Here is a 220,700-nt window from a genome sequence, read left to right as displayed (position 1 = left end):
TGGCCGGCTGGTACGGCTACCGCTTCGGCTCGGCCCAGGCAGGCGCGGCCCGCCGGCCCGTGCCCGGCAACATCCAGAAGGCCGTGGGCACCGGAATCCATGCCATGGTGCCGCTGCAGGCCGCACTGACCGCCCGGGCGGGTGCACCGGCCGCCGCGCTGGGGCTCGCCACCCTGCTGCCCCTCGCGCGACGGCTCGCCAGGCGGGTGTCCCCCACATGAGCCTCCCCGATCGTCCGGCGGGCGCTCCCGGCCCGCACCCGAACCTGAACGTGCCCACCGCGCAGCAACTGCGCCGTGCTCTCGAGGCCGGCCTGGACACCGCGGGGACCCACTGGCTCCGGACGGCCGAGCACGCCGTGACGACCGACCCCCGCGCGCTCGCCGCACTCTTCCCCGCGGCCGGACGCCAGTGCGGGCGCGGGCCGCTCGGCACGCCACCACCCGGCGCGGACGGCTGGACCGTCGCGGACGCCGTCCGGTCCCTCCTGCTGCTGTCCCTGCCGCTCGACGGTACGGGCGTGTCGGCACAGGCCGCCGCCTGCTATCAATACGGGGACCCCGAAGAGCGCCGCGGCGTCCTGCGCGCCCTGCCGCTGCTGGACATCGGCGCCCTGGGCGTCCCGCTGCTCGAAGACGCGCTGCGCACCAACGACACCCGCCTGATCGAGGCGGCCGTCGGGCCCTACGCCGCGCGTCACCTGGGACAGGAAGCCTGGCGGCACGCCGTCCTCAAGTGCCTCTTCACCGGCGTCCCGCTCCGGCACATGGCCGGTCTGGCACACCGTGCCGACGCGGAACTCGCCCGGATGATCGGCGACTTCGCCGCCGAGCGGCAGGCCGCCGGGCGCCCCGTACCCGCCGAAGCGATCCCGCTCTTGCGGCACGCCTCTCCCGCGTGCACACCCGTACCACCTGGAGCACAGTGAAATGCGGATCTTCGACCCCCACATTCACATGACGTCACGCACCACCAGCGACTACCAGACCATGCACGCCGCCGGAGTGCGCCACGTGGTGGAACCCTCCTTCTGGCTCGGGCAACCGCGCACCTCGGTCGCCAGCTTCGTCGACTACTTCGACACCCTGCTGGGCTGGGAACCCTTCCGGGCTGCGCAGTACGGCATCACCCACCACTGCACCATCGCGCTCAACCCCAAAGAGGCCAACGACCCGCGCTGCACCGGAGTCCTGGACATCCTGCCCCGCTATCTGGCCAAGGACTCCGTCGTCGCCGTCGGAGAGATCGGCTTCGACTCCTGCACCCCCGCGGAGGAGCGGGCCTTCACCCTCCAGCTGGAGCTGGCCGCCGAGCACGGCCTGCCGGCCCTGGTGCACACGCCCCACCGGGACAAGGCAGCCGGCACCGCTCGCTCCCTCGACCTCGTCGAACGGTCCCCGCTCGACGCGCACATGGTCGTGGTCGACCACCTCAACGAGGTCACGGTCGCCCAGGTCGCCGGCACCGGCTGCTGGATGGGCTTCTCCATCTATCCCGACACCAAGATGGACCCCGACCGCATGGTCCGCATCCTGCAGGAGCACGGCACCGACCGGATGCTGGTCAACTCGGCTGCGGACTGGGGCCACAGCGACCCGCTGCTCACCCGCGCCACCGGCGAGGCCATGCTCGAGGCGGGCTTCACGGAGGACGACGTGGACAAGGTGCTTTGGCGCAACCCCCTCGCCTTCTACGGGCAGAGCGGGCGCCTGCGCACCGCGGCCGACCCGGCGCCGGCCCCGGCCGCCGCCCTGCACGAAGGCAACTCCGTCCGGCGCGGCTCCAGCTGACGGGACAGGGGCGAACGACCATGAGATTCCGGCATCCCGACGGCAGCACCGTCCACCTCTCCTACTGCACCAACGTCCACCCCGCGGAAGATCTCGACGGGATCATCGGCCAGCTGCACACCCACGCCGGGCCGGTCCGCGACCGGCTGGGCGCGGACCGCCTCGGCCTGGGCCTGTGGATCCCCGGCCCCCTGGCCGCCGAACTGGCCCAGGACGCGTCCGCCGTGGCCCGGCTGCGCCGCGAACTGGACGTCCGCGGCCTGGAAGTCGTCTCCCTCAACGGCTTTCCCCACCGCAGCTTCCACGCCCCTGTCGTGAAGCACCAGGTCTACCTCCCCGACTGGTCGGACCCCGCCCGGCTCCGGTACACCCTCGACCTCACCCGCGTCCTGGCCCGACTGCTCCCCGACGACGCCGCCCGCGGAAGCATCTCCACCCTCCCGCTCGGCTGGCGCGACTGGTGGACCGCGCGCCACAGCACCGCCGCCCGCGTCCACCTCGAAGAGCTCTCGGCCCACCTGACGGCGCTCAGCGCCGCAGAAGGCCGGCCCATCCGGGTGGGTTTCGAACCCGAACCGGGCTGCGTGGTCGAACGGACCGAGGAGGCAGCCGTCCACCTCGGGCTGCTCGACCCCGCCGTCCTCGGCGTCTGTCTGGACGCCTGCCACCTCGCGGTCGCCTTCGAGGAGCCCGCGCAGGCCCTCGCCCGCCTCTCCGCGGCCGGTCTGCCCGTCGTCAAGCTCCAGGCGTCCAGTGCCCTGCACGCCCAGAACCCGGCCGACCCCGAAACGGCCGCCGCCCTCGCCCGGTTCACCGAGCCCCGCTTCCTGCACCAGACACGCGAGGCCCGCAGCCCGCTTCCGCTGGGGCACGACGACCTGAACGCCGCTCTCGAACCCGGAGCCCTGCCCGGCGAGGCCCCCTGGCGGGTGCACTTCCACATGCCGCTGCACGCAGAACCGGACCCGCCGCTGCGCAGCACCCGCCCGCTGCTCGAAGAAACCCTCGGCCAGCTCCTCGGCGGTCCCGGGGCCCTCACCGACCACATCGAGGTGGAGACCTACACCTGGCCCGTCCTCCCCGACCGGAACCACCCCGGTGACGGCCGGGGACCGAACCCGCTCGTCGACGGCATCGCCGCCGAACTGCGCTGGGCGCGCAGCCGCCTCCACGCTCTCGGCCTCAAGGAGATCCCCGCATGACCACGCACACACCCGTAGTCGTGCTGTGCACCGTGGGAGTCACTCCCCGTCTGCTCCCGCACATGCCGAACCTGCGGGCGATCGGCGAGGAGGGGTTCGTCTCCCCTCTCGAGACCGCCTTCCCCGCGGTCACCTCCACCGTCCAGGCCTCGATCATCACGGGCAGCCGGCCGAGCCTGCACGGCGCCGTGGCCAACGGCTGGTACGACCGCGACCGCGGGGAAGTCCAGTTCTGGGGCCAGCACAACGGACTCGTCGCCGGCGAGAAGATCTGGCATGCCGCCCGCAAGGCCGACCCTCACCACCGCACCGCCTATCTGTGCTGGTGGTACGCCATGGGCGCCGACGTCGACACCATCCTGACCCCTCGCCCGGTCTACCGCTACGACGGGCGCAAGGAGCCGGATTGCTACACCCGTCCGGCTTCCCTGCGTGACTCGCTCACCGACACACTGGGCCCCTTCCCCCTCTTCCGCTACTGGGGCCCCATGGCCGACATCACGTCCACCCAGTGGGTCCTCTCCGCCGCGCGCATCGTCGTCGCCACGGCGTCCCCCGACCTGACCTTCGTCTACGTCCCCCATCTCGACTACGACCTCCAGCGCTTCGGGCCCGACGGCACGGAAGCCATCCGAGCGGCCCGCCAGGCCGACGCCGCCCTCGGCCCGTTCCTCCGCGAACTGCGCGAACGCGGCACCACCGTCCTCGCCTTGAGCGAATACGGCATCACCGCCGTCCGGAGGCCCGTCGACATCAACCGGGTACTGCGCCGGGAAAAACTGCTGAACGTCTACACCCAGCGCGGCATGGAGTACCTCGACCCCCACACCAGCCGTGCCTTCGCCGTCGCCGACCACCAGGTCGCCCACGTCTACGTCGGCGACGCCGCCGACGTTCCCCGGGTGGCCGACCTCCTGAAGGCCGTCCCCGGAGTCGACCAGGTCCTGGACCGCACTGCTCAGCAGGCTTACGGCATTGATCACGAACGCTCCGGGGAACTCGTCGTCATCAGCGAGCCCGACGCCTGGTTCACCTACTACTACTGGCTCGACGACGAACGCGCCCCCGACTTCGCCCACGGCGTGGAGATCCACCGCAAGCCCGGATACGACCCGGCCGAGCTGTTCTTCGACCCCGCCGACCCCTGGGCGAAGGCCCGCGCGGCATGGGCCGTACTCCGCAAGAAGGCCGGGATGCGCGCGCCCCTGACCGTCACCCCCCTGACCCCCGGAATCGTGCGCGGCAGCCACGGCCGGCTCGCGGACGATGCCCGGGACGCCCCCCTGCTGCTCTGCTCCGACCCCGCCCTCCAGCGCTCCCGGTACAGCGTCACCGACATCAAACAGCTGGTCCTCCGGCTCAACGGCCGGTACCGCACCGACTGAACCCGCCATTCATCCGGTGTGCCCGCCGGACCGCCCCGGACGGGCCTCCGGGTGGGGCGACCCCGCCCCGCCCGGCGCACCCCCCATCATCCCCAGCATCCCCCTGCCCCCCGTAGCAAAGAACCGCCACACCAGCACCCCCGCCAGCACCAGGAACACCACATTCAGATACGTCGTGTAGTTCCAGCTCACCCCCGCCATCGGCACCTTCGCCGCCGCCTGGTCCGGGATCAGCCCCAGCCACCCGAAGGCGAACTCCACCACGAAGCCCGCCGCCACCATCGCGACGTAGAACGTGCCGAGCAAAAACAGCGCCGTCCGGCCCCCGTAGTACTTCCGGTAGATGCTCAGGATCGGCAGGATCAGCAGGTCGGCGAAGACGAACGCCACCACCCCGCCGAAGCTGATGCCGCCCTTCCACAGCACCACCGCCAGCGGCACGTTCCCGATGGAGCACACGAACGACACCATCGACACCACCGGGCCGATCAGCGGGCCCCACAGGCGGACCAGCAGCGGGTGGCCCTCGAAGAAGAACGTCCGCCAGAACGCGTCCGGCACCCACGCCGCGACCGCGCCCGCGATGAACAGGCCCGCCACCAGGTCGCGCAGGATCGCCGCCCACTCCATGACGAAGACGTGGGACGTGGCGGTGAAGCCCGCGCCGGACAGCAGGCGACGGGCGAACGAGCCCTCGCCGGGCACCGACATGTCCATGGCCGCGTGCCCCTCCATCGCGCCCGCCACACCGCGTTCCGCCTGCGCCCTGGCCCGCCGCAGCAGCCCCTCCCCCAGCAGCAGCCGGAACAGCACCGCCAGCACCGTGATCATCAGGAAGCCCCCGGCGAACTCCGCCGCCGTGAACTGCCAGCCCATCAGCAGGGCCAGGATCACCCCCAGCTCGACCACCAGATTCGTGGAGGCGATCTCGAAGGCCATCGCGGCCGTGAAGTCCGCGCCCTTGACGAACAGCGAGCGCGCCAGGGCGACGGCGGCGTACGAGCACGAGGAGGAGGCCGCGCCCAGCCCGGCGGCCACGGCCAGCGTGCGGGGGCGGTCGTCGCCCAGCAGCGCGACGACCGCGGACTTGCGGACCACCGCCTGCACCACGGCGGACAGGGCGAAACCCAGGATCAGCGCCCAGGTGATCTCCCAGGTCATGGCCCCCGTGATGGAGAGCGCGCGGAGCACGGCGTGCGACACGGAGTGGATCACCGGGCCAGCATGCCGGGACGGCCGCCGCAGGCGGTCCCATGCCGGTGTCTCCGGGCGCGTACGGGCGTACGCCGGGCAGCGGTCCCGGGAGGGACGGCCGCGTCACTTCACCGCGGCCACCACGGCGACGACAACGAGCATCACGGCGAGCGCACCGGTCATGATCCGGTTCCTGGTCTTCGGGTCCACCCCACGAGCGTAACCGGCCCGCTCACGGGGCCCGCCGAGTGCCCAGGGGCCAGGCGCCCACGGTCTCGTACCGGGGGCCCTCGCCGGGCACGCCGCCGCCGGGCAGGCGGCTGCGCACCAGCTCCAGGCGCTCGACCCGCCACCTGCGGCCGCGGAACTCCGCCAGCTCCTCCGCGTACGGCTTGAGGTTCACGTGCCCGGAGACCCGGGCGAGGGTGAGGTGGGCGCGGAAGGGCTTGGCGTCGTCCATGCGCACCCCGGCCCGGCGGGCCGCGGCGGCGGTGGAGCGGGCCAGGCCGGCGAGGGTCTCCAGGGAGCCGGTCGCCCCGACCCACAGGATCCGGTCGCCGAACCGGCCGCCCCCGGCGAACCGCAGCTCGTGCGCGGGATGCCGGTGGGCGGCGCGGGCGAGGCGCTCCTCCAGCTCGGGGAGCAGGGCCTCGTCGACCTCGCCGAGGAAGGCGAGGGTGAAGTGCCACAGGGCGGGATCGGTCCAGCGCAGCCGCCCCTGGCGCTCGGGGAGCGCGGCGCGCAGCCCGGCCACTTCGGCCGCCAGCTCGTCGATGGCGGCCTGGGGAGGGGTCACTGCGGCGAACAGTCGCATGGGGCCAGTGTGGCGCGGGTGGGGGCGATTCGCCCCCACCCGGCGCAGCCAGTCACGCAGCCCGTCACGCCACAGCGGTCACCGACTCCTGCTGGGGAGATTCCTGCAGAGACTCCTGCCGGGATGCCCCCTGCCGCGGGACGAACACCACGTGCCGGTGCCCCCGCCGCAGGTCCACCTTGACGCGCAGGCCGCCCGCGCGGACCAGCGCCAGGCCGACCCCGGCCGCGGCGAGCGCCGAGACCAGGCCCCCGGCGAGGAAGCCGACCCGCGGCCCGTACACGTCCGTGACCCAGCCGACGAGCGGCGCGCCCAGCGGCGTACCGCCCATGAAGACCATCATGAACAGGGCCATCACCCGGCCCCGCAGCGCGGGGTCCGAGGCCAGCTGGATGCCGGAGTTGGCGGTCACGTTGATCGTCAGGCCGCACATCCCGATCGGGACGAGCAGCAGCGCGAAGACCCAGAACGCGGGCGCCAGCGCCGCCGTGACCTCCAGGACGCCGAACAGCACCGCGGCGCCGACCAGGATCCGCATCCGGGAGCTGCCGCGCCGGGCCGCGAGCAGGGCGCCGACCAGGGAGCCGCCCGCCATCAGCGTATTCAGCAGGCCGTAGGTGCCGGCCCCGGCGTGGAAGACGTCATTGACGAACGCCGTGAGCCAGATGGGGAAGTTGAAGCCGAAGGTGCCGATGAAGCCGACGAGCACGATCGGCCAGATCAGCTCCGGGCGCCCGGCCACATGGCGCAGGCCCTCGCGCAGCTGGCCCTTGCCGCGCGGGGCGCGGTCGACCTTGTGCAGCTCGGAGGTGCGCATCAGCAGCAGGGCCGCAATCGGCGCGAGGAACGACAGCCCGTTCAGCAGGAACGCCCAGCCGCTGCCCATCGCGTTGATCAGCACACCGCCGACGGCCGGGCCGACCAGGCGGGCGGACTGGAAGTTGGCGGAGTTGAGGCTGACGGCGTTGCGCAGGTCGGCCGGGCCGACCATCTCGACGACGAACGCCTGCCGTGCCGGGTTGTCGACGACCGTCACGAGGCCGAGGGCGAACGCAATGAGGTAGACGTGCCAGACCTGGACGTGTCCGGAGAGCGTGAGCGCGGCCAGCGCGAGCCCGGTGACGCCCATCGCGGCCTGGGTGAACAGCAGCAGTCTGCGCTTGGGGCAGCGGTCGGCTATGACGCCGCCGTAGAGGCCGAAAAGGAGCATGGGCAGGAACTGCAGCGCCGTGGTGATGCCGACGGCGGCGGACGAGCCGGTGATGCTGAGGACCAACCAGTCCTGGGCGATGCGCTGCATCCAGGTGCCGGTGTTGGACACCACCTGGCCGGCGGCGAAGAGCCGGTAGTTGCGGACGCGAAGCGAGCTGAAGGTGCCCCCCTTGTGCGGGCCGGGTTTGCGGCCGAGGTGCGGCAGAGGGGTCGTACGGGTGTCGTCGTGGCGGTTCGGTGCGGGTGCGGAGTCTGCTCCGGGTCCCGAACTCAAAGGGTTCGCCTCCTTCTCGTGTGCCTTACAGGTGCGCGAGCTTCTCCAGCACGGGCGCGGCGGCGCGCAGCGTCGCCCACTCGTCCTCGTCCAGCTTCCCGGCCAGTTCGGTGAGCCAGGCGTTGCGCTTGCGCCGGCTCTCCTCGAGCATGGCCTCGGCCTGCTCGGTCTGGCGGACCACCTTCTGCCGGCGGTCCTCGGGGTGCGGCTCCAGCCTGACCAGGCCCTTGCCCTCCAGCAGCGCCACGATGCGCGTCATCGACGGCGGCTGCACGTGCTCCTTGCGGGCCAGCTCCCCCGGGGTGGCGGAGCCACAGCGGCAGAGCGTCCCGAGCACCGACATCTCGGCCGGGCTGAGCGACTCGTCCACCCGCTGGTGCTTGAGCCTGCGGGACAGACGCATCACGCCGGCACGCAGGGCGTCGATCGCCTCGGTGTCGACATCGACGTCGGCACCGGCGTCGACGCCGGTGCTGCTGTCGTCTGGGGTGCGGGACAGATCCGACATGTTTATTAGCTTAGCTCATTAGCTGAGCTAAATAAAGTGGGCTGGTGGGGCGGACGGAAGCACGAGTGGGCGGCCGGGCATCATGCCCGGCCGCCCACGTCGACCGCTCTCCGGACCTGAGTACTGCCTCACGCCCGGCGGATGGAGTACTGCAGCTGCCGCTCCCGGACTACTTCACGCCCAGCGCCTGCTCGATCGGGTCGAGCAGGAAGTAGACGAGGAAGCAGAGCCCGACCACGTTGAGCAGCCAGGGGATCTCCCGCGCCCGCTTGTCGGCGATGCGCAGCAGGATGAAGGCGAGCACGCCGATGCCGATGCCGTTGGTGATCGAGTAGGTGAACGGCATCGAGATGATCGTCAGGAACGCGGGGATCGCGATCGTGAAGTCGCTCCAGTCGATCTCCTTGACGTTGGCCGCCATGATCAGGAAGCCGACGACCAGCAGGGCCGGGGTGGCGGCCTGCGAGGGGACGACCGTGGCCAGCGGCGTGAAGACGAGGGCCAGCAGGAAGAGGCCGCCGGTCATGATGTTCGCCAGGCCCGTGCGGGCGCCCTCGCCGACGCCGGCCGTGGACTCCACGAAGCAGGTGTTGGCGGAGGCGGAGCCGAGGCCGCCCGCGGCGACGGCGACGCCGTCGACCATGAGGATCCGGCCCATGTTGGGCAGCTGGCCGTTCTCGTCCGTGAGACCGGCCTCCTCGCCGACGCCGATGATCGTGCCCATCGCGTCGAAGAAGCCCGACAGCAGCACCGTGAAGACGAACAGGCAGCCGGTGAGCAGCCCGACCTCGCGGAAGCCGCCGAAGAGGCTGATGTTGCCGATGAGGCCGAAGTCGGGGGCGCCGACGACGCTGTCCGGCATCTTCGGGACGCTCAGGCCCCAGCTCGCGTCCGGGATCTTCGCGAGGGAGTTGACGACGACCGCGAGGACGGTCATGGCCACGATGCCGATCAGGATCGCGCCGCGCGCCTTGCGGACGACGAGGACGAACGTCAGCGCCAGCCCGATCACGAAGACCAGCACCGGCCAGCCGTGCAACTGCCCGCCCTGACCGAGGCCGAGCGGGACGGTCGTGTGCGCGGCGTCCGGGTTGCGGCTGACGAAGCCGGAGTCGACAAGGCCGATCAGCGAGATGAACAGGCCGATGCCGATCGCGATCGCGCGGCGCAGCCCGCCCGGGATCGCGTCCATCACGCGCTGCCGCAGGCCGGAGGCGACCAGCACCATCAGCACGAGGCCCGCGAGCACCACCATGCCCATGGCGTCCGGCCAGCTCATCTTGGGCGCGAGCTGGAGCGAGACGACGGCGTTGATGCCGAGGCCGGCGGCGCAGGCGATGGGCACATTGCCGATGGCACCCATGAGGACGGTGGTGAGCCCGGCCATCAGCGCGGTGGCCGTGACCAGCTGGGCGTTGTCCAGCTGGTGGCCGAACTTGTCCTGGCCCGCCCCGAGGATGATCGGGTTCAGGACGACGATGTAGGCCATCGCGAAGAACGTGGCCAGCCCGCCGCGCAGCTCACGGGCCACAGTCGAGCCGCGCTCGGTGATGCGGAAGTAGCGGTCGATCGCATTGCGGGCCGGGGCGGAGGGGGGCTGGGGGGTGACGGACGGCGCCGGGGACTGCTGGGCGTCGTCGGCCGTGGCGGTGGCGGTGGTCGTGGCGGTGGCCGAGGTGGGCGGCATGCGGGGACCTCAGTCGTATGGGCCGGGGAAGGCCGGGAGACAAACAAAAGGATCTTGAGCGGATGCCGTCCGATCACCGTTTGGATGATCGAACAAAACCAGCCGTTCAATTCCCGTTCGATTCAGTATGAATAAACAAACGCGGATTGGCTAATCTCCGCGCGTAGACCCCTATGCCCCTCCATCCCACAAGGGCTCCCCCAAAGGCCCGCACACCCGGACGCACTAGGCTGGCGACCATGACGAAGTGGACCCCCACGCACGAGGCACCCGAGCCCCTGGAGGGCCCCGTCGTCGCAACCGTCACCGGTGGCACGATCGTCTGGTTCGTCCTCTTCCTCGGGCAGCTGCCGTTCTACGGCTGGTTCAGCGACCACGGGCACCTGTGGTGGCTGTGGACCTGTGTGGCCGGGGGCGGGCTGGGGCTCATCGGCATCTGGTACGTGCGGAAGCGCGATGCCGCGATCAAGCGGCATGAGGCCGCGCAGCGGGCCGCTGCGCAGGGCGGCGCGGCGAAGGAGTAGCGGGCCGAAAATGGCCCCGCTCAGCGGGTGAAACGGCCCCGCCGCCCGTACCGTCGGATTCATGAGCGATCCCGCGCGGGCCGCCGCGCATCCCGGCCTGACCACCGGCCAGGTCGCCGAGCGGGTGGCCCGGGGCGAGGTCAACGACGTTCCCGTGCGGTCCTCGCGCTCCACAACCGAGATCGTCCGGGCCAATGTGTTCACCCGGTTCAACGCCATCATCGGCGTCCTCTTCCTGATCATCCTGGTCGTGGGGCCCCTCCAGGACGGCCTGTTCGGCTTCGTCATCGTCGCCAACACCGCCATCGGCATCCTCCAGGAACTCCGCGCCAAGAAGACCCTGGACAGCCTCGCCGTCATCGGCGAGGCCAAGCCGACCGTCCGCCGCGACGGCGTCCCCGTCCCCATCCCCACCGGGCAGATCGTCCTCGGCGACCTCATCGAACTCGGGCCCGGCGACAAGTGCGTGGTCGACGGCGAGGTCCTGGAGGCCGACGGGCTGGAGATCGACGAGTCGCTGCTGACCGGCGAGGCCGACCCGGTGCTGAAGAAGCCCGGCGACCGGGTCATGTCCGGCTCCTTCGTCGTCGCCGGAGGCGGCGCCTATACCGCCACCAAGGTGGGCCGCGAGGCCTACGCCGCCCAGCTCGCCGAGGAGGCGTCCCGCTTCACGCTCGTCCACTCCGAGCTGCGCACGGGCATCAGCCGGATCCTCAAGTACGTGACGTGGCTGATGCTGCCCGCCGCGATCGGCCTGATCGTCAGCCAACTGGTCGTGCAGAAACACGACTGGCAGGAGGCCGTCCGGCGGATGGTCGCGGGCATCGTGCCGATGGTCCCCGAGGGGCTCGTCCTGCTGACCTCCGTCGCCTTCGCCATCGGCGTCATCCGGCTGGGCCGCAAGCAGTGCCTGGTGCAGGAGCTGCCCGCGATCGAGGGCCTGGCCCGGGTGGACGTCGTGTGCCTCGACAAGACCGGCACCCTCACCGAGGGCGGCATGGACGTCAGCGAACTGCGCGTACTGCCCGACGCGGCCGCCGACGGGCCGTACGTGCGCCAGGTGCTCGGCGCCCTCGGCGACTCCGACCCGCGGCCCAACGCCAGCCTCCAGGCCATCATCGACGCCTACCCCGACGGCACCGGCTGGCGCTGCACCGAGTCGCTGCCGTTCTCCTCCGCCCGCAAGTACAGCGGCGCCTCGCTCAACAGCCCCGACGGGGAGAGCAGCAACTGGCTGCTGGGCGCACCCGACGTGCTGCTGCCGTCCGGGCACACGGCCCTCGCCGAGGCCGACGGCCTCAACGCCCGCGGGCTGCGCGTCCTGCTGCTCGCCCGCACCTCGCGGGAGCTGGACGACCCGCGCGTCGCCGAGGGCGCGCGGGCCGCCGCGCTGGTCGTCCTGGAGCAGCGGCTGCGCTCCGACGCGGCGGACACGCTGCGCTACTTCGCCGAGCAGGACGTCTCCGCGAAGGTCATCTCCGGGGACAACGCGGTGTCCGTCGGCGCCGTCGCCGCGAAGCTGGCGCTGCCCGGGGCCGAGGAGCCCGTGGACGCGCGGCGGCTGCCGGCCGAGCAGGGCGCGATGGCCGAGGTCCTCGACCGGGGGGCGGTCTTCGGGCGCGTCACCCCGCAGCAGAAGCGGGACATGGTGGGCGCCCTCCAGTCGCGCGGCCACACCGTGGCCATGACCGGCGACGGCGTCAACGACGTGCTGGCCCTCAAGGACGCCGACATCGGCGTCTCCATGGGCTCCGGGTCGGAGGCCACGCGGGCCGTCGCGCAGATCGTGCTGCTCGACAACAGCTTCGCGACGCTGCCGTCCGTGGTGGCGGAGGGGCGGCGCGTCATCGGCAACATCACGCGGGTGGCGACGCTCTTCCTGACGAAGACGGTCTACTCGGTGCTGCTCGCCGTCCTGGTCGTCTGCACGCGCGTGCCGTATCCGTTCCTGCCCCGGCACCTGACGCTGCTGTCGACACTGACGATCGGCGTCCCGGCCTTCTTCCTGGCGCTCGCGCCGAACAAGGAGCGGGCGCGGCCGCACTTCGTACGGCGGGTGATGCGGTACGCCGTGCCGTCCGGGCTGATCGCGGGGGCGGCGACCTTCGCCTCGTACCTGCTGGCGCGGGACTACTACGCCGGCTACTTCGCCGGGCTGTCCGCGCCGGACTCGCTCGGCGCGGAGACGAGCGCCGCGACGCTGACGCTCTTCCTGATCTCGCTGTGGGTGCTGGCGATCATCGCGCGGCCCTATACGTGGTGGCGGGTGGCGCTGGTCGCGGCGATGGGGGCCGGCTTCCTGATCGTGCTCGTGGTGCCCTGGCTCCAGCGCTTCTTCGCGCTGAAGCTGGTCGGTACGGAGCTGCCGTGGGCGGCGGTGGGGATCGCGGTCGCCGCGGGGCTGGGGCTGGAGTTCACCTGGCGGTGGGTGAGCAGGCGGTTCCCGGCGTAGGTGCCTAGGGGGTGTCCGGTGGGTCAGTGCGGGCCCCGCGGCGTCTGGTGCTGGGGGCACCTCCCAGCGGTAGCTGGGGGAGCATCGCAAGGCGGAGCATCACCCGCGTACTGGGCGTACTCGGGTGATGCGACAACGCGGCGAGGTGCCGTGCCAGGCGCTGCGGGGCCTGTGCTGACCCACCGGACACCCCCTAGGGCTTCTCGTCCTCCAGCATGCCGCGGATCATCTCCCGGAGTTCGGGGGTGTCCTCGTGCTTGTGCGCGGAGACGGCGTGCTCGACGGCGGCGCGGAGCACTTCTTCTTCCTCGCCGGCGATGGTGAGGGTGCAGTCGATATCGCTCGGGGCCTTGCGGCAGTCGGCGACTTTCCTGGTCATGGCGGCCTCCCGGGGAGGGGGGTGGTTCTGGGCTTGCCGCACTTCCAGGGTAGGGCGGGTAGGGGAAAAGCCCCCCCCGGGTCGCCCCCTTAGTCGAACCACCTCGCCCGCGCCAGCTCCTCCGTCCGCGACGGATCCTCCAGCAGCGCCGCCGCCTCGAAGCGGCGCGCCCACGTGCCGGAGGCCCAGGCCAGGCCCGCCGCCACGCCCTCCAGCGTCGCCGCGTGCAGGACGCCGTCCGGGCCGTAGCGCCAGTCCAGTTCGACGCCGTCGACGATCAGCTCCTCGTGCTCGACGTACGTCACCGGCGCGGCCGGCAGCAGGACGCGTACGCCCTCCGGGACCTCCCGGACCTCGCCCAGGTCCGCGGCGACCTCCGCCGGCACCACCTCGCCGAGGCGCCGCACCTGGAGCAGGTCGGCCAGTTCGGCGGCGCGGTCCGGGCGCACCGGGAGCAGGGGGCGGCCCGCCGCCAGGGGCAGCAGGTCGGGCGCGTCCGCGACCAGCGCGTCCGCCGCGTCCACGACCCGCACCTCGCCGTCCACGACGACCCGCAGCTCGTCCGGCAGGGTCACCTCCTCCGGGTCCAGCTCGGCCAGCATCCCGTACAGGCCGTGCAGCTGGGCGGGGCGCACCGGGCGTGCCGGGTCGGCCAGCCTGGCCAGCAGCTCCGCGGCGCCGCCGGGCTCGTCGAGCAGGGCCGCCACGGAGGTCCGCACGCCCAGGGCCCGCAGCACCTGCTCGTCCGCGAGCCCGGCCGCGTCCACCGCCTCGTACAAGCCCTCCAGCAGCGGATCTCCGCCCGCCACCCGCAGCCCGGCGGGGCGGCGGCCGTCCAGCACGGGGTGGCCGCGCAGCCACCACGCGGTGTACGGGCGGACGGACTCGGTCGTGCCGTCCGGCAGCAGCACCCGCACCGGGGTGGTCAGCGCGTCGCGCAGCGGGGGCTCGGCCAGCATGGCCAGGGCCTCCGGCCAGGCGTCGTCGTCGACCAGGTCCAGGTCCCGCACGGCCACGATCTCGGTGGCGACGGGCGGTACGGGGGTGTCGGGCAGCCGGTCGAGGACGTCCTCGCACCACACGTCCACGGCGTCCAGCAGCCCGGCGTCGTCCGGCTCGGGGAAGTCGCCCTCGCGCGGCTCCAGTTCGTCCGGGTCGAGGACGACGTCCGTGGCGCGCACCAGCGCGAAGCCGGCGAGCACGCCGACCGCGGTGAGCGGCTGCTCGCCCCAGCGCTCCGCCAGCTCGGCGTCGCACGCGGCCAGCTCTCCCGGCCGGATCACCCGCTCGAACGCGCTGCCCGGCAGGACGAGTTCGCCCGCGGGCGACAGTTCGCCGTCCTCGTCGGGGAGGGCGAGGGCGGCGAGCCAGGGCTCGTCACCGGGGGCCAGACCCGCGTCGCGCACGAGCGTGAGGACGACCTCCACGAGCGTGTCGTTGTCGAGCGCGTCCTCGTCCCAGAAGTCCTCGGCGTCCAGGGAATTGACCACGGCCGCCCGCACCTGCGGGGTCGTCAGGATCGCCCGCGGCGAGGACGGTGTGGCGCCGAGCTTCTCCAGCAGCGGGTGCGCGGCCTCGGGGTGCGCGACCTTCAGGCCCAGCCGCGCCAGGCGCTCCGAACCGGTCGCGTCCGCGGGCGGCAGCAGCACCTGCCGGGGGCCGACGGCCGGCCGGGCTCCCCCGGCCAGCGGCACGGGCAGGCCGGTGAGGCGGTCGGGGTCGACCCCGGCGAGGCTGTCGTAGAGCCGCCACCACCAGGACGGGTCGCGCTCGATGCCCGCCAGCCGGTCGATGACCTCGCCGAGCGGCACCCGGGCCACGCCCAGCGCGCGCAGCTCGGGGCGGCGCTCCAGCCCCGCGGGCAGCAGCGACGGGAACAGCTCGCCCAGCACCGCCACGGTCTCCGCCCCGGCGCCCTCCACGACCTCGGCCTCCGCCGGGCGCAGGGCGATCGGCTCGCCGACGGCCGCGCTGCGCGCCAGGGAGTCGTCCCAGCCGCCCGGCTCCCCGGGACCCGCCAGCTGCCGGGCGGCGTCCGGGCCCTCGGTCCACGGGATGCCCTCCACGCCGCCGCCCGCGGGCAGCGCGGCCTCCCCGCCCCCGAGGGCGGCCGCCGCGGCGGCGCCGGGCAGGAAGGGAACGCGCGGCAGCCGCTCCAGCACCCGGCTGCGCAGCTCGGCGTCGAGCGCGCCCCGGCCCAGCGGCGCCGGGACGAGGTCGAGCGTGCCGGTGGACACCGGGTGCCAGTCGCGGAGCAGGTCCGCGTAGACCTCGGCGGCGCGCTCGGTGAGGAAGGCGGTGAGCGGGCCGGGCGCGGTGTGGCGGCGCGTGGGCTCCAGCGGGAACGTGCCGATCAGCAGGCCCGGCAGGCCCAGCGGCTCGTCCGTGGGCGTCGGGGCGTGCAGCACGGGAGCGGTGACCGGGGGCACCGGCGCGCCCTCGGGCCCCACGGGAACGGCCCAGGTCACGGACCACTCGGGCCGCAGCCGCTCCTCGACGGGGCGGTCGGCCAGCAGGGCGCCGTCCAGGCGGCCGCCCGCGCTCCCGACCCGCCAGCGCGTCGCGGGAACGCTGCGGGCGGAGTCCTCCACGACCGTGTACGGGCCCTCCTGGCGGCGCGTCAGGGTGCGCGGGGCGCCGCCGTCCGGGGTCTCGACGACCACTTCGGCGAGGCCGGGCAGGGTCAGCAGCAGCGCGTCGTCGACCCCGGCGAGCAGCCGCCGCGCCAGGTCCTCGGCGGCCCCGTCCCGCAGCGGCAGCACCACGACCGTGTCGTAGCCCTCCGGCGCGGTGCCCTCGGCCGGCAGCGGGAGGCGCAGCAGCGGCACGTGGCCCTCGCGCCGGCGGATCTCCGAACCCAGGCCGGGGCAGCCGGACGCCGCGTCGGCGGCGAAGGCCCGGGCCTCGCCCAGGGACCAGCGGACACCGCCCGTCCGGCTGATGACGGCGGGCTCGTCGCTGACCGCCAGGACGGCGGCGAAGCCCACGCCGAAGCGCCCGACCGCCCGGCCGTCGCCCTCGCGCTTCGCGGACGCCCGCAGGGTGGCCAGCGACTCGACGCCCGAGGCGTCGAGCGGGGCGCCGGTGTTGGCGGCGGCCAGCACGGCGGGCTCGCCGTCGCGCGCGGGCCGCAGGCTCAGCCGGAGCCGGCCGGGGACGCCCGCGCGGGCCGCGGCGTCGGCGGCGTTCTGGGCCAGCTCCACGACCAGGCGGTCGCGGTAGCCGCCGAGCGCCAGGTCCTCCTCGGCGTTGGCGTCCTCCCGGAACCTCGCGGGCGAGGCCACCCAGGCGTCCAGCACCCCTCGCCGCAGCCGCGCGGTCCCGAACGGATCCATTCCCGTGCCGCTCACGTCCGTCGTCTCCCTGTCCCGTCGCCGTTGTCTGCCGTGAACGTACAGCGCGGGTGGGTGCGGTGGTGCGCGGGGCCGGTGGTGGGTCGGGGCCGGGGCGGGACGGGCCCTTCTGGGGGCTGGATTATTTACGGCAACCGTTACGTGTCCAGGTGCCCCGAACGTCGCCGCAAATAACCCTTTACGCCCCCTGCCAGGGCCCGTCCCGCCCCGGCCCCTTCCGGCCGGTCCTGCGGCTGCCGCGTCAGGCGTGGCCCAGGTCCGCCTCGTCCTCGGCCTCGGGCGCTTCTTCGCGCAGCGGCAGCTCGTCCACCAGCGTCTCGTCCACCACCGGCGGCGCCGGTCGCGGCGCCTTCGGCATCACCGCCGCCTCCGAGTGCCCACCGCACCCGTACGCCAGCGACACCACATGCCCGTCCGCAGGCCCGAACTCATTCGCGCAGACACCGAACGCCTGGCCGAGCGAGCCGCCGATCGGCACCAGGAAGCCGCAGCTCACACAGGACGCGGGGGCCGCCTGGGCCATGGGGGTCTTGGAGCCGTGCGACTCGTCCCACCGGTCGGCGGCCGTGTGCAGCCCGTAGCGGGAGAGGACCCGGGCGCGGCGCATGCCCAGCTCCTCGGCCAGGGCCGTGATCGAGCCGCGCGCGGGCGTGGTCGGCTGGGCCGAAGGGGGACCGGCCGAGACCTCCGCGTCCTCCGCCTCCGCCAGCTCGGCCATCTCCGCCGAGACGGCGGAGTTCGGCGGCGGCATTTCCTCGCCGGACCAGCCGGGCTCCAGGCGCAGGTCGTCGGCCTGGGTGGGCAGCAGGTCGCCGGGGCCCATGTCGCCGGGGCGCAGCCGCTCGCTCCAGGGCACCCACTCGGGGGCGAGGAGCGCGTCGGGGCCGGGGAGCAGGACGGTCTCGTCGACGGTGACCAGCTTGGCGCGGGAGGCGCGGGCGACGGTCACGGCCCAGCGCCAGCCGCGGTAGCCGGCGTCCTGGCAGGCGAAGTAGTGCGTGACGACCCGGTCCCCGTCGGCGGCGACCTCGACGTGGTCACCGATCTTGCCCGGCAGTGCGGCCTCCTCGGCCGCCGCCCGGGCAAGATCGACCGCCTCGGCGCACAGGCGGTCCGGGGTACGGCTTCGCATCGCAGCACTCACAAGAATCGATTCTCTCTTCCACGCCGTCTCACGAGTGCGCCAGCCGAACGGTCGGGGCGGCGGACGGAGCGGACCGCGGGACCGCGTCGACGTCCGCGCCCGAACAACGGCCTCGGGCGCACCTGTCATCACCCATTCTGCGGGATCGGGACTCGGGGTGCGGCCAAGAGCGGCGGCCGGTGGCGCGCTACGCACGCTACCCCGCGCGGCCGCCCCGGGGATACCCGGGCGTCGGCGAGCCCCCGGCGAGCCGCCGGGCACGCCCCGCGGATGCACCGAAAGTGCCATGCGCGGTGCCAGTTGGGGCAGTATGGCGTGGTGGGAGCCATCCGGTCAGCCGAAGGCGGTCCGCTCCGCCGTACCGGCCGGAGCGTCGGCCGTGCGCTGCGCGCCCCCGTCAGGGGTGCCGTCCGGGGCGTCCGGAAGGCCACGCACGCGCACGGGGCGGGCGAGTCCGGCCTGGGCAAGCTGATCGAGCTGCACGCCGTGAACTCCGCAGGCGACATGATGATCACGGTTGCCCTGGCCTCCACGGTCTTCTTCTCCGTCCCCACCGACCAGGCACGCGGCCGGGTGGCCCTCTACCTCGCGGTGACGATGGCGCCCTTCACGCTGCTGGCCCCGGTGATCGGGCCGTTGCTGGACCGGCTCCCGCACGGCCGCCGGGCCGCGATGGCCGGTGCGATGCTGACGCGGGCGCTGCTGGCGCTGACGATGTCGGGCGCGGTCGCCACGGGCGGGCTGGAGCTGTATCCGGCCGCACTGGGCGTGCTGGTGGCCTCGAAGGCATACGGAGTGGTGCGCTCCGCCGTCGTGCCGAGGCTGCTGCCGCCCCGGATCTCGCTGGTCAAGGCGAACAGCCGGGTGACCCTCGGGGGCCTGCTGGCGACGGGCGTGGCGGCCCCGCTGGGCGCGGGGCTGCACCAGCTGGGACCGGCGTATCCGCTGTACGGGGCGTGCGCGGTGTTCGCCTTCGGCACCTATCTCTCGCTCTCCCTGCCGCACAAGGTCGACTCGGCGAAGGGCGAGGCCCGGGCCCGGCTGACGGCGCCGGAGCACCGGCACCACCTGACGTCCGGGCGGTCCCGGAAACCGGGAAAGCCCGGGAAACCGGGGACGCGCGGGGAGCGGCGCAGGCCGCCGGGGCTGCGCACGGTGGGCGCGTCGGTGCTGCACGCACTCCAGGCGAACAGCGCGCTCCGGATGCTCTCGGGGTTCCTCACGTTCTTCCTCGCCTTCCTGCTGCGGGTGCATCCGCTCGGCGGCCTGAGCCCGGCGTTCTCGCTGGGGATCGTGGCGGTCGCGGCGGGCGCCGGGAACGCCCTGGGCACGGCGATGGGCGCGCTGCTGCGGTCGCGCGGGCCGGAGAAGACGATCGCGGCGGTGCTGACGGCGGCGATGGCGACGACGATCGTCACCGCCGCGCTCTACAGCGCCTTCTTCGTGGTGGTCGTGGCGGCCGTCGCGGGGATCTCGCAGGCCCTGGGCAAGCAGTCGCTGGACTCCCTCATCCAGCGGGACGTGCCGGAGGAGGTGCGGACCTCGGCGTTCGCCCGTTCGGAGACGCTGCTCCAGATGTGCTGGGTGGCCGGCGGGGCCATCGGCATCCTGCTGCCGCTCAACGGAGTGCTGGGCATGTCCGTGGCCTCGGCCTTCCTCGCGCTGGGCGTGGCCACTGCCGTACGGGGCCTGCTGACGGCCGCTCGGCGCGGCTCGCCGCACCCGCGCGTGGCCTGAGCGGAGGGGCCCGATAGCCTGCCCGCATGACCGCTGCGATTTTCCGGGGCAAGCGCCGCCGCGCCGCTGCCGCCGCCGCCGGCGTGGCCTTCGGGCTCGTCGCCCTCTCCGCCTGCGACAAGCCGACGCCGCTGGCGACCGTGACCGTGGGTTCGACCACCGTGACCACCGAGGCCGCCTGCTACAACGACGACGACGGCCTCGAGACCGCCAAGGTCACCTCCTGCCTGGAGGAGGGCAGCAAGACCGTCAAGGCGTCCATGGAGGACAAGGTCCGCTTCGGCGTCGACCCGAAGATCGCGGACAACGGCTGGACGATCCTCATCAACGGCGCCCCCGCCGAGCCGCAGCCGAACAAGAAGACGTTCCGCTCCATCCCGGCCAGCGCCTTCTTCTCCACCGGCCAGGGCCCGGCCGAGAAGGCCGTCAAGGTGAGCATCCTCGAGAGCAAGTCCGGCAAGGCGCTGGGCGTCTGGAACTTCACGCTCGAGCGCGACACCGACTGAGCCGCGCCGATGCGTGTCCTCGTCGTCACCGCCGTCCCGGCGGAACGTGATGCCGTGACCGCCGCCGGGCCCGCCCCGGTGGCACGCCCGCTGCCCGGCGGGGCCGTGCTGCACCGCTCGGCGCCGGACGGCGCCGCCGGCCCGGTGTTCGACGTGCTGGCCGCCGGGGTGGGCCCGGCCGCCGCCGCGGCCGGCACCGCGACCGCGCTGACCGCGGCCGCGCTGGCCGGCGAGCCGTACGAGCTGGTGATCTCGGCGGGCATCGCGGGCGGTTTCGCGCCCGCCGCGCCGCTGGGCAGCGTGGTCGTCTCCGAGGCGCTGGTCGCCGCGGACCTGGGCGCGCAGTCCGGTGACGGCGGCTTCCTGTCCGTCTCGGAGCTGGGCTTCGGCACGGACGGCTACCGGGTGCCCGAGGCCCTCGTACGGGCCGTCGCCGGGGCGTGCGGCGCCCTGCGCGGCGAGGTGCTGACCGTGACCACCGCGACCGGCTCCGCCGAGCGGGCCGCCCAGCTGGCCGAGCGTCACCCGGCAGCGGTGGCCGAGGCCATGGAGGGCTTCGGCGCCGCGGAGGCGGCCGCCGCGCACGGGGTGCCGGTGCTGGAGCTGCGCACCGTGTCCAACGCGGTGGGGCCGCGCGACCGGGCCGCCTGGCGGATCGGCGAGGCGCTGGCCGCCCTGACGGAGGCATTCCGGAACCTGCCACCCGCGCTTGCGGAGAAAGCCGAGCTGTTCTCGTGAACGAGCAGAGCCGACGGACCGAGCCGGGCGACTCCGATGCGGAGAGCCGGGGCGGCGAGGGCAGCGACTGGGACCGGCCGGTCCGAATCGCCTACTCCCCCTGCCCCAACGACACCTTCGTCTTCGACGCCTGGGCCCATGGCCGCGTCCCCGGCGCGCCGCCGCTGGACGTCACTCTCGCGGACATCGACCTCACCAACGGAATGGCCGAGCGCGGCGAGTTCGACGTGCTGAAGGTCTCGTACGCGGTGCTGCCCTGGGTCCTGGACGAGTACGCGCTGCTGCCCTGCGGCGGGGCGCTGGGCCGGGGCTGCGGGCCGCTGGTGCTCACCAAGGAGGCCGCGAAGCCGGCCGATCTGGCCGGGCGGACGGTGGCCGTGCCGAGCGAGCGCTCGACGGCCTTCCTGCTCTTCCGGCTGTGGGCCGCGGCCGAGGTGCCGGGCGGCGTCGGCGAGGTGGTCGTGCTGCCGTTCCACGAGATCATGCCCGCGGTGCGGGACGGCAAGGTGGACGCCGGCCTGGTCATCCACGAGGCGCGCTTCACCTACCGGGACTACGGGCTCAGCTGCGTCGCCGACATGGGCGACCACTGGGAGGGCACCACCGGCCTGCCCATTCCGCTGGGCGCCATCATCGCCAAGCGCTCGCTGGGCGCGGCGAAACTGCGCGAACTGGCGGAAGCCGCACGCACGTCCGTCCGCATGGCCTGGGACGATCCGGCGGCCTCCCGCCCGTACGTCCTGGAGCACGCGCAGGAGATGGACCCGGACGTCACGGACCAGCACATCGGGCTGTACGTCAACGAATTCACGGCCGGACTCGGCGAGACCGGCTACGCCGCCGTGCGCGGGCTGCTGACGCGCGCCGCGGCCGAGGGGCTCGTACCGCCCCTCGGCCGGGATGCGCTCAGGTTCGTATGAGCTTTCGTATGAGCTGCTGCGGATGACTCCGCATCAGACGTCCAGCTGGTCCGCGACCGCGCGCAGCATGTTCGCGATCTTGGCGCCGTGCGCCTTGTCGGGGTAACGGCCGCGCTCCAGCTGCTGGGTGACGTTCTCCAGGAGCGTGGTCAGGTCCTGCACGATGGATGCCAGCTCGTCGGGCTTGCGGCGCTGGGCGGCCGCGACCGACGGGGTGGGCTCCAGCAGCATCACGGAGAGCGCCTGGTCACCGCGCTGGCCGGCGACGACGCCGAACTCCACGCGCTGGCCGGGCTTGAGGGCGTCGACCCCGTCCGGGAGCACCGAGGAGTGCACGAAGACGTCTCCGCCGTCGTCGCGGGAGAGAAAGCCGAAGCCCTTCTCGCTGTTGAACCACTTGACCTTGCCGGTAGGCACGTCTGTCCTCGTCCTCGTGTCTCGTCGGATACGAAAAATTACGAAAAAGCTTAAAAATCGCCGTTAGTCAAGAGAAAAACAGCTCTGGATAGCACTACAGCGGGTCGCAAGACCCGCTACCCCAAGGCTAATGGTCGCGGGCCCGGTGACAAGACGTCCTCGGGTCGTACCTCTGCGCGTTCGATCCTGAAACGGCTGGTGCCGCGGCCGTGCGGCGGCCGTGCGGCGATCGTGCCGCCATGCCGCCGCTCAGGGATCTACCCTGGTCAGGTGAGTAGCGAAACGCCCCGAGCCGGGGATCTGCTGGTACGGACCGGTGCCATTGTCTTCCTGGTGGGTGCGGTGGCCACGCTGGCCACGGTCGCACCGCTGTTCCTGGGGGCGGATCCGCTGCCGCCGGCGGCGTACTTCGTCTGCATGCTGATGGGTGTCGGTTTTCTGATCGCGGGGGCGGGTGTGCTGCGCGGCATCGCGCAGGAGCGGCGGCGGGTGCGGGGCTGACCGCGGGTCGTTCGGGGTGCGCTCCGGGGGGCCTCCGGCGGTCCTTTCCCCACCCCGCCCCTTCCCGAACTGGGGCTGCGCCCCAGACCCCGGGACCGCGCTTCGCGCGCCACGCGGCGGAGCCGCAAATCGAGCACAGCCTCAAACGCCGGACGGGCTGGAAAACCAGCCCGTCTGGGGGCACCTCCCAGCGGTAGCTGGGGGAGTTTGAGGACCGGGGGTCCGGGGGCTTGCCCCCGGTTACGGGAAGGGGCGGGACAGGGGAGAAGAACCCTCCCAATACCCCCGCAGCCACCCCGGAAACTCCGTCAACCCCCCACCCAGCACCACATCCGCCCCCGCCGCCCGCAGTTCCTCCGGCCCGTACGGGCCCGTCGGTACCGCCACCGACACCGCGCCCGCCTCCCGGGCGCCCCGCACGTCCCCGACGTGGTCGCCCACATACACCGACGCCCCGTGCTCGCGCAGGGCCACCGCCTTGGCCTCCGCCCACAGGTCGCCGATCAACTCGTCGGGCTCGATGGCCAGGTGGTCCAGATGGAGCCGTGCGTTCCGCGGGTTCTTGGCCGTGACCACGATGGCCCGGCCGCCCAGCTCCCGGACCGCGGCCACCGCCTCCCGGGCCCCCGGCAGGGCGGGCGAGGGTGCGATGCCGTGCGCCGGGTAGGCGGCCAGGTAGATCTCGCATGCCTCCGCGATGCGGTCCTCCGGGAACCAGTTGCGCAGCTCGTGCGCGACCGGCGGGCCGAGCCGGGTGAGCACGAGGTCGATGTCGACGTACGTGCCGGTGGCCGCGACCAGGGCCTCGTACGCGGCTCTGATGCCCGGCCGCGAGTCGACCAGCGTGAGGTCGAGGTCGAAGCCCACCGTGAGCTGACGGCCGAGGGCCGTGTCCGTGCGCTGATGCGGGGTCATGCCCCACATTGTGCCGCGCACCCCCCCGTGGACTCAGCCTCGCCTGACTCGGTTTCAGGAGCGGAGTACGGGGTCGGAGCCCCCGGGCTTCGCCCCCGCGCGCAGCGCGAGGGGTCCGGGGTCCGGGGTCCGGGGGCGCAGCCTTCGGATTCGGGAAGGGGCGGGATCGGGAAAGGAAACCCCCTACCCCTGCCGCCGCGCCCGCCAGACCACGAACGCAGCCGACGCCAGCGCAGCAACCCGCACCACCACCGGCCACGTCCCCGCCAGCGCCTCCCCCATCCCGCCCTGCGGTATCGGCTCGCCCCAGCGCTCGTTGACGCGGCCCCACAGCCACACCACCCCGCCCGCCGCCGCCAGCCCGGGCAGGCCCATGACCGCGAACTTCGACTCCGCCTGCGACAGACGGCGCGTGACGTACGCCAGCGCCCACCCCGCAGCCAGCACGATCCAGTTGCCGATCACCGCCCCGACCGCCAGCAGGCCCGCCACCAGCAGGAGCAGCGGGCTCATGGAGACACCGCCGGAACCGAAGAAGCCGCGGCGGCCGTCGTCCTCGGCCGGCGTGGTCTCCTCGGCGTCCTCGGGCTCCTCCTCGGCCTCCTTGGCCGCGGCCGCCTCCGCCGCCGGCCGCGGCGGCTTGAGCATGTCCGGGATCTCGATCCCGCCCACGAACCCGTGCACCGCATCGCCGCCGCCACCGACACCGCCGCCGAACGGCCCCGCCTCCACCCGCCACCAGTCCGGGTCCGGGGCCGGGTCCGAGCCCGCGGCACCGGCGCCGCCGCGCGGCCGCAGCTCCTCCTCCGTGGCCAGGTGCGGCGGCAGCGCACCGCCCAGCATGCGGACGTACTCCCCGTTCCGGCGCTGCTCGGGCACCCTGCCCGCACCCGCACCGTCCGTGCCGCCCGCGCCCGCTCCGGCGACCGCCTCCGACGGGGTGCCCAGCCCGTCGAGGATGCGCTGCACGGCGGCCGGCGTGTCCGCGCCCTCGTCGGCCCGGCGCCGCTCGATCTCCGCCCGCAGCCGGGTGACCAGGCGCATCCGGTCGGCGGACGTGAGCGCCTGTCTCTGCGCCAGGTCCCCGACCTTGCTCAGGTAGTCGTAAACCAGCTGATCGCTCTCGATCCCCACCGAAGCCCCCAAGACCACATCAGCCTTCGAACCCCACCGAAGGTACCGGTTCCCGGCTTCCGGATCCGCGTGCCGAAGCCAAGCCCGGGGCAATCCGCGCGGACCCGGTACCGTAAGCAGAATGACCACTTCGCGGGAGACCGGCAGCACCGGCGGCAGCACCGTCGCAGGGCCGCGCACGCTCGCCGAAGAGCTGCGCACCCGTCCCGACAACGCCCTGGCGGGGCTGCTGCGCGCCCGTCCCGACCTGCTCAGCCCCGTGCCCGGCGACCTCACCCAGCTGGCCACCCGCGCCTCCACCCGCGCGTCCGTCGTCCGCGCCCTGGACCGCCTGGACCGGTTCGCCCTGCAGGTCGCGGAGGCGCTGGCGGTGGCCCCGGACCCGTGCCCGTACGACAGCCTCGCCGGGCTGATGACGGGCGACGAGCCCACCGACCCGCACGTCGCCGCCGAACTGCCGCGCGCCGTCGCCACCCTCCGCGAGCAGGCCCTGATCTGGGGCGGCGAGGACCGTCTCCACCTGGTGCGCACCGCCCGGGAGCTGCTGGCGCCCAGCGCCGCCCACCTCTCGCCCACCGGGCTCGGCCCCACCGTCGCCGAGGCCACGGCCGGAATGTCGCCGGGCCGGCTCCAGCAGATCGTCGCCGCCGCCGGGCTGCCCGCGACCCACGACTCGGTGTCCGGCGTCGCCGCCCTGACCGCGCTGTTCACCGACCGCAAGCGCATGGCCGCCCTGCTGGCCGACGCCCCCGACGAGGCCGCCGCCGTGCTCGGCAAGCTGCTCTGGGGCCCGCCCCACGGCACCGTCACCGCCGACCCCGCCCTGCACCTGCGCTGGCTCCTCGACCGCGGCCTGCTGCTGCCCACCGCCCCCGGCGCCGTGGTGCTGCCCCGCGAGGTCGCCCTCCACCTGCGCGCCGGGCGCGCGCACCGCACCCCGGAGCCGCTGCCCCCGGACCTCGCGCCCGTGACCGGACACTCGCCGGACACCGTCGACGCGACCGCGGCCGGGCAGGCGTTCACCGCGCTCACGACCGTCGAGGAGCTGCTCGGCGAGTGGGAGACCGCGGGCCCGCTCGTCCTGCGCGCGGGCGGGCTGAGCGTACGGGACCTCAAGCGCACCGCCGCCCTCCTGGACACCACCGAGACCGACGCGGCCTTCTGGGCCGAGCTGGCCTTCGCGGCGGGCCTGCTGGCCTCCGACGGCGACGTGGACGAGCGGTACGCGCCCACCCCTGCGTACGACGACTGGCTGGTGCTCCCCGCCGAGCGCCGATGGGTCCGTCTCGCCACCGCCTGGCTCGCCACCACCCGCACGCCCGGCCTGGCGGGCGAGAAGGACGCAAAGGGCCGCATCCTGGCGGCGCTCGGCCCCGACCTGGACCGTTCCCCGGCCCCGGAGGTCCGCCACCGGGTGCTCGCCCTGCTGGCCGAGCTGCCGCCCGGCGCCTCCGTGCCCGCCGACACCCTGCTGGCCCGCCTCCAGTGGGAGCGGCCCCCGCGCCACGCGACGGACGACCTGCGCTCCCGGCTCGCCCTCCGGGCACTGGCGGAGGCGGAGGCGCTGGGCCTCACCAGCCGGGGTGCCCTCGCGAGCCACGCCCGCGCCCTGCTGACGGACCCCGGCGCGGCGGCCGTCGAGCTGACCCCGCTCCTCCCCGAGCCCCTGGACCACGTCCTCCTCCAGGCCGACCTGACCGCCGTCGCCCCCGGCCCGCTGCACCGCCCGCTCGCCCAGACCCTGGGCGTCCTCGCGGACGTCGAGTCCAAGGGCGGCGCCACGGTCTACCGCTTCACGCCCGATTCGGTGCGCCGCGCCCTGGACGCCGGCCGGACCGCCGCCGACCTGCGGGCCTTCCTCACCGAGCACTCCCGCACGCCCGTGCCGCAGCCGCTCGCCTACCTGATCGACGACGTGGCCCGCCGCCACGGCCACCTGCGGGTGGGCGCGGCCTCCTCGTACGTGCGCTGCGACGACGAGACGATGCTGGCCGAGATCCTCGCGGACCGCCGCTCGGCGCCCCTGCGGCTGCGCCGCCTGGCCGGGACGGTGCTGGCCGCGCAGGCCGCACCCGACACGCTCCTGGAGACCCTGCGCATCATGGGCTACGCCCCGGCCGCCGAGTCCGCGGAGGGCGACGTGGTCGTCACCCGCGCCGACGCCCGCCGCACGCCCGCGCGCACGCCCCCGGCCCCGGTCCAGGACGGCCCCCCGGCGCCCGGCCCCACGCTGCTGGCGGCCGCGCTCCGCGCCATCCGCGCGGGCGACCTGGCGGCCACCGCCGAGCGCAGGCCCGTCGCGGCCCCCGCCCCGGCGGACGGCGGGCTGCCCCGCACCACTTCCGCCGACACCCTCGCCGCCATGCAGGCCGCCGTCCTCACCGGCACCTCCGTCTGGATCGGCTACGTCAACGCCGAGGGTGCCGCGAGCCAGCGCGTGATCGCCCCGGTCCGCGTCGAGGGCGGCTTCGTGACCGCGTACGACCACACGGCCGACGAGGTGCGCACCTACCCCCTGCACCGCATCACGGGCGTGGCCGAGCTGGCGGACGAATCGGCCTGACCTGCGGCAGTATCGCCGGTATCGATCGGTACGGCCTTAATCGCTTTGGTGATCCCTTTACCTGCCGATTAGCATGATCACTGCGCCGCGGGGCCGCAGAGCCCCGCGGCCGCTTATTTCAGCAGTGCTTATCAGGGGGACACTTCACAGTGAAGCTGCATCGAATTGCGGCAGGCGTCGTCGCGGCCGCCATGGCCCCGGCCGTTTTCCTGTCGGCCCCGGCCGTCGCGGCCGAGACCGGCCCGAAGCCCGCCGCCACCGCGCAGGCGGGACAGACCACTCCCGCCACGCAGGGCCTCGCCATCGCGCTCAAGGGCCCCGGCAACATCACCGCGGGCAACTGGACGGACCTCCAGCTGGCCGTCGACAACCGCGGCGGCGAGGACGTCGAGGACCTCTCCTGGGACCTCAACACCTACACGTCGGCAACCGACTTCAAGAGCGGCGACTCCGAGCTCGAGTACCGGGCCAAGGACGGTTCCTGGCAGAAGGCCGAGAGCTACACCTTCAACGGCGACCTCCACTCGATCAAGTGGGGCCGGGTGGAGAAGGACGCCGCCTTCACCGTCGACCTGCGCGTGCGGTACGCGCCGCACGTCACCGGCAACGGTGTCATCATCACGTCGGCAGGCTCGCGCACCAAGACCATCAGCGCCCGCCACTTCCAGTACTTCGACGTCATGCCCGCCGAGAGCGTCCAGATCCCCGCGGACAAGATCACGGACCACCGCGCCCGGGTGGCGCTCACGGGCCTGGCCCCCGCGGCCGGGATCCGGGCGGGCGGCGACTGGCAGGAGTTCCAGCTCGTCATGGACAACCGCCGGGGCGACGCGGACATCGCGAACTTCAAGCGCACCATGTCGGTCGGCTTCGCGGGCAAGGTGCAGCCGGGCCAGGTCGAGGTGGAGTACCGCACCTCCCCCGGCGCGGCCTGGCAGTCGTGGAAGCCCATGGTCAACCGGTCGCCGTTCAGCTTCTACGGCTCCCTGGGCTCCCAGAAGCTCGCCAAGGGGGCAGTGCAGACGATGGACGTCCGGCTGCGCGTCGCCTCCGGCGCGCCCACGGGCAACGCCACCGTGATGCTGTGGGGCGGCCCCGAGGGCTCCTACACGCGGACGACGATGCGCCTGGTCGACGTCACGGCCGGCTGATCGGCTGAAGCCGCAGGACCGGAGCGCCCTTCCCCACCGGGAGGGGCGCTCCGCGCTTCCGCTCCGTGCTCTCGCTCCCTGCTTTCGCCTCGCACTCCGCACGCCCGCACCCCGGCGAAGTAGACTCGTGTGTTTCGCAAGCAAGGCGAATACGGACGCGAATACAGACGCGAACACGGACAGCGAAAGGGCGGGCGTGAACGGACCCCTCATCGTCCAGTCGGACAAGACGCTTCTGCTCGAGGTCGACCACGAGCAGGCCGACGCGTGCCGCCGCGCCATCGCGCCGTTCGCGGAGCTGGAGCGCGCGCCCGAGCACATCCACACCTACCGGGTCACGCCGCTGGGCCTGTGGAACGCCCGGGCCGCGGGGCACGACGCCGAGCAGGTCGTCGACGCCCTCGTCACCCACTCCCGCTACCCCGTGCCGCACGCCCTGCTCGTCGACATCGCCGAGACCATGGCCCGCTACGGGCGGCTGAAGCTGGTCAAGCACCCCACGCACGGGCTGGTGCTGGAGAGCACCGACCGGCCGGTGCTGGAGGAGATCCTCCGCTCGAAGAAGATCACGCCGCTGGTCGGCGCCCGGATCGACCCCGACACCGTCGCCGTCCACCCCTCCGAGCGCGGCCAGATCAAGCAGACGCTGCTCAAGCTGGGCTGGCCCGCCGAGGACCTGGCCGGTTACGTGGACGGCGAGGCCCACCCCATCGAGCTGCACGAGGACGGCTGGGCCCTGCGCGCGTACCAGCGGCAGGCCGTGGAGGGCTTCTGGCACGGCGGGTCGGGCGTGGTCGTGCTGCCCTGCGGCGCGGGCAAGACGCTCGTCGGCGCGGGTGCGATGGCCAAGGCCAAGGCCACGACGCTGATCCTCGTCACCAACACCGTCTCGGCGCGGCAGTGGAAGCACGAGCTGGTGAAGCGCACCTCGCTGACCGAGGACGAGATCGGCGAGTACAGCGGGACGAAGAAGGAGATCCGCCCGGTCACCATCGCCACCTACCAGGTGCTGACGACCAAGCGGAAGGGCATCTACCCGCACCTGGAGCTGTTCGACTCCCGCGACTGGGGCCTGGTCGTCTACGACGAGGTGCACCTGCTGCCCGCGCCGGTCTTCAAGTTCACCGCGGACCTCCAGGCCCGGCGGCGGCTCGGGCTGACCGCGACGCTGGTGCGCGAGGACGGGCGCGAGTCCGACGTCTTCTCGCTCATCGGGCCGAAGCGCTTCGACGCGCCCTGGAAGGAGATCGAGGCGCAGGGCTACATCGCCCCGGCGGACTGCGTCGAGGTACGCGTCAACCTCACCGACTCCGAGCGGCTGGCGTACGCGACGGCCGAGACGGAGGAGAAGTACCGCTACTGCGCCACGACCGCCACCAAGCGGAAGGTCACGGAGGCGCTGGTGCGCCGGCACAAGGGCGAACAGACGCTGGTCATCGGCCAGTACATCGATCAGCTCGACGAGCTGGGCGAGCACCTCGGCGCGCCGGTGATCAAGGGGGAGACGAGCAACGCCCAGCGCGAGAAGCTCTTCGACGCCTTCCGGGAGGGCGAGCTGAACGTGCTGGTGGTGTCCAAGGTCGCGAACTTCTCCATCGACCTGCCGGAGGCGACGGTCGCCATCCAGGTGTCGGGCACCTTCGGCTCGCGCCAGGAGGAGGCCCAGCGCCTGGGCCGCGTGCTGCGCCCGAAGGCCGACGGCCACGAGGCACGCTTCTACTCGGTGGTCGCCCGCGACACGGTCGACCAGGACTTCGCCGCGCACCGCCAGCGCTTCCTGGCGGAGCAGGGGTACGCGTACCGGATCATGGACGCGGACGCGCTGCTGGCGGAGGACTGAGGACGGCGGGCCGGGTACGGCGGACCGAGTCAGGCCTTGCGCTCGTCCGCGTACTGGCCGAGGACGGCGACGCTCACGACCGCGCCTGCGAAGACCTTGATCGCCCGGAAGGCGGAGGAGAGGGAGAAGGCGGAGGCCGGGTTCGGGGTGGCTGATGCGGTGGTCATGCACTCCATGATGGTTTCCCGGGCCGCCACGGACATCGGCCTGCCGGTGTAAACGCGCGGGCGCGGGCGTACGACCCAAGGATCATGGCGTCCCCTACGGGAGGCTGACGGCGACCCTGAGAGCCGCCCGGGGTGCGCGGAAAATCATTCGCGCGTCCCGGGGCGGGTGACTAAACTCGCCCTTTCCCCGCCTCCCGCCAGCGCCTCTGGGAGCGCCGCCGCCCGGTCGGAAACCGGCGGTCCACCGCTCGTTCCGCCGTACGCCTGGAGGCTCCGCCGTGCCCGCGCCGCAAGTGACCGATGTGAACGACCCCCTCGAGCGGGAGCGCGCCCACCTGGCGTCGTCCCGTGCCGCGCTGCGGGCGATGCGGGCCGACGCGGAGGCGCTCGACATCAAGGACGTGACCGCCAACTGGGTCAACGCGGCCGTTCTGCAGCGGCAGATCGAGGAGCGCATCGCCGCCCTGGCCGATCTCGCGCACACCCCGCTCTTCTTCGGGCGCCTGGACTATCTGCACGCGCCGGGGGCGGAGAAGGCGGAGGGTGCGGAAGGCGAGCAGTTCTACATCGGGCGGCGGCATGTGCACGACGCCGAGGGCGACCCGATGGTCATCGACTGGCGCGCGCCCGTCTCGCAGCCGTTCTACCGGGCCTCCAAGAAGGACCCGATGGACGTCGGGATGCGCCGCCGATTCGGCTACACCGGCGGGGAGTTGACCGCCTACGAGGACGAGGACCTCACGGACCCCGCGGCCGGCGAGCAGGCGAGCAGGCTCCTCCAGACCGAGATCGAGCGGCCGCGTGTCGGCCCCATGCGGGACATCGTCGCGACCATCCAGCCGGAGCAGGACGAGATCGTGCGCGCCGGGATCGGCGGCACCGTCTGTGTGCAGGGCGCGCCCGGCACCGGGAAGACGGCCGTCGGCCTGCACCGCGTCGCGTACCTCCTCTACGCCCACCGCGAGCGGCTGGCCCGCGCCGGGACGCTGGTCGTCGGCCCCAACCGGTCCTTCCTCCGGTACATCGAGCAAGTGCTGCCCGCGCTCGGCGAGTTGAACGTGGCGCAGGCGACCGTCGACGACCTGGTCGCGCATGTGGAGGTGCGGGGGACGGACTCCGCGGCCGCCGCCCGGATCAAGGGCGACGCGCGCATGGCCGAGGTGCTGCGGCGCGCGCTGCGGTCGGGGGTGACGATGCCGGCCGAGCCGGTCGTCGTCGTGCGCGGCGCGCGGCGCTGGCGGGTGCCGGCGTACGAGATCGAGGAGATGGTGCGGGAGCTGCTCGACCGCGACATCCGCTACGGCGCGGCCCGCGAGGCGCTGCCGCAGCGGATCGCGCACGCCGTGCTCGTCCGGATGGAGGAGGCGGGCGAGGCGCCCGACGACCGGGTGCAGAACGCGGTCGCGCGCAACGCGGCCGTGAAGGCGGCGGTGAAGGAGATCTGGCCGCCGGCCGACCCGGCGAAGCTGGTGCTGCGGCTGCTGTCCGACGCGGAGTTCCTGGCGGAGCACGCGGCCGGGCTGCTGGCGGAGGAGGAGCAGCGGGAGATCCTGTGGGAGCGGCCCGCCCGGAGCGTGAAGTCGGCCAGGTGGTCGGCCGCGGACGCGGTGCTGATCGACGAGGCGGCGGACCTGGTGGCGCGCACGCCCTCGCTGGGCCATGTGGTCCTGGACGAGGCGCAGGACCTGTCCCCGATGCAGTACCGGGCGGTGGGCCGCCGCTGCACGACCGGCTCGGCCACGATCCTGGGCGACCTGGCGCAGGGCACGACCCCGTGGGCGACGGCGAGCTGGGCAGAGGCGCTGACGCACCTGGGCAAGCCGGAGGCGGCGGTCGAGGAGCTGACGCAGGGCTTCCGGGTGCCGCGCGAGGTCATCGCCTATGCGTCGCGGCTGCTGCCCGCGATCGCACCGGGCCTGGCGGAGGCGACGTCGGTGCGGGAGTCGCCGGGCGACTTCTCGGTGCGCCCCGTGGCGCCCGCGGAGCTGGACGCGGCGGTGCTGGACGCGTGCCGCGAGGCGCTCGCGCGGGAGGGCTCGACCGGGCTGATCGCGGCGGACGGCCGCATGGCGGCGCTGGGCGGGATGCTGACGGCGGCGGGCCTGCCGTACCTCGCGCCCGGCGAGGAGACGTCGGCGGAGGCGCGGCTGACGCTCGTCCCGGCGTCCCTCGCCAAGGGTCTGGAGTACGACTACGTGGTGCTGGACGAGCCGTCGGCGGTGGTCGCGGGCGAGCCGGACGAGCGGACCGGGCTCCGGCGGCTGTACGTGGCGCTGACACGGGCGGTGTCGGGGCTGACGGTGGTGCACGCGGAGCCGCTGCCGGCCGCCCTGGGAGACGGCTCTACTGCGCCTTGAGCAGCGCCTCCACCAGCCCCGGGAACCGCGCGTCCAGCTCCTCCCTGCGCAGCCGGACGTAGCGGTTGCGCCCCACCACGCGCGTGGAGGTGATGCCCGCCTCGCGCATCACCTTCATGTGGTGCGAGACCGTCGACTTGTGCAAGTGCACGAGCCCGAGCCGCTCGGACGAGCAGTCGTACTGACCGCCCGCGGCATACACCCGGAACAGGTGCAGCCGCACCGGGTCGCCCAGCGCGTGCAGCACCTTGACCAGCTCGATCTCTCCGGCCTCCGGCTGCGGCAGCAGCTCGCCCTCCGTTGCCGTCACGGCACCGCCCTCCTCCAGAACGTTTGACACTCATCAAACAATCTCTATTGTTTGACGCACACCAAACTGTACTTGTACTTGTCGTCCGGAAGGACACCCGTGCGTCTCCGCCTGCTCCTGCTCGCCCTCGGCACGTTCGCCATCGGCACCGATGGCATGGTGATGGCCGGCATCCTCGGCCTCGTCGCCCACGACCTGCACGTCTCGGTCTCCGCCGCCGGGCAGCTTGTCACCGTCTTCGCGCTCTCCTACGGGCTCCTGGCACCCGTGCTCGCCGCCCTGACCGCCCGCTGGCCGCGCCGCCGCCTGCTGCTCACCGCGCTCGCGGTCTTCACCGCGGCCAACGTCCTCAGCGCCCTCGCCCCCACCTTCCCGCTGCTGCTCGCCACCCGGGTGCTGGCCGCCGCGGGAGCCGCCCTCTACTCGCCCACGGCCAGTGCCGTCGCCACCTCGCTGGTGCCCCCGCAGCAGCGCGGCCGGGCCCTGGCGACCGTGCTCGGCGGCATGACCGTCGCCACCGCGCTCGGCGTGCCGCTCGGCACGTACCTCGGGCGCAGCGACTGGCGGCTGACCATGTGGCTCGTCGCCGTGCTGGGCGCCGCCGCCTTCGCCGGGCTCGCCGCCCTGCTGCGCGAACTGCCCGCGCCCGCCGCGGCACCCGGGCTGCGCGAGCGGCTCGCGCCGCTGCGCGACCGCCGGGTGGTGTGGGCGGCGGCCACGACGTTCGCGTTCTTCCTGACCTTCAACTCGGTGTACATCTACCTCGCGACGGCGGTCCACGACGCAACGGGCGGGGACGCGGCGCGGCTGTCGCTGGTCATGCTGGCCACCGGCCTCGCCTCGTTCGCGGGCAGCTGGACGGGCGGCCGTGCCGTCGACCGCTTCGGCGTGCGCACCGTCCTGCTCACGGGCAGCGCGGTGACGGCGCTGTGCTTCGTGCTGCTGCCGTGGCTCGGGCGCTCGATGCCGGGAGCACTGGCCTACGCCCTGGTGACCCCGCTCGCGGGGTGGGCCGTGGCGGTGGCGCTTCCGCACCGGATGGCATCCCTGGCCCCGGCCAGTGCACCGCTGCTGCTCTCGCTCAACAGCAGCGCGCTGTACCTGGGCATCGCGGCCGCGGGCGGCGCAGGCAGCCTCTTCATCACCCTGCTGGGCGACCACGACTTCCCGCTGGCCGCGGCAGCCCTGGCCGTGGCGACGCTGGCACTGGCGGCGATGACGACGCGAACGCCCGCGAAGACCGAGACGGCAGCCCCGGCTCCGGCCCCGGCCCGGGTAGGGGCCGGAGCCTGAGGGACCCCGGGGTCCGGGGCGGAGCCCCGCCCTGCGGCGGAGCCGCATATCGGATACAGCGGGAAGGGGCGGGATCGGGGAATCCCACCCCGCCGCAACGGCGATCAGCCACGACGACGGCATCCGGCGGTGCCGAACCGCCCCGACCCCGGGCCCGTCACCCGCCCGTCACCCGTCAAGCGCCTCCCGCCAGCCCCGCACCGCCCCCGCCGCCACCGGCGAAGCCCACCCCGCGGGCCGCGCCGCGCCACCGATGTGGAAGGCCGTGACCCCACCGGCCCGCAGCACCGGCACGTGCTCGAGCCGGAGCCCGCCCCCGGCCATGATCCGCGGCTCGTAGCCGGGTTCGTCGCCGCGCCCCGCCTCCGCGAGCAGCGTCGCGAGCCCGTCGTCGACACCGGCCGCGGAACCCGCCGTGAGGTAGGTGTCGAGGCCCGGCTGGTCGGCGAGCTGCTTGCGCAGGGCGTCGCGGTCCGCCGCGCGGTCGATCGCGCGGTGGAAGGTCCAGCGGGCCCGCGGCCCGATCGCGTCGGCCAGGGCGGTCACCGCCGCCAGGTCGGCACGCCCGTCCTCGGTGAGGTAGCCGAGGACGAACTCCTCCGCCCCCTCCGCCCGCAGCGCCCGCGCCGTGTCGCACAGCGCCTCCAGCGCCGCGGAGCCGCCGACGGAGAAGCCGTCCGCGGCACGCAGCATCACCCGCACCGGAATGCCGACGGCGTCCCGCACCGCCGCGAAGGTCTCCAGGGCCGGGGTGAGGCCGTCGGCCGCCATGTCGCTGACCAGTTCGAGCCGGTCCGCACCTCCGGCCTCCGCCGCCACCGCGTCCTCGGCACCGAGCGCGATCACCTCAAGAATTGGTCTAGACATGTAGCAAAGCCTGCCACACCGGCCGCCCCCGGTTAAAGCCGTACTCCACAATTGACCCATGGCAGCCAAGCCCGAGCACCCGTCCGGAGACCGGCGCGCGCCCGCGCCCGAGCCCGCGCCCGAGTCGGCGCACGAGCCGACGCCCGGGACCCCGCAGGAGGAGCTGCGCGAAGCCCTCCGCGCCCGGTGGCACGAGACCGTCGAGCGCGTGCGCACCGTGCCGGACCCCGATCCCGGGCCGTACGCCGACGACCTGCTCGGCCGCTGGTCCGAGCCGCAGCGGCGCTATCACACGGTCGGGCACCTCGCGGCCGTCCTCGGGCACCTCGACGCGCTGGCGTCCCACGCGGACCACATCGACACCGTGCGGCTGGCCGCCTGGTTCCACGACGCCGTCTACCGCCCCGACCGCTCCGAGAACGAGGAGCGCTCCGCCCACCTCGCCGAGCTGGCGCTGCCCGAGCTGGGCCTCGACCCGGCCCGTACGGCCGAGGTGGCCCGGCTCGTCAGGCTCACCGTCAGCCACGACCCCGCCCCGGGCGACCGCGACGGCGAGACGCTGTGCGACGCCGACCTCGCCGTTCTGGGCGGGTCGCCGGAGGAGTACGCGGCCTACGCGGCGGCCGTCCGCGCGGAGTACGGCTTCGTGCCGGACGCCGACTTCCGCCGGGCCCGTGCCGACGTGCTGCGGCAGCTGCTCGCGCTCCCCCGCCTCTTCCGCACCCCGCTCGGCCACGACCGCTGGGAACTCCTCGCCCGCCGCAACCTCGCCACCGAGCTGGAGCTGCTCACCACCTGAGGGGTCTCCGCTTGGGGCGGCGCAGGCCCGACACCCGCAGCAGCCGCACCAGCTCCTTGCTGCCCACCTCCACCGCGCCCAGCCGCACCGCGTCCGTGTAGCGCGACTCCGGCACGTCGTAGTGGTCCCCGTCGAACGCCTGCGCAGGGGAGCCCAGGCGCACCGCGAAGGCGTGCAGCTCCTCGAAGGAGACGTCGCTGATCAGGTGGGACCACATCCGGCCGTGGCCCGGCCAGTTCGGCCCGTCGATGTAGAGCGTCACGAGGCCATCGCCATCAGCGCCGCAGCACCGTCGCCAGCGAGCCGACGGGCGCCACCAGCACCGCCTGCTTCGCGCACGCCCAGTGCGGATCGGGGCCCAGCTCGGGCTCGACGTCCAGGGCGTGGAGGTCACCGGAGTCCGTGCACACCGGGCACAGCGGCCAGCGGCCGTAGCGCTCCAGCAGGGCGTCCTGGACGTCCTGGGCGACGAGTCCGGGCAGGAACCCCACGCCGTCCGGCCACTGCTCGATCCACCAGCGGCGGTGCGCGATCGCGTCCTCGACGAGCGAGACCACATCGGCCTCCGCCACGTCTCCCGCCGCCAGGTCGGCGAGGACGAGCGCCCGCGCCGCGTGCAGTGCCTGTTCCAGCTCCATGCGACCCATTGTCGGATGCCGGGAGGGTTGACGGCACACCGGGCCGAAAATACCTTTCAGAGCGTGAGCAGCAAGCTGAAGGAAACTTTCGGAAGGCCCTCCTCTCACACACCGCCGGCCCCGGCCGCACTCGCCGCCAAGGTCCGCACGCTCGCGCCCACCATGACCCGCTCCATGCAGCGCGTCGCCGAGTACTTGGCCAACGACCCCGCGGGCGCCGCCGCCCTCACCGTCACCGGGCTCGCCGAGCGCACCGGCACCAGCGAGGCCACCGTCGTGCGCACCGCGCGCGTCCTCGGCTACCCCGGCTACCGCGACCTCCGCCTCGCCCTGGCCGCCCTCGCCGCCGAGCAGGCCGCCGGGCGCGCGCCCGCCGTCACCGCCGACATCGCCCTCGACGACCCGCTCGACGGCGTGGTCGCCAAGCTGGCCCACGAGGAGGCCCAGTGCCTGGCGGACACCGCCGCCGGGCTCGACACCGCCGCCCTGGAGTCGGCCGTCGCGGCCCTCGCCGCCGCCCGGCGCACCGACGTCTACGGCATCGGCGCCTCCAACCTCGTCGGCCAGGACCTCGTGCAGAAGCTGCTCCGCATCGGCCTGGTCGCCCACGCCCCCGCCGACCCCCACCTGGCCGTCACCAACGCCGTGCAGCTGCGCGCGGGGGACGTGGCGATCGCCATCACCCACTCGGGCCGCACGACGGACGTCATCGAGCCGCTGCGGGTCGCCTTCGAGCACGGCGCGACGACGGTCGCCATCACCGGCCGGCCGGAGGGCGAGATCGCGCAGTACGCCGACATCGTCCTCACCACGTCCTCCGCCCGGGAGAGCGAGCTGCGCCCCGCGGCCATGTCGAGCCGCACCAGCCAGCTGCTCGTGGTGGACTGCCTGTTCATCGGCGTGGCCCAGCGCACGTACGAGACCGCGGCGCCCGCGCTGTCCGACTCGTACGAGGCACTGGCCCACCGGCACGCCCCCGGCAGCCGGCGCTGACGACCCGTCCACCCCGCGAGGACCGCACGGAGAACCCATGACCCAGGCCGCCGCATCAGCCGCACTCCGCGCCCAACTGGCGTCGCTGACCACCGAGGCGTTCCGGCCCGACCTCGCGGACATCGACCGGCTGCCCACCCGGGCCATCGCCGAGATCATGAACGCGGAGGACGCGACGGTCGCGGCCGCCGTCGCCCGGCGGCTGCCCGAGATCGCGGCCGCCATCGACGCCACGGCCGCCCGGATGGCCCGCGGCGGGCGGCTGGTCTACGCGGGCGCGGGCACCGCGGGCCGGCTGGGGGTGCTCGACGCCAGTGAGTGCCCGCCCACCTTCAACACCGACCCGGCCCAGGTGGTCGGGCTGATAGCGGGCGGCCCGGAGGCCCTGGTCACGGCCGTCGAGGGGGCGGAGGACAGCGCCGCGCTGGCCGCCGCCGACCTGGACGCGCTGAAGATCGGGCCGGACGACACGGTCGTCGGCGTCTCCGCCTCCGGCCGCACCCCGTACGCCGTCGGGGCCGTCCGGCACGCCCGCGCCGCCGGGGCGCTCACCATCGGGCTGTCCTGCAACGACCGCTCGGAGCTGGGCGCGGCCGCCGAGCACGCCGTCGAGATCGTCGTGGGGCCCGAACTGCTCACCGGATCCACCCGGTTGAAGGCGGGCACGGCCCAGAAGCTCGTCCTCAACATGCTCTCGACGATCACGATGATCCGGCTCGGGAAGACGTACGGAAACCTGATGGTCGACGTCCGCGCCTCCAACGAGAAGCTGCGGGCCCGCTCGCACCGCATCGTCTCCCTCGCGACGGGCGCCGCGGACGAGGAGATCGAGGCCGCGCTGGCCGCGACGGACGGCGAGGTGAAGGACGCCGTCCTCGTCCTCCTGGGCGGGGTCGACGGCCCCACCGCCGCCCGCCTGCTGGCGGAGTCGCACGGCCACCTGCGCGCGGCGCTCCGTGCGACCGCCCCCGACTGACACTCCGTCACCCCCGGGTGGCGCTCCCCCGGAGCAAGACCATGCACGAAGACAAGCCGACGGACGACTCCACGGACTCCAAGGACTCCAAGTACAGCGCCGTCGCCGCCGCACTCCTCCCCCTGCTCGGCGGCGCCGCGAACCTTCTCTCCGTCGCCAACTGCATGACCCGCCTGCGCATCGAGGTCCGGGACCGCGCGCCGGTACGGGCCGACGCACTGCGCGAACTGCCGGGCGTGCTGGGCGTGGTGGAGGACGCCGCATCGTTCCCGGCGGCTCTGCAGATCGTCCTGGGCCCCGGCGCGGTCGCCCGCGTGGCCCCGGAGCTGGCGCGGCTCACGACACCCGCGCCACCGGCCGCTGCCGGACCGCCCACCGCGCCACCGCCCACGACCGAACCACCCGCCACCGGACCGCCCACCGCCGAGGCCCTCGCCGAGCGCGGCGCCGCCCTGCGCGCCGGGCGGAAGGCCCGCAACGCCACGCCCGGCAAGCTCTTCCTGCGCCGCATCGCCCAGGTCTTCGTCCCCCTGATCCCCGCCCTCGTCGGCTGCGGCATCATCGCGGGCCTCGCCGGGCTGCTCGCCAATCTGCACCGGCTGCCGTCACTCGTAGCGGCCCTGACGGCCGTCGCCTCCGGGTTCATGTCGCTGATCGCGGTGTTCGTCGGCTACCACACGGCCAAGGAGTTCGGCGGCACCCCGGTCCTGGGCGGGGCCGTCGCCTCGGTCGTCGTCTTCCCGGGCGTGGCCCGCGTGCACGCCTTCGGCCAGCAGCTCTCCCCCGGCCAGGGCGGCGTCCTCGGCGCGCTGGCCGCGGCGCTGCTGGCGGTGTGGGTCGAGAGGGGCTGCCGGCGGCTGGTCCCGGAGGCGGTGGACGTGCTCGTCACCCCGTTCCTCACGGTCCTGCTGCCCGGCCTGGCGACGCTGTACGGGCTGATGTACGCGGCCGGTTCGGTCTCCTCCGCGGTCGGCCGCTCCGCGGACTGGCTGCTCACGCACGGCGGCGCGGCGGCGGGCTTCGTGCTGGGCGGGCTCTTCCTGCCGCTGGTGATGCTGGGCCTGCACCAGGCCCTGATCCCGATCCACACCACCCTGATCGGCGAGCAGGGCTACACCGTCCTGCTGCCCCTCCTCGCCATGGCGGGCGCGGGCCAGGTCGGCGCGGCCCTCGCGGTCTACGTCCGGCTCTCCGGGAACGCCTCCGTCCGCAAGGTCATCCGCTCGGCGCTGCCGGCGGGCGTGCTGGGCGTGGGCGAGCCGCTGATCTACGGGGTGTCGCTGCCGCTGGGCCGCCCGTTCGTGACGGCCTGCGTCGGGGGCGCCTTCGGCGGGGGCTTCGTGGGCCTGCTGGCCCAGCTCGGCGACAAGGTCGGCGCCACGGCCATCGGCCCCTCGGGCTGGGCGCTGTTCCCGCTGCTCAAGGGCAACCACGGGCCGGGGGCGACGGTGGCGGTCTACGGGGCGGGCCTGCTGGTGGGGTACGCGGCGGGGTTCGCGGCGACGTACGCCTTCGGCTTCGGGCGGCGGGCCCTGGCGGAGCTGAACGCAACTCCACCGAGGGGGTGAAACGCCCGAGGGCGGCACCCCCGCACTGGGGGTGCCGCCCTCGGTCCGTTCGACGGGAACTACCGAGCCGGGGCTCAGAAGTCCATGTCACCGCCCGGCATGCCGCCCGGAGCGGCCGCGGCGGCCTTCTCCGGCTTGTCGGCGATGACGGCCTCGGTGGTCAGGAAGAGCGCGGCGATGGACGCGGCGTTCTGCAGGGCGGAGCGGGTGACCTTGGCCGGGTCGATGATGCCCTCGGCGATCATGTCGACGTACTCGCCCGTGGCGGCGTTGAGGCCGTGGCCGACGGTCAGGTTGCGGACCTTCTCCACGACGACGCCGCCCTCGAGACCGCCGTTGACGGCGATCTGCTTCAGCGGGGCCTCCAGGGCCAGCTTGACGGCGTTGGCACCGGTGGCCTCGTCGCCCTCGAGGTCGAGCTTCTCGAAGACCGAGGAAGCCTGGAGCAGGGCCACGCCACCACCGGCGACGATGCCCTCCTCGACGGCCGCCTTCGCGTTGCGAACGGCGTCCTCGATGCGGTGCTTGCGCTCCTTCAGCTCGACCTCGGTCGCGGCACCGGCCTTGATGACGGCCACGCCGCCGGCCAGCTTCGCGAGGCGCTCCTGGAGCTTCTCGCGGTCGTAGTCGGAGTCGCTGTTCTCGATCTCGGCGCGGATCTGGTTGACGCGGCCCTGGACCTGGTCGCTGTCACCGGCACCGTCGACGATGGTCGTCTCGTCCTTGGTGATGACGACCTTGCGGGCGCGGCCGAGCAGGTCGAGACCGGCGTTCTCCAGCTTGAGGCCGACCTCCTCGGAGATGACCGTGCCGCCGGTGAGGATGGCGATGTCGCCCAGCATGGCCTTGCGGCGGTCGCCGAAGCCCGGGGCCTTGACGGCGACGGACTTGAAGGTGCCGCGGATCTTGTTGACGACCAGGGTCGACAGGGCCTCGCCCTCGACGTCCTCGGCGATGATCAGCAGCGGCTTGCCGGACTGCATGACCTTCTCGAGGAGCGGCAGCAGGTCCTTGACCGAGCTGACCTTCGAGTTGACGATCAGGATGTACGGGTCGTCGAGGGACGCCTCCATACGCTCCATGTCGGTGGCGAAGTACGCCGAGATGTAGCCCTTGTCGAAGCGCATGCCCTCGGTGAGCTCAAGCTCCAGACCGAAGGTCTGGGACTCCTCGACGGTGATGACGCCTTCCTTGCCGACCTTGTCCATGGCCTCGGCGATCAGCTCGCCGATCTGGGTGTCGGCGGCGGAGATGGAGGCGGTGGAGGCGATCTGCTCCTTGGTCTCCACGTCCTTGGCCTGCTCGAGCAGCGAGGCGGAGACGGCCTCGACGGCCTTCTCGATGCCGCGCTTCAGGGCCATCGGGTTGGCACCCGCGGCCACGTTGCGCAGACCCTCGCGGACCAGCGCCTGGGCGAGGACGGTCGCGGTCGTCGTGCCGTCACCGGCGACGTCGTCCGTCTTCTTCGCGACCTCCTTGACCAGCTCGGCACCGATCTTCTCGTACGGGTCCTCGAGCTCGATCTCCTTGGCGATGGACACACCATCGTTGGTGATCGTGGGGGCGCCCCACTTCTTCTCGAGGACGACGTTCCGGCCCTTGGGGCCGAGGGTGACCTTGACGGCGTCGGCGAGCTGGTTCATCCCGCGCTCGAGACCGCGCCGTGCCTCCTCGTCGAACGCGATGATCTTGGCCATGTGAAGTGGTCCTCCCAGGACGGGGTGGAGACTGCGTCCGGACCGTGTGGCGCCCGCGACGGACGGCCTGCGAGCCCTGCGGTTCCTTGCCCCGCTTGGCCCGCGGACCTCACCGACGGTCCAAATCTGTCACTCTCACTCGGAGAGTGCTAAGCCCAATGATTAGCACTCGACCCCATCGAGTGCAAGCGCCTCTGCCATCCCTGCCCCTGTAGGCGTGGCCGCACACATGGGCGGGCCTGCAAAGGGCACGCGGGCGCGGATGCGCGCGGGCATACACAAGGGGCCCGTACCTCGGCGGTACGGGCCCCTCGGCGAAGCTGTGTGGCTTGTGGCCAATGGTCGATGCGACGCGATCAGTGCGACGCGAACCGATCAGGCGGTCACCTTCACCATGTCAGCCTGCGGCCCCTTCTGGCCCTGCGAGATCTCGAACTCGACTCGCTGCCCCTCCTCGAGGGTGCGGTAACCGTCCATCTGGATCGCGCTGTAGTGGACGAATACATCCGCACCACCGTCGACCGCGATGAAGCCGTACCCCTTCTCCGCGTTGAACCACTTGACGGTGCCCTGAGCCATGCCTAACTCCCCTATTACTGGCCCTTGCACAGGACCGCACTTCGCGGACCCGGGTCATACCTCACCCCCAGACAGGTTGGGGGTGTGCGCCGGAACGCGTCGACCGCGGCTGAATGTATCTGCACGGATGCCGTCTGCAACAGGTCACACGGACGAGAAATCCGGGCGTGGCTGATCGGCCATTCATCCCGATTTCCAAAGGATTCGGGGCAAGTCGGGCCGGGCAAAATGGCCCCAATCCGGCAAATCGCGCACATGTTTCGCGCACATTTTGACGGGTTCTCATATGCGTTCGGCAGTGACACCGGAGGGGGAACGCCCCAACTGTATCGCGCTTCAACAGACGGAATCACCCCGTCCGCTTTACGGCCGGGGTGACTCCGGGAGAATTCTCAGGAACCCTTCGAAAGGGCCTTGCCGCAGGGCTTACCGCCGGTTCAGCCTCCCGCGACGGCAGGGATGATCGACACGCCCGCGCCGTCCGGGGTGGGGGCCTCCAGCCCTCCGTCGAAGCGCACGTCGTCGTCGTTGACGTAGACGTTCACGAACCGGCGCAGCTTGCCGTGCTCGTCGAGGACGCGGGCGGCGATGCCGGGGTGGTTCCGCTCGAGCGAAGCGATGACCTCGCCCAGGGTCACCCCTTCGGCAGCCACCTCGGCCTGCCCATTGGTGTAGGTGCGCAGGATGGTGGGGATGCGGACGTTGACGCTCATGGGGTCACCTGTTCTGTTGGGTTGATTGGATTAGCCCCCACCCCGCCCCTTCCCGGCTGTATCGATGTGCGGCTCCGCCGCGTGGGGGGCTTCGCCCCAGACCCCGTGACCGCGCTGCGCGCAGTCGTCCTCAAACGCCGGACGGGCTGATTTTTCAGCCCGTCCGGCGTTTGAGGACCGGGGGTCCGGGGGCTTGCCCCCGGTTACGGGAAGGGGCGGGGTGGGGAAAGACAAACGCGCCCGCCCTACCGCCCCGCCGCGCGGAACGCCTCCAGCGACGGGCGGATCGTCGCCGTCGGCCCCGCCGCCACCGCATCCAGCGTCTTCAGCCCGTCCCCGGTATTGAGGACGACCGTCGTCAGCGAAGGATCGAGCACCCCGTCCTCCAGCAGCTTGCGCGTGACGCCCACCGTCACCCCGCCCGCCGTCTCGGCGAAGATCCCCTCCGTCCGCGCGAGCAGCCGGATCGCCTCGACCACCTGCTCGTCCGTGACGTCCTCGACCGCCCCGCCCGTCCGCCGCGCGATGTCCAGCACGTACGGCCCGTCCGCCGGATTGCCGATCGCCAGCGACTTCGCGATCGTGTCCGGCTTCACCGGCCGCACCACGTCGTGGCCGTCCTTGAAGGCCCGGGAGACCGGCGAGCAGCCCGTCGCCTGCGCCCCGAAGATCCGGTACGGGCGGTCCTCGACCAGCCCCAGCGCGATCAGCTCCTTCAGCCCCTTGTCGATCTTCGTGAGCTGGGAGCCGGAGGCCACCGGCACCACGATCTGGTCCGGCAGCCGCCAGCCCAGCTGCTCACAGATCTCGTACGCGAGCGTCTTCGAGCCCTCGCCGTAGTAGGGGCGCAGGTTGACGTTGACGAAGCCCCAGCCCTCCCCCAGCGGATCGCCGATCAGCTCGCTGCAGAAGCGGTTGACGTCGTCGTACGTCCCCTCGATGCCGACCAGGTCGCCACCGTAGACGGCGGCCATGACGACCTTGCCGGCCTCCAGGTCGTGCGGGATGAAGACACAGGACTTGAAGCCGGCACGCGCGGCCGCCGCGCCCACGGCCCCGGCCAGATTGCCGGTGGACGAGCAGGACAGGGTCGTGAAGCCGAAGGCGCGCGCGGCCTCGACGGCGATCGCGACGACGCGGTCCTTGAAGGAGTGCGTGGGGTTGCCGGAGTCGTCCTTGACCCACAGGCCCCCGGTGACGCCCAGTTCGCGCGCGAGGTTGTCGGCCTTGACGAGCTTGGTGAAGCCGGGGTTCAGGTTGGGCTTGTCCGCCACGTCGGCGGGGACGGGCAGCAGCGGCGCGTACCGCCAGATGTTCGGCGGACCGGCCTCGATGCGCCGGCGCAGCCCCTCCGGGTCCCCCTCGGGAAGCTCGTACGCGACCTCGAGCGGACCGAAGCAGACCGCACAGGCGAAGACCGGGCCGAGCGCGAAGCGTTCGCCGCACTCGCGGCAGGAGAGGGCCACGGCAGGGCCCAGGGAAACGGAAGCCGTAGAGATTTCAGCCGTAGAGCTTTCAACAGCGTGGACAGCAGCGTGGACAGCCATGCAGGCGAGGCCCCTTCTCCTCATCTTCCTCACGACGAATCTCGCCGTGAGACGGAATTGGCACCTTCCCCGCCGGGAGCCTCGCGTCGGATGACTGACCGAGACCGGCTGGAGGGTTGCCGGGGCTTCAACGGGCCGTGTCCCTCTGCCCCTCTGGATGAGCGGTATGGCGCTGGGCGGAACCCAGGCTTTTGTGCGCACGACGACCCCGGCATGCGGGAGTCGTCCGCGTTGTTCAAGACTGTAACGGAGAGCACGGACCCTTGAGAGGTCCGTCCGAACCGCGAGATGCGTCACAACACGCGCAACACACAAGAGGAGTCGTGCACGTGCTGGAAGAGGTGGAGCGCTGGCTGGCCCGGCGGTCCTGGTCCGCAGCAGACCGTCCGCTCGACCAGCTGCTCGCTGCGAAAGGCGACTCCGGCACGACGGTCAGCGTCGTGCTGCCCGCGCTGAACGAAGAGGCGACGGTCGGCGAGATCGTGTCCGTGATCCGCCGGGAGCTGATGTCCGAGGCCGTGCCTCCCCCATCGCCTGAAGGGCATGGGAGGTGCCCCCTCGTGGACGAGCTGGTGGTGCTGGACTCGGGCTCCACGGACCGCACCGCCGAGGTCGCGGCGGCGGCCGGGGCGCGGGTGGTGGCCCGCGACGAGATCCTGCCGCGGCTGCCCGCACTGCCCGGCAAGGGCGAGGTGCTGTGGCGCTCGCTGCTGGTGACCAGCGGCGACGTCGTCTGCTTCGTGGACGCGGACCTGAAGGACTTCTCCGCCGGCTTCGTCTCCGGGATAGTCGGCCCGCTGCTGACCGACCCGGACGTCCACTTCGTCAAGGGGATGTACGACCGCCCGCTCGGCGAGGTCTCCGGCCAGGGCGGCCGGGTCACCGAGCTGGTGGCCCGCCCGCTGCTGAACCTGCACTGGCCGCAGCTGGCGGGGTTCGTGCAGCCGCTGGGCGGCGAGTACGCGGCGCGGCGCTCGCTACTGGAGAAGCTGCCGTTCCCCGTGGGGTACGGGGTGGAGCTGGGCCTGCTGGTGGACGCGCTGCACACGGTGGGGCTGGACGCGCTGGCCCAGGTGGACGTGGGGGTGCGCAAGCACCGTCACCAGGACGGCCGCGCGCTGGGCCGGATGGCCGCCGCCATCTACCGCACCGCGCAGCTGCGGCTGGCCCGCGGCCATCTGGTGCGTCCGGCCCTCACCCAGTTCGAACGCACGGCGGAGGGATTCGTGCCGCGAACGTACGAGGTGGACACGCTGGAGCGGCCACCGATGACCGAGATACCGGAGTACACCCGGCGGCATGCCGCTTAAGCGTACGTTTGAGCGGTTCACCGGACGGCAAGGCTGCCGACATGGTCGATGAGCACGTGCACCCCGCCCCGATCGTCGTCGCCTCCAACCGCGGCCCGGTCTCCTACCGGCTGCTCCAGGACGGGTCGCTCGCGGCGGGCCGGGGCGGCGGCGGGCTGGTCTCCGGCCTCAGCGCCATCGGGCCCGGCGCCGGGGCGGTGTGGGTGTGCGCCGCGATGAGCGCCGTGGACCGCGAGGCGGCCCGGCGCGCCGGGCGAAGACTCGCCGCGGCCGACACCGGCGGCCACCTGGTGCGGATGCTGGACATCCCGCCGGACACCTTCGCCGCCGCGTACAACGGCGTGGCCAACTCCGTCCTGTGGTTCGCCCACCACCTGCTCTGGCAGACCCCGCTCGAGCCCGTCTTCGACCGGGAGTTCCGCGCCCAGTGGTCGGCGTACGTGGCGTACAACACCGCCTTCGCGGACGCGATCGCCGAGGAGGCCGCGGAGGGCGCCTCCGTGCTCGTCCAGGACTACCACCTGGTCCTGGTGCCCGGCCTGCTCCGGCAGCGCCGCCCGGACCTGCGCATCGGGCACTTCTCGCACACCCCCTGGGCCCCGCCGGACTACTACCGGCTGCTGCCGGACGACGTGGCCGAGCAGGTGCTGCGCGGCATCCTGGGCGGCGACCGGGCCGCGTTCCTGACCCGCCGCTGGGCGGAGGCCTTCGCGGCGTGCTGTGAAGAGGTACTGGGCGCGGAGACCGAGCGCGACGCGGACGGCACGGCGACGGCGGTGCGGTTCGGGGGGCGCACGACGCGGCTCGGGGTGCACGGCCTCGGCGCGGACGCGGAGTTCCTGCGCGAGCGCGCGCACCAGCCGGACGTGGAGGAGCGGCTGGCGGCGCTGCGCGAGCGGATCGGTCCGGACCGCCTGACGATCGTCCGGGTGGACCGCACCGAGCTGTCCAAGAACATCGTGCGCGGCCTGCGCGCGTACCGGCGGCTGCTGGAGGACCGCCCGCAGTGGCGCGGCCGGGTCGTGCACATCGCCTTCGCCTACCCCTCGCGGCAGGACCTCGCGGTCTACCGCGAGTACATGACGGAGGTGGAAAGGCTGGCCGCGGAGATCAACACCACCTTCGGCACGGCCGATTGGGAGCCGGTCGCCCTCCAGCTGGAGGACGACTTCCCGCGCTCCCTGGCCGCGTACCGGCTCGCGGACGTGGCCCTGGTCAACCCCATCCGGGACGGCATGAACCTGGTCGCCAAGGAGGTCCCCGTCGTCTCCGACCACGGCTGCGCCCTGGTCCTCTCCCGTGAGGCGGGCGCGGCGGCGGAGCTGGGCGAGGAGGCGATCACCATCAACCCGTACGACGTGGAGGCCACGGCCCGCGCGCTCCACCTGGCCCTCCTGATGGACGCGGGCGAGCGCGCGGAACGCACGAAGCGCCTGGCCGCGGCGGCGACGGCGCTGCCGCCGGGGCGGTGGTTCGTGGAGCAGCTGGAGGCGTTGGGGGAGGGTTAGCCGGGGGCGGGTCAGTTGGCGGCGGGCCGGGCGTCCTCCGGACCCGGCTCGGCAGTGCCGTCCGAGGTCGTTCCGGATTTCGTGTGGAGGACTTCGCGGGCCTGGTCCGCGGAGCGGACGATGCTCTCGCAGACGAAGTCCATGAAGCGGGCGATGTTCTCGAGACGGGCGGCGGCCGGGGTGCCGGGGCCGAGGACACCGACGCCCTGCCGTGCGGTTTCGGCGAGTTGCCCGATGCCGCGGGCGCTGGCCATTGTCGACTGGTACATGACGTCGTCGTCGACGATGTAGCGCTCGCGGCGGCGTTCGTCGCGTTCCCGGCGGATCAGGCCCTGGCTTTCGAGGAACGCGACCGCCTTGGAGACGGATGCCGGGCTGACCTGGAGGCGCCGGACGAGTTCGGACGCGGTGAGGCTGCCCGCGTCGGTGGTGTAGAGGCAGGTCAGCACCCGGGCCGTCATCTTGGGCAGGCCCGATTGCATGAAGAGGGTGGTGAACGTCTCCTCGTACTCGCGCACGGCCTCGGCGTCGCGTCCGTGGGCCGGCGGGGGCGCCTCCGGGCCCCGGGGCACGGCCTGTCTGCGGCGGTGGGCGCGGCGTTCGGTGGCCCGGTGGGCGAGGTCGGCGCGGTAGGCGGTGGGGCCGCCGTTGCGCATGACCTCGCGTGTGATGGTCGAGGTCGGGCGGTCGAGGCGCCTGGCGATCTCCGCGTAGGCGAGGCCGTCGGCCAGTCCCAGCGCGATCTGCTGGCGTTCCTGCTGGGTGAGTCTGCCTCCCGGCATCGCAATCTCCTTCGTGCTCCTCGGGTGTCTCCACCATAGCGTTCACTTTCATTCCATTGCAACGCTCAGGAGCAGGACTGTTGCATTAAAACCAAAACCGTTGCAACGATTTACATGCTCTCACCTGCACTGATGCCGATTCGGCGCAACGATCCTGTTGCCACTTCCTTGAACGCAACGTAGCTTTTCCGTTGTCGGAAACACCGGCAAGCAAGCCCGAAGGAGAGCACGATGCAGAAGTTCGACACCCCCGCCCCGATCGCCGCCGTCCTGGACATCCCCGCCGGACGCATCCAGCTCATCGCCGCCGACCGCGCCGACACCACCGTCGAGGTCCTGCCCGCCAACCCCGCCAAGAGCCGCGACGTCAAGGCCGCCGAGCAGGTCACCGTCACCTACGCCGACGGCGTCCTGCAGATCCGCACCCCCGAGCCCCAGAACCAGCTCTTCGGCCCCACCGGATCCCTGGAGGTCACCGTCCAGCTGCCCGCCGGCTCCCGCATCGAGGCCAGGACCGCCGCCTCCGAACTCCGCGGCGTCGGGCGCCTCGGCGACGTCGCCTTCGACGGCGCGTACCGCCAGATCAAGATCGACGAGGCCGCGAGCATCCGCCTCACCGCGACCGACGGCGACGTCGAGGTCGGCCGGGTCAACGGCCCCGCGGAGATCAGCACCGCGAGGGGTGACATCCGGATCGCCGAGGCCGTGCGCGGCACGGTCGTGCTCCGCACCCAGTCCGGAAACATCACGGTCGGCGCCGCCCGCGGAGTCTCCGCCTCCCTGGACGCCGGCACCAGCTACGGCCGCATCAGCAACGCCCTCAAGAACGACGGCACCGCCGAACTCGACATCCGCGCCACCACCTCTCACGGCGACATCACCGCCCGCAGCCTGTAAACCCGCAGCCAGTAAAAGGGGGCACTTCTCATGACCGACCTGGCCATCGCGGCGAACGGGCTGTGCAAGTCCTACGGCGACAAGACCGTCCTCGACGGCATCGACCTGGCCGTCCCGCAAGGAACGATCTTCTCCCTGCTCGGCCCGAACGGTGCCGGCAAGACCACCGCCGTCAAGATCCTGTCCACCCTCATCACCGCCGACGCCGGCGACCTGCACGTCGGCGGCCACGACCTCGCCACCGATGCACAGGCCGTGCGTGCAGCGATCGGTGTCACCGGGCAGTTCTCCGCCGTCGACGGTCTGATCACCGGGGAGGAGAACATGCTCCTCATGGCGGACCTGCACCACCTGTCCAAGCGCGAGGGACGGCGGGTCACCGCCGAACTCCTTGAACGCTTCGACCTGGTGGAGGCCGCGAAGAAGCCCGCCTCCACCTACTCCGGCGGTATGAAGCGCCGCCTGGACATCGCCATGACCCTCGTCGGCAACCCGCGGATCATCTTCCTCGACGAGCCGACCACCGGCCTCGACCCCCGCTCCCGCCACAACATGTGGCAGATCATCCGCGAACTCGTCTCCGGCGGCGTCACCGTCTTCCTCACCACCCAGTACCTGGAGGAAGCCGACGAACTCGCCGACCGCATCGCGGTGCTCAACGGCGGCAAGATCGCGGCCGAAGGGACCGCCGAGGAGCTGAAGCGGCTCATCCCCGGCGGACACATCCGGCTCCGCTTCACCGACCCGGCCGCGTACCGGTCCGCCGCCTCAGCGCTGCACGAGGTGACCCGGGACGACGAATCCCTCGCCCTGCAGATCCCCAGCGACGGCACCCAGCGCGAACTGCGCGCCATCCTCGACCGGCTGGACTCCGTCGGCATCGAGGCCGACGAACTCACCGTCCATACCCCCGACCTCGACGACGTGTTCTTCGCCCTGACCGGCAGCGCCGACATCCCCAACCAGTCCAAGGAGACCGTCCGATGAGCTCCCTCACCCTCGCCGTGCGCGACTCCTCCATCATGCTGCGCCGCAACCTCCTGCACGCCCGGCGCTACCCCTCCCTCACCCTGAACCTCCTGCTCACCCCGGTCATGCTGCTGTTGCTGTTCGTCTACATCTTCGGCAACGCGATGAGCGGCGGCGCGGGCCGCTCGGCCTACGTCACCTACCTCCTGCCCGGCATCCTGCTGATGACCATCGGCTCCACCGTGATCGGCACCGCGGTGTCCGTCTCCACCGACATGAGCGAGGGCATCATCGCCCGCTTCCGCACCATGGCCATCCACCGCGGCTCCATCCTCATCGGACACGTCATCGGCAGCGTCCTGCAGTCGGTCATGAGCGTGGTCCTCGTCGGCGCCGTCGGCGTGGCCATCGGCTTCCGCTCCACCGGTGCCGGCGTCCTGGAATGGCTCGCGGCGTTCGGGCTGATCGCCCTGTTCGCCCTGGCGCTCACCTGGATCGCGGTCGGCATGGGCCTGGTCAGCCCGAACGCCGAGGCCGCCAGCAACAACGCCATGCCGCTGATCCTCCTGCCGATGCTCTCCAGCGCCTTCGTCCCGCTGCACTCCATGCCCGGCTGGTTCCAGCCCATCGCCCAGTACCAGCCCTTCACCCCCGCCATCGAGACCCTGCGCGGACTCCTCCTCGGCACCGAGATCGGCAACAACTGGTGGATCGCGCTGGCTTGGTGCCTCGGCCTCGCGGTGCTCGGCTACCGCTGGTCGGCCTCGAAGTTCGACCAGGACGCGAAGTAACGCCATGGCGAGGCGGGCCACTTCCCGCACCCCGTTCCGCCCAGGGCGGCGTACACCGGCACCGCGCCGGAGTACGCCGCCCCGTTCGCATGCGAGGACCGCATCGTCCCGGCTTAGGAGAGTCCTTCGAGCCGCGCCGCCACCTCGTGCGGCCCGCCGGACCAGCCGTCCGTGTAGCGGGGCTTGTCGCGTCCCCAGCGCCGGTCCCGGAAGGACAGCAGAATGCCGGCCGCGTCGTGCAGGCCGTGCCGTTCCCGGCCCAGCAGCTCGCGGACGGCCACCAGGGCGGACAGCACGGGCACGTGGCGCACGACGAACCACTCCTCCACCGCCGTCATCCCGCCCGCCTCGTACACCTCCCGCACACTCGACGTCAGGTCGTCGAACGCGGCCGCCAGCCGGGCGTACGTCCCCTCCTCGGCGGGCGCGTAGGAGGGCGCGAGGGCCACGGCGAGCCGCAGCGCGCAGTCGTCGACGCCGTCCGGCAGCGCCGGGCGGTCCTTCTGGAACTCGAACCAGTCCACTTCCTCCGCCGCGGACACGATGCCGGGCAGCTCGGCGCCGTACCCCTCCATGAGGAGGACCCGTTCCAGCAGCTCGTACGGCAGGGGCGTGCTCTCCGCGAGGAGCACCGCGTCGTAGAGGTCCTTGGCCTCGGGGTGGTTGTCGGTGACCAGCCAGAGGAGCTTCCAGACGAGCGAGAGCCCCCGGCTCGCGCCCATGACGGCGACCGGCTCGCCGGAGCCGTACCGGGGCACCTCCGTGCGCACGGCGGGGGCGGGCAGCGGCTCGTTGAAGACGAAGTCCAGCTGGACGGTGCCCGGCGGGACGCCGTCGGCGGCCGCCGTCCAGGGCAGGACGAGGCGGCGGCCCGGCACCCGGTCGTAGGTCCATATCTCGTCGCTCGCCGCGCCCGCCGCGTCGATGCGGACGGGGCTGCCGGGCTCGTGCGACAGCGCCTCGGCGGCGCGGGCGATGCCGTCGAGCAGCGGGTCGGTGCGCTCGTCGTCGAGCTGCCAGGTGTCCGGTACGACCACGAAGTCCAGGTCGCCGGGCTCGCGCGCGGCGTCCCCGAACCACGCCTTCAGCAGCATGCTGCCGCGCAGCACCAGGTGCTCGGCCCACTCGGAGCGGGCGACCGCCGCGAGGGCGAGGTCCAGGGCGTGCCGCCGGGCCGCGAACCAGGCCGCGCCGGTGGCCGCATCGGCGAACCGCGGCTCGCTGAGCCGCATGCCCAGCACGTGGTGGTTGGCCGCCGGGTCGTACACCGGCCGCTGCTGCACGCCGTCGCCGGGCACGGGCCGGAGCGTCGGCGGCAGGTCCTTCTCCGCGCAGGTCTCGTCGTCCGGCGGGGTCTGCGGGACGATCGTGTCGTCGCTCCAGGGCCCGTAGCCGAAGCGCTCCCAGGGTGTCGTCGTCATGCGTGCGTACCTTCCGCTTCCTCGTCGATCCAGCCGGCGTCGAGCGACTCGTCACTGTCGTGGACGACGAACTCCCGCTCGACGGAGAGCATTTCGCCGCAGTGCGGCTCCATCGCCTCTATCGCTTCGGTCAGCGCCCGCAGCCGCGCCTCCGCGGTGCGGCGGCCGACGAGGCGGCAGCGCTGGGTGACGAACCGCTCCGCCCGCCCGTCCGCGCGCACGCGCCGTGCGTTGCGCGAGACGTGCGCGGCGTGGCGGACGGCGATGGGGGCGAGGTCTGCGAGGTCCGCGCCGGGGGCGAGCAGCAGCTTGATGTGGTGCTCGAAGTAGTAGCGGGCGCCGAGGGCCACGGCTTCGTCGTCGCTGTCCGGCACACCCTCGGCCCAGGGCGCCGCCTCGATCTTCGTACGAACGACCTCGAACCCGGCGGCGTGCAGCGCGAGCACGGCGCTCTCGACGGCCTCGCGCACGGCGGGCAGCGCCCCGTCCCGGCGCAGCGTGAGCATGGGCTGGCTCGGCGTGCGCCCGCGCTCCAGCACGATGTGAGTGAACTTCATGCCGTGCGCGGCAGCGTGGGCCTCCAGCGCAGGGATGTCGCCGCGGACGGTGAGGTGGGCCTCGAAGTCGCCGGCGAAGGGCGGGGCGGGGGTCGTGCTCGGTATCACCCGGGAATGATCTCAGGCCCCCGGGGCGCCCCGGCCGGAGCGCCCCGTGATGTTGATCGCGGTCATGGTCATTTCAATACGGATCACTTACAGTCCGACTCCCACCAGATCGCCAACTCCCCACCCGAACGGGATGTTTCATGTCCATCACGCGCAGATCCGTGCTCAAGGGCTCATCGGCCGCCGCAGCCGCGTCGGTCGTCGGAGCGGCCGGTGAGGCGACCGCCGCGGAGCCGGGAGCCGCCCAGGCGCCGTCCACCGGCCCGCTGCTGCTGAACAAGCCGCACCGGCTGGGCGCGCCCAGCGTGCTCGGCATCCACTTGCAGTTCGGCACCGACCCCTCGACCGAGATGACCGTCTCCTGGATCACCCCGCAGTCGGTGCGGCGGCCGCAGGTGCGGCTGGGGTCACCGGACGGCGGGCACGGCGGGCGGGTGGCCGACGCCGAGACGAGGACGTACCGCGACGGGCTCTCCAAGGAGGAGGTGTACGTCCACCACGCGCGTCTCACCGGCCTCCGCCCGGCGACCACCTACCTGTACTCGGCCGGGCACGACGGCGCGACCCCGGAGACGGGCTCATTCACTACGGCCCCGCGCGGCCGCAGCCCCTTCACCTTCACCAGCTTCGGCGACCAGGCGGCCCCCAACCTGCGGCGCGTGATCCACCTTCCCGACGGCGTCCCCTCGCCCGTCAACCGCTTCCCGCTGCACACCAGCAGCCAGGTCGGCTCGCCCGCCTCCGCGGACATCGTCTCCGCGGTCGAGCGGGTGGGCCCGCTGTTCAACCTGGTCAACGGCGACCTCTGCTACGCGGCGATCGCCGGGGCGTGGGGGACGAGCCGGACGGCGACCTGGGCGGACTGGTTCATCAACAACAGCCGCTCCACCCGGCTGCGCCCCTGGATGCCGTGCGCGGGCAACCACGAGAACGAGAAGGACAACGGCCCCATCGGCGCCGCCGGCTACCAGACGTACTTCTCGTTGCCGGAGTCGTCCGCCGCCTCGGACGAGGAGACCCGGGGCATGTGGTACGCGTTCACGGTCGGCGCGGTCCGCTTCATCAGCCTCGCGAACGACGAGGTGGCCATCCAGGACGGCGGCGACACCTACATCCGCGGGTACTCGGGCGGCGCCCAGCAGCGCTGGCTGGAGCGCGAGTTGAAGGCGGCGCGCTCGGACCGCGGCATCGACTGGATCGTCGTGTGCATGCACCAGCCGATGATCTCCAGCACGAAGTCGGGCAGCGGCAGCGATCTGGGGGTGCGTACGGCCTGGGGCCCGCTGTTCGACGCGTACGGGGTCGACCTGGTCGTCAGCGGCCACGAGCACCACTACGAGCGCTCGCACCCGGTGCGCGGCAGCCTCCCGAACGACACCCGCACCCCGGTGCCGGTCGCCACGCGGACGGATCTGATCGACACCGACAAGGGCACGGTCCACATGGTCATCGGGGCGGGCGGCAACATCGCCACGACCCAGGACGATCTTTTCGAGAAGCCGCAGGGCAGGGTGACGGTCGGCCTGAGCGACAAGGTGACGCCGTCGGGGCACAAGGAGTCGGTGGCGCTGGTCGAGGATGCCCCCTGGGCCGCGGTCCAGGACCGCAAGTACACGCACGGCTTCGCGGCGTTCGACGTCGACCCCGGGGATCGCAAGAGCGGGCGGACCAGGATCCGGGTCACGTACTACACGTTCGACGGGCCGCATGGCGATCTGACGCCGGTCGACACGTTTACGTTGGAGCGGACGCGGGCGGATGCGGGGCGCTGACGGCAGGTGAAACCCGTGCCCGTGCGCTCTGGGCGCACTCCCGACCGCCCCCGGGAAGGCGGTGGCACCCCCTGCTGCCGTGGGCAGGGTGACCGCGGGGCGCCACTGCGCCGCCGTGCGCTGGAGGGGAGTCCGGTGTGGACAAGCGGTACGCGGCGTATTGCCTGACGGACAGGTGCTTCTACGAGCGGCCGGACCGGCTCTCCGTCCCGGCCTCCGGTGCACCGGACGGCGCCCTCTTCGGCGTCGCCGGACGTCCCGTACCCGCGGGGTGGGAAGCCTCCCGCAGCGGGGACTGGATGAGGCTCACCCCGGGCCGGGCGGTGGCGGGCGCGGTCGTACTGCCCGCACAGGGGTGGAAGATCCACGTCTCGGCCACGCTCGAGGGAGCGGAGAAGACCGCCGAGGACGTGTGGGACTACTGCGTTCCCCGGGGGATCCCCTTCAAGTTCGTGGCGGGGCCGCGGCTGCTGCACCTGCGCAACAGCAAATACGCCGCCCGCGACGGCAGCGGGAAGTTCATCACCGTCTATCCGGCCGACGAGGCGCAGCTGCATGCGGTGCTCACCGGGCTGCACGGGATCGTCGGCGGCCGCCCCGGCCCGTACGTCCTCACCGACCTGCGCTGGGAGGACGGACCGCTGTACGTGCGGTACGGGGCCTTCGCCCGCCGGTACTGCATCGACGAGCACGGCCTGCGCGTCACGGCGGTCGAGGACGGCCAAGGCCGTCTCGTCCCCGATCGTCGGGCCCCGGTGTTCCACGTTCCCGCCTGGGTGACCGTGCCGCCCTTTCTCGCACCGCAGGTGACCGCCCGCAATGCGACCACCCTCACAGGGCTCCCCTACCGCATCGACAACGCCCTGCACTACTCCAACGGCGGCGGCGTCTACCGGGGCACCGGCACCCGCGACGGACGGCAGGTGGTCCTGAAGGAGGGGCGCCCGTATGCCGGCCTCGCGGCCGACGGATCCGATGCGATCGCGCGGCTGGAGCGGGAGAAGGAGGCGCTGGAGAAACTGGCCGGACTCGGCGTCGCACCGGCCGTACGCGACTGGTTCGCCCTCGGCGACCACCGCTTCCTCGTCATGGACTTCGTCGAGGGCCGCACCCTCAACTCCCGCGTCGTCGAACGCCACCCGCTGACCACCGCGGAACCCGACGCCTCGGCCGTGGCCGACTACACCGCCTGGGTCCTGCGGATCCACCACGCCGTCGAGGGAGCGGTGCGGGTGATGCACGGCGCAGGCGTGTGCTTCAACGACCTGCACATGTTCAACATCATGGTCGCGCCGGACGGTCTTTCCGTCTCGCTCATCGACTTCGAGGCCGCCACGTCCGTCTCGGCAGCGGGCCGCCAAGTCGTCGCCAACCCGGGCTTCGTCGCACCGCCCGACCGCACAGGCACCGACGTGGACCGATACGCCCTGGCGTGCCTGCGGCTGGCGCTGTTCCTCCCTCTGACCTCGCTCGTCGCCATCGACCGGGGCAAGGCGGAACACCTCGTGGAGATCATCGCCGGGCAGTTCCCGGACACGCCGAGGGGGTTCCTCGACGAGGCCGTCGCCGAGATCACGCGAGACGCGGGTGCGGGTGCGAGGCCGGGCGGACGCCGACGGCCCGTGAGCACCCCCGAGCCCGCGGACTGGCCGCGCAGCCGCGATTCGATGGTGCGCGCCATCCTCGCCTCCGCCACCCCGGACCGTGACGACCGTCTCTTCCCCGGGGACATCGCCCAGTTCGCCGACGGTGGGGGGCTCGGCCTGGCCCATGGTGCGGCAGGGGTGCTCTACGCCCTGGCCGGGCCAGGAGCCCACCGTTACGAAGCGGGTGAGCGGTGGCTGCTCGACCGCACCGACCCCCTGCCGCCGGGTACCCCCCTGGGCCTCTACGACGGCCTGGCCGGGATCGCCCTCGTGCTCGAACGCCTCGGGCACACCGAGCGCGCCCTCGACCTCGCCGGATCACTGGCCGCCGAAGCGCGGTGGCGGGACCTTCCCTCGGACCTGTACGGCGGCCTTGCCGGGGTGGGCCTCCTGTTCGACCATCTCGCGGGTGCGACCGGTGACCGGTGCTTCCGCGAACGGGCCGTCGAGGCCGCACAGACGGTCGCCGACCGTCTGACCGCGACCGAGCAGGCGAACCCTCCGCGCCGCCCCGCCGGACTGCTGCACGGCGCCGCCGGCCCGGCCCTGCTCTTCCTCCGCCTGTACGCCCGCACCCGCGAACCGGACCTGCTCGAACTCGCCCACCGGGCACTGCACTTGGACCTCGCACAGTGCATTGAACGGACCGGAGGCGCATGGGTGGTCGACGAGGGCCGGCGCACCATGCCCTATCTCGGCGGGGGCAGCGTCGGCATCGGCGCCGTCCTGGACGACTACCTCGCCTGTGCGCCCGGGTATGCCGCCGAGCTGGCGCCGGTCCGCTCCGGCATCCTCACGGCCGCCCGGTCCCGCTTCTACATCCAGCCCGGCCTGTTCCGGGGACGTGCGGGCATGATCTGGTACCTCAGCCGCACCACCACGCCGGACGCTCCGGCGTCCGCGCTCCCCGCCCAGGTCGCCGCCCTCGGCTGGTACGGCATGGCATACAAAGGCGAACTCGCCTTCCCCGGCGACCAGATGATGCGCCTGTCCATGGACTTCGCCACCGGAACGGCGGGCTGTCTGTTCGCCCTGGCGTCGACATTCGGGGACCGTCCGACGACGCACGTGCCGTTCCTGCCGCTGGCGGACGCTCCCTGAAGCCGACGCCGCCCACCCCTGTCAGAAGTCACGAAGGGAGAACCAAAAACGCCATGGTGCTACTCGACTTGCAGAACCTGAATCCGACCCCCGCCGGGAACGAGCGGTTCGACGACCCCTACCCCGACCCCAGCGACCTGAGCGTGCTGAACTGCGACGGGACGAGCGACGTCAGCGTGCTCCTTTGTCATTAACGACTGACAGCCGACGGCCGGTGTGCCGACCGCCACGACGGTGGTCGGCACACGCGGCTCCGGCTAGCCGGCGTCCACCGGCCGTTCGAAGAAGGTCTCCAGGACGACCGTCGCCTGGGTCCCGCTGACGCCGTCGATGTCGTACAACCGGCGCAGCACGTCCTGAAGTTGCTCGGTCGTCGCGGTCCGCACCTTCACCAGGACGGATGCACTGCCCGCGATGATGTGCGCCTCCTGGATCTCCGGTACGGCGGCGAAGGCGTCGGCCGTGTCCCCCATCCACGCCGTCGCGTCGACCATCACGAAGGCGAGGACCCCGCGCCCGAGGGCAGCCGGGTCGACGTCGACGGTCGTGGCCCGGATGGCCCCGCGCTCGCGCAGCTTGCGCACCCGTTCGTGCGCGGCCCCCGCGGACAGCCCGACGGCCTTGCCCAGCGCGGCGTAGGACTGCGTGGCGTCGCGCTGGAGCAGGGCCAGCAGCCGACGGTCGATGTCATCCACTCTCTTCATGACATTGACCATATCTGGTTCAGGATCATGCATGCTACGTTGAAGAACATTCGGCAAGGCATTCATGAGGGGGAATCATGTCCGGCCAGATCGTCAACGGCTTGTACGAGATCCTGGACGACCGCTTCCGCACCGGTCGATGCGCGAACGGTGACAGCAGGCTGGAAGTGCTCCACTCCGGCTGCCGCTGGGCCGAAGGCCCGCTCTACCTCCCCGCCTGGCGGCAGCTGATCTGGAGTGACATCCCGAACGACCGCATCCTGCGCTGGGACGAGGCCACCGGCACGGTCGGCGTCCTGCGTGACCCGGCCGGTCACAGCAACGGCAACACCCTCGACCGCCAGGGCCGTCTGATCACCTGCGAGCAGGGCAACCGCCGCGTCACCCGCACCGAGCACGACGGCACCGTCACCGTCCTCGCCGACCACTACGCCGGGATGCGCCTCAACAGCCCGAACGACGCCGTCGTCCGCTCCGACGGCACGATCTGGTTCTCCGACCCCGACTTCGGCATCACCAGCGACTACGAGGGCCACCGCGCCGAATCCGAGATCGGCGCGTGCAACCTCTACCGGATCGATCCGGCGACCGGGACGGTCCACCTCGCCGCCGACGGCTTCGAGGGACCCAACGGCGTCGTCCTCTCACCGGACGAGAAGCACCTGTACGCCTCCGACACACGCGCCGCCCGCATCCGCGTCTTCGACGTGCACGCCGACGCCACCCTCACGGACGCCGGCGTCTTCGCCGAGGGTAAGGCCGGCGTCCACTTCGACAACATCCGCTTCGACGACGAGGGCCGCCTGTGGGCCGCCGCCATGGAGGACGGCGTGCACTGCTACGACCCCGACGGCACCCTCATCGGCCGCTTGCTCGTGCCCGAGGCGGTCTCCAACATCGCCTTCGGGGGCCCGAAGAACAACCGCCTGTTCATCACAGCGTCCACATCCCTGTACTCGCTCGTGGTCTCGGTGACGGGAGCGCCGCGCATCTGAGGCGGGGATGGCCGGTCTGCACCTGTCACGCCTACGTACCCGGACAGCATCCTTTGGCCCGCAAGGACTCGCCCGCTCTCTGTCCGGAGGAGGCCAGGAAGATGAGGAAGTCGTCCAGGTTGATGGTGGTGTTGGGCGCCAGTGGGCTCGTGGCGAGCAGCATCCTGATGACGGGTTCGGCATCGGCGGGAGGCGCAAGATCCGCGGTGACCGCACCGGAACTGACAACCTCGCAGGACGTCGTCAGACAGAGCTCGTCCGCGGTGCAGCTCAGCGCGACGGGCGGGGTCCCGACGGCGGTGGTCTCGCAGTCGCTGCCCGCCGGATCGTGGGTGCTGTCCGCCAACGCCTCGCTGGTGAGCTGGGCCCCCAGCGACTACACCCGGTGCAATCTGTACGTGGGCAACACGATCGTGGGTGGGGCGACCGCGATGGTCGGCGACCCGGGTGCGGGCAGCGCGGGCACGGGTACGTACGTGGCCACGGTGAGCCTCCAGGGCGCGTTCACCAGCACGACGGACGCAAGCGTCAGCCTGCGGTGCGCACACGACCGCACGCAGACGACGGGTGGGCTGCCCTATGTGGATCCGGGGGCCACGCTGTGGGCGCACAGGAGTGACGGTCTCGGCGTCGCGAAGCGCGATCGCTGACCGGGGGAAGGTGCGCGGGCGCGCCCGCCTATGCGCGAAGAAGTGATTTCGGGGTGACGAGGCGGGCGCGTTCGTAGAGGGAACGGGCGGTGGGGTTCTTGAGGTGGGGGCGGACCATTCCCAGCATCGTGTGGATGCGCTGGTCGCATTGGCCCGACTGGACTTGCGGATAAATGTCCAGCACCTTGCCCCAGGTATCACAGGCCGCCTCGAGATGGCCGATCTCGCACTGCCGTTCCGCGAGCATGGAGAGGTAGCGCACACGGCTTCTCCAATGCAGGTGGTAGCGCAGCCTGTCGGACTCTTCCAGGGCTTCGATCGAGCCGCGAACATCGCCCATTTCGTAGCGGACTTGGCCGATGTGATAGGTCAGTGACGACGGATTGTAGGAGGCGAAGGTGGTCGCCCGGGACTCCGCCTTTTCCATGGCGACTTCCGCTTCCTTGAGGTACATCAGCGCGGCGCTGCGGTCACCGATCTGCGCGGCGGAGTGCGCCTGCTGACCGGCGAGGAAGGCCCGCATGCGCGGCCCGGCCTGCGGGGAAGCGGCTGCTGCGGCATCCGCGAGGCGCATGGCCTCCGGACCGTGACCCAGATCGACGGCCTGAACGCTCATCCCGCGCAACGTGGTGCAGTACGTCAGGTGGTCTTCCGAAGCTCCGGCGAGCTGCAATGCCTTGAGGTAGTGCTGCTGGGCGAGCCCGTGCAAGCCCTCATCGACCGCCATGTACCCCGTGAGGTAACAGAGATCGGAGGCGGCGGACAGCATGGCTTTACGCACTGGCTCGGGAGCGGTGGCCTTCAGGTACGGCGCAACCGTATTAACCAGGAAAGCCGCAGCCATGGGCCGCGCATGCCGCCCGCCGAATTGGTCGTCGAGTTCCGAGACGCGCTCGGTCATGGCGATGAACATGTCGACCTCGGCCATGCCTATCCGCTGGGTCCGGCCGACCTGTACGGCCTCCATCCGCCCGACCACGTCAGGCCAATCAGGCACCGTCAGCGCTACCGAGAACAGGCCCACACCGAGGACGCCCCTGCGGGACGGATCCATGTCCTGCCTCCGGAAGTCCGCAGTTCCATGGACACTGTGTCGCGTGGCCGGGCTGACGGTCACAGCCGCGGTGAGCGGCTCAGCGAGCGCAGCATGGTGGCGTACACCGGAGCGTCGGGGAAGGGTTGCTGATCACCGATGTGCTCGTACTCCCAGCGCTCGTACAGTGCCTTGACCTTGGGGTGTGTCTGCTCCACCAGGAGCGTCACCCGCTCCTCCGGTCGGCCGGAGAGCAGTTCCTCGTGGATGCGGTGTGCGGTGCCCGTGCCGCGCCACGGGCGGCGCACCATCAACTCGAAGAGGGCCAGGGTTCGCATGCCGTCCTCGGCCGTCTGCTCCTCGGGAAGGGGCTTGAGCATGTGGGACCACCAGCGACTTCCCTTGGGGAGCGGGGCGGCGTAGGCGTAGCCGACAGGTTGGCCGTCGGCGTGCCCCACTACTGCCTCCCAGCCCGGCCGTGAAGCATGGTTGTTCAGTCTCCCCTCGAACCGGTCCACGGAGAAGAACGGGTCCGAGAGCTGTTCGGCGTAGACCTCGGCGTACACGTCCACGAGGGTTTGCCGGATTGTCGGCAAGTCCTCCAGTCCGTAGCGGGTGAAGGTCACGGCGTCGGCCGTGGTGGTCATGGCGGTCTCCCTCGCGTGTCAGGCGGTACGTGCGCGTTCGTTCCAGTCACGGGTGATCCGGGAGTCGGGGGCCTTGCTGTTGATTCCTTTGGTGAATGTGCGGAGCAGGTGGGGCACGCGGCCGACCTCACTCGCGCCGCGGGGCGGGACGGCGGCCGAGGCTGTGGCGCATGCCTGCTCCAGGTCTCCCTGACCGAACTGCGCGAGGGCCAGCTGCGCCGTGTAATACGCGCGGTTGCGGTGCTGGTCGGGACGGAGCGCGGTCAGGCATCGGTACAGGTGGTACTCGGCCTCTTCCGGCTGGCGAAGCCGAAGGTGGGTGATGCCGGTCAAGCCGTCCAGCTCACCGCCGGTGAAGAAGGCCACTGAAGCGGGGCGCGGCTCGTTCGGGTCGGCGCGGGCGAACGCTGCTGCCGCCCGGTCGAGAGCGCGCAGCGCTCGGGTGCGATCTCCGAGGTTCGGCAGTGAGAGTGCGAGCCTGGTGTGGCTGAGGGAGGCGTAGAGCGGATCTCGGCGGTGGGCAGAAGTGGCCATGGCCGCCTCTGCTGCGGCTACGGCGTCGATGAAGCGTCCGCGCTGGTTCGCCAGCATGGCGGCGTAGCGCCAGGTCTGGTGCTGCACCTGACCATCGCCGGAGAGGCCGGCGAGCGTGATGGCAGATTCCATGTGCCTCTGTGCTCTGTCGAACTGGCGCGAGTCGACAGCAGCCCACATGGCAGTGGCTGTGAAGGCGGCGGCCAGAGCGTACAAGCGGCCGCGTACGCGTTGGCTGGCGCTTCCGTTCTGCTGGAGCGCCATGGCCTCGCCGCTCAGGGCCAGCGCCCGGCCCTCAAGCGCCGGGCCGCCGCCCTCCTGGTCGTCCAGCATCCACAGGGCGACAAGTGCGCCCCGCAGGCGCTGTACGTCGGCAGTACCGACCGTCGGCCGGACAGCGCCGCCCAAGGGGGTTGTGGAAACGACGCTCCCGGCGGATACAGCGATGAAGGCGCGGCGGTGCACGGCGTCCTCCTGCGGGTGCAATGGGTGAGGCTCCATACGCGATCCACCCTGCGCCTGCCCTGCGGGAGGAGTAAACCCCAACTCCTCGACACCGCACCCGAACACCGCTTCCAGTGCGATTCGTTGGTGTGCCTGCGGCCAGCAGGTTTCACCGCTCACGTAACGGCGCACGGTGCGGTCCGACGTGCTACCGCGCCGGCCTGTCAGCCTCTCCACGACGTCGTTGAGCTGTTCGGCCAGTTCGAGGTGAGACATGCCCCGCGCCTGCATGCAGGCGGTCAAGCGGCGATTCCCCGGCATGGGCTCACCGTAGGTACGCGGGCACTGATCGCGACAGCGGATTGGCAAAGCGGAGGCAATTTCGTCCGGTCGCAGGGAAGTTGCCGGTCCGCTGTTTGTCCTCCCCGACTTCGGTGCTCGCCCGGTTATCTGGTCGCACGGGTTGAAAGGGCACGTGCGAGACATCGGAGGGATCATCGTGCACGACAGGGCAACGCAACATCCGGACCCGGACACCAGTCCACAGAACGCAATGACGTACCGCAGCGGCTCCTACGTCGTCGACACCCGCACCGCCACCCTCGCCCAAGTCATGGGCATCGTTGGCCCCTGCGTGCAGGTGCGGCCGCCCGGTGGCGGGCGGGAGTGGGAGGTGCCACCTGAGGCGTTGCGGCTGGCTACGGGGCAGGAGCGGGTTGCGGCCGGCATCCGCGACGAGTGCGCGGAGTGCGGTCGGTTCGAGGTCGCCCAGCGGCAGGCCGTCGACAGTGGTAGCACGCAGCGTGCCGTGACTGCCACCGTCGCCCTTCGCGATCATCTCCGCCAGGTGCACCCCCAGGGCGGTAAGCGGTGACCAGCACCACCTACGAGGCGCGCAACTGCCCGCACAGTTCGGGCTGGGTTCGGGAAGGGGGCGAGGAGCGCTGCGAGCGGTGCGGGACCAGGCGCTTCACGGACTACGGGGCGCTGCGGCCACCGGGGCTCCCCGAGAAGATCGTCCCCTCCGAATCCGCGCGCCCGGATGCCGACCGGAGAGCCGCCTGGGCGGTGGCACAGCGCCTCTGGAGAGGGCGGGTGCGCGCGGCGCCGGAGGGTCAGCCCGGGCACCATATGCGGGCTCAGACGCACCCCATTCCGCGTCTCCGAACGGCCAATGAGGTTGGTTGGAGGACCAGACGGGGCTGGAGCTGGCCGCGACCTTCGCCGATCTGCTGATGCGAGGAGGATCATGACCTTGTCCGATATCGGCATGGACAGCGCCGCCGAGCGCCGCGCGCTCGCCGACCGCCTGACCACCAGTGGTGACCTCGTGACACCTGCATGGCGGGCGGCCGTCGAGTCCGTGCCCCGGGAGCTGTTCCTGCGGCCCGGCGTGTTCCTGCTCGCCGACGACGGTCTGTGGCGGCCCGTGAAAGAGGTCGGCGCCGACCCCAAGGAATGGGCAGAGATCGCCTACAGCGACCAGTCCCTTGTCACCCAGCTCGACAACCACCTCTCGACGGTGCTGCGCTTCTTGTACCAGTCCTCGTTGAAGCCCGCTGGCCGTCCGCCTCGTGACCCCTTGCGCAGGCGGACGGCCCGGCTGTCGGCTTTCTCCGGGATCGTGTGCCGGACACCCCGGCGCCGCAAGTACTCGCGGCAAGGACTGTTGCTGTAAGCCTTGTCGGCCGCAACGCTGTCGGGTTTCTTGCCGGGCCTGCCCGGGCCGAGGCGTGGAACGCGGATCTTCTCCAGCACCGGAACTCTCGACTCAGGGGCCGACGTATTCGTACACGCCCCCGTGAGGGTGTCGCAGGACCGCTCGCCGACCGTTGGGGGTGGGCTGCGCCGGCATCACCACCGTGGCACCAGCTGCAACCCCTTCCTCAACGGCAGCGGCCAGATCTCCGACCGCCAGAGTGGCACTCACCCCGGCGACCCGCTCCACTGCCTCGTCCGGACCGCAGAACAGAAGGAACGGACCAACACTCGCCAGATGCACACCGGCGAACTCGAAGCGGTCGGCCGTCTGGCCCGTCAGCCGCTCGTAGAAAGGGATGGTCGCTTCCAGGTCGTCAACACGCTGTCGTGCGATCACCGAGTCGATCTTCATCGGCATGCCGGAACTCCTCGTCTGGGTGGGGGGTTTCGTTCAACACCGTCAGGCTCGTCGCCATCATCGTTTCGACCCGGTGTGGCAGGCGCGGCCCGGGGCCGCGCCTTTCACACCGGGTCTACGAATGGTCAGTCGTTGTCACGGCCTGCGCGGCTGCGCTCGCGCAGCGAGATGCGGTTGCCGTCCGGGTCCGCCGTCTCGATGCGGACGCCGAATCCGTAGTCCACCGGCTCCGGCTCGTCGAAGGTCACCCCGCGGTCGCGGAACACCTTGAAGTCCGCGCGCAGGTCATCCGACTCGAGGATGACCGGGCCGGGCGTGGCGCCCGGCTCGGCCGGCTGGCCCGCGGCCGCGGCGTGCGCCCACAGGAGGATCTCTACGGGACTGCCGGGGACGCCCACGGTGAGGAAGCGCCCGCCGGGATTCGGAAAGTCGACGCGCTTCTCCAGGCCGAGCTGCTCCGTATAGAACCTCAGCGCGCGGTCCTGATCGGTGACATAGAGCGTCACGTACATGATGTTGGTCAGCATCGTGTTGTCCTTCCATCTGTCGGTCTGTGTCGTCACCTCACTGACGGACCCCGGCAGAGGAATGTGACGGATGGACGGAAAAAGTTTTGCCGAACGGCGGCTGGAGAACTCCCGAGCCGTCGCGACGCGATACGACAAGCGCGGCTACGTGCTCCTTGGCACCATCACCGCCGCCTTCCTGGTCATCCGGCTTCGCACGTGATCGGCCGGGCAGCTCCAGGAGCCACGACCGGCGGAGGTGCCCCGGGCACCTCCGCCTCGCGATCAAAAGGCCGGCCGCTCAGCCGTCGTCCTCGTCCCGCCCCTCCTCCTTCGGTGCCTTCTTGTCCGCGCTGATGCCCAGCGTGGCCAGCGCCGCCGTCCAGTCCTTCGCGATGGCCTTCTGCGCCTTCACCAGGTCCGTCTTTCCCGAGCAGATCGCGTTCTTGATCTTGGTCTCGACCACGTCCTTGGGGTTGTTCGGCCCGGCGCCCTCCTTGTGGCCGGGCGACGGCGGCTGAACCCACAGGTTGCGCGGGTCGTTGGGGTCGCCGCCCAGCTGGAGGCTGATGAGGTGGTCGTACTCCGCATCCCGGAGCGAGGCCTTGTAGCCGTACGAGGCGGCGTTGGCTGTCTTCTCGCGGCCGGTGATGTTCGAGGGCGGACGGATGTCCTTGGTGTAGCCGCTGCGGCAGATGGTGGTCTTGAGGGTCGCCTGGGTGACCTTCGGATTCGTCGCGCCCGGCGTGCACTTGGGGTCGGGGAGCGGTTGTTTGTCGGCGGTGTAGTGGTACGTGCAGGCGCCCGGCGCGGGCTGCTGCTGCACGGTGTAGCTGGACTGGGGGCCGGGGCCTACGGGGACGGGGACGTCCGCGGCGGACGGATCGCCGCCGGAGGGCGTACCCGTGCCCTGGGCCGTCGGCGAGGGTGTGCCCGACTGGCTCGCCTTGGCTCCCTTGGCGTCGCTGCTCTTGTCACTGTCGGAGTCGGACGAGCAGCCGGTGGCGGTGAGGACGACGGCGGTGGCGGCAGCCGCGAATGCGGCCCAGCGCGGGGCTATCGCTGTTGGCATGGCACATGGCTACCCGGCGCCGCGGCGGGCCGTGCGGGAGGGCGGAAGCGTTGCCCGCTCACAGCGGGGCGGGGTGTGCCCGGCGCGTGCGCCCGGCGGATTCGAACGTGAGACCACGTCCCCGAAAGAATGGCCCTCCCGTGGTACCACCGATACCGTCGATACCATGCCTGACCCCAAGGCCATGAGCCTGCGGTTCCCCGACCCGGAACAGCGCAAGGCCATCGAGGCGGCCGCCGAGGAGGCCGGCGTCAGCCTGCAGCAGTACATCCTCTCCGCTGCCTACGAGCGCGCCACGGCCGTGGAGGCGAAGTACCTGGACGCCTTCAGGGACTCGATGGCCCGCAGCGGCGACGCCTTCGCCGCCGAACCCAACGCGTCCGACCCCTCCCCCGAGCTGCGTGCCGCCGAGCAGCAGGCCCGGGCCGGCCTCGACGGGCAGGAACGGGGCCGCGCCGCGTGAACGAGCACCAGCCGCCGATGCGGATCGACGTCGGGAAGCGAGCGCGGATGCTGTCGGCGTAGCCCAAGTCGCGCGTCAACTGCGCTCCTGGACCATCGAGTAGCGCCGATATCCCGGAGAGGCCGAATCAGTCGGCCCCCGACCGCTACTCCAACCGCTCCGCCAGCCCCTCCAGCAACCCGACCACCCCCACCGGCCCGTCCACCACCACATCCGCCCGCTCGGCCAGTGCCGCGACCTCGTTGCTGCCGCTGCACACCAGGACGCCCGGCACGCCCTCCGTCCGCAGCCGCTCCACCGCGTCGAAGGCGGCCAGGTCCCCCAGGTCGTCCCCGGCGTAGAGGACGGACGAGGCGCCCACCTCGCGGGCGTACTCCGCCAGGGCCACGCCCTTGTCCATGCCCGGGGGGCGCAGTTCCAGGACCAGGCGCCCCGGTTCGACGATCAGGCCGTGCCGGGCGGCCAGCTCGGCCAGCGGGGCGCGCAGGGTCTCGAAGGCACCCTGCGGGTCGGGGGCGCGCCGGGTGTGGACGGCCACGGCGCGGCCGCCCTTGTTCTCGATGGGCGCGGTCTCCACCCAAGTGCCGGTCCAGACACCGGACTTGTCCAGCACGCCCGGGAGTTCCGCCTGGACGGCGGCGACGCCGGGGTGCGGGGCGGGGGCGTGCACGGTGCCCGTCACGGCGTTCCAGCGCTCGGCGCCGTAGTGGCCCAGCACGACCAGGTGGGACAGGCCGGGCACACCGGCGAAGCCGCCGTAGCGCACCGCGACCCCGGCCGGGCGGCCGGTGATCACGGCGACGGAGCCCAGGTGCGGGGCGAGGCGGGCGAGGGCCGGCACCGCGCCGGGGTGGGCGCGGGCCTTTTCGGGGTCCGGCACGATCTCGGCGAGCGTGCCGTCGAAGTCGAGCGCTACGACCGCGCGTTCGGGCCGCGCCAGCAGCGCGGCCAGGCCGTCTCGACCCTCGGCGGTCACGGGTTCCGGAAGGGGGTGGCTGCCCATGGGGCGACCCTACCCGGGCGCCCGGCGCGGGGGCGGGCGGTTCACTGAGAGAGCGGCTTAGCGGCGCGCGCGACGGGCCGCGCGCACGCGCCGCAGCCGGTTGACCGTGACGGGGTCGTGCTCCAGGGCCCGCGGATCGTCCAGGAGCGCGTTGAGCAGCTGGTAGTAGCGCGTGGGCGTGATGCCGAGCCGCTCGCGGACGGCCCGCTCCTTGGCGCCGGGGCCGGTCCACGACTGCCGTTCGAGCGCGAGCACGGCCAGCTCGCGCTCCGACAGCCCGGAGGGCTCGGACGGCCCGGGCTGCTCGGACGGCCCAGGCGGCTCGGACGGCTCGCCGGGGACGTCGTCCTGGCCCTCGTACGGCTCCTCCGGCTCCTCCGGCCCGTTCCGCTCGCTCTCCACGCGCTCCAACCTAACCCCGGCTACTGCGTCGACCCCGCGGTGTCCACCGCGTTCGCCTCGCGCTGGATCTCGCTCAGGACCGACTCGGGGTCGCCGCCCTGGCGCACGGTCGTGCCGACCTTCTCCTTGATCGCCGCGCTGACCTTCGCCCACGACGTCTTGTCCGCCGGGTAGAAGGTGGCATCCTGAAGCTGCTCAAGGAAGAGCCACAGGTCGCTGTTGGCCCGGCTCTCGTGCATCGCGCCGGACGCGGAGGCGGTCACCGGCAGCAGCTTGTACTGAGTGGTGAAGCTCAGCACGTTGTCCTTGGAGTAGACGAAGTCGAGGAACTTGCCGATCTGCTCCGCGTGGCCGTTCTGCTTGAACGCCATCATCCAGTCGGCGACACCCATGGTCGACTTGGACTTTCCGATCATACCCGGCAGCGGCGCGGTCTCGAACTCGATGCCCTTCGCCTGGGCCTGCTGCATCAGCGTCGGGTGGCCGTTGAGCATGCCGACCTCGCCGTTGCAGAAGGCGTCGAAGACCTGCTGGCGGTTGACGCGGGAGGGGTCGCCGGCGCCGGTGAGGCCCTTGCCGACCAGTTCGTCGCGGAGCCACTTCAGCGCCTTGACGTTGGCGTCGGAGTCGATCGTGTAGGCGCCGTTCTTGTCGGCGTAGCCGCCGCCCGCGCCGAGGAACCACATCATGGTCTCGGCCGGGGCCTCCTCGGGGCCCATGGGCAGGCCGAACGGCATCTTCACGCCCACCGCGGCCAGCTTCTTCGCGGCGGCCTGGAGATCGTCCCAGCTCTCGGGGGCCTTGGCGATACCGGCCTTGGCGAAGAGCTTCTTGTTGTAGAAGAGCAGGCGGCTGCTGGAGACGAACGGCAGGCCGTACTGCACCCGGTGCACCTCGCCCGCCTTGGCGAGCGACGGGATGAAGTCGGCCTGGGTGGGGATGGAGAGCAGCTGGTCGACGCTGTAGAGCTTGCCGGCCGCGGCGAAGTCGGCGTACGCGCCGATCTGCGCCATGTCGGGGGCCTTGCCCGCGGCGACCATGTCGGCGACGGCCTTGTCGACCTCGGTCCAGTTGTAGACCTCGACGCTGACCTTGATGCCCTTGTTCTTGGACTCGAATTGGTGGACGAGGTCCGCCCAGTACTTCTTGGAGCTGTTGTCCTTGTTGTCGCCGTAGTCGGCCGCGATGAGCTTCAGCTTCGTGTCACTGCTGCCCGGGGTCCCGGCCCCGCATGCCGTCAGTGCGGGCGCCAACGCCGCTGTGGCGGCACCCGCCGCCGTCATGCCCAAGAACCGCCGCCGCTGCACTTGCTACCCACCTTGTGGTTCGTGTTCGACCTATGGAGACCGTGGATCTCCCCCCTGAAGACCGTGGGTCCTGTGGAGACCGTGAGTTTCTCCCGCGCGCCACCTTACGGTCTACGGCTCCGGCGTTGCGCTTCGGTATCGCCGTAGGGCCCTTCCCCCAGGTCACGCGTGCCTGCTATGCACGGTGCGTCCGCTTGTCGCACCGCCGCCCGAGGAGCCTCAGCGCATGACCCCGTCACCTTCCTTCTCCTCTTCCTTCTCCTCCCGCCCCTCCCTCACCGCACGTGAACTGGCCACCCAGCCCGACTGCTGGCGGCGGGCCGCGCGGGCCGCCGCCGATGCGACGGGGCTCCCCGCGCCCGGCGAACGGGTGGCGGTGACCGGCTGCGGCACGTCCTGGTTCATGGCGCAGTCCTACGCCGCGCTGCGCGAGGCCGCCGTACAGGGCGACACGGACGCCTTCCCCGCGTCGGAGTTCCCGTACTGGCGCTCGTACGACCGCGTCGTGGCGATCACGCGCTCGGGTACGACGACGGAGGTGCTGCGCCTGCTGGACGCCGTGTCGGGCGGGACGCCGACGCTGGCCGTGACCGCCGACCCGAGGACGCCCGTGACGGACGCGGCGGACGAGGTGGCCGTGCTCGACTGGGCCGACGAGGAGTCGGTGGTGCAGACGCGCTTCGCGACGACGGCGCTGGCCTTCCTCACGGCGGGCCTCGAAGGCGACCTCAATGTGCTCCGGGCGGCGGCGGACGCGGAGGCGGCGCTCGCCGAGCCGCTGCCGGCGGCGGTGCTGGAGGCCGAGCAGTGGACGTTCCTGGGCTCGGGCTGGGCGTACGGGCTGGCGCAGGAGGCAGCGCTGAAGATGCGGGAGGCGGCCGGGGCGTGGACGGAGGCGTACCCGGCGATGGAGTACCGGCACGGCCCGGTCTCGGTGGCCGGCCCCGGCCGGGTGGTGTGGGCCTTCGGCCCGCTGCCGGAGGGACTGGCGGAGGACGTCGCCCGCGCGGGCGGCACGCTGATCCGGGCGGACGGCACGGCGGACGGCGCCGGCGGCCGGGACCCGCTGGCGGAACTGGTCCGCGTGCAGCGCGTGGCGGTGGCGGTCGCGGAGCGGCGAGGCCTCAACCCGGACGCGCCGCGGAACCTCACGCGGAGCGTGATCCTTCCGGGGTAGGCCCCTGGCGAGGGGTGGGCTCCCGGCGAGTGGACTAGACCTTTCGCGCCGGAACGCGCGAGACTGTCTCCGTGAGACATGTCATCGCCCTCGACGTGGGCGGCACCGCGATCAAGGCCGCCCTCATCGGCGCCGGCAACGCACTGCTCCACGAGGAGCGCCGGCCGACCCGCCGCGAGCAGGGGCCGGAGGCCGTCGTCGGCGGCATCCTCGACTTCGCCGCCGACCTGCGCGAGCACGGCCTCCGCCACTACGGCGAGGCCCCCGCCGCGGCCGGCGTCGCCGTCCCCGGCATCGTCGACGCCGCCCGCGGCACCGCCGTCTACGCCGCCAACCTCGGCTGGCGCGACCTCCCGCTGCGGGACCTGCTCGGCCGCCGCCTCGACGGCATCCCCGTGGCCCTCGGCCACGACGTCCGCACCGGCGGCCTCGCCGAGGGCCGCATCGGCGCCGGCCGGGGCGCCGACCGCTTCCTGTTCGTCCCCCTCGGCACCGGCATCGCGGGCGCCATCGGCGTCGGCGGCCGCATCGAGGAGGGCGCCCACGGCTGCGCGGGCGAGATCGGCCACATCTCCGTGCGCCCCGGCCCGGACGGGCTCCCGTGCGGCTGCGGCGGCCACGGCTGCCTGGAGACGCTCGCCTCCGCCGCCGCGGTCGGCCGCGCCTGGGCCGCGGCGAGCGGCGACCCGGCCGCCGACGCGGCCGACTGCGCCGCGGCCGTCGGATCCGGCGACCCCCGCGCCGTCGCTGTCTGGCGGAACGCCGTGGACGCCCTCGCCGACGGACTCGTCATCGCCCTCACCCTGCTGGACCCCGGCACCCTGATCGTCGGCGGCGGGCTCGCCGAGGCCGGGGACACGCTGTTCGCGCCGCTGCGCGAGGCGGTCGCCCGGCGCCTCACCTTCCAGCGGGAGCCCCGCATCGTCCCGGCGGCCCTCGGGGACAAGGCGGGCTGCCTGGGCGCGGGCCTGCTCGCCCAGGACCTCCTCACCGCTGCTGCCGCTGCCGCAACCGCTGCAACCGCCGCCCCCTCCCCCACCCGTATCCCCAACCCCACCCCACCCACGGAAACCACGGAGGTATCCGCCTGATGGTCGAACGAACGGTTCTCGCCGGTGCCCGCGTGGTGTTGCCGAGCGGCGTGGCCGAGGACGGGCGGGTGACCGTCGACGGCCGGCGGATCGCCGACAACCGGGTCGGCGACGCCCCCACCCTCGACCTCACCGGCCACTGGATCGTCCCCGGCTTCGTGGACCTCCACGTCCACGGTGGCGGCGGCGCGTCCTTCTCGGCCGGCGACCCCGAGGAGGCGCTCACCGCGATCCGCACCCACCGCGCGCACGGCACCACGACGATGGTGGCCTCGACCGTGACGGGCGACCTCGACGACCTCGCCCGGCAGGCGGCCGTCCTCGCCGAGCTGACCCAGCAGGGCGACCTGGCGGGCATCCACTTCGAGGGCCCGTTCATCTCCCCGCACCGCTGCGGCGCGCACCAGCCGGAACTCCTCCGCGACCCGGACCCCGCGGACGTCCGCAAGCTCGTCGACGCCGCGCACGGCACGGCCCGCATGATGACGCTCGCGCCGGAACTCCCCGGCGGCCTGGAGTCCGTCCGCATGCTCGCCGACCACGGCGTGATCGCGGCCGTGGGCCACACCGACTCGACGTACGAGGCCACGCGCGACGCCATCGACGCGGGCGCGACCGTCGCCACCCACCTCTTCAACGCCATGCCGTCGCTGCTGCACCGCGCGCCCGGCCCGATCGCGGCGCTGCTGGAGGACGAGCGGGTCACGGTCGAGCTGATCAACGACGGGACGCACCTGCACCCCGCCGTCCTGGAGATGGCGTTCGCGCGGGCGGGCGCGGACCGGGTCGCGTTCATCACCGACGCGATGGGCGCGGCGGGCATGAGCGACGGGATGTACCCGCTCGGCCCGATGCGCGTCGAGGTCAAGGACGGCGTCGCCCGCATCGCGGACGGCCCGACGGCCGGCTCCATCGCGGGCTCCACCCTCACCCTGGACACCGCCTTCAAGCGCGCGGTGACCGTCGACGGGCTGCCGGTGGAGGAGGCCGTACGGGCTCTGTCCGCCAACCCGGCGCGGTTGCTGGGCGTCGCAGACCGGGTCGGCTCGCTGGAGCCGGGCAAGGACGCAGACCTGGTGGTGTTCGACGAGGAGTACGAGCTGGTGGGTGTGATGCGCAAGGGCGAGTGGCTGGTGCGGCCCGAGGCGCGGCCCTGAGCCCTGCCGGAATGTGGCCCGAAGTGCGGTGATTCACCCTCAATCTCCCCTCCCCCAGGCAGGATTCGCGCATTCGAGCGGCGGCGGCAGGTCCGGAGGTCTGGGCCTGCCGCCGCTGTTTTGGCATGATCGCTGCGCAGCCGTTCGGGAGAGGCAATGGGAGGGGCGCCGATGATCCTCACGGTCACGCTCAATACAGCGCTTGATCTGACGTATCGCGTTCCGCGTCTGCTCCCCCACACCTCACACCGCGTCACACGCGCCGCGGAGCGGCCCGGGGGCAAGGGCCTCAACGTGGCCCGGGTCCTGGCCGCGCTGGGACACGACGCGGTGGTGACGGGCTTCGTCGGCGGCGCCACGGGCGACACCGTGCGCAGCCTGCTGGCCGAGTGCGCACCCACGGGCCACGGCCGGGGCACCCTGACCGATGCGCTGGTCCCCATCACCGGCACCACGCGCCGCACGGTCGCCGTCCACGACGCCACGACCGGCGACACGACCCAGCTCAACGAGGCCGGACCGCACGTCACTCCGCACGAGTGGGCCGCCTTCGGCGAGCGGTACGCGCGGCTGCTGGCCGACGCGGAGGCGGTGGCGCTGTGCGGCAGCCTGCCGCCGGGGGTGCCGGTCGGGGCGTACGCCCATCTCGTGCGGGAGGCGCGGGCGCGGCGCGTGCCGGTGCTGCTGGACACCAGCGGGGAGCCGCTGCGGCGCGGCATCGCGGCCCGTCCGGACGTGGTCAAGCCCAATGCGGACGAGCTGGCCGCGCTGACGGGCTCCACGGATCCGCTGCGCGCCGCGCAGGACACCCGGCGCCGGGGTGCGCACGCGGTGGCCGCGTCGCTGGGCCCGGACGGCATGCTGGCCGTCACCGCCGACGGCGCCTGGCGGGCCGCCCCGCCCAAGCCCTTGCCGGGCAACCCGACGGGCGCCGGGGACTCGGCCGTGGCCGGCCTCCTCTCCGCCTGGTCGGACGGCCTGCCCTGGCCGGACCGCCTGGCCCGCGCGGTCGCGCTGTCGGCGGCGACGGTCCGGGCTGCGGCGGCGGGGGAGTTCGACGAGGCGGTGTACGAGGAGTTGCTGGACCGGGTGCGGGTGACGACACACTGAAGCCCGCGGCCGGGCCCAATGCCTACCACCACCGGGAGAGTTGAAGCATGCCGCTCGTCCGCACAAGCGAACTGGTCACCGAAGCGCGAGCCGGGCACCGCGCCGTCGTCGCCTTCAACGTCATCACCGTCGAGCACGCCGAAGCCATCGCCACCGGCGCCGAGGCCGCCGGGCTCCCGGCCGTCCTCCAGGTCTCCGAGAACGCCGTGAAGTACCACGGCGGAGCCCTCGCCCCCATCGCCGCCGCGGCCACCGCCGTCGCCCGCGCGTCGAGGGCCCGCCTCGCCCTCCACCTCGACCACGTCGAGAGCGTCGAGCTGCTGCACTCCGCCGCCGCGCACGAATTCGGCTCGGTGATGTTTGACGCGTCGAAACTGCCCTACGGCGAGAACGTCAAAGCCACGGCTGCAGCGACCCGTTGGGGCCGCGAACGCGGCATCTGGGTCGAGGCCGAACTCGGCCGCGTGGGCGGCAAGGCCGGCGACGCCCACACCCCCGGCGTCCGCACCGACCCGGCCGAGGCCGCCGCCTACGTGGCCGACACGGGCGTGGACGCCCTGGCCGTAGCCGTCGGCAGCTCGCACGCGATGACCGAGCGCACGGCCGCCCTCGACCACGACCTCATCGCCGCGCTACGCGCCGCCGTGCCCGTACCGCTCGTCCTGCACGGCTCGTCGGGCGTCCCCGACGCCGAACTCCGCCGTGCGGTGGCGGCAGGAATGACAAAGATCAACGTCGGCACGGCCCTGAACACGGCCTTCACGGGCGCGGTACGGGCCTTCCTGGAGGCCCACCCGTCCACCGTCGACCCCCGCAAGTACCTCGCGCCCGCGCGGGCGGCGATGGCGGAGGCGGTGGCGGGGTTTCTGCGGACGGTCAGCCCGGTAGGTCCGGTCAGTTCTTGCTGAGCCAGACCTGATCGAGGTGCACATCGCACGAATTGCCCTGCTCACAGGAGAGCTTGATGGTGTTCGTGCCCTTGTTGAGCTGGATCAGGGACCAGGTGTTCTTCCACCCGTTCTCCCAGCCCTTCGTGCCACCGAAGTTCTTCATGTTGATGGCCCGGGTGTCACCCTTGCCATTCGTGGTGATGGTGAGGTTGGCATCGGTGCCCGGAACGCCGTAGGTGGCGTTGAGCCGGTACTCGCCCGCCGCGTCGACGTCCACCGTCCACTCGACGGCTGCGCCCACGGCGTTCATGCCGGTTATGTAGAGGCCGTTTTCGGACTTCGCGCCCGGAACGGTCTTCTCCGTCGTCGCGCCACCGCTCAGCCGCAGGCTGGCCGCATCCCGCTTCTGCTGCCCGTTCGCCGAGGGGTTCTGCGGGGTGTCGCCCTTGCCGTCCTTGTCCTTCTTCTTCGAGTCGTCCGGCTTGCCCGAGTCGTCCGGAGAAGTGGCCTTGCTGTCGCCCCCATGGGCGTCGTTCTGCGTAGTGCCCTTGCCGGACGAGCTGTTGGTCATCATCGCCACGCCGATGCCCGTGGCGACGACGGCCACGACGGCTATCGCGGCCACCAGCAGCCCACGCCGCTTGGGCTGGGCGGCGCCGTGGCCGCCGTGGCCGCCGTGGCCGGCAGGTCCCTGCGCGGCCGGGCCGCCGGGCTGGGCGTAGCCGCCGCCCAGCGTCTCCGGCGCCGCGTAGTGCGGGGCCGGCTGCTGGCGCGCCTGCTGGTTGCCGTACTGGCGTGAGCCGACCGGGCGTACCTGGTTGTACGACGTGCGGGGAACGCCCGGCTGCCGGGCGGCGGGCTGGCCGCCCTCGGTTGCCGTCCCGTCGCCGCCCTCCGAGCGGTACAGGTAACCGAACGGGTCGTCGTTCTCCGGCGTCCCGGTGCCGTTATTACCGGCCGTCATCCCCTGTCACTCCCCACAGCGCTAGGTGCCGCATCGGCGCAGCCTACCTCGACCGGGTGGTTTCACGCCGTCCTACCTGCCTTGTGCAGGTATCTGTGCAGGTTGGCATGCAGACGTTGCCAGGCCGTCAGCCCGCGCGCCGCCCCGCCTTGGCCCGTGACCGCTTCTCGACGTACATCCGCTGGTCGGCCGAGTGCAGCACCTCGTCCGCAGACATTCCGCAGCCCGCCCAGCCGATGCCGAAGCTCGCCCCCACGCGCACCGCCCGGCCGTCCACTCTTATCGGCGGAATGATCGCATTGCGCAGCCGGGCGGCGAGGTCCTCGGCGTCGGCCGGGGCCAGCCCGTCCGCGAGGACGACGAACTCGTCGCCGCCGAGCCGGGCCACCGTGTCGCCGTCGCGCACGCCGTTGCTGAGCCGCTGGGCCACCTCGATGAGCACCGCGTCGCCGGTGTGGTGCCCGTAGCGGTCGTTGATGGCCTTGAAGCCGTCGAGGTCGCAGAAGAGGACGGCCAGGCCCTTCGTGCCGTCGTCGGTCTCCTCGTCGGGGGCTACGGCGTGCTCGTGGTGGTCGTAGCCGCCCGCGGGCAAGCCGCCGTAGTCCTCGGGGGCGAAGTCGGGCGCGTAGTCGGGGGCGTAGTCCGGCCCGGCGTCGGCGCCGAAGCCGTGCCCGTGCCCGTACCCCGCCGCGCTCTCGACCTCGGCGAAGCCCTCCAGCGAGCCGTACGGGCCGACCGCCGCGGCCGCGGACGCTATGGCGTGGGCCTCGCTGCCGGGCGGGCGGGCGCAGAGCCGGGCGCCCAGGCGGGTGCGCAGCTCGGCGGCGTTGGGCAGGCCGGTGAGGGAGTCGTGACTGGCCCGGTGGGCGAGCTGCAGCTCGTGCCGCTTGCGCTCCTCGATGTCCTCGACATGGGTGAGCAGGAAGCGGGGCCCGTCGGTGGCATCGGCCACCACGGAGTTGCGCAGCGAGACCCAGACGAACGTGCCGTCGCGCCGGGCCAGCCGCAGCTCGGCCCGGCCGCCCTCGGCGGAGGTGCGCAGCAGGGTGCCGATGTCCTCGGGGTGGACGAGGTCGGAGAAGGAGTAGCGGCGCATCTGGGACGCGGGGCGGCCGAGGAGCCGGCAGAGGGCGTCGTTGGTGCGGTGCAGCCGCCCGTGCTGGTCGCCGCCCAGCTCGGCTATGGCCATGCCGCTCGGCGCGTACTCGAACGCCTGCCGGAAGGACTCCTCGCTGGCCCGCAGGGCCTGCTGCTCGCGTTCGAGACGGACCAGGGCGCGCTGCATATTTGCGCGTAGACGAGCGTTACTGATCGCAATCGCGGCCTGCGACGCATACATCTGGAGCGCTTCCCGGCCCCAGGCGCCCGGCCGCCGCCCGTTGGTGGGTTTGTCCACCGAGATGACGCCCAGCAGCTCGCCGCCGCCGGGCCCGCCCGTGTACATCGGGGCGAAGAGCCGGTCCATCGGGTGCCACTCGTCGGCGAAGCGCGGGGCGGGTCCGGCGGTGTGCCACTGCGGGACGTCGTCGTCGTCGAGGACCCAGCCTTCGGTGTACGGGATGAACCTCAGGTCGCCCCACTGGTCGCCCATCGCCAGCCGCCGCTCCCACGACACGCGCGAGCCGACCCGCCCGGCCATCAGGGCCTCTGCGCTGGCGCTGCCCGCCACCGCGGCCACGACGAGGTCGCCGTCCGGTCGCACGAGGTTGACGGCGGAGAGTTCATAGCCGAGCCCGGCGACGATACCGTCGGCAACGGTCTGCAGGGTGTCCGCCAGGCTGCGCGCGGTGTTCAGGTCGGCGACCACCTTGTGGACCTGTCTCAAGGTCGCCAGGCGGACGTAGGGCTCCGACTCGGTCTCCATAGCTCGCTCTCCCCCGAGACCTCGACAGCAACTCCAGGCTTCTTGTTCGTCCGTTTACCCGGCCACTGAATCACAGCGAGCTGACCACCCGGTACACAGGGTCAACAATTACTGCGCTCTGTGACTCATGTCACATGATGTGATGATGTCCTGCCACTGGCGTTCGAGTGCGCTCTTATGCTTCGTGAACGCAAATTCGAAGACCTTTCAGAGACCCGAAGAAGCGCTTGAGGATAAGGGTTACGGGCCCCCGCGGGCCGCCCGCGCCCGCATCGCGGACGCCCGCCCCGCCCCGCGACCTAGGACTCGCCTGGGTCCGAAGCCCGATGCGACCCGCCCCGCCGGACGGCTAGCGTGCTGAGCGTGTTGCAGACGACTCCGCCCACCGAGACCGGCATAGCTCATCCTGAAGGGGTGACCGCCGACGAATTCCGCGCCGCCCTCGCCCGCCTTGCCGCGGGCGTCGTGCTGGTGACCGCGCACGACCCGGAGGACGGGCCGCGCGGCGAGGACGTCGGAATGACGGCGACCGCGTTCGTGTCCGTGTCGCTCGACCCGCCCCTGGTGATGGTGAGCATTCGCAACGGCTCGCGGATGGACGACCTGCTGGAGCGCCAGCCGCTCTGGGGCGTCTCCGTGCTCGCGGAGAGCCAGCGCCACGTCGCGGGCCGCTTCGCAATGAAGGGCCGGATCAGCGACCGGCTGCTCTTCGAGGACCTCGCCTACGAGCACGGGGAGGCGAGCGGAGCCCCGCTCGTGCGCGGTGCACTGGCCCTGCTCGAGTGCCGGACCGAGCAGCGCGTGGTGGCGGGGGACCACACGCTCGTCATCGGCCGCGTGCTGCGGGCCGACGTGCCGAGCACGGAGAGCGGACCGCTGACGTACTTCCGGGGGCGGTACCGGTACCTGCGGTAGGGACCGGCGGAAACGGGGCTGAACCTGGACACCGGCAAGGGCCGGTACCGGCCGGCGTCAGCGGCGCCTAGCCCCAATCCCGCCCGGACCGCCCCCGCTTGGTATCGCCGCGCTGCTTCTTCTCGCGCAGCCGCCGCTCGTTGATGCCGCGCGGGATCTTCGTCGGACGCCGGGGCCTGGGCGGCGGGGCCGTCGCCTCGGCCAGCAGCGCCGCCAGCCGCACCGCGGCGGCCTCGCGGTTGCGCCACTGCGAGCGGTGCTCGGAGGCCCGCACCGTCACCACGCCGCCGACGAGGCGGCCCGCGAGCCGGGTCAGCGCCCGCTCCTTCCACACCTCGGGGAGCGCCTCCGTGCCCGCGAGGTCGAACCGCAGCTCGACCTGGCTGTCACTGGTGTTGACGTGCTGCCCGCCCGGCCCCGAGGAGCGCGAGAAACGCCACATCAGCTCGGCCTCCGGGAGGGAGACGGAGCCGCGGATGACGTAGGGACCGGACATGTGTCCCATGGTCCCCCGTCCGATGCGTCCCCGTCACCTCGTTTTGTGCGCCCCCGGCCGCGACCCGGCGTCAGAAAAAGGCAAAGAAAGTAAAGGCGGATGGAACCTCGGGTCCCCCACATGGCGTTATCAGGGGTGTGGGGTGTGACGGCAGCCTCGGCCTCGAAGCGCGCCGCGACTCGACTCGACGCAGTACTCGACGTAGTAGCAGGAAGGGACCCATCCCATGGCTGTAAGCCTGTCCAAGGGCGGCAACGTCTCCCTCACCAAGGAGGCCCCGGGCCTGACGGCCGTCACGGTCGGCCTCGGCTGGGACGTCCGCACCACCACCGGCACGGACTTCGACCTCGACGCGAGCGCCATCGCCGTGAACGCGGGCGGTCGGGTCTACTCCGACGCCCACTTCGTCTTCTTCAACAACAAGTCCACCCCGGACCAGTCCATCGTCCACACCGGCGACAACACCACCGGCCAGGGCGAGGGCGACGACGAGTCGATCAACATCAACCTCGCGGCCCTCCCGGCCGACGTCGACAAGATCGTCTTCCCGGTCTCCATCTACGACGCCACCTCCCGCAGCCAGAACTTCGGCCAGGTGCGCAACGCCTACATCCGCATCGTCAACCAGACCGGCGGCGCCGAGATCGCCCGCTACGACCTGAGCGAGGACGCGGCCACCGAGACCGCCATGATCTTCGGTGAGCTGTACCGCAACGGCGCGGACTGGAAGTTCCGCGCCGTCGGCCAGGGCTACGCCTCCGGCCTGGCGGGCATCGCCAAGGACTTCGGCGTCAACGTCTGAGTCCGACGTCCGAAGAGGCGGAGGGGGCGCCCGGCGCACGGGGAGCCCCCTCCGGGCGGTTCACGGTGGGGTCTAGTACGCCACCGTGAACCGCGTCCGGCGGTGTGCTGGCCGCTCGGCCTCGTCCAGCAGGGCCACGGCGAAGTCCTCCATCGAGATCGCCGAGTTCCCCCGGGTGTCGACGAGCAGTTCGTCGGAGCCGACGCGGTACGTGCCGGTGCGCTCCCCCGGCTCCAGCAGGGCGGGCGGGCTCAGGTAGGTCCAGTCCACGCCCGCGCCGGCGGCCCGGCAGGCCGCCAGCTGCTCGTTGCAGGCCAGCGCGATGGGCCGCACCTCGGCGGGCACGAAGGCCGGGTCGTCCACGACGGTCCGGCGGCCGCCGGTGCCGGGTACGGTCAGGCTGCCCGCGCCGCCGACGAGCAGCAGCCTGGTGCCGCCGGCGCCGTCCAGCAAGGCCTTTGCCACGACGACCAGTTCGGCCTCGCTGCCGGGCGCGGGGCGCGTCGCCCCGATCACGACGTCCTGGCCCGCGCTCAGCGCGGCGACGTCCTCGGCATCGGCGGCGCTTCCGGTACGGACGTCCGCTCCGGCGGGTATGCGGCCGGCCGACCGGGCCGGATCGCGGACGACCGCGGTGACGTGATGGCCGCGGGACAGCGCCTCCGCGACGACCCGGCTGCCCACGTTCCCGGCGGCTCCGAAGACGGTGATGCGCATCGTTTCTCCCAGCTCCTTCAGGCGATTTCTTCGGTGGTTACGACCCGCGCCGTGCGCGTGCGCCCTCCCGACTGCGCCGCGACGAGCGCACCCAGGACGACGAGCCCTCCCAGCACCTGGGCGGCGGTGAGGGACTGCCCCAGCGCGAGCCAGCCGACCGCAGTGGCGACCACCGGGCTGAGCAGGCCGAGGAAGGTGACGTCGGTGGCGGGCAGCGCCCGTATGCCGCGGAACCACAGCACGTAGGCGAACGCGGAGCCGACGACGGCCAGATACGCGTACCCGGCGACGTTCCCGGCGGTCAGCGAGGCGGGCGGCGGGCCCTCGGCGAACAGGGCGACCGGGAGCAGCAGCACCCCGCCCGCCACGAGCTGCCAGCCGGTCGTCGCGAGCAGGGGCGCGGGCGACGTCCAGCGCTTGCTCAGCACGACCCCGGTGGCCATGACCACCGCTCCCGCGAGGGCGGCCGCCACGCCGATGCCGTCCAGCCGCGCACCGGCCCGCAGCACGAGCAGGCTCACCCCGGCCACGCCCGCCGCCCCGGCGATCACCGTCCGTATGGACAGCCGCTCCCCCAGCAGACCTGCCGAGAGCCCGGCGGCCAGCAGCGGCTGCACGGCCCCGATGGTGGCCGCGACCCCGCCGGGCAGCCGGTAGGCGGCGACGAACAGCAGCGCGAAGAACGCCCCGATATTGAGCGCCCCGAGCACGAGCGCGCGCCACCACCACGAGCCCTTGGGCAGCCGCCGGGTGCAGGCCACCAGCAGGAGTCCGGCGGGAAGGGCGCGCATGACGGCCGCCAGCAGGGGGCGGTGCGGCGGGAGGAAGGAGGTGGTCACGGAGTAGGTGGTGCCCCAGATGGCGGGCGCGAGGGCGGTGACGAGCACGATCGCACTGCGGCCGCCCCAACCGGTCCGGCTGGCTCGACTGACTCGATTGCTTAGCACTAAGCCAATATAACTCAGCACTAAGATAACTCTGTGTGATCTAGCTCACCACTAAGGCATCGGTAGGACATTGGTTAGGCTGAAGCCGTGGCAGATCACGTCGACCGAGTACTCGAACAGTGGGCGCGCGAGCGTCCCGACCTGGACGTCTCCTCCATGGCCGTGCTCGGCCGCCTCAGCCGGCTGGTCCAGCTGATCACGGTCGAACAGCGGCGCACGTTCGGCGAACACGACCTGGACCGCGCCTCCTTCGACGTCCTCGCCACGCTCCGGCGCAGCGAGCCCCCGCACCGCCTGACGCCGGCCGAGCTGATGCTCTCGGCCATGGTCACCTCGGGCGCCATCACCCAGCGCCTCGACCGCCTGGAGGCCCGCGGCCTGGTGGCCCGCACCCCCAGCGCCTCGGACGGCCGCAGCGTCGTCGTCTCCCTCACGGACGAGGGCCGCACCCTCATCGACTGCGCCCTGCCCGACCACGTGGCCACCGGGCAGCGCCTGCTGGCCGCGCTCGGCGACGACGAGCGGGAAGCGCTCGCGAACGCGCTGCGGGCGCTGCTCGAATCGCTCGGCGACGTCCCGAAGTAGCAGGCCGCCGCCCGCCCTTCCGCCGCCGGACGGAAACGGATAGGCCCGCGGCCCGACGCCAGGGCCACCCGGCCGGACCCAGGCTGGACGGCATGCGAAGCGGAAGATTCGGAGAACTGAGGCACAGCTGGCCGGAGTGGGCGGGGCGAGCGGCAGTGGTGTGGTCGGCCGCGTACGCGGCGGGCGCGGTGGCCGCGGCGCTCTCCCCCGGGTACGAGTTCGGCTACACGGTGGCGGCCAAGGGCCACGGCACGGCGGCCGAATGGTCGCTGGCGGCGGTATACGGGGCCGCGGCCCTGCTCGCGTACGCCATGCTGCGGCGGCCGGGAACGCGCTGGGCGCCGATCGCGGCGTGGCCCGTGGCCGTGCTGGCCCTCACCTCGGGCTTCGGCTTCCTGTTCAGCCCGGCGCATCTGCTGGACGTCCTCGGCCGCAACCAGCCCCCGATGAACTGGGCGGCCTGGGCGAACCAGGGCGTGGCCACGCTCGGCGCCGCACTGTGGACGGGCACCGCCCTCGCCTACCGGCGCCACGCCCGCGGAGTCTGCGCCCACTGCGGCGACCGTACGGCCCAGACCCCGGTGGAGCGCCGCACCCGCGCCGGATACCTGGCCGTCGCCGCGCTCATGCCCTACGCCGCACTGAAGACGGCATGGGCGCTGGGCGCAACCGTTGGCTACACCGGCGAGGGTAAACACCCCGGCCTGGACGAGCACTACGCGGGCGACGAACTGATCTGGCTCTACGAGCACGGCATCGACATCACCGTGATCCTGGCCGGCATCGGCATGCTGCTGGCCCTGGCCCTCACCCTCCCCTGGGGCCGCCGCCTCCCCCGCTGGCCCCTGCTGGCCCTGGGCTGGACGGGCGCGGGAGCCTTCGCCCCGTTCGGCATCTTCCTCGCGGTGGCGGGCGCGCTCTACTGGTCGGGTGCCGTGGAGAACCACATGGGCGGCCACGCGGCGTGGGTGGTGACGGTCGCGTACGGGGGCTTCTCGCTGTACGGGATCGGGCTGGGCCGGGCGACGCGGGCGTACCAGGTGAGCACGCGGCGGGCGTGTGGGCATTGCGTCGTGCGAGGACAGAGAACTGAGGTGTGACCCCACCCCCTGTCAGCGCGGGCTGCTGTGCACCTTCTCGAACGGCCAGTCCGAGGCCAGCCACGCGATCACCGCATCGTGCAACGGCTTGTCCAGGGCGGCGCGATCGGCCCGTACCCACGTACGCACGTCGGCGGTGCCCTCCTCCGTCCGGCACGGGCAGATGTACACGCAGCCGATCACCTCGCCTGTACCGCCACCGTCGAGAACGGTGTACGCAAAGCCGGTACGGCGCTCGAAGTCGTCCGCGTGCCGCGTCAGATCCCGGAGATTGTCCGCGAGCGACATGCCCTCGGCGGGCGGCCAGCCCCTGTTCACGAAGTCGGGGTTGGCGCGAATGTGCGCAATGCTGGACGTCCACGCGGCGTGATCCGATGCGTTGTGCTGCGGGCCGAGGGGTTCCAGCCTGAAGCGGTCGGTGGGCAGGGTCTGCGGAACGACGAAGTCCGCAGGAACAAAGGGTCGTTTGGACATACGAGGGAGACTAGGACACGGGGGCGGACACCTGTGTGGCAGACGTGAAGCCACTACGGCCGGCCGGAACGGCCCCACAGATCACCGCCTACGGCGAACAGGGCGGTCCGGACGGCTTCTTCCTCGGCTTCCTCGTCGCCAACTGCCGGCGCACACACCTTCACGATCCGGCTTCGCCCGTGATCGCAGGACACACCGTCTAGCGGGGCCCGCACCTGCGGAGTGATCTGCCTCACGCACTGTCACAACGACCGAGCACGCGGTGTCTTGAGGGCGCACGCCTGGAAACGAAGGAGACACCATGACCGGGAACACCCATGTGATCGTGATCGGTGGCGGGTACGCCGGCGTCATGGCGGCCAACCGCCTGACACAGCGCGACGATGTCACGGTGACTCTGATCAACCCGCGCCCGGATTTCGTCGCACGGCTTCGCCTGCACCAGCGGGTGGCAGGGACCCACGACGCGGTCGTCGACTACCAGGACATCCTGGGCAAGGCCATCCGGCTGGTCGTCGACACCGTGGCACGGATCAACGCTTCCGAGCGCTACGTGACCTTGGCGACCGGCGACACCGTCGACTACGACTACCTGATCTACGCGGTGGGCAGCGGCAGTGCCGACCCGCGCGTGCCCGGAGCGGCCGAGTTCGCCTACCCGATCGCCACCCTGGAGGAGGCGCAGCGGCTGCGGACGGTCCTCGACGCCGCGCCCACCACGGCCGCGGTGACGGTTGTCGGAGCCGGTCCGAGCGGCATCGAGACCGCCGCCGAGCTGGCGGAGCGAGGCCGCCGGGTGACCCTGGTCTGCGGAGGTCTGCTCGGCCCGTACCTGCACCCTCGGGGGCGACGCGCGGCTGCCAAGCGGCTCTCCAAGCTCGGTGTGACCGTGCTCGACGGCCCGGACACGAAGGCGACGGCCGTGACCCGCGATGCCGTGCGGCTCAGCGATGGCCGCGAGCTCCCGAGCAACATCACCATCTGGACCGTCGGATTCGGCGTGCCGGACCTGGCCGCGCGGAGCGGGCTGAGCACCGACGCCCTGGGACGACTGCTCACGGACGAGACGTTGACCAGCGTCGACGACGAGCGCATCGTCGCGGCCGGGGATTCGTCGGCGCCGTCGGACCTGCCGTTCCGGATGAGCGCCTACGGCGCGGGTTGTCTGGGCGCACACGCCGCCGACACGGTGCTCAACCGGATCGCGGACAAGCGACCCGCGCCCATCAACCTGTCGTTCCCTGCCATGTGCATCAGCCTGGGTCGTCGCGCCGCTGTCTTCCAGCTCGCCAACAAGGACGACATCGCGATAAAGCTCTACATCGGCGGCCGCCCGGGCGCGAAGCTCAAGGAGGTCTCCTGCACCTTCAGCGTCAAGCATCTGGCCGTCGAGGCACGCAAGCCCGGTTCGCACCACTGGCCCAAGGGCGACCAGCGCCGGCAACTGCTGCAGGCCAAGCGCGCCGTGGCGCCGACCACGGCCGGACGGACAGCCTAGGCAGCCACGCAGGAGAGGATCGATACATGAGTAACCACGCCGCCGACCCGGCGACCGAGGCTTTCGTCGCCCACCGCAACCTGCTCTTCACCGTCGCGTACGAGATGCTCGGATCGGCGGCCGACGCCGAAGACATCCTCCAGGAAACCTGGCTGCGCTGGGTCGACGTCGACTTGGCGCAGGTACGCGATCAGCGCGCCTACCTGGTCCGGATCACGACCCGGCAGTCCCTCAACCGGCTGCGGACCATGACGCGCCGCAAGGAGGCGTATGTCGGCTCCTGGCTGCCTGAGCCGATGCTCACCGCGCCGGACGTGGCCGAGGATGTCGAACTCGCCGAGAGTGTGTCGATGGCGCTCATGCTCGTCCTCGAAACACTGTCGCCGACCGAGCGCGCCGTCTTCGTACTGCGCGAGGTCTTCGATGTCGACTACGACGAGATCGCAGCCGCCGTCGACAAGAGCCCCGCGGCCGTCCGCCAGATCGCCCACCGCGCCCGCCGGCACGTCGATGCCCGCCGCCCCCGCAAGGTGGTCTCCCAGAGCGAGATCCGGACAGCCCTGGAGTCGTTCCAGCGCGCGCTCGAAAGCGGAGACCTGCAGGGCGTCCTCGACGTGCTCGCCCCTGAGATCGTCTTCATGGCCGACGGCGGCGGAGTCAAGCAGGCCGCGCTGCGGCCGATCACCGGCGCCGACAAGGTGGCCCGCTTCATCATCGGCGGCACCGGCAAGCGCGGGGGAAGCATCACCACTGAGCCCGCCATGGCCAACGGCAACCCGGCACTCGTCGTGCGCTTGAACGGCGAGATCGACGGCGTCATGGCGGCCCGCGTCGAGGACGCCCGCATCATCGGCCTCTACTACGTCCGCAACCCGGAGAAGCTGACCCGCGTCGAATCCGAGACCCCGCTCACTCTGCGATGAACGGGAAACCTCAGGTTGAGCGAGACCGACGAACCACCGTGCCGAGGCCAAGTCACCTGCCATGGGGGATGTCACGACAAGGGGTGCTGTCTCGTCCCAGGGTGCGAACACAAGCCTCGACCAAGGAGTAACACCCGATGAACCTGCGCTCCGGATTCGCACTCGCGGGTACGGCGATCGCCGTGCCCGTCCTGCTGAACCGCCACCCCGGCGAGACGATCCCCATGGACTCCCGCGCCAGGCGGGATGCGCCCGGATCCTTCGTCCGGCTCCGCCACGGCACGACACACGTCATGGTGGACGGACCCGAATCAGGAGAGCCGATCCTGTTCGTTCACGGAGCGACCCTGTCGCTGTGGGTGTGGGACGGACTGTTCGAACGGCTGGCCCGGGCCGGGTACCGGACCATCCGTTTCGACCGGTACGGCATCGGTTTCAGCGATCGTCCCGACACCGACCACAACCAGGCACTGTTCGAGGAACAGATGATCGACCTGCTGGAGGCGCTCGGCGTCGACCGCCCGGTGACGCTCGTCGCGCTGGCGTTCGGCGGCCCGATCGCAGCCGAGTTCGCGGTGCACCATCCCGAGCGGGTCGCCGGCGTGTGCCTGGTCTCCCCCGACGGGTTCGCGACCCCGCTCAACCTCGGACTGCGCCTGTCCCTGCTGCCCGGGATCGGTCGGCCGTTCTTCCGGCTGACCGGAAACCGGGCGTTGAAGTCCCGCCTGCCCGGCTACTCCCGCGACCCACGCGTGGTCGCCCGCGTCCAGGCGCGTCTGCTGCCGGAATTGCGCTACCGGGGCTTCAAGCGCAGCCTGCTCTCCGCGCTCCGCAATGTCCCGATCCACGGCGCCGAATACCTGTACCGGTTCCTGGACACGCGCGGCATCCCCATCCAGGTGGTGTGGGGACGCCAGGACCCCATCACCCCGATGCCGCCTGACGAACTCCTGCGCACCGTCTTCTCCGGCGCCGATCTGCGCCCGCTCGACGGCGTGGGACACCTGCCGCACTACGAGCGCCCCGACGACACCGCCGAGATCATCCTGGACTTCCTGCACGATGCGGTCGCGGACCGCCGTACCGTCCTGTGAGCCGGGTCAGAGCCGATCAAATAGATCACCGACGGACTGTCGACGAAGGTCATGAGTTTCAGAGAGCCACCCAGGGGAGGACAGTCCGCACCGTTCGGCAGCACTTGGAAACCGATGCGACGCCTGCGGATGAGCCCCGCCACATGCTTCAGCTGTTCGTGCATGACGGCAGCCCCACCGAGCCGGCATCGATCCGCTGTGCCAGCACCAGTTGGGGCCTGCGGATCCCGGACTCGAACTGACCGATGTACGAGGCCGAGCAGAAGATGAGCTTTGCCAGTTCCCGCTGAGTCAGCCCGGCGGCCTCGCGGCACCGCTTCAGCTCACCACCGAAGTGGGCCCAGCCGATCCTGGCCGAGCCGTACCGGTTCGCCCTTCCGGAGCCCGCACGTCCAGATCCGGCCGCCCGGCGGCGGGCGGGAACGGGAGGTTCCGGCGCATGTCCTCCGACTTGCCACCCGCGAGGAGCGCGAAGCCGCCGGGCTGCCCGGTGACGCCTCCGCCGGAGCATCGCGCCCCCGAACCACGAAAGGGGGCGCTCGAAACCACCGGCCGCGAGCCCATTTCGCGCTTCCGCACGCCCTGTTCACCTATCTGGCTGAAACGCATCGCCCAGGTAGACACTGCCAAACCCGGGACACCAGCACCATCCCCCCAACGTCCCGGCACAGCAGTACGAAAGGAAAGGGCAATGCGCTCACTCCGAACTCGCATCGCCAGTCTCGCCGGAGTCGCCGTACTGACCGCCGTCGGCGCGGTGACCATGACCACCCCCGCTCACGCCGTCGACAATTGCGCGTCCGGCAAGCTCTGCAGCTTCAGCCAGACCTTCTTCCGTGGCGCCGAGGAATCCGACAGTCCCCCCGTGGGCACGTGCCAGACCGTCACCGTCGACAGTTTCGCGCGCTCGACGGAGAACAACACGTCGCACACAGCGATTCTCTTCGCCGACAACAACTGCGTCGTGCCCAGTGGTGCCCAGGTCGAGCCCCTGTCCAACGATCCGGTCGACCTGTACCGCTCCTTCCGGCTCGCTGACACCCTCGACGGCGGCTGAGCGCGACAGCGCCCCGTACGCCCCTCCCCAGCCCCCACCCGCCCCCGGGTGGGGGCTGCCCTGGGATGCGGCAGCCGCGGAACACCGTGATCCTGGGTGTGTCAGGCATTGCGTAAGCATCCGCACGCATTCCGCACGGAGAGGACAAGCCATGTCCATGCTCGACAAGCTCAAGGGCCTGCTCAAGGGGCACGAGGACACGGCCCGGCAGGGCGTCGAGAAGGCCGGTGACGCCTTCGACGCCAGGACGGGGAACAAGTACCAGCAGCAGACCGACGCCGCTCAGCAGAAGATCAACGAGCAGCTCGGCACGCAGGAGCCCCCGAAGGACCAGCCGTAGCCAGGACCGGCCGTAGCCGTCACCACAGCCTGTCGATCTCGCCCGGGTACAGCCCGATCCGGCTGCCCCGGAACGCCGCGGCGTCCCGCCGCCCCCGCTCGGTGAAGAAGCCGGCCATCGTGACCTTGTCGAAGCCCGGCCGGTCGCTGGGGAAGGGGGCCTGCGGCGTCCCGCCGATCAGGACCGCGCCCTCCAGGACGTCCCAGCCCGCGCTCACGTAGAAGGCGCGCAGGGGGCGGTCACAGGTGAAGAGGCCCACGTCCGCACCGCTCTCCGCGATCAGTTCACGGGCGGCAGCCACGAGCTGCCGCCCGTAACCTTTGCCCTGATGCACCGCGCCCGTGACGACCGCGCTCAGCCCGGCCGCCCGATACGTGCGGCCGCCGTGCTCGATGTCCTTGGAGAGGACGTCCAGCGCCGCCACGACGCCCGCGGGCCCATCTCCCGATACCGGCACCGCCAGCAGCACCGTCAGCGGATTCAGCGCCGGATCGTGCGCACCGCCCAGGCCCGGCCATGCCTCCTCACGCAACTCGTCGACAGCATTGCGTAGTTCTTGTGGCAGGTCCGCCTCCGGGCATGCCACTATCTCCGCGCCGGGCGCGCTCATTCGCGTCACTGTGCCCTCTTCTCCCTCTTCTCCTTTTTCTCTCCCCTCCCGCCCCGCAGGCTAGCGCGAGATGGGCGGTTTGATACCGTCCGGGCGGTCGCGAAACATTTCCCTGCGGGTACGAGCCGATGTCGGACAGTTGAACGCACCTTCGGCACGGGGCATCTCACCGCATAGCGGACTCAATCCACCGCTTATCGTTTAACGCCAGATCAATTCCTTGTTGCGCCCCTGTCAATGACGCTCAATCGGTGGCACTCTCTCCTCAATTCGAACGTGCAAGCACCAGCACAACTCCTGCACCAGCGGGCCGTCTTCACCCCCCGGCTGTCCGTAACCCCCCTCATAGGAGACCGAGTTGAGAATCGCCACCTCCCACACCCGCAAGAACTCCCTGCGCGCCGCCGCCCTGGTCGCCTCCGCCGCCATGGTCGTGATCGGCGTGCAGACGGGTTCGGCCACCGCTTCGGGCGACGGCCAGAAGGGCGGGCAGCAGCTCGCGCTCTCGGCCGGGCAGCGGGCTTCGGCGGTCAAGGAGGCCCAGGGCGCGGCCTCCTCGACCGCCGCGAAGATCGGCCTCGGCGGCAAGGAGAAGCTCGTCGTCCGTGACGTCGTCAAGGACGCGGACGGCACGGTCCACACGCGCTACGAGCGCACGTACGACGGTCTGCCCGTGCTCGGCGGCGACCTGGTCGTGCACGAGAAGAAGAACGGCTCCCGCGAGGTCACCAAGGCGACCGACGCCGAGATAGCCGTGCCCAGCACGACCCCCTCGGTCGCGCCGTCCACAGCGAAGAAGGCCGCCCTCGGCGTGGCCGCCGACAACAAGAACAAGAAGGCCGACGGCCAGACCCCGCGCAAGGTCGTCTGGGTCGGCGACGGCAAGCCCGTCCTCGCGTACGAGACCGTCGTCACCGGTATCCAGAACGACGGCGTGACGCCCAGCAAGCTGCACGTGGTCACCGACGCGAACACCGGCAAGACGCTGTTCAAGAACGAGACCATCGAGACCGGCACCGGCACCAGCACCTACAGCGGCACGGTGCCGCTGACCACCACCAAGACCGGCTCGGGCTACGAGCTGACCGACGGTGCGCGCGGCGGCCACAAGACGTACGACCTGAGCGGCGGCACCGACGGCACGGGTGCGCTGTTCACCAACTCCAGCGACGTGTGGGGCGGCGGCGCGCAGACCGCGGGCGTCGACGCGCACTACGGCGCGGCCGTCACCTGGGACTTCTACAAGAACGTGCTCGGCCGCAACGGCATCCGCAACGACGGCAAGGGCGCCTACTCCCGCGTCCACTACGGCGACGGCTACGTCAACGCCTTCTGGGACGACGACTGCTTCTGCATGACCTACGGCGACGGCGAGGGCAACAACCACCCGCTGACCTCGCTCGACGTGGCCGCCCACGAGATGAGCCACGGCGTCACGGCCGCCACCGCCAACCTCCGCTACAGCGGCGAGTCCGGCGGCCTCAACGAGGCGACCTCCGACATCTTCGGCACCGCCGCCGAGTTCTACGCCAACAACTCGACCGACCCGGGCGACTACCTCATCGGCGAGCAGATCGACATCAACGGCGACGGCACCCCGCTGCGCTACATGGACAAGCCGAGCAAGGACGGCCGCTCCAAGGACTACTGGTCCTCCTCCCTCGGCAGCGTGGACGTCCACTACTCGTCCGGCCCCGCCAACCACTTCTTCTACCTGCTCTCCGAGGGCAGCGGCAGCAAGGTCCTGGGCGGGGTGAGCTACAACAGCCCCACCTACAACAACTCCAAGATCACGGGCATCGGCCGCGACAAGGCCACCAAGATCTGGTACAAGGCCCTGACCACGTACTTCACCTCCACCACCAACTACAAGGCGGCCCGCACGGCCACCCTCAAGGCCACCGCGGACCTCTACGGCTCCACCAGCAACGAGTACAAGACGGTCGCCGCCACCTGGAGCGCGATCAACGTCAAGTAAGCCGCGCAACCCCCTCACGGGTACACCCCCGGTGCCCCCGCCGCCCCTGTGGCAGCGGGGGCACCGCCGTCGTACGTACCATCGAAGCGTGATCGACCTCGGCTACTCCCTCTCCCGCCGCTTCCCGGACCCGCCACAGACGGACTACCGGACGGCCGACGTGCACGCGCTGCGGCACGACCTCTTCTGCGGCGACGTCTACCTCGCCGACGTCAAGGAGGACCGGGAACTGTCCACAGCCTGGGGATGGGTTCCGGTGCTCGACTTCGCCTGGGCGCTGTGCGACATCGTCGAGCGGCTGGACCGGGACCCGCGCGGCAGCCGCTCGGCGTCGACGCAGTTCGCCGAGCTGGACTTCACCGAGTCCACCGACTGCATGGTCTTCGAGCGCCGCTTCGGCTGGGTGGACGTCACCGCCGACTGGGCGCCGGACGAGCCCCCGCTGACCTTCAACCACGGGGAGCTGCGCCGCGAGGCCCGGGACTTCCTGCACGACCTGATCGCCGACCTCGCCGACATGCACGAGGGTCTCGCCGAGAACCCGGTGATCTGGGACCTGCAGAGCCGCTTCCCGCGCATCTAACGGATCTGGCGGATCTGGCGGATCTTGACCTCAAGTGCGGTTGGGGTTGAAGACTCGAGGGCGTTCGCACGTTCAACGCGTTTTCAACGCCCTTTACGGCTTCAACGCCCTTGACCGACCGTGGAGATCGCCATGCACGCCGTCCGCCTGCACGCCTTCGGGCCCGCCGACAACCTCACGTACGAGCGGGTCGCCGACCCGGTGCCCGGCCTCGGCCAGGTCCGGATCGCGGTGGCCGCCGCGGGCGTGCACCTCGTGGACGCCGCCCAGCGCAGCGGCGACCCGGACGGCCCCTACGTGCTGCCGGAGCTGCCCGCGGTCCCCGGCCGCGAGGTGGCCGGAACCGTCGACGCCCTCGGCGAGGGCACCGACCCGCGCTGGCTGGGCAGGCGCGTCGTCGCCCACCTGGGCCGGCTCGCCCCCGGCGGCGGCTACGCGGAGCTGGCCGTGACCGACGCCGCGAAGCTGCACGAGATACCCGACGGGCTGGGCGAGGACCTGGCCATCGCCATGATCGGAACGGGCCGCACCGCGCTCGGCATCCTCGGCTTCACCGACCTGACCGGCGACGACGTGGTCGTCGTGACCGCCGCGGCCGGGGGCATCGGCTCGCTGCTCGTGCAGTACGCCAGGAACGCCGGGGCGACCGTCGTCGGCCTGGCCGGCGGACCGGCCAAGGTGCGGCACGTCCGGTCGCTCGGCGCCGACCTCGCCCTCGACTACAACGACCCCGGCTGGGCCGACGAGGCCCGCGCGGCCCTGGCCGGGCGCGCCGCCACCGTCGTCTTCGACGGCGTAGGCGGACCGGCCGCCCGGGCCGCCGTCGGCCTGCTCGGCCCCGGCGGCTCCCACCTCGTCTTCGGCTGGTCCTCGCAGGGCGTCACGGGCGGCGGCCCCCTGGACACGACCGCCGAGGAGCTTGCCGAGCGCGGCATCACCTCGCGGAGCGTCCTCGGGCCCGCCATGCTGGAACGGTTCGGCGGCGGCGAGACGGGGCTGCGGCGGCTGGAGGAGGAGTCCATGGCCCAGGCCGCGGCGGGCCGTGTCGTGCCCGCCGTCCAGCGCTTCCGGCTGGCCGATGCGGCCGCGGCGCACCGGGTCATGGAGACGCGCGGGACGATCGGCAAGGTCGTGCTCGTGCCGTGAGGCTCGCGCCCTGGGGGCGACCGTTTCCGAAAGGCGGGCGCCCCCCGAAGGGCCTACGCTGGAGGGCGAGCTTCTGCACGCCACCGGCCGCGTGACGGCGGCCGCGAGAGCAGGTACCCCATGCGCTCGACCAGTCGATCCAGATCCCGGTCCCCGACCGACCCCGCGTCCCCGTCCGCCCGGCCTGCCCCCGATCCCCGCCGCTGGTGGGGACTGCTCGTGATCGGCACCGCCCAGCTGATGGTCGTGCTCGACGCGACCGTCGTGAACATCGCGCTGCCGTCCGCCCAGCGCGCGCTGCACATGTCGGACACCGACCGGCAGTGGGTCATCACCGCCTACACCCTGGCCTTCGGCGGACTCCTGCTGCTCGGGGGCAGGATCGCCGACCTGGCCGGCCGCAAGCGCACCTTCATCAGCGGGCTCATCGGCTTCGCCGTCGCCTCCGGGATCGGCGGCGCGGCGCAGACGGACTGGCAGCTGTTCGGCTCCCGCGCCCTGCAGGGCGTCTTCGCCGCGCTGCTGGCACCCTCCGCGCTGTCGCTGCTGACGACCACCTTCACCGACCCCGCGGAGCGCGGCAAGGCCTTCGGCGTCTACAGCGGCATCGCGGGCGCGGGCGCGGCGATCGGACTGCTCGCGGGCGGTCTGCTGACGGAGTACCTGGACTGGCGCTGGTGCCTGTACGTCAACGTGCCCATCGCCCTGGGGGCGGTGCTCGGCGCGGTCTGGATGCTGCACGACCACCGGCCGGAGCAGCGGCCCCGCCTCGACCTGCGCGGCGTGGCGCTTGCCTGTACGGGCCTGGTCGCCGTCGTGTACGCGTGCAGCGAGGCCGTGCCGCGCGGCTGGGGCAGCCCGGTCGTCACCGGCCTGCTGTGCGCGGGCGTGGTGCTGCTGGCCGTCTTCGGCTGGTGGCAGCTGCGGTCCCCCAGCCCCCTGCTGCCGCCGCGCATCACGCGCGACCGCAACCGGGCCGGGGCGTTCCTGACGCTGGCCCTGTCCGTCGTGGCCATGTTCGGGATGTTCCTGTACATGACCTACTACTTCCAGGGGGTGCTGGGTTACCGGCCGGTCGAGGCCGGGCTGGCCTTCCTGCCGCTGTCCGCGGTCATCATCGTGACGAGCACTCAGCTCTCCGCGCGGCTGCTGAACCACCTGCCGCCGCGCATGCTGATCACGCCGGGGGCGCTGTGCTCGGCGGTCGGCCTGTTCCTGCTGACGTTCCTGCCGGTCGAGGCCTCGTACGCGGCGCACGTCCTGCCCTCCGAGATCCTCTTCGGCATCGGCATGGGCCTGACCTTCGTGGCGGTGATGGACACCGCGACGCGGGGCGTGGATCCCGGCGACTCGGGCGTCACCTCGGCGACGGTCAACACCTCGCAGCAGGTGGGGGGTTCGATCGGCACGGCGCTGCTCAACACCATCGCGACGTCCACGGCGGCGACGTACATCGCGGCCCACCTGAAGGCTGCCTCCGCTGTGCCGGGAGGGGTCACCCCCGCCGTGCGGGCCGCGGTCGTCAAGTCCGGTGTGGTGCACGGCTTCCACGTGGGGCTGGCGTGGGGCACGGGCATCATGCTGCTCGCCGCGCTCGTCTCCTGGCTGGTGATCAACGCTCCGGCGCCGGGGCCGGGGCCGGGGCGGCGGGTGCCGCGGGGCGGGGAGGCGATCACGGACGGGGTGATCGCACCCGCGTACGACGCGCATCGCATGCGGGGGGTGTGAACCGGGGGCCTGGGGCAGAGCCCCCACGCGGCGGAGCCGCACATCGATACAGCCGGGAAAGGGCGGGATTGGGGAAAGGCCACCCCCTACGACACCACCCGCAGCTCCCGCCCCGTGTTGTTCAGCCTCCGCGCACCCGACTCCGTGCACACCACGATGTCCTCGATCCGCACCCCGAACCGCCCCGGCAGATACACACCCGGCTCGATCGAGAAGCACATCCCCGGCACCAGCGGCAGATGCTCCCCCTCCACCATGTACGGCGGCTCGTGCGTCGTGACGCCGATCCCGTGTCCCGTCCGGTGGATGAAGTACTCGCCGTAGCCCGCCCGGCGGATCACCTGGCGGGCCGCCCGGTCCACGTCCTGGCATGACACGCCCGGCCGTACCGCCTCGAAGGCCGCCTGCTGCGCCTCGCGCACCAGGTCGTGCACCTTCCGCTCCTCCGACGTCGGCTCGCCCACGTGCACCGTGCGGGTCGTGTCCGAGCCGTAGCCGTCCAGCAGGCCGCCGAAGTCCATGACGACCATGTCGCCGTGCTCGATGACCCGCTCCCCCGCCTCGTGGTGCGGATTGGCGCCGTTGGGGCCCGAGCCGACGATCGTGAAGTCCACCTGGCTGTGGCCGTTCTCCCGCAGCAGCCGGGCCAGGTCCGCCGCGACGTCGCACTCCCGCCGCCCGGCGAAGGGCAGCTCCACGATCGCCTCGTACGCCGCGTCCGCCGCCGCCCCGGCCGCGGCGAGCCGCTCCAGCTCGTACGCGTCCTTGACCGCCCGCAGCATCGGCAGCGCCTCCGTCAGCGCCCCGAACGCCCGCCCCGGGCCCGAGGTGCGCTGCAGCGCGAGCAGGTGCAGCGCCCAGGCGCCGTCGGAGATCCCGTAACGGCCCTGCGCCTCCAGGACCTTGGCCGCCTCCGCGTACGGGTCCTCGCCGTCCGTCCAGCCGCCGATGACCATCGCCCCCGCGCCCGGGCAGCGCTCCGCGTCGGGCCGCTCCAGCTCGGGCACCAGCAGCCGCGGCTGCGCGCCGGGGACCAGCAGCAGCACGGTGAGCCGCTCGGTCACGGCGGGCGGCTCGTAACCGCACAGCCATACGAGATCGGGGCCCGGTGTGACGATCAGTCCCGCCAGCCCCGCCTGGGCCGCCGCCCGGACGGCGCGGTCCATACGCGCGGCATAGAACTCGACATCGCTCATGGGGGCAGCGTAATCCCGAAGCGATCACCCGGCACGGCCTTATCCCCACCCGTCCCCGCCCGTCCCCGCCCGTCCCCGCCCGGCTCCTCCCGACTCCGCCCGTCTCCACCGGTCTCTACCCCAGGGGTGAGAGGGCATCCTCCCGCTGGATGAGAACCCGGCCGGGGGTTCCCACCCCTGGACCGATTTAACCCCTGATTCGCCCGCCGCGCATTGTGGGCGCGATTCCCGCCTCCCTAGCGTGTTCATGCCTGCTCTGCGCGCCCGTACGGAACAGCAACTGCCCGATGATCAAGCGGAGTTGGCGTTCGCACGTTCAACACGCAGAAGGAGCACCATGTTCCGACGAGTCGGGCGGTTCGCCGTCCACCGGCCCTGGCTCACGATCGCGGCCTGGATCATCGCCGCCGTGGCCCTCGGCTTACTGGCACCCGGACTCAAGTCCACCACGGACGAAACCGAGTTCCTCCCGTCCCACTACGAGTCCGTACGGGTCGGCAACCTCCAGGAAAAGGCATTTCCGCAGACCGAACAGCCCACCGCGACCGCCGTCTTCCAGCGCTCCGGCGGCGGCAAGCTCGACGAGGGCGACAAGCGCGACGTCGCCAGGATCGCCGACGCGCTCAACAACAAGCACTACGCGAAGATCTCCAAGGTGGTGACGGGCCCCGAGGCCGTCTCGCCCAACGGCGAGATCGCCCTCGCCAACGTCTACGCCACCACCAGGAACACCCAGGACGACAAGCTCCCCGACGCCGTCAAGAAGCTCCGCGCGGACGCCAAACCGCTGCTCAAGAGCACCCACCTCACAATGGGCGTCACCGGGTCGGCCGCCACCAGCCTCGACTCCAAGGAGTCCGAGGGCGACACCGACAGCATGGTCATGTCGGCGACGTTCCTCCTGATCATCGTGCTGCTGCTGGTCATCTTCCGCAGCCCGCTGATCGCCGTCCTGCCCGTCCTCATCATCGGCATCGTGGCCAGCATCGCCTTCGGCCTCATCGGCACCGCCTCCGAGCTCGGCGGGCTCAAGGCCGACGGCTCGATGTCCGCGATCCTGATCGTCGTCCTCTTCGGCGTCGGCACCGACTACATCCTCTTCCTCCTCTTCCGCTACCGCGAACACCTGCGCAAGGGGCAGGAGCCCAAGCAGGCACTCATCGACGCCGTCGCCCGGGTCGGGGAGACGATCGCCTCCGCGGCCGGCGCCGTCATCGTCGCCTTCCTCGCCCTGCTGCTGTCGACCATGGGCATGATGCGGGCGATGGGCCCCGCCCTCGCCATCTCCGTCGCCGTGACGCTCGTCGCCGCCCTCACGCTGGTGCCGGCGGTCTTCTCGCTGCTGGGCCGCAAGGCGTTCTGGCCCTCCAAGTCCTGGCGGAATCAGCCGAGGAATCGTTTCGCGAACGGCGTCGGCGGGCTCGTCGCCCACCGCCCCGGGGTCGTCGCCGTCCTCTCCGCCGCCGTGCTCGCGGCCCTCGCCGCCGGGGCGCTCGGCTTCAAGTCCGACTTCGACACCAACAGCCAGCTGCCGCAGAACCTGGAGTCCGTCCAGGCCTCCAAGGACATGCAGCGCGGCTTCTCCGCGGGCCAGACCGACCCGACCATGATCTACCTCAAGTCCAGGGACGGCGCCCGCCTCGACCAGGGCGAGACCAAGGCGTTCCAGGCGAAGATCGCGGCCATCGAGGGCGTCGACAAAGCCACTCTCGGCAGCACCAACCCCGACGGCTCCGTCGCCCAGTACAGCGTCGTCCTCAAGTACGCCGCCAGCGCCGACAAGGCCATCGAACTCGTCGGCGGCCCGCTCCGCGACAAGGCCCACGCCGCCGCGCCCAGCGGCACGGAAGCCCTGGTCGGCGGCACCTCCGCGGTCCTCTCCGACGTCGAGGACGCCGTGGGCCACGACTACCGCGTCGTCTTCCCCGCCGCCGGGATCGCCATCATGCTCATCCTGGGCCTGCTGCTCCGCAGCCTGGTCGCGCCCTGGTACCTGATGGCGGCCGTCGCCCTCGGCTTCGGCGCCACCCTCGGCTCCACCGTGTGGCTCTTCCAGGGCGTCAAGGGCGAGAGCGGCCTGCTCTTCATGCTGCCGATCATCGTCTACCTGTTCGTCGTCGCCCTCGGCACCGACTACAACATCCTCATGGTCGCCCGCCTCCGCGAGGAGGTCCGCCGCGGCGCACGGCCACGGGACGCCATCCGCACGGCCGTGACCCAGTCCGCCCCGACCATCTCCTCCGCGGCGATCATCCTCGCCGGAACCTTCGGCGTCCTGATGCTGGCCGACAACTCGATGCTCCAGCAGATGGGCTTCGCAGTGGCCTTCGGCATCCTGCTGACGGCCTTCGTCATGGCGATGCTGCTGGTCCCGACGATCACCTCGCTGCTGGGCCACAAGGCGTGGTGGCCGGGCCACCAGGACGCACCGCAGACCACCGCGGGCGGGGCGGTTACGCCCGTCCAGGAGTGGCGGGAGGGGGAAGAGGTGCGGCAGTGACCGCGCCGGACTCCGGGCCCGTACCGGGCGCCTGAACAACGCCCCTGAACGACAACCGTGAACGACAAACCTGAACGACGCCTCTGAACAACGACGAAGCGCAGACCCGGAAAGGGCCTGCGCTTCGTCATTCGCGCGAAGCCGCCTGTCGGACTCGAACCGTCGCCGACCGCCCCGCGCTTGGGAGGTGTAGCCAGCTACACCTCCAAGACTGAATTGCGTGTCATTGAGCCGCACCCACCCGCACTGATCGACTGAGGGCATGAACGCCACGGACTTTGCTGTTGAACTCCGATCGGTTCGCCGGACCTACCGGCGCGGGCCCGAACCGGTCATCGGCCTGGACGAGGTGAGTGTCGGGTTCCCCTTCGGCACCTTCACCGCCGTCATGGGCCCCTCCGGTTCCGGCAAGTCGACCCTGCTGCGGTCGGCCGCCGGCCTGGAGCCGATCGACCAGGGCGAGGTGAGGGTCGACGGCATCGTCCTGGGCGGCCTGCACGACAACGAGCTGACAGTGCTGCGCCGGGAGAAGATCGGCTTCGTCTTCCAGTCCTTCAACCTGCTCCCCGCCCTGACCGCAGCACAGAACGTGGCGCTCCCGGCCAAGCTGGCGGGCCGCCGCCCCTCGGCGTCCGAGGTGATCGCCGCCCTGGCCGCGGTCGGCCTCGCCGACCGGGCCGGACACCGGCCGGGCGAGCTCTCCGGCGGTCAGCAGCAGCGCGTCGCCATCGCCCGCGCGATGATCACCCGCCCTGCGGTGCTGCTGGCCGACGAACCGACCGGCGCGCTGGACACCAGGAGCGGCCGCGAGGTCCTCGCCCTGCTGCGCACCATGGCCGACGACCCCAGCCGGGCCGTGGTCATGGTCACCCACGACCCGGTCGCCGCCTCCTTCGCCGACCGCGTGGTCTTCCTCCGGGACGGCCGACTGGCCGGCTCGCTGGAGCGGCCCACCGCCGAGCAGGTTGCCGCCCGGATGACCGCACTGGAGGCCGTGGCATGCTGAGCCTCGCCCTCTCCACCATCAAGCTGCGCCGGTCCTCGTTCGTCGGCAGTTTCACCGCGCTGGCCTGCGGCGTCGCCCTGATGGCCGCCTCCATCCTGGTCATCGGCGCCACCTCCGACGTCCCCGATCAGGGCCGTCAGCGCTTCTCGCGGGCTCCGGTCCTGGTGACCGCAGACCGGACCGTCGACTTCACGGCCGCCAGTGGTGACACCGTGCCGACCCCGGTCGCCGTCCAGCAGGGCCTGCCGGCCGAGCTGATCGCCGCCGTGGCCAGGACCGGCCGGACGGTCGAAGACCGCACCTTCTACGCCCAGCTCGCGGACGGCCCGCGCGAGCAGGTCGGACGCGCCTGGTCCAGCGCGGCCCTGGGCGGATACCGACTGGCCGCCGGCTCGGCGCCGTCCGCCGACGACCAGATCGTCATTGGCGGGGGCCGCCCGGACCAGGTCGGTCAGCGGGTCCGGTTCGTCACCGCCGACGGCCCGCACACCGCGACGGTCTCCGGCGTCACCGAGGCGGAGCCGTTCGAGCACGCAGTCTTCTTCACCGATGCACAGGCCGCCCGGTACTGCCCCGCCGTCGGCGTGCTTGCCGCCTTCGGCCCCGCCGACTCGGTGCGCCGGGCCGTGGACGCCGCCGGCGGCGCGAGAGTCGCCCGGGTGCTCACCGGCTCCGAGCGCAGCCAGGCGGACCCGCACTACGCCGAGCTCAGCAGCCGGCTGAACGACGTGCAGACCCCGCTCGGCCTCTCTGCCGCAGTCTCCGGCGGCACCGCCGTGTTCGTGGTGGCCGGCACCTTCGCGCTGTCGATCGCCCAGCGCCGCCGCGAACTCGCGCTGCTGCGACTGATCGGCGCCACCCGCAAGCAACTGCGCACCCTGGTCTACCGGGAGGCCCTGGTGGTCGGCGTGCTGGCCTCCGTCGCCGGGTGCGTGCTCGGCGCGGCCGGGGCGCCGCTGGCCGGCCGGTGGCTGATCGACCACGACATGGTCCCGGCCGACTTCACCGTCCCGATCTCCTGGTGGGGGCTGCTCGTCGCGGCCCTGATCGGACTGCTGACCGCGATGAGCGGCGTGGTGCTCTCCTCGCTGAAGGCCGGCCTGGTCAGCCCGGGCGAGGCACTGATGGAGGCGGACGTCGAACGGCGCTCGCGGGGCGCGCTGGCCTTCCGCTGGTTCAGCGGCCTGCTCGTGCTGGGCGGCGGAATCGCGGCCATCGTGATCACGACCCGGAGCCGGCCCGACGCTGCGGCCAACGCCGCGGACTCGCTCGGTCTGCTGCTGGCCGTCGTCGCCGGCTGCGTGCTGCTGGCAGGCGTGCTGGCCGGCCCGGTGATCCGGACGCTGACGGTGCTGCCCGCGCTCTCCGCCCGGCTGCGCGGGCGTCCCGCCGAGGACGGGGGCGGCATCGTCTGGGCCACCGCCCGGCAGAACTCGCTGACCGCCTTCCGACGCACCGCTGCCACCACCACCCCGGTGGTACTGGTCATCGCCTTCGCCGGCTGCCTGCTCGGCAGCATCGGCACCATCAACCGCTCGCAGGTCACCGAGGTCCGCAACCAGCTGTCCGCCGCCGACTTCGTCGTCACCCCGGCCGGCACGCCCGGGCTGAACCGGGCCGTGGTGGACCGCGTCCGCGCCGTACCCGGTGTGCAGGCCCTGGTGATCACCCCGACCTCCGTGATGGCCGAGCAGGACGGCCAGGCCCTGGTGCCCTTCCGCGCCGCGACGGCGGACGCCACCGCGCTGGCCGAGGTCGACCGCCTGCCGGTCGTCGCGGGCTCGCCGGCCGACCTCGGCCCCGACTCCATCGTGCTCAGCCGCACCTGGCCCGGCTCGCCCCAGGCCGGGCAGCGGGTGTCGGTCCGGCTGGCCGATGGCACCCCCCGGACCCTGCGGGTCGCCGCCGTCCTCGGCACCGGCGCCGAGGCCACCCAGGCATGGGTGACCGGCCCCAACGCCGTCACCGGCGGCGTCGGCGGCCCGGCCCTGGCGAGCCAGATCCACCTGCGGCTGCTGCCCGGCGCCGACCCGCAACAGACCGCCACCGCCCTGCAGACGGCCGTGCACGGGCTGGGTGCCCGGCTCGCCACCCCGGAGGAGATCTGGTCGACGGCCACCGACGGCAACGAGAAGGCCTCCTGGAACGCTCTGCTGATGATCCTCGGCCTGGCGATCTGCTACGCCGCCATCGCCCTGGCCAACTCGCTGGTCATGACGGTCACCGACCGCAAGCGGGAGCTGTCCCTGCTGCGCCTGGCCGGCGCCACCAAGGCTCAGGTGCTGTGCACCGTCGCCGTCGAAACGCTGATGTGCGTGGCGGCCGGGACCGTCCTCGGCGTGCTCGGCACGGCCATCAGCATCGGCGGCTCCTGGACGGCCCTGACCAACCTGGTCGGCCAGACGCCCGCGGTCGTGCCCTGGGGCGTGATGGGCGTGCTCGCCGCCTGCTGCGCGGCCATCGCGCTCACCGCGGCCGTATTGCCGGCCGCGCTCGCCCTGCGTGGCCGGGACGGCCAGAACATCCTGCGCGGGGCCGCTGGGGCGGCCTGACCCGTCGAACGCGACCCCACGTGCCGCCGACGCCGATGAAGAAGAAAGTCCGGGTCGGTGCGTAGCCGACCCGGGCTTCAACTGAGCCGCCTGTCGGACTCGAACCGACGGCCTTCGCTTTACAAGGAGGGACATCCTCGCTGCCGAGCCGCCACGCAAGTGGCATCCGCGCTACGCACTTTCGCGTCGGCGGCTACCTCTTCCGACGCGGCCGCAACAGCGGCTTCCACCAGGGCGTCCGTGGCGCCAGAGCGGGGTCCGGCCAAGGTGAACTCAAAAGCCGCCACGGGATGATCTCGGAGGGGTGAGGGGGAGTTCCAGGACCCCGTCCAGCTCGGGGGCGTCAACACGGCCAGCCTCCGTTATCGTTGCGCCGCCGCGAACTGGTCGACCGCCTCCAGCAGCGCGCGCACGGCTGCGCTCGGCCGCCGTGTAGCCGACGTGGCGACCGACAGGGTCCAGCGCAAGGGATGGTCGGACACCCCCAGCGTCCGCAGATCGGGGTCGGCGGGTGCGACGAAGTCGGGTAGGAGCGCCACGCCAAAGCCGTTGCGTACATACTGCGCGCCTGTCGTGATCTCCGCGGCCCCGACTCCGCTCTACGTCCTCTACCAACGCCGCGACCACTTCTCGGCGTTCGTGGTCTCCGTCGTCTTCGCCGCCTACGCGGTGGGTGTCATCGTCAGCCTGTTCCTGGCCGGCCACGTCTCCGACTGGCTGGGACGCCGCCGGGCCCTGCTCCCGGCACTGCTCGTCGAGGTCCTCGCCGCCCTGCTGTTCCCGCTCTGGCCGACCCTGACCGGCCTGATCACCGCACGGCTGGTGACCGGCCTGGGCATCGACATGATCACCGCGACGGCCACCGCGCAGCTGGGCGAGCTCCACGCCACGGCCCGTCCGGGAGCCCATCGCACCCGGGCCGACCTGACCGCCACCGCGGCGAACCTCGGAGGCCTGGGCCTCGGACGACTGGTCTCCGGCCTGCTCGCCCAGTTCGCCGCCGACCCGCTGCGCACGCCGCATCTCGCCTTCATCGCCTTCGGCACGGCAGCCGCGGCGCAGATGCTGCTCGGCCGGGCCGCGGTCAGGCACCAGATCGTCGCGGGCCTCGCTTCGACCGCGGCCGGCCTCGTCACGGTCAGTGCGGCGGTGTGGCTGCCGAACCTGCCGCTGTTCCTGGCCGGCGGAGCAGCAGCCGGGGCAGGAGCGGGCATCCTGCCCAAGGGATCGATCTCAACGGTGACGAACCTCGCCGCCCCTGCCACACGCGGCGAAGCCCTCGCAGGGCTCTTCCTCTGCGGCTATGTCGGACTGACAGTTCCCGTCCTCGGAATCGGCGTCGCGACACTGTACGTCTCCGCCCGGACCACGCTCCTCGGATTCGCCGTCGCGGTCCTGTCTCTGATCGCGACGGTCGGCCGCCGACTGCTCGCGTAGAGGAGAATTTCGAACCGAACAGGTCACCCGGCTCGACCGGCTCTCCCGCTCGGTGCTGCACCTGGTGACCCTCGGCGTCGAGCTGCGCGAGCGCGGGATCGGGCTGCACGTCATCGAGCCGGCCATCGACACCGCCACGATGGAGGGCCGGGCGATCACCGAGGACCAGGCGGCGCTCGCCCAACGGCTCCACGACGAGCGGGAGAAGACGGTCCAGCAGATCGCCGACATGTTCGGTGTGCCCCGGTGGACGGTGGACGGGCACCTCGACAAGACCAAGGCCGTTCCCCGACAGCCCAAGAAGACCGCGGTCACGAAGTCCTGACCGCTACCTTGCGGCTGGTGTCTGAGTCAGGTCCGGGGCCATAGCGGTGGAGAGCGCCACGTGCCGCCATTCGTCGAGTTCATGTCGCACCAGATCCAGCTTCGCCTCGACGCGCTCGACCGCGTCCGCTCCCAACTGCAGGCGCAGCGGGGGCTCGGCGACCTCGGTGACGTCGACGATGGCTTTGGCTCCCTTCACCGGATCTCCTGGCTGACGGCCGTCGTACATGGTCAGTGCCTCGCGCACCGGTCCCGCGCCGGCGACGTAGTCCACGATGGAGGCTGGTTCGACCTGGAAGCTTGAGCTGCTGAGGAAGTCGGTGCGAAACCCGCCCGGCTCTACGATCGTGACGCGGACGCCAAGCGGGGCCAGCTCGCCATGCAGTGCCTCGGAGATGCCCTCGAGGGCGAATTTCGACGCGCCGTACAGGCCCACGGCCGGAGCGGTGGCGAAGCCGCCCACGGAGCCGATGTTCAGGACATGTCCGGATCGCTGGGCACGCAACGTCGGCAGGGTCGCCCGCAACGTGTTGAGCACGCCGAACACGTTGACGTCGAACAGACCCCGGGCGGCTTTGTCGGAGGTCTCCTCGATCGCGCCCACGAGGCCGTAACCGGCGTTGTTGACCACGATGTCGATCCGGCCGAACTCCGCCAGGCCGGCCTCCACCGCAGCCGTCAACTGCTCCGATTTGGTCACGTCCGCGTTCAGCGCCAGCAATCCGTCCGGCTTTTCCGGGTACGCCTGAAGCACCGCCGACGCGTCCCTCGCCGTAGCGATCACGCTGTGCCCTCGATCCAGCACCTCACGGGTGATCTCCGCGCCGAACCCACGCGATGCACCGGCGACAAACCAAACGCTCATGTTCTCCTACATTCCGATCGCCCGATTGGCCGACAGCTCGACGCTAGAAGCTAGAGTCAGGGCTAGATCAATGGCCGTGTGATGGGGGTCACCCATGGACCTGAGCATCGGTGAAGTGGCGGAGCGCAGTGGGCTGAGCGTTCACGCACTGCGGTTCTACGAGCGGGAGGGCCTGTTCGCCAACCCGGTGCGCCGCCTGCCCAACGGCCGTCGGATCTATCACGAGGAAGATCTGGAGTGGCTGGCGATCTGCACAAAGCTGCGCTCCTCCGGCATGTCACTGGCGACGATCCGGCAATACATCGAGCTGGCCTGTCAGGGCCCGGGCAATGAGCATGAGCGGCTGGAGTTGCTGCGCCGACACGAAGACCATGTGGAAGCGCAGATCCGGGAGCTGCGCGAGACCTTGGACGTGATGCGGCACAAGGTGAGGATCTACGAGGATCATGTCGCCCGCGGTGAGGCCGACCGGCTCTGGAATCCGTCCCACCCGGATGCCGCCCAGGCCGGAACTCACCAGGAGTGCCATCCGGCAGAGGGCGCGTGATCGTCCGGTTACGGTCTGCCTGAAGTCGGCCAGGGGTACCGGCTGCTCGGTACCCTCCCCGGCGCCGGCGGATCTGACCGGAGATCGCTCCCGTCCCGGAGGCCGCCTCCAAGGGATTTGGCGGCACGTTACTGGGCGGCGGGTTCTGATCGGGTTACCCCTCTGACAGACAGGTCAGTCCCACTGCTTGTCCGCGAGGGAGCTGACCGGCTGCGGCTTGCCGATGGCGGCCAGGGCGATGAAGAAGTTGATCCGGCCGATCGCGATGGTCAAGGTGGCCAGCGCCTTCTCGTCGTAGTGCTTCGCCACCTCGGCGTACAGCTCGTCGGAGACGCGCTCCTTGCCGTGCGGGGCGGGCTGGAGGGTGGCCTCCACCAGGGCGAGGGCCGCTCGCTCGGCGTCGGTGAAGTATGGGGCGTCCTGCCAGGAGGACACAGCGGTGATGCGCTCCTCGGACTCCCCGGCCTTGCGCAGGAAGCCGGTATTCAGGACCGTCAGGTAGGTGTTGCCGACGATCTGCCCGGCGCGCAAGTGGACGAGATTCACCGTGGTGCGCGGCACCGAGTGGTTACCCGTGGCCCGGAAGAGGGCGGCGCTGATGTCGTTCAGCTCGGGCACGAACTCGGCCGGGTTGGGCATCCGGGAGATGGAGGTGTTCGTCATGGCTGCGACCGCGTCGGGCGTCTTCGACCTCATGGCCGGCTACCCGATCCCCGGTCGGCTGCGGTCCCTTCTCGGCGACTTCTACGGCGGTTCACGGCACCGGTGGGCTCACTTCGGGCACACCCTCGGGCCAACGGTCAGGGCTCGTCCCGGCGCAGCCGGCCCCGATCAACAAGAAAGCCCAGGTCAGCGTGTAACTGACCTGGGCTGTTCCAGAGCCGCCTGTCGGACTCGAACCGACGACCTTCGCTTTACAAGAGCGGTGCTCTACCAGCTGAGCTAAGGCGGCATGCGAAACGCAGTCTACCCACACCCACTTCGTGACCCGCCACCTACTGACAACCGCACTCCGCGCAGGTAGCGTCACCAGCGCCCCGGTCCAATTGGACTGGACCACTCCCTCTACTCGGATCGTCCGGCACGTTCCTGCCGGTGAAGGGATTCATCACCATGGCCACGGTCACGTACGACAAAGCCACCCGGATCTACCCCGGTGCCGACAAGCCCGCCGTCGACCAGCTCGACATCACCATCGAGGACGGGGAGTTCCTGGTCCTCGTCGGACCCTCGGGCTGCGGGAAGTCCACCTCGCTGCGGATGCTCGCGGGACTCGAGGACGTCAACGGCGGCTCCATCCGCATCGGCGACCGCGATGTGACGCACCTGCCCCCGAAGGACCGGGACATCGCGATGGTGTTCCAGAACTACGCGCTGTACCCGCACATGACCGTGGCCGACAACATGGGCTTCGCCCTGAAGATCGCGGGCGTCCCGAAGGCGGAGATCCGGCAGAAGGTCGAGGACGCGGCGCGCATCCTGGACCTCACCGAGTACCTCGGCCGCAAGCCCAAGGCGCTCTCCGGCGGCCAGCGGCAGCGCGTGGCCATGGGCCGCGCCATCGTCCGCGAGCCGCAGGTCTTCCTCATGGACGAGCCCCTCTCCAACCTCGACGCCAAGCTGCGCGTCCAGACCCGCACCCAGATCGCCGGGCTCCAGCGCCGGCTGGGCATCACCACCGTGTACGTCACCCACGACCAGGTCGAGGCGATGACCATGGGCGACCGGGTGGCGGTCCTCAAGGACGGCCTGCTCCAGCAGGTCGACTCGCCGCGCAACATGTACGACCGGCCGGCCAACCTCTTCGTGGCCGGGTTCATCGGCTCGCCCGCGATGAACCTGGTCGAGGTGCCGATCACCGACGGCGGCGTGAAGTTCGGCAACAGCGTGGTGCCCGTCTCGCGGGAGGCGCTGACCGCGGCGGCCGACGGAGGCGACCGCACGGTCACCGTCGGCGTCCGGCCCGAGCACTTCGACGTGGTCGAGCGCAACGGCGACGCGGCCGCCTCCCTGAGCAAGGACGCCAAGGACGCGCCCGCCGGCCTCGCCGTCACGGTCAACGTGGTGGAGGAGCTGGGAGCCGACGGATACGTGTACGGGACCGCCGAGGTCGGCGGCGAGCAGCAGGACCTGGTGGTGCGCGTCAACGGCCGGCGCGTGCCGGAGAAGGGCTCCGTGCTGCATGTGGTGCCGCGCCCGGGCGAGCTGCACGTGTTCTCGACGTCGTCGGGCGAGCGCCTGAGCGACTGATCCGGGACGGCTCCCGGGACAGGCTCCCGGGCCCGTCCGGAGCCGACGCCCCGCCCCCTCGTACGCAACTGTCCGTACGCACCAGGCGCGGGGCTCCGGCCCGGCGGAAGAATCCCCGACACTTCCGCCCTTTCACCCCGCCCGCGTCAACCCGGTAACCGCACCCATGACCAGTGGCATCACTCGACTGGGTGACTAAATGTCGCCGCATCATTACCCCTCGCTACCATCTGCGGCATGAACCAGGCCGCCCGCCGCATCGGCAGAACTCTCGCTCTCGTCCTCCCGGTCGTTCTCGTCCTCTCGGGGACTCTCGCGGTCACCCGCGTCCCCTGGGCGGCACCGAACGCCGAGTCGCAGGTGCTCACCGCCTCCTCCGACAACGCCTCCACCGTCGCCAAGGCCCGCGCGCCGCACGAGGTGCTGCGCGACAAGCTGCTGGGCGAACTCCAGGAGAAGAACCCCGGCGTCGCCCTCACCCACCTCCAGGAGGCGACCAACGGCCGTCCGTCGCTGGCCCAGCACTGCGCGGAGATCGCCCGTGCGCTGGGGCGGGCGGCAGTGGCCAAGTACCACTCGATGGCGCGCGCCCAGGCCTACGCCCGGCCGGTGTGCGACACCGCGTTCGCCTCGGGCGTCCAGGGCGGCTGAGGCCGCCGCGGGCCGGGCGGATCACCGGCCGCACCGCCGCTCGCGGCACGGCATATCGTGCGGAGCATGACCGTCACCCCGCCCTACCCGTACCCGACGCAAGCCGTGATCCTGGCCGGAGGCCAGGGGTCGCGGCTTCGCCCGTATACCGACGACCGTCCCAAGCCGATGGTCGAGATTCCCGGCACCGGGGTCCCGATCATCGGCCATCAGCTTGCCTGGCTGGCTGCCGAGGGCGTCACGGACGCCGTGGTCTCGTGCGGCCATTTGGCCGAAGTCCTCCAGGAGTGGCTCGTGTCGGCCGATCTGCCGCTGCGGGTGACCACCGTGGTGGAGAAGGAGCCGCTGGGCCGCGGCGGCGGCCTGAAGCACGCGGCCGCGGCCCTGCCCCGCCCCGGCGAGCCCTGGTACGCCACGAACGGCGACATCTGGACCCGGTTCTCGCTGCGCGAGATGGCGGCCTTCCACTACGAGCGCGACGCCACGGCGACGCTGGCGCTGGCCCGGCCGCGGATCCCGTGGGGCGCGGTGAAGACGGACGAGTTCGGCCGCGTCCTGGACTTCATCGAGTCGCCGCCCTCGCCGTACCAGATCAACGCCGGGGTGTACGTGTTCTCCCGGGACTTCGCGGAGCTGCTGCCCGAGCGGGGCGACCACGAGCGGACGACGTTCCCGCGCCTGGCCAGGGAGCGGCGGCTGGCCGGCTTCCCGCTGCCGCAGGGGGCGTACTGGCGGGCCATCGACACCGCGAAGGACCTGACGGAGGCGGCGAAGGAGCTGGCCCGGTAGGGCACTTGAGGCAGGGATGGGGAGGGACGGGCAGGAACAGGGAGGGATAGCGAAAACCGCCGGGCGGGCTGGAGGGGATCCAGCCCGCCCGGCGGTTTCGTCGTCGCGGGTTGCGCGTGCGGTCAGCCCAGGAGACCTCCCAGGGCTCCGCCGCCGCGCGAGCCGCCGCCGCCCGTCGAGCCGCCGGAGGAACCGGCCGAGCCGTCGCCGGTGCCCGTGCCCGTGGTCGAGCCGGAGCTGTGCTGGGGGGCGGCGGGGGCCGGGGCCTGGTGCGGGGTCTGGGGGGCGGGGCGGACGCTGCCGGGGCCGGTGGCCGGCTGTCCGGCCGTGCCCGCGGGGCCGCCGGCCGGGGTGTGGGGGGTGCCGGGGGCGGCGGACGGGGTGGCGCCCGGGGTGGGCGGCTTGTGGCCGGAGGCGCTGGGCTTGGGGGTGCCCGTGGCCGACGGGCCGTGGGAGCCGCGCGGGGCGGAGGAGGAGGGCTCCTGCGGGAGCGGCGAGCCGGGGAGGCTGTTGGCGGGCGGGGCCGGCGTCCCGGGCGTCTCGGGGACGCGGGAGGAGCGGACGGCGCCGCCGAGCATGGAGCCGATCAGCAGCGAGAGGCCGATGACGACGGTCGCCATGACCGTGCCCCGGCGCAGCACGCGTCGCCGCAGCTGCCACAGCTCGGCGCGGGGGCCGAGCCGCCGCCAGGCCTCGCCCGCCAGGCGCCCGTCGAGGGAGTAGAACGGCGCCCCGGCGATGACGAGGGGGCTCCAGGCGGCCAGGCAGATGATGTCGGGCGCCTGGTAGACGGGGGCGCTGCGCCAGCTGACGGTGACGAGCAGGACCACGGAGAGCAGCACTCCGACGGCGGCGGCGAGCCGCTGCCAGAGGCCGAGGATGGTCAGGACGCCGACGACGACCTGGAGGAAGGCGACGGTGAGCCCGGCGCCGACGGGGTGGGCGAGCGCGAAGTCGCGCAGGGGGGAGGCGATGCCCCAGGGTTGGAGCTGGTGGAGCCAGGCGACCATGGAGCCGCGCTTGCCGCCGTCGAAGTAGACGGGGTTGCACAGCTTGCCCATGCCCGCGTAGACCGAGATCAGGCCGAGGAAGATGCGGAGCGGGAGCAGGACGACGCCGAGGTTCATCCGGCGGCCCGGGTAGTAGGCGTGCCGGACGGCGTCCGCGCGGTCCCGCCCGGACGCGTCGTCCTCGCTCTCCTGCTCGTCGAACTCGTCGTCGTACGGCGGGAAGTCGCGCTCGTCGTCGTATGCGCTGCGGGCGGAGCGCATGCCCTGGAGGAGCCTGGTGTCCCCGCCCGCCCCGGCGGTCTCGGCGGATTCGCGGGGGCCGATGACAGCGGTCGGCGGGTCCTCGACGCGGATGCGCGGCAGCACCTGGGTGGCTCCGGCGTCCCCGCCCCCGGCGGCCGTGCGCACGGGGGCGGCGGTGCCGGAGTCCCGGACGGCCTGCAGGAGTTGGGTGGATGCCTCGTCGCCCGGCCCGGTGTGTCCGCTCCACACCACGGGAGCGCGGCGCCTGGCCGGGCCGGTCCTGGATCCGGCCGGCTGCGCCGTGGTCGCTCCCCCGGCGAACTGCCGGGCGGCGCGCGGGGGCCGGGCGAGCTGCACCCGGAAGCTCAGGTGATTGACGATGACCTGCGCGGGGTCCGACGGGACCTTCAACATGCTCAGCGCAGGCTGGTCGTCGTAACCCGACGAGCTTCCCCCCGTAGGTGTGCGGGGTGTTCTGGTGTCCACACTCATCTAACCGAGTGACCGGAGGTTAGGACACTGCCTTGACCGCCTCGAAGTGTCCGAGACCCGTCAAGATCAACTGCAACGGCGCGGCGGCCGTGGGGAGTCGGTTCCCCCCGGCCGCCGCGCCGTCGTACGGAACTGTGCGGATGTGTACGGATGCGTACCGTTGTGATCGCACGCTGTCAGGAGACGCGCCAGGACGCGCCCCGGGACACCCGCTACGCGCGGCGGCGCGCCGCCTCGTACAGCACGACGCCCGCGGCCACGCCCGCGTTCAGCGACTCGGCACCGCCCGGCATCGGGATCCGCACCCGGTAGTCGCAGGTCTCGCCGACGAGCCGGGACAGGCCCTTGCCCTCGCTGCCGACCACGATGACGACCGGCCCGTCGAGGACGTCCAGCTCGTGCAGCTCGACATCGCCGTCGGCGGCCAGGCCGACGACCATCATGCCTTCCTTCTGGTAGGCCTCCAGCGTCCGCGTCATGTTGGTGGCGCGGGCCACCGGGGTGCGGGCGGCGGTGCCGGCCGAGGTCTTCCAGGCGCTGGCGGTCATGCCGGCCGCGCGGCGCTCGGGGACGACCACGCCGTGGCCGCCGAAGGCGGAGACGGAGCGGACGACGGCGCCGAGGTTGCGCGGGTCGGTGATGCCGTCGAGGGCGACGATCAGCGCGTCCTCGCCGTTGTCGGCGGCGAGCGCGCTGAGGTCCTCGGGGTGCGCGTAGTCGTACGGCGGCACGGAGAGGACGAGGCCCTGGTGGTTCAGGCCGTTCGTCATCCGGTCCAGCTCGGGACGCGGGGCCTCCATGAGGTTGAGGCCCTTCTCCGTGGCGAGCTGGACGGCCTCGCGGACGCGCTCGTCGCTGTCCACGAACTGCTGGACGTAGAGCGTGTTCGCGGGCACACCCTCGCGCAGCGCCTCGACGACCGAGTTACGGCCGACGACCAGCTCGTTGGTGCCCTTGGGGCCGCCGCGGCGGGGTGCGGGGCGGCGGGCCGCCTGCTTCGCCTTGGACTGGGCGATGCGGTTCTTCACATGTCCCTTGCGGGCGGACGCGGGCGGCGTCGGGCCCTTGCCCTCCAGGCCCCGGCGCCGCTGGCCGCCGCTGCCGACCGTCGCGCCCTTCTTGTTGGACGTGCGGCGGTTCCTGCGCTGGCTGTTGCCGGCCATGGGTCACCTTTTTCTTTACTGCTCAGGGCCCGCCGGAGCGGGGCCCTTGTAAACGTACGTACGAAAAGTGTCCCTCAGGACAGGGTCCAGCGCGGACCGGCCGGGGTGTCCTCGATGACCAGGCCGGACTGCTGGAGCTGGTCGCGGATCGCGTCGGCGGTGGCGTAGTCCTTGCGGCCGCGGGCCGCCTCGCGCTGCTCCAGCACGAGCTTGACCAGCGAGTCCACCACGCCGTGGAGTTCGTCACCGCGGCCGGAGGCGCCCGCCCAGTGCTCGTCCATCGGGTCGAGGCCCAGCACGCCCAGCATGGCGCGGACCTCGGCCAGCCGGGCGACGGCGGTCTCCTTGTCGTCGGCGGTCAGCGCGGAGTTGCCCTGCCGGACCGTGGTGTGGACGACGGCGAGCGCCTGCGGGACGCCCAGGTCGTCGTCCATGGCCTCGGCGAAGGCGGGCGGCACCTCGGCGGCCGGCTCGACCGGCCCGGCCAGCTCCACGACGCGCTGCATGAAGCCCTCGATGCGCGCGAACGCGGCCTCGGCCTCCTGCAGCGCCTCCTCGCTGTACTCGATCATCGAGCGGTAGTGCGGGGTGCCCAGGTAGTAGCGCAGGACGACGGGCCGCCAGTGCTTGACCATCTCGGAGACGAGCACCGAGTTGCCCAGCGACTTCGACATCTTCTCGCCGCTCAGCGTCACCCAGGCGTTGTGCACCCAGTACGCGGCGAAGTCGTCGCCGAAGGCCTTGGCCTGGGCGATCTCGTTCTCGTGGTGGGGGAAGATCAGGTCGAGGCCGCCGCCGTGGATGTCGAAGGCGCTGCCCAGGTACTTGTGGGCCATGGCCGAGCACTCCAGGTGCCAGCCCGGGCGGCCGCGGCCCCAGGGGGTCTCCCAGGAGGGCTCGCCGGGCTTGGCGGCCTTCCACATGGCGAAGTCCCGCGGGTCCCGCTTGCCGGTCTCGCCCTCGCCGGAGGGCTGGAGGAGGTTGTCCAGCTCCTGGTTGGACAGCTCCAGGTAGCCGGGGAAGGAGCGCACGTCGAAGTAGACGTTGCCGTCGGCGGCGTAGGCGTGGCCGCGCTCGATGAGGCCGCGCATCATCTCGACCATCTCGGTGACGTGGCCGGTGGCGCGGGGCTCGACGGTGGGCGGCAGGCAGCCGAGGGCGGTGTAGCCGTCGTCGAAGGCGCGCTCGTTCTCGTAGCCGATCGACCACCAGGGGCGGCCCTGGTCGGCGGCCTTGTTGATGATCTTGTCGTCGATATCCGTGACATTGCGGACGAACGTCACGTCGTAACCGCGGTAGGCGAACCAGCGGCGCATGATGTCGAAGTTCAGACCCGAGCGGATGTGCCCGATGTGCGGTGCGGCCTGCACGGTCGCGCCACAGAGGTAGATCGAGACACAGCCCGGAACGAGCGGGGAGAAGTCACGGATCTGCCGGGCGCTGGTGTCGTACAGGCGAATAGTCACGGCACCAGGGTAGTGGGCTCCGGGCAGTGCCCGGGGCAGTCGTCCGGCCGGGAGCGGGCCTCCGCACCTTTTTCTTCCGCTGTTCACAGAGAGACATGAGCACAGGTGTTGCGCCGGACGGCCCGCGGCCCCCAGGATCGGGCAGAGCCTCCGGTGGTGCGGCGCGGTTCTCCTGTGCGCACTCCAGTCGTCTCCCGTGCGCACTCCAGTCGAATGAAGAGCGGGCACACGAGACCGCAGTCACGGTGACGGAGGCCCTGTCTGTGTCAGCATGCCTGTGCGACGGCCTGCGTAGGATGAGCCGACTAAATCCAATGGGAGAGGACGACATGCGTTTCGCCAGACGAGGTGATCTCGATGGCGGCCGGGCGGCGGTCCAGCAGTCCACATCCAAGCCGAGGCTCTACGTCCTCGACGGGTTCCGCCTCGTTGCGGCCCTCATGGTCGTCGCGTACCACTACATCGCCCTGCGCGGTGGCTGGGGAACGAATTCCGGCGCCATTTTCCCGCACCTGAAGCCGTACGCGCAGTACGGCTGGCTGGGCGTCGAGGTCTTCTTCCTCATCAGCGGCTTTGTGATCTGCATGAGCACCTGGGGCCGCTCCCTGGGTGACTTCGTGGTGTCCCGGGCCTGCCGGATCTACCCGGCCTACTGGGTCGCGGTGATCCTCACGGGCACCGTGATCACGCTGTGGCCGCAGGTCCGCAGCGTCAAGGGCTGGGACGTGGTGCTCACCAACCTCACGATGCTCCAGCAGGGGCTGGGCGTGTGGGACGTGGACGGCGTCTACTGGACGCTCTTCATCGAGCTGAAGTTCTACATCCTGTTCGCGCTCGTGGTCGCGACGGGCGTCACGTACCGCAAGTGCGTGCTGTTCTGCGGCCTGTGGACGGTCGCGGCGATCACGGCGCCGTCGGTGCACATCAAGCTGCTCGACATGTGGGCGATGCCGCTGGCCTCGCCGTACTTCGTGGCCGGCATCGCCTTCTACCTGATGTACCGGTTCAAGCCCACGTTCCTGCTCTGGGGCATCGTGGGCGTGTCGTTCCTCCTCGCCCTGAACGGCATCCCGAAGCGGATCTCGGACAACGCCGACCATGTGATCCCGCACTGGCCCGCCAAGCTGATCGTCCTGGCCGCCTTCGTGGTCATGGGCCTGATCGCGCACGGCAAGCTGAACCGCATCCAGTGGCGCTGGCTGACCACGGCGGGCGCGCTCACGTACCCGCTCTACCTGCTCCACCAGTACATCGGCCTGACGGTCATCCACTGGCTGTACGGCAAGGTGCCCCCGCACCTGCTGGTCGCCGGGCTGACCGTCGCGATGCTGGGCGCCGCCTGGCTGATGCACCGCTTCGTCGAGAAGCCGTTCGGCAAGAAGATGCGGAACGCGCTCCAGCGGGGCATGGAGGAGATGCGCCGGCACTCCGCGCCGGACGGCGACGGAGCCGGGAAGCAGGCGTCCCGCGAGCCCCTGCCGCCGCTCCAGGAGCAGTCGCGCCACTACGAGCACCTGACGCCGTACGGCCAGCCGTGGCCGTCGCGCGTGGGGGCCACGAAGTCCGACGGCAGCTGACGGACGGCACACGCGAGCAAGCAATGGCAGAGGGCCGCCATCCCGGAAGGGGATGGCGGCCCTCTGCCGTTCCCGGGCTGCCCGGGGGACGCTCCGCGGCTACAGCGAGCCGACGACCTTGCGCGGGGTGATGCGGACGACGACCCGCTCCGCGTCCTCGGCCGCCGCCGGGTTGAAGTCGGCGTAGTCCTTGCCCGTGTACTTCCGGGACAGCTCGTCGATCAGTTCGTTGCCGCCCTCGGTGGTGATGTCGGCGGTGCCCCGGACCTCGGCGTAGGTGTAGGGCGCATTGGGCGGATTGATCATGACGGTCACGCGCGGGTCGCGGCGGAGGTTGCGCTCCTTGCGGCGGCCGACGGTCGTGGAGAAGACCAGCCGGCCGTCCTCGTGCTTCATCCAGGTGACGGAGAGCTGGGGGCTGCCGTCGGGCTGGACGGTCGCCACGACGGCGAAGACGGGGTTGTCGTCGATGTACTTCTTGAGATCTGCGGAGAGCGCGGATGGCACGGCCGGTCCTTCCCTCGGGTGACTCAGGGGCCGCCGCCCGGCGCGCACGGCACGGCACGCGCCGGGTACGGCATCACTCGCACCCTAGGGCGTGTCCGGCGAGTCCTCACGGTAGACGAGAGCCGTGGCGACGGCCGCCAGGCCCTCGGCGCGGCCGGTGAGGCCCAGGCCGTCGGTGGTGGTGCCGGAGACCGAGACGGGGGCGCCCACGGCCGCGGACAGCGCCTTCTGGGCCTCCTCGCGGCGCTTGCCGATCTTCGGCCGGACGCCGATCACCTGGATGGCGACGTTGCCGATGCCGAAGCCGGCCGCGCGAACGATCCGGGCGGCTTCCGCCAGCAGGGTGACGCCGGAGGCGCCGGACCACTCGGGGCGGTCGGTGCCGAAGTGCGCGCCGAGGTCGCCGAGGCCCGCCGCGGAGAACAGCGCGTCACAGGCGGCGTGCGCGGCGACGTCGCCGTCGGAGTGGCCCGCGAGGCCGTGGCTCGCGCCCTCCCACAGCAGCCCCGCGCACCACAGCTCGCGGCCCTCCTCGAAGGCGTGCACGTCCGTGCCGATGCCCACCAGGGGCAGCACCGGGGGGCTAGAAGCCATCGTTGGCCCTCCTCCGGGCGAGCACGGCCTCGGCCAGGACCAGGTCCAGCGGCCGGGTGACCTTGAACGCCTCCTCGTGGCCGGGCACGACCACGACCTGGACGCCCAGCCGCTCGATCATGCCGGCGTCGTCCGTGGCGCCGTCGCCCTCCAGGGCGGTCTTCTCGTGCGCCTCGGCGAGGGTGCGGCGGTCGAAGCCCTGGGGCGTCTGCACGGCGCGCAGCAGGGCGCGCTCGGGCGTGGCGACCACGGGCTCGGGCTCGCCGGCCCGCTCCCCGGTGCGGGGCTCGACCTGCTTGACGGTGTCCGCGAGGGGCAGTGCCGGGACGACCGCGGGCGCGCCCTCGCGCACCGCTGCGGCGACCGCGTCCACCGTGTCGACGGGCACCAGCGGGCGGGCGGCGTCGTGCACCAGGACGGCGGTGACGTCGTCGGGCAGGGCCGCGAGGCCCAGCCGCACGGACTCCTGCCGGGTGCTGCCGCCGGGGACGACCACCACGTCGGTGCGGGTGCTGTCGCGGTCGGCGAGCGGGTACTCGTCGAGCAGGTTGCGGACCTCGGCGGCGCCGTCCGGCGGGGCCACCACGACGACGAGCGAGACGGCGCGGGAGGCCGCCATGGCCCGGACCGCGTGGACCAGCATGGGCGTGCCGCCGATCGGCCGCAGGGCCTTGGGGGCGCCCGGGCCCAGCCGTACGCCGCGGCCCGCCGCGGGAATGACCGCGGCCGTGCGCGCCGGGGCTCCGGTGGCCGGTGAGGTGGCTCGATCAGACATTGGGTTGGCGTTCAGGTTTGCTTCCTCGGCCGAATTGGGTATGGCCTCAGCGTGCCGGGCACGATGCCCCGACCAGCCCCTTCCGTGACGACTGGTCGGGCCGGCTGCCCGGGCCCGGCACACCTGGCACGGCGATACGGACGACTCGAACAGAGCAGAGATGCCGCAGCGCCCGCCGGATGACCGTTGTCATCACGCGGGCACCGCGGCACTTCTTTACTTCCGGTCTATACGTCCGGTCCAGCACCTGTGCGTCATGCGCGTCAGGACGCGAGAACCTCGTCGAGCAGGGCCTCGGCCTTGTCTTCGTTGGTGTTCTCCGCGAGGGCGAGCTCGCTCACCAGGATCTGGCGGGCCTTGGCGAGCATGCGCTTCTCACCTGCGGAGAGACCGCGCTCACGCTCGCGCCGCCACAGGTCGCGGACGACCTCGGCGACCTTGATCACATCGCCGGACGCGAGCTTCTCGAGATTTGCCTTGTAGCGACGGGACCAGTTCGTCGGCTCTTCGGCGTACGGTGCGCGGAGCACCTCGAAGACCCGGTCAAGCCCGTCCTGGCCGACCACATCGCGAACGCCGACGAACTCCGCGTTGTCCGCCGGCACCCGAACCGTCAGGTCACCCTGGGCGACCTTCAGCACCAAGTAGGTCTTGTCCACGCCTTTGATCTGGCGAGTTTCGATGGCCTCGATCAGCGCGGCCCCGTGATGGGGATAGACCACGGTGTCGCCAACCTTGAACGTCATGTGACAGGTACCCCTTCCGTGGCTATCCAGTCTAACACGGAGGTAGCCCGTTCTGAATGGCGTTTCCGCAGGTCAGGGCATATCTCGGGGCTTGACAACAGTAACCGGAACGTGCTGCGGAGGGCTTCCGGAAGCAGGTATTCGCAGGTCGGAGCGGGTCTCCGGGCAGGGAGAAACGCGTACGTTACACCCGCCGGACGGCCCCCGCGAGCGGCCGAACCTCCCGGTTTGCCGGGGTCCGGTCGGCGGACTTCCGGTACTCCGTTCGAGGCGCGCCGCGCCCCCTCGGGCCGTAAATCGGAATTGATCAAGCCGAACTTGATCAATTCCGGAACTCCTTCCCGAGAACTCCGGGAGGCCCTCCGCATTCATTGCCGATAATCGCCCGCGGCAGCCCTTCGGCGTTCACGCCCGGCTCACGATCGGCCCGTGGTCCATATTCGGCCGGGGCGGCCGACGGGGTGCGGAGTTGACCATGGGGCGGGTCGGGTGCGGCGGCCGCAGGGCAGCTCGGTAACCTAAGCCCGCTGACACAACCCTTATCTCGTACGCACCTCGTACGCGTACCTCGTCCAAGGAGATGCCGCCGCCGTGAGCAGCAGCCTTCGACGCGGCGCTCTCGCCGCCACCGCCCTCGTGCTCTCGCTCGCCTCGCTGACCGCATGCGCGGCCGGCAACAAGGCGCAGACGCTGGAGGTCAAGCCGGACAACGCCGCCACCGCGGTCGGCGACATCAAGCTGCAGAACGTCAACGTGATCACCCAGCCGGACCAGAACGCCTCCGGCCCGGCCGTGATCACGGGCCGGCTGTTCAACAACGGCGACAAGGACCAGGAGCTGCGCTCCGTCAAGCTGCCGGGCAAGGACGTGACCGTGAAGCTGAGCCCGGCGAAGGGCTCCGGCCCGTTCGTCGTGCCCGCGCACGGCTCGGTGACGCTGGGCGGCAAGGACAACGCCTCCGCCGTCCTGCCGAAGGGCCGCGAGGGCCTGAAGGAGGGCGCGACCCAGACGCTGTCCTTCGACTTCAGCAACACGGGCGAGGTGAAGGTCGACGCCTTCGTCTTCCCGGCGAAGAGCTACTTCAAGGAGTGGGGCCCCGAGGCGCCCGCCGCGAGCCCGTCCGGCACCCCCGCCGCTCCGGCCGGCAGCCCGGCCGCCAGCCCCTCCGGCGCTCCGGCGGGCCAGCAGCAGCACGCGGGCCACTGAGCCACGCCGAGGGGCCCGGAAGCAGCTGCTTCCGGGCCCCTCGGGCATACAGATCGTGTTTAGGGATACGGGTCCGGCTTACGGCTCGAACTTGTAGCCGAGGCCGCGCACGGTGACCAGGTACCGCGGCGCGCCCGGGTCCGGCTCGATCTTGGCGCGCAGGCGCTTCACATGGACGTCCAGGGTCTTGGTGTCGCCTACGTAGTCGGCGCCCCAGACGCGGTCGATCAGCTGCATGCGGGTCAGCACGCGGCCCGCATTGCGCAGCAGCATCTCCAGGAGGTCGAACTCCTTCAGGGGCAGGTCGATCTTGCCGCCCGCGACCGTGACCACGTGCCGGTCGACGTCCATCCGGACCGGGCCGGCCTCCAGCGCGGCCGGGGCGACCTCCTCCGGCTCGCCGCGGCGGCGCAGCACGGCGCGGATGCGGGCGACCAGCTCGCGGGAGGAGAAGGGCTTGGTGACGTAGTCGTCCGCCCCTATCTCCAGGCCGACGACCTTGTCGATCTCGCTGTCCTTGGCGGTGACCATGATGACGGGCACGTTGGAGCGGGAGCGCAGCTGGCGGCAGACCTCGGTGCCGGGCAGGCCGGGGAGCATCAGGTCGAGCAGGACCAGGTCGGCGCCGTTGCGTTCGAACTCGTCCAGCCCGTCCGGCCCGGTGGTCGCGATGGCGACCTCGAAGCCTTCCTTGCGGAGCATGTAGGACAACGCGTCGCTGAAGGATTCCTCGTCCTCGACGACGAGCACTCGGGTCACGGGGCGACCTCCGGTCGGGGGTTCTGGTGGTTCGGAGCGTACGGAGCGGTGGAGGTTATCGGGCGGGCGGAGGTCACGGGTGGACCCCCGGGGCGGGGAGCTGTTCGTCGGCGAACGCCACGTCGCACGTGTCGTCGGAGGGATCGCCGGAGGGGTCGTCGGCCCCCGTGAGCACACGGCGGCGCTCGCGGACCGAGCCGGCCTCGGGCAGGCGCAGGGTAAAGGTGGAGCCCTGGCCCTCGGCGCTCCAGACGGTGACCTCGCCGCCGTGCGAGGCGACCACATGCTTGACGATCGACAGGCCGAGGCCCGTGCCGCCGGTGGCGCGGGAGCGGGCGGGGTCCACGCGGTAGAAGCGCTCGAAGACGCGCTCGCGGTCCTTCTCGGAGATGCCGATGCCCTGGTCGGTGACGGCCAGCTCGATCAGGTCGCCGCCGGGCGCGGCGACGCGGCGGGCCGAGATGCCGACGCGGGTACGGGCGGGGCTGTAGTTGACGGCGTTCTCCACCAGGTTGCCCAGGGCGGCCGCGAGCTGGCCGCGGTTGCCCCAGACGTGCAGGTCGGCGGTGCCGCCCGAGGCCATGGTGATCTGCTTGGTGCCCGCCTGGTGGCGGCAGCGGTCGATGGCCTCGGCGACCAGCTCGTCCACCCGGACCGGCTCGGCGTCCTCCAGCGGGTCGTCGTTCTGCACCCGGGAGAGGTCGATCAGCTCCTGGACCAGGTTGGTCAGCCGGGTGGCCTCGACCTGCATTCGGCCGGCGAAGCGGGTGACCGCCTCGGGGTCGTCCGAGGCGTCCATGACGGCCTCGGAGAGCAGGGACAGGGCACCCACGGGCGTCTTCAGCTCGTGGCTGACGTTGGCGACGAAGTCGCGGCGGACGGCCTCGATGCGGCGGGCCTCGGTGAGGTCCTCCACCAGCAGCAGCACCAGCCGGGAGCCGAGCGGGGCCACTCTGGCGGAGACGGCCAGGGCGTCGCCGCGGCCGGTGCCGCGCCGCGGCAGGTCCAGCTCGACCTGTCGTATCTCGCCGTCGCGGCGCGTGTCGCGGGCCATCTGGAGCATGGGCTCGACGGCCAGCTTCCCGCCACGGACCAGCCCCAGCGCGTAGGCGGCGGAGCTGGCCTTGACGACGGCGTCGGCCTCGTCGAGGACCACGGCCGAGGAGCGGAGCACGGACAGCACGGTGTCCACGCCGGGCGGCAGCACGGCGTCGGTGTGCAGGGAGCTGCGGGTGGGGCGGGCCTGGTCACGCTCGCTCCAGCGGAAAGCCAGCATGGCGATCACACCGGTGCACACTCCGGCGATCGCTGCCGCCGCGGCCACGGCCGCGTCCAGGTTCATGTGTCCAGATTAGGCAGGTGCCGGGGCCCGGCCACAGCCAAACGGGTGCCGCCTCGAACATACGTTGCCGAGAGTTCACCTTCAGGTCAGTGGTGGTTCATTCCTGCGGCCGACAACCTTCGCGTTACCCCCGGAACGTGGGACCGTGGCCGGATGGAGACCCCTTCCGGCGCACCGGCAGTACTCAAGGCGAGAGAAGGACGGGCAATGCGGGACGCGTACCACGAGGAGCTGGATTCGATAGGCGAGGGCCTGGTCGAGATGGCCCGGCTCGTCGGCTCCGCGATCGGGCGCGCCACCACGGCGATCCTGGACGCGGACCTCAAGCTGGCGGAGACCGTGATCGCGGCGGACGCCAAGGTCGACGACCTCCAGCGGGACCTGGAGGACCGCGCGGTCGCCCTGCTGGCCCGCCAGCAGCCCGTCGCGACCGATCTGCGGATCGTCGTCACCTCGCTCCGGATGAGCGCCGACCTGGAGCGCTCCGGCGACCTGGCCCAGCACGTGGCCAAGCTCGCCCGGCTGCGCTTCCCGGACACCGGCGTGCCCGACGATCTGCACTCGACGATCCTGGAGATGGGCCAGCTGGCGCAGCGGCTGATGGCCAAGGCCGCCGAGGTGATCATCACCAAGGACGTGGACCTCGCGCTGCAGCTCGAGCACGACGACGACGCCATGGACCAGCTGCACCGGACGCTCTTCCAGCACCTGATGGACGACCGCTGGCAGCACGGCATCGAGACGGCCGTGGACGTGACCCTGCTGGGCCGCTACTACGAGCGCTTCGCCGACCACGCGGTCTCGGTGGCCAAGCGCGTCGTCTACCTGGTGACGGGCGAGCACGCGGACGAGCTGGCCCAGGCGGAGTCCCGCCCGGGCTCGCCGGAGGCGCCGTAGGCGCGGTCGGCCCTGCGCCTTCCGCACCTCTCGTGCCCTTCGTGCTCCCGTGCCCGGGGCGCGTGCGCCAACGCGCCCCGGGTGCGCCCGTGGGGGTGCGTCGGGGCCATTGACGGTCGAGCCGGGCAGCCTTTGACTGGGTGGGACGCAGACACCTCTTCGAGGAGGAGAACGGATGAGCGGCTGTCAGTGTGGTCCCGGTTGTTCGTGCGGCTGCCAGAGCGGCGGTTCGTGCCAGTGCGGCGGCAGCTGCGGCTGACGCATCACGCACGTCACTCACACGCAGAAGGGCCCCCGGCCGGAGCTTTCCGGCCGGGGGCCCTTCAGGTGATGCCTGCTGCTTTTGTGCTGCCTACTTCTTCTTGCCCTGGTTCTTCACGGCCTCGATGGCGGCCTTGGCGGCCTCCGGGTCGAGGTAGCGGCCACCGGGGGTGACCGGGCGGAAGTCGGCGTCCAGCTCGTAGACGAGCGGGATGCCGGTGGGGATGTTCAGGCCCGCGATGTCGGCGTCGGAGATGCCGTCGAGGTGCTTGACGAGGGCGCGCAGCGAGTTGCCGTGGGCGGCGACCAGGACCGTGCGGCCGGCGATCAGGTCCGGGACGATGCCGTCGTACCAGTACGGCAGCATGCGGACGACGACGTCCTTGAGGCACTCGGTGCGCGGGCGCAGCTCCGTCGGGATCGAGGCGTAGCGCGCGTCGTCGCTCTGCGAGAACTCGCTGCCGTCCTCGAGCGCGGGCGGCGGGGTGTCGTACGAACGGCGCCAGAGCATGAACTGCTCCTCGCCGAACTCGGCCAGTGTCTGGGCCTTGTCCTTGCCCTGGAGGGCGCCGTAGTGGCGCTCGTTCAGCCGCCAGGTGCGGTGGACCGGGATCCAGTGGCGGTCGGCGGCCTCCAGCGAGAGCTGCGCGGTGCGGATCGCGCGCTTCTGGAGGGAGGTGTGGACCACGTCCGGGAGCAGGCCGGCGTCCTTGAGCAGCTCACCGCCCCGGACCGCCTCCTTCTCGCCCTTCTCGTTGAGGTTGACGTCCACCCAGCCGGTGAACAGGTTCTTCGCGTTCCATTCGCTCTCGCCGTGGCGGAGGAGGATCAGCTTGTACGGTGCGTCGGCCATGCCCTTGAGCGTAATAGACCGCGCGAGCGCCCCGCGCCCCGGACGTTTGACGGCAATCGTCAATTGAATGGCGTGAACACGCCCAGCTGTGTAAGTTGCGTATCACGGATGAGCCACTTACACATCGGGGGGTTGCGGAGGATGTCCATAGCGAGCATCGGACAGGCGGCGAGGCGGAGCGTCTCGGGCCTGCCCAGGGAGTTCTGGTGGCTGTGGACCTCCACGCTGATCAACCGCCTGGGCGCGTTCGTCGCCACCTTGGTGCCTATTCGCTAGACCGTACGGACTCGATTTTCGTACGGTCGTTCGAAGGAGGGGCACCGTATGAACCTTTCAGGGGTCCGCAACCTGCGCGAAAGCCTCGTCGGCCTGCGTGCAGGGCTGTACGCGCGGAAGAGCGCGTATCAGGGCAACAAGAAGAGCAAGGGCCGGTCGGTCAAAGAGCAGCTCGACATCGGGCGTGCGACCTCCGACGATCTCGGAACGACCGTCGTCGAGGAGTTCGTCGATGACGATCGATCCGCGTCGAGCTACCGCACCCGGGAGCGCGAAGACTTCGAGCGGATGATCGAGTGGATCGAGGCTGGCCGCCTCGACATCGTGATCGCGTGGGCGTCGACCCGCTTGCAGCGCGATCTCGCGATCTACGCACGACTGCGCGATGCCTGCATCCGGAACGGCGTGCTCTGGTGCTACGGCGGCAAGGTCTACGACCTGTCGAACAAGGACGACAAGTTCCGGACGGGTCTGGACGCGCTGATTGGCGAGCGCGAGGTCGACGAGCTGCGCGACAACCTCATGCGGACGCTGCGCGCGAACGCCATCAATGGACGTCCGCACGCTCAGGCCGCGTATGGGTACCGCCGCGTGTACGACGAGCGCACGGGGCTCTACATCTGCACGGTCAAAGATGAGATCGAGGCGCCGGTCGTCCGAGAGCTAGTCCTCGGCGTCGGTGCCGGCAAGGCGTCGGCCAGTCTCGAAAGGCAGTTCAACATGGGGGGCGTCACACCGCCCACCCGGTATTGGACCAAAGGGCAGGTCACGCGGCTGGCGGAGTGGCGGCCGGGGCTCCGCGATAACGAGACGATTCACCCGTCGTGGCTCGCTCGGATCGAGGATGCAGTCGACCTCCGGCAGGAGGCGCGCGACCGCCTCGACGCTGGCGAAGCGCCGGTTGATGTCGCGCGGGACTTCAACGAGCGTGTCGAGCCGCTCATCATGGCGCGCTGGATCTCCGGGACGATCACGGCTTACGCGACGGACGTGCGGTACATCGGCTCACGCACGCATCACGGCAAGGTGACCCACGAGGATGCGTGGCCGGCGATCGTCTCCCTAGCTGAGCATGTGCAGGCCGTGAGCGTGGTCAAGGCGCGCAAGGAGAAGCGATCGTTCAACATGCGTCCCGGGCGGGCATCTCACTGGCTGTCGGCGATCATGATCTGTGACATCTGCGAAATCCGGGTGAACTCCGATCGTCAGCATGGGCTACCGCGGTACTCGTGCGCAGCACCGGGCCCCGAGGGCGTGAAGGGGTACCACGCGAGCGCGCAGGTTTCGATCGTCGATCCGTATGTGGAGGACCGACTGTTCGCGTGGCTTGCGTCCCCAGACTTCGCCAGGGCGTACGCGAGGGGCGACAAGGAAGTGCTTAAGGCGATGGAGGAAGCCAAGGCCGAGGCAAAGCTCTTGCAGGAGCAGCTCAACGAGTTCTACACGGAGGCGGGCGCCGGCCGGTTGTCGGCTCAGGGCCTGGCTGCGGTCGAGGCGGACATGCTTCCGCGGATCGAGGATGCACAGAAGCGGGCTCAATCCTTGGCCATTCCGCCGGCGGTGAAGGATCTCGCGGGCGCGACGGTGGATGAGATCAGGGAGGCGTGGAAGCACCTTGAGCTCTCGCAGAGGCGAATGATCGCCGAGGCGCTGATTGAGGTTCGTCTCAAGCCGCAGGGGCGGCGGCGTGATCCGGCGGTGCAGACGTTCGTGGCTGTGATCCCGAAGGTGCACCTGCGCAAGAAGGATGTGTCTGGCAAGGCTCAGCCTGCCGAAGCAGCTTAGTTCGCGAAAGGGTGAGGCCGCGCGGCGTGGAGCCGCGCGGCCTTCCTGTCTTACCTGTCGCCCTCTTTCACCGGCCTGAGAGCGTTCAAGGCTGCCGCGAGGGCTGCCGCCCCAGCGTCGGTGATGTGCCGGTCATCGATCGCGATATCGAGGTCGTCCACGCTCGGTCTGATCACCACGGGGGCTCCGTCATCGAGTCGGGTTCGGGTCACGTTGATCATGTCGGACCCTCACCCTTTATCGCCTCTGTTGTGGTTGATGGCGGCCCCCTAGTTCCAGGTGGAATCCATCGGAGACGGAACCGCAGGGACGGTTTCTTCGCCGCCGACCGGGGCCCCTGCGCTGAGGGTGGGCGTGGACGGGGTGACGAAGCCCCAAGTTGAGTCGGCGCGAAGCGTGCTGGGGTCCTGATCAGGGGATATGGCGCCGGTCGACCATCCGACAGCAACCGAGGCTGCGACCAGCAGGGCCGTAGCAACTCGACGGATGATCTTCGCATTGATGGACATGTGACCCCTTCTGGACAACACGCTATCGCATGTGTGTACGAGACTTCTTCACCTGGCGTTACGCTGCCCGTCTCTTGAGTCAAGATCAAGAGACCGCGCGGTTCGTAAATCCGCACTGCCAAGAAGCGAAGGTCCACCAGGCGAGAGGTCGCGATGACTGACATGTCCAGACCAGACGGCAGCGGGGGCTCCCTCGCCCTGCCGGAGGAAGCCCGGACTGCATACCGGAGCGTGGTCAAAGGCGAGCCCGTCGGTCCGAGCACGGCCGGCCTCGCCTACCTTGAGGCCCTGGGGGTTGTCACCCCGGATCCGGCGGACCCGACCACCTACGTCGCCACCGATCTCCAGCAGGCCGAGGCCACGGTGCGCGTCCGCGCGGTGGGGCAACTTGGCGCAGCCGTTGCGTACATGTCCAGCATCCCCGGATTGTTCGAGGAATTGGCCTCGGAGATCAGGCGTCACGCCAAGTCTCCGGAAGGTACTTCGTCTGAGTTTCTGGACGGCGTCGGGCTTGTCAACGCGCGCATAGCCGAAGCCATCAACAGGGCTCAGAAGGAACTTCTGACGTCTCAGCCCGGCCCCCGCAGTCGAAAGCTGCTCGCGAAGAGCGTTGATCGCGACGTGGACGCCGTACAGCGCGGCGTAACGATGCGCACGCTCTATCACGCGAGCGCTCGGAGCAATCCTGCGACCCGCGAGTGGGTGCAGATGATGACCCGCGAGGGGGCCAAGGTACGCACCCTTGCAGCGCCTTTTATGCGCTTTGTCCTTGTGGATCGGAAGACGGCCGTTGTACAGGACTACGCTGATGGGCGCGACGCTAGGTCGGGTGCATGGCTGGTCCGCGATCACGCGTTCTGCGGCTTCATGGGTGAGGTTTTTGACCAGTACTGGGCGCGCGCTGATAGCTGGGAGGGTGCCGAGGCGGCCTCGGGAAACGCAATCACCACCCCCCTCCAACGGATGATCCTTCGCGAGCTGTGCGAAGGCAGAGATCAGCAACAGGTCGCGAGCCGTCTTGGCTACAGTCAAAGGACGATCACCACTCATCTGACCGAGTTGCGCACGAGGTTGGGTGTACGCACACTGCATCAGTTGATCTACTGGTGGGCGACGTCCGATGAGCGGGGCCTGAGCTGACAGCGGTACGGGGAACCCTGTCACGTCGCGAATCAGGCTCGGCTACCTGCTGGCCTACTCCGCCACGCTGCCGCTGTTCGCCGCCCAATGGCTCAGCAGATCCTGCACCTTCGGCATGTCTTCGACCCTCATGCCCGGCACGTGAGCAATGACCACACCCTCGGGGTACGTGCCGGCTATGAGGCCGACGTACTGCTGTGCTGCAGCAAGCTGAACCTGCCGCTCAGGCAGCCCGACAGCAGCCGCCACCGCTCTCACGAGCGGGGGATGCACCTTGACCGCCTCCCCCTGGCCGATCTTCCACAGCATGCCGTGTGTCGCCCGATAGCCGGTCGCGGGATCTACAGCCCTGTCGGCCAGCTTCCGCCATGACATGCCCTCATGGGCAGCAGCGCGGCTCACGAGGTCACGGAAGGGGGTGCCTGAGTCCCACATGGGATCCCATCTCCGTTCTTGTATCGATACGCAAACACCGCTCATTCAAGCAGGCGACGGCTCGTATCGCCTATGGCGGGCCGCCGCGAAAGATTGCCGTTGACGTGCACTTGAGAGCGACCTACCTTGATCGCTGTTCCGAAACACGAACAGACTGTCGCCCGATCCGCCAGGGTCTGCGCTCACGACTGTTCCTGTTTGCGTACAGGCAGAGGGGGAGGCATGCCCGAGGAAAGCGCACGAGCCACCGACGATCAGCGCGCCCATTGGCCCAAGCCCACCGACGAGCAGATTGCACTCGTCGCCCGCGTGCTTGCCCCTCGCATCCATCAGGCACGCGCCGAGCACGCCGCGCGGCCCGCAGCATGAGGAGCCGAGCTATGAGCGTCGTTGACTTCATCGGACCGCCGCCCGCCGAGCGTGTCACCAAGCACGCCCGGATCGCGCTGGAGCTCCGAGAACATCCGGGAGTGTGGGGCGTTGTTCAGCGCGCGGCGAGCACCACTCGCGCCGCATCGGCCGCGCTGGCAATCCGCACGGCGAAGCTGGCCGCCTATGAGCCGGCTGGCGATTTCGAGGCAGTTTCCCGCACAGTCCTCACCGACCGCGGCGAGGCCGAGCACCGGGTGTACGCCCGATACATCGGGAAACGGCCGTGACTGCGGCAACGGGGTGGCCGGTACAGGTGACGCCAACCGGCGTCGTCGTCGCTCCGGCCGGCCTCGGCCACGAGGAATGGCTCACCGTGCGCCGCACGGGGATAGGCGGTTCCGAGGTCGCCGCGGTGCTGGGCATGAGCAAGTACGCGTCGCCGTACGAGGTCTACCTCGACAAGCGCGGCGAGCTTCCGCTCGACCGCCCGCTGCCGGCCGAGCTCGCCGAGGCTGCGTTCTGGGGACACCAGCACGAGCCGACGATTGCCCACGTGTTCGCAGAGCGGACCGGCCTCGGCGTCACCGACGGCCCGGGGACGCTCGCACACATCGACCGCCGATGGATGCTCGCCAACGTCGACCGCTACGTGCTCGCGCGCGGGGAGTCGACCCCGTCCAGCCTGCTGGAGATCAAGACGCGATCGGCGTTTCAGCTCGATGACTGGCTGCGCAGCGTCCCAGACGGGCCTGCCCTACAGACGCATTGGTACCTCGCCGTAACCGGATACCAGCACGCGCACGTCGCCGCCCTGCTCGGCGGGAACCGCTTGCTGATCCATCGCGTGGAGCGCGACGAGCAGCTCGTCGAGCACCTGGTCGACATCATCGGTCGCTTCTGGCAGGGGGTTCTCGACGGCACCCCGCCAGCGGTCGACGGGTCCGAGGCAACCGCGAACCTGCTCGGCCATCTCTACGACGTCCGGGCCGACTCCGTGACCGTCGCCGACCCGGCCGAGGTCCTGCCGCTGCTGGAGCGTCGGCGCGAGTTGAAGGCACGCGAGGCCCGGACCGCCGACGAGCTGCGCGAGGTCGACAACCGGCTGAAGGCCGCGGCTGGCGAGGCCGAGGTCGTCAAGGTGCAGGGCTCGGTCGCCTACACCTACCGGCAGAACGGCCCTCTCTCGCAGAAACGTTTCTCCGCCGCGCACCCGGACCTCGCGCGGAAGTACTCGCACCGCGTCGACGCGCTCGACACGAAGCGCCTCGCCGTCGAACACCCCGACGAGTTCAGGGCCCACCGCGCCCGACGCCTTGTTGTCCCGAACCAGGAGACCGCAGCATGAGCAACACCCTTGCCGAGCGCGTCGCCCAGCGCGCCAATGCCCGCACGCCCGCCGTCCCGACTCCCCAGCGCCCGGCCAACCTCGTTCAGTTCGTCGAGACGATGCGCCCGCAGATCGAGCGCGCCCTGCCCACGCACATGGGAGGCGCCGACCGGATAGCCCGGATCGCGCTTACCGAGCTGCGTCGCGTCGAGCACCTCGCCGAGTGCAGCCGCGAATCGTTCGCCGGCGCCCTGATGACCTGCTCGGCCCTCGGGCTGGAGCCCGGCGGCGTGAGCGGCGAGGCGTACCTGCTCCCCTTCTGGAACAAGAAGATCCGCGGGTACGAGGTACAGCTCGTCATCGGCTATCAGGGCATGATCAAGCTCTTTTGGCAGCACCCGCTCGCCGCCGGCCTCGATGCGCGCCCCGTCTATGAGGGCGACACCTTCGAGTACGAGTACGGCCTCGAACCGAGGCTCCGACACGTGCCCGGTCGCGGCCCGAGGGGGCAGGCCACCCACTATTACGCCGTCGCGCGGCTGGCGAACGGCGGCACCGCGTTCGTCGTGCTCAGCGTCGAGGACGTCGAGGCCATCCGGAAGCGCAGCAAGGCCCGCGATTCCGGGCCCTGGCAGTCCGACTATGACGCGATGGCGTGCAAGACCGCCATTCGGCGGTTGTTCAAGTTGCTGCCGAAGTCGGCCGAGCTCGCGCGTGCCGTGGCGCACGACGAGACCGTGCGACGCGATGCCTCCCCCGAGGGTCTCGACGTGCCCGGGGAGTACATCGAGGGCGAGATCGTCGAGCAGCCAGCGCACCAGGGCGGCGAGCAGGCCACGGTCGAAGCAGCCGAGGAGTTCGCCGGCTGGCCCGACGCCGCGGTGCCGGCCGCCGGATGAGTCACCGGCCAGCCCCCGTCTTCCGGTGCCGGCACTGGGACGGGCAGGCCCGCCGCTACTGCGGCGCTCCCGGCGCCCGCCGCTACCTGCCCAGCTACCGGTGTCCCCTCCACACTCCCGCGGCCCTCACCGGCCGCCCCGAGGCCCCATCCCGCACTCGCACGTAAGGAGCGTCCCCCGTGGCGTGGTTCAAGGTCGACGACGGCAGCCACATGCACCCCAAGATCGTGGCCGCCGGCAATGCGGCACTCGGCCTTTGGCTGCGCTGCGGCGCCTACTCGGCCCAACACCTCACCGAGGGACACGTGCCCGGCATCGTGGCCAAGCAGTACGGCACCGCCCCGCAGGCCCGCAAGCTCGTCGCTGTCGGTCTGTGGCACGAGGCCGGCCACGACTGCTCGCGCTGCCCGCAGCCGATCGCCGGCGACTACGTCGTGCACGACTTCTTCGAGGGCGGACGCAACGCCACCCGGGCGCAGGTCGAAGCCGCTCGTACCGCCGCCGCGGAGCGCAAGGCCAAGAGCCGAGCCCGCTCGATTCGCCCTCGGATCGACGACGAATCGGCCGCGGATCGCGAGCGAAACGAGCGCGGGCCGTCCACGAATCACGCACGAAACACACCCCCGTTTTCAGGAGAACCCGCAGGTCACAAGGGAGCGTCACACCGTGACACCGTCGAGGGCGTCACAGGCCCCCAAGCCAACACCAAGCCATACCCCAGTACTTCCTACGGAAGTACTGCGAAACAAGCTAGCCCCGACGGGCCGGCGATCGCCGAGCCCGTGCGCCCCCTCGTCGACGCCATGACCGCCGCCGGCATGGCCGTCTCATGGGAGCTCGCCCCCGCCGAATGGGTCCTGCTGCAAGCGCTGATCGAACGCTGCGGCGTCGCCATCCTCGTCGACCACGCCGGCGGAGCCTGGCAGGCCGCACGCACCCGCCCCCGCTCGGCCCGCTACTTCCTCGCCGGCTGGCGCTCCCTCCCCTCCATGCCCACCCGCACACCCGACACCGGCCACGGCGCGACCGTCGTCGCCCTACGCAGCCCCTCGCGCCCCTCCACCACCGATCAGCGCGTGCGCGACGGCCTCAACCTCGCCGCCCGCCTCCGCGAACAGGAGACCGCCCAGTGACACCCGCCGACGCCGCCGAACTCCTCGCCCTGGCCGCCGCGTTCGACCGCCGCACCATCGGCGAGGCCGACGCCCACGCATGGGCCCGCGCCCTTCACGACATCCCCCTCGACCACGACACCCGCAACGCCGTCGCCGAGCACTACGCCCACACTGAACAGTGGATCACCCCGGCACGCATCCGAGAGGTCCGTACACGGATCCGCGAGAACCGGATCAGCGCAACCCACCCGGTCTACAACGGCCAGCCCGAGGAAACCGGCGAGCAGTTCGTCGAGCGCCGCCGTGCACAGATCACCGCCGCCGCCGACGGCACCCTGCCCATCCGCACCATCGCCCAAGCCGTAGGCGCCGGCCCTCGCCGAGACGTCCCCGCCCTGATCGCTGGCGTCGGGCGCAGCGTCGACGAGACCCAGCCCGCGCCGTACCTCAACCCGGCCACCCGGCAAGCCATCCGCAAGACGTTGCCGAGCAAGCAGCCCACCCTCGTCGCGCTCGCCGTCGCCTGTCCGAGGGAGACCTGCCGGGCCGGCAAGAACAGCCGGTGCAAGAACGGGCGGGGCGACGTCCTCGGCACCGTTCACGGTCGCCGACGCGACGCCTACGCCGTCGAGTTCGCCGTCTGCCCGGAGTGCGCAGCCCCGCCCGGCCAGCACTGCGCCGCGTCCGAGCCGCACCCCGTCCGCATCCGTACTGCTTTGGAGATCGCCGCATGACCGACCGCCGCCAGTACCTCGCCGAACAGGACATCGCCCGCCGAGCCCTCGCCGACGCCCACCTCGACGAGCTCACCGCCGCGTTCTGCGACCGCGTCCTCGCCGAGCACGACGAGCACGAGCAGCACCACCTCGGCCGCCTCATGTGCACCCCGCCTCAACCGCGCACCCCGCGCGCCCGCCACACCGCCGGGGGCCGCCAGTGATCCCGTCCGCCGCCCGCGCCGTCATTGCCGCCCACCTCACGGACGCACTCGACGTGCACCCGCACCTCGCGACGCTGACAACCGCGGCGCTCGCCGACCGCCTCGCCGCCGAGGGATGGCACATCACCACCACCCCCGCGCGACCGGTCGCGCCTCGCGCGCGGGAGGAGGGCCGGACCCATCGGGGCCTTGCCCGTCGCCTGCTCCCCCGCCGTACCTGGAAGAACGGAGACCCCTCATGAGCCGCACCAGCCGGGCCATCGACCGTGAGCAAGGCCGGACCCGTCGCCGCGAGCTGCTCGGAGTCCTGCTGTCGCGCGCCGAGCGCCGCGCGCTGCTGGCCGACGAGGGCCTGCTGCTGCGCTCGCTCGTCGAGACCGAGATCGCCGACGGCGACCGCGCCCGGCGCAGCGTCGGCGGACAGACCGCGACCGTTCGCCGGCTGCACGCCAGGGTCGAGGCGGCCGATACCGCGATCGTCGAGACCGAGGTCGACCGCGACCGGGCGCAGCAGGCGCTCGACGAGCTGCGCGAGCGGCATTGGGGCGCCGAGGCGGTGTATGTCGAGCACCTCGCTACCGCGGCTGTGCTCGCCGACGCGCTCAGGAACTCGCTCGGCGGCACCGACTGGCACCTCGCAGAGACGATCCGCCGCGTGTGCACCGGCGAGATCACCCCGCGGCAGGCACTCGCCGCGACCGCACACTGAACCACCCAAGGGGGACCACTCATGACCAGCGCCATCATCACGCGCCGCGAGACCGTCGAGGCGCTGCGCACCATCCGTGAACTGTGGGGCGAGTTGCTGCTCGCGATCGAGACGCCGCCGGCGGATGTCTGGCCCCCGCGGCAGCTCGCGCACACCATGCGCGACGACGACGCTCTGCTCGTCGAGACCCGGGCGCCCCTGGTCTTGCGCGAGCACCCCGCCCCGCTCAACCTGCGCGCCCTCGACACCGGCCGCAGCATCGAGGGCCGACTGTTCGACCTCGCCGACGTGCTCGCCGCTCAGGCGCAGCAGCAGGCCCCCCTCGGCGACCCGCGCCGGTGGATGTACCGCAGCGACACCTCACCGGGCAGCAGGGCCTATGGGCTGCACTGGGCCACGGTGTGGATCGAGGGGCGCGTGCTCGACGAGGACACCACCCCCGAGCGCGCCCTCGACGGCACCCTCGTCGAGGCGCCGTTCGCCCCGCTGTCCGAGGCGCTGCTGCGCGAGGCGCACGGCGTTGCCCGCTGGTGCGAGGGCCGGCTGCTGGCCGAGCTCGGCCTCGACCAGCGCGAGACCCCGGTGCCCGACCGGCCGTGCCCCTGGTGCGCTGGCCTGCTCATCCTGCATACCGGGCCCGCGCAGGGGCCGGCCGTGACCTGCGCGACCGGGCCGGCCTGCCCCGCGCCGGTGGGTCTCGACGGCCAGGGGCGGCGCGTCTGGGCGTGGGGCGACCTGCTCGACCTCGTCGCCGCGCTGGGCACCACGGGGCACTTGGGGGACCTCCCCCTAGCCGCGTGACCCCAGGCTGACCCTGGTGACGACCCGGGTCGGCCTGTTACTTCCCCCGGGCGATCTGGTCGACGCGCGCCGCGCTCAGGCCGCCGAGCTGCTCGCCGACTTCCCGGAGCTTCACCCGCCCACCCTGGCGCAGCTCCTGAACTACCGATGCCCGTACTCCCTTGGCCCGCTTCACCGCCTCGGGCAGCACTTCCTCGATGAGGAGACGGGCGGCGAGCTCCCGCTCGATGGGGTCGGGGATGTCGTCGAGGCATGCGTCGAGCGCGGCGTCGATGTGCCCGGCCATGCGCTTACGCAGGGCGGCCCGTGCCTGCCCGTCCGGGGTAGTCGTCTCGCTCATGGGAGCAGCCTACGCCGCTCCCACCATTGGTTTCTAGGCCCCCCTTGACGACTTTCAAGGGGGGCCTTGATTTCTTTCAAGGCCCCCCTATAACGTTGGGGATGTGCCGCCGGACTCCACCCGACGGCCACCACCGAAGGGAGCAACCCCCATGGAGCAGCCGTTCACCGAGCAGGCCGGCGTCGCGTATGCCGCTGTCGGCCGCGGTAAGCGCGTCCACTACTCGCCCCGAAACGACGACACCCTGTGCGGGCGGGAAATCTCGGAGTACCTCGACCTCAGCGACGCGGTCGACCGGTTCGACAAGGGGCACGCGCTGTGCATCCCCTGCCACCGTGCGGCCGAGAAGCGCGCCGAGGCGCGACGCCTCGCCGACACCTCGCCCCTCGCCGCCGCCGCGGTCGCCCTCGCCGGGACGGTCGAGCAGGTCGACGCCGACCGCACCGCGACCCACGACGTCGAGCAGCGCGTCGTCGAGGGCGTTGTCGTCGAGCACGCCGGCACCGCCGAGGGCAGCACCCCGAGCACCGCCTCGCACCCCGGCGTCGTCGCCGCCCGGGCCGCGCTCGCTGGCCTCGCCGTGGCGACCATGACCGAATACCACGACGTCACCGACCCGACCGAGGACGAGCAGAACGTGCGCGGTTACCTGGTTGACCCCCGCACGCGCGGCCGCGTCGCTGTGTACTGGCTTGAAGGCGGTCGGATCATCCGCCGCGACCAAATGCCGCACGGGCCCGCCCTCGACTGCCTCGCCGACCGCCTGCGCCGCCACGGGTGGGCCGTCGAGAAGATGCTCAGGTCGAGTCAGTGCGTTTTCGCTCACCTGCCGGCCGAGGGCACCGCGCCCGTCCCCCAGACGACGGCCGCCACCGTCGAGCAGGCCCCGGCCGCGGCGGTCCCGGGGACCCTGGTTGACCCGTTGACGTGGATCCGGCGCCCAACGAGTAGCGGCACGCGTACCGCGGCGTCGGCCGTCGTCGAGCCGGCCGCGCCCGAGTGCCTGCACCGGATCGCCGTTCGCCCCGACGTGTCCGGCGACCCGATCACCACGTGCGCCAGCAAGCAGCCCGCCCAGGAGGCCGGCGTGTTCAGCGACGAGGGGTGCGTCGAGGCGGATTACTGCGCCGTATGGGCCGCCAACCGGGCCGCCGAGCTGAATGCCGAGGACAACACCCCCGCCGATGAGCCGCTGTACGGGTGGGATCTAATGTGCCCGGAGCACCGCGAGCAGCAAGTCGACACCTGCGAGCAGTGCGCGACCGAAGAAGAGGTGGGCGCCATGGCCGAACTGCCTGCCGCGGCCGATGTCGAGCAGGACGCCATCGACGAGCCCGAGCCTGCGGCCGGCACATGGCATAGCGGCTGGATCGCGAGTACACCGGCGCCGGCTGGAGAGGCCCTGTTCGATCTGGGCGACGACGTCGAGCAAGGCGCGCTCTTCGCGTAGAGCGCGAACGCCCCCGCCTCGGGTGACCGGGGCGGGGCGTTGTCGTGTGGGGTGGCCCGCCTCGACGACTCCACCGCCGGACGGGCCCGCCGCCAACGGGAGCAACCCCCGCGGCGACTGGCTCACGGTACCTCGATCGGTACACCGAACAGGCTTGCGCCGTTACCGTTTCGTGATCTATTGTTGGCGGTGCCTCCGGCGTGCCCGGAAACATGCGAGTCGCGCCCCGCCACTTCTCCCCCCTTGTGGCGGGGCGGTCGCATGTTCAGGATGAGGCGATCAAGTCCATTGGCCAGGGGAGAGCCACCATGCACCGCCGCAGCACCGCCTTACTTGCCGTCGTCATCGCCGCCGCGGGACTCACCGCGTGCGGCAGTGACAAGGGCAGCAGCACCGACTCGAAAACCACCCCGCCGCCGGCCCCCACGACCGCCGCCGCAGCACCGGCCACGCCCGCGCCAGCGACGAGCGCTGCGGCCCGGGCCGGTATCCCGCCCAAGCCGGACGCAGCCACGCAGGCCGCGTACATCCGTGCCCTGAGCGCGATTTCACCGACGCTCGTCGGCGGCAAAGAGGACAGAGCCGTAAGCCGCGGGCGGGACACGTGCGGCTCCGTCCACTCGTTCCCGAACGATCACGGCAAGGTCGTCAGCCTCACGCAGCAACGTTTCAGCGGCGCAACGCAGGTCACCACCGAGCAGACAGAGAAGATCCTCACGGTGGTGCAGACCCACCTCTGCCCCAAGAGCTGACCTCGCACTACTCCGGCCCGGCGGCACGCTGTCGGGCCGAATGCGCTCCGAGGGGGTGAACGGCCAACGCCCGCCCCCATCACGGACGCCGACCGAGTACGCGTCCGCCAACTGCACGCCGAGGGCAAGAGCCGCAACGCCATCGCCCGCGAGACCGGGCGCAGCGCCGCGACCGTCTCGAAGATCGCCGCCGAGCTCGGCCTCGCGTTCAGCGGCGGGGCCCGAGTCGCAGCAGCGACCGAGGCACGGCGCGCCGATGCTGCCGCGCGCCGCGAGCAGCTCTCCGAGGACTCCCTCGACGCCGCGCTGCGCCAGGTCGAGCAGACTCTCGGCGCCGACTCCGCACGCGACGCGCGCGACCGCGCCACCGCTGCACGCGCCCTGACCGAAGTGCACGCCCGGGTCTCCGAGCTCGCTCGCCACAGCGGCACCGGTAGCACCGGAGGATCGATGCTCGACCGCCTCGCCGACGCCCTGCTCGGGCCGGCCGGAGGTGACGAACAGGGGGTGTAGCAGCCCTTGCCGCTCCCCCTGTCCGACAAGCAACTCGACTCGATCCGCGACGCGTTCCGCGCCCGTATTTCGATCTGGCACGGCAGCGTACGGTCGGGCAAGACCATCGCGAGCCTGCTCGCCTTCCTGATCTCCATTCGGCGGGCGCCGGCAACCGGCTTGATCCTTCTGTGCGGCCGGTCGCTGCAAACGATCGAACGCAACATCCTCGAACCGCTCGGCGACCCCGAGCTGTTCGGCCCCGACGTCACGGCCGAGGTACGGCACACCCGCGGCGCAACGACCGCGAACATCCTCGGCCGCACCGTCCACCTGATCGGCGCCTCGGACGCCCGGGCCGAGGGCCGGCTGCGCGGTGCGACGGCCTGCCTCGCCTACGTCGACGAGGCCACCCTCGTTCCCGAGGGTTTTTGGACGCAGCTACTCGCGCGTCTGTCCGTGCCCGGGGCGCGGCTGCTGGCCACCACGAACCCTGACGGTCCGCGGCACTGGCTCAAGGCGTCGTATCTCGACCGCGAGGCCGAACTCGACCTCGCCGCCTTTCACTTCCGCCTAGCCGATAACCCGTCGTTGTCGCCAGCGTACGTCGCCGCCCTGTCGGCCGAATACTCCGGCCTGTGGCGCCGCCGGATGATCGATGGGGCATGGGTGATCGCCGAAGGCGCGATCTACGACTGCTACGCCGAGCAGCAGCACGTCGTCGACGAGCTGCCGGAGATGCGCCGGCACTGGCTCGGCGTGGACTACGGCACCAGCAATCCCTTTTCGGCGATCTTGCTCGGTCTCGGCGCCGATGACCGGCTGTACGCAGTCGCCGAGTGGCGGTACGACTCCCGTGCGCAGCGTCGGCAGATGACCGACGCGCAGTACAGCGCCGCCGTCCGTCGGTGGCTGTCCGAGCTGGACGTCGAGCCCGAGTTCACGTTCGTGGACCCGAGCGCCGCCTCGTTTTCCACACAGCTGTGGACGGATGGGCACCCGGGCGTCGCTCGAGCCGATAACTCCGTGCTCGACGGCATCCGGACCGTCTCGAACGCGCTCGACGGCGGCGTGCTGCGCATTCACCGATCGTGCGAGGGGTTGCTCGCCGAACTCCCGGACTACTCGTGGTCGGAGCAGGCCGCAGCGCGCGGCGAGGACCAGCCCAACAAGGTCAACGATCACTCCGTCGACGCGCTGCGCTACGCGATGCACTCGACCGCCCATGAGTGGCGTCACCTGCTCGCGCCGCGCCTCTGACTCATCCGCCGGTCCGGCCGCGCCTCGGGGCGCCGGGCCCCTGCTCGTGAGGGGGGGGCGACATGGCGCGTGACTGGGCCGCGCGGTTCCTCGACCGCATCGACGAGACTTCCCTCGGCTGCTGGCAATGGGCCGGCGCGCTCGACCGTGACGGGTACGGGCGCGTGTGGCACAACGGCCGGAGCGCTCTTGCGCACCGCGTCGCCTACACAGCGTTTCGCGGGGCGATACCTGCCGAGCTCGAGCTCGACCACCTGTGCCGGAACCGGTCGTGCGTCAATCCGCACCATCTCGAGGCCGTGCCGCACCGAACCAACGTGCTGCGCGGTGCCGGATGGGCGGCGCGGCGTGCACGGCAAACCCATTGCATCCGTGGTCACGAGTTCACCGAGGCCACGACTTACCGGGCGCCGAACGGTACCCGGAAATGCCGCGTGTGTGGCCGGGAGCGTTCTCGGCGACGTCGACAGGGGGTGAGCTGTGCCTCTGCCTGACGCCGGTACCCCGTGGCCGCCCTCGCAGCTCGCGCGGCTGTATCACGCGATGCGGGTCGATGACGCGTGGTACTCCGGCGACCCGAAGAAGCTCGCCGACGTCTACCGGCACCAGGAGCGCCGCGAGGACGGCCGGCGTCGCCTGTGGGCGCGCCACCGTCACCAGCAGCCCGGCCGCCGCGACGGACGGGTGCACATCCCGCTCGCCGGCGACATCGCGACCACGTCCGCGGATCTCCTCTTCTCCGAGCCGCCCGTGTTCACCGTTGGGGACTCCGCGACGCAGGACCGCCTCGCCGAGCTCGTCGACGACGGCGGTATCGCGAACGCCCTCTTGGAGGCTGCCGAGATCGCCTCGGCGCTCGGGGGTGTCTACCTCCGCGCCACGTGGGATGCCTCCCTTGCTCCGCGCCCGTTGCTCACCGCCGTGCACGCCGATGCGGCAGTACCCGAATTCCGCTGGGGTCAGCTCGTCGCCGTGACGTTCTGGCGTGAGCTCGCGTCCGATTCCGCGACCGTGTGGCGTCACCTCGAGCGACACGAGCCGGGCCGCATCCTGCACGGTCTGTACCAGGGAACGGCCGAGCATCTTGGCACCCGCGTGCCGCTCACCGAGCACCCCGAGGCCGCTGGCCTGGCCGACTCCCTCGGCCCCGAGGGCGATGCCATCGAGACCGGCCTCGACGAGCTCACCGCCGTGTACGTCCCGAACATCCGCCCGCACCGCCGGCACCGCGGGTCGCCGTTCGGCCGCTCCGACTACGGCGCCCCGATCTATGACCTCATGGACGCACTGGACGAGACGTGGTCATCTTGGCTTCGCGACATCCGCCTCGCCCGTGCTCGGCTGATCGTGCCCGATGGTTACCTGCGTGATCAAGGCCCCGGCCGTGGTGCCTCGTTCGACGACGACCGAGAAATCTGGCAGGCCCTGAACATCCCGCCCACCGAGGGCGCCGGTATCACCTTGTCGCAGTTCGCGATCAGGGTCACCGAACATCAGGCGACGGCCGACTCAATCGTGCAACAGGCGATCCGCTCGGCCGGCTACTCGGCCCAAAGCTTCGGAATCGGGGACGCGGTCGCCGCGACGGCGACCGAGGTCACCGCCCGCGAGCGCCGATCCATGATCACCCGCGACAAGAAGGGCCGGTACTGGGCACCGGCCTTGACGCACATCCTCGGCGTCATGCTGCGACTCGATCGCATCCTGTTCACGCCCAGTCTCGTGCCGGAGCGTCCGCGGGTGGCTTTCGGGGACGCGGTGAGCGAGGACCCGCAGTCCGTCGCGCAGACGCTCTCCCTGCTGCACCAGGCGCAAGCCGTGAGCGTCGACACGCGCGTGCGAATCCTTCACCCCGACTGGGACGACGCCACAGTACAGACCGAGGTCGACCGCATCATGACCGAGACCGGCACCGCGGTACCCGACCCAATGCAGGCTGGCACCCTTACCTAGGGGGGATTGTCTTCTTAGAAAATCCAATGGCGTGGCAGAGATTGACGATTATCGGAGGCAGGGCAAGCATGGCCAGCGCCACGCTAGCGAGCCAGTAAATCGACGTAGCAAGACCAGGCGAGTCACTTCTCTCACCGTGCGCCAGCCAATAGAGACACATTGATTCGAGTACCAGCATTGTAAGGATCGCGGGCAACCACAAAACTGTTGCCACCCAATAGCCTGCCTTAATCAAGCAGCTATCAGGATTATCACTGAGCCTCTTCCAAGTGATTCTACGGACCTCACGCAGCTCGACAGCGGCGGCAACAGCTATTCCGAGAAGGACAACAGCCGAGGTTGCCGCATAGTCGGAAGTCATCTTCATAACCCCATGATCCGCCTCCATTCCGTACGTCACCACTCGAGGTCCTCGAACCGGTTGCCGCCGTGATTCAACTAACTACAGCGTGAGGCCAAAGTGATCCATCCGGGCATGGTTGAGGACCTCTCGGCCAGCGTCCGCGACTTGTACGCGGATGCCGAGCAGCGGCTGCTCGGCATCATCGCGCGGCAGCTCGCCGACGGGTTCGAGGCCCCGGGATGGGCCACGGCCAAGCTGCGCGACATGCAGGTGCTGCGGCGTGCTTCTCAGAGCGTCGTCGACGCGCTGTCGACCGCGATGCAGCTCGAGGTGTTCGACGTGGTCGCCGAGGCGTACAACGCCGGTGCCCGGGCCGGCCTTGCCGAGCTCGGCGCCCTGGCCGACGACGACGCCCGCCGCATCGCCGAATCCACCCCCAATACGCGGGCGGTTGACCGCCTCGCGCACGAGACTGTCGACCTGGTCGAGCAGACTCACCGCGGCATTCTCCGTGGCGTCGAGGACGGCTACCGGCAGGTTGTTGCCGAGGTCGCCGGTACGCCGCTGCTCGGCGTCGACACCCGCCGCCAAGCCACACAAGCCGCAATGGCACGGTTCGCGGACCGGGGCCTAAAAACCTTCGTCGACCGGGCCGGCCGCGCGTGGTCCATGACCTCGTACGCCGAGATGGCCGTGCGCACAGCCGTGGGGCGCGCTGCGGTCGAGGCGCACGGTGACCGGCTGCGCGCCGCCGGCATGTCCCTGGTGATCGTCTCCAACGCGCCCCACGAGTGCCCCCTCTGCAAGCCTTACGAGGGCAAGGTGCTGTCCCTCGACGGGCCCGACGGCGCCCGTACGGTCGAAGCCGAGCACGCGACCGAGGACGGCACGGCCGTCGAGGTGCGCATCGCCGGCAGCGTCGACGAGGCGCGCAGGGCCGGCTTCCAGCACCCCAACTGCCGGCATTCCCTCTCCGCATACCTGCCCGGGGTCACCCGCGCGCCGGTCGAGCACTCGACGGACCCGGACGGCTACGAGGCATCACAGAAGCAGCGCGCGATCGAACGCGGTATCCGCAAATGGAAGATGCGCGCCGCCGCCGCAGTCGACCCGGACGCGAAGAAAGCGGCCGAGGCCAAGGTGCGGGCCTGGCAGAAGAAGCAGCGCGAGCACCTGGCCGCGCATCCCGAGCTCATCCGGCGCCGGGAGCGCGAGCAGATCGGCGGCGGCAACCTGCCGAGCAAGACGCCGGCCGGGCCGCAGGATGCGGTCGAGGCCGCGCGCGTGCGCTCCGGCGACGACCGCACCCTGCGGGAGATGAGCGACAAGCAGCTCGGCGCGGCGATCCGCTCGGACGTCCTTGATCGGCGCGACCGTGATCGGATCGGCGCCGAGGCCGACCGGCGCGACGAGCAGGCCCTGCTCGACCGCGTCCGCCCCGGCGGGCGCTTGGCCGACAACCTCGCTCAGTTCTCCGACGACGAGCTCGCTCGCGCCTCCGGGCACTTGGGAGACGACGACATGCTGCGCGTCATGGCCGAGATGGACCGGCGCGATGTCGACGCCGCCCTGCCTGGCGCCCGCCGGGACCTGGTCGGCCTTTCCGAGCGCGAGCTCGCCGACCGGGCGCGCCGCGCGGACGGCGCCGAGCGCCAGGCCCTCGACGCCGAGGCGCACCGCCGGCACCTGCTCGGCAGCGTCTTGCCCGGCGGCCGACTGTCCGCGGATCTCTCGAGCATCGGTGACGACGTCCTCGGGTGGGCGATCCGCTACGCCCGGGACGACGACGCCGTGCGCATCGCCGAGGAGCTCGACCGCCGGTATCCGCCGGCCCCGATGCCGCGCGCGGCCGGCGCCCACACCGTCGAGGGACAGCTCGCCGACCGCGCCGCCATCGACGAGATCCTCGGCCCTGCCAGCGACCCGGACGACTGGGCGCACCTGGCCGAGGACCTGCCCGACGACCCATACGAGGGCATGTCCGCGGCCGAGCGCTGGATCGCCGAGCGCGAGACCGAGCAGCAGATGCAGCGCACCGCCTACACCCGCGCGCAGGTACAGGAGATGTACCGCGAGCACGTGTACGCGCAGTACCTCGCCGCCGAGGATGAGCTGCGCGGCGTGCTGCTGTCCCGCGAGGCCGACGCCGCCGGCATCGACCCGATCAGCCTGTTCACCGGGCCGGCACACGTGGCGTACGCCCGGGCTTCGGAAGAACTCAAGCGCTGGTGGGCCCAGCACCCGCGCACTACGCTTGCCGAGTACACCGAGAAGATCACCGGGGTGCGCAGCTCGGCCGCGGATATCGCCCGGGCCCGGCGCACCGATCACGACAACAAGCTCTGACGTCGAGGGAGTTCGCATCGTGGCTGAGCGGGCCGACATCGTACGGGCCATGCAGGATGGCCGCCGGGCCGGCGCCGAGCGCGTCCGGCCGACCGCCTGCCCGTATCCGGCCGGCGACCTGCGCCGGTCCGCGTGGCTGCGCGGATACGCTGCCGCCCGCCCCCTGCCCGGCGAGGGCGCGGCCGAGTAGCCGCAGCCCCCCTCGAACCCTTCACGCGCCCGCCACACGGCGGGCCCTTTTTCATGCCCGCACACAGCCCGGAGGGCCCGTTTCCCATGTCCGACCCCACTTCGACCAGCACCGCAACGGGCGCCGAGACCACGCTCACGCCCGCGCCGCCGACACCGTCCGCGGCACCGTCGGCGCCGGAACCGGCCGCCGCACCGGCGACGGATCCGGCCGCCGAAAAGCAGCTCGCCGAGGCGCAGCAGCGCGCCGACGCCGAGGCGGAGCGCGCCGGCCAGTTGCAGTCCGCACTCGACGCGGTGAACAAGGCGCTCAACCCTGACGCCGACGGCAGCGAGCAGGACCCGGCCGCGCTCGCCGCCGCCGTGGCCGAGCGCGACAAGCAGCTCGCCGACGCCGCGGCCGAGCTGCGCACAGCCCATGTGGAGCTCGCCGCCTACCGGGCCGCGACCGAGCAGGGCGCCCGCGCCGACCGGCTGCTCAATTCCCGGGCGTTCGTCGACACGCTCGCCGGCCTCGACCCGGCCGACGGAAAGTTCGGCGAGCAGCTCGCCGCGGCGATTACGGCCGCAGTCGAGGCCGACCCCGACCTGTACCGCGCCGTCCCGGCCGGCCCCATGCGGGGCGGCGCGGAGTTCAACGGCGCCCCCGGCGCGCCTCGCACGCCGGCCACCCTTCGCGACGCCATCGCCGCCCGGCTTGGCGCCTAACCCTCTGGAGTACCGCCTATGGCGATCACCCTTGCCGACGCCAAGCTCAACACGCAGGACGACATCGACCTGATGGTGATCGACGAGTTCCGCAAGTCCTCTTGGCTGCTCGACAATCTCACATTCGACGACGTCGTGAACCCCGCCGGGGGCGGCGCGACGCTGACGTACGGCTACACCCGTCTCGTCTCCGAGCGTGCCGCCGCGTTCCGCCAGCTCGGGACCGAGTACGGCACCGAGCAGGCCAAGCGCACCCGCGCGACCGTCGACCTGTCGGTGCTCGGTGGCGCGTTCGAGATCGACCGTGTGCTGTCCAACCTCGGCCCCGCCGCCACCGCTGAAGTCACGTTCCAGATGGGGCAGACGATCAAGAGCGCGCGGGCGTTCTTCTCCGATCAGGTCATCAACGGCACGCGCAACACCGCGACCGCGACGGGCTTCGAGGGGCTGTCCAAGGTCCTCACTGGCACCGCCACGGAGTTCAAGGCCGCGGCCGACTGGTCGACGCCGGCTGATCAGGGCGCCGCGCACAACGCGCTCGACTCCCTCGACGAGTTCCTCGGCCTGCTCGACGACACCCCCTCTGCCCTGCTCGGCAACAAGAAGACGATCGCGAGGATTCGCTCGCTTGCCCGCCGGGCCGGCTACTACAGCCGCACCGAGAACGCGTTCGGGCAGACCGTCGAGGCGTACAACGGCATCCCGTTCATCGACCTGGGGGCCAAGGCCGGCACCGCCGATCCCGTGATCGGCGTCGACGGCAAGACCGGCGTAACCGACCTGTACGCGGTCCGCCTCGGCCTCGACGGCTTCCACGGTGTCTCGACCGTGGGCGGGGGACTCGTGCGGCAGTGGCTGCCCGACTTCACCACCGCCGGCGCGGTCAAGCGCGGCGAGGTCGAGCTCGGCCCCGTCGCCGTCGTCCTCAAGGCCACCAAGGCCGCAGCTGTGTGGCGCGGGATCAAGGTGCAGCCGGCGGTCGCCTAATGCGGCGCCCCTACGCCACCCCCGAGCAGCTCGCCGCCTGGCTCGGCCGGCCCGCGCCGGCCGACGCCGAGCGGCTGATCGCCCGGGCAAGCGAGGACGTCGACTCGGCGCTGCTGACGGCGGTGTACCCGGTCGACGACGACGGCGACCCGCTCGAGCCGCGCATCGCGCAGGCCCTCGCCGACGCCACGTGCGCGCAGGTCGAGTACCAGCTCGCCACCGGCGATGACGGCACCGGCGCCGGCGGCGTGTGGGACTCCGTCTCGATCGGCCCCGTGAGCCTGTCCGGCCGAGCCTCGCGCACGACCGGCGCCTCGGGTGTCGAGCTCGCCCCGCGCGCCGACCGGGCCCTGCGCCGCGCCGGCCTCGAACCGGGCCGGGTGATCGCGTGGTGACTCGCGTTCCGCCCGCCCTGCTGCGCCACCGCATCAGCGTCGAGCCGTACGTCGGCGAGGGCGCGTACGGCGCCCAGCATGGGCACGCAATCTCGGACGTGCCCGCGCTCGTCGACGAGCAGCCGCGGCTTGTCCGCGCCCCGGACGGACGGCAGGTCACCGCGTCGGCGACGCTGATCGCCGGGCCGACGCTGGACTGCCCACCCGGATCCCGGGTCACCTTGCCGAGTGGTCGCGTCACGACCGCGATCACCGTCGCCCACCACACCGCGCCGGGCCTGCCCGTGCCCGCCTGTACGGAGGTGGCCTGCGAGTGAGCCAGTCCGTACGCGTCCAATGGCACGGCCAGGCCGCAACCGAGCTCATGCGGCGCGCCGCCGCCCGCGGTCTGCTGCTCGGCGCCGAGCACACCCTCGCCGCTTCCCGACAGCGTGTACCGATCGCCGAGGGCACCCTCGAACGGTCAGGAGCGGCGTCCGTCGACGAGCAGCAGCTCGTCGCCGCCGTCAGCTACGACACCCCATACGCCCGCCGGGTGCACGAGGACATGACCGCCCGGCACGCCCCTGGCCGGACGGCAAAGTACCTCGAGTCAGTGCTGCCAGAGGTCTCCGCCGAGGTGCAGGCACTGATCGCCGCGCAGGTCCGGCGCGCACTGGGCGGCTGACGTGTCGTACACGACCGACCTCCTCGACGGTCTCGCGCGCCTACTCGACGCCGCTGGCGTCGGCACCTACCGGCCCGAGGGCGCGTACGCCCCGGACGAGGTGGCGATCACCATCGCCACCATGCCGCCGGCGCCCGACCGCGTCGTCTGTCTGTCCGCCTACGTGGTCGCCGACTCCTCAGTGCTGACCGACACCACCACGGGCGTGCAGGTGCGCACCCGGGCGGGCGCGGATCCGCGCGAGGTCGACCGCCTCGACGACGCCGCGTACGACGCCCTGCAAGGTGTCGCTATGTCCCAATTTGGCGCCGCGTGCGTGCAGCTCATCACTCGCAGCTCCGGCGCGCCCATCGGCGCGGACTCCGCCGACCGCATGGAGCGCTCATCCAACTACCGCGTACTTGCGCACCGCGCGCACCCACGCCTCGAATAGGAGGGCACCCCTTTTGACTACGCCGACACCGCCGGCCGAGACCGTTACCGCGCTCGCGCGGCGGTATCGGCTCGAGCTCGATATGGGCACGAGCGGTACGCCGAATTGGACCCTTGTCCCCGGCGTCACCGAGTTCACCCCGAAGATTGAACCCACGCAGCAGGACGTCACCTCGTACGACGCGGACGGCTGGTCCGAGCAGGCGGTAACCATGCTCGCGTGGTCCGTCGAAGTCACGATGGCGCATCGCGCACACCCGGTGACCGGGAAGTTCAATGCGGCGCAGGAAGCGCTCAGGAAGGCGTCGATGTCGTTCGGCGCCGCCTCGTACGTACGCGTCCGGTACTTCGACCGCACCGGCCAGGACGACGCGCAGGAAGGTACCGCGCTGGTGACGTGGGAGCCCGACGGCGGTGGCCCGGACGAGATCGACTCGATCAAGGTCACGCTTACCGGGTCGGGCCCGCTGGTGCAGATCACGAACCCGGTCGCCGGCACCCCGCCCAAGACCGTGGGGGGTGGTAGCTGATGGCGTTCGAGGCCCTCGGCGAGCTGCTCGACGAGACTCTCGCCCTGCCGGTCGCCGGCACGGTCTACACCGTCCCCGCGCCGTCCGCCGAGGTCGGTCTGCGGGTACAGAAGCTCGTTCACGCTGCCGCGGTCGCTGCCGACGGCGGGCGCGTCGACGAGACCATGCTCACGGACGCCGGCGAGCGCGACCTGTACGGGGACGTCCTCGGCGATGCTTACGGGGCGATGATCGCCGACGGCGTGAAGTGGCCCGCGCTCAAGCACGCGGCGATTACGGCCGTGGTGTGGATCTCGCAGGACAAGGCCGCGGCCGAAAGCTACTGGAACAGCGGTGGCGACCCTTCTCGGATGGCCCCGAACCGGGCGGCGCGCCGCAGCCGATCGGCCGGGGCGAGCTCGACCCCGAATCCGGCCTCTACGAGTGGTACGAGTGGCCGGAAGGCCACCGGCCGCGCAAGGCCGCGGCCGGCCCGTCGCTGACGTGGCCGCAGATCCTCGCCGAGTGGCCCCTCGTCGAGGCTGACCTGCACGAGATCTACGGCATCGACGCCGGCGACCTATCCCTGCTCCGCGCCCGCTCGTGGCGCTGGCTCCGCGTGCGCATCCTCGGCCTGCTCAGCGCCGAATCGCGCCTCGCCCGCGTGCTCACACCCCCGCCCGATCCCGCCATCCCCAAAGGGGGTGGTGTTCCCGCCCGGAGGTGATGCACGGTGACCCTCCGCGTGGGCGAGCTCGCAGCAACCCTCACCGTCGACGGCAACCAGGTAGCACCCGGCATGCAGCGCGCCGAGGGAGAGGTGCGCTCCGGCGGGGCGCAGATCGCCGCGGCCGCCGACCGCGCCGGCCAGCAGGCCGGCCAGGAGCTCGGCGACGGCGTCGCCGAAGGCGCCCGCGCCGGTGGTGAGAAGGCATCCAACGCGATCCGGTCGGGCCTGTCGAAGATCGGCGCGGCGGTGGCCGGTATCAGCATCGGCGCCGCGCTCATGGGCGGGATCGGACAGGCCCTCGATCAGGGCAAGATCGCCGGCAAGCTCCGCGCGCAGATGGGCGCTTCGGGGCCGGTCGCCGCGGAGTACGGCAAGGCTGCCGGCGCACTGTACTCCTCGGCCGTCGTCGACTCGGTCGAGGACGGCGCCGAGGTCATGCGCGGCATCGCGCAACAGGGTCTCCTGCCGCCCGAAGCGACGCAGAACCAGATTCAGACGATGGGCCGCAAGGTCGCTGACACCGCGTCCGTCATGGGCGAGGACGTCAGCAAGGTGTCGCGGGCCGTCGGCACCATGCTGAAAAACGGCCTCGCGAAGAACGCTGATGAGGCTATGGACGTGCTCGTCAAGGGCACGCAGAACGGGACCAACGCCGCTGAGGACTTGCTCGACACCTACAGCGAATACCCGACCGAGTTCCGGCAGCTCGGTCTCGATGCTCAGACGTCTATGGGTCTGCTGTCGCAGGGGCTCAAGGGCGGTGCGCGAGACGCTGATGTCGTCGCGGACGCATTGAAAGAATTCACCCTGCAAGCGCAGGGAATGAGCGATACCACCACGCAGGCGTATACCGACCTCGGCCTGTCGGGCGAGAAGATGCAAGAGGTCTTCCAGAAGGGCGGACCTGCCGCCGGGAAGGCTTTCGAAGAGGTCATCACCAAACTCCGGGCCGTCCAGGATCCTGCCAAGAAATCGCAGATCGCCCTCGGGCTTTTTGGCACGAAGTTCGAGGATATGCAGCAGGCGATTTACGCCCTCGACCCTGCGCACGCCGTCGAGGCACTCGGCAAGGTGAAGGGTGCCACCGACGCCGCGGGCGACGCCATGCGCGACAACGCCGCAACCAAAGTCGAGGTCTTCAAAAGAGCCGTAGAGCAGAAGTTCGTCAACTTCCTTGGAAGTCAGGCTATCCCGGTCATTGAAAAACTGGCCGATTGGGTCGGGGCGGGCGGACTCGGAAAGGCGTACGAGCAGGGAAAAACCTTCATCCAAGAGCACGCAACCGAGTTGACTATCGCCGCCGGCGTGATCACGCTCGTGATGCTGCCGACTCTCGTACAGCTCGCGACGCAGGCCACAACCACCACGGCCGCTGTGGTCACAGGGTGGGTGACTCAGGGCGCGGCCGGCATCGCTGCCGCGGCCCGGCTTATCGCGGTAAACACACTGATCATCGGCGGTTGGGCACTACAGGGCGCCGCGGCGGCGGGGGCCGCGCTGAGTGTGGTCGGCTCGTGGATCCTCATGGGCACGCAGGCCACGATTCAGGCGCTCCGGATGGCTGCGGCCTGGCTGCTCGCCATGGGCCCAATCCCCCTGATCATCGCGGGAATTGTCGGCCTCGTCGCCCTGATCGTGGCGAACTGGGACACGATCAAGAACGCGACGATTGCGGCATGGGATTGGGTCTGGGCCAAGATCAAAAGCGTTGCACAGTTCCTGCTTGACCTATTCCTCAATTTCACCCTCGTTGGCATCATCATCAGCCATTGGGACTCCATACGTTCCGGAACCGTCCGTATCTGGAACGCCATCGTGGATTGGGTCAGGGGGATACCCGGCCTCGTCGTTAGCTTCTTCCTGAACTGGACGCTACCCGGCCTGATCATCAAGCATTGGTCGTCCATCAAGGACGGCACTGTACGCACCGCGGGCGCCATGCTCGACTATGTGCGCAGCCTGCCCGGGCGCATCGTCGGATTCTTCGGTGACTTCGGATCGATGCTGTTCGGCAAGGGGCAGGATCTGATCCGCGGCCTGTGGAATGGCATTGTCGGCATGGGCGGGTGGCTGCGCTCCAAACTCATGTCATGGGCGCGGGACATGATTCCCGGGCCGATCGCGAAAGCCCTCGGCATTCACAGCCCGTCGCGTGTGATGCGGGACCAGATCGGCCGGTTCATCCCGGCCGGCGTCGTCGAGGGCATCAAGGCCGGCGCCCCGGCGATCGACCGCACCATGCGCTCGCTCGTCACCGTCCCGCCCGCCCCGCAGTTCGCGACCGCTGGCGCCCCGGCCATGAGCAACTCGGCCGGAGGCTGGGGCGGTCCCGCTGTGCACATTGAGAACTGGCACGCCGGCGCGGCGTCGGCCGATCAAACGGCCGCGGCGCTGCTGTGGCACGCGAAGTCGAGGGGGTGATCGATGGCCCCCGGAGATCGCGTGAGCCTGCCGGGGCACGTGCAGTTCGGCGACGTCCTGCTCGGCCCCGGCACCCCGTACCGATGGCAGTCGCTCAGCGGGTGGGAGGACTCCCCCGGCCTCGACAGCGGCACCGTCAACCGCGCCGACGGGCACGGCGCCTACCCGGGCCGCCTGCTTGCGCAACCGCGCACGATCACCCTCGATGGCCTGGTGCTGCGCTCCGAACCGGGCGCCATGGGCACGATGGTGCGGCATCTGGCCGCCGCGACCGCGCTCGGCGACGACGAGCTGCCCCTCGCGATCCGCCTCGACGACGCCGAGCCGCTGATGTGCTGGGCCCGATGTCTGCGCCGCAGCATCCCCGTGGCCCGGGCCGGCTACCCCGTCGGCGTCGTGGTCGGCGGTGCGCTGCAATTCGAGGCCACCGACCCGCGCCGGTACACCGTCGCCGAGCAGAGCCTCGAGGCCCGCCTACCGCGCCTTGAGCCCGGCCTCGACTGGCACCTCGATCCCGGGCCCGAGTCGCTGCTGTACCCGCTCGACTTCGGCGCACCTGGGGCAACCGGCGCCCTGGCCGTCGTCAACGCCGGCGACGCCAAGACACACCCCACCATCCGTTTCCGCGGCCCTGTCGACCGACCGTCGCTGACCAATGTGGACACGGGCCAGACGCTCGAGTACGACATCGCCCTCGCGGCCGACGACGAGCTGCTCGTCGACACCGGCGCCGGCACGGTCGTACTCAACTCGACGGCGTCGCGGCTCTACACGGTGACTGCGCGCAGCGTGCCCGAGCAGCAGTTCACCCTCGCCCCGGGGACAACCTCGCTGGTCTTCCGCGCGGCCCCCGGTTCCACCGATCCCCGCGCCGCCTGCTCCGTGCGGTGGCGCTCGGCCTACTGGTAAGGAGGCATCCCCATTGACCGTGCGCGCCGCATGGTTGCCCTCGACCGGGCAGACCCGTGCCGACTCCCGTCTCGCTCCCCTCGGTGCCATGGCGCCCGAGTCCGAGCTCGTCACCCGCGACGGCGTGATCGCCGGCGGAAACCCTCTGGCCGCGACTGGTGTCGGCCCCATGCAGGTGCAGATCGGCATCGGCCGGGCCATCGTGCAGGGCACCGCCGCGCAGGGCGCCTATCCCGTCGTCGTCAGCGCTCCGGAAACCCTCACGGTGGCCGATGGCTCGGCCCAATTCACTCGGATCGACTCCGTGGTGCTGCACGTCTACGACGGCCAGTACGACACGAGCCAGCAGACCGCGGTCGCCCTCGAGATCGTGCAGGGTTCCCCGAGCGCCACGCCCTCGCCGCCGACCCTGCCCTCGGCTGTGCTGCGGCTGTGGGACATCACCGTTCCCGCCGGCGCCTCGGCCGGCGTCGGCGGCCTCGACTGGACTCGCGCCCTGGCCGACCGCCGCCGCTTCACCGCGGCGTACGGCGGGATCATCCCCCGCGGCTGGGGACTGGCTTTCGACGGCGCCCACGACGGTCAGTACCGCGACAACGGAGTAACCGGCCTCGAACGCTGGAACGCCGCCACCCGCGCCTGGCTCCCCTACCCCTACGACTCCGGATGGCAGCCCCTCGCCCTGGCACCGGGCTACGGCAACCCCGGGCACGGCATGCCCGCCGGCTGGCGCCGCCTCGGCCCCATGGTCATGCTCCGCGGGCGCATCGGCCCCACCAAGGCCGGCACCACGATTCCCAACGGCGCAACGATCCTGACCCTTCCCGCAGCAATCCGCCCGGCCGGCGGAAAGGAATTCGCGTGGGCGTCTCCCCGTGATCAGAGCAACAAGGCGCCATCGGTGTGCCGGGTTGAAATTCAGCCCGGCGGAGTGGTGCGGACCTATGAGTTTGTCGAGCTCCCGCAGTGGATCAGCCTCGATGGAGTGACCTACACGACCGACTAACTCGCCGCGGGGGGGGTGACATGCTGGCTCCCGCTTATCGGGCGCTCTTCTGCGACCTGCGCACTGATCAACTGCTCGACGCTCTGCCTCTGCAAGGTGTCAGTTTCGACGACTACATCGGAAAGACGGGCGCCGCCTCCGGCACACTGCCCATCCCGAACGCCTCTCTCGCGGAACGGATCCGTATGGCGGTTGTTCCGGGGCGTACGGCGCTTTGGATCGAGCGCGGGCGGGAAATCTGGTGGGGCGGGATCATCTGGACTGCCTCGGTTTCCTCGAACGACCGCGGGTTTGTCTCCATGCAGATACAGGCTGGGAGTTGGGATTCGTATCTTGATCACCGGATCCTTTTCGACTCGCAGATCGCCGCCGGGATCGATCAGTACGACATCGTTCGCTCCTTGATCACTTACGCGCAGTCAACGCCTGGGGGCGATATCGGGATCGAGGTGAGCACGGAGGTTTCGGGCATGCCTCGCGACCGTACGTACAGCCGCTATGACCTCCCTCGGATCCGGGAACTGATCGACCAACTCGGTAAGACCGAGGGTGGTTTCGAGTGGCGCATCGCCTCGTACCGCGACCCACAATCGGGGCGCCGCACGAAACGGCTCGTGCTCGGTGCGCCGATCCGTACGGGCACGTCCGAGATCGTGCTCACCCACCCCGGGCCCGTGCAGTCCTATGCCTGGCCCGTCGACGCCACGACCGTTGCGACCGCGTGGCAGAGCAGGGGCGCGAGCGTCAACCAGAACCAGGCGGCCGAGTCGGTCCCGCTCATGTCCAAACTCCTTGTCGACGACGAGGCCATCGCCGCCGGCCTGCCCCGCTTGGACGGCTCAAGCGACTACCAAACGGTGATCACGCCGGACGTGCTCGACAACCACGCCCGCGCCGACTACGCGCGCGCCCGCGCGCCTCGCACCATCCCCGAGATCACGGTGCTGATGGACGGCTCGATCACGCCGGCCCTGCTCGGAGGCACAATCCGACTCCGTATCCGTGACCTGTGGTGGCCGAACGGCCTCGACGAGCGCTATCGCATCGTCGGCCTTGCCGTCAGCCCGCCCCAGCGCGGCCGGCCCGAAACCGCCCGCCTCTTCCTGGAGTCCGCGTAATGGCAGCAGTTCCCCTTGACCTCCTCGACCGAATCCGCGAGCTCGAGCGCCAGGTGCGCGAGCTCGCAGGAAGAAGCCAGATCCGGCCCGCCATGAACCAGGTACAGAAGGGCGACATCAGGATCGGCGAGGGCGGCACCCTCGGCGTATACGCCCCCAACGGATCCCAGATCCTTGGCGTGGGCCGGTGGCCAAATGGCGAGTACGGCCTGCACTTGGGCCGCCAGAACGGTACGTCCGCACTGACCATTCGGGTTGGCAACGACGACAACATCCCGCAGCCGCTTCGCCTTTGGGATGCGAAAGGAAACGAGATCTGGGCCGACGATGTACGTACGGGAGGCATCGCCTTCCCGTACCTCGGCCTACTCCCGCCACAGGCCAGCAGCCCTACCTTGTGGCCACGTACGAGCAACAGCGATTTCTCTCTGATCGCACAATCCTTCAATTCCGTTTGGCAGCCCAAGATTCGCCTTTTCATGCACACGGCTGCGGACAGTGGAACGAATGGTGAAGTGCGTGTACTCGTGGGCGGAAAGGTATGGGGGCCGACCGTAAAGGTCGGCGACGTATTTGACTACGTCGGCTTTACCGGAGCCGACCCCGGTGCCCTTGTTGAAATCACCGTCGAGGCCCGCCGCACCAGCGGGACGGGATCCGTCTACGCCCAACCCAAAATGCTCTACGGCCGCGAGACGTAACCCACGAAGGAGGGGGTTTCCCTGCTCCCCGAATCCATACCTACAGTCACGGTGCGCGGGCGCTTTCTCAGTCCCGACGGGCGCCCACTCTCCGGCAACGTGACCTTTCGCTATCAGTCACAGCTCACGTTCCCCGAGGCCGACGTCATCCTCGGCGGCCCGGTCATTGCTCCGCTCGACGCTCAAGGGCAGATCGAGGTCACCCTGCCTGCCACGGACGCCCCCGGCATGGACCCCGCCGGCGGATCGATCACCGTCACCGAAGCACTCTCGGGCATCCCGGCCGGCCGTAGCTATCAGCTCCTCCTACCGGCAAAGCACCCGCTCGTCGACCTCGCCGACGTCGCCCCCACCGATCCCACCAAGCCCCAGTACGTACCCGTAGAAGGCCCACGCGGCGAGCGGGGCGAGCGCGGCCCGTCCGCGTACGAGGTCGCCCTCGCCGAGGGATACGTCGGCACCCGTACCGAGTGGCTGGCGTCGCTCGTCGGCCCCCGAGGCACCACCGGCCCCCAGGGCGACCGCGGGCCAGCCGGCCCGCAGGGTTCGCCCGGCGTCGTCCAGTCCGTCAACAACATCTCCGCCGCGGCGATCACCCTCACCGCGACGCACGTCGGCGCTATCCCCGCCGCCGCGGCCGGCGCCGCCGGCGGCGTGGCCACCCTCGGGGCCGACGGCCGAGTGCCTGCTGCACAACTCCCCTCCTCAACCGGCGGGGGCGCGGTCGAGTCCGTCAACGACCGCACGGGCCGCGTGCAGCTCGACGCCGCAGCAGTCGGCGCGGCACCCGCCGCTCACACCCACACCGCCGCTCAGGTCGGCGCCATCGCCACCACCGCCCGCGGCGCGGCGAACGGCGTCGCCGCGCTCGACTCGGCCGGGAAGGTGCCGGCCGCGCAGCTCCCGGTCGCAGCGCCAGCGCTTCCTGGGGTGTGGCTGCCGGACGACTACGGGCTGCGCGCGTGGGCGTATGACCTGCACACGACGTCGCGCACCCCGGGGGACTCGCCGAGCGAGGCCGGCCGGTTGTACCTCGTGGGCGTACCGCTCCGCGCATCGGCCACGATCAGCAAGATTGCCGTTCATGTGATGGGCTACGACAAGCCCAATTCCGGCGTCACGGCCGCGTACCTGGGGATCTACGACAAGAGCCTCGCCCGGGTGGCCGCCACGGTGAACGTGACCGCGTCCCTTCCCGAGACGCACAACATCGGTGGCCAGATGGCCCTGCTGCCGCTGTCTACGTCGGTCAGTCTCGCCGCCGGTAGCTACTACGTAGCGATCCTGATCAAGGGCACTGGCGCGTCGGTGCCGTTCCTCGCGGCAACAAACTGGGGCGCGAGCGCGACGACGTCCGGTGCCCGCGCGGCCGACGTCAACGGCGTGCACCGGTGGCTACAGACCTCGTCGACCACCCTTACGACTCTGCCGGCGCAGCTCGCGCTCGGCGACTTCGCCGAGGCGAGCACCTGCTATTGGGCCGGCATTGGCTGAGGCCCCCCAATTTCATCAACCCCCACCCCGCCCGGATCACCGGAGCGGGGCTTTTTCATGAGGAGACAACTGGCATGGCTTGGTACCCCCGCGCACAGCGCATGGAAGTGCAGCCCGAGAGCGATGATCAGCCGGCCATCGATCCGACGCAGGTCATCTTTCACAGCATCGCGGCGCCGTGGTCGCCGCGCAGGACGTACGAGTACTGGCGCGACTCGACCTTTCTCGAAAGCCACTTCGGCGTCGGGTACGACGGCACTATCGCCCAGTACATCGGCACGGAAACCCGGGCTGACGCGAACTACCTCGCGAACCGGCGCAGCGACGGCACCGGCGCCGTCAGCGTCGAGACCGCCAGCAACGATGACGCCTCCGACCCGTGGACCGAGGAACAGGTCGAGACGCTTATTCAGCTCGGGGCGTGGATGCACCAGCGCCACGACATCCCCCTGCGCATCTGCCGCTCCGCGAGCGACCCCGGTTTCGGCTTCCACCGGCTCTATGCCCCGTGGAGCGACGGCGGCACGGACTGCCCTGGCGATCAGAGGGTGCAGCAGTTCTACGACGTCGTGTTCCCCGGCATCGTGAAGGCGGCCAGCGGTACCCCGGCGCCCGCCCCGCAGTACGAGCCATACCCGGGCGAGGAGTGGCTCAAGAGCTACCCGACGTCGCCCGTCATCACCGCCATGGGCGAGCGCCTCGTCGAAGAGGGGTGCGACGCCTACGAGATCGGCCCCGGCCCCGAGATGACCGATGCGGACGTCGAGTCCGCTCGCCTGTTCCAGATCAAGTTGGGCGACGCTCTCGAGTTCTGCGACGGATGGCTCGGCCCCCGTCAGTGGGCGGCGCTCAAGGTACCGAAGGTCTGACCCCTACCGAGAGGAACCCCCATGACCGATGCATCCCGCCACACCATCCGCACCGTGGTGCAGACAGCCGTCGCCCTAGCCGTACTCCTACCCGCCATCGTCGACGCCGCCGGCATCCCCCGCGCCCTGCCGTGGGTCGCCGGCGCCCTGGCCATCGCCGGTGGCCTCGCCCGCGTGATGGCCCTGCCCGGCGTTCAGGCACTCATGCCCGGATGGCTGCGCACCGCCCCCGACCGCGACGCCGAGCTGCGCGCGCTCGACCGCCCGCGGGACGGCACCCGGTGACCACTCCCCCGCCCGACCCGACCCCGGTCGCGCTCGAACTCGAGCGGCTGCACCGCAGTGTCGAGGTAGGGTTCGCGCGCCTCGACGGACAGCTCGCGCTGCTCGTCCAGCGCAGCGACCAGACCGACAACCGGCTCGTCGACCTCGACGCCCGCGTCGACGAGCTCGAACGCGCTCGTTGGCCCCTGCCGAGCGTGGCCGCCGTGGTCGCGCTCGCAGCGCTGCTCCTGTCCCTCTGGCAGACGATTGCCCACTGACACGTAGACGCGCCCCCGGTGCCGGCCTTGTGCCGGCGCCGGGGGCGCTTTTTGTCGTTGGGGGGCGTGCAGCAGGGCCCGGTCGACAGCCATCGACCGGGCCCTGCGTTCGGGGATTCACCGGGCGGGATGCCTCTGCGGCTGCCGGCGCGGGAGTCTCCCCGGTCCTATACCGCCCGCCCCCTCGTGACCGGGTGGTGTAGGACGAATGCGGCGCCATGAGCGGCGCGCTCGGCGGGCGTGCCGCCGTTGTCGACGGCCTCGGGCAGCGAATTTCCTCTCGTCCTCGATCGAGGCGAGGACCGTCACCGTCACGGGCTCCTGGTAGCAGTGGCACCGGTACCGCTTCCCGGGACTACCGATCGGGGGCGGGGTGAAGCCGCGGTGCGGATCGGGCAGCAGCCACCAGAGCAGGAGCAGCAGGAAGAGAAGGGCCGTCAGGGCAAGGACGACACTGCCGACGACGACGGGCCCAGGATCAGCGGCGCGCATGGGACGCCCCCCTGTTCATGAGGGATGAGCGGCGGCAGACGAGCGACCGCAGGCGCCGCGCCACACGCGCGATCCGCGGCTCGGAGGGGGCCACTTCAAGGCCAACGTATTCGGCGAGCTCGTAGGCCAGATCACGGGCCAGTGCCGGCGTGAGCTCCACCATCAAGCGAGCATCGAAGTAGAGCCAGTACACGCGGTTTGTGCGCCAGCCCACGTGGCTCAGGCTGAATCGCTGAGGCTTGATCACGCGGCCCCCTCGGAAGGCCGGCGCAGCTTGAACCACGTGTGCTTGCCGAGGACGTTGGCGTCTCGGCTCCATGTCCAGGTCACTCCGGACGCGTGCGCGAGGAGCTCTAACAGCCTCAGCCGGTGGTGCCCCTCAGTGGTGCGACGCTCACGGCGGCCCCGCATCTGGGCTGAGGTGGTGTCCGTTCCCACCGAGACGAATAGGACCGACGCGCTCAGAGCGGCCCGGACCTCGATCGGGCCACCGATGCGGGGAATCATGTGCGTGACCGCGTCGGACACGCACACACGGGCATCGTCGACGAGCTCGGGCTGCCCGTTCGCGGCCAGGAAGGCCGCTATGCGGTCGCGGGCGATCTTGGGCGCCTGCCAGTCCGGCGGCGCGGTGAACTTGATTGATAACTGTCCGGTGGGGCGGGGACGGCTTGGCGTCGTTGTACACACAGGTGTCTCCCAACGTCGTGGCGCACCACCGTCACGTCGTCCGTGGCTCGGCCGCCCCCGGGGCACCCTCAACTGGGCGCGCGGCGGCTGCACTTCGGATCTTCCCGACGCGCTGCGCGGTGCTACGAGGAAGGTAGTGGCAACCATTCTCCGGAGCAACCTTTTCCACACGCCTGGTGCCGCCAGTGGACCCGTGACACCGTTAGCGGGACACTCGCATCAACCAGGGGAAGGGACACATGCCACCACGGGACAACCCGACTGCTCGCCAGGCGCGATTGGGGATCGAGCTACGCAAGTTGCGAGAGCGTGCCGGCAAGACTGCGCGCGAAACCGCCGGGCTGCTGTCGACAGATCAGGCCAAGATCAGCAACATCGAGGCCGGTCGGATCGGTGTCAGCGAAGAGCGAATCCGCCGCCTTGCCGTTTTCTACATGTGCAACGACGCGCCGCTCATTGACGCCCTGTGCGCAATGGCCCGTGAACATCGTGGCCAATTTTGGTGGGATGACTACCGAGGCATCCTTGCTCCGGGATTCCTTGACATTGCGGAACTTGAACACCACGCAACCTCACTGACTTCGGTGCAGAGTGTCACCATCCCGGGCTTGCTTCAAACCGAGGAGTACGCCCGAGCGCTTTTCAGCGCCGCCCACCTGAAGCTTCCGCCCGAAGAAATCGAGGCGCGCGTCGAGCACCGCATGCGCCGACAAGAGATCATGCAGGCGGCGACGCCCCCACCGGTCGACGTCACCATCCATGAAGCCGCACTGCGGATGCGCTTCGGCGGGCGCAAGGTGGCACGCAACCAGCTCGAACACCTGATGGATGTTGCCACACATCCCCAAGTAACCGTACGCGTAATCCCTTTCACTAGCGAGGGTTTCATCGAGGTCACGCATCCCGTGCTTTACGCGGGCGGCCCTGTCCCTCAACTAGATACGGTGCGCATCGACATGCCGTTCGGCGGCCGATTTCTCAACACCGAGGCGGAGCTACTTCAATATCGCGAATTGATCACTATTGCCGAAGAGGCCGCCCTCGACGTTGAAGAGTCGAGACAATTCATTCGACACATCGCCCGAGACCTATGAGAGACCGCTGAAAATGAGTGCAGAAATACGCTGGCAGAAGTCCTCTTTTTCCGGGGCCGGCGGGGAGGACTGCATCGAGATCGCTGAACTCGATGGCGAGATCCTTATGCGGGAGAGTGACCACCCGAACACGGTTGCGAGCTTTGGGCGTGACACCCTTGCCACGCTCCTCGTTCGAGTGAAGGATGGCAATCTCGTCCGTTTCGCGGACTGACGGCCTCCAACCCCCGCCACCAGCCCCCTTCCTCTGCCGTTGGGGGCTTTGTCATATGCCAATCATCAAGGGTGCCCCGGAGCACCCTTGCCGACGCTCTTGCCCGGCGCTACGTTCTCCCCCTGCACCGCCGCGCCGGACGGATGCCCGGCGAGACCGCGTCCTGCGCCCGGTGTAACTCCCGCACTGCTATGGAGGGTTGAGCGGGAGTCCCCCGAAGCTCTCTCCCCCTGCCCCCTTCCCTGTCGGCAGGGGGAGAGAGCCCCAGGTTCAAGGGAGCGCGCAGGGCAAATGACACGGGCGGCAGAGAAGGCAAAGGCAGCAGTAGCAGCGGCACTTGCAGCAGATGCGGAAAGAGCCGACGAGGGGTGCCGGCGCGTGCTCGGACAAGCCCTCGTCACCAACCGCCACGGGCACCCCCTCATGGTGACCCGCCCCTCGGGCGCCCTTGAACTGCCGGGCGGCGAATCCAAATTGGAGGAACCGGCAGTAAGGCCCGCCGCCTACAGTCTGCGCCGCCTCGGACTCCGCATGACGCCCGGCCCCCTCCTGGCCGTCGACCACATGGAAGCGATCCCGCTCGGCGCCATGGGTGACCGCTTCACCTTCATTTTCTACTGCGGACAGCTCACTGACTCCGAGGCTCACGCCCTCCTCGCCGGCCCACTACCGGACGACGTGACCGGACTGGCGTTCTTGAACCCGATCTACCTTCACCCGACGCTGACCGGGTACGACCGACGGTGCCTCGACGCTGCACTCGCAGCGCTCAAGAACAAGACCGGTGCCCCCTACCTGCGCAACGCGCTTCGGATCACTCAACCCCTTTCCCTGCCCGCCTGACGCACGACTGCACCCTCGCCTCGGAGGATCCATGCACGCAGTCATCGCAAGCCCCCAGGAAGCCACCCGCGTCATCGTCCGACCCGGTGCACGGGCCGGCATGCGGATACCCCACGCCCTCTATCAGGAACTCGCCGCCGCGGTCGACGCCTGCCTCGACGTCCCCCCATGGCTCGTGGACGCCGCGAACACCGCATGGGGCCTCGACCTCGCCGGCAAGCGCAGCGACGACGCCGTGCTCGTTCGCCCGGTGACCGCCCTCGGGTACAGCCGCGCCACGTGGGAAATCAACCTCGGCTGCAACTTCGCCTGCGCGCACTGCTTCCTCGCCGCCCGCCCCTTCGACGGCCTCTCGCTCGACGACAAGCTGCACATGCTCGCCATGCTCCGCGACGCCGGCGTGCTCTGGCTCCAGATCACCGGCGGCGAGCCACTGATCGACCCCCATTTCGCCGCCGCCTACGAGCACGCGTACCGCATGGGGATGATGATCGAGATCCTGTCCAACGGGAGCCGACTGCACCAGCACATCGACCTCCTCACGGACATGCCGCCGCACAAGGTAACCGTGTCCCTCTACGGCGCGACCGCGGACAGCTTCGAGAGCCTCACCCGGGCCAAGGGATCGTTCAAGAACACCATGCGCGGCCTGAGCGCCGCGCGCGACGCCGGCCTGCCCGTCGAGCTCACCATCATCATCACCAAGCACAACGCGCACGAACTCGACGCGATGCGCGCTGTCGCCGAGCAGTACGGCGTCACGCACAAGGAGTTCGCCAACATCTCCCCCACCTACACCGGCGGCCCCGACCCCCTCGCCGCGCAATCCCCCGAGCACCTCGACAAGAGCACCGTCTTTCAGGGCTGCCCCGCCGGCCACACCTTCTTCCACGTCGACCCCCACGGCCGCGCGACCATGTGCAAGATCGGACGCGAGAACCCGATCGACCTCATGACCGACGGGATCGACGGGCTCGTGCGTCTGCCAGCTATCGCGGACGCCCAGATGCTTCGCACCGGTGGCTGTAGCGGGTGCGCACTCTCGGCAACCTGCCGAGTCTGCCGCCCCCTCGCGAAGGCATACCAGGAAGCGAAGGCACCACTGAACACCTACTGTCAGCACGGAAACTGAGGAGACCTCGCATGACCGCTGTAGCAGTGGAGATCAGTCCCCGGCCGGCAACCCTGAACCTCACGCTGGCCCCGCCCCCGCCCGCCGAGCCCGACCCGGCCGGCGTCCTCATCGTCGACGACGTCGAGGCCCTCACCACCGGCTCGACGCCCGGCTGCAACGACGACAACCCGTACCGGTAGACACCCCGTACCGGTAGTCGACAACACCCTGCGCGGGCCCCACAGCGTTCATACGCTGTGGGGCCCGTTCGTCGTCAGGAGACACCTTGCCTACCACCCGGATCACCTTCGAAGAACTCCCCCCCGCCGTGCAGACGGCGGTAGAAGAGCACACCGGCCCCGTACTCAAGATCGAGTCATCGGCGGCCGGCTTCAACAGCGAAATCTCCGCCCGCGTCCACTCCGAGACCGGCACCTGCCACGTCAAGGGACTCCGCAGCGACCACCCCCGCGCATGGACACAGCGGCGCGAGGCCGAGGTCGCCCCCTACCTGTCTGGAGTCGCCCCCGCCCTTCTCTGGCGCCTCGAAACCGAAGGGTGGGACCTGCTCGCCTTCCAGGCCCTCGACGGCCACCACGCCGACTACTCCCCCGATTCCCCCGACCTGCCCAAGGTCGCCGCCACCCTCGAACGCCTCGGCCGCATCCCCTGCCCTGACATCGAACTGCGCCAAGCCGAACAGCGGCTGCACGCCTACGTCGCCCACGAGTCGCACGCCGAACTCTTCGCCGGCCCCGCCCTGCTCCACACCGACCTCAACAACGAGAACGTCATCGTGGACGACGAGCAGGCCCTGCTAGTCGACTGGGCATGGGCCACCCGCGGGGCCCCCTGGCTCGACGCCGCGTACTGGGTGATCTGGCTCATGGCCGCCGGCGGACACTCCCCGGAGTCCGCCGAGGCATGGGCGGCACGCGTCCCTGCCTGGCACACCGCCTCACGAACAGGGATCGCCGCGTTCGCCGCCGCCAACGCGAACATGTGGGAGGAGATCGCCGGCCCCGACCCCGACCCATGGACACAGCGCATGCTCGACGCCGCCCAGCTCTGGGCCGCTCACCGATCCGCCCGTTGATGCCGTCCGCCTGCCACACTCCCCCCTGGCAGGCGGACCCACATCCGGCCCATTCGGCTCAACACCGTGACGTGATGAACGCGCCCACACCCGCCCCCGAGGCTCCACTCGGCTACTGGTTGCGTACGGTTTAGCAAAGGGCTACCTTCCTGGCCCTCTACCTGACCGTCGACCGCGGCTACTCCGCCGCGTACGCCGGTCTCGTCGCCGCCCTGCACGGGCTCGGCCAGGTCTTCTCCTCCCTCGGCGCCGGGGTCATGACCGACCGGCTCGGGCGGCGGCCCACGCTGCTGATCGCCCAGGTCTCCACCGCCGTGACCGTGGCGCTGCTGGGCTTCATGGAGCACCCCGTGGCCATCGCGGGCGTCGCCTTCCTCGTGGGCATGGCGAGCAGCGCCTCCCGTCCGGCCGTCCAGGCCATGCTGGCCGACATCGTCCCCGCGGCCGACCGCGTGCGGGCCTTCGCGCTCAACTACTGGGCCATCAACCTGGGCTTCGCGTTCTCCTCGCTCGCCGCGGGCGTCATCGCCCAGTACAGCTACCTGATCGGCTTCCTCGGCGAGGCGGCGCTGACGCTCATCTGCGCCGTCCTCGTCTACCTCAAGCTCCCCGAGACCCGGCCCGAGCCCGCGCCCGGTGCGGCGGGGGCGGCCGAGGAGCCCGCGATCGGGCTGGGCACGGTGCTGCGCGACCGCCGCTACATGGGCGTGGTCGGGCTGTCCTTCCTGATGGCGCTGATCTTCATGCAGCACACGGTGGCACTGCCGGTGGCGATGGGCGAGGCCGGCTTCTCCAGCAGCGACTACGGCATGGTCATCGCCGTCAACGGCATCCTGATCGTCACCCTCCAGATCCCGGTGACCCGCTTCATCGAGCACCGCGACCCGCGCCGGCTGCTGGTGATCTCCGCGCTGCTGGCGGGGTACGGGTTCGGGCTCACGGCCTTCGCGGGCTCGCTGGCGGCGTACGCGCTGACGATCTGCGTCTGGACGCTGGCCGAGATCGTCAACTCCCCGACACAGATGGGGCTGGTGGCGCGGCTGTCGCCGGTCCACGGCCGCGGCCGGTACCAGGGCGTCTACAGCCTGTCGTGGTCGGGGGCGTCGCTGGTGGCCCCGCTGGCGGGCGGCGCGGTGCTCGACCGCTTCGGGGCGGAGGCGCTGTGGGGCGGGTGCGCGGTGGTGGGGACGGTGGCGGCGGTCGGGTACTGGCTGCTGATGCGGAACCTTCCGGAGGGGGGCGTTGAGGCTGCGGGGCGGAAGGAGACGGCCGCGGAGGCGCAGCCGGAGCCGGAGCCGGCGGCGGCGGCTTGACGGTTCGGCGGGGTGGGTTTCTTTCCCCTGTCCCGCCCCTTCCCGTAACCGGGGGCTCTGCCCCCGGACCCCCGGTCCTCAAACTCCCCCAGCTACCGCTGGGAGGTGCCCCCAGACGGGCTGGAAATCCAGCCCGTCCGGCGTTTGAGGCTGTGCTCCTGGGGCGCAGCCCCAGTCTCGGGAAGGGGCGGGACAGGGGAAAAGTCACCCCTCCCCACGCGTCAGGCGCTCGAACGCCTCAAGATTCCGCGTCGACTCGCCGCGCGCCGTGCGCCACGCGTACTCCTTGCGGATCGCGCTCGCAAAGCCCATCTCCAGCAGCGTGTTGAAGCTCCCGTCCGCATGCTCCAGGACCGTGCCCAGGATCCGGTCCACCTCCTCCGGCGTCACCGCCGCCAGCGGCAGCCGACCCACGAGGTAGATGTCCCCGAGCCGGTCCACGGCGTAGGCCAGGCCGTACAGCTTGGTGTTGCGCTCCAGCAGCCAGCGGTGCACGGCCTCGTGGTTCTCGTCGGGGCAGCGGACGACGAAGGCGTTCACCGAGAGGGAGTGGTTGCCGACGACCAGAGAGACGGTCGTCGACAGCTTGCGCGTGCCGGGAAGCTTCACGACGTACGTGCCGGCGGCCGGGCTCTCCCATTCGAGCCCGGCGTCGCGGAGCGTCCGCTCGATGACGAGGTTCGGGTCAGACATGTGCCGAGCGTAGACGGCTGCGCCGTTCGTTCATCGCCGCGGTGTAAACCTCGGCCGTGGCCGCCGCCGTCACACCCCAGCCGAAGGACTGCGCGTGCCGGGCCGCCGCCGTGCCCATCTCCTCCGCCAGCCGGGGCTCGTCCGCGAAGCGGGCCAGCGCGGTGGCGTAGTCGGCGGGGTCGTGGCCGTCGACGAGGATGCCGCTGACGCCGTCCCGGACGGCCACCGGCAGCCCGCCCACGGCCGCGGCCACGACGGGCGTGCCGCAGGCCTGCGCCTCGGCGGCCACCAGGCCGAAGGACTCGCTGTGCGAGGGCATGACCAGCACGGACGCCGCCCGGTACCAATCCGCGAGCTGCTCCTGCCCGACCGGCGGGCGGAAGCGGACGACGTCGGCGACGCCCAGCCGCGCGGCGAGCTTCTGCAGCCCCTCCGGCTTGCTGAGGCCGCTCCCGCTGGGGCCGCCGACAACGGGCACGACGATCCGCGAGCGCAGCGCCGGCTGCCGGTCGAGGAGGAGCGCGACCGCGCGCACCAGCACGTCGGGGGCCTTCAGCGGCTGGATGCGGCCCGCGAACAGCGGTATCAGCGCGTCGGCGGGCAGGCCCAGCCGCTCCCGGGCCGCGGCCCGGCCGTCGGCGGGCCGGAACCGGTCGAGGTTCACGCCGGGGTGCACGACGGCGACCTTGGCGGGCTCGGCCTCGTAGTGGTGGATCAGCTCCTCGGCCTCGCCCTCGGTGTTGGCGATGAGCCGGTCGGCGGCCCGGACGATCTGCGTCTCGCCGATCACGCGGGCGGCGGGCTCCGGCGTGTCGCCCGCGGCGAGGGCGGCGTTCTTGACCTTGGCCATGGTGTGCATGGCGTGGACGAGCGGCACGCCCCAGCGCTCGGCGGCGAGCCAGCCGACGTGGCCGGAGAGCCAGTAGTGGGAGTGGACGAGGTCGTAGTGGCCGGGCCGGTGGCCCGCCCACGCCTGCATCACGCCGTGGGTGAAGGCGCAGAGCTGCGCGGGCAGCTCCTCCTTGGCCAGGCCCTCGTACGGGCCCGCGTCGATGTGCCGGACGAGCACGCCGGGGGCCAGCTCCACGGTGGGCGGCAGGGCGCCGGTGGTGGCGCGGGTGAAGATCTCGACCTCGATGCCGAGCGCGGCCAGCCGCCGGGCGAGTTCGACGATGTAGACGTTCATCCCGCCCGCGTCGCCCGTGCCGGGCTGGTGGAGCGGGGAGGTGTGCACGCTGAGCATCGCGACGCGGCGCGGACGGCGGACGGGGCCGAGACGGAGCCGCTGGGTCTTGGTGAACGGGCCGAGCGTACGGCCGCGGCGGGCGCCGAGCCGGGATGCGTACTGGCTCACCGTGCGTATCCTCCGTCCGCCTCTGCGGAACAGCCCTCGGGGCCACAGGCCCCCTTCTCAACGGTGCCAACAAAGAAGAGGGGGCATCCCATTTCCGCTTTGCCAAAGAGTGACGTACACCTCGCGTACAGGTCCCGCGACCGTCCGTTGCCGATACCGCGGCCGGTGATCACCGGCGGGTCAGGGCGACCCCGGCCGCCAGCTGTGCGGCCGCCGTCACCAGCAGCGCGGCCATGGGCGCGGTCCAGCCCCCGGTGGCATCGTGCAGCAGCCCGAAGGCGAAGGGCCCGGCGGCGGCCACCAGGTAGCCGAGCGACTGGGCGAGCGTGGACAGGGCGGCGGTCTCCGCCGGACCGCTGCCGCTGTTCGCGATCACGGACAGGACCAGCGGGAACGAGCTGAGTCCCAGCCCCACCAGCACCGCCCACACCATGGGCAGGGCCATGGGGGCCGCCAGGAGCCCGCCGAAGCCCGCGAGCATCGCCAGGGACACGGCGACGAACGCGCCCCGCAGCCGCCCCGGCTCCCTGGCGGCGGCCAGCACCACGAACGACACGGGCACCCCCACGGCCTGGGTGACCGCGAGGACGGCGCCGACCTCGCCCTCCGGCATGCCCTGCCCGGACAGCAGTGAGGGCAGCCAGCCCGTCACGGCGTAGGCGTTGAGCGCCTGGAGCCCGAAGTAGGCGGTGACGAGCACGCCCGGCCGGGTGCGGGCCAGGGCCCACGGCGAGATCCCGGTTTCCGCGGCGGTGCCCGCGGCCGCCCGCGGCGCCCGCACCGCCGCCCACACCACGGCGGCGGCCAGCGCGGGCAGCGCCCAGACGGCGAGCCCCAGCGACGGCGAGCCGACCGCGCGGGCCACCGGCACTGCCGCGGCGGAGGCGACGGCGGCGCCCACGGCCAGGGTGGTGGTGTAGAGGCCGGTGAGCAGGGCGATGCGGTCGGGGAAGTGGGTGCGTACGAGCACGGGCAGCAGGACGTTGCACAGGGCGAGCCCCGACATGCCGAGCGCCGTGCCGCCGAGCAGCGCCCACGCGGCCGGTACGGCCCGTACGGCGAGCCCGGCGGTGAGCGCGAGGAGGGCCAGCAGCACGGTGCGCTCGGCGCCGAGGCGCCGGGCCAGGGCGCCCGTACCGGCGCCCGCGGCGGCGAAGCAGAGGATCGGCAGCGTGGGCAGCAGCGCGGCCGCGGGGGCCGGGAGGCCGAGTGTGGTGCGCAGGGAGTCGAGGAGGGCGGCGGCGCTGCTGATGCCGAGGCGCAGGTTGAGGGCGACGAGGAGGACGGCGAGGCCGGTGAGCCACGCGGCGCGGCGCCGGGCGGCGGGGGCGGAAGCGGAAGAGGTGGGACTGGCATCCGGGACAGCGGTGGTGCGGACCATGGGGACCATGAGACCCAAACGTAAGACGTCTGACGTTTAATGTCCATGGCCGCCCGTTGGGTACCGTGGGCCCATGACTCTGGAACCGGTACGCCGCCCGGCACTGTCCGCCGAGGTCATCGACCGGATCCGGGCACACATCGCCTCCGGCGAGTGGCCCGTCGGCACCCGCATCCCCCCGGAGCCCGAGCTGATGCGCCTGCTCCAGGTCGCGCGCGGCACGGTGCGCGAGGCGGTGCGCGCCCTCGCCCACACCGGGCTGCTGGAGGTGCGGCGCGGCGACGGCACGTACGTCCGCGCGACCAGCGAACTCTCCGGCGCGGTCGCCCGCCTCTACGGCGACAGCGGCCTCGGCCAGCTGCTCGAGGTCCGCGAGGCGCTGGACGCCCAGGCCGCGCGGCTGGCCGCGGTGCGGGCCGGCGACGACGCGTTCGACGTCCTCGGCGCCCTGCTGGCGCGCCGGGCCGAGGCGTGGCGGGCGGGCGACTTCGAGACGTGGGTCACCGCGGACTGGGAGTTCCACGCCGGGGTCGCGGCGGCCTCCGGCAACCCCCTCCTCGCCGAGCTGTACCGCAATCTCGCCGAGCCCCTGCGCGCTGCCATGGCCGACTCCTGGGCCACGCCGGGCTTCGCGGGCGCGGACCCGGTGGGCCACGACACGCTGCTGGCCGCCCTGCGCGACCGGGACCCGGAGGGGGCCGCCCGCGAGGCCGGTGCGAACGTCTCCGACACCCGGGCCTGGGACGAGGAGTCCCGGCGCGATGGCTAGGGCAGTACGCCCGATCGGCTCGGCGACCCGCGGCACGACCAACCCCAACCGGCTGCGCCGCATGGACCGTTGGATCGCCGCCGCGCACGCCGCCGAGCTGCGCCGCGCGGCCGACCCGGTCGCGGTGGACCTCGGCTACGGCGCCGCGCCGTGGACGGCCGTCGAGCTGCTGGACCGGCTGCGCGCGGTGCGTCCGGACGCGGAGGTCGTGGGCGTGGAGATCGACCCGGCGCGGGTCGCGGCGGCCAAGCCGTACGAGCGGGACGGGCTCTCCTTCGCGCACGGCGGCTTCGAGGTCCCGCTGCCGGGTAGTCGGCGGCCGCTGCTGATCCGGGCCGCGAACGTGCTGCGCCAGTACGACGAGGACGAGGTCCGGGACGTGTGGGCGCGTCTGTGCGGGCGGCTGGCGCCGGGCGGGCTGCTGGTCGAGGGCACGTGCGACGAGATCGGCCGCCGGCACGTGTGGGTCGCGCTGGGCCCGGAGGGGCCGCGGACGGTCACCTTCGCGGCGCGGCTGGGGTCGCTGGGGACGCCGTCCGATCTGGCGGAGCGGTTGCCGAAGGCGCTCATTCACCGGAACGTGCCGGGGGAGCCGGTGCATGCGTTCCTGAGGGACTTCGACCGGGCGTGGGCGGCGCTCGCCCCCTACGGCGCGCTGAGCGCGCGCCAGCGGTGGATCCGTACGGCGGCCGCGCTCCGTGCGGACTGGCCCGTGGCGGACGGCCCGGCCCGCTGGCGCCAGGGCGAACTGACGATCCGCTGGGACGCGCTGGCTCCGGGCGGTTGATACCCCCAAAACCGGGGGCGAAGCCCCCAGTTCTTTATCCGGGGTCTGGGGCGCAGCCCCAGTTTCGGGAAGGGGCGGGGTGGGGGAATCAACCGCCCCGCACCCCCGCCGGGTAGGCGCCCGCTTTCCTGCGCGCCATGTTCGCGTTACCCGTGATTCAACCGCGGTTGCGAGCCTTGCCCAATGCAGCAGCATGCCGCGCCGAACGCGACCCGACGAAGGCTCCGCGCCGCCCCCGCGTCCCCAGCCGACGCGCCTGTCCGCCCCTCGGCGCGGAACAATGAAGGTATGAGCCAGTCGACCGGCGCCGGCGCCGCTCCGGCATACGACAACACCGACACCGACGCGGTGGGCTTCATCGCCGCCCACCGGCCGAACGCGGCCGTGATCGCAGGCCTCCCCGAGCCGGTCTCCGAGCTGGACGCCTACGCGGCGGCCGAGCGCGAGTCCGGCGACGGGGGCGAGGCCCCGCCCGACGCCGACCCGCTGCCCGACGGCCGCTTCCTGGACCGCGAGCGCAGCTGGCTGGCCTTCAACGAGCGGGTGCTGGAGCTGGCCGAGGACCCGGCCACGCCCCTCCTGGAACGGGCCAACTTCCTGGCGATCTTCGCCAGCAACCTCGACGAGTTCTTCATGGTCCGCGTCGCCGGCCTGAAGCGCCGCATCGCCACCGGCGTGGCCACCCGCTCCGCCTCCGGGCTCCAGCCCCGCGAGGTGCTGGAGCTGATCTGGACCCGCTCCCGCGAGCTCATGGCCCGGCACGCCGCCTGCTACCAGCAGGACGTCGCCCCCGCGCTGGCCGAGGAGGGCATCCACCTGATCCGCTGGCCCGAGCTGACCGACAAGGAGCAGGGCCGCCTCTTCACGCTCTTCCGGCAGAAGATCTTCCCGGTGCTGACCCCGCTGGCCGTCGACCCCGCGCACCCCTTCCCGTACATCTCCGGGCTGTCGCTCAACCTGGCCGTCGTCGTGCGCAACCCCGTCAGCGGGCACGATCACTTCGCACGTGTGAAGGTGCCGCAGCTGCTGCCCCGCTTCCTGGAGGCGTCCCCGCAGCGGTACGTCCCCGTGGAGGACGTCATCGCGGCCCACCTCGAGGAGCTGTTCCCCGGCATGGAGGTGCTCGCGCACCACATGTTCCGGGTGACGCGCAACGAGGACCTGGAGGTCGAGGAGGACGACGCGGAGAACCTCCTCCAGGCGCTGGAGAAGGAACTCATGCGGCGCCGCTTCGGCCCGCCCGTGCGCCTGGAGGTCGAGGAGACCATCGACCCGTACGTCCTCGACCTGCTGGTCCGCGAGCTGAAGATCTCCGGCGCCGAGGTCTACCCGCTGCCCGGCCCGCTCGACCTCACCGCGCTGTTCACCATCGCGGACCTGGACCGGCCCGAGCTGAAGTTCCCCAAGTTCGTGGCGGGCACCCACCGCGACCTCGCCGAGGTGGAGTCCGCGTCCGCGCCCGACATCTTCGCGGCGCTGCGGGAGCGGGACGTCCTCCTGCACCACCCGTACGACTCCTTCTCCACCTCCGTCCAGGCGTTCCTGGAGCAGGCCGCCGCCGACCCCGACGTCCTGGCCATCAAGCAGACCCTGTACCGCACGCAGTCCGGCGACTCCCCGATCGTGGACGCGCTGATAGACGCCGCCGAGTCCGGCAAGCAGGTGCTCGTCCTGGTCGAGATCAAGGCGCGCTTCGACGAGCAGGCCAACATCAAGTGGGCGCGGAAGCTGGAGGAGGCCGGCTGCCACGTCGTGTACGGGCTGGTCGGGCTCAAGACGCACTGCAAGCTGTCGCTGGTGGTCCGCCAGGAGGGCGACACGCTGCGCCGCTACTCGCACGTGGGCACCGGCAACTACCACCCGAAGACGGCCCGCCTCTACGAGGACTTCGGCCTGCTGACCGCCGACCCGCAGGTCGGCGCCGACCTCTCCGACCTCTTCAACCGCCTGTCCGGCTACTCGCGCCGCGAGACCTACCGGCGGCTGCTGGTCGCCCCCAGGTCGCTGCGCGACGGGCTGGTCTCGCGGATCTCCAAGGAGATCGCGCACCACAGCTCCGGGCGGCCCGCGTACGTCCGCATCAAGGTCAACTCGATGGTGGACGAGGCCGTCATCGACGCCCTGTACCGCGCGTCGCGCGCCGGGGTGCCGGTGGACATCTGGGTGCGCGGCATCTGCGCGCTGCGGCCCGGGGTGCTGGGGCTCTCGGAGAACATCCGGGTGCGCAGCGTCCTCGGACGCTTCCTGGAGCACTCACGCGTCTTCGCGTTCGGGAACGGCGGCGAGCCCGAAGTATGGCTCGGCAGCGCAGACATGATGCACCGCAACCTCGACCGGCGCATCGAGACGCTGGTGCGGGTCGCCGACCCGGGCCACCGCGCCTCGCTCAGCAGGCTGATGGAGCTGGGCGTCTCCGACCGCACCGCCTCCTGGCACCTGGGCCCCGACGGCAACTGGACCCGCCACGCCACCGACGCCGACGGCCAACCGCTGCGGAACGTACAGGAGATGCTCATTGACGCCCGGAGGCGCCGGCGTGGCTCAGCGACCGCATGACCCGCCGGTTACGGTCACGGCATCGGCACCACCCGGGGGGCAGGAAGAAGTGACGACGACGAAACGGTCCGGGGCGGGGACCGCCGTGCCGCCATCGGCCGGGGCCGGGGCCCTGGACACCCTGGACACCCTGACCGCGGGGGCCGTCCTCGCGGCCTATCTCCAGGCCCAGGCCACCGAGTTCCTGCGCAGCCTGCGGCTGCACGGGGAGAGCGGCTCCGACGCCGAGGACGCGGGCGAGGCCGTCCGGCTGCTGCGCCGCTCCGCGCGGCGGATCGCCGGGACGCTGCACGTGTACCGGCCGCTGACCGACGCGGCGTGGACGGACCAGCTGCGCACCGAGCTGGCCTGGCTGTCCGACGTGCTCGGGTGCGAACACGCCTGTGCGGCGCGGCTGGCGCGGCTGCGCGGGGCGCTGCACCGGCTGTCCGGGGTGGCGGAGCCCGCCGGGGACGCGGTGGGCACGGGGCTGACCGTGGGGGCGGCCCGGGCCGGGGCGCTGCTCGACCGGCGGCTGACCCTCGCGCGCACCCGCGCCCACTCGGCGGCGCTCCAGGCGCTGGGCTCGGCCCGCTTCCACGCGGTCGCGGACTCGGTGGCCCTGCTGGCCTCCGAGGCGCCGCTGGACCCGGCGGCGTACGACCTGCTCGCCCGGGACGCGCTGCCACGCCTGGCGGACCAGACCCACCGGCGCCTCGCGGAGGCCGTGGAGGCGCTGCCGCTGTCGGTGGCCGGGCTGCCGTACAACGCCGAGGCGCTGGCGCACGGCCTGGCGGCCACGCCGAGCGCGGACGCCCCGCCCGCGGAGGCGCGCCAGGACGCGCCCTGGCACCAGGTGCGGCGCCTGGTGCGGCTGCGGCGGTACGCGCAGGAAGTGCTGGACGAGTACGAGCAGGCCGAGGCCGAACCCTCGCTGTCGGTACGGCTGCTGGGCGCCGGTCAGGCCCTGGACCGCCACCGCGACGCCGCGGAGGCCGCCTCCGCGGCCGCCTCCGCCGCCCGCACCCCCCGGATCGCCCCGGCGACGGCGTACGCGCTCGGCGTGCTGCACGCCGACCAGCGGCACGAGGTGGAAGCAGCGCGCTACACCTTCGGCCGGCTGTGGCAGCGGCTGTCGGAGGCGGCGGCGTGACGACCGGGAACGGCGGGACGGTGCTGGCGGCGGGGTGCGTGCTGTGGCGCCGGGCCGGCGGGGGCGAGGAAGTCGAGATCGCGCTGGTCCATCGACCGAAATATGACGATTGGTCGCTGCCGAAAGGCAAGCTCAAGCGGGGGGAGAGCGCGCGGGCGGGGGCGGTGCGGGAGGTGCTGGAGGAGACGGGCCAGCACTGCGAACTGGGCGCGGCGCTGCCGACGGCGCGGTACGTGGCCGCTGGGCGGCCGAAGGAGGTGCGGTACTGGGCGGCGGAGGCGCGTGGGGGCTCCTTCGAGCCCAATCGGGAGGTGGACCGGCTGGTGTGGCTGGCGCCGGGGGAGGCGCGAGGGCGGCTCACGCAGGAGCGGGACAGGGGGTTGGTGGACGCGCTGGTGGAGGTCCTGGGTCTGTTTCCCCCACCCCGCCCCTTCCCGTAACCGGGGGCAAGCCCCCGGACCCCCGGGGGGTGGGAACGGGGGCTACGCCCCCTGCCCCCGGGCCCCTAGCGCTGCGCGCAGGGGCGAAACCCGGGGCTCCGCCCCGCCCTCCGGGCCCCTCGCGCTTCGCGCGGGGGCAAGGCTCGGGGGCTCCGCCCCCGGACCCCCGGTCCTCAAACTCCCCCAGCTACCTCCCCCAGCTACCGCTGGGGGTGCCCCCAGGAGGTGCCCCCAGACGGGCTGGATTTTCCAGCCCGTCCGGCGTTTGAGGCTGTGCTCGATGTGCGGCTCCGCCGCGCGGCGCGCGCAGCGCGGTCCGGGGTCTGGGGCGCAGCCCCCCACGCGGCGGAGCCGCACATCGATACAGCCGGGAAGGGGCGGGGTGGGGAAAAGCCCCCTTTACGGATGGCTCCGCCGCAGCACCCACGCCGCCGCCCCCGCCACCAGCACCGCCGCCCCGATCGCCAGCCCCGCCTCCGCCCACTGCATCGGCCACAGGTGCGACGCCGGGTGGTAGTCCACGTACCAGCCGGTGGCGTGGTGCTGCTCCACGCACTCCGCCGGCGACACCCCCACCCCGCACCCCGGCTCCGGGATCCGGCCGCCCGTCTCCGTGATCAGGCCGCGCTCGACGATCCAGTCCGCATCGTCCGTGATCAGCCCCGGCATCCGGGCCGACAGACTCGTGGCCGGGGTGATCAGCCACATCCGCAGCGACTCCAGCTGCGCCGCCAGCGCCAGGTAGCCGACCAGCGCGGCCGCCATCGCCGGGACCGTGCGCCTGATCAGCACGCCGGCCAGCGCCCCCAGCGCGAGCGCCAGCAGGGAGTGGGCGACGGGCGCGGGCCCGAGCGTGTCGAAGACGCGGAACCACCACTGCCCGGGCAGCTCCCCCACCGGCTGCGCCCGCCACGCCCAGGTGTGGAGCGCCGACAGCAGCGAGAAGCCGGCGAGCACCGCCACCGCGGGCACCGCGAGCTTGACCGCGAGCCACCGCAGCGGCGTGACGGACTGCGTCCACGCCAGCTTGTACGTCCCGCTCTCCAGCTCCCGCGCGATCATCGGCCCGGCCACGAACAGGCCGGTCAGCAGCGGCAGCAGCTCGATGAAGCGGCCGACGTAGTGCAGGGGGTCGCCGTACGCGTCGTAGAAGCTGCCGAGGGCGTCGCCGGCGGGCTCGCAGCGGGCGTACGCGCCGCAGTGGTCCGCCGTGCGCCCGGCCCAGAAGCCCTCGATCCCGAAGCGCAGCCACACGACGGCCGCGCAGAGCGCGAACAGCACGCCCAGGGTGGTCAGCGCGGCGGCCCGGTGCTGTCGCAGCACCACCTGGACCAGGCCGAGCGGGCCGCTGCGGCTTCGCGCCGCCCGCCGCCGCAGAAGCGTTTCCTCGTCGGCCATCACCGGTGCCGTGATCGTCATGCCGCCACCCCCGCCATGCGCGGGCGCGCGTCCGGCCGCGGCTCGGCGCCCGGGGTGAGCAGCACCGGCGCCCCCGGCTCCCGGAGGTGGGCGAGGACCAGCTCCTCCAGGGAGGGCTCGGAGACCTCCCAGCGGCCGCCGATCTCGCCGTCGGGGCGTATGAGCGCGGTGAGCTGACGGCCCGTCGTCCGTGCCTCCACGATGGTGTGGGCGGAGAACTCCCGGGGCGTGCCGACGTCCTCGTACCGGCCCATGACCAGCCGGTGCGCGGAGATCAGGTCCTCCACCTCGCCCGCGAGGCGCACCCGGCCGCCGGCGACGAGCAGCAGGTAGTCGCAGACGCCCTCCAGCTCGGCGAGGACGTGCGAGGCCATGACGACCGTGGTGGCGTGCTCGGCGGCCTCGGTCATCAGGGCGGCCGTCATCGTGTGGCGCACGACCGGGTCGAGGTCGCCCATCGGCTCGTCCAGCAGCAGCAGTTCGGGGCGCTTGCCGAAGGCGAGGGCCAGGGCCACGCGGGTCCGCTGGCCGCCGGACAGGGAGCCGATGCGGGCGTCGGGCGCGATGCCCGCGCCGTCGAGGATCCGCCGGGCGGCGGCCCGGTCCCAGCCGGGGTTCAGCCGGGCGCCCATGAGCAGCGTGTCGGCGACGCTGAAGTGCGGGTAGAGCGGCTTGTCCTGGGCGACGTAGGCCACGCGGGGGCGGACGTCCCGGTCGGCCGGTCCGCCGCCGAGGACGTTCAGGGTGCCCGAGGAGGGCCGCCGCAGCCCGGCGGCCAGCGCCAGCAGGGTGGACTTGCCGGCGCCGTTGGGCCCGACGAGCGCGCAGACCCGGCCGGCGGGCAGCCGGAAGGAGCAGTCGCGCAGCGCCCAGCGCCGCCGGTACCGGAGCCCCAGGCCGACCGCCTCGACGGCGGTCCGGTCGGGGAGATACGTCAGGTCGGTCATGCGGTCCCCTTGTCCACGTGGTGTCCGTCCCGCGCGGGGTCCCCGAAGGCCTCGTCCAGCACGGACGTGACCAGCGCGGCCACGTCCTCCCGGTCGAGCCCGGCCGCGTGGGCGCGCTCCATCCAGTCGGCCAGCTCGGCGCGCAGCGGCGAATCGGCGGCGGCACCCGGTCGCGCCAGCGACCGCCGCACGAAGGTCCCCAGCCCGGGGCGCGCCTCGACCAGGCCCTCGCGGTCCAGCTCGCGGTAGGCCTTCAGGACGGTATTGGGGTTGATGGCCGTGGCCGCGACGACTTCCTTCGCCGTGGGCAGCTTGTCGCCGGGGGTCAGCAGGCCGAGCCGGAGCGCCTGCTTCACCTGCTGGACGATCTGGAGATAGGTGGCGACTCCGCTGCGCCGGTCGATGCGGAACTCGACCACGCGCATCACCCTTTCACTACTTGACTAGTGAAAGGGTGATGGAAGTGATCGGCCTCTGTCAAACAAACAGGCCGAATCCACAGCGGACCGGCCTCAGCTCTCCGTCCGGTACATCAGGTCCGTCTCGTGCGTACGGAACCCCAGCCGCTCGTACACCGCGACCGCCGGGACGTTGTCCGCGTCCACGTAGAGCATCGCCGTGGGCAGCCCCTGGGCCGCCAGGTGGCGCAGGCCGATCGCCGTCAGCGCCTTGCCGAGCCCGCCGCCCTGCGCCCCGGGCCGCACGCCCAGCACGTACACCTCGCCGAGGCCCTCGTCGGCGTGGACCTTCGTCCAGTGGAAGCCGACGATCTCCCCGGCCCGCTCCGCGAGGAAGAAGCCCTTCGGGTCGAACCAGGCCTCCGCCTTGCGGTCGTCCAGGTCCCGCTGGGTCAGCGAGCCCTGTTCGGGGTGGTGCGCGAAGGACTCCGCGTTCACCGCCAGCCACGCCGCATCGTCCTCACCCGGCCGGAAGGTCCGTACGGTCACACCCTCGGGCAGGACGGGCTCGGCCAGCTCCAGGCCCTGGAGCGGCCGGCGCATCTGCCGCAGCTCGCGGAACAGGCTCATCCCCAGCACCTGTGCGAGGTGCCGGGCCGCCGCGTGGCCGCCGTGCGCCCAGACGCGCAGCCGCTTGCCCGACTCGTTCAGCAGGGCGGTCCCCAGCACCCGGCCGTGCCCGCGCCCCCGGTGGCCCGGGTGCACCACGAACTCGGCCGCGGGCGCCTCCACCGGGTCGTTCGCCTCCAGCTGCCCGTAGCCCACGAACTCCTTGTTCACATCGCGCAGCAGGACGTGCCGCACGCCCGCGCGCCGCCCCTTGAGCTGCAGGCGACCCTGCTCCGACACGGCCGGCTGCCCGTCCGCCTCGGCCGCCTCCCCGATCAGCCGCAGCACGTCGCGCACCTGCTCGGGGGACAGCTCCTCGAGCACCTCGATCCGCCGCTGGCCGCTCACGTCACTCAACTCGTCGCTCATGGGCCCGAGCCTACGTCGGGCGCACGGCGGGTCACGGCACACAAGTCACTCATCCGTTACCCGACCCCTCCTGCCGGGCTACGCGCGTCGACCGTATGCTGCGCCCGACCTGAAAGTCCCCCAGCACTTTCACCATGAACCAATAAGGGGAACCCACATGCCCGCGAAGCCGCCTCGCAAGCGCCTCGCCCTCAGACGGCTGACCGCCACCGCGGCCGTCCTGGCCGCCACGACCGGCGCCCTCTCCGCCACGGCCGCCCCCGCCGGGGCCAACGACCGCGGTCACGGCAAGGGCCACGGCCGCACCGTGGACGTCCAGCTGCTCTCCTTCAACGACCTGCACGGCAACCTCGAGCCCCCGCAGGGCTCCTCGGGCACCGTGACGGAGGCTCAGGCCGACGGCACGAAGAAGGTCATACCCGCGGGCGGCATGGAGTACCTGGCCAACTCCCTGCGCACGGCGCGCAAGGGCCACGAGTACTCGATCACGGCCGCGGCCGGCGACATGATCGGCGCCAGCCCGCTGATGTCCGGTCTCTTCCACGACGAGCCGACCATCGAGGCGCTCAACAAGCTCAAGCTGGACGTCACCTCCGTGGGCAACCACGAGTTCGACGAGGGCCGCGCCGAGCTGACGCGCATGCAGAAGGGCGGCTGCCACCCCAAGGAAGGCTGCTTCGAGCAGGGCAAGACCTTCAAGGGCGCGCAGTTCCCCTACCTCGCGGCGAACGTCCTCGACGAGAAGACCGGCAAGCCGATCCTCAAGCCCTACACGATCTGGGAGCACAAGGGCGTCAAGATCGGATTCATCGGCGTCACGACGAAGGACACGCCGAACGTCGTCACCGCCGAGGGCGTCAAGGGCCTGAAGTTCGCCGACGAGGTCGAGACGATCAACAAGTACGCCAAGGAACTGGACCGCCAGGGCGTGAAGTCGATCGTCGCGCTCATCCACGAGGGCGGCATGCCCGCCTCCAACGCGTACAACTACGACTGCGACACGCCGGGCGCGGGCGCGGGCATCTCCGGTGCCATCGTCGACATCGCCAAGAAGACCACGCCGAAGGTCGACGCCCTGATCACCGGCCACACCCACCAGGCGTACGCCTGCACCATCCCGGACCCGTCCGGCGCCCCGCGCACGGTCACCTCGGCGGCCTCCTTCGGCCGGCTGTACACGGACACCACGCTGACGTACGACCGTCGCACGAAGGACATCGTCCGGACGGCCGTCAAGGCCCCGCACGCCAAGAACCACGTGGTCGACCGCAACCAGCCCAAGGCCGCGGACATGACCAAGCTCATCGACCACTGGAAGACCAAGGCCGCCCCGGTCGCCAACAGGCCGGTCGGCTACATCACGGCCGACATCAACGGCCGCGGCGCCGAGACGTACGAGCAGCCGCTGGGCGACGTCATCACCGACGCCCAGCTGGAGGCCCTGTCCCCGGCGGACAAGGGCGGCGCCCAGATCGCCTTCATGAACCCCGGCGGCATCCGCTCGGACCTCGCCTACAAGGCGTCGGGCAGTGAGGGCGACGGCGTGGTGACGTACGGCGAGGCGTTCACCGTGCAGCCCTTCCAGAACCTCATGCAGATCAAGGACATGACGGGCGCCCAGGTGCTGTCCGTCCTCCGGCAGCAGGTCAGCGGCCCGAACGAGGCCGACCCGAAGATCCTCCAGATCAGCAAGGGCCTGACCTACACGCTCGACATGACGAAGAAGGGCGCGGACCGCGTCGTCACGTCCTCGGTGAAGCTGAACGGCACCCCCATCGACCCGGCCAAGACGTACCGCGTCACGGCGAACGAGTTCATGATGGGCGGCGGCGACGGCTTCCCGGCCTTCAAGGAAGGCACGAACAAGCGCGTCGGCCCGGCCGACCTGGACGTTCTCGTGGCCTACCTGCAGGCGCACTCCAGCAAGACCGCGCCGATGGCGCCGCCGAAGGCGGACCGCATCACGGTCGTGAAGTAACGGTCGTGAAGTAGCCGTTGCGGACACCGGTGGGCGGGGGGTGCACTGCGGTGCGGCCCCCGCCCACCGGCCGTCTCCGGGCACGCCGGGGCGCGTGGTGCCGCGGTGCGGCGCATGCGCGCACGGCGGGCATGCGCGGTGTGCGGGGGTGGTAGCTGACGCTGCGAGTCCACCCCCGTGCAGCGAGGAGCCCGCATTGAAGCGCACGAAGTGCACGAAGCGCACCTTCCAGCGCATCCTGGCCACGACGGCGGCAACGGCCCTGCTGGGCCTGGTCAGCGCGGTGTCGGCGACCCCGGCGCAGGCGGACGTCACCGCCGACGTCCTGGGCGGCACCGTCACCGGCCTGGTCGACGGCGCCGTGACCGCCGGCGCCTTCGGCAACCAGATCGTCAATCTCGGAAACCCCGTCGAGGGCATCCTCCCCGACGTGATCTGACCCTGTACGAGCGGGCCGACTCGGGCCCGCTCGTGGCCGGATATCGGCCCTATGCACGATTGGCCGGATTGATCAGCCCGGCATTGCCGAGGGCGCGGACCACAGCAATGATCACCTCTCGCATCGAGTCGATCACTCACAGGACTGGAGACGAGACGTGGCATTCCGCATTGCGTTCCGCGCCCTCACGGCGGCCGTGGCGACCGCGGCCCTGAGCCTGCCCCTCGCGCAGAGCGCGTCCGCCGTGGACGCCGCCCCGACCCGCGCGCAGGGCGTCGTCACGTCCCCCGCCGACGACAACCCCTTCCGCCTGATGGACCTGGACGGCCTGCGCGCCGAGTACCAGTTCATGTGCCCCGCGGGCCACTGCGTGGGCTACTGGTCGCTGGTCCTGACGGACGCGGTGGCCAAGCGCCACTACACGGGCGGCGAGTTCTTCGCGTACGCGCCCGCGACGGGCGAGTTCGGCTTCTTCCTCGACACGGACATAGCGGTGCGCACCGTCAAGGACCCGCGCCAGGTCCGCCTGATCGACAGCGACTTCACGCGCTCCCACCCGCGCTTCGAGATCCGTTACGGCAACCCGGACCAGCCGAAGAAGGCACGGGTCGTGGCGACGTCGACGATCTGGATGTAGGCGGGCGGGCAGGGATGCAGGCAGCGTGCGTGCCCGGCACCAAGAGCCCTCGAACTTCGCCGGGCACGCACGCCCTGCCTGCCTAACGGCTCGGATTTCTGCCCTGGCCCGGGCGGGTCTGCGGCAGATGGAAGGGGCGGGCCGCCGGGGCGGGAGCCTGTGCGGGGCGAGGCGCCTGGGGCTGGGCTCCGGGGGGACGCACTCCTGGGGAGGTCAGACGAGCAGCCTGAGCGATGGTGCTCCATGGGCCGGGCGGTGCACCGGGCTGCGAGGCCGGGCCGCTGGCCAGCAGCTTGCCGTCGGGACCCTGCACGGTCGCTTTCCGCTGTGCCTGGCCCTGCGCGAGCGGCTTCTGCTGCGACAGGGGCGTGGCCTTCATGGACGCCTCGACCAGGGCCTTGCTCGCGTGGTCCCAGGAGTACGCCTTGAGCGCCTGGCGGAGTTCCTTGGCGTTCTCGCGGCGCTGGGGGAGGTCGGCCTTGAGCTGGCCTATGGCCTTGGCCCAGGACATGGGGCGTTCTTGCGGATCGTCGGGCTCAGGGACGATGCAGGGCCGGCCGACCCTGGGGTCAATACGCTCCTTGTCCCCGAGGAACTGTGCGGCGCCGCTCTCCTGGTTGACGAGGATGGGCACGCCATGCCCTGCCGCCTCGGTGGCCACCAGGCCGAAGCCCTCGTGCTTGGACGGCATGATGACGGCATCAGCGCTGATGATGTCGTTCTTCAGCTCGTCGCTGTCCTTGGTGAACGGCTTGATCGTGAAATTTCCCTTCCCGGCCAGCCGTTCGGCTTCTTTCGCTGCTTTGTCGAGCTTCTTCGGATCGGCGCCACGTACAGTGAGGTGAACGTCGATGCCGGTCTTGTTCAGCAACTTCACGGCGCGCAACGCATCGTCGACACCCTTCAGCGGGTCGTCCGTCCGGCCCATAACCAGGAGGTTGAGGCGACCCTCGTGCGGCCCACGCTGCGCCTGCTCCTCGATCTTCACGCCAGGGATGAGCTGGTGTGAGTCGGGCACGTGCTGTCCCATCGAGGACAGTCGCTCGGCTTCGGTCGTCAGCAGCGGGCCAACGCCCACGACCACGTCTGCCCGGTCCATCACCTCACGCTCGATCCGGGAGTCCCGAGCAGCCTTGGTCTGTGAGCGTTCCGGGTCGTGAGCGTACTTGACCTCGGCGAGCCGTTCCGGGCTGGTGTGCAGGAAGTGCGCGACCCTCGCGTCCGGATACCAGCGGTCTCGTAACTCGGCTGCGGCCGGTCCGGAGAAACGGGAGTGCCCGACGATCAGGTCGAAGGGTCGTTCCTGCGGATCGGGGAGGCCATGGGTGCGGGGATCCAGGGTGGCCTGGAACTCCATCCACACGCGGTCCTCCACGCCCTCCGGTATCGGCGGAGTGGAGGCCATCCGCGCACCCTTGTGGGGCTGCGTGTCGGGGTCGGCGGTGAACAGCGTCACGTCGTGCTCTTTCGCGAGCGCCTCGGTGATGTGCTGATTGAACACCGGTATGCCGCCGCCGCCCATGCCGCTGATGTCGGAGACGACGAGAATGCGGTAACGCTTGTCTGCCATGTGCCGCCCTCCCATCAGAATCCGGAGTGGGCACGCAGCTCACGACCGATTCCCCAGATGAGGAACTGGCCGAGTTCATAGGCGCTGTAGTGGATGAGCCCCGCATCCCGTCCTGGCGTCAGGCGTGCCGCGAATTCGTCGAGGATCTCGGCGAAGACCAGGGCGCGGGTGGCCGAGATCACCACGTTCTCAATCTCGCCCCGGTCCGGGTAGTACTGCCGCTGGTATTCCTTCGGCGTCCACGGGAGGGAGCCCTGGGCATTCAGCTCACGCCAGTCGGCGGCGTCTTCTTCGAAAGGCACCGGGCGTCCCTCCCCGGCCTCACCGGATACGAGCCCCACGACCCCGTGCCGCGCCGGATCAATCTGCTCGTACTCCTCGCGCCACGCGGGTGCCGGGTGGCCGGTCAGCATCAGCTGGATATCGGTGGCCGCCACGGCCGCGTCCATCTGGACCGAAAAGTCCAGCGTCCCCTTCAACTCCTCCGGGGACGGCATCGCTTCCGCCGCGTACCACGCCGCGCGGCGCAGGGCCTCGAAGCGCTCGGGGAGATCGGGCAGGTCCGACACCGGGCGGGAAACGGGAGAGATCCAGGGAGCGCTCCCCGGGTGCGACGTGGGCGTGGTGATGCCCAGCGGCGCACGGAGGGCGTCCGCGGCCTCGTGCGCCACGACGCCAAGGTCCGCGGCCCCGGAACCGATGGTCACCGCCGGCCGTCCCGGAGCCAGCCGGTGGAACAGCTCCGGGAAGATGCCGATCATCGCGAAATACGGCGAAGAGGGGACGATCACACAGGAGCCGGGCTCCATGTAGTAGTCCGGGTACGGCTCCCGGCGCTCCACAAGGAATCCCGGGTCGGCGTCGAGCCGCTGCTTCCAGTCCTGCACCGCCTCGTCGAAGGTCAGCGGGCGGTCTCCCGGGCCGCGTCGAGAGATCACGTGCCGCGCGGGGTCGGAAGCCTCGCCCGGCTGGGGCGTTCCCAAGGCCGCTTCGGCGTCCAGCAGCACTTGCTCCAGCGTCTGCCACGCGGCCCGCCGAGGCGCTGGCCATGTCCATTCGGAATCGCCTTCCCGTCGCCAGGTGGGGCCCTGCTGCGCCCACAGCATTTGCGCCGAAGCCGAATAGAGGCGTTCGTACGCGTCCGCCAAATCCATCTGTTCATTCATACGTGCATCCCCTCAACAAAAAAGTCCAATTGACTGACCGTCAGATTGGTGATCAACGGCCGTCAGGCGGAAAAATCCGCCACCACAGGCGTTTCCTTCAGCCTGTGCCCACCCGCCCGGCATCCCGCGAACGGTCCGTCGGGGTCGCGAAGCGTCTGCATCACCGGCGCCAGGAAATCCCGGTGCCACATCGCCGGGCCGGTCAGCCCTCCGGTCGGACCGGTGAGTTCCTGCCAGGCCAGCCACAGCGCGTGCAATTGGGCGACCGCCTCCAGGTGCTCCCACCACTGGGGGCACCATGGCGCGCGGGAGGTGACCTCCCTGCCGTATACGGGAAGGAGAAGTCCGCTCACCCAAGAGGAGAGGCCTTGCATCGCCGCCCGCTGGTCCTCGCCGTCCAGGCAGAGGATGAAGGGCGCGACAGGGCGCTCCGTCTCTGTGGCGAGTCCGTTCATTTCTGGAACATCCCCCCTGCGGCACGTGCGGTGATGGCTTTGACCTCGACCTGGGCGGCTGCCTGGATGCGGTCGGCTCCCGGTTCCTTGTACCAGGGGCGCAGCCTGATGAGGGCGGGCTTCACGCCGGTGGCGAGGAGGAGTGCGGTGCCCTTGGGCAGGGCGCGGATGCGGTCTGCCGGCATCACCCGCTGGAGCCGGTAGGAGGTGGAACGGGAGGGCGTGCTGCCGCTCGTCGAATAGCTCACCGTGGTGACGTCGTGCTCTCCGACGAGCCGGGAGATCTTTTCGATGAAGTCAGCGTCGTCCAGTCCCGCGCCGAGGAGTTTGACCGTGGCGGCACCCCACAGCGCGTCCATGCCGGCCTCGCCCCACACGCGACTGCCCTGCCGGTAACTCTGCAGCAGGGTCACGACATTGATGCCGCGCGAGCCGAAGTGCGAGTAGAGGTCGGGCAAGTCCGAAATCCTGCAGACGTTCGCGGCCTCGTCCAGCACGGCGGTCATGGGGGGATCGAGGCGCCCGCCCATCCGCTCGGCTGCCTGGACTCCGGCGCGCAGGACGGAGTCGGCCGCTGCGGCGATGACACCCGCGGCCGAGCCGCCGCCGTCCTTCGACAGGAGGTAGAGCGTGTCCTGGCTCAGCGCGTGCAGCTCGGGCCGGAACTGGGGGAGGCGGGGGTCGGGGGTCACCCAGGCGGCGATCTCCGGGTCCAGGAGGCAGGCCACGCACTGGCGCGCGGTCTCGTAGATGCCGTCGCGTGTTTCGACCGCACCCCTGATGGTGCCCTGCAGCTGCTCGGCGAGGGCCGCCATGCCGGCATCGCGCAACAGATCGACGGGCGTACGGTCCGCGGGATCGGCCAGCCAGGCCAGCACGTCCGTCACCTGGCGCTTCCCGCGGTTCGCGGCGTGGAACAGCGCGGTGAGCGTGTTCTGCGCTGCGGAGATCCAGAAGTCCCGCTTGGACGCGTCGTCGTTGACCGCCCCCACGAAGTGCCCGGCCAGACGGCGGGCCCCCTCGATCGTGGTGGCGTCGGCGAGCATGTCCCACCACATCTCGCGCGGGGTGTGCGCGATGCCCTGCGGGTCGAACGTCCATACCGTGCCGACACGAGCCCGCTCGGCCTTGGTGACGCTGTAGACGTCCGCCTTGTTCGACGTGAGCAGCACGGACCCCCGTGCCCGCAGGACACGGGGTACGGCGATGCCCGTCGACTTGCCGGCCCGGGGGGCCATCAGGTCGAGTTCGACGTCCTCGAAGGACGAGCGCAGCTCCGGGCCGTTCGGTTCCAGGTTGCCCAGGAGGTTGCCGGTGTCGTCGGGGTCCAGGCGCTTCACCCCGGCCAGCGCCGGCCGTAGCTGCCGGGCGCGTTCCGCTGCGCCCTTGGGCAACATTCCGGCCAGCTCACGCCGCCCCGCCAGCCCGGTGGGCTTCTTGCCGCGACGGCGCAGCATGTACAGGGCAGCAGCGCCGATTCCGGTGAGGAGCAGGGCTGTCAGAGTCCAGAAAAGCCAGGTCGGCGGAGCCGGCGAGTAGGCAGATCCCGGGCCCCGGACGATGGCCGTCACCACCGTGGTCGCCGGGTCGTCATGCACCCACCTGGGCCAGCCGCGGCCGGCCAGCAGCGCAGCCGCGGGACCGGTGACCAGGGTGCAGGCTGCGGCGCCGATGCCGGCGAGCAGCAGGCTCGGTGCCAGCAGTCCCCCGCTGCCGGCCGGCTTCCCTCCCTGGCTCATACCGTCATCCGCTCGTCGGTATGGAACAGCTGCTTCTCCAGCGCGGTCAGGTGGAGCTGGACGGGGTGGCTGCCGGCTTTGCCGACCTTCCACAGGGCGCGGCCGGCATGGGCCTTGCCCCAGGAGCTGATGAGGTCGTACTCGGCGTCGGTGAGTCCGACTGCTTCCTGGATCGCTTGCAGGGGGCGGGAGTCCTGGGCGAGCTGGATGCGGGTCTCGCAGCTGCTGATCATGTCCTTGGCGATGGCGACGGCCTCGGAGTCCGCGGCGCCCACCGACTCGAAGTCGGTGAGGCGGTGGGTGGCGAGGACCTGGATGGTGCCGTCGGCGCGGGAGAGCCGCAGGTCGGAGTCGATCTTTCGGACCATGGAGGAGCCGCCGGAGCGCATGGCCCGCCACAGCTCGTCCCGGACCACCAGCCGGGGTGGCCCGGGGGTGTCGATCGCGGCCTGTGCCCAGGAGCTGACACAGGTGAGGATCATCGAGACGATGTCGTCCCCATAGGTCTTCATGCGGGAGATGTCCACGCACTGGATCGGCGCGGAGAAGTCGAGTTCCGAGCTGGTCTCGGCGTCGAAGAGGCCGCCGAGGTGTCCGTTGACCATGGCGCCGAGGGCGGCCCGGATGGAGCGGGTCAGCTCGCGGGTGGTCTGGATGTCCTCGTCGCGGACCCGCAGCTCGTACGCCATTTCCTTGGTCGGGTCCTTCAGCGCGGCGTGGACGGCCGGCAGGGTCGGTGGCGTGAGCTTCGTGTTCCCGGCGAGTTCGCCGGTGACTTCGCGGATCGCGGCGGAGACCGCCTCTTCCTCCTCCGCCAGGAGTGTGCGGCGCAGTTGGAGTTCGAGCAGGGCTTTGAGCAGTGACAGGCGGCGGCGGTGGATCTCGGTGAGCCGGGTCAGCAGTTCACCGCGATCGGTGACCTTCTCCAGTCCCTGCCCGAGCGGGCCGGCATCCAGCGGGTTGAGGCGGCCTTTCATCCCGGGGCCAAGGAGGAGGGGCTCGTAGCCGAGGTAGCGGCACATCTCGCCGTACTCGCCCTTGACGTCCCCGGCGATGAGGGTGTGGGTGCCGAAGGCCATCAGCCTCAGGGCCAGGGCCTTGATGTGTGCCGACTTCCCGCTGCCCGGGATCCCCGTGATCATGACGTTGGGGTTGGTGACCAGCCCTTCGGCCACCCACACGCTGGGGTGCGCGGAGAACGCCCGCATCGACAGGACGTTCCAGCCCATGTAGGCGCCGACCGGCGGCAGGCTGCTCGCGTGCAGGAACGGATACAGGCCGGACACCTGGGAGGTGTCTGCGCGGTGCACTTCCGGCATGGCCTCGCTTGCGGCCCGGCCGGCGCAGGCGGCGTTCACGCCGCGCCGGGGCGGGACGGACCCGATGCCCTCGCGGGCCTTCTTCTTCGGCTTCGGCGGGGCCGTCGGGCGCGGGCGGCCGTCGCCGAGGAGATGCTCGAAGCGCTGGGACGGCAGCGCGGTGTCGTCGTCCTTCTCACGGGAGCGGAAAAGGGGGAACGCCATGTCAGATCACCGCCCGGCGGGCGGGAAGGCCCTGCCCGAGCGGCAGCGCGGCCGCGGCGAATCCGGCGTCCTGGGCGCCCCACATGCGGCGCAGCTCCAGGCCGGCCGCGGCGCCGTCCTGCTGCAGTTCGGCGCACGCGGTCTCGAGTTCTGCGGGGTCGGTGACGGTGACGGTGACCAGGCCGGTGAAACGGACGATGCCGTGGCCGGAGGCGCGGGCCGCGTCCTGCTCGATGGCGCGGGCCATCTCGGCGCGCTCGTCCATCGACTCGATGCGGCCGGTCTTCGCCCGCAGGCGGCGGGCGACGTCGCGCTTGGTGCGTTCCTTCGACAGCTCGGCGCGGGCCCGGCGCGGCCCGAGCGGCTCGTAGGCCAGCGTCAGCGACCGGCGGGCGGTCGGGCGCGGGCGCAGCAGGGACTGCAGGCAGGTGGCGTAGACGGCGGAGGCGGGCCAGCTGCGGACCTGGTAGGTCACCGAGACCGCGCCGTCGTGCTGGTAGGTGCCCCAGGCGGTCTGCGCGGCCGCAGGCCCGGCGAGTTCCGGGTCCACCCCGGGCTCGACGCCTTCCCAGGTGCGCTGTTCGGCGGCCCCGTTGCGCAGGGCCAACTCGGCCACGGCGTCGGGGTCGTAGCCGGTGCGGATGACCTGGGCAAGCTCGCGGGGGGCAAGGCGGCGGATGACGGTGAGATCGGCGGCCGCGAGGGCTGAGTGCATGGCGGTGATCTCACGGATGAGGACCGCGCAGGCGCCGAGGCGGCCGCCACCCGCGCCCTTGATGGCCAGCCGGGCCCGGGAGGCCGAGAGCGTGATGGTCAGGAAGGTGACGCGGGTGTTGGCCACCGTGCCGCCCCGGGCGGCGAGTTCCTTCACCACGGCGACCGCGGCGCGCGGGGCGGCCGGGTCGGTGTGCGCATCGGTCCACGACTGCAGGGCGGTGCCGTCGTCCGCCTGGGACCGCTCGTGCACGGCGATCCGGACGATCGGCCCGCCCTCCACGCACTGCGAGCGCAGGAAGGCACCCCAGGCGGCCACGCGGCGGTTGATCTGGTCCGTGTCCTCCAGCGCCAGCCCGGGGTAGCGGATCTCGAGGACGGCGCTGTAGGTGTTCTCCAGCGGGTCGTAGATGACCGCGAGTTCCTCCTGGCCGCCGGTGGGGGCGGACAGGATCCGCAGCCTCGCCAGGACTCCGGGCAGGTCCATGGGCTGCTGGTCATCGGACCGGCGGCGGGGGGCGAACACCCCGGAGAGGAACACGTCCCTGCCTCCTGCAACGTTGATCTGGTGACGGATGGCCAGCAGGGCCCACTCGTCGGCGGTCATGCCGTAGATGCGGACGGTGGCCAGACCTGCCAGGAAGGCGGCCACCGGTATGCCGATCAGCTCGCCCGAGAGGTCCTGGGCGTAGATGGGGATGAGGACGGCCAGAGCGGCCGCGGCGACCAGCACGCAGCCGGTCAAGGACATCGAGCCCATGAAGCCGTGCCGCTCAGGCTGCCAGCCCGAGTAGACAGCCGGCCGGTCCTGGCTCATCTTCTCCCCCCGTCCTCACCCGTTGCCCGCGTCGGGGGCGGCGGGGGTGCCGGTGCCGAGGGCCGGCGCATGTCCGGCTCTTGCGTCTTCGACGGCCACCGCATGTCGATCTCCGGCTCGTTGGGCGGCGGGGCGGTCCCCGCAGCCGGTGCTTCGCCCCGCGGCGACGGGGCAGGCACCGGATCGGTGCTCTCAAGCGGAACCGTGGGCGGCGGGCCCGAACCCTCCACGGCGGCCCCCGGTTCCGGTGCCGGAGAAGGCGGCGTCGCGCCGCTTGCGCCGACGGCAGGCTCCGGACCGGCGACCGGCTCGCCGCTGCGCGGCGGGATGCTGATGTGCCCGCCCATGTCCTTGCCCGGGCCGAGGTCGGCGTGGGCGGCCATCGACTCCATGCTGCCGTCGGTGATCTCCTTGCCCGCCTTGGCGACCTGAAGCCCCATGGCGGCCATGCCCAGCTTGCCCATCCCCCCGGACAGGCCCGCGGCGAATCCGCCCCGGGCGCGGCCCGCGGCGCCGTCCTGGGCGACCGCGCCGTCGTTCTGCGCCTCCATGGCCCGGGTGAAGGACCGTCCGTTGCCGATCGCCCCGGCCCCGGACGGGGTGCCGCCCCCGTAACCGAACATGCTCGCCGCTGTGCCACCAGCCGCACCGAGGAGCCCGGATGCCAGCGAGCCGCCGGAGCCGACAGAGGTGAAGGTCATGAACTTCGCGACCGTGGGCCAGGCCACCGCGCCGAGGATGAGGGTCAGCAGGCCGACAAGGAAGCCCTTCAGGTCCTTGCTGCTGCCGGTGGCAGTGAACCCGCTGATGAAGATGAGCACGATGACGGGCTTGATGAGGATCAGCGAGATGATCGCGTTGCGTGCCTTGGGGAACCAGTCCTTGGTCGCGTCCATGATCCCGCCCGCCGAGACGATCGGCATACAGCAGACCAGCACCTGGATCGCCGCCTGACGCAGCAGCATCTCGCCCCACAGGATGAGCGACACCAAAGCCGCAATGATCGCGAGCAACAGGACCAGGGCAGTGTTCGAGATCGAGCCGAAAGCGAAGGCGTGGTTCATCGACTCCTTGAACGCCTCCTGCCCGCCCCCGCCCTTGTACTGGGAGATCATCCCAGCACTGATCTCATCCGCAGCCCCGAGCGCAGCCTGCGTCACTGCCAACGACGCCATGCTCACCACAGCCCATTTGGCGAGTCCAGCAATGGCTGTCGCGGCGGCCACACCCTCCCCGCTTATGCCAGTCTTCGCGAATTGCCAGATCAGAAGCAGAAGCGCCACCAGCGATGATATTCCCCACGTCACGCTGTAAATCTTGAGCAGACCATCATCGTTCAGATCGATGGTCGACACCTTCAGGAAGACATCGGTAAGGTCTGTGAGGATTTTCGTTGCCGCATCTCCAAATTTTCCCGACACAGCGTCAAACGCTGCCGAGGCGAGTGTTCCAGCCGGGTCCTTGACCAGGTCTACTGCGCCTTTGACACCGTCAGCGACCGCCCCGATAGCCTCGCAACCTGCCTGGGCGATAGAACCACCGTCACATTTCTTTTTTTCTTTTAGGCTCCTCGTGTAGAGCGCCAGGTAGGCTTTGCACTCGTCACTTTTCCACTTGCCCGGGTTTTCGCCGCACTCTTTGCGTGCAATTTTTCCGCACGGGCTGTTAGCGCCCCCCTTGGCAGGCTTACCTCCTTCCTTGAGGTCCTTGATGCAGTCGGCGAGCGTGGCCGGGTCCTTCGGGTCGGCGAAGGCCACGGGCAGAGTCGCGGTCATGATAGCGATCAGCGCGGCCACCATTGCTGCAAGCTGCTGAAGTCTGCTACTTCTCATACGCAAGGGCGCGCCATCCCTCGTCGAGAGCTTGCTGGCTACCCGGTGTCGCCGATGACGGATGTTTCTCGGGAAGGCCATCCACGGTGTCAAAGCTCATTTTCCAGTCGCCGTCTGCCCAGGTCATAACCGCCCCCCGCACCTGAGTGCTGTTGCTACTGACCCCCTTCACCGAGACCGTGCAATCCATAAGAACCCACACCGTCACCTTGTCGGGTGTGACGGAGGCCAGCGAAAATGCGCGCGACTGGCCGGCGTAGAAGTTGGCGATATCGGACTCTCCATTCTCGGGAAGCCCGTGCTCTTTCCTCGCCTCTTCCGCAGCCATGCGCATGTAGGAGGAGATCATCCCCTGAAAGTTCGGCTCGGCCATGATGCGCCCTTGGCGCTCCGCCGCGTCAGGGGTGAAGAGGTCCGTCACGTCTGCGTAGTGGGCGGCTGCCGAGACGGCCCCTTCCGCGGTGTGCGGGTAGCCGACCGGGACTCCTTCCTTCACCTCTTTCGGTTTGGGCAGCAGGGTCAGCGTGTTCGAGCCGCCGCTCGGCATTGCCGCGGGCGCGGATGCAGACGGGGCAGCCTCGCGCTGACCGCCGCCGTTGTCAGAGTCGTCCGCGCCTAGGACGAAGAATGCCGTGGCGCCTGCGCCGGCCATGAGGACTCCGGCAGCGAGGACCGCCAAGCGGCGACGCGCGGCCCGGCGGCGCTGGTCGAGTGAGGCGAGGGACATGGGCCTCAGCCCTGCCCGATGTTGTAGAAGGCCTTGACCAGGCCGAAGACGGTGCCGACTCCGGCGGCGGCGACCAGGGACCACAGCACCGAGCGCTTGCCGCGGGCGGCCATGTCGGGTCGCTCGGTGTTGTGGCCGACTCCGATCAGTGCGCAGCCGAAGATGAAGCCGAGCAGGCAGGCGATCAGCGCGCCGGTCAGGGACCAGCCGATCAGGGTGTCGGTGCTGCTTCCGATGTTTCCGGGCAGGTTCTTGGGCTGCTTGGGTGTCAGCGGGTCGCCGTCAGCGAGGTAGACCAGCGGCTTGAGGTGCACCACGGTGGGTGGTTCCTTCCGTGTAGGCGGCAGGGACGGCGGCATGCGGGAGCGTCTCGCCCCAGGACGTGTGCGCCGATGACAGGACGGCTTCCGCCAGCTGGCGGCCGGCTGCCAAGGTGCGGGGCTTGAGGCGTGCGATGTCGCCGAGGCCGTGTGAGCGGATCCGCTCGTCGTAGGGCACCTGGACGATGGCGCCCAGCTTGGGCTGGAGCATGGTGGCCCCGGCTTTCACCGGGGCCGGGAGGCGTCCCTCACTCATGGCAACCAGGGCCAGCACGGTGCGGGTCAGGGGCAGTCCGTCGGCCTCGGCCGCCATCACCGCGGTCTGGAGTGCGGCAATCCCGTCGCCTGTGGCGGCGGCGCACAAGACGGGCACGGCGCACGGCAGGGAGCACCAGCGTGCGCTGAGGCCGCGGGTGCCCGTGTGGCGGGCGGCCATCACGTCGTGGGCGAGCGGGTGCGCTGTGTCGATAACGATGGCCTGCCAGCCGCCGATCGCGGCGAGCTGTCCCCATGCCTCGGGCGCATCCGGCAGGGTCAGTGGCGGGGCGTGCCATGGCAGGTGATCCGTCATCACCTGCCATGGGGCAGTGCCCGAGGACGCTGTCGCTGCGGCTGTGCGTGCCTGCCTGCGGCTTGCTGGCCGGTCGGGCGGCACGGCGGCCAGTCCTTCGCCCGCGACGGCGGCCCACCGGGGCCAGGGTGAGGTCAGGCGGGGTGCGAGGTCGAGCAGGACGGTCTCGCCGCGGGCCGCGAAGGCCTCGGCGAGGAGTCCGGCGACGACGGACCGGCCGCTGCCGCCGATTGCGCCCATAACGGGCATGAAAAACCGGGTGGCCGGTATGAGTCTTTCCAGCTGTGTCCCCGTCTTGGCCATGCACACCCGCCCCCCAAGTGCGCCCTGTTGCCACATACTCACTACAAGTTGATCATAGGGCATGTTTAGCAAGTGGCTTCCGAGTCTGTCTACGGCTTTCTGCGATCGCTGTTGACTGCTGTGGTTTCGCTTCTGAGTTGCTACCGTGCCTGATCAGATCATGAGTTGACCGACCGGACGGGAGGCCTTCGGTGGCATCCGCTGGACCTGAGGACGCTGGTGACACTCAGAAGGAGACCGGACGGTCCGATTGCAGTGGCAATTTAGCTGCGTTGCCTGAGGTCCTCACGGCGAAGGAAGCCGCGCAGTATCTGCGGCTGGACTACCAGCTCGTGATGCGGATGACGCGTGCGGGCCACCTGCCGTCACTGAAGGCAGGGCGCACGTGGCGCTATCACCGGCGCGCACTCGACAAGGCCATGGGCGTCGACGACACGCGCCCGTAGCCGCGCGGGGCGGGGGAACCAGGGGGGTTGGGTGGCCAGGAAGCTGCTGATCGGCACGGGAGCGGGGCTGGCCGCGCTCTTCGTCCTCATTGCGGGGGTGGCCATCCAGACCACCACGTCCGACGTCGCGAACGCGAATCCGAACACGGGGGCGATCGGTGGCGGGCTGAAGGCCGGGTCCGTGCCGCCTCAGTACGCGCCGTGGATCGAGAAGGCGGCCGGCGCCTGCCCCGGACTGCCCGCACCCGTCCTCGCGGCCCAGCTCGAGGCCGAGAGCAACTTCAACCCCAACGCCCGCTCCGGCGCCGACGCACACGGCATCGCCCAGTTCATCCCCAGCACCTGGCAGGCCTACGCGGTGGACGCCAACGGCAACGGCACCGCCTCCCCCTACGACCCGCCGGACGCGATCATGGCGCAGGGCAAGTACATGTGCGATCTACTCGGTGACGCGAAGAAGTCCGGCTTCCCGGGCGACCCCATCGAGCTGGCCCTGGCCGGCTACAACGCCGGCTGGGGCGCCGTGCAACGCTTCCACGGCGTGCCACCGCCCTCCTTCGCGGGCGGCCAGACCTACGACTACGTGCGGTCCATCATGGCCGGCGCCAAAAAGTACACCGCGCCCGCGGGACCCACCGGTCCCGTGGACCTCCCGCCCGGCTTCTCCATCCCTCGCAACGCACCATCCCAGGTACGCGCTGCCGTCGCCTGGGCCCTCTACCAGAAGGGCGGCTGGTACCACCTGGGCGGCGACTGCACCAACGCGCTCGGCTCGGACCCCGCCCACTGGTGCGACTGCTCCTCCCTCACCCAGCAGGCCTACCAGGCCGCCGGAGTCACGATCAGCCGCACCACGTACGAGCAGGTGAAAGAGGGCCAAGCCGTGAGCGTGGACGCACCGATGGCCGGTGATCTCGTGTTCACCCCCGGCTCGGACGGCTCCGCCTCCTCCCCCGGACACGTGGGGATGTACATCGGCGACGGACTCGTCATCGAGGCCCCCCGCACCGGCGTGCAGACGCGGATCATCACCTACAGCAGCTGGCGCAACAGCAGCAGCCCCATCACCCGCGTCGTCGCCGTCCGCCGCATCATCCCCCAGTAAGCCCGCATGCCCCCTTGGGAGCACCATGAGCACCGAGCACACCCTCTACGCCCCCTGGGGCACCGTCTCGCCCGCCTTCTGGCAGTACACCGACACACCCCCGGCCCAGCAGGAAACACCGGCCGCGCCCGAGCCCGACCCGGCGGCGGGAGCACAGGCGCAGATGCCGCCGCCACCGGCCGAATACCGGGAGCGGATCACGACGGTGACCGCCGCGTTCGCCGCACCGGCCGACCCGCAGCGCCTGGCCGCGGCCGCCCTCGAGGCGGAGAAGATCGACGAGGAACTCACCGCCGCCTACGGCGAAGCCCACTCGCACACGATCAACGTCCGGGAACTGCGCGGCTGGATCGCTCACCTGACGGGACAGCCGGCCCTGGCCTCCCGCTGGTACTTGCACACCACCGGCCTCCAGACCCGTGTGTGGGGCGCCAGTCACGCCTTCACCTGTGCCTCGGCGCAGCGGGCCGTGCAGCACTGGAGGGCGGTCACCGATCCGGCCGAGCAGCGTGCGCTCGCCGCCGAACTGCTGCCCATGCTCACCACCGTCACCGGCGAAGGCAGCGATGCCTGCCGAGCCGTGCGCACAGTCCTCAACGCGGCCCCCAGAGGCTAGGGCCATCCATCGGCGGCGACCGTTGTCAGCTCACTCGCGGTTGCATACCGCAGTCGCGCAAGCCTTTGGCGCTACGGTCGTGCCACGCCTGAACCCGAGCTTTGGAGCGTGGCCAGTGATCCCCCTGTCTCTCGAGCAAGTTGCCTCCATCGTGGACGGACGCCTGGACGAGGTCAGTGACCCCCAGGCAGTGACCTCCGCAGCTCCCTCGTTCGACTCCCGTGCAGTGGAGGCAGGCAGTCTCTTTGCCGCGATCAAGGGCCACCATGTAGACGGTCACGACTTCGCCCCGGACGCCATCGAGCAGGGTGCCGTCGCGGCTTTGGTGACACGCCCCATCGGAGCACCTGCGATCATCGTGGATGACGTTCTCGAAGCGCTCGCGAAGCTTGCCCGGCATGTCCTTGCCCGGTTTGGTGATCCGACCGTGATTGGTCTCACCGGCTCAGCTGGCAAGACGAGTACGAAGGATCTGCTCGCCCAGGTCCTGCCCGCGCTCGGTCCGACGACTGCCACACAGCGGTCGTTCAACAGCGAGATCGGGCTGCCCATCACTGTCCTGCGTGCTGAGCCCGGCGTGCGCTATCTCGTCCTCGAGATGGGCTCTCGCGGCATCGGTCATATCAGCTACCTGACGCAGATCACCCCGCCCCAGGTCGGGCTCGTTATCAACGTCGGTACTGCCCATGTCGGCGAGTTCGGCAGCCGGGAGGCGATCGCTCAGGCCAAGGGCGAACTCGTCGAATCGCTGCCGGCGACAGGTCTCGCGGTCCTCAACGCCGACGACCCCCTTGTGGCCGCCATGGCCTCCCGGACCAAGGCCCCTATCGTCACCTTCGGGCTTAGCGAAAAAGCTGACGTCCGCGCGCAGGACGTGACCTTGGACCGGTCCGGCCGGCCCGCCTTCACCCTCACCACCGACGACGCCGCCGCCCCGGTGGCCATGGCCCTCCATGGGGAGCACCACGTTGCGAACGCCCTCGCAGCCGCGGCCGTCGCGATCGGCCTGGGCGCCGACGTCGCGACGGTCGCTGACGCGCTCAGCCGGGCCCGGCGCATCACTACCGGCCGCATGGAGGTCACCGATCGGGCGGACGGCATGACCGTCATCAACGACGCCTTCAACGCCAACCCCGACTCCATGCGCGTCGCGCTGAAGGCCTTGGCCGCCATGGCGGACGGTCGCCGCAGCGTCGCGGTGCTGGCCGAGATGAAAGAACTCGGCGACCAGTCGCACGACGGGCACACCCAGGTGGGGCACATGGTCGCGGATAACAACGTTGCCGTCCTCGTCGCGGTGGGCGGGGCGGCCGCCGAAGTCATGGCCGAGGCCGCGAAGTGCCGCAACCCCGGTCTCAAGGTCCTGCGGGCATCTGACAGGGACGCCGTCTTGGACCTGCTGCGCGCTGAACTGACACCGGACGACATCGTGCTCGTCAAGGGAGCGAACAGCGCCGGGCTGGAGAAGACAGCAGCTGCCCTGCTCCAGCCCGGCGCCGTCGGCTAAGCCGCGGGCTACGCGGTGACGGATGCCATGCCGGCGTGCGCGAGGATCGGCGCGCCGAGCGTGGTCACCTCACCGGTGCCCATCGTCACGATCAGGTCCCCGGGGGCGACGAGAGAGCCGACGATCTGTGGCACCTCGTCGTAGGAGCCGGCCATGTGGACGCGGGCACCAGCGGCGATGGCCGCGTCCGCGATGTTCTGCGTCGTCACGTCAGCGGGCGGCGACGCAACCAGCGAATGCACCGGCAGCACAACCACCTCGTCGGCCAGAGCCAGAGCCGAGCCCATCGCGCGGCCGTGGACGAGAGTGCGGCGCCAGCCGCACGGCTCGAACACCACGACCACGCGGCCCCGGCCCCTGCTCAGGTCCCGGGCCGTGGCCAGGTCAGCGGCGATGGCCCGGGGGTGGTGAGCGAACGAGTCCCGGACACACACCCTGTCGTGCTGACCGACCACCGTCAGGCGACGGTCGACGCCCGGGAACCGGCCCAGCCGTTGCGCCAGCTCGTCCGTGCTCGCGCCCAGGGTCCGACCGGCGGTGAACGCGGCCACGGCGTTGAGGGCGTTGTGACGGCCCGGCACCGGGAGAGAGAACATCGCCTTCTCTCCCCCGAGGTCCCGGAGGGCAACGACGCTGCCCGTCCCGTCCCGGGTGATCGACCTGACGCTCACGTCCGCGTCCTCGGCCTCGCCGAACGTCACCACACGCAGGCCCGCGCGGTCGCGCACCCGGGCCGTCAGCTCCCGGGCGCCCTCGTCATCCGCCGACACCACCAGGATCCGGCTGTTGCCTGCCAGCTCCTCGAAGACACCCACGATCTCGGTGCGGCCCGTGAACGATTCGGGGTGGTCGTCGTCCACGTTCAGCACGACGGCGACCTCCGGCCGGTACCGCGTGATGCTCCGGTCGCTCTCGTCGCCCTCGGCGATGAACACGCCGCCCTGGCCGTCGTGCGCGTTCGTGCCGCCAACCAGTGCCCCGCCGCCGGTCCAGGAGGCGCCGAGGTGCCCGAGTGCGGAGCCGAGCATGGCGGTGGTGGTGGACTTTCCGTGCGTACCGGTCACGACCACCGAGCGGCGCGCGTCGTGCAGGAGCTGGGCGACGACGTCACTGCGGTGAGCGAGAGGAATGCCGCCCTCGTTCGCCTTGACGACCTCCGGGTTGCCTTCCGCCAGAGCGCTGGACCAGATGACCACACTGGGCTCCTGGACGTGCGCGGCGTCGTGCCCGATGTGGACGCGGCAGCCCGCGGCTTCCAGGCGGGCGGTGACGGGGGTGGTGCGCAGATCGGAGCCGGTGACACGGGCTCCGCGATGGGTCAGCAGGTGAGCGAGCGCCGACATGCCCGCACCGCCGATGGCGACGAAGTGCGGGCGGCTCAGGTCCAGCGGCCCGCGCACGGGCGGGATGTGAACGGCTTTGGTTTCGGTCACGACTACTCCTTCAGTTGAGGGTGGTGTGACGATCTCGGCGGCGGGCATCTGCGTTCCGCCGTCGTTGAGGGGGACTGCCGGTCATGTCCTGACCGGCAGGGATCCAGGGGCAGCCACGTCGGGGGCGCTTGCCACCGCAGGCTGCGGTTTATGGACGTTGCCGGGACTGCCGCTGAGGAGATTGCTGATCGGTTGGTGGAGCACGGCGACCGGGGCGGCAGCGGCCAGGGCAAGCAGCGTCAGCACGGCCCGGGCAGGGTGCGCTAAGTCGATCTCGTCGCTGCGGGCATGGCGGCCGCTCACGGCTCGCCCGGGTCGAGCTGACCCCGCAGGGGCGTCAGGGAGTCCAGTTCGAGGACCAGGACGCTGCCTGTATGGGTGCCGTCGCGGAACTGCACCATCACCGGTACGGCGACCTGCCGGGCCCGGAGATCAAACGTCACGTCAGCTCCGCGGAGCACGACCTGCGAGACGAACACCGGGACCCGGGTCGGGCTCGGGGCGGGCTGCGTCGTCACTGGACCTCCCCGGGGCCGGCGTCGGGCAGCGGCAGCGCTCGGGAGATCTCGGCGTAGTCCGGGGCCTCGGCAGGGGCCTCGGCAGGAGGCTCAGCAGAGGAGCTGTCCGGCTCGGCGGTCTGCTTCCGGTGCTCCCCGATGGGGGGAAGCGGTCCGGGCATGGCGGTATAGGGGAAATGAGGCATGACGAAGAGTCCTGATCAAGGAGAGAGGGATTGCCCTGCGAGGCCGCCGCGGTGCGGTTGGACGCAACCGGGCAGGGCAGACCACCTACGGGTGAACGAGGGAGAGCAGACCGGGCCACGCCGATTCGGCGCCGCCAGGGGCTTGTACGGCCCGGCCAGGCACACCACCGTAGGGCCTCTGTGCTCCAGATCACTAGCCATGCGGTATTCAGGTCCTCGGCCCCGTTATTCGCGGCCCAACGAATACGGAGAGGAGACCCAAGTGTGAGCGCTCACAACGGACTTGAAGGGCCGGTGTCGCCTCAGCAACTCTTCGCGCGCCGCCTGCGCAGGCTGAGGGAGCGGCGCGGTCTCACCCAGGCGGCGCTCGGCCAGCTGGTGCCGATCTCGCAAGGGCGGATCGCGCAGTTCGAAAACGGCAAGGAACTGCCGTGTGAGGACATCGTCAGACGCCTGGACGAGGTCTTGGACGCCGATGGAGAGCTGACGGACATCTGGCCACTTGCCGCCCGCCGCCCCTACACGGCCGTGGTCCGCACCTACCGTGAGGCGGAGGGCAAAGCAGAACGGATCTACCACTTCGCCAACATGGTGCCCGGCATCGCCCAGACCGAGGACTACGCCCGGGCCATCATCATGGAGTGGGACGGGCTCGTCGGCGGCACCAATGTGGACGAGAGCGTAAAGCACAGGATCGAGCGGCAGTCCATCCTCGACAGCGTGAATGCGCCATGGCTGTGGTCTGTCCTGGACGAAGCCGCGCTACGCCGCATGGTAGGCAGCCCCGCCATCATGCGGGAGCAGCTGAATCACGTGCTTGAACTGGGCAAGCGCCCCCGCGTCACCTTCCAAGTGCTGCCGTTCGGCCAGCCGATCCCAGGCGGCTTCACCTCCACGGTCTTATCGCTCCTAACCCTCCCAGAAGGACACCAGGTTGCCTACCAGGAAAGTGGCCTGAACTCCAGCTTCGCCACCTCGCTCGAAGAAGTCTCGGTATACCGATCCTTCTACGATCACGTGCAATCCCGCGCGCTACCCCCCGACGAATCCACAGCCTTCATCAGTTCTGTCCTTGAGGAGCAATACCCGTGACCACACACCAGCTTGACTTGTCCGCCGTGACCTGGCGGAAGTCCTCCCGCAGCCAGGGCGCCGTCGAGTGCGTCGAGGTCTCCGACGACCTGCCCGGCACCATCCCCGTACGCGACAGCAAGAACCCCACCGGCCCCGCGCTCATCTTCCCGGTCGGCGCCTGGTCCACGTTCGTGGACGCTGTGAAGTCTGAGCTGTGACCCAGCTGCCTCGCATACGTTTTTCAAGCCCACCGCTGAGGAGGCCCATCTGATGGCCGGGACCGCGCCGGTCTGGAGCGCGTGTCCGACGGATCGGTGCCGACCCTTCGAATATGTCTTCGAGCCCCATCCGGTCCTCTGCCGGCCGCGGCTCCCGGTTGGAGGAGCTGCCCGGGGGCCTGCTGGCCCTGTTGGGCGGTGACCTGGCGGCCTGTCGGCGCAGCTGCCCGCCGCGCGTCGCGTTCGGCCTGGTGCTGGTCCTAGGCCTGCGCGGCGATCCGCTGGCGCAGCTCCCGCTCCGCCCGCAGCGCACCCGCCAGCGCGCGGAGGCCTTCGGCGCGGGTGCGCAGTTCGGTGACGCGCTCGCGGGCGTGTGCGAGGTCCTCGGCGTGGTGGGTGTTGACCTGCTCGGCGAGTGCGGGCAGGTGTTCACGCATCGCGATGAGCCGCTGCTGCAGCTGCGTCAGGTCCCGCGGCGGGGCACCGGCCGCGCCCTGCGTCTGAAAGACGGCGGCATACGGTGACTGGGCAATCGTCTGCCATGCCTCGCGCTGCGCGGTCTGAGCTGCCCGGCGCGCGCGTTGCTGTTCCTCCTTCGCCTTCGCTGTCTGCTCCGTGTGCTGGGCGTGCAGCCGCTGCTGCTCGCGGGTGATGCCGGGGTAGAGGCTGTAGGCGTTCGCGCCGAGCCCGTACATCAGGGCCGTCACTTACGAGTCTCCTACGCTTCCGCATACAAGCAAATCGGCTGCCTCGGGCAGAGGGCAAGACCGACAGGCAGGGCTTGCCGATGTGGCATCCGTCGTGCGAGCCTCGTCCGTGATCAACCCCGAAAGGGCGGCTGCGTGACACTCGGCATGGTTCTCGGCGACTCCTCCTCTCGCGCTTCGACGCGGGAGCGATAGCCGCACCTCCACCGACGGCCGGCCCGTCCTCCCACTCCTCGTCGAAGTGCTCTTCGTGCCCATCGCACGTCCGATCACGAGGAGTACGTGGTGTCTTCCACGATCCGCTGGACCGAAGACCGCACCGAACTGTCCGCCCTGTGGCGTTCCGAGAACGGGGCACCGCCGCCCCGGAGAGTCGTCGTCGCAGACGACCGCATGAACGCCGCCACCGCCTACCGGTTGGCCTGCGAAGGCACCGGGCTGCTGTGGCGGGGCGACTTCCACAACGCCCGTCAGCTGCTGCAGGCGATGGGCCGCCGCATCGACCGCAAGCCCCTTCGACCGGGGGCTGTACCGGCCGAGTCCACCGACCCCGCCGACGCCTTCCACCTGCACCGTCGCGCCCGCGCCCACCGCGTCCGGGTGCTGGGCAAGTTGCTCGTACGGCTGGAGGGCGACCACTCCCTGGCCCTGCGCAGGGCCCCCGATGTCCACCGGGCGTGCACGGAGGCATACGGCCCGCCCCGCGAGCCCTCGGTCGTGTCCCTCCGAGAACTGCTCGGCGTGCTCGGCGCCCATCAGTGGCGCACCAAAGGCGTCGACGTACCGGCGCTCGGTGCCCGGATCCACCCGCACTACGGGGTGTTCTCCCCGGTCAGAGGGGAGTACGTGGATCTGGTGGCCATGGCCCCGCTGCCCGGACCGACGGCCGCCCGCCGCACGGCGTTCGACCTCGGTACGGGGACAGGTCTACTGGCCGCGCTGCTGGCACGGCGGGGGTACGAGCGGGTCGTGGCGACCGACATCAGCCCGCGGGCCCTCGAGTGCGCCTGCGAAAACGTCCGTCGGCTGGGCCTCGCCGCAAAGGTCGAGGTGACGGGACCCGCCCTGTTCCCCGCAGGCCGCGCCGGGCTCGTCGTCTGCAACCCGCCCTGGCTGCCCGCCCGCCCCACCTCCACGGTCGAGCAGGGCGTGTACGACCCTGGCGGTCGCATGCTCCACGGCTTCCTGAACGGACTCCCCAACCACCTTGCGCCGGGTGGGGAAGGCTGGCTCGTCCTCTCGGATCTGGCGGAACACCTGGGGCTCAGGACACGCGGCGAACTCCGGTCCGCTATCGAGGCGGCGGGCCTGCGGGTGCTGGACAGACTCGACGCCCGCCCGCGGCACGGCCGGGCAAGGGACACCGCCGATCCCCTGCATGCCGCCCGCGCCGCGGAGGTGACATCGCTGTGGCGGCTGGCAACGGCGGACTGACGCCGGCTTCGCCGGATGCCCGGCAGCAGTAGCCGGAGCTCGGGCGCGGGACGGCGCCCCACGCCCCCATGACAGCTAGCGCCGGTCCGGCCGTCAGGGCCCGGCCGCGATGCCCGTCAGGAGCACGTCGAGGCCCGCGTCGAAGGTCTCGGCGTGGCCCCGGTCCGTGGCGCTCGCGACGACGTGCGCGAGCGTCGGGTAGTGGCCGGCCTCGAACATGCGGGTGAGGTAAGGGCCCGCTGCCGCCTGCCACTGGTGTTCCGTGAGGCCGCTCGCGCGTTCCGTGCGCAGTTCCACGATCTCGTGGCGAATGGCGCCGAGCACGTAGCCGTTCACCGCCTGCAAGGCTCGCATGAGGGCGTTCGGGTCGTCGCCGATTCCGGGGGCGGAGCGCAGTGCGGCCAGCGTGGCCTCCAGGTGGCCGAGCGCCGCGGGCCCCAGTTGGGGCCGCCCGCCGAGGAGATCGGCGAACCACTCGTGGCGGAGGGCGGCGTTCCTGATGCCCTGGGCGAGGGACCGTACTCCGGCACGCCAGTCGTCTCCTTCCGGCGGGGGAATGGGGATCTCCCCGTACACCGCGTCGACCATCAGGTCGAGAAGTTCCTCCTTGGTGTCCACATAGCGGTAGAGCCGCATCGGTCCGGCGTCCAGGGCGGCCGCGACCTTGCGCAGCGAGACCGCCTGCAGCCCGTCGGCATCGGCCAGCTTGATCGCGGCCCGCACGATCCGGTCCCGGCTCAGCGGACTCGGCGCCGATCGCGTGGTGGACGGCTCGGGCCGTCCCCAGATGAGCATCGTCGATCCGCCCTCCTCCCTTTAATCAGTTCGCAGTTCGTTCGATACAGCGTATCGTCGCGATACAGCGTATTGATTCGATTGGGGAGCAGAGTCATGCCTCGTATCGCCATCGTCGGAGCCGGCCCCGCCGGCCTGGTCCTCGCCCGCGTCCTGCATCTGCACGGCATCGAAGCCGTCGTGTACGAGCGCGACGCATCCCGCGCCGCCCGCACCCAGGGCGGCATGCTCGACCTCCGCCCGGACACCGGCCAGCGCGCCCTGCGCGAGGCCGGGCTGGAGGCGGAGTTCCTCCGCATAGCCCGGCGCGAAGGCCAGGACCTCCGCCTGCTCGACCACACCGGGACGATCCTGCTGCAGCAGGACACCCCCGACGACGCGCCCCTCGAGGACCCCGAGGTCGACCGCGCGGATCTGCGCGCGATCCTCCTCGACTCCCTGCCGCCGCACACCGTCGCCTGGGGCCGTGGCCTCGTACGCGCCGAGGCGCTGCCCGAGGGGCGCCACCGGCTGCACCTCACCGACGGCAGCAGCGACACATGCGACCTGCTCATCGGCGCGGACGGCGCGAACTCGCGGGTACGCCCGCTCGTCACCGACGCCCGGCCGACACACCTGGGCACCAACATGATCGAGCTGGGCATCCCCGACCTCGCGCGCACGCGGCCCGACCTGGCCGCCATGGTCGGACGCGGCAACTACTGGGCCTACGGCCCGGACCGCTCACTGTCCGCACAGCTCAACGGCGACGGACGTCTGCGCGTCTACCTCACCTTCCAGAGCCCCGAGGACTGGCTCACCACCTGCGGCATCGACTTCGGCGACCCGGCCGGCGTCCGGGCCCGGCTGAGGAAGGAATTCGCCGACTGGGCCCCGCAGTTCACCGAACTGATCGACGCGTGCGACGACACCGTCGCGCCCCGCACCCTCACCACCCTGCCGGTCGGCCTCACCTGGCCCCATGTACGCGGCGTCACCCTTCTCGGAGACGCCGCCCACCTGATGCCGCCCGCCGGCCTCGGCGCCAACCTGGCCCTGCTCGACGGAGCCGAACTCGGCCTCGCGATCGCCGACGCCCCCGACGACCTCGACGCCGCCGCGCACCGCTACGAGACGGCCATGTTCCCGCGCGCCGAGGAGGCGGCCCGGCTCTGCGCCCGGATCCACGAGATGCTCATGCAGCCCGACGCCGCCCAGCGGCTGGCGGCATTCTTTCAGGGCCACTAGCTGCCGTCAGGCGCCCGGGCCCGGCACCGCGTGGTGCCGGGCCCGCGTCCGAGGCCGAAAATAGCTGGTTTATACAACGTGTTGATCAGACGTCAATCAAACCTTGATCACCGACCGCTTCGCTGACGGTCCGCGCGGCAAACGCCTGCCGCGCCGCCCTTGACCGCTCAAGCGAAAGCAGAGAAACCCCATGCGCAAGTTACCCATAGCCCTCGCCGGCCTGGCCGCCCTCGCACCGCTCGTGCTCTCCGGGCAGGCACCTGCCTACGCAGACGGCAACCGGGACGGCATCGACGCCTGCGCCCAGGAGGCCAAGCTCGCCGGGTTCGCCAAGGACAGATCGGCCGAGGGCCGCAACGACGACGCGATCCACGCCGTGGCCATCGCCATGGCCGAGTCCGGATGCCAGCACCTGGCCAGGCACCAGAACCGGCCCAACGACCCCGACCCCGGTTCGTGGGACCTGGGCGCCTGGCAGATCAACGAGCGCTGGCATCCGGACGTGCACGGTCACGACGCGGGCGTCGTGACCGACGAGAACTGGAAGGACATGGGCTGGTCCGCGCGCAAGGCGTACCAGATCGACAACGACGGCTCGGGCCGCGGCTGGGCCGCGTGGGCGGCGTGGAACCTCGGCACGTACAAGCAGTACCTGCCTGCGGCGCGGGAGGCGGTCTACCGCAACTGGTAGCGGTGCCGGGCCTTGCCTGCCCCGCGGTGCGAGTGCGGGCCGGCAGGGCCCTTCCTACTTTCCGGCGGCCGCGAGCCCGGCTTTGAGGGTGCGTATCAGGGTGTGCAGGGGGGCTCTGGATACGGTCAGGACGGTGTCCGGGGTCTCGCTCTCGCGGAGGCGAAGGGTTCCGTCCGATGCGGCGCCTATGGCGAGGCAGGCATTGCCTTCACTGCAGTGGCTCGACCTTTGCCAGATGCACACAGCGCTTGCGCCTTCACTGCCGCCGATCAACTGACATTGCTTTATCGTCCGCAGTAACGAACGCAGGCTTCCGCAGCCAACCGTCAGTACCACGCCGGGCGCATCTCTCTCGCGAAGGCGCAGACCTTCGCCGACGGCGGGTGCAACATTCACGCAATTCGAGGCGTCGCCGCTGTAGGAAGACTTCTGCCAAGGACACGCCGGCCCCATCACTCCTCCCCCTCAACTGCCAACCGCCCTTGCTTCACCGCACTCAGCAAGGCACGCACCCCCCGGAAACCCGACGACAGAACCACACCAGGGTCATCACTCTCGCGTAAGCACACGACCCCGTCTGCCATCTTGCTGACATTGATGCAGTTGCCCCCGTCCCCACTGTAGGAGGACTTCCACCACTGGTCCGTGGGCATCATTCACACCCTTCACATGCTGCACACAAGCTTGTGGATGAAGTTGCGCGACTCCGCCGGATCCAGGGAAGTCGCCTCCATGTGATCCACAACAGCGCGGTACTTGTTCAGCTCGGCCTCGGCGTCCGCGAACTGGCTGCCAGGCGCGACATCACGTTGGACCGTATCGAGCTGCGGAACCGGCCCGAGTACATAGTCGAACGACTGCCCCGTTCCGGGGAACGTCCCGCCGCCTGCAAATGGAATCACCCGGACAGTCACGTTGCCCTTCTCGCCGATCTCGATGAGCTGCTGAAGCTGAGCGCGGACCGTGGCAGCGCCACCGAACTCCATGCGCAGAGCTGCCTCATGGATGATCGCTGTGTACGGAATGGGGTCCTCTGCGTAGAGGATCGCCTGCCGCTTCATCCGGTGCGACAAGCGCTGCTCCACCTCAAAGGCGCGCAATGGAGGCACCGCGGCCTGGATGACCGCACGAGCGTAATCGAGCGTCTGGAGCAGGCCCGGAATGTGGAGCACCAGCGCGACGCGCAGACCACAGGCATGGTGCTCCAGCTCGGCGAGGTCGGCAAAGCTTGCCGGAAGGTGCTCGCGGTACTCGTCCCACCAGCCGCGCGTACGCCCTCCGGTCATGCCCGCCAGCGCGTCGACCAGATCGAGATCCGGGCAGCCGTAGTTCCTCGCCATGACGCGCACGCGATCCGAACTCACCGCGTAACGCCCGGCCTCGATGTTGCTGATCCTCGACTGGTTGACGCCCAGGAGCGCCGCCGCAGCCGATGTGGACTGGCCTGCCTTCTCGCGGAGTTTACGCAGCTCTGCGCCCAGGCGTTGCTGACGCAGGGTCGGGTTGACTGTGGAAGCCACCGGCACCCTCCTGATCCCAACTATCACCCACACGGGGAGGGTTGGCCCTTATTTCGACGAACGAGTGGAATATAGGCCATCGACAGCCCTACGGTGTGAGCCAAGCCACTCCGCATGCACCGCCCCGCCGCCACCGCGGAAGCGCACCGCCCCGCCCGGGCGGCATTGACACCGCCGCGCGGCAACGCGATGACACCTCCCCGCAAGGAGCCACACATGGCCAACGTATCGCCAGAAAGCTCGTGGTCCTACTCGCTCACCCTCGCGCGTGACCCGCGCTCCGCGCGCGTCGCCCGGCTCACGCTGCGCGGCGTGCTGGAGAGCCATGACATGGCGGAGTTGTCCGACGTCGTCGAGCTGCTGGCCAGCGAGCTGGTGACCAACGCCTACCTGCACTCCGACGGGCCCGCCGAAATCGGCATGCGGCGCATCGACGACGACAAGGTCCGCATCAGCATCTGGGACACCAACCCCGGGGTCCCAGCCCCGTTCGACAAGCCCGTCTGGCGCGGCAAGCTCGGGTCCCTCCGGTGCGACCCCGAGGCGACCTGCGGCCGTGGGCTACTGATCGTCCGGCTCTGCGCATGCAGCTGGGGCAGTTGGTCGCTCGGACCGTCGTTTCCCGGCGCCACCGGCAAGCTGCTCTGGTGCGAAGTCAGCCGGAATCCGGTGCCCTTCGGCATCGCGGCCTGAGCCCCCGCCCCCCGATTTTCGGTCAAGGCCCTACGGCCTCGCCCCGCTCCACACATGTCGCGTGATCATCGCGACTCCCCCGAGTGTGCGTCATGAGGTCAAGGTAAGGCTCCGGTCGGACGGTTGAGAGAATCTCCGGCACAACGGCCGAAAAGCTACCGTTCGTTGCCCGTTTCACTGTCAAGACGTACGTTCGAGCCATCGCCAAGGATGCGTCGCGAACCGCCGGTAGCCCTTGCGGAACCCGGCCTTACGCATGGTGGGATGTGGTGATGCGAACCCCCACACGCATACCCTCCATACCGCCTATATCCCATCATCCCTCCAGCCCCGCCGTCGTCCCGGCCCAGATCGTCGACGCCCCCCGGCCGGCCGCGCCGTCCGCGCCGCCCGACCACCGCCGTCCCCGCCCACGACGCAAGCCCCGGCAGCAGCACCGCCGCCGACGGCGCCGTCGCCTCCGGCTCGTCCCCCGGCTCCTCCTCACCGCCCTCGCCTGCACCGCCCTCCTCGTCCTGGCCGACCGCTGCGCCGCGATGTACGCCGAGAAGAAGGCCCAGCAGAAGCTCCAGCAACAACTGCAACTCGCCGCCGAGCCCCAAGTCGACATCCACGGCTTTCCGTTCCTGACCCAGGTGCTCTCCAAGCGCCTCCAGCACGTCGACGTCACCGTCCCCCACGTCGACGCCGACCGGGTCTCGCTCGCGAAGGTACGGGCCAGTGCCCGCGACATCCGGCTCACCGGCAGCCTGCCGTCCGGCATCCGCAGTGCGACCATCGGGCACCTGGACGGGCAGGTCCTGCTCGCCTTCAGCGACATGAACCGCGAACTGGGCGCCTCCCACGTCAAGTTCAGCCATATAGACGGCAGCTCCGTCGCCGCCAGCGGCAGGCTGGACGTCGCTGGGCAGCAGTTGCTCCTGCGTGGCCGCGCCCACCTCCGCCGCGACGGCGAGCACGGCGTGTCCACGGCCGTCGACGGTCTCAGCCTCGACGTGCCCCGCATCGCCACCTACCGCCCGTGCTGCAGCACGGAGAAGACCCTGGTCCTGCACCACGAAGCCGCCGAGCGGATCAGCCGGGACGCGGCCCGCGCCAAGGCGCTCCTCTCGGTTCCGTCGATTGCCGCGCGGCTCGGCATCTCCGAGGACGACGTGGCCGCCGCGCTGCGCAGCGAGCAGCGGCTGGACCGGCTCACCGGAGCCCCGGGCTTCGTCGACAGACTGGCCCGCGTCAATCTCGTCGACGTCGTCGCCGAGCGTCCCTGGCTGCTGGACCGGATCGGCATCGACCCGGCCGTCGTGACGGGCCTGACCCGCCTGCGGCCGCCCGACCTGACCGACCGCCTCTCCTTCTCCTTCCGTCTCCCCGAGCAGGCCCGTGACCTGCGGCTGCGCGGGGTGAGGGTGGAGCCGGACGGTATCCGGGCGGATCTGTCGGCGGTCGGTCTCTCGGTGGGCGGCGACCGCTAGACCTTCTGGGCGGTGGCCCGCGCCAGGTGATCCGTGAAGCCGCGCGTCAGCTGCGAGTCGTACGCCCGCGCCACCTCCACCAGGAACTCCGTCTCCTCCGCAAGGCCGTCGCCGCCGATCCCCGCGAGGTCCACCGGCCGGTCCTCGGGCGGCTGCCCGGCCAGCCTGGTCCGGCGGGCCTCCTTCAGCAGGCAGGCGACGACCGCCGCGTCGGCCCGGTACGGGGTGAGGGACTCCCCTGCCGTGCCGACGTAGGCGCGGGCGAGTTCCGCCTTCGTCGGGGCGATGTAGTCGCGCAGGACGAGCACCGCGTCCCGGATCTCGATGACCTTGCGGTACTCCGTGAGCCTCCAGGATCCGCGCGGCCACAGCAGCTCGACCAGGCGGGGGCGGGGCTCGGCCAGGGCAATGTGCGGGACGGCGTCCACCAGTTCGCGCCACAGCGGCCACAGGCACCAGAACCTCCTGGCCTTGCCCGCCGCCCGGAACGTCGGGATGCCCAGGGCGGCCGCCCTGAACAGGCCGTGCAGGCCCATGCAGTACGGCAACAGGCCCGGGATCCAGGGAGCGCGGGTGATCAGGTACAGCAGGTAGCCGAACCAGAAGGCGCCGGAGAAGGCCGTGCCCAGGCCGAAGAGGCCGAGCATCGCCCTGAGGGAGCGGCTCTCGTCGTGCCGGCCGTAGCGCCAGCAGAGCCAGGCGCACCCGGCGTCCGCCGTGAGGTGCGTGACGATGGTGATCGCCCAGAAGGCGGTGGTGGGCGTGGGGCCATCGGGGCCGAAGACGACGTGCCGGCCGTGCGGCGGGGCGCAGGCCAGGTCGATGAAGGCGAGCGCCGCCATGACGCCCGTCACCGCCGTGTACAGCAGGCGCCGGATCCGCCGCCCTCCGGTGACGACGAGGACGAAGTCCAGCACGGCGGCCGCGGAGAGCACTCCGCAGAGGTTCATCGCCAGGGAGACGAGGTGCGTCCGCCCGACGATGGCGCAGACCGCTCTCGTGACGCTCTCGAAGTTGAGCGTCATGGCCAGCACGGCCGTGGTGACGGCCAGCCACAGGCTGCGCTGTTCCTGCGAGCGGACGGCGGCCGGGGCGCGCAGCACGGCGGCGAGCCACATCGCGACGGCGCCGGAGCACTCCAGGAGGCCGCCCAGCCCCGCCGGTCCGGTGGGGAGCGTCAAGCGTGCACCCCTAACGCCGCCGAGAGGTTGCGCGGCACGCCCGTCCGCTCGTTGTCCTCTGTCTGGAGGACGAGGGTCTGGATGAGGCTGGCCAGCATCTCGGCCTCCTGTTCCTGGCGGGTGGTGTAGTTGGCGCGCGCCAGCAGCCGCCGGACCGCCGCGGGGCTCAGGTCGGGGAGCATGCGGCCCAGCGGGTCGGGGGTGCCGCCGCCGACGGGGCTCGCGCCGTCCGCGCCGATGCCGTGGTGGTCGAGCAACATGTGCGCGATCTCGTGCAGGACGATGTGCTCGCGGTGCGGCCGGGTCGTCCGCGTCTCCGAGAAGATGTGGTCGTCCGTGTCGGTCGCCAGCCAGACGCCGCAGGCCCCGTCGGAGGCGGCCTGGGGCGGCAGGGGGTGCAGGTGCAGGGGGCGCCCGCGCTGCCGGGCCAGGTGCTCGCACAGCTCCTCGACGGAGAGCTGGTAGGGCAGGCAGAGCCGGTCCATCGCCGCCTGGCAGCGGCGGCGCAGCTTGCGGTAGGTGAGTGGCACGTGGCTCCCCCGTGTGACGGTTCATCGGACGTGGGCCGCGGGCGCGTTCGCGACGGAGCGGCCGCAGCGCCGTTCCCTGGCGTGTCCGGGAAGGGACCGGATACCTCCTACACCTCGGGAGTCACCCCGGAAGTCACCTCGGGCGTCCCGGTGCGTTCGTCCCAGTCCTCGACGGGTGACAGGTTCTGGAGTTTGCGCGCTTCGGCGACCATGGTGAGCAGTGCGTCCAGGCTCTCGACGGAGAGCCCGTCCGCACGCAGGGCGAGGTTGCGGACGCGGGTGTCGCGGAGGGCGGCTGCCAGCTTGAGCTGGGAGCCGACGCGCTCCGCCACCTCGTCGTTGAAGAAGTATTCGGGCGGCACCCCGAAGTACTCGGCGAGGACGTCCAATTGCTCCAGGGTCACGTTGCGCTTCTTGCCCGTGGCCAGTTCCCACAGGTAGGTGCCGGAGATCGTGCCGCCCGTCGTCTCGCGGATCTCCTTCGCGAGCCGGGAGTAGCCGGGGCGCCTGCTCTCGTCGGGGTGGAGGGCGGCGATGAGTTCGTTCAGTCGAACATCGATCTTGCCCAGCAGCGGCCGGGCGCCCGGGGCGCGGTTCGAGTCGTCGCTACTGGTCATCTGCCGTCCTCGCCGGGCGATGTCGGTGCGGCGGCCCGTCCGCCGACGTGAACACAGCGTACCCGTGCGGCGGTTGAACATCCGCCCTTGTTGACAGATGCGCATGAAGTCAGCTTACGATCGCATCACAAGTCATCCGCTATAGCGGACAGCACCAGCGGACAACAGATCGCAGACGGCCGGGAGCGGCCGCCGCCGAACGCTTCACGGCAGGCGCCTCCCGGCTCCCCTTCCTCCGGCCGGTCCGGCACGGCTCAGGCGCGGCACCGGCACGGCTCCACCACGCCCAATTCCAGCTCCGCGGGCCGCCCTTGTGCGGCTCCGGGGAACGTCACCGACCTTGGGGGGAACTTGCCCAGCCAAGCGATGCAGACGGACACCGCCCAGGACGTGGGCGACAGCCTCACGAGCCTGTCCTTCGGGCCCTACTTCGCCACGCCGTGCGGCATTCTCGCGCCGCTCCTGTCCCGGCTCGAAGGCCGCGGCGACTACGAGGTCGTCGCCCGCGAGGACAACGCCGTGGGCGAGGCCGCGGGCGCCGCCCTCGGCGGCCGCAAACCCGTGGTCCTCATGCAGAACTCCGGCTTCGGGAACTCGGTCAACGCCCTCGCGTCCCTCGTCGTCCCGTACCGGATCCCCATGCTGCTGATCGTCAGCATGCGCGGCATCCACCCGGACCCCACCCCGGAGAACGAGGGCATGGGAAGGCTCACCGAGCCCATCCTCCAGGGCCTCGGCATCGGCTACGAGACGCTGGCGGCCGGCCGCGCCGCCGCGCAGGTCGCCGACGCGCTGCGCGTCCTGGAGGAGAAGCGCGAGCCCTACGCCCTGCTCGTCCGGCCCGACCTCTTCGGGTGGTCCGCATGAGCACCCACGGGGACACCCACATGAACACGCACCCGGACGGGCACACCCACGCCTTCACCGACACCTTCACCAAGACCGCGGCCGTCACCGCCGTCCTCGACCGCACCCAGGGCCTGCCCGTCGTCTTCACCACCGGCTACGCCTCACGGATCGGCGCGGGCATCGCCGACCGTCCCGAGCACTTCTACATGACCGGGTCCATGGGCCTGGCGCTGTCCCTGGGGACCGGCGTCGCGGCCGCCGTCCGCCGCACCACCGTGGTCGTCGACGGCGACGGCAGCGTCCTGATGAACCCGGTCGGGCTCGTCTCGGCGGGCGCCCGCCACGACCTGCCCCTGGTGCATCTCGTCCTGGACGACGGCCAGTACGCCTCCACGGGCGGACAGGCCACCCCGCGGTCGGTCTTCGACTTCACCGAGCTGGCCCGCAGCACCGGGTTCCGGTACGTCTACACCGTCACGAGCACCGCCGAACTCGGCCACGTCCTGGACACGTGCCTGACCCGGCCGGACGGCCCCCGCTTCGTCCACTGCCTGCTGAGCGGGCCCGACAGCCCGCCCCCGCCCCGGATCTCCCAGCCCCTGCCCGAGCACGCCCGCAGGTTCTCCGACGCCGTGACCGCCGGGTGCACGGCATGAGGCTGGCCATCGTGGGCGGCGGCGGCGCGGCCACGGCACTCCTCGCCGCGCTCACCCGCGACCGGTTACCGGACATCGGCATCACGGTCTTCGAGCCCGCCAAGGACATCGGCCCCGGCCGGGCCTACGACCCCGACTCCGACACCGCGCTCCTCAACGTCCCGGCCGGACGCATGTCCGCGGTGCCCGACGCCCCCGGCGACTTCCTCGGCTGGGTCGCCGCGCACACCGGCCCGTACGGCCCCGCGCGGCCCGCACCGGGGCCGACCGACTTCGTACCCCGCCGCCTGTTCGGCGACTACCTGGCCGCGCGCGCGGCGGACGCCGCCGAGCGGATGGCCGGGCGCGGCAGGCCCGTCCGCACCGTCGGCGCCACGGTGACCCGCGCCGCCCTCGGCCCCGGCGGCATCACCCTGCACACGGACGACGGGCAGCGGCACGACGGCCTCGACCGCCTCGTGCTGTGCGTCGGCACCGGCGGCCCCGTCGACGTCTACGGACTGACCGGCCACGCCGGATACGTCAACGACCCGTACCCGCTGCGGGACCGCCTGGCCGCGGTGCCGAAGGGCGCCCATGTGCTCGTCCTCGGCACCGGTCTCACGGCCGTCGACACCGTGCTCTTCCTGCTGGAGAACGACCACCGCGGCCGGATCACCATGGCCTCGCGCAGCGGGCTGCTGCCCGCCGTGCGCACCAGCGCCCCGGCGCCGGAGCTGCGGTTCCTGTCCCGCGCGGCAGTGGGCGACGCCCTGGCCGCCGACCCCGTCATGACGTCCGCGCGCCTGATCGGGCTGCTGGGCCGCGAGATCCGCGCGGCCGGGGCGGACCCGGAGCGGGCCGCGGCCGACACCGATCCGGCCGAGCCGTTCGCCCGCAGGCTGGACCGCCAGGTGCGGCAGGCCCGGGACGGGACCGGGGTGTGGCAGAGCATCGTCATCAAGGCGACGCTCGACTCCATCGAGCCGGTCTGGCACGCCATGCCGGCCGAGGAGCGCCAGCGCTTCGTCTCCCGCCGGCACCAGCGCTTCCACAGCCTGCTGAGCCCCATGCCGCCCCGGACGGCCGCGCGGCTGCTGGCCGCCGCCGAGGAGGGGCAGCTGGACGTGCGGCGCGGCGTGCGGGGCGTGCAGGCCCGGCCCGGCCCGCCGCCGGGCTTCCGGGCCGCGACCGCCGACGGCGACCTGGCACCGGCCGTCGTGGTGAACACGGTCCGGCCGCACGCGGCGGCCGTGCCGGAGGCGGCGGTGCCGCTCGTGGACGGCCTGGTCCGGTCCGGGCATGCGCGCCTGCACCGTTTCGGGGGTCTCGACGTCGCCCTCGCCTCCAACCGGCTCCTCACCGCCTCCGGCCTCGAGGAGCACCGGGTCTTCGCCCTCGGCCACCTGACTGCCGGTGCGCACTACTACACCAGCTCGATGCTCATGATCGGCCGCCGCGCCCGCCTCGTCGCGGACCGCCTCCTGGCCGAACCCGCCTCCTCGTACCTCTCCTGACGTGCCTCCTGAAGAGAAAGGTCCCTTCGCATGAGCCACCCGGACAAGACCTTCGCCGAGAAGATCAGGACCGCGGACTCCGAGAGCCTGATCGTCCGGTACTACGCGGGCGTGCGGGAGGCGTCCCTGCGGCTGTCCCGGCGGCAGCCCGCGGCGAGCGGCTTCGCCCCCGCCTTCGACTACCCGGCGCTGACGCCCGCCTGGGAGGAGTTCTTCGACGTCGCACGCGCGAGCTGGAACCCGCTGGGCAGCCACGCCGGGCGGCAACTCACCCTGCTGGACCTGATGAAGAACCCGGGCACGCGCACCACCAAGACCACCGCCTCGCTCCTGATGGTGGCCCGCGCCGCGCACCACATCGACCGCACCGGCGACGCCGTGATGATCTTCACCCCGTCCTCCGGCAACAAGGCCAACGCGCTGCGCGACGCCGTCGCCCGCGCCCTGGAGCTGAAGCTGGCCTCCCCCGACAAGCTGCGCATCGTCACCCTGACCCCGGCGGCCACGCTGTACAAGTTCCGCCGCAGCATCCTCACCGAGGACCCGGACCTGCGTGCCCGCAACCCGATCCTGGTCTTCGACGGCCCGGAGGCGGGCCATGTCAAGCAGATCGGCACGGAGTTCGCCCGCGCGTCCGCGGGCGGCGCCGAGCGCGTCTGGTACTCGCTGGACATCGGCAACTACAAGGTCGCCGACGCCTGCCGGGCCTTCTACGAGAAGGAGTTCGCCGACCCGGGCACGGGCCGCGGCCGCCTGCACGCGCACGCCGTCTCCAGCGCGTACGGCCTCCTGGGCTACCAGCACGGCCTGGACACCATGGCCGAGCTGGGCATCGAGGCCGCCCGCCCCGGCTTCCTCCTCGTACAGCACCTCGCCACCAGCGACATGGTCCGCCACCACCTGAGCGAGGGCACCGGCGGCCTGCCCGCGGTCGAGTGGAAGGCGAACGACACCGAGGGCACCTTCGAGCAGTACGACTCCGCACACTTCCCGCAGGCCACCTGGGACACCGAGGAGAACCTGGAGCCCACCTTCTACACCCACAACCCGCCCACGGCCCCCGAGATGACCTCCCTCATCTCCCGGAACGGCGGCTCGGGCGTCGTGGTCTCGCTGCTGGAGTGCGTCCGGCGCTACGGCGAGGTCCGGCGGCTGGTGAACGCGGGCGAGCAGCAACTCCCCGCCGACCCGCGCCGACTGGCCGAGTGGTCGCTGGTGATGGGGATGACGGGCGTGCTGAACGGCATCGAGCGCGGCCTGGTCGACGGCTTCGAGGAGATCGTCCTGCACGGCTCCGGCATGTACCTGGCCGACCCCGCCGCGGCTCCCGACCGCAGCCAGGTCCGGACGGTGCGCACGGCCGGGGACGTGGCCGAGGCGGTCCGCTGAAGCCCTCGGACCCCCGCCGTCAAAATCGAAATCGACATCGAAATCGCCCGTCACACCGGACAATTGAGCCCGTCACACCCAACGATCGAGGAGGTGCGGCACCATGCGCCTCGGGGTGATCATCCTTCCCGAGCATCCGTGGCCCGAAGCCCGGCGCCTGTGGCAGCGGGCCGAGGACCTCGGCTTCGACCACGCCTGGACCTACGACCACCTGTCCTGGCGCACCCTGCGCGACGCCCCCTGGTACGACTCCATGACCACCCTCACCGCGGCGGCCTGCGTCACCGAGCGGATCCGCCTGGGCACCCTCGTGGTCTCGCCGGACTTCCGGCACCCGGTCACCACCGCCAAGCAGCTCATGAGCATCGACCAGGTCAGCAACGGCCGCCTGATCGTGGGCATGGGCGCGGGCGCGGGCGGGCCGGACGGCACCGTCCTGGGCCGACCGGAGCCCGAACGGGCCGAGCGGACCGCCCGGTTCGAGGAGTTCGTCGAGCTGACCGACACCCTGCTCAGACAGCACGGCACGACCTGGCGCGGGCGGTACTACGAAGCCCACGACGCCCGCAACGTCCCCGGCTGTGTACAGCGGCCGCGCGTGCCCTTCGCCATCGCGGCCGCTGGCGCCCGGGGCATGCGGCTGGCCGTCCGGCATGCCGCGGCCTGGGTGACCATGGGCCTGGCCACCCCGGGGCAGCATCCCGAGGACGTGCAGTTCAAGGCCCTCGCGGACCAGGTGACGGCACTGGAGGAGAGCTGCCGCGCAGCCGGCCGCGACCCGGCGGGGCTGCGCCGGATCGTGCACTTGAGCCGCATCGCGCCCGACGCCTACGCCTCGGCCGAGCGCTTCGCCGACCTCCTCGGCCGGTGCGCCGGGCTCGGCTTCACCGACGCCGTCCTGGGCTGGCCCCGGCCCTCGGGCGTCTTCGCCGGCGACCCCGACCGCTTCGAGCGCGTCGTGGGCGGCCGGACCCACCACCACGACGCAGAGCAGGAGAGCAGCGGGACATGACCGGAACCTCCTTGTCGCCCACCGGGCGCAGCACCGTGCGGCGCCACAGCGAGCGGGCGCTCACCGACCGGCAGGCGCTGTACGACGTGCTCGACGCGGGCCTCTTCTGCCACCTGGGCTTCATCGCGGACGGGTGCCCGGTGGTGCTGCCCACGCTCTACGGACGGGAGGGCGACACGCTCTACATGCACGCGTCGGGCGGGGCGCGCAGCTCCCTCCTGTTCGCCGGGGGAGCCGACGTGTGCGTCACGGTGACGCACGTCGACGGCATCGTCTACGGGCGCTCGGTGTTCCACCACTCCGTCAACTACCGTTCGGCCGTCGTGCACGGCAGGGTCCGGACGGTCGAGGGCGAGGACGCCAAGCGGCACGGGATGCGCGTGCTCGCCGAGCATGCGGCGCCCGGCGCCTGGGGCTACGCGCGCCACCCCGACGGGAAGGAGCTGGCCGCCGTCGCCGTCACGGCGCTCGACCTGGCCGAGGCGTCCGTGAAGGTCCGCACCGGCCCGCCGCGCGACCGGGACGACGAGGTCACCCCGGACATGTGGGCCGGAGTGCTCCCCGTGGCCCTGGGCACCGGCACGCCGCTGCCCGACCCGCGGGTGCCGGAGGGCGTGCCCGTGCCGGAGCACGTACGCACCAGGCGGCTCTGAGCCCCCCCGGCACTCCCTCAGCCCCCGGCCTCGCTCCACCGCTTCGCGGCCGCCACGAAGGGCGCCGCGTGCGGATGGGCGTCCAGGCTGCGCCAGGCGATGACGACGCCGACCGGCTCCGTGCCCTCCAGGGGCAGGTAGACCACCCCGGGGTGGGGATGGAGCCGGGCCGTGGAGGAGGTGGAGGCGCCGATCCCGCGGCCGGCCGCGATGGCCTCCAGCCATTCGTCGATGTTCCGCACCTCCACCACCGGGCGCTCCTCGCCCGCCGCCTCCCACAGCCCGGGCGTGCCGCTGCCCGAGATCACGTTGACGACGAGCGGATCGCCCCCGGTCTGGGCGAGCGTCGCCGTCCCGTTCCCCGCCAGGGGATGGGTGCGCGGCAGGGCCACCACGCGCTGCTCCGTGCGGAAGCGGAACCACTCGGCCTCCCCTTCGGGCTCGGACCGCAGGATGGCGACGTGGGAGCGGCCGTCCGCCAGGCCCGCCAGCGCGTCGTCGTCGCAGCGCTGGAGCCGCACGGTCGCGCCGGGGTGGTCGGCCTCGAAGCGGTTGATCAGCGGGCCGGTGTCCTCGCCGAGGGCGTTCCAGGTGAACCCGACACGCAGCGGGAACCGGGCGTTGCGCATCTCGGTGAACGCCTCCGCCGCGGCGGTCACGGTGCGCTGCGCGTAGGGCAGGAAATGCTCTCCCGCATCGGAGAGGCGAATGACGTGACGGTTTCTCTCGACGAGCCTTTGCCCCACGCAGCGTTCGAGCGCCGCGATGGTCCGGCTCAGCGACGACTGGGATATCCGCAAGGCGCTCGCCGCCCGGGTGAAGTGCTTGTGCTCGGCGACCGCCAGAAAGGCCCGCAAGTGCCGCAGCTCCATGTCGGAAAAGAAAGTTTCCACAGCCATTTACTCCTCCTCCACCCCTCCTGCCTGCCGTCATGCTGCTGACGCAACACCCCATCCGCTCCTGGCATTTCCCTCCCCGAAACGCCCGGCCTAGCGTATCCACCGCCGTCAATTCCGCGGATCTGCCGATCCGTTCGATCGGTTCGGCCCGTTCGATCGGTTCGATCGGTTCGATCCGTTCCCCGACTTCCGGAGGGCGTTCACCGCATGCCGCGCACCGACAGTACTGCCCACGGTCCGACCGTCCGGATGTTTTCCGCCGGTACGGCGGCGGTTCCGACCGAGCGGGACTCGCCGCGCGCCTGGCTCGCCGCCGTCGGCGCCATGGCCGCCGTCTGCGTCGCCTACGGACTCGCCTACAGCTACGGGCAGTTCTCCTCCCCCATCGCCGCGTCGTTCGGGGCCGGGAACGGCGCGGGGGCGGCGATCTTCTCGATCACCTCCCTCCTGTTCTTCAGCCTCGGTGCGGTCTCCGGCCCGCTCGCCGACCGGTTCGGCCCCCGCCCGGTGCTCACCGCGGGCGCGCTGCTGCTGGGACTCGGCCTGTTCCTCACCGCCCACGCCACGGCCCTGTGGCAGGCGTACCTCGCCTACGGGCTCGGCACGGGGCTCGGCGTCGGCTGCATCTACGTGCCCGTCATGACCGCCGTCGGACGGTGGTTCGACCGCTCCCGCGCGCTCGCGACGGGCATCGTGGTCAGCGGCGTCGGCGTGGGGACGGTCGTCAGCTCGCCACTGTCCGCCTGGGCGATCGACACCTTCGGCTGGCGCCGCTCCTACGACTACTACGCGCTGGGCGGCACGGCCCTGCTCCTGCTGTGCGCCGTTCTGCTGCCCCGCCCGCCGCAGCACGAGGCGGCGACGGCCGCCGCGCCGGGCGCCGAAACGGCCGACGGCCGCCGGGGCTTCGGCGTCCTCTACCTGTCGGCGCTGCTCATCAACATCGTCATCTACGTGCCCTTCGTCCAGCTGTCCCAGTACGCCCGGCACCACGGTGTCGGCAGCGTCGCCGCCGCGAGCCTCGTGTCCGTCATCGGGGTCAGCAGCATCGCCGGGCGCCTGGCGCTGAGCGCGGTCGCCCGCCGGATCGGCACGCTCACCCTGTTCAAGGCATGCCACGTCGTGATCGCCGTCAGCCCGCTGCTGTGGCTGGCCTCCGGCGGCTTCGCCGGACTCCTGGCGTTCGCCGTCGTCCTGGGCGTCAGCTACGGCGGCTACATCGCACTCATCCCCGTGGTGCTGGGGGACCAGTACGGGCTCGCCCGGCTGGGCAGGCTCCTGGGTGTGCTGTACACCGCGGTGGGCATCGGATCGGCCGTGGGGCCGGCCACCGCCGGGGGCCTGATCCAGTGGACGGACAGCTATGCGCCCGCGCTGGTCACGCTCACGGCGCTCGGCTCGCTGGGCGCCGCCACGGTCATGGCCTACCGGGGCAAGGACGGCACTGCGAAAGGCAGTTCGGGAAAGGACGGCTCATGACACGCATGACATCACTTGCCGACGAGGTGTGCGCGAGCCTCGCCGACGCCGGGTTCCGGCTCGCGCGGACGCTGGAGGACCACCGGGAAGGGGCGGGCGTGTACGTCGAACAGGACTGGACCGGGCACGGCGCGTTCGTGCTGTGGACCGGCCGGGAGCCGGAGGAGACGCACCCCGGTCACGAGCGGCTCACCCCGCTCGTCTACCGGGCCCTCGCCGAGATCCTCACGGCCCGCGGCTTCGAGGTCTCCCACCGGCCCGGCACGGCGCAGCACCCGCCCCAGCTCACGGTCGTGGGCCGGCGCCGTCCGTGAGGGACGGCGGCTCCGTGGCCGCCCCCGGCACCCGCACCACGGCCACGGTGCCGCCCCCCGGCGCGGCGCGCAGCGCCACCTCGCCGCCCGCCTGGTGCACCGCGCGGGCGACGATCGACAGCCCCAGCCCGCTGCCCGGCATGCTGCGCGCGGACGGGGAGCGCCAGAAGCGGTCGAAGACGTGCGGGAGTTCCTCCTCCGGAATGCCCGGGCCGTGGTCGCGGACGGTGAGTTCACCGTTGGCCAGCCGGACCTCGATCACACCACCCGGAGGGCTGAACTTCACGGCGTTGTCGAGCAGATTCACCACCGCCCGCTCGAGGGCCGCCGGCTCGGCCCGTACGTACCAGTCGCCGATCTCGGCGTCGATGGCGAGCCCGGTGCCCGCCGCGCGCAGCCGGGCGCGGGCCACCGCCCGCTCGGCGGCCTCGTGCAGCGCCACCACCTGGAGCGGGCCGCTGCCCTCCGGGCCGTCCGGCCGGGACAGCTCCTGGAGGTCGCCGATGAGCGCCGCCAGCTCGGTCATCTGGGCCCTGACGCTCGCCAGCAGCTCCTTGCGGTCCTCCGGCGGGATCGCCCGGCCGGTCTCCTCGCTGCGCGCCAGCAGGTCGATGTTGGTCCGCAGGGAGGTCAGCGGGGTGCGCAGCTCGTGGCCCGCGTCCGCGATGAGCTGCTGCTGGCGGTCGCGGGAGGAGGCCAGGGCGGCCGTCATGGAGTTGAAGGACCGCGACAGGCGGGCGATCTCGTCCTCGCCCTCCACGGGGATGCGCACCGCCAAGTCCTCGGTGCGGGCGATGTGCTCGACCGCCCCGGTCAGCTGGTCCACCGGGCGCAGGGCCGCGCGCGCGATCCACAGGCCCGCCGTGGCGGCGGCCAGCACGCCCACGCCGGCCGTCAGCAGCAGGAGCAGGGCGAGGGAGCGCAGGGGCTCGTCGATCTCGCTCTGCGGCTGGGCGATGGAGACGGCGGCGACGCCCGCGCGGACGGGCCCCCGGGAGGTCGCCACGCGCATCTCCGTGCCGTCGGCGGCCCGGGTGTTGTGCAGGACCTCGTCCGCCTCGCCCCGGGCCACAGCCAGGTCGGCCTCGTCGACCCGCAGCTGCGACTTGCCCCAGGTGGTGCAGACGACGCCGCCCGTGGTGATGACCTGGACGGTGTACGGGGTCGGGGCGCCCGGCTGCGCCGAGCCGCCCGTGCCGCAGTCGCGCAGCAGGGACTGCACGTAGTTGTTGTCGGGCTTGACGTTGGTGAGCGTCGTGTCGCGCTGGTTCTCCAGCTGTTGCCTGGTGAGCAGCCAGCAGGCCACCGCCGCCACGGCCACGGCGAAGGCGACGGCGGCCGCGGTCAGCAGGGCGAGGCGGGAGCGCAGCGGGAGCGCCCGGAGCTTGCGGATCATCGGGGTCCCGTCACTCGCCGTCGCGCAGGACGTACCCGACCCCGCGGACGGTGTGCACCAGCCGGGTCTCCCCGCCCGACTCGGTCTTGCGGCGCAGGTACATCACGTACACATCCAGGGAGTTGGAGGAGGGCTCGAAGGTAAAGCCCCAGACGGACTTGAGGATCTGCTCCCGGGTGAGCACCTGCCGGGGGTGCGCCAGGAACAGCTCCAGCAGCGTGAACTCGGTGCGGGTCAGCTCCACCCGGCGCGCGCCGCGCGTCACCTCGCGGGTGGCGAGGTCCATCCGCAGGTCGGCGAAGGACAGCGCCCGGGAGTCGTCCGCCGCGGGGGCGGCGGGCGTCGCGTACGAGCTGCGGCGCAGCAGGGCGCGGATGCGGGCCAGCAGCTCGTCCAGCTCGAAGGGCTTGACCAGGTAGTCGTCCGCGCCGGCGTCCAGGCCGGTGACCCGGTCCCCGACCGTGTCGCGCGCGGTCAGCATCAGGATCGGCACGGTCACGCCGGAGGCGCGCAGCCGCCGGGCCGCGGTGAGGCCGTCCATGCGGGGCATGAGCACGTCGAGGACGATCAGCTCCGGCCCGTAGGAGTCGACCTTGTCGAGGGCGTCCAGCCCGTCGACGGCCGACTCGGTGTCGTATCCCTCGAAGACGAGGCTGCGCCGCAGCGCCTCGCGGACGGCGGGCTCGTCGTCCACGATCAGGATGCGGGCGGGCTGGTCGCCGTGCTCGGCGGGGCTCATCTCTGCTACCTCACGGTTGAACGGGATGCACTCGGGCGGCTGGGGGCACCCTCTGGGGGGAGCTCTCAGCGTCGCACGCCCGCCCGCCGGGCACCCCCTCGGGACGATCAGATGTCGCTGCCGCCCGCGCGGAGCTTGGCAAGATCGGCCTTGACCGTGTTGACCGGGATGGCGAAGCCGAGGCCGACGCTGCCGGCCGACTCCCCGGAGCCGCCGCCCTGCGAACCGGACGCGTACATGGCCGAGTTGATGCCGATGATCTCGCCGCTCATGTTGATGAGCGCGCCGCCGGAGTTGCCGGGGTTGAGCGAGGCGTCGGTCTGGATGGCCTTGTAGGTGGTCTTGGACGAGCCGGTGTCGCCGTTGTACTGGTTGCCGCCGAACTCGAAGGGCCACTGCGGGGTGACCCCGCGCTGCTGCGGGCTGCGGCCCGGCTCCTTGGAGACGGTGACGTCGCGGTTGAGGGCGGAGACGATGCCGCTGGTGACGGTGCCGGTGAGCCCCTCGGGCGAGCCGATGGCCACGACCTGGTCGCCGACCGCGATCCGGCCGGAGTCGCCGAGCGCGGCGGCCTTCAGGCCCTTGGCGTCCTGGATCTTGACGAGGGCGAGGTCCTTGCCGGGGTCCGTGCCGACGACCTGGCCGGTCCTGGTGCTGCCGTCGCTGAGGGAGACCTTGACGGTGTCGGCGCCGGAGACCACGTGGTTGTTGGTGACGACCTCGCCGTCCCCCGTGATGATCACGCCGGAGCCGGTGGACTGCCCGGCGGAGGTGGACGCCTTGATCTCCACGATGCTGGGGCTCACCGCCCGGGCGACCCCCGCCACGCCGCCGCCCTTGACGGAGGCGTTCTGGACGGGCGTGGACTGGGTCGTGCCCTTGCCCCCGCCGGTCAGCTCCCCGACCACGGCCGCGGCCCCGCCACCGGCCAGAGCGGCGACGAGCGCACAGGCGGCCAGCAACGCCACGGGCCGCCGCACCCGCGCCCCCTCCCCCGCCCCCGCCTCAGGCCCCTGCTGCCCCTCGGGCCCGGCCCCGAAGGCGGCGTACGGCGCGTAGGCGGGAGGCGCCGGGTACGCGTACGGCTGCTGCTGGTGAGGGTCCTGGGGGCCGCCGTGGCGGGGGGTTTCGGTCATGCCTATGACTGTGCTCCCCATTCATGAGAACTGTCTGAGTGGGCTGTGAGAAGCCCGACAGAAGCCAGTATGCCCGGGATAAAGACGGGCGGGTGGGGAGTCTCGAAGTACAACGGGACCGACCGGGCGGGGGAACGTTCCGCCTGGTCGGCCCCGGGTCCGGGAGCAGAAGCCGAAGTGATCCGGCTAGGGAGCTAGCGCACGGGCTTCCACTGGCCGCAGTCCTTCAGGTCGTCCCCCTTGCAGACGGCAACCTGGCCCGTGAGGATCGAGAAGGCGTACGGGCTGGTGCCCGAGAACTGCTTCGTTCCCGGCCCGCACAGGGAGGCGGCCTTCTGCGGCCCATGGGAGATGAAGTCGTCGTGCCAGCTGGTCCACACCGAGTAGCAACC

Annotated in this window: 228 protein-coding genes, 1 tRNA gene, 5 pseudogenes and 1 riboswitch (2 of these 235 running past the window's edge); of the genes and pseudogenes, 139 read left to right on the top strand and 95 right to left on the bottom strand. The window is 71.4% G+C overall.

What is annotated here, in order from left to right; all coding sequences use genetic code 11:
• The 5 genes in view from AC1Z4A_RS18830 to AC1Z4A_RS18810 are tightly spaced (at most 20 nt apart) and all read left to right on the top strand, a layout consistent with a single transcriptional unit that may run on beyond the window.
• A protein-coding gene (locus tag AC1Z4A_RS18830) for an SCO3242 family prenyltransferase (RefSeq protein ID WP_483680327.1) crosses the window boundary here: on the top strand, positions 1-221 show its final stretch. It extends 688 nt beyond the left edge of the window; 221 of the gene's 909 nt are visible here — the last part of the coding sequence; its start codon lies beyond the left edge, outside the window; it ends in the stop codon at positions 219-221.
• On the top strand, positions 218-928 hold the full coding sequence (locus tag AC1Z4A_RS18825) for an EboA domain-containing protein (protein ID WP_483680326.1): 711 nt from the start codon (positions 218-220) through the stop codon (positions 926-928). Before AC1Z4A_RS18830 ends, AC1Z4A_RS18825 begins: the two co-directional genes overlap by 4 nt.
• A 1-nt stretch (position 929) precedes the next feature.
• Entirely contained in the window at positions 930-1,790 is an 861-nt protein-coding gene (locus AC1Z4A_RS18820) for a TatD family hydrolase (RefSeq protein ID WP_483680325.1), read from the top strand.
• Positions 1,791-1,810: 20 nt separating this feature from the next.
• Entirely contained in the window at positions 1,811-2,992 is a 1,182-nt protein-coding gene (eboE, locus tag AC1Z4A_RS18815) for a metabolite traffic protein EboE (protein ID WP_483680324.1), read from the top strand.
• Positions 2,989-4,377 (top strand): alkaline phosphatase family protein, encoded by a 1,389-nt coding sequence (locus AC1Z4A_RS18810; protein ID WP_483680323.1) that lies wholly within the window; start codon positions 2,989-2,991, stop codon positions 4,375-4,377. The genes eboE and AC1Z4A_RS18810 overlap by 4 nt, the downstream gene beginning before the upstream one ends.
• 9 nt (positions 4,378-4,386) lie before the next feature.
• Here the strand turns inward: AC1Z4A_RS18810 and AC1Z4A_RS18805 are convergent, their stop codons facing one another.
• The 5 genes from AC1Z4A_RS18805 to AC1Z4A_RS18785 form a co-directional block, all read right to left on the bottom strand.
• Entirely contained in the window at positions 4,387-5,592 is a 1,206-nt protein-coding gene (locus tag AC1Z4A_RS18805; protein ID WP_483680322.1) for a permease, read from the bottom strand.
• Between the two features lie 211 nt (positions 5,593-5,803).
• Positions 5,804-6,385 (bottom strand): RNA 2',3'-cyclic phosphodiesterase, encoded by a 582-nt coding sequence (gene thpR, locus AC1Z4A_RS18800; protein WP_483680321.1) that lies wholly within the window; start codon positions 6,383-6,385, stop codon positions 5,804-5,806.
• Positions 6,386-6,449: 64 nt separating this feature from the next.
• Entirely contained in the window at positions 6,450-7,871 is a 1,422-nt protein-coding gene (locus tag AC1Z4A_RS18795; RefSeq protein WP_483680320.1) for an MFS transporter, read from the bottom strand.
• 25 nt (positions 7,872-7,896) lie between these two features.
• Entirely contained in the window at positions 7,897-8,274 is a 378-nt protein-coding gene (locus AC1Z4A_RS18790) for a MarR family winged helix-turn-helix transcriptional regulator (protein ID WP_483683639.1), read from the bottom strand.
• A 274-nt stretch (positions 8,275-8,548) separates the two neighbouring features.
• A complete protein-coding gene (locus AC1Z4A_RS18785; RefSeq protein ID WP_483680319.1) occupies positions 8,549-10,066 on the bottom strand; it encodes an NCS2 family permease in 1,518 nt (505 codons plus the stop codon).
• A 239-nt stretch (positions 10,067-10,305) separates the two neighbouring features.
• On the opposite strand from AC1Z4A_RS18785, the gene AC1Z4A_RS18780 reads away from it, so the two are divergent.
• Both AC1Z4A_RS18780 and AC1Z4A_RS18775 read left to right on the top strand, forming a co-directional pair.
• Complete coding sequence (locus AC1Z4A_RS18780; protein WP_483680318.1) at positions 10,306-10,590, top strand: DUF2530 domain-containing protein; 285 nt, start codon at positions 10,306-10,308, stop codon at positions 10,588-10,590.
• 61 nt (positions 10,591-10,651) lie between these two features.
• The gene (locus tag AC1Z4A_RS18775; protein ID WP_483680317.1) at positions 10,652-13,042 is read left to right on the top strand and encodes an HAD-IC family P-type ATPase; all 2,391 of its coding nucleotides are present in this window, start codon (positions 10,652-10,654) and stop codon (positions 13,040-13,042) included.
• 193 nt (positions 13,043-13,235) lie between these two features.
• Here AC1Z4A_RS18775 and AC1Z4A_RS18770 read toward each other — a convergent pair whose 3' ends face one another.
• From AC1Z4A_RS18770 to AC1Z4A_RS18760, 3 genes are all read right to left on the bottom strand, one after another.
• Positions 13,236-13,421, bottom strand: a complete 186-nt coding sequence (locus AC1Z4A_RS18770; protein ID WP_483680316.1) for a DUF1059 domain-containing protein — start codon at positions 13,419-13,421, stop codon at positions 13,236-13,238.
• An 89-nt stretch (positions 13,422-13,510) separates the two neighbouring features.
• Positions 13,511-16,756: a sacsin N-terminal ATP-binding-like domain-containing protein gene (locus AC1Z4A_RS18765; RefSeq protein WP_483683638.1), complete on the bottom strand. Its 3,246-nt coding sequence runs from the start codon at positions 16,754-16,756 to the stop codon at positions 13,511-13,513.
• A 259-nt stretch (positions 16,757-17,015) separates the two neighbouring features.
• Positions 17,016-17,906, bottom strand: a complete 891-nt coding sequence (locus tag AC1Z4A_RS18760; RefSeq protein ID WP_483680315.1) for a DUF3027 domain-containing protein — start codon at positions 17,904-17,906, stop codon at positions 17,016-17,018.
• 330 nt (positions 17,907-18,236) lie between these two features.
• Between AC1Z4A_RS18760 and AC1Z4A_RS18755 the strand changes: the two genes are divergently transcribed.
• The 4 genes from AC1Z4A_RS18755 (at position 18,237) to AC1Z4A_RS18740 (ending at position 21,819) form a co-directional block, all read left to right on the top strand.
• Positions 18,237-19,655 carry an MFS transporter gene (locus AC1Z4A_RS18755; protein WP_483680314.1) on the top strand — a complete coding sequence of 473 codons (1,419 nt, stop codon included), beginning with the start codon at positions 18,237-18,239 and terminating at the stop codon, positions 19,653-19,655.
• A gap of 26 nt (positions 19,656-19,681) precedes the next feature.
• Positions 19,682-20,161: a DUF2771 domain-containing protein gene (locus tag AC1Z4A_RS18750; protein ID WP_483680313.1), complete on the top strand. Its 480-nt coding sequence runs from the start codon at positions 19,682-19,684 to the stop codon at positions 20,159-20,161.
• Positions 20,162-20,170: 9 nt separating this feature from the next.
• The gene (locus tag AC1Z4A_RS18745) at positions 20,171-20,899 is read left to right on the top strand and encodes a futalosine hydrolase (RefSeq protein ID WP_483680311.1); all 729 of its coding nucleotides are present in this window, start codon (positions 20,171-20,173) and stop codon (positions 20,897-20,899) included.
• An 86-nt stretch (positions 20,900-20,985) separates the two neighbouring features.
• Entirely contained in the window at positions 20,986-21,819 is an 834-nt protein-coding gene (locus AC1Z4A_RS18740) for a 1,4-dihydroxy-6-naphtoate synthase (RefSeq protein ID WP_483683637.1), read from the top strand.
• 33 nt (positions 21,820-21,852) lie between these two features.
• Here the strand turns inward: AC1Z4A_RS18740 and AC1Z4A_RS18735 are convergent, their stop codons facing one another.
• Positions 21,853-22,236 (bottom strand): cold-shock protein, encoded by a 384-nt coding sequence (locus AC1Z4A_RS18735; protein ID WP_483680309.1) that lies wholly within the window; start codon positions 22,234-22,236, stop codon positions 21,853-21,855.
• A gap of 270 nt (positions 22,237-22,506) precedes the next feature.
• On the opposite strand from AC1Z4A_RS18735, the gene AC1Z4A_RS18730 reads away from it, so the two are divergent.
• Positions 22,507-22,737 carry a hypothetical protein gene (locus AC1Z4A_RS18730; RefSeq protein WP_483680308.1) on the top strand — a complete coding sequence of 77 codons (231 nt, stop codon included), beginning with the start codon at positions 22,507-22,509 and terminating at the stop codon, positions 22,735-22,737.
• 240 nt (positions 22,738-22,977) lie between these two features.
• Here the strand turns inward: AC1Z4A_RS18730 and AC1Z4A_RS18725 are convergent, their stop codons facing one another.
• The gene (locus tag AC1Z4A_RS18725; RefSeq protein WP_483680306.1) at positions 22,978-23,661 is read right to left on the bottom strand and encodes an HAD family hydrolase; all 684 of its coding nucleotides are present in this window, start codon (positions 23,659-23,661) and stop codon (positions 22,978-22,980) included.
• 174 nt (positions 23,662-23,835) lie between these two features.
• Positions 23,836-24,786, bottom strand: a complete 951-nt coding sequence (locus AC1Z4A_RS18720) for a hypothetical protein (protein ID WP_483680305.1) — start codon at positions 24,784-24,786, stop codon at positions 23,836-23,838.
• Between the two features lie 121 nt (positions 24,787-24,907).
• On the opposite strand from AC1Z4A_RS18720, the gene AC1Z4A_RS18715 reads away from it, so the two are divergent.
• The 3 genes from AC1Z4A_RS18715 (at position 24,908) to AC1Z4A_RS18705 (ending at position 30,340) form a co-directional block, all read left to right on the top strand.
• Complete coding sequence (locus AC1Z4A_RS18715; protein WP_483680303.1) at positions 24,908-27,349, top strand: helicase-associated domain-containing protein; 2,442 nt, start codon at positions 24,908-24,910, stop codon at positions 27,347-27,349.
• Between the two features lie 149 nt (positions 27,350-27,498).
• Positions 27,499-28,500: a hypothetical protein gene (locus AC1Z4A_RS18710; protein ID WP_483680301.1), complete on the top strand. Its 1,002-nt coding sequence runs from the start codon at positions 27,499-27,501 to the stop codon at positions 28,498-28,500.
• Between the two features lie 196 nt (positions 28,501-28,696).
• Positions 28,697-30,340: a DNA repair helicase XPB gene (locus AC1Z4A_RS18705; protein WP_483680300.1), complete on the top strand. Its 1,644-nt coding sequence runs from the start codon at positions 28,697-28,699 to the stop codon at positions 30,338-30,340.
• Positions 30,341-30,369: 29 nt separating this feature from the next.
• On the opposite strand, the gene AC1Z4A_RS18700 is transcribed toward AC1Z4A_RS18705, so the two are convergent.
• Positions 30,370-30,507, bottom strand: a complete 138-nt coding sequence (locus AC1Z4A_RS18700; RefSeq protein WP_483680299.1) for a hypothetical protein — start codon at positions 30,505-30,507, stop codon at positions 30,370-30,372.
• A 278-nt stretch (positions 30,508-30,785) separates the two neighbouring features.
• Between AC1Z4A_RS18700 and AC1Z4A_RS18695 the strand changes: the two genes are divergently transcribed.
• On the top strand, positions 30,786-32,864 hold the full coding sequence (locus AC1Z4A_RS18695; protein ID WP_483680298.1) for a HelD family protein: 2,079 nt from the start codon (positions 30,786-30,788) through the stop codon (positions 32,862-32,864).
• Here AC1Z4A_RS18695 and AC1Z4A_RS18690 read toward each other — a convergent pair.
• Positions 32,851-33,174: an ArsR/SmtB family transcription factor gene (locus tag AC1Z4A_RS18690; protein ID WP_483680296.1), complete on the bottom strand. Its 324-nt coding sequence runs from the start codon at positions 33,172-33,174 to the stop codon at positions 32,851-32,853. The two genes, AC1Z4A_RS18695 and AC1Z4A_RS18690, sit on opposite strands and share 14 nt — an antisense overlap.
• A gap of 99 nt (positions 33,175-33,273) precedes the next feature.
• Between AC1Z4A_RS18690 and AC1Z4A_RS18685 the strand changes: the two genes are divergently transcribed.
• Positions 33,274-34,467, top strand: coding sequence for an MFS transporter (locus AC1Z4A_RS18685; protein WP_483680295.1), 1,194 nt, complete (start codon positions 33,274-33,276; stop codon positions 34,465-34,467).
• 168 nt (positions 34,468-34,635) lie between these two features.
• On the opposite strand, the gene AC1Z4A_RS18680 is transcribed toward AC1Z4A_RS18685, so the two are convergent.
• On the bottom strand, positions 34,636-35,334 hold the full coding sequence (locus AC1Z4A_RS18680) for a copper homeostasis protein CutC (RefSeq protein ID WP_483680293.1): 699 nt from the start codon (positions 35,332-35,334) through the stop codon (positions 34,636-34,638).
• Between the two features lie 58 nt (positions 35,335-35,392).
• On the opposite strand from AC1Z4A_RS18680, the gene AC1Z4A_RS18675 reads away from it, so the two are divergent.
• Positions 35,393-36,133 carry an HD domain-containing protein gene (locus tag AC1Z4A_RS18675; RefSeq protein ID WP_483680292.1) on the top strand — a complete coding sequence of 247 codons (741 nt, stop codon included), beginning with the start codon at positions 35,393-35,395 and terminating at the stop codon, positions 36,131-36,133.
• On the opposite strand, the gene AC1Z4A_RS18670 is transcribed toward AC1Z4A_RS18675, so the two are convergent.
• Positions 36,123-36,395, bottom strand: a complete 273-nt coding sequence (locus AC1Z4A_RS18670) for a DUF4031 domain-containing protein (protein WP_483680290.1) — start codon at positions 36,393-36,395, stop codon at positions 36,123-36,125. The two genes, AC1Z4A_RS18675 and AC1Z4A_RS18670, sit on opposite strands and share 11 nt — an antisense overlap.
• Before the next feature lie 13 nt (positions 36,396-36,408).
• On the bottom strand, positions 36,409-36,771 hold the full coding sequence (locus tag AC1Z4A_RS18665; RefSeq protein ID WP_483680289.1) for a hypothetical protein: 363 nt from the start codon (positions 36,769-36,771) through the stop codon (positions 36,409-36,411).
• A gap of 63 nt (positions 36,772-36,834) precedes the next feature.
• Here AC1Z4A_RS18665 and AC1Z4A_RS18660 point away from each other — a divergent pair, with 63 nt between their 5' ends.
• Genes AC1Z4A_RS18660 through AC1Z4A_RS18650 form a run of 3 tightly spaced genes read left to right on the top strand, consistent with a single transcriptional unit; the run spans position 36,835 to position 40,308 of the window.
• The gene (locus AC1Z4A_RS18660; RefSeq protein ID WP_483680287.1) at positions 36,835-37,764 is read left to right on the top strand and encodes a MurR/RpiR family transcriptional regulator; all 930 of its coding nucleotides are present in this window, start codon (positions 36,835-36,837) and stop codon (positions 37,762-37,764) included.
• Between the two features lie 37 nt (positions 37,765-37,801).
• Complete coding sequence (gene murQ, locus AC1Z4A_RS18655; protein ID WP_483680285.1) at positions 37,802-38,740, top strand: N-acetylmuramic acid 6-phosphate etherase; 939 nt, start codon at positions 37,802-37,804, stop codon at positions 38,738-38,740.
• Between the two features lie 41 nt (positions 38,741-38,781).
• Positions 38,782-40,308: a PTS transporter subunit EIIC gene (locus AC1Z4A_RS18650; protein WP_483680284.1), complete on the top strand. Its 1,527-nt coding sequence runs from the start codon at positions 38,782-38,784 to the stop codon at positions 40,306-40,308.
• Between the two features lie 74 nt (positions 40,309-40,382).
• On the opposite strand, the gene groL is transcribed toward AC1Z4A_RS18650, so the two are convergent.
• The 4 genes from groL to thrC form a co-directional block, all read right to left on the bottom strand.
• Entirely contained in the window at positions 40,383-42,005 is a 1,623-nt protein-coding gene (groL, locus tag AC1Z4A_RS18645) for a chaperonin GroEL (RefSeq protein WP_483680283.1), read from the bottom strand.
• Between the two features lie 375 nt (positions 42,006-42,380).
• Positions 42,381-42,584: a cold-shock protein gene (locus AC1Z4A_RS18640; RefSeq protein WP_004954158.1), complete on the bottom strand. Its 204-nt coding sequence runs from the start codon at positions 42,582-42,584 to the stop codon at positions 42,381-42,383.
• 437 nt (positions 42,585-43,021) lie between these two features.
• Entirely contained in the window at positions 43,022-43,297 is a 276-nt protein-coding gene (locus AC1Z4A_RS18635; RefSeq protein ID WP_483680281.1) for a MoaD/ThiS family protein, read from the bottom strand.
• Between the two features lie 245 nt (positions 43,298-43,542).
• Positions 43,543-44,868, bottom strand: a complete 1,326-nt coding sequence (thrC, locus tag AC1Z4A_RS18630; protein ID WP_483680279.1) for a threonine synthase — start codon at positions 44,866-44,868, stop codon at positions 43,543-43,545.
• Positions 44,862-45,008: riboswitch (SAM riboswitch) on the bottom strand. It overlaps the preceding gene by 7 nt.
• A gap of 165 nt (positions 45,009-45,173) precedes the next feature.
• Here thrC and AC1Z4A_RS18625 point away from each other — a divergent pair.
• Both AC1Z4A_RS18625 and AC1Z4A_RS18620 read left to right on the top strand, forming a co-directional pair.
• Positions 45,174-46,154, top strand: a complete 981-nt coding sequence (locus tag AC1Z4A_RS18625) for a glucosyl-3-phosphoglycerate synthase (protein ID WP_483683636.1) — start codon at positions 45,174-45,176, stop codon at positions 46,152-46,154.
• 41 nt (positions 46,155-46,195) lie between these two features.
• Positions 46,196-47,662, top strand: coding sequence for an alpha,alpha-trehalose-phosphate synthase (UDP-forming) (locus AC1Z4A_RS18620; protein WP_483680277.1), 1,467 nt, complete (start codon positions 46,196-46,198; stop codon positions 47,660-47,662).
• Positions 47,663-47,673: 11 nt separating this feature from the next.
• Here the strand turns inward: AC1Z4A_RS18620 and AC1Z4A_RS18615 are convergent, their stop codons facing one another.
• A complete protein-coding gene (locus AC1Z4A_RS18615) occupies positions 47,674-48,444 on the bottom strand; it encodes a GbsR/MarR family transcriptional regulator (protein ID WP_483680275.1) in 771 nt (256 codons plus the stop codon).
• 231 nt (positions 48,445-48,675) lie between these two features.
• On the opposite strand from AC1Z4A_RS18615, the gene AC1Z4A_RS18610 reads away from it, so the two are divergent.
• From AC1Z4A_RS18610 to AC1Z4A_RS18600, 3 genes are read left to right on the top strand one after another with little or no spacing between them, the layout of a single operon-like run.
• A complete protein-coding gene (locus AC1Z4A_RS18610; RefSeq protein WP_483680272.1) occupies positions 48,676-49,341 on the top strand; it encodes a DUF4097 family beta strand repeat-containing protein in 666 nt (221 codons plus the stop codon).
• Positions 49,342-49,371: 30 nt separating this feature from the next.
• A complete protein-coding gene (locus tag AC1Z4A_RS18605) occupies positions 49,372-50,328 on the top strand; it encodes an ATP-binding cassette domain-containing protein (RefSeq protein WP_483680270.1) in 957 nt (318 codons plus the stop codon).
• On the top strand, positions 50,325-51,101 hold the full coding sequence (locus AC1Z4A_RS18600; protein WP_483680268.1) for an ABC transporter permease: 777 nt from the start codon (positions 50,325-50,327) through the stop codon (positions 51,099-51,101). Before AC1Z4A_RS18605 ends, AC1Z4A_RS18600 begins: the two co-directional genes overlap by 4 nt.
• A gap of 113 nt (positions 51,102-51,214) precedes the next feature.
• Here the strand turns inward: AC1Z4A_RS18600 and AC1Z4A_RS18595 are convergent, their stop codons facing one another.
• Both AC1Z4A_RS18595 and AC1Z4A_RS18590 read right to left on the bottom strand, forming a co-directional pair.
• Positions 51,215-52,522: a nucleotidyl transferase AbiEii/AbiGii toxin family protein gene (locus AC1Z4A_RS18595; protein ID WP_483680265.1), complete on the bottom strand. Its 1,308-nt coding sequence runs from the start codon at positions 52,520-52,522 to the stop codon at positions 51,215-51,217.
• Positions 52,519-53,187: a hypothetical protein gene (locus tag AC1Z4A_RS18590; protein WP_483680263.1), complete on the bottom strand. Its 669-nt coding sequence runs from the start codon at positions 53,185-53,187 to the stop codon at positions 52,519-52,521. The genes AC1Z4A_RS18595 and AC1Z4A_RS18590 overlap by 4 nt, the downstream gene beginning before the upstream one ends.
• 140 nt (positions 53,188-53,327) lie before the next feature.
• Here AC1Z4A_RS18590 and AC1Z4A_RS18585 point away from each other — a divergent pair, with 140 nt between their 5' ends.
• The 3 genes from AC1Z4A_RS18585 to AC1Z4A_RS18575 all read left to right on the top strand — a co-directional run bounded on the left by AC1Z4A_RS18585 (position 53,328) and on the right by AC1Z4A_RS18575 (position 57,900).
• Positions 53,328-54,959 carry a purple acid phosphatase family protein gene (locus tag AC1Z4A_RS18585; protein WP_483680260.1) on the top strand — a complete coding sequence of 544 codons (1,632 nt, stop codon included), beginning with the start codon at positions 53,328-53,330 and terminating at the stop codon, positions 54,957-54,959.
• Between the two features lie 137 nt (positions 54,960-55,096).
• Positions 55,097-57,706 carry a class III lanthionine synthetase LanKC gene (gene lanKC, locus AC1Z4A_RS18580; protein WP_483680258.1) on the top strand — a complete coding sequence of 870 codons (2,610 nt, stop codon included), beginning with the start codon at positions 55,097-55,099 and terminating at the stop codon, positions 57,704-57,706.
• A 53-nt stretch (positions 57,707-57,759) separates the two neighbouring features.
• The gene (locus AC1Z4A_RS18575) at positions 57,760-57,900 is read left to right on the top strand and encodes a SapB/AmfS family lanthipeptide (RefSeq protein ID WP_483680256.1); all 141 of its coding nucleotides are present in this window, start codon (positions 57,760-57,762) and stop codon (positions 57,898-57,900) included.
• Between the two features lie 63 nt (positions 57,901-57,963).
• Here the strand turns inward: AC1Z4A_RS18575 and AC1Z4A_RS18570 are convergent, their stop codons facing one another.
• Positions 57,964-58,401: an Lrp/AsnC family transcriptional regulator gene (locus AC1Z4A_RS18570; RefSeq protein WP_483683635.1), complete on the bottom strand. Its 438-nt coding sequence runs from the start codon at positions 58,399-58,401 to the stop codon at positions 57,964-57,966.
• Between the two features lie 86 nt (positions 58,402-58,487).
• On the opposite strand from AC1Z4A_RS18570, the gene AC1Z4A_RS18565 reads away from it, so the two are divergent.
• Positions 58,488-59,405, top strand: coding sequence for an SMP-30/gluconolactonase/LRE family protein (locus tag AC1Z4A_RS18565; protein ID WP_483680255.1), 918 nt, complete (start codon positions 58,488-58,490; stop codon positions 59,403-59,405).
• A gap of 206 nt (positions 59,406-59,611) precedes the next feature.
• Positions 59,612-60,055 (top strand): hypothetical protein, encoded by a 444-nt coding sequence (locus AC1Z4A_RS18560; protein WP_483680254.1) that lies wholly within the window; start codon positions 59,612-59,614, stop codon positions 60,053-60,055.
• 28 nt (positions 60,056-60,083) lie between these two features.
• Here AC1Z4A_RS18560 and AC1Z4A_RS18555 read toward each other — a convergent pair.
• The 3 genes and pseudogenes from AC1Z4A_RS18555 to AC1Z4A_RS18545 all read right to left on the bottom strand — a co-directional run.
• Positions 60,084-61,196, bottom strand: a pseudogene (locus tag AC1Z4A_RS18555) (NsdA family TPR-like regulatory protein); the annotation flags it as partial.
• Positions 61,169-61,735, bottom strand: coding sequence for an N-acetyltransferase family protein (locus AC1Z4A_RS18550; RefSeq protein ID WP_483680252.1), 567 nt, complete (start codon positions 61,733-61,735; stop codon positions 61,169-61,171). The gene AC1Z4A_RS18550 and the pseudogene AC1Z4A_RS18555, both read right to left, overlap by 28 nt.
• A gap of 18 nt (positions 61,736-61,753) precedes the next feature.
• A complete protein-coding gene (locus AC1Z4A_RS18545) occupies positions 61,754-63,016 on the bottom strand; it encodes an NsdA family TPR-like regulatory protein (protein ID WP_483680250.1) in 1,263 nt (420 codons plus the stop codon).
• 250 nt (positions 63,017-63,266) lie between these two features.
• Between AC1Z4A_RS18545 and AC1Z4A_RS18540 the strand changes: the two genes are divergently transcribed.
• From AC1Z4A_RS18540 to AC1Z4A_RS18530, 3 genes are read left to right on the top strand one after another with little or no spacing between them, the layout of a single operon-like run.
• Positions 63,267-63,587, top strand: a complete 321-nt coding sequence (locus AC1Z4A_RS18540; protein ID WP_483680248.1) for a hypothetical protein — start codon at positions 63,267-63,269, stop codon at positions 63,585-63,587.
• The gene (locus AC1Z4A_RS18535; protein WP_483680247.1) at positions 63,584-63,949 is read left to right on the top strand and encodes a DUF6255 family natural product biosynthesis protein; all 366 of its coding nucleotides are present in this window, start codon (positions 63,584-63,586) and stop codon (positions 63,947-63,949) included. Before AC1Z4A_RS18540 ends, AC1Z4A_RS18535 begins: the two co-directional genes overlap by 4 nt.
• Before the next feature lie 13 nt (positions 63,950-63,962).
• Entirely contained in the window at positions 63,963-64,391 is a 429-nt protein-coding gene (locus AC1Z4A_RS18530; RefSeq protein WP_483680246.1) for a hypothetical protein, read from the top strand.
• Positions 64,392-64,484: 93 nt separating this feature from the next.
• Here the strand turns inward: AC1Z4A_RS18530 and AC1Z4A_RS18525 are convergent, their stop codons facing one another.
• Positions 64,485-64,832 (bottom strand): VOC family protein, encoded by a 348-nt coding sequence (locus AC1Z4A_RS18525; RefSeq protein ID WP_483680245.1) that lies wholly within the window; start codon positions 64,830-64,832, stop codon positions 64,485-64,487.
• A 125-nt stretch (positions 64,833-64,957) separates the two neighbouring features.
• A complete protein-coding gene (locus AC1Z4A_RS18520; protein WP_483680244.1) occupies positions 64,958-65,359 on the bottom strand; it encodes a VOC family protein in 402 nt (133 codons plus the stop codon).
• 97 nt (positions 65,360-65,456) lie between these two features.
• Here AC1Z4A_RS18520 and AC1Z4A_RS18515 point away from each other — a divergent pair.
• Positions 65,457-65,561 (top strand): annotated as a pseudogene (locus AC1Z4A_RS18515) (IS5/IS1182 family transposase); the annotation flags it as partial.
• Between the two features lie 78 nt (positions 65,562-65,639).
• Here the strand turns inward: AC1Z4A_RS18515 and AC1Z4A_RS18510 are convergent.
• A complete protein-coding gene (locus tag AC1Z4A_RS18510; RefSeq protein WP_483680242.1) occupies positions 65,640-66,410 on the bottom strand; it encodes a hypothetical protein in 771 nt (256 codons plus the stop codon).
• 166 nt (positions 66,411-66,576) lie between these two features.
• On the opposite strand from AC1Z4A_RS18510, the gene AC1Z4A_RS18505 reads away from it, so the two are divergent.
• Complete coding sequence (locus AC1Z4A_RS18505) at positions 66,577-66,873, top strand: hypothetical protein (RefSeq protein ID WP_483680240.1); 297 nt, start codon at positions 66,577-66,579, stop codon at positions 66,871-66,873.
• A gap of 145 nt (positions 66,874-67,018) precedes the next feature.
• Here the strand turns inward: AC1Z4A_RS18505 and otsB are convergent, their stop codons facing one another.
• From otsB to AC1Z4A_RS18490, 3 genes are all read right to left on the bottom strand, one after another.
• Positions 67,019-67,876 (bottom strand): trehalose-phosphatase, encoded by an 858-nt coding sequence (gene otsB / locus AC1Z4A_RS18500; protein WP_483680239.1) that lies wholly within the window; start codon positions 67,874-67,876, stop codon positions 67,019-67,021.
• 57 nt (positions 67,877-67,933) lie between these two features.
• Positions 67,934-68,152 (bottom strand): DUF3263 domain-containing protein, encoded by a 219-nt coding sequence (locus AC1Z4A_RS18495; protein ID WP_483683634.1) that lies wholly within the window; start codon positions 68,150-68,152, stop codon positions 67,934-67,936.
• A 146-nt stretch (positions 68,153-68,298) separates the two neighbouring features.
• Complete coding sequence (locus AC1Z4A_RS18490) at positions 68,299-69,561, bottom strand: extracellular solute-binding protein (RefSeq protein ID WP_483680238.1); 1,263 nt, start codon at positions 69,559-69,561, stop codon at positions 68,299-68,301.
• 250 nt (positions 69,562-69,811) lie between these two features.
• Here AC1Z4A_RS18490 and AC1Z4A_RS18485 point away from each other — a divergent pair, with 250 nt between their 5' ends.
• From AC1Z4A_RS18485 to AC1Z4A_RS18465, 5 genes are all read left to right on the top strand, one after another.
• Positions 69,812-70,762 (top strand): SIS domain-containing protein, encoded by a 951-nt coding sequence (locus AC1Z4A_RS18485; protein WP_483680236.1) that lies wholly within the window; start codon positions 69,812-69,814, stop codon positions 70,760-70,762.
• Positions 70,763-70,833: 71 nt separating this feature from the next.
• Positions 70,834-71,853 (top strand): ROK family protein, encoded by a 1,020-nt coding sequence (locus AC1Z4A_RS18480; protein WP_483680235.1) that lies wholly within the window; start codon positions 70,834-70,836, stop codon positions 71,851-71,853.
• Positions 71,853-73,010, top strand: coding sequence for an N-acetylglucosamine-6-phosphate deacetylase (gene nagA / locus AC1Z4A_RS18475; RefSeq protein ID WP_483680233.1), 1,158 nt, complete (start codon positions 71,853-71,855; stop codon positions 73,008-73,010). The genes AC1Z4A_RS18480 and nagA overlap by 1 nt, the downstream gene beginning before the upstream one ends.
• 171 nt (positions 73,011-73,181) lie before the next feature.
• A complete protein-coding gene (locus tag AC1Z4A_RS18470) occupies positions 73,182-74,120 on the top strand; it encodes a 1-phosphofructokinase family hexose kinase (RefSeq protein WP_483680232.1) in 939 nt (312 codons plus the stop codon).
• Positions 74,121-74,167: 47 nt separating this feature from the next.
• Entirely contained in the window at positions 74,168-75,028 is an 861-nt protein-coding gene (locus tag AC1Z4A_RS18465; RefSeq protein WP_483680230.1) for a class II fructose-bisphosphate aldolase, read from the top strand.
• Here AC1Z4A_RS18465 and AC1Z4A_RS18460 read toward each other — a convergent pair.
• Positions 75,015-75,974, bottom strand: coding sequence for a carbohydrate-binding protein (locus AC1Z4A_RS18460; RefSeq protein ID WP_483680229.1), 960 nt, complete (start codon positions 75,972-75,974; stop codon positions 75,015-75,017). The two genes, AC1Z4A_RS18465 and AC1Z4A_RS18460, sit on opposite strands and share 14 nt — an antisense overlap.
• Positions 75,975-76,101: 127 nt before the next feature.
• Entirely contained in the window at positions 76,102-77,838 is a 1,737-nt protein-coding gene (cdgB, locus tag AC1Z4A_RS18455; protein WP_483680227.1) for a diguanylate cyclase CdgB, read from the bottom strand.
• A 363-nt stretch (positions 77,839-78,201) separates the two neighbouring features.
• Between cdgB and AC1Z4A_RS18450 the strand changes: the two genes are divergently transcribed.
• Positions 78,202-78,753, top strand: coding sequence for a flavin reductase family protein (locus AC1Z4A_RS18450; protein ID WP_483680225.1), 552 nt, complete (start codon positions 78,202-78,204; stop codon positions 78,751-78,753).
• 67 nt (positions 78,754-78,820) lie between these two features.
• On the opposite strand, the gene arfB is transcribed toward AC1Z4A_RS18450, so the two are convergent.
• Positions 78,821-79,258, bottom strand: coding sequence for an alternative ribosome rescue aminoacyl-tRNA hydrolase ArfB (gene arfB / locus AC1Z4A_RS18445; RefSeq protein WP_483680223.1), 438 nt, complete (start codon positions 79,256-79,258; stop codon positions 78,821-78,823).
• 217 nt (positions 79,259-79,475) lie between these two features.
• On the opposite strand from arfB, the gene AC1Z4A_RS18440 reads away from it, so the two are divergent.
• Positions 79,476-80,051, top strand: coding sequence for a TerD family protein (locus AC1Z4A_RS18440; RefSeq protein WP_483680221.1), 576 nt, complete (start codon positions 79,476-79,478; stop codon positions 80,049-80,051).
• Positions 80,052-80,123: 72 nt separating this feature from the next.
• On the opposite strand, the gene AC1Z4A_RS18435 is transcribed toward AC1Z4A_RS18440, so the two are convergent.
• Together AC1Z4A_RS18435 and AC1Z4A_RS18430 are read right to left on the bottom strand one after the other, a co-directional pair.
• On the bottom strand, positions 80,124-80,768 hold the full coding sequence (locus tag AC1Z4A_RS18435; RefSeq protein ID WP_483680220.1) for an NAD(P)-dependent oxidoreductase: 645 nt from the start codon (positions 80,766-80,768) through the stop codon (positions 80,124-80,126).
• 17 nt (positions 80,769-80,785) lie between these two features.
• Positions 80,786-81,655: an EamA family transporter gene (locus AC1Z4A_RS18430; RefSeq protein WP_483680218.1), complete on the bottom strand. Its 870-nt coding sequence runs from the start codon at positions 81,653-81,655 to the stop codon at positions 80,786-80,788.
• Between the two features lie 147 nt (positions 81,656-81,802).
• Here AC1Z4A_RS18430 and AC1Z4A_RS18425 point away from each other — a divergent pair, with 147 nt between their 5' ends.
• Together AC1Z4A_RS18425 and AC1Z4A_RS18420 are read left to right on the top strand one after the other, a co-directional pair.
• On the top strand, positions 81,803-82,300 hold the full coding sequence (locus AC1Z4A_RS18425) for a MarR family winged helix-turn-helix transcriptional regulator (protein WP_483680216.1): 498 nt from the start codon (positions 81,803-81,805) through the stop codon (positions 82,298-82,300).
• A gap of 92 nt (positions 82,301-82,392) precedes the next feature.
• Positions 82,393-83,400, top strand: a complete 1,008-nt coding sequence (locus AC1Z4A_RS18420; RefSeq protein WP_483680215.1) for a hypothetical protein — start codon at positions 82,393-82,395, stop codon at positions 83,398-83,400.
• 12 nt (positions 83,401-83,412) lie between these two features.
• Here the strand turns inward: AC1Z4A_RS18420 and AC1Z4A_RS18415 are convergent, their stop codons facing one another.
• Positions 83,413-83,874, bottom strand: a complete 462-nt coding sequence (locus AC1Z4A_RS18415; RefSeq protein ID WP_483680214.1) for a GNAT family N-acetyltransferase — start codon at positions 83,872-83,874, stop codon at positions 83,413-83,415.
• A gap of 35 nt (positions 83,875-83,909) precedes the next feature.
• On the opposite strand from AC1Z4A_RS18415, the gene AC1Z4A_RS18410 reads away from it, so the two are divergent.
• The 4 genes from AC1Z4A_RS18410 to AC1Z4A_RS18395 all read left to right on the top strand — a co-directional run bounded on the left by AC1Z4A_RS18410 (position 83,910) and on the right by AC1Z4A_RS18395 (position 87,389).
• Complete coding sequence (locus AC1Z4A_RS18410; RefSeq protein ID WP_483680213.1) at positions 83,910-84,077, top strand: hypothetical protein; 168 nt, start codon at positions 83,910-83,912, stop codon at positions 84,075-84,077.
• Positions 84,078-84,175: 98 nt separating this feature from the next.
• On the top strand, positions 84,176-85,372 hold the full coding sequence (locus tag AC1Z4A_RS18405) for an NAD(P)/FAD-dependent oxidoreductase (RefSeq protein ID WP_483680211.1): 1,197 nt from the start codon (positions 84,176-84,178) through the stop codon (positions 85,370-85,372).
• A 26-nt stretch (positions 85,373-85,398) separates the two neighbouring features.
• Complete coding sequence (locus tag AC1Z4A_RS18400) at positions 85,399-86,295, top strand: RNA polymerase sigma-70 factor (RefSeq protein WP_483680210.1); 897 nt, start codon at positions 85,399-85,401, stop codon at positions 86,293-86,295.
• A gap of 137 nt (positions 86,296-86,432) precedes the next feature.
• Positions 86,433-87,389, top strand: coding sequence for an alpha/beta fold hydrolase (locus AC1Z4A_RS18395; RefSeq protein ID WP_483680208.1), 957 nt, complete (start codon positions 86,433-86,435; stop codon positions 87,387-87,389).
• Here the strand turns inward: AC1Z4A_RS18395 and AC1Z4A_RS18390 are convergent.
• The gene (locus AC1Z4A_RS18390; protein WP_483680207.1) at positions 87,308-87,553 is read right to left on the bottom strand and encodes a Scr1 family TA system antitoxin-like transcriptional regulator; all 246 of its coding nucleotides are present in this window, start codon (positions 87,551-87,553) and stop codon (positions 87,308-87,310) included. The genes AC1Z4A_RS18395 and AC1Z4A_RS18390 overlap by 82 nt on opposite strands.
• The gene (locus AC1Z4A_RS18385; RefSeq protein ID WP_483680205.1) at positions 87,538-87,900 is read right to left on the bottom strand and encodes a helix-turn-helix domain-containing protein; all 363 of its coding nucleotides are present in this window, start codon (positions 87,898-87,900) and stop codon (positions 87,538-87,540) included. Before AC1Z4A_RS18385 ends, AC1Z4A_RS18390 begins: the two co-directional genes overlap by 16 nt.
• A gap of 180 nt (positions 87,901-88,080) precedes the next feature.
• Between AC1Z4A_RS18385 and AC1Z4A_RS18380 the strand changes: the two genes are divergently transcribed.
• Together AC1Z4A_RS18380 and AC1Z4A_RS18375 are read left to right on the top strand one after the other, a co-directional pair.
• Positions 88,081-88,446 carry a peptidase inhibitor family I36 protein gene (locus AC1Z4A_RS18380; protein ID WP_483680204.1) on the top strand — a complete coding sequence of 122 codons (366 nt, stop codon included), beginning with the start codon at positions 88,081-88,083 and terminating at the stop codon, positions 88,444-88,446.
• 151 nt (positions 88,447-88,597) lie between these two features.
• Entirely contained in the window at positions 88,598-88,786 is a 189-nt protein-coding gene (locus tag AC1Z4A_RS18375) for an antitoxin (RefSeq protein WP_483680202.1), read from the top strand.
• A 19-nt stretch (positions 88,787-88,805) separates the two neighbouring features.
• Here the strand turns inward: AC1Z4A_RS18375 and AC1Z4A_RS18370 are convergent, their stop codons facing one another.
• Positions 88,806-89,396: a GNAT family N-acetyltransferase gene (locus AC1Z4A_RS18370; protein WP_483680200.1), complete on the bottom strand. Its 591-nt coding sequence runs from the start codon at positions 89,394-89,396 to the stop codon at positions 88,806-88,808.
• A 358-nt stretch (positions 89,397-89,754) separates the two neighbouring features.
• Here AC1Z4A_RS18370 and AC1Z4A_RS18365 point away from each other — a divergent pair, with 358 nt between their 5' ends.
• From AC1Z4A_RS18365 to AC1Z4A_RS18350, 4 genes are all read left to right on the top strand, one after another.
• Positions 89,755-91,374, top strand: a complete 1,620-nt coding sequence (locus AC1Z4A_RS18365; RefSeq protein WP_483680199.1) for a M4 family metallopeptidase — start codon at positions 89,755-89,757, stop codon at positions 91,372-91,374.
• Positions 91,375-91,462: 88 nt separating this feature from the next.
• Positions 91,463-91,957: a hypothetical protein gene (locus tag AC1Z4A_RS18360; protein ID WP_483680197.1), complete on the top strand. Its 495-nt coding sequence runs from the start codon at positions 91,463-91,465 to the stop codon at positions 91,955-91,957.
• Between the two features lie 132 nt (positions 91,958-92,089).
• Positions 92,090-93,103 carry a zinc-binding dehydrogenase gene (locus tag AC1Z4A_RS18355; RefSeq protein ID WP_483680196.1) on the top strand — a complete coding sequence of 338 codons (1,014 nt, stop codon included), beginning with the start codon at positions 92,090-92,092 and terminating at the stop codon, positions 93,101-93,103.
• 120 nt (positions 93,104-93,223) lie between these two features.
• Positions 93,224-94,831 (top strand): MFS transporter, encoded by a 1,608-nt coding sequence (locus AC1Z4A_RS18350; RefSeq protein WP_483680194.1) that lies wholly within the window; start codon positions 93,224-93,226, stop codon positions 94,829-94,831.
• An 86-nt stretch (positions 94,832-94,917) separates the two neighbouring features.
• Here the strand turns inward: AC1Z4A_RS18350 and AC1Z4A_RS18345 are convergent, their stop codons facing one another.
• On the bottom strand, positions 94,918-96,027 hold the full coding sequence (locus AC1Z4A_RS18345) for a M24 family metallopeptidase (RefSeq protein ID WP_483680193.1): 1,110 nt from the start codon (positions 96,025-96,027) through the stop codon (positions 94,918-94,920).
• Positions 96,028-96,364: 337 nt separating this feature from the next.
• Here AC1Z4A_RS18345 and AC1Z4A_RS18340 point away from each other — a divergent pair, with 337 nt between their 5' ends.
• From AC1Z4A_RS18340 to AC1Z4A_RS18330, 3 genes are all read left to right on the top strand, one after another.
• Positions 96,365-98,527: an MMPL family transporter gene (locus tag AC1Z4A_RS18340; protein WP_483680191.1), complete on the top strand. Its 2,163-nt coding sequence runs from the start codon at positions 96,365-96,367 to the stop codon at positions 98,525-98,527.
• A 262-nt stretch (positions 98,528-98,789) separates the two neighbouring features.
• Positions 98,790-99,533, top strand: a complete 744-nt coding sequence (locus AC1Z4A_RS18335; RefSeq protein WP_483680189.1) for an ABC transporter ATP-binding protein — start codon at positions 98,790-98,792, stop codon at positions 99,531-99,533.
• Positions 99,527-102,085, top strand: coding sequence for an FtsX-like permease family protein (locus AC1Z4A_RS18330; protein ID WP_483680188.1), 2,559 nt, complete (start codon positions 99,527-99,529; stop codon positions 102,083-102,085). Before AC1Z4A_RS18335 ends, AC1Z4A_RS18330 begins: the two co-directional genes overlap by 7 nt.
• A 362-nt stretch (positions 102,086-102,447) precedes the next feature.
• Here AC1Z4A_RS18330 and AC1Z4A_RS18325 read toward each other — a convergent pair whose 3' ends face one another.
• Positions 102,448-102,624, bottom strand: coding sequence for a hypothetical protein (locus tag AC1Z4A_RS18325; protein WP_483680187.1), 177 nt, complete (start codon positions 102,622-102,624; stop codon positions 102,448-102,450).
• Positions 102,625-102,658: 34 nt separating this feature from the next.
• Here AC1Z4A_RS18325 and AC1Z4A_RS18320 point away from each other — a divergent pair, with 34 nt between their 5' ends.
• Complete coding sequence (locus AC1Z4A_RS18320) at positions 102,659-103,522, top strand: MFS transporter (RefSeq protein ID WP_483680186.1); 864 nt, start codon at positions 102,659-102,661, stop codon at positions 103,520-103,522.
• Between the two features lie 31 nt (positions 103,523-103,553).
• Positions 103,554-103,847, top strand: a pseudogene (locus AC1Z4A_RS18315) (recombinase family protein); the annotation flags it as partial.
• Between the two features lie 3 nt (positions 103,848-103,850).
• Here AC1Z4A_RS18315 and AC1Z4A_RS18310 read toward each other — a convergent pair.
• Positions 103,851-104,711 (bottom strand): oxidoreductase, encoded by an 861-nt coding sequence (locus AC1Z4A_RS18310; RefSeq protein ID WP_483680184.1) that lies wholly within the window; start codon positions 104,709-104,711, stop codon positions 103,851-103,853.
• 94 nt (positions 104,712-104,805) lie between these two features.
• On the opposite strand from AC1Z4A_RS18310, the gene AC1Z4A_RS18305 reads away from it, so the two are divergent.
• On the top strand, positions 104,806-105,258 hold the full coding sequence (locus AC1Z4A_RS18305) for a MerR family transcriptional regulator (protein WP_483680182.1): 453 nt from the start codon (positions 104,806-104,808) through the stop codon (positions 105,256-105,258).
• 174 nt (positions 105,259-105,432) lie between these two features.
• Here AC1Z4A_RS18305 and AC1Z4A_RS18300 read toward each other — a convergent pair whose 3' ends face one another.
• The gene (locus tag AC1Z4A_RS18300; RefSeq protein ID WP_483683633.1) at positions 105,433-105,921 is read right to left on the bottom strand and encodes a carboxymuconolactone decarboxylase family protein; all 489 of its coding nucleotides are present in this window, start codon (positions 105,919-105,921) and stop codon (positions 105,433-105,435) included.
• A gap of 216 nt (positions 105,922-106,137) precedes the next feature.
• A tRNA-Thr gene (locus tag AC1Z4A_RS18295) sits at positions 106,138-106,210 on the bottom strand.
• 161 nt (positions 106,211-106,371) lie between these two features.
• On the opposite strand from AC1Z4A_RS18295, the gene AC1Z4A_RS18290 reads away from it, so the two are divergent.
• The 3 genes from AC1Z4A_RS18290 (at position 106,372) to AC1Z4A_RS18280 (ending at position 108,948) form a co-directional block, all read left to right on the top strand.
• A complete protein-coding gene (locus AC1Z4A_RS18290; RefSeq protein WP_483680181.1) occupies positions 106,372-107,508 on the top strand; it encodes an ABC transporter ATP-binding protein in 1,137 nt (378 codons plus the stop codon).
• A 237-nt stretch (positions 107,509-107,745) separates the two neighbouring features.
• Positions 107,746-108,159 (top strand): hypothetical protein, encoded by a 414-nt coding sequence (locus tag AC1Z4A_RS18285; RefSeq protein WP_483680179.1) that lies wholly within the window; start codon positions 107,746-107,748, stop codon positions 108,157-108,159.
• A gap of 66 nt (positions 108,160-108,225) precedes the next feature.
• On the top strand, positions 108,226-108,948 hold the full coding sequence (locus AC1Z4A_RS18280) for a nucleotidyltransferase family protein (protein ID WP_483680178.1): 723 nt from the start codon (positions 108,226-108,228) through the stop codon (positions 108,946-108,948).
• A gap of 122 nt (positions 108,949-109,070) precedes the next feature.
• Here AC1Z4A_RS18280 and AC1Z4A_RS18275 read toward each other — a convergent pair whose 3' ends face one another.
• From AC1Z4A_RS18275 to cysS, 3 genes are all read right to left on the bottom strand, one after another.
• Positions 109,071-110,693, bottom strand: a complete 1,623-nt coding sequence (locus AC1Z4A_RS18275) for a DoxX family protein (RefSeq protein WP_483680176.1) — start codon at positions 110,691-110,693, stop codon at positions 109,071-109,073.
• 212 nt (positions 110,694-110,905) lie between these two features.
• Positions 110,906-111,856 (bottom strand): 23S rRNA (guanosine(2251)-2'-O)-methyltransferase RlmB, encoded by a 951-nt coding sequence (gene rlmB, locus AC1Z4A_RS18270; protein ID WP_483680175.1) that lies wholly within the window; start codon positions 111,854-111,856, stop codon positions 110,906-110,908.
• Positions 111,857-111,930: 74 nt separating this feature from the next.
• Positions 111,931-113,322 carry a cysteine--tRNA ligase gene (gene cysS, locus AC1Z4A_RS18265; RefSeq protein WP_483680174.1) on the bottom strand — a complete coding sequence of 464 codons (1,392 nt, stop codon included), beginning with the start codon at positions 113,320-113,322 and terminating at the stop codon, positions 111,931-111,933.
• Positions 113,323-113,651: 329 nt separating this feature from the next.
• Here cysS and AC1Z4A_RS18260 point away from each other — a divergent pair, with 329 nt between their 5' ends.
• Positions 113,652-114,899: an acyltransferase family protein gene (locus AC1Z4A_RS18260; protein ID WP_483680173.1), complete on the top strand. Its 1,248-nt coding sequence runs from the start codon at positions 113,652-113,654 to the stop codon at positions 114,897-114,899.
• Positions 114,900-114,998: 99 nt separating this feature from the next.
• On the opposite strand, the gene AC1Z4A_RS18255 is transcribed toward AC1Z4A_RS18260, so the two are convergent.
• The 4 genes from AC1Z4A_RS18255 to AC1Z4A_RS18240 all read right to left on the bottom strand — a co-directional run bounded on the left by AC1Z4A_RS18255 (position 114,999) and on the right by AC1Z4A_RS18240 (position 117,521).
• A complete protein-coding gene (locus AC1Z4A_RS18255) occupies positions 114,999-115,406 on the bottom strand; it encodes a PPOX class F420-dependent oxidoreductase (RefSeq protein ID WP_483680172.1) in 408 nt (135 codons plus the stop codon).
• Positions 115,407-115,490: 84 nt separating this feature from the next.
• The gene (ispF, locus tag AC1Z4A_RS18250) at positions 115,491-116,000 is read right to left on the bottom strand and encodes a 2-C-methyl-D-erythritol 2,4-cyclodiphosphate synthase (RefSeq protein WP_483680171.1); all 510 of its coding nucleotides are present in this window, start codon (positions 115,998-116,000) and stop codon (positions 115,491-115,493) included.
• Positions 115,990-116,775 (bottom strand): 2-C-methyl-D-erythritol 4-phosphate cytidylyltransferase, encoded by a 786-nt coding sequence (ispD, locus tag AC1Z4A_RS18245; protein ID WP_483680170.1) that lies wholly within the window; start codon positions 116,773-116,775, stop codon positions 115,990-115,992. The genes ispF and ispD overlap by 11 nt, the downstream gene beginning before the upstream one ends.
• 263 nt (positions 116,776-117,038) lie before the next feature.
• Entirely contained in the window at positions 117,039-117,521 is a 483-nt protein-coding gene (locus tag AC1Z4A_RS18240; RefSeq protein ID WP_003953493.1) for a CarD family transcriptional regulator, read from the bottom strand.
• Positions 117,522-118,112: 591 nt separating this feature from the next.
• On the opposite strand from AC1Z4A_RS18240, the gene AC1Z4A_RS18235 reads away from it, so the two are divergent.
• Complete coding sequence (locus tag AC1Z4A_RS18235) at positions 118,113-118,727, top strand: copper chaperone PCu(A)C domain-containing protein (RefSeq protein ID WP_483680149.1); 615 nt, start codon at positions 118,113-118,115, stop codon at positions 118,725-118,727.
• Positions 118,728-118,805: 78 nt separating this feature from the next.
• Here the strand turns inward: AC1Z4A_RS18235 and phoP are convergent, their stop codons facing one another.
• Both phoP and phoR read right to left on the bottom strand, forming a co-directional pair.
• Positions 118,806-119,486 (bottom strand): two-component system response regulator PhoP, encoded by a 681-nt coding sequence (phoP, locus tag AC1Z4A_RS18230; protein WP_483680148.1) that lies wholly within the window; start codon positions 119,484-119,486, stop codon positions 118,806-118,808.
• A 73-nt stretch (positions 119,487-119,559) separates the two neighbouring features.
• Positions 119,560-120,828, bottom strand: a complete 1,269-nt coding sequence (gene phoR, locus AC1Z4A_RS18225) for a two-component system sensor histidine kinase PhoR (RefSeq protein WP_483680146.1) — start codon at positions 120,826-120,828, stop codon at positions 119,560-119,562.
• A gap of 207 nt (positions 120,829-121,035) precedes the next feature.
• On the opposite strand from phoR, the gene phoU reads away from it, so the two are divergent.
• Entirely contained in the window at positions 121,036-121,725 is a 690-nt protein-coding gene (gene phoU / locus AC1Z4A_RS18220; RefSeq protein ID WP_483680144.1) for a phosphate signaling complex protein PhoU, read from the top strand.
• Between the two features lie 352 nt (positions 121,726-122,077).
• Here the strand turns inward: phoU and AC1Z4A_RS18215 are convergent, their stop codons facing one another.
• Positions 122,078-122,839 (bottom strand): phosphoglyceromutase, encoded by a 762-nt coding sequence (locus AC1Z4A_RS18215; protein WP_483680142.1) that lies wholly within the window; start codon positions 122,837-122,839, stop codon positions 122,078-122,080.
• A gap of 141 nt (positions 122,840-122,980) precedes the next feature.
• Between AC1Z4A_RS18215 and AC1Z4A_RS18210 the strand changes: the two are divergent.
• Both AC1Z4A_RS18210 and AC1Z4A_RS18205 read left to right on the top strand, forming a co-directional pair.
• A pseudogene (locus AC1Z4A_RS18210) lies at positions 122,981-123,109 on the top strand (MFS transporter); the annotation flags it as partial.
• Positions 123,110-123,163: 54 nt separating this feature from the next.
• Complete coding sequence (locus AC1Z4A_RS18205; RefSeq protein WP_483680140.1) at positions 123,164-124,900, top strand: recombinase family protein; 1,737 nt, start codon at positions 123,164-123,166, stop codon at positions 124,898-124,900.
• Positions 124,901-124,950: 50 nt separating this feature from the next.
• Here AC1Z4A_RS18205 and AC1Z4A_RS18200 read toward each other — a convergent pair whose 3' ends face one another.
• On the bottom strand, positions 124,951-125,121 hold the full coding sequence (locus AC1Z4A_RS18200; protein ID WP_483680138.1) for a hypothetical protein: 171 nt from the start codon (positions 125,119-125,121) through the stop codon (positions 124,951-124,953).
• A 450-nt stretch (positions 125,122-125,571) separates the two neighbouring features.
• Between AC1Z4A_RS18200 and AC1Z4A_RS18195 the strand changes: the two genes are divergently transcribed.
• Positions 125,572-126,549, top strand: coding sequence for a helix-turn-helix transcriptional regulator (locus AC1Z4A_RS18195; protein ID WP_483680135.1), 978 nt, complete (start codon positions 125,572-125,574; stop codon positions 126,547-126,549).
• 54 nt (positions 126,550-126,603) lie between these two features.
• Here the strand turns inward: AC1Z4A_RS18195 and AC1Z4A_RS18190 are convergent, their stop codons facing one another.
• Positions 126,604-126,951 carry a hypothetical protein gene (locus AC1Z4A_RS18190; RefSeq protein ID WP_483680133.1) on the bottom strand — a complete coding sequence of 116 codons (348 nt, stop codon included), beginning with the start codon at positions 126,949-126,951 and terminating at the stop codon, positions 126,604-126,606.
• A gap of 255 nt (positions 126,952-127,206) precedes the next feature.
• Between AC1Z4A_RS18190 and AC1Z4A_RS18185 the strand changes: the two genes are divergently transcribed.
• The 10 genes from AC1Z4A_RS18185 to AC1Z4A_RS18140 all read left to right on the top strand — a co-directional run bounded on the left by AC1Z4A_RS18185 (position 127,207) and on the right by AC1Z4A_RS18140 (position 133,147).
• Positions 127,207-127,353, top strand: a complete 147-nt coding sequence (locus AC1Z4A_RS18185; protein WP_483680131.1) for a hypothetical protein — start codon at positions 127,207-127,209, stop codon at positions 127,351-127,353.
• An 11-nt stretch (positions 127,354-127,364) separates the two neighbouring features.
• Positions 127,365-127,643 carry a hypothetical protein gene (locus AC1Z4A_RS18180; protein ID WP_483680129.1) on the top strand — a complete coding sequence of 93 codons (279 nt, stop codon included), beginning with the start codon at positions 127,365-127,367 and terminating at the stop codon, positions 127,641-127,643.
• 26 nt (positions 127,644-127,669) lie between these two features.
• Positions 127,670-128,701: a YqaJ viral recombinase family nuclease gene (locus AC1Z4A_RS18175; protein WP_483680128.1), complete on the top strand. Its 1,032-nt coding sequence runs from the start codon at positions 127,670-127,672 to the stop codon at positions 128,699-128,701.
• Complete coding sequence (locus AC1Z4A_RS18170) at positions 128,698-129,582, top strand: recombinase RecT (RefSeq protein WP_483680126.1); 885 nt, start codon at positions 128,698-128,700, stop codon at positions 129,580-129,582. The genes AC1Z4A_RS18175 and AC1Z4A_RS18170 overlap by 4 nt, the downstream gene beginning before the upstream one ends.
• 179 nt (positions 129,583-129,761) lie before the next feature.
• Positions 129,762-130,715: a mucin-2 gene (locus tag AC1Z4A_RS18165; protein WP_483680124.1), complete on the top strand. Its 954-nt coding sequence runs from the start codon at positions 129,762-129,764 to the stop codon at positions 130,713-130,715.
• Complete coding sequence (locus AC1Z4A_RS18160) at positions 130,712-131,431, top strand: zinc finger domain-containing protein (protein ID WP_483680123.1); 720 nt, start codon at positions 130,712-130,714, stop codon at positions 131,429-131,431. The genes AC1Z4A_RS18165 and AC1Z4A_RS18160 overlap by 4 nt, the downstream gene beginning before the upstream one ends.
• Positions 131,428-131,637 (top strand): hypothetical protein, encoded by a 210-nt coding sequence (locus AC1Z4A_RS18155; RefSeq protein WP_483680121.1) that lies wholly within the window; start codon positions 131,428-131,430, stop codon positions 131,635-131,637. The genes AC1Z4A_RS18160 and AC1Z4A_RS18155 overlap by 4 nt, the downstream gene beginning before the upstream one ends.
• Positions 131,634-131,879: a hypothetical protein gene (locus tag AC1Z4A_RS18150; protein ID WP_483680119.1), complete on the top strand. Its 246-nt coding sequence runs from the start codon at positions 131,634-131,636 to the stop codon at positions 131,877-131,879. The genes AC1Z4A_RS18155 and AC1Z4A_RS18150 overlap by 4 nt, the downstream gene beginning before the upstream one ends.
• A complete protein-coding gene (locus tag AC1Z4A_RS18145) occupies positions 131,876-132,346 on the top strand; it encodes a hypothetical protein (RefSeq protein WP_483680118.1) in 471 nt (156 codons plus the stop codon). Before AC1Z4A_RS18150 ends, AC1Z4A_RS18145 begins: the two co-directional genes overlap by 4 nt.
• Before the next feature lie 21 nt (positions 132,347-132,367).
• Entirely contained in the window at positions 132,368-133,147 is a 780-nt protein-coding gene (locus AC1Z4A_RS18140; RefSeq protein WP_483680117.1) for a hypothetical protein, read from the top strand.
• A 37-nt stretch (positions 133,148-133,184) separates the two neighbouring features.
• Here AC1Z4A_RS18140 and AC1Z4A_RS18135 read toward each other — a convergent pair whose 3' ends face one another.
• Positions 133,185-133,487: a hypothetical protein gene (locus AC1Z4A_RS18135; RefSeq protein WP_483680116.1), complete on the bottom strand. Its 303-nt coding sequence runs from the start codon at positions 133,485-133,487 to the stop codon at positions 133,185-133,187.
• Positions 133,488-133,638: 151 nt separating this feature from the next.
• Here AC1Z4A_RS18135 and AC1Z4A_RS18130 point away from each other — a divergent pair, with 151 nt between their 5' ends.
• The 25 genes from AC1Z4A_RS18130 (at position 133,639) to AC1Z4A_RS18010 (ending at position 155,760) form a co-directional block, all read left to right on the top strand.
• Complete coding sequence (locus AC1Z4A_RS18130; protein WP_483680115.1) at positions 133,639-134,937, top strand: hypothetical protein; 1,299 nt, start codon at positions 133,639-133,641, stop codon at positions 134,935-134,937.
• A 308-nt stretch (positions 134,938-135,245) separates the two neighbouring features.
• A complete protein-coding gene (locus AC1Z4A_RS18125) occupies positions 135,246-135,689 on the top strand; it encodes a hypothetical protein (protein ID WP_483680113.1) in 444 nt (147 codons plus the stop codon).
• A 78-nt stretch (positions 135,690-135,767) separates the two neighbouring features.
• Complete coding sequence (locus AC1Z4A_RS18120) at positions 135,768-136,202, top strand: helix-turn-helix domain-containing protein (RefSeq protein WP_483683632.1); 435 nt, start codon at positions 135,768-135,770, stop codon at positions 136,200-136,202.
• 6 nt (positions 136,203-136,208) lie between these two features.
• Positions 136,209-137,441, top strand: coding sequence for a PBSX family phage terminase large subunit (locus tag AC1Z4A_RS18115; protein ID WP_483680111.1), 1,233 nt, complete (start codon positions 136,209-136,211; stop codon positions 137,439-137,441).
• A 62-nt stretch (positions 137,442-137,503) separates the two neighbouring features.
• Positions 137,504-137,935, top strand: coding sequence for an HNH endonuclease signature motif containing protein (locus AC1Z4A_RS18110; RefSeq protein WP_483680109.1), 432 nt, complete (start codon positions 137,504-137,506; stop codon positions 137,933-137,935).
• Positions 137,922-139,394: a phage portal protein gene (locus tag AC1Z4A_RS18105; RefSeq protein ID WP_483680107.1), complete on the top strand. Its 1,473-nt coding sequence runs from the start codon at positions 137,922-137,924 to the stop codon at positions 139,392-139,394. The genes AC1Z4A_RS18110 and AC1Z4A_RS18105 overlap by 14 nt, the downstream gene beginning before the upstream one ends.
• A gap of 475 nt (positions 139,395-139,869) precedes the next feature.
• Positions 139,870-142,083, top strand: coding sequence for a phage minor capsid protein (locus AC1Z4A_RS18100; RefSeq protein WP_483680106.1), 2,214 nt, complete (start codon positions 139,870-139,872; stop codon positions 142,081-142,083).
• A gap of 19 nt (positions 142,084-142,102) precedes the next feature.
• A complete protein-coding gene (locus AC1Z4A_RS18095; protein WP_483680104.1) occupies positions 142,103-142,273 on the top strand; it encodes an Rmf/CrpP fold protein in 171 nt (56 codons plus the stop codon).
• A gap of 86 nt (positions 142,274-142,359) precedes the next feature.
• Entirely contained in the window at positions 142,360-142,980 is a 621-nt protein-coding gene (locus tag AC1Z4A_RS18090; protein WP_483680102.1) for a hypothetical protein, read from the top strand.
• An 18-nt stretch (positions 142,981-142,998) separates the two neighbouring features.
• Positions 142,999-143,967: a major capsid protein gene (locus tag AC1Z4A_RS18085; RefSeq protein WP_483680098.1), complete on the top strand. Its 969-nt coding sequence runs from the start codon at positions 142,999-143,001 to the stop codon at positions 143,965-143,967.
• Complete coding sequence (locus tag AC1Z4A_RS18080) at positions 143,967-144,362, top strand: hypothetical protein (protein ID WP_483680097.1); 396 nt, start codon at positions 143,967-143,969, stop codon at positions 144,360-144,362. Before AC1Z4A_RS18085 ends, AC1Z4A_RS18080 begins: the two co-directional genes overlap by 1 nt.
• Positions 144,356-144,679: a hypothetical protein gene (locus tag AC1Z4A_RS18075; RefSeq protein ID WP_483680095.1), complete on the top strand. Its 324-nt coding sequence runs from the start codon at positions 144,356-144,358 to the stop codon at positions 144,677-144,679. The genes AC1Z4A_RS18080 and AC1Z4A_RS18075 overlap by 7 nt, the downstream gene beginning before the upstream one ends.
• A complete protein-coding gene (locus AC1Z4A_RS18070; protein WP_483680093.1) occupies positions 144,676-145,029 on the top strand; it encodes a hypothetical protein in 354 nt (117 codons plus the stop codon). Before AC1Z4A_RS18075 ends, AC1Z4A_RS18070 begins: the two co-directional genes overlap by 4 nt.
• 1 nt (position 145,030) lies before the next feature.
• Complete coding sequence (locus tag AC1Z4A_RS18065) at positions 145,031-145,462, top strand: minor capsid protein (RefSeq protein WP_483680091.1); 432 nt, start codon at positions 145,031-145,033, stop codon at positions 145,460-145,462.
• A gap of 13 nt (positions 145,463-145,475) precedes the next feature.
• Positions 145,476-145,991, top strand: coding sequence for a phage tail tube protein (locus AC1Z4A_RS18060; RefSeq protein WP_483680089.1), 516 nt, complete (start codon positions 145,476-145,478; stop codon positions 145,989-145,991).
• On the top strand, positions 145,991-146,473 hold the full coding sequence (locus AC1Z4A_RS18055; RefSeq protein WP_483680087.1) for a DUF7426 family protein: 483 nt from the start codon (positions 145,991-145,993) through the stop codon (positions 146,471-146,473). Before AC1Z4A_RS18060 ends, AC1Z4A_RS18055 begins: the two co-directional genes overlap by 1 nt.
• Positions 146,474-146,703: 230 nt before the next feature.
• Positions 146,704-149,121 carry a phage tail tape measure protein gene (locus AC1Z4A_RS18050; RefSeq protein WP_483680085.1) on the top strand — a complete coding sequence of 806 codons (2,418 nt, stop codon included), beginning with the start codon at positions 146,704-146,706 and terminating at the stop codon, positions 149,119-149,121.
• 21 nt (positions 149,122-149,142) lie between these two features.
• Entirely contained in the window at positions 149,143-150,030 is an 888-nt protein-coding gene (locus AC1Z4A_RS18045; protein WP_483680083.1) for a phage distal tail protein, read from the top strand.
• Positions 150,031-150,043: 13 nt separating this feature from the next.
• Positions 150,044-151,036 carry a hypothetical protein gene (locus AC1Z4A_RS18040; protein ID WP_483680081.1) on the top strand — a complete coding sequence of 331 codons (993 nt, stop codon included), beginning with the start codon at positions 150,044-150,046 and terminating at the stop codon, positions 151,034-151,036.
• A 20-nt stretch (positions 151,037-151,056) separates the two neighbouring features.
• A complete protein-coding gene (locus AC1Z4A_RS18035) occupies positions 151,057-152,154 on the top strand; it encodes a hypothetical protein (RefSeq protein ID WP_483680078.1) in 1,098 nt (365 codons plus the stop codon).
• Positions 152,154-152,855, top strand: a complete 702-nt coding sequence (locus AC1Z4A_RS18030; RefSeq protein WP_483680076.1) for a hypothetical protein — start codon at positions 152,154-152,156, stop codon at positions 152,853-152,855. The genes AC1Z4A_RS18035 and AC1Z4A_RS18030 overlap by 1 nt, the downstream gene beginning before the upstream one ends.
• 99 nt (positions 152,856-152,954) lie before the next feature.
• Positions 152,955-154,349 carry a hypothetical protein gene (locus AC1Z4A_RS18025; protein ID WP_483680075.1) on the top strand — a complete coding sequence of 465 codons (1,395 nt, stop codon included), beginning with the start codon at positions 152,955-152,957 and terminating at the stop codon, positions 154,347-154,349.
• Positions 154,350-154,423: 74 nt separating this feature from the next.
• Positions 154,424-155,218: an N-acetylmuramoyl-L-alanine amidase gene (locus tag AC1Z4A_RS18020; protein ID WP_483680074.1), complete on the top strand. Its 795-nt coding sequence runs from the start codon at positions 154,424-154,426 to the stop codon at positions 155,216-155,218.
• 21 nt (positions 155,219-155,239) lie between these two features.
• Entirely contained in the window at positions 155,240-155,503 is a 264-nt protein-coding gene (locus AC1Z4A_RS18015) for a hypothetical protein (protein ID WP_483680073.1), read from the top strand.
• Positions 155,500-155,760, top strand: coding sequence for a hypothetical protein (locus tag AC1Z4A_RS18010; protein ID WP_483680072.1), 261 nt, complete (start codon positions 155,500-155,502; stop codon positions 155,758-155,760). The genes AC1Z4A_RS18015 and AC1Z4A_RS18010 overlap by 4 nt, the downstream gene beginning before the upstream one ends.
• A 478-nt stretch (positions 155,761-156,238) precedes the next feature.
• Here AC1Z4A_RS18010 and AC1Z4A_RS18005 read toward each other — a convergent pair whose 3' ends face one another.
• Both AC1Z4A_RS18005 and AC1Z4A_RS18000 read right to left on the bottom strand, forming a co-directional pair.
• Positions 156,239-156,499: a hypothetical protein gene (locus AC1Z4A_RS18005; protein ID WP_483680070.1), complete on the bottom strand. Its 261-nt coding sequence runs from the start codon at positions 156,497-156,499 to the stop codon at positions 156,239-156,241.
• A complete protein-coding gene (locus tag AC1Z4A_RS18000; protein WP_483680069.1) occupies positions 156,496-156,942 on the bottom strand; it encodes a hypothetical protein in 447 nt (148 codons plus the stop codon). The genes AC1Z4A_RS18005 and AC1Z4A_RS18000 overlap by 4 nt, the downstream gene beginning before the upstream one ends.
• A gap of 239 nt (positions 156,943-157,181) precedes the next feature.
• Between AC1Z4A_RS18000 and AC1Z4A_RS17995 the strand changes: the two genes are divergently transcribed.
• The 7 genes and pseudogenes from AC1Z4A_RS17995 to AC1Z4A_RS17965 all read left to right on the top strand — a co-directional run.
• Positions 157,182-158,036, top strand: coding sequence for a helix-turn-helix domain-containing protein (locus AC1Z4A_RS17995; protein WP_483680068.1), 855 nt, complete (start codon positions 157,182-157,184; stop codon positions 158,034-158,036).
• Between the two features lie 13 nt (positions 158,037-158,049).
• Positions 158,050-158,250, top strand: a complete 201-nt coding sequence (locus AC1Z4A_RS17990) for a DUF397 domain-containing protein (RefSeq protein WP_483680066.1) — start codon at positions 158,050-158,052, stop codon at positions 158,248-158,250.
• A gap of 378 nt (positions 158,251-158,628) precedes the next feature.
• Entirely contained in the window at positions 158,629-159,093 is a 465-nt protein-coding gene (locus tag AC1Z4A_RS17985; protein WP_483680064.1) for an NUDIX hydrolase, read from the top strand.
• A 31-nt stretch (positions 159,094-159,124) separates the two neighbouring features.
• Positions 159,125-160,225 (top strand): radical SAM protein, encoded by a 1,101-nt coding sequence (locus AC1Z4A_RS17980; protein ID WP_483680062.1) that lies wholly within the window; start codon positions 159,125-159,127, stop codon positions 160,223-160,225.
• An 11-nt stretch (positions 160,226-160,236) separates the two neighbouring features.
• Positions 160,237-160,407: a hypothetical protein gene (locus tag AC1Z4A_RS17975; RefSeq protein ID WP_483680060.1), complete on the top strand. Its 171-nt coding sequence runs from the start codon at positions 160,237-160,239 to the stop codon at positions 160,405-160,407.
• 86 nt (positions 160,408-160,493) lie between these two features.
• Positions 160,494-161,303 carry an aminoglycoside phosphotransferase gene (locus tag AC1Z4A_RS17970; RefSeq protein ID WP_483680058.1) on the top strand — a complete coding sequence of 270 codons (810 nt, stop codon included), beginning with the start codon at positions 160,494-160,496 and terminating at the stop codon, positions 161,301-161,303.
• A gap of 140 nt (positions 161,304-161,443) precedes the next feature.
• A pseudogene (locus AC1Z4A_RS17965) lies at positions 161,444-162,616 on the top strand (MDR family MFS transporter); the annotation flags it as partial.
• 204 nt (positions 162,617-162,820) lie between these two features.
• Here AC1Z4A_RS17965 and AC1Z4A_RS17960 read toward each other — a convergent pair.
• From AC1Z4A_RS17960 to AC1Z4A_RS17950, 3 genes are all read right to left on the bottom strand, one after another.
• Entirely contained in the window at positions 162,821-163,309 is a 489-nt protein-coding gene (locus AC1Z4A_RS17960) for a type III secretion system chaperone family protein (RefSeq protein WP_483680056.1), read from the bottom strand.
• Entirely contained in the window at positions 163,302-164,663 is a 1,362-nt protein-coding gene (gene mshA, locus AC1Z4A_RS17955; RefSeq protein WP_483680055.1) for a D-inositol-3-phosphate glycosyltransferase, read from the bottom strand. The genes AC1Z4A_RS17960 and mshA overlap by 8 nt, the downstream gene beginning before the upstream one ends.
• 169 nt (positions 164,664-164,832) lie before the next feature.
• The gene (locus AC1Z4A_RS17950) at positions 164,833-166,044 is read right to left on the bottom strand and encodes an MFS transporter (protein WP_483680054.1); all 1,212 of its coding nucleotides are present in this window, start codon (positions 166,042-166,044) and stop codon (positions 164,833-164,835) included.
• 73 nt (positions 166,045-166,117) lie between these two features.
• Here AC1Z4A_RS17950 and AC1Z4A_RS17945 point away from each other — a divergent pair, with 73 nt between their 5' ends.
• The 5 genes from AC1Z4A_RS17945 to AC1Z4A_RS17925 all read left to right on the top strand — a co-directional run bounded on the left by AC1Z4A_RS17945 (position 166,118) and on the right by AC1Z4A_RS17925 (position 171,728).
• Positions 166,118-166,813 carry a FadR/GntR family transcriptional regulator gene (locus AC1Z4A_RS17945; RefSeq protein WP_483680052.1) on the top strand — a complete coding sequence of 232 codons (696 nt, stop codon included), beginning with the start codon at positions 166,118-166,120 and terminating at the stop codon, positions 166,811-166,813.
• Positions 166,806-167,600, top strand: a complete 795-nt coding sequence (locus AC1Z4A_RS17940) for a class I SAM-dependent methyltransferase (RefSeq protein ID WP_483680050.1) — start codon at positions 166,806-166,808, stop codon at positions 167,598-167,600. Before AC1Z4A_RS17945 ends, AC1Z4A_RS17940 begins: the two co-directional genes overlap by 8 nt.
• Positions 167,601-167,888: 288 nt before the next feature.
• Positions 167,889-170,156 carry an RNA degradosome polyphosphate kinase gene (locus tag AC1Z4A_RS17935; protein ID WP_483680048.1) on the top strand — a complete coding sequence of 756 codons (2,268 nt, stop codon included), beginning with the start codon at positions 167,889-167,891 and terminating at the stop codon, positions 170,154-170,156.
• A 49-nt stretch (positions 170,157-170,205) separates the two neighbouring features.
• Entirely contained in the window at positions 170,206-171,288 is a 1,083-nt protein-coding gene (locus AC1Z4A_RS17930) for a CHAD domain-containing protein (protein WP_483680046.1), read from the top strand.
• Complete coding sequence (locus tag AC1Z4A_RS17925; protein WP_483680045.1) at positions 171,285-171,728, top strand: NUDIX hydrolase; 444 nt, start codon at positions 171,285-171,287, stop codon at positions 171,726-171,728. The genes AC1Z4A_RS17930 and AC1Z4A_RS17925 overlap by 4 nt, the downstream gene beginning before the upstream one ends.
• Positions 171,729-172,127: 399 nt before the next feature.
• Here the strand turns inward: AC1Z4A_RS17925 and AC1Z4A_RS17920 are convergent, their stop codons facing one another.
• The 4 genes from AC1Z4A_RS17920 to mshD form a co-directional block, all read right to left on the bottom strand.
• Positions 172,128-173,147, bottom strand: a complete 1,020-nt coding sequence (locus AC1Z4A_RS17920; protein WP_483680044.1) for an ABC transporter permease — start codon at positions 173,145-173,147, stop codon at positions 172,128-172,130.
• Complete coding sequence (locus AC1Z4A_RS17915; protein WP_483680042.1) at positions 173,144-174,094, bottom strand: ABC transporter ATP-binding protein; 951 nt, start codon at positions 174,092-174,094, stop codon at positions 173,144-173,146. Before AC1Z4A_RS17915 ends, AC1Z4A_RS17920 begins: the two co-directional genes overlap by 4 nt.
• Positions 174,091-174,519: a GntR family transcriptional regulator gene (locus AC1Z4A_RS17910; protein WP_483680041.1), complete on the bottom strand. Its 429-nt coding sequence runs from the start codon at positions 174,517-174,519 to the stop codon at positions 174,091-174,093. The genes AC1Z4A_RS17915 and AC1Z4A_RS17910 overlap by 4 nt, the downstream gene beginning before the upstream one ends.
• An 87-nt stretch (positions 174,520-174,606) precedes the next feature.
• Complete coding sequence (mshD, locus tag AC1Z4A_RS17905) at positions 174,607-175,530, bottom strand: mycothiol synthase (RefSeq protein ID WP_483680040.1); 924 nt, start codon at positions 175,528-175,530, stop codon at positions 174,607-174,609.
• A 157-nt stretch (positions 175,531-175,687) separates the two neighbouring features.
• Between mshD and AC1Z4A_RS17900 the strand changes: the two genes are divergently transcribed.
• The 3 genes from AC1Z4A_RS17900 (at position 175,688) to AC1Z4A_RS17890 (ending at position 178,584) form a co-directional block, all read left to right on the top strand.
• Complete coding sequence (locus tag AC1Z4A_RS17900; protein WP_483680039.1) at positions 175,688-177,508, top strand: bifunctional metallophosphatase/5'-nucleotidase; 1,821 nt, start codon at positions 175,688-175,690, stop codon at positions 177,506-177,508.
• 196 nt (positions 177,509-177,704) lie between these two features.
• Entirely contained in the window at positions 177,705-177,947 is a 243-nt protein-coding gene (locus tag AC1Z4A_RS17895) for a hypothetical protein (RefSeq protein ID WP_483680038.1), read from the top strand.
• A gap of 157 nt (positions 177,948-178,104) precedes the next feature.
• Positions 178,105-178,584 (top strand): hypothetical protein, encoded by a 480-nt coding sequence (locus AC1Z4A_RS17890; protein WP_483680037.1) that lies wholly within the window; start codon positions 178,105-178,107, stop codon positions 178,582-178,584.
• A gap of 82 nt (positions 178,585-178,666) precedes the next feature.
• Here AC1Z4A_RS17890 and AC1Z4A_RS17885 read toward each other — a convergent pair whose 3' ends face one another.
• From AC1Z4A_RS17885 to AC1Z4A_RS17840, 10 genes are all read right to left on the bottom strand, one after another.
• Positions 178,667-180,154, bottom strand: coding sequence for a glycosyltransferase family 4 protein (locus AC1Z4A_RS17885; protein WP_483680036.1), 1,488 nt, complete (start codon positions 180,152-180,154; stop codon positions 178,667-178,669).
• 14 nt (positions 180,155-180,168) lie between these two features.
• On the bottom strand, positions 180,169-181,320 hold the full coding sequence (locus tag AC1Z4A_RS17880) for a hypothetical protein (RefSeq protein WP_483680035.1): 1,152 nt from the start codon (positions 181,318-181,320) through the stop codon (positions 180,169-180,171).
• Positions 181,321-181,382: 62 nt separating this feature from the next.
• On the bottom strand, positions 181,383-181,775 hold the full coding sequence (locus AC1Z4A_RS17875) for a DUF4913 domain-containing protein (RefSeq protein ID WP_483680033.1): 393 nt from the start codon (positions 181,773-181,775) through the stop codon (positions 181,383-181,385).
• Complete coding sequence (locus AC1Z4A_RS17870; RefSeq protein WP_483680032.1) at positions 181,772-183,514, bottom strand: type IV secretory system conjugative DNA transfer family protein; 1,743 nt, start codon at positions 183,512-183,514, stop codon at positions 181,772-181,774. Before AC1Z4A_RS17870 ends, AC1Z4A_RS17875 begins: the two co-directional genes overlap by 4 nt.
• Positions 183,511-185,037, bottom strand: a complete 1,527-nt coding sequence (locus tag AC1Z4A_RS17865; protein ID WP_483680030.1) for a type VI secretion protein — start codon at positions 185,035-185,037, stop codon at positions 183,511-183,513. Before AC1Z4A_RS17865 ends, AC1Z4A_RS17870 begins: the two co-directional genes overlap by 4 nt.
• Position 185,038: 1 nt before the next feature.
• Positions 185,039-186,568 (bottom strand): SCO6880 family protein, encoded by a 1,530-nt coding sequence (locus tag AC1Z4A_RS17860; protein WP_483680028.1) that lies wholly within the window; start codon positions 186,566-186,568, stop codon positions 185,039-185,041.
• Entirely contained in the window at positions 186,565-188,367 is a 1,803-nt protein-coding gene (locus tag AC1Z4A_RS17855) for a hypothetical protein (protein ID WP_483680026.1), read from the bottom strand. Before AC1Z4A_RS17855 ends, AC1Z4A_RS17860 begins: the two co-directional genes overlap by 4 nt.
• Positions 188,368-188,389: 22 nt before the next feature.
• A complete protein-coding gene (locus AC1Z4A_RS17850; RefSeq protein WP_483680025.1) occupies positions 188,390-189,052 on the bottom strand; it encodes a DUF8175 domain-containg protein in 663 nt (220 codons plus the stop codon).
• Between the two features lie 80 nt (positions 189,053-189,132).
• Positions 189,133-189,444 carry a hypothetical protein gene (locus AC1Z4A_RS17845; RefSeq protein WP_483680023.1) on the bottom strand — a complete coding sequence of 104 codons (312 nt, stop codon included), beginning with the start codon at positions 189,442-189,444 and terminating at the stop codon, positions 189,133-189,135.
• Complete coding sequence (locus AC1Z4A_RS17840) at positions 189,410-190,258, bottom strand: hypothetical protein (protein ID WP_483680022.1); 849 nt, start codon at positions 190,256-190,258, stop codon at positions 189,410-189,412. Before AC1Z4A_RS17840 ends, AC1Z4A_RS17845 begins: the two co-directional genes overlap by 35 nt.
• Positions 190,259-190,593: 335 nt before the next feature.
• On the opposite strand from AC1Z4A_RS17840, the gene AC1Z4A_RS17835 reads away from it, so the two are divergent.
• From AC1Z4A_RS17835 to AC1Z4A_RS17820, 4 genes are all read left to right on the top strand, one after another.
• Positions 190,594-190,767 carry a helix-turn-helix domain-containing protein gene (locus AC1Z4A_RS17835; protein WP_483680021.1) on the top strand — a complete coding sequence of 58 codons (174 nt, stop codon included), beginning with the start codon at positions 190,594-190,596 and terminating at the stop codon, positions 190,765-190,767.
• Positions 190,768-190,798: 31 nt separating this feature from the next.
• Positions 190,799-191,872: a C40 family peptidase gene (locus tag AC1Z4A_RS17830; RefSeq protein WP_483680019.1), complete on the top strand. Its 1,074-nt coding sequence runs from the start codon at positions 190,799-190,801 to the stop codon at positions 191,870-191,872.
• A 25-nt stretch (positions 191,873-191,897) separates the two neighbouring features.
• Positions 191,898-192,488, top strand: coding sequence for a hypothetical protein (locus AC1Z4A_RS17825; RefSeq protein WP_483680018.1), 591 nt, complete (start codon positions 191,898-191,900; stop codon positions 192,486-192,488).
• A 115-nt stretch (positions 192,489-192,603) separates the two neighbouring features.
• Entirely contained in the window at positions 192,604-193,995 is a 1,392-nt protein-coding gene (locus AC1Z4A_RS17820) for a UDP-N-acetylmuramoyl-tripeptide--D-alanyl-D-alanine ligase (protein WP_483680016.1), read from the top strand.
• Between the two features lie 8 nt (positions 193,996-194,003).
• Here AC1Z4A_RS17820 and murC read toward each other — a convergent pair whose 3' ends face one another.
• The 3 genes from murC to AC1Z4A_RS17805 all read right to left on the bottom strand — a co-directional run bounded on the left by murC (position 194,004) and on the right by AC1Z4A_RS17805 (position 196,107).
• Entirely contained in the window at positions 194,004-195,428 is a 1,425-nt protein-coding gene (gene murC / locus AC1Z4A_RS17815) for a UDP-N-acetylmuramate--L-alanine ligase (RefSeq protein ID WP_483680015.1), read from the bottom strand.
• A 299-nt stretch (positions 195,429-195,727) separates the two neighbouring features.
• The gene (locus AC1Z4A_RS17810; RefSeq protein ID WP_483680014.1) at positions 195,728-195,871 is read right to left on the bottom strand and encodes a hypothetical protein; all 144 of its coding nucleotides are present in this window, start codon (positions 195,869-195,871) and stop codon (positions 195,728-195,730) included.
• Positions 195,872-195,942: 71 nt separating this feature from the next.
• The gene (locus tag AC1Z4A_RS17805) at positions 195,943-196,107 is read right to left on the bottom strand and encodes a hypothetical protein (RefSeq protein WP_483680012.1); all 165 of its coding nucleotides are present in this window, start codon (positions 196,105-196,107) and stop codon (positions 195,943-195,945) included.
• Positions 196,108-196,395: 288 nt separating this feature from the next.
• Here AC1Z4A_RS17805 and AC1Z4A_RS17800 point away from each other — a divergent pair, with 288 nt between their 5' ends.
• Positions 196,396-197,223 (top strand): helix-turn-helix domain-containing protein, encoded by an 828-nt coding sequence (locus tag AC1Z4A_RS17800; RefSeq protein WP_483680010.1) that lies wholly within the window; start codon positions 196,396-196,398, stop codon positions 197,221-197,223.
• Complete coding sequence (locus AC1Z4A_RS17795) at positions 197,214-197,423, top strand: DUF397 domain-containing protein (protein ID WP_483683631.1); 210 nt, start codon at positions 197,214-197,216, stop codon at positions 197,421-197,423. Before AC1Z4A_RS17800 ends, AC1Z4A_RS17795 begins: the two co-directional genes overlap by 10 nt.
• A 260-nt stretch (positions 197,424-197,683) precedes the next feature.
• Here AC1Z4A_RS17795 and AC1Z4A_RS17790 read toward each other — a convergent pair whose 3' ends face one another.
• Entirely contained in the window at positions 197,684-198,130 is a 447-nt protein-coding gene (locus AC1Z4A_RS17790) for a hypothetical protein (RefSeq protein WP_483680008.1), read from the bottom strand.
• A gap of 285 nt (positions 198,131-198,415) precedes the next feature.
• On the opposite strand from AC1Z4A_RS17790, the gene AC1Z4A_RS17785 reads away from it, so the two are divergent.
• A complete protein-coding gene (locus tag AC1Z4A_RS17785) occupies positions 198,416-199,564 on the top strand; it encodes a methyltransferase (RefSeq protein ID WP_483680006.1) in 1,149 nt (382 codons plus the stop codon).
• 93 nt (positions 199,565-199,657) lie between these two features.
• On the opposite strand, the gene AC1Z4A_RS17780 is transcribed toward AC1Z4A_RS17785, so the two are convergent.
• Positions 199,658-200,359 carry a TetR/AcrR family transcriptional regulator C-terminal domain-containing protein gene (locus AC1Z4A_RS17780; RefSeq protein ID WP_483680004.1) on the bottom strand — a complete coding sequence of 234 codons (702 nt, stop codon included), beginning with the start codon at positions 200,357-200,359 and terminating at the stop codon, positions 199,658-199,660.
• A 96-nt stretch (positions 200,360-200,455) separates the two neighbouring features.
• Between AC1Z4A_RS17780 and AC1Z4A_RS17775 the strand changes: the two genes are divergently transcribed.
• Together AC1Z4A_RS17775 and AC1Z4A_RS17770 are read left to right on the top strand one after the other, a co-directional pair.
• Positions 200,456-201,586: an FAD-dependent oxidoreductase gene (locus AC1Z4A_RS17775; RefSeq protein WP_483680002.1), complete on the top strand. Its 1,131-nt coding sequence runs from the start codon at positions 200,456-200,458 to the stop codon at positions 201,584-201,586.
• 190 nt (positions 201,587-201,776) lie between these two features.
• Positions 201,777-202,277, top strand: a complete 501-nt coding sequence (locus AC1Z4A_RS17770; protein ID WP_483680000.1) for a transglycosylase SLT domain-containing protein — start codon at positions 201,777-201,779, stop codon at positions 202,275-202,277.
• A gap of 54 nt (positions 202,278-202,331) precedes the next feature.
• Here the strand turns inward: AC1Z4A_RS17770 and AC1Z4A_RS17765 are convergent, their stop codons facing one another.
• The 3 genes from AC1Z4A_RS17765 to AC1Z4A_RS17755 are packed head-to-tail and all read right to left on the bottom strand — an operon-like array spanning position 202,332 to position 203,797.
• On the bottom strand, positions 202,332-202,730 hold the full coding sequence (locus AC1Z4A_RS17765; protein WP_483683630.1) for a DUF397 domain-containing protein: 399 nt from the start codon (positions 202,728-202,730) through the stop codon (positions 202,332-202,334).
• Positions 202,730-202,930 carry a DUF397 domain-containing protein gene (locus tag AC1Z4A_RS17760; protein WP_483679999.1) on the bottom strand — a complete coding sequence of 67 codons (201 nt, stop codon included), beginning with the start codon at positions 202,928-202,930 and terminating at the stop codon, positions 202,730-202,732. The genes AC1Z4A_RS17765 and AC1Z4A_RS17760 overlap by 1 nt, the downstream gene beginning before the upstream one ends.
• A 12-nt stretch (positions 202,931-202,942) precedes the next feature.
• The gene (locus AC1Z4A_RS17755; protein WP_483679998.1) at positions 202,943-203,797 is read right to left on the bottom strand and encodes a helix-turn-helix domain-containing protein; all 855 of its coding nucleotides are present in this window, start codon (positions 203,795-203,797) and stop codon (positions 202,943-202,945) included.
• 216 nt (positions 203,798-204,013) lie between these two features.
• On the opposite strand from AC1Z4A_RS17755, the gene AC1Z4A_RS17750 reads away from it, so the two are divergent.
• Positions 204,014-204,490 (top strand): ATP-binding protein, encoded by a 477-nt coding sequence (locus AC1Z4A_RS17750; protein ID WP_483679997.1) that lies wholly within the window; start codon positions 204,014-204,016, stop codon positions 204,488-204,490.
• 272 nt (positions 204,491-204,762) lie between these two features.
• Positions 204,763-205,962: an LmeA family phospholipid-binding protein gene (locus AC1Z4A_RS17745; RefSeq protein WP_483679996.1), complete on the top strand. Its 1,200-nt coding sequence runs from the start codon at positions 204,763-204,765 to the stop codon at positions 205,960-205,962.
• On the opposite strand, the gene AC1Z4A_RS17740 is transcribed toward AC1Z4A_RS17745, so the two are convergent.
• From AC1Z4A_RS17740 to AC1Z4A_RS17730, 3 genes are all read right to left on the bottom strand, one after another.
• On the bottom strand, positions 205,959-207,143 hold the full coding sequence (locus AC1Z4A_RS17740) for an MAB_1171c family putative transporter (protein WP_483679995.1): 1,185 nt from the start codon (positions 207,141-207,143) through the stop codon (positions 205,959-205,961). The genes AC1Z4A_RS17745 and AC1Z4A_RS17740 overlap by 4 nt on opposite strands.
• Positions 207,140-207,673 carry a hypothetical protein gene (locus AC1Z4A_RS17735; protein WP_483679994.1) on the bottom strand — a complete coding sequence of 178 codons (534 nt, stop codon included), beginning with the start codon at positions 207,671-207,673 and terminating at the stop codon, positions 207,140-207,142. Before AC1Z4A_RS17735 ends, AC1Z4A_RS17740 begins: the two co-directional genes overlap by 4 nt.
• 107 nt (positions 207,674-207,780) lie before the next feature.
• On the bottom strand, positions 207,781-208,290 hold the full coding sequence (locus tag AC1Z4A_RS17730; protein ID WP_483679992.1) for a hypothetical protein: 510 nt from the start codon (positions 208,288-208,290) through the stop codon (positions 207,781-207,783).
• Positions 208,291-208,656: 366 nt separating this feature from the next.
• On the opposite strand from AC1Z4A_RS17730, the gene AC1Z4A_RS17725 reads away from it, so the two are divergent.
• The 6 genes from AC1Z4A_RS17725 to AC1Z4A_RS17700 all read left to right on the top strand — a co-directional run bounded on the left by AC1Z4A_RS17725 (position 208,657) and on the right by AC1Z4A_RS17700 (position 214,345).
• Complete coding sequence (locus tag AC1Z4A_RS17725) at positions 208,657-209,157, top strand: thiamine pyrophosphate-binding protein (RefSeq protein ID WP_483679991.1); 501 nt, start codon at positions 208,657-208,659, stop codon at positions 209,155-209,157.
• Entirely contained in the window at positions 209,154-209,795 is a 642-nt protein-coding gene (locus tag AC1Z4A_RS17720) for a thiamine pyrophosphate-dependent enzyme (protein WP_483679990.1), read from the top strand. Before AC1Z4A_RS17725 ends, AC1Z4A_RS17720 begins: the two co-directional genes overlap by 4 nt.
• Complete coding sequence (locus tag AC1Z4A_RS17715) at positions 209,792-211,291, top strand: FAD/NAD(P)-binding protein (RefSeq protein ID WP_483679988.1); 1,500 nt, start codon at positions 209,792-209,794, stop codon at positions 211,289-211,291. Before AC1Z4A_RS17720 ends, AC1Z4A_RS17715 begins: the two co-directional genes overlap by 4 nt.
• 30 nt (positions 211,292-211,321) lie before the next feature.
• The gene (locus tag AC1Z4A_RS17710; RefSeq protein WP_483679986.1) at positions 211,322-212,680 is read left to right on the top strand and encodes a DUF6002 family protein; all 1,359 of its coding nucleotides are present in this window, start codon (positions 211,322-211,324) and stop codon (positions 212,678-212,680) included.
• A gap of 103 nt (positions 212,681-212,783) precedes the next feature.
• A complete protein-coding gene (locus AC1Z4A_RS17705; protein ID WP_483679983.1) occupies positions 212,784-213,692 on the top strand; it encodes an LLM class flavin-dependent oxidoreductase in 909 nt (302 codons plus the stop codon).
• Positions 213,689-214,345, top strand: a complete 657-nt coding sequence (locus tag AC1Z4A_RS17700) for a pyridoxamine 5'-phosphate oxidase family protein (RefSeq protein ID WP_483679980.1) — start codon at positions 213,689-213,691, stop codon at positions 214,343-214,345. The genes AC1Z4A_RS17705 and AC1Z4A_RS17700 overlap by 4 nt, the downstream gene beginning before the upstream one ends.
• Positions 214,346-214,362: 17 nt before the next feature.
• Here the strand turns inward: AC1Z4A_RS17700 and AC1Z4A_RS17695 are convergent, their stop codons facing one another.
• Positions 214,363-215,244: a LysR family transcriptional regulator gene (locus AC1Z4A_RS17695; RefSeq protein WP_483679978.1), complete on the bottom strand. Its 882-nt coding sequence runs from the start codon at positions 215,242-215,244 to the stop codon at positions 214,363-214,365.
• 207 nt (positions 215,245-215,451) lie between these two features.
• On the opposite strand from AC1Z4A_RS17695, the gene AC1Z4A_RS17690 reads away from it, so the two are divergent.
• Both AC1Z4A_RS17690 and AC1Z4A_RS17685 read left to right on the top strand, forming a co-directional pair.
• Positions 215,452-216,723 (top strand): MFS transporter, encoded by a 1,272-nt coding sequence (locus AC1Z4A_RS17690; RefSeq protein WP_483679976.1) that lies wholly within the window; start codon positions 215,452-215,454, stop codon positions 216,721-216,723.
• Positions 216,720-217,037 (top strand): hypothetical protein, encoded by a 318-nt coding sequence (locus AC1Z4A_RS17685; RefSeq protein ID WP_483679975.1) that lies wholly within the window; start codon positions 216,720-216,722, stop codon positions 217,035-217,037. Before AC1Z4A_RS17690 ends, AC1Z4A_RS17685 begins: the two co-directional genes overlap by 4 nt.
• On the opposite strand, the gene AC1Z4A_RS17680 is transcribed toward AC1Z4A_RS17685, so the two are convergent.
• The 4 genes from AC1Z4A_RS17680 to AC1Z4A_RS17665 all read right to left on the bottom strand — a co-directional run.
• Positions 217,009-218,433: a sensor histidine kinase gene (locus tag AC1Z4A_RS17680; protein ID WP_483679974.1), complete on the bottom strand. Its 1,425-nt coding sequence runs from the start codon at positions 218,431-218,433 to the stop codon at positions 217,009-217,011. The two genes, AC1Z4A_RS17685 and AC1Z4A_RS17680, sit on opposite strands and share 29 nt — an antisense overlap.
• Positions 218,434-218,443: 10 nt before the next feature.
• Positions 218,444-219,172, bottom strand: coding sequence for a response regulator transcription factor (locus AC1Z4A_RS17675; protein WP_483679972.1), 729 nt, complete (start codon positions 219,170-219,172; stop codon positions 218,444-218,446).
• A gap of 107 nt (positions 219,173-219,279) precedes the next feature.
• Positions 219,280-220,308, bottom strand: a complete 1,029-nt coding sequence (locus AC1Z4A_RS17670) for a S1C family serine protease (RefSeq protein WP_483679970.1) — start codon at positions 220,306-220,308, stop codon at positions 219,280-219,282.
• Positions 220,309-220,502: 194 nt separating this feature from the next.
• Positions 220,503-220,700: the final stretch of a hypothetical protein gene (locus tag AC1Z4A_RS17665; RefSeq protein ID WP_483679968.1), read on the bottom strand. The gene runs 222 nt beyond the window's last position; the window shows 198 of its 420 coding nt (coding positions 223-420); its start codon lies off the right edge, out of view; the stop codon is at positions 220,503-220,505.

Source organism: Streptomyces sp. 17_S59, from assembly GCF_056930295.1.
This window is presented reverse-complemented; position numbering and strand designations above follow the sequence as displayed.

Excerpts from the sequence above, each read along its gene's own strand:
- AC1Z4A_RS18825 (WP_483680326.1), top strand. The coding sequence starts at position 218 with ATGAGCCTCCCCGATCGTCCGGCGGGCGCTCCCGGCCCGCACCCGAAC.
- AC1Z4A_RS18820 (WP_483680325.1), top strand. The coding sequence starts at position 930 with ATGCGGATCTTCGACCCCCACATTCACATGACGTCACGCACCACCAGC.
- eboE (WP_483680324.1), top strand. The coding sequence starts at position 1,811 with ATGAGATTCCGGCATCCCGACGGCAGCACCGTCCACCTCTCCTACTGC.
- AC1Z4A_RS18810 (WP_483680323.1), top strand. The coding sequence starts at position 2,989 with ATGACCACGCACACACCCGTAGTCGTGCTGTGCACCGTGGGAGTCACT.
- thpR (WP_483680321.1), bottom strand. The coding sequence starts at position 6,385 with ATGCGACTGTTCGCCGCAGTGACCCCTCCCCAGGCCGCCATCGACGAG.
- AC1Z4A_RS18790 (WP_483683639.1), bottom strand. The coding sequence starts at position 8,274 with ATGCGTCTGTCCCGCAGGCTCAAGCACCAGCGGGTGGACGAGTCGCTC.
- AC1Z4A_RS18785 (WP_483680319.1), bottom strand. The coding sequence starts at position 10,066 with ATGCCGCCCACCTCGGCCACCGCCACGACCACCGCCACCGCCACGGCC.
- AC1Z4A_RS18780 (WP_483680318.1), top strand. The coding sequence starts at position 10,306 with ATGACGAAGTGGACCCCCACGCACGAGGCACCCGAGCCCCTGGAGGGC.
- AC1Z4A_RS18775 (WP_483680317.1), top strand. The coding sequence starts at position 10,652 with ATGAGCGATCCCGCGCGGGCCGCCGCGCATCCCGGCCTGACCACCGGC.
- AC1Z4A_RS18770 (WP_483680316.1), bottom strand. The coding sequence starts at position 13,421 with ATGACCAGGAAAGTCGCCGACTGCCGCAAGGCCCCGAGCGATATCGAC.
- AC1Z4A_RS18765 (WP_483683638.1), bottom strand. The coding sequence starts at position 16,756 with ATGGATCCGTTCGGGACCGCGCGGCTGCGGCGAGGGGTGCTGGACGCC.
- AC1Z4A_RS18760 (WP_483680315.1), bottom strand. The coding sequence starts at position 17,906 with ATGCGAAGCCGTACCCCGGACCGCCTGTGCGCCGAGGCGGTCGATCTT.
- AC1Z4A_RS18750 (WP_483680313.1), top strand. The coding sequence starts at position 19,682 with ATGACCGCTGCGATTTTCCGGGGCAAGCGCCGCCGCGCCGCTGCCGCC.
- AC1Z4A_RS18745 (WP_483680311.1), top strand. The coding sequence starts at position 20,171 with ATGCGTGTCCTCGTCGTCACCGCCGTCCCGGCGGAACGTGATGCCGTG.
- AC1Z4A_RS18725 (WP_483680306.1), bottom strand. The coding sequence starts at position 23,661 with ATGTGGGGCATGACCCCGCATCAGCGCACGGACACGGCCCTCGGCCGT.
- AC1Z4A_RS18715 (WP_483680303.1), top strand. The coding sequence starts at position 24,908 with ATGACCACTTCGCGGGAGACCGGCAGCACCGGCGGCAGCACCGTCGCA.
- AC1Z4A_RS18700 (WP_483680299.1), bottom strand. The coding sequence starts at position 30,507 with ATGACCACCGCATCAGCCACCCCGAACCCGGCCTCCGCCTTCTCCCTC.
- AC1Z4A_RS18680 (WP_483680293.1), bottom strand. The coding sequence starts at position 35,334 with ATGTCTAGACCAATTCTTGAGGTGATCGCGCTCGGTGCCGAGGACGCG.
- AC1Z4A_RS18675 (WP_483680292.1), top strand. The coding sequence starts at position 35,393 with ATGGCAGCCAAGCCCGAGCACCCGTCCGGAGACCGGCGCGCGCCCGCG.
- AC1Z4A_RS18665 (WP_483680289.1), bottom strand. The coding sequence starts at position 36,771 with ATGGAGCTGGAACAGGCACTGCACGCGGCGCGGGCGCTCGTCCTCGCC.
- murQ (WP_483680285.1), top strand. The coding sequence starts at position 37,802 with ATGACCCAGGCCGCCGCATCAGCCGCACTCCGCGCCCAACTGGCGTCG.
- AC1Z4A_RS18650 (WP_483680284.1), top strand. The coding sequence starts at position 38,782 with ATGCACGAAGACAAGCCGACGGACGACTCCACGGACTCCAAGGACTCC.
- groL (WP_483680283.1), bottom strand. The coding sequence starts at position 42,005 with ATGGCCAAGATCATCGCGTTCGACGAGGAGGCACGGCGCGGTCTCGAG.
- AC1Z4A_RS18640 (WP_004954158.1), bottom strand. The coding sequence starts at position 42,584 with ATGGCTCAGGGCACCGTCAAGTGGTTCAACGCGGAGAAGGGGTACGGC.
- AC1Z4A_RS18635 (WP_483680281.1), bottom strand. The coding sequence starts at position 43,297 with ATGAGCGTCAACGTCCGCATCCCCACCATCCTGCGCACCTACACCAAT.
- thrC (WP_483680279.1), bottom strand. The coding sequence starts at position 44,868 with ATGAGGAGAAGGGGCCTCGCCTGCATGGCTGTCCACGCTGCTGTCCAC.
- AC1Z4A_RS18620 (WP_483680277.1), top strand. The coding sequence starts at position 46,196 with ATGGTCGATGAGCACGTGCACCCCGCCCCGATCGTCGTCGCCTCCAAC.
- AC1Z4A_RS18615 (WP_483680275.1), bottom strand. The coding sequence starts at position 48,444 with ATGCCGGGAGGCAGACTCACCCAGCAGGAACGCCAGCAGATCGCGCTG.
- AC1Z4A_RS18610 (WP_483680272.1), top strand. The coding sequence starts at position 48,676 with ATGCAGAAGTTCGACACCCCCGCCCCGATCGCCGCCGTCCTGGACATC.
- AC1Z4A_RS18605 (WP_483680270.1), top strand. The coding sequence starts at position 49,372 with ATGACCGACCTGGCCATCGCGGCGAACGGGCTGTGCAAGTCCTACGGC.
- AC1Z4A_RS18600 (WP_483680268.1), top strand. The coding sequence starts at position 50,325 with ATGAGCTCCCTCACCCTCGCCGTGCGCGACTCCTCCATCATGCTGCGC.
- AC1Z4A_RS18595 (WP_483680265.1), bottom strand. The coding sequence starts at position 52,522 with ATGACGACGACACCCTGGGAGCGCTTCGGCTACGGGCCCTGGAGCGAC.
- AC1Z4A_RS18585 (WP_483680260.1), top strand. The coding sequence starts at position 53,328 with ATGTCCATCACGCGCAGATCCGTGCTCAAGGGCTCATCGGCCGCCGCA.
- AC1Z4A_RS18575 (WP_483680256.1), top strand. The coding sequence starts at position 57,760 with ATGGTGCTACTCGACTTGCAGAACCTGAATCCGACCCCCGCCGGGAAC.
- AC1Z4A_RS18565 (WP_483680255.1), top strand. The coding sequence starts at position 58,488 with ATGTCCGGCCAGATCGTCAACGGCTTGTACGAGATCCTGGACGACCGC.
- AC1Z4A_RS18550 (WP_483680252.1), bottom strand. The coding sequence starts at position 61,735 with ATGACCACCACGGCCGACGCCGTGACCTTCACCCGCTACGGACTGGAG.
- AC1Z4A_RS18540 (WP_483680248.1), top strand. The coding sequence starts at position 63,267 with ATGACGTACCGCAGCGGCTCCTACGTCGTCGACACCCGCACCGCCACC.
- AC1Z4A_RS18530 (WP_483680246.1), top strand. The coding sequence starts at position 63,963 with ATGACCTTGTCCGATATCGGCATGGACAGCGCCGCCGAGCGCCGCGCG.
- AC1Z4A_RS18525 (WP_483680245.1), bottom strand. The coding sequence starts at position 64,832 with ATGCCGATGAAGATCGACTCGGTGATCGCACGACAGCGTGTTGACGAC.
- AC1Z4A_RS18520 (WP_483680244.1), bottom strand. The coding sequence starts at position 65,359 with ATGCTGACCAACATCATGTACGTGACGCTCTATGTCACCGATCAGGAC.
- AC1Z4A_RS18510 (WP_483680242.1), bottom strand. The coding sequence starts at position 66,410 with ATGCCAACAGCGATAGCCCCGCGCTGGGCCGCATTCGCGGCTGCCGCC.
- AC1Z4A_RS18505 (WP_483680240.1), top strand. The coding sequence starts at position 66,577 with ATGCCTGACCCCAAGGCCATGAGCCTGCGGTTCCCCGACCCGGAACAG.
- otsB (WP_483680239.1), bottom strand. The coding sequence starts at position 67,876 with ATGGGCAGCCACCCCCTTCCGGAACCCGTGACCGCCGAGGGTCGAGAC.
- AC1Z4A_RS18490 (WP_483680238.1), bottom strand. The coding sequence starts at position 69,561 with ATGACGGCGGCGGGTGCCGCCACAGCGGCGTTGGCGCCCGCACTGACG.
- AC1Z4A_RS18485 (WP_483680236.1), top strand. The coding sequence starts at position 69,812 with ATGACCCCGTCACCTTCCTTCTCCTCTTCCTTCTCCTCCCGCCCCTCC.
- nagA (WP_483680233.1), top strand. The coding sequence starts at position 71,853 with ATGGTCGAACGAACGGTTCTCGCCGGTGCCCGCGTGGTGTTGCCGAGC.
- AC1Z4A_RS18470 (WP_483680232.1), top strand. The coding sequence starts at position 73,182 with ATGATCCTCACGGTCACGCTCAATACAGCGCTTGATCTGACGTATCGC.
- AC1Z4A_RS18465 (WP_483680230.1), top strand. The coding sequence starts at position 74,168 with ATGCCGCTCGTCCGCACAAGCGAACTGGTCACCGAAGCGCGAGCCGGG.
- AC1Z4A_RS18460 (WP_483680229.1), bottom strand. The coding sequence starts at position 75,974 with ATGACGGCCGGTAATAACGGCACCGGGACGCCGGAGAACGACGACCCG.
- cdgB (WP_483680227.1), bottom strand. The coding sequence starts at position 77,838 with ATGGAGACCGAGTCGGAGCCCTACGTCCGCCTGGCGACCTTGAGACAG.
- arfB (WP_483680223.1), bottom strand. The coding sequence starts at position 79,258 with ATGGGACACATGTCCGGTCCCTACGTCATCCGCGGCTCCGTCTCCCTC.
- AC1Z4A_RS18440 (WP_483680221.1), top strand. The coding sequence starts at position 79,476 with ATGGCTGTAAGCCTGTCCAAGGGCGGCAACGTCTCCCTCACCAAGGAG.
- AC1Z4A_RS18435 (WP_483680220.1), bottom strand. The coding sequence starts at position 80,768 with ATGCGCATCACCGTCTTCGGAGCCGCCGGGAACGTGGGCAGCCGGGTC.
- AC1Z4A_RS18420 (WP_483680215.1), top strand. The coding sequence starts at position 82,393 with ATGCGAAGCGGAAGATTCGGAGAACTGAGGCACAGCTGGCCGGAGTGG.
- AC1Z4A_RS18415 (WP_483680214.1), bottom strand. The coding sequence starts at position 83,874 with ATGTCCAAACGACCCTTTGTTCCTGCGGACTTCGTCGTTCCGCAGACC.
- AC1Z4A_RS18405 (WP_483680211.1), top strand. The coding sequence starts at position 84,176 with ATGACCGGGAACACCCATGTGATCGTGATCGGTGGCGGGTACGCCGGC.
- AC1Z4A_RS18400 (WP_483680210.1), top strand. The coding sequence starts at position 85,399 with ATGAGTAACCACGCCGCCGACCCGGCGACCGAGGCTTTCGTCGCCCAC.
- AC1Z4A_RS18395 (WP_483680208.1), top strand. The coding sequence starts at position 86,433 with ATGAACCTGCGCTCCGGATTCGCACTCGCGGGTACGGCGATCGCCGTG.
- AC1Z4A_RS18390 (WP_483680207.1), bottom strand. The coding sequence starts at position 87,553 with ATGCACGAACAGCTGAAGCATGTGGCGGGGCTCATCCGCAGGCGTCGC.
- AC1Z4A_RS18385 (WP_483680205.1), bottom strand. The coding sequence starts at position 87,900 with ATGCTCCGGCGGAGGCGTCACCGGGCAGCCCGGCGGCTTCGCGCTCCT.
- AC1Z4A_RS18380 (WP_483680204.1), top strand. The coding sequence starts at position 88,081 with ATGCGCTCACTCCGAACTCGCATCGCCAGTCTCGCCGGAGTCGCCGTA.
- AC1Z4A_RS18375 (WP_483680202.1), top strand. The coding sequence starts at position 88,598 with ATGTCCATGCTCGACAAGCTCAAGGGCCTGCTCAAGGGGCACGAGGAC.
- AC1Z4A_RS18370 (WP_483680200.1), bottom strand. The coding sequence starts at position 89,396 with ATGAGCGCGCCCGGCGCGGAGATAGTGGCATGCCCGGAGGCGGACCTG.
- AC1Z4A_RS18355 (WP_483680196.1), top strand. The coding sequence starts at position 92,090 with ATGCACGCCGTCCGCCTGCACGCCTTCGGGCCCGCCGACAACCTCACG.
- AC1Z4A_RS18350 (WP_483680194.1), top strand. The coding sequence starts at position 93,224 with ATGCGCTCGACCAGTCGATCCAGATCCCGGTCCCCGACCGACCCCGCG.
- AC1Z4A_RS18345 (WP_483680193.1), bottom strand. The coding sequence starts at position 96,027 with ATGAGCGATGTCGAGTTCTATGCCGCGCGTATGGACCGCGCCGTCCGG.
- AC1Z4A_RS18340 (WP_483680191.1), top strand. The coding sequence starts at position 96,365 with ATGTTCCGACGAGTCGGGCGGTTCGCCGTCCACCGGCCCTGGCTCACG.
- AC1Z4A_RS18335 (WP_483680189.1), top strand. The coding sequence starts at position 98,790 with ATGAACGCCACGGACTTTGCTGTTGAACTCCGATCGGTTCGCCGGACC.
- AC1Z4A_RS18330 (WP_483680188.1), top strand. The coding sequence starts at position 99,527 with ATGCTGAGCCTCGCCCTCTCCACCATCAAGCTGCGCCGGTCCTCGTTC.
- AC1Z4A_RS18310 (WP_483680184.1), bottom strand. The coding sequence starts at position 104,711 with ATGAGCGTTTGGTTTGTCGCCGGTGCATCGCGTGGGTTCGGCGCGGAG.
- AC1Z4A_RS18305 (WP_483680182.1), top strand. The coding sequence starts at position 104,806 with ATGGACCTGAGCATCGGTGAAGTGGCGGAGCGCAGTGGGCTGAGCGTT.
- AC1Z4A_RS18300 (WP_483683633.1), bottom strand. The coding sequence starts at position 105,921 with ATGACGAACACCTCCATCTCCCGGATGCCCAACCCGGCCGAGTTCGTG.
- AC1Z4A_RS18290 (WP_483680181.1), top strand. The coding sequence starts at position 106,372 with ATGGCCACGGTCACGTACGACAAAGCCACCCGGATCTACCCCGGTGCC.
- AC1Z4A_RS18285 (WP_483680179.1), top strand. The coding sequence starts at position 107,746 with ATGAACCAGGCCGCCCGCCGCATCGGCAGAACTCTCGCTCTCGTCCTC.
- AC1Z4A_RS18280 (WP_483680178.1), top strand. The coding sequence starts at position 108,226 with ATGACCGTCACCCCGCCCTACCCGTACCCGACGCAAGCCGTGATCCTG.
- AC1Z4A_RS18275 (WP_483680176.1), bottom strand. The coding sequence starts at position 110,693 with ATGAGTGTGGACACCAGAACACCCCGCACACCTACGGGGGGAAGCTCG.
- rlmB (WP_483680175.1), bottom strand. The coding sequence starts at position 111,856 with ATGGCCGGCAACAGCCAGCGCAGGAACCGCCGCACGTCCAACAAGAAG.
- AC1Z4A_RS18260 (WP_483680173.1), top strand. The coding sequence starts at position 113,652 with ATGCGTTTCGCCAGACGAGGTGATCTCGATGGCGGCCGGGCGGCGGTC.
- ispF (WP_483680171.1), bottom strand. The coding sequence starts at position 116,000 with ATGGCTTCTAGCCCCCCGGTGCTGCCCCTGGTGGGCATCGGCACGGAC.
- ispD (WP_483680170.1), bottom strand. The coding sequence starts at position 116,775 with ATGTCTGATCGAGCCACCTCACCGGCCACCGGAGCCCCGGCGCGCACG.
- AC1Z4A_RS18240 (WP_003953493.1), bottom strand. The coding sequence starts at position 117,521 with ATGACGTTCAAGGTTGGCGACACCGTGGTCTATCCCCATCACGGGGCC.
- phoR (WP_483680146.1), bottom strand. The coding sequence starts at position 120,828 with ATGAACCTGGACGCGGCCGTGGCCGCGGCGGCAGCGATCGCCGGAGTG.
- phoU (WP_483680144.1), top strand. The coding sequence starts at position 121,036 with ATGCGGGACGCGTACCACGAGGAGCTGGATTCGATAGGCGAGGGCCTG.
- AC1Z4A_RS18215 (WP_483680142.1), bottom strand. The coding sequence starts at position 122,839 with ATGGCCGACGCACCGTACAAGCTGATCCTCCTCCGCCACGGCGAGAGC.
- AC1Z4A_RS18205 (WP_483680140.1), top strand. The coding sequence starts at position 123,164 with ATGAACCTTTCAGGGGTCCGCAACCTGCGCGAAAGCCTCGTCGGCCTG.
- AC1Z4A_RS18200 (WP_483680138.1), bottom strand. The coding sequence starts at position 125,121 with ATGATCAACGTGACCCGAACCCGACTCGATGACGGAGCCCCCGTGGTG.
- AC1Z4A_RS18195 (WP_483680135.1), top strand. The coding sequence starts at position 125,572 with ATGTCCAGACCAGACGGCAGCGGGGGCTCCCTCGCCCTGCCGGAGGAA.
- AC1Z4A_RS18185 (WP_483680131.1), top strand. The coding sequence starts at position 127,207 with ATGCCCGAGGAAAGCGCACGAGCCACCGACGATCAGCGCGCCCATTGG.
- AC1Z4A_RS18180 (WP_483680129.1), top strand. The coding sequence starts at position 127,365 with ATGAGCGTCGTTGACTTCATCGGACCGCCGCCCGCCGAGCGTGTCACC.
- AC1Z4A_RS18170 (WP_483680126.1), top strand. The coding sequence starts at position 128,698 with ATGAGCAACACCCTTGCCGAGCGCGTCGCCCAGCGCGCCAATGCCCGC.
- AC1Z4A_RS18155 (WP_483680121.1), top strand. The coding sequence starts at position 131,428 with ATGACCGACCGCCGCCAGTACCTCGCCGAACAGGACATCGCCCGCCGA.
- AC1Z4A_RS18145 (WP_483680118.1), top strand. The coding sequence starts at position 131,876 with ATGAGCCGCACCAGCCGGGCCATCGACCGTGAGCAAGGCCGGACCCGT.
- AC1Z4A_RS18140 (WP_483680117.1), top strand. The coding sequence starts at position 132,368 with ATGACCAGCGCCATCATCACGCGCCGCGAGACCGTCGAGGCGCTGCGC.
- AC1Z4A_RS18135 (WP_483680116.1), bottom strand. The coding sequence starts at position 133,487 with ATGAGCGAGACGACTACCCCGGACGGGCAGGCACGGGCCGCCCTGCGT.
- AC1Z4A_RS18130 (WP_483680115.1), top strand. The coding sequence starts at position 133,639 with ATGGAGCAGCCGTTCACCGAGCAGGCCGGCGTCGCGTATGCCGCTGTC.
- AC1Z4A_RS18125 (WP_483680113.1), top strand. The coding sequence starts at position 135,246 with ATGCACCGCCGCAGCACCGCCTTACTTGCCGTCGTCATCGCCGCCGCG.
- AC1Z4A_RS18110 (WP_483680109.1), top strand. The coding sequence starts at position 137,504 with ATGGCGCGTGACTGGGCCGCGCGGTTCCTCGACCGCATCGACGAGACT.
- AC1Z4A_RS18100 (WP_483680106.1), top strand. The coding sequence starts at position 139,870 with ATGGTTGAGGACCTCTCGGCCAGCGTCCGCGACTTGTACGCGGATGCC.
- AC1Z4A_RS18090 (WP_483680102.1), top strand. The coding sequence starts at position 142,360 with ATGTCCGACCCCACTTCGACCAGCACCGCAACGGGCGCCGAGACCACG.
- AC1Z4A_RS18085 (WP_483680098.1), top strand. The coding sequence starts at position 142,999 with ATGGCGATCACCCTTGCCGACGCCAAGCTCAACACGCAGGACGACATC.
- AC1Z4A_RS18080 (WP_483680097.1), top strand. The coding sequence starts at position 143,967 with ATGCGGCGCCCCTACGCCACCCCCGAGCAGCTCGCCGCCTGGCTCGGC.
- AC1Z4A_RS18055 (WP_483680087.1), top strand. The coding sequence starts at position 145,991 with ATGGCGTTCGAGGCCCTCGGCGAGCTGCTCGACGAGACTCTCGCCCTG.
- AC1Z4A_RS18035 (WP_483680078.1), top strand. The coding sequence starts at position 151,057 with ATGCTGGCTCCCGCTTATCGGGCGCTCTTCTGCGACCTGCGCACTGAT.
- AC1Z4A_RS18030 (WP_483680076.1), top strand. The coding sequence starts at position 152,154 with ATGGCAGCAGTTCCCCTTGACCTCCTCGACCGAATCCGCGAGCTCGAG.
- AC1Z4A_RS18020 (WP_483680074.1), top strand. The coding sequence starts at position 154,424 with ATGGCTTGGTACCCCCGCGCACAGCGCATGGAAGTGCAGCCCGAGAGC.
- AC1Z4A_RS18015 (WP_483680073.1), top strand. The coding sequence starts at position 155,240 with ATGACCGATGCATCCCGCCACACCATCCGCACCGTGGTGCAGACAGCC.
- AC1Z4A_RS17995 (WP_483680068.1), top strand. The coding sequence starts at position 157,182 with ATGCCACCACGGGACAACCCGACTGCTCGCCAGGCGCGATTGGGGATC.
- AC1Z4A_RS17990 (WP_483680066.1), top strand. The coding sequence starts at position 158,050 with ATGAGTGCAGAAATACGCTGGCAGAAGTCCTCTTTTTCCGGGGCCGGC.
- AC1Z4A_RS17980 (WP_483680062.1), top strand. The coding sequence starts at position 159,125 with ATGCACGCAGTCATCGCAAGCCCCCAGGAAGCCACCCGCGTCATCGTC.
- AC1Z4A_RS17975 (WP_483680060.1), top strand. The coding sequence starts at position 160,237 with ATGACCGCTGTAGCAGTGGAGATCAGTCCCCGGCCGGCAACCCTGAAC.
- AC1Z4A_RS17960 (WP_483680056.1), bottom strand. The coding sequence starts at position 163,309 with ATGTCTGACCCGAACCTCGTCATCGAGCGGACGCTCCGCGACGCCGGG.
- AC1Z4A_RS17950 (WP_483680054.1), bottom strand. The coding sequence starts at position 166,044 with ATGGTCCGCACCACCGCTGTCCCGGATGCCAGTCCCACCTCTTCCGCT.
- AC1Z4A_RS17945 (WP_483680052.1), top strand. The coding sequence starts at position 166,118 with ATGACTCTGGAACCGGTACGCCGCCCGGCACTGTCCGCCGAGGTCATC.
- AC1Z4A_RS17940 (WP_483680050.1), top strand. The coding sequence starts at position 166,806 with ATGGCTAGGGCAGTACGCCCGATCGGCTCGGCGACCCGCGGCACGACC.
- AC1Z4A_RS17935 (WP_483680048.1), top strand. The coding sequence starts at position 167,889 with ATGAGCCAGTCGACCGGCGCCGGCGCCGCTCCGGCATACGACAACACC.
- AC1Z4A_RS17920 (WP_483680044.1), bottom strand. The coding sequence starts at position 173,147 with ATGACGATCACGGCACCGGTGATGGCCGACGAGGAAACGCTTCTGCGG.
- AC1Z4A_RS17915 (WP_483680042.1), bottom strand. The coding sequence starts at position 174,094 with ATGACCGACCTGACGTATCTCCCCGACCGGACCGCCGTCGAGGCGGTC.
- AC1Z4A_RS17910 (WP_483680041.1), bottom strand. The coding sequence starts at position 174,519 with ATGCGCGTGGTCGAGTTCCGCATCGACCGGCGCAGCGGAGTCGCCACC.
- mshD (WP_483680040.1), bottom strand. The coding sequence starts at position 175,530 with ATGAGCGACGAGTTGAGTGACGTGAGCGGCCAGCGGCGGATCGAGGTG.
- AC1Z4A_RS17900 (WP_483680039.1), top strand. The coding sequence starts at position 175,688 with ATGCCCGCGAAGCCGCCTCGCAAGCGCCTCGCCCTCAGACGGCTGACC.
- AC1Z4A_RS17885 (WP_483680036.1), bottom strand. The coding sequence starts at position 180,154 with ATGGCAGACAAGCGTTACCGCATTCTCGTCGTCTCCGACATCAGCGGC.
- AC1Z4A_RS17880 (WP_483680035.1), bottom strand. The coding sequence starts at position 181,320 with ATGAATGAACAGATGGATTTGGCGGACGCGTACGAACGCCTCTATTCG.
- AC1Z4A_RS17875 (WP_483680033.1), bottom strand. The coding sequence starts at position 181,775 with ATGAACGGACTCGCCACAGAGACGGAGCGCCCTGTCGCGCCCTTCATC.
- AC1Z4A_RS17870 (WP_483680032.1), bottom strand. The coding sequence starts at position 183,514 with ATGAGCCAGGGAGGGAAGCCGGCCGGCAGCGGGGGACTGCTGGCACCG.
- AC1Z4A_RS17865 (WP_483680030.1), bottom strand. The coding sequence starts at position 185,037 with ATGGCGTTCCCCCTTTTCCGCTCCCGTGAGAAGGACGACGACACCGCG.
- AC1Z4A_RS17860 (WP_483680028.1), bottom strand. The coding sequence starts at position 186,568 with ATGAGCCAGGACCGGCCGGCTGTCTACTCGGGCTGGCAGCCTGAGCGG.
- AC1Z4A_RS17855 (WP_483680026.1), bottom strand. The coding sequence starts at position 188,367 with ATGGTGGCCGCGCTGATCGCTATCATGACCGCGACTCTGCCCGTGGCC.
- AC1Z4A_RS17850 (WP_483680025.1), bottom strand. The coding sequence starts at position 189,052 with ATGGCCGGCGCAGGCGCCACGGCATTCTTCGTCCTAGGCGCGGACGAC.
- AC1Z4A_RS17840 (WP_483680022.1), bottom strand. The coding sequence starts at position 190,258 with ATGGGCGCAATCGGCGGCAGCGGCCGGTCCGTCGTCGCCGGACTCCTC.
- AC1Z4A_RS17825 (WP_483680018.1), top strand. The coding sequence starts at position 191,898 with ATGAGCACCGAGCACACCCTCTACGCCCCCTGGGGCACCGTCTCGCCC.
- AC1Z4A_RS17805 (WP_483680012.1), bottom strand. The coding sequence starts at position 196,107 with ATGCCCGGACCGCTTCCCCCCATCGGGGAGCACCGGAAGCAGACCGCC.
- AC1Z4A_RS17780 (WP_483680004.1), bottom strand. The coding sequence starts at position 200,359 with ATGCTCATCTGGGGACGGCCCGAGCCGTCCACCACGCGATCGGCGCCG.
- AC1Z4A_RS17775 (WP_483680002.1), top strand. The coding sequence starts at position 200,456 with ATGCCTCGTATCGCCATCGTCGGAGCCGGCCCCGCCGGCCTGGTCCTC.
- AC1Z4A_RS17770 (WP_483680000.1), top strand. The coding sequence starts at position 201,777 with ATGCGCAAGTTACCCATAGCCCTCGCCGGCCTGGCCGCCCTCGCACCG.
- AC1Z4A_RS17765 (WP_483683630.1), bottom strand. The coding sequence starts at position 202,730 with ATGGGGCCGGCGTGTCCTTGGCAGAAGTCTTCCTACAGCGGCGACGCC.
- AC1Z4A_RS17760 (WP_483679999.1), bottom strand. The coding sequence starts at position 202,930 with ATGCCCACGGACCAGTGGTGGAAGTCCTCCTACAGTGGGGACGGGGGC.
- AC1Z4A_RS17750 (WP_483679997.1), top strand. The coding sequence starts at position 204,014 with ATGGCCAACGTATCGCCAGAAAGCTCGTGGTCCTACTCGCTCACCCTC.
- AC1Z4A_RS17745 (WP_483679996.1), top strand. The coding sequence starts at position 204,763 with ATGCGAACCCCCACACGCATACCCTCCATACCGCCTATATCCCATCAT.
- AC1Z4A_RS17730 (WP_483679992.1), bottom strand. The coding sequence starts at position 208,290 with ATGACCAGTAGCGACGACTCGAACCGCGCCCCGGGCGCCCGGCCGCTG.
- AC1Z4A_RS17725 (WP_483679991.1), top strand. The coding sequence starts at position 208,657 with ATGCAGACGGACACCGCCCAGGACGTGGGCGACAGCCTCACGAGCCTG.
- AC1Z4A_RS17720 (WP_483679990.1), top strand. The coding sequence starts at position 209,154 with ATGAGCACCCACGGGGACACCCACATGAACACGCACCCGGACGGGCAC.
- AC1Z4A_RS17715 (WP_483679988.1), top strand. The coding sequence starts at position 209,792 with ATGAGGCTGGCCATCGTGGGCGGCGGCGGCGCGGCCACGGCACTCCTC.
- AC1Z4A_RS17710 (WP_483679986.1), top strand. The coding sequence starts at position 211,322 with ATGAGCCACCCGGACAAGACCTTCGCCGAGAAGATCAGGACCGCGGAC.
- AC1Z4A_RS17705 (WP_483679983.1), top strand. The coding sequence starts at position 212,784 with ATGCGCCTCGGGGTGATCATCCTTCCCGAGCATCCGTGGCCCGAAGCC.
- AC1Z4A_RS17700 (WP_483679980.1), top strand. The coding sequence starts at position 213,689 with ATGACCGGAACCTCCTTGTCGCCCACCGGGCGCAGCACCGTGCGGCGC.
- AC1Z4A_RS17695 (WP_483679978.1), bottom strand. The coding sequence starts at position 215,244 with ATGGCTGTGGAAACTTTCTTTTCCGACATGGAGCTGCGGCACTTGCGG.
- AC1Z4A_RS17690 (WP_483679976.1), top strand. The coding sequence starts at position 215,452 with ATGCCGCGCACCGACAGTACTGCCCACGGTCCGACCGTCCGGATGTTT.
- AC1Z4A_RS17685 (WP_483679975.1), top strand. The coding sequence starts at position 216,720 with ATGACACGCATGACATCACTTGCCGACGAGGTGTGCGCGAGCCTCGCC.
- AC1Z4A_RS17680 (WP_483679974.1), bottom strand. The coding sequence starts at position 218,433 with ATGATCCGCAAGCTCCGGGCGCTCCCGCTGCGCTCCCGCCTCGCCCTG.
- AC1Z4A_RS17675 (WP_483679972.1), bottom strand. The coding sequence starts at position 219,172 with ATGAGCCCCGCCGAGCACGGCGACCAGCCCGCCCGCATCCTGATCGTG.
- AC1Z4A_RS17670 (WP_483679970.1), bottom strand. The coding sequence starts at position 220,308 with ATGACCGAAACCCCCCGCCACGGCGGCCCCCAGGACCCTCACCAGCAG.